This is a genomic window from Streptomyces lusitanus, assembly GCF_042647945.1.
In the GTDB taxonomy this organism is placed as follows: Bacteria; Actinomycetota; Actinomycetes; order Streptomycetales; family Streptomycetaceae; genus Streptomyces; species Streptomyces pseudogriseolus.
This window is the reverse complement of the sequence record NZ_JBHRWL010000002.1, coordinates 228,041-428,119: the sequence shown is the minus strand read 5'-3', so window position 1 is coordinate 428,119 and position 200,079 is coordinate 228,041. Positions and strand designations below refer to the sequence as shown.

The 200,079-nt window shown below is 72.0% G+C and carries 183 protein-coding genes and 5 pseudogenes (1 of these 188 running past the window's edge); 88 read left to right on the top strand and 100 right to left on the bottom strand.

The genetic code is table 11. The features are described 5' to 3' along the window. Window positions 1-17 precede the first annotated feature (17 nt). From ACFOSY_RS03375 to ACFOSY_RS34160, 5 genes and pseudogenes are all read right to left on the bottom strand, one after another. Window positions 18-2,279 (bottom strand): hypothetical protein, encoded by a 2,262-nt coding sequence (locus ACFOSY_RS03375; RefSeq protein ID WP_394305199.1) that lies wholly within the window; start codon window positions 2,277-2,279, stop codon window positions 18-20. Window positions 2,280-2,473: 194 nt separating this feature from the next. Then, window positions 2,474-2,887 (bottom strand): DUF6113 family protein, encoded by a 414-nt coding sequence (locus tag ACFOSY_RS03370; protein ID WP_394305198.1) that lies wholly within the window; start codon window positions 2,885-2,887, stop codon window positions 2,474-2,476. Next, window positions 2,884-3,759 (bottom strand): N-acetyl-1-D-myo-inositol-2-amino-2-deoxy-alpha-D-glucopyranoside deacetylase, encoded by an 876-nt coding sequence (gene mshB, locus ACFOSY_RS03365; protein WP_394305197.1) that lies wholly within the window; start codon window positions 3,757-3,759, stop codon window positions 2,884-2,886. Before mshB ends, ACFOSY_RS03370 begins: the two co-directional genes overlap by 4 nt. Before the next feature lie 10 nt (window positions 3,760-3,769). After that, on the bottom strand, window positions 3,770-4,387 hold the full coding sequence (locus ACFOSY_RS03360; protein WP_394305196.1) for a Uma2 family endonuclease: 618 nt from the start codon (window positions 4,385-4,387) through the stop codon (window positions 3,770-3,772). 52 nt (window positions 4,388-4,439) lie between these two features. Beyond that, window positions 4,440-4,748, bottom strand: a pseudogene (locus ACFOSY_RS34160) (helix-turn-helix domain-containing protein); the annotation flags it as partial. Window positions 4,749-4,882: 134 nt separating this feature from the next. Between ACFOSY_RS34160 and ACFOSY_RS03355 the strand changes: the two are divergent. The 3 genes and pseudogenes from ACFOSY_RS03355 to ACFOSY_RS03345 all read left to right on the top strand — a co-directional run bounded on the left by ACFOSY_RS03355 (window position 4,883) and on the right by ACFOSY_RS03345 (window position 6,191). Beyond that, window positions 4,883-5,767 (top strand): annotated as a pseudogene (locus ACFOSY_RS03355) (helix-turn-helix domain-containing protein). Beyond that, window positions 5,764-5,949 carry a DUF397 domain-containing protein gene (locus tag ACFOSY_RS03350; RefSeq protein ID WP_394305195.1) on the top strand — a complete coding sequence of 62 codons (186 nt, stop codon included), beginning with the start codon at window positions 5,764-5,766 and terminating at the stop codon, window positions 5,947-5,949. The pseudogene ACFOSY_RS03355 and the gene ACFOSY_RS03350 overlap by 4 nt, the downstream one beginning before the upstream one ends. 35 nt (window positions 5,950-5,984) lie before the next feature. Further along, window positions 5,985-6,191 (top strand): DUF397 domain-containing protein, encoded by a 207-nt coding sequence (locus ACFOSY_RS03345; protein ID WP_394305194.1) that lies wholly within the window; start codon window positions 5,985-5,987, stop codon window positions 6,189-6,191. On the opposite strand, the gene ACFOSY_RS03340 is transcribed toward ACFOSY_RS03345, so the two are convergent. Beyond that, entirely contained in the window at window positions 6,175-7,617 is a 1,443-nt protein-coding gene (locus tag ACFOSY_RS03340; protein ID WP_394305193.1) for an amidase, read from the bottom strand. The two genes, ACFOSY_RS03345 and ACFOSY_RS03340, sit on opposite strands and share 17 nt — an antisense overlap. An 88-nt stretch (window positions 7,618-7,705) precedes the next feature. Further along, window positions 7,706-7,900 (bottom strand): hypothetical protein, encoded by a 195-nt coding sequence (locus ACFOSY_RS03335; RefSeq protein WP_006132006.1) that lies wholly within the window; start codon window positions 7,898-7,900, stop codon window positions 7,706-7,708. A gap of 176 nt (window positions 7,901-8,076) precedes the next feature. On the opposite strand from ACFOSY_RS03335, the gene ACFOSY_RS03330 reads away from it, so the two are divergent. Beyond that, window positions 8,077-10,215, top strand: coding sequence for a S9 family peptidase (locus ACFOSY_RS03330; RefSeq protein ID WP_394305192.1), 2,139 nt, complete (start codon window positions 8,077-8,079; stop codon window positions 10,213-10,215). Window positions 10,216-10,391: 176 nt separating this feature from the next. Here the strand turns inward: ACFOSY_RS03330 and ACFOSY_RS03325 are convergent, their stop codons facing one another. The 10 genes from ACFOSY_RS03325 to ACFOSY_RS03280 all read right to left on the bottom strand — a co-directional run bounded on the left by ACFOSY_RS03325 (window position 10,392) and on the right by ACFOSY_RS03280 (window position 22,377). Further along, window positions 10,392-11,432, bottom strand: a complete 1,041-nt coding sequence (locus ACFOSY_RS03325; protein ID WP_394305191.1) for an ABC transporter ATP-binding protein — start codon at window positions 11,430-11,432, stop codon at window positions 10,392-10,394. Then, window positions 11,425-12,399, bottom strand: coding sequence for an ABC transporter ATP-binding protein (locus ACFOSY_RS03320; protein ID WP_394305190.1), 975 nt, complete (start codon window positions 12,397-12,399; stop codon window positions 11,425-11,427). Before ACFOSY_RS03320 ends, ACFOSY_RS03325 begins: the two co-directional genes overlap by 8 nt. 6 nt (window positions 12,400-12,405) lie before the next feature. Then, the gene (locus tag ACFOSY_RS03315; RefSeq protein WP_394305189.1) at window positions 12,406-13,383 is read right to left on the bottom strand and encodes an ABC transporter permease; all 978 of its coding nucleotides are present in this window, start codon (window positions 13,381-13,383) and stop codon (window positions 12,406-12,408) included. Then, the gene (locus ACFOSY_RS03310; protein WP_369158198.1) at window positions 13,376-14,299 is read right to left on the bottom strand and encodes an ABC transporter permease; all 924 of its coding nucleotides are present in this window, start codon (window positions 14,297-14,299) and stop codon (window positions 13,376-13,378) included. The genes ACFOSY_RS03315 and ACFOSY_RS03310 overlap by 8 nt, the downstream gene beginning before the upstream one ends. A gap of 6 nt (window positions 14,300-14,305) precedes the next feature. Beyond that, the gene (locus ACFOSY_RS03305) at window positions 14,306-15,931 is read right to left on the bottom strand and encodes a peptide ABC transporter substrate-binding protein (RefSeq protein ID WP_394305188.1); all 1,626 of its coding nucleotides are present in this window, start codon (window positions 15,929-15,931) and stop codon (window positions 14,306-14,308) included. Window positions 15,932-16,143: 212 nt separating this feature from the next. Next, window positions 16,144-17,268, bottom strand: a complete 1,125-nt coding sequence (locus ACFOSY_RS03300) for an ABC transporter ATP-binding protein (protein WP_394305187.1) — start codon at window positions 17,266-17,268, stop codon at window positions 16,144-16,146. 13 nt (window positions 17,269-17,281) lie between these two features. Beyond that, the gene (locus ACFOSY_RS03295; RefSeq protein WP_394305186.1) at window positions 17,282-18,343 is read right to left on the bottom strand and encodes an ABC transporter ATP-binding protein; all 1,062 of its coding nucleotides are present in this window, start codon (window positions 18,341-18,343) and stop codon (window positions 17,282-17,284) included. A gap of 10 nt (window positions 18,344-18,353) precedes the next feature. Next, window positions 18,354-19,331, bottom strand: a complete 978-nt coding sequence (locus tag ACFOSY_RS03290) for an ABC transporter permease (protein WP_394305185.1) — start codon at window positions 19,329-19,331, stop codon at window positions 18,354-18,356. Between the two features lie 104 nt (window positions 19,332-19,435). Next, on the bottom strand, window positions 19,436-21,235 hold the full coding sequence (locus ACFOSY_RS03285) for an ABC transporter substrate-binding protein (protein WP_394305184.1): 1,800 nt from the start codon (window positions 21,233-21,235) through the stop codon (window positions 19,436-19,438). Window positions 21,236-21,336: 101 nt separating this feature from the next. Next, complete coding sequence (locus ACFOSY_RS03280) at window positions 21,337-22,377, bottom strand: ABC transporter permease (RefSeq protein ID WP_394305183.1); 1,041 nt, start codon at window positions 22,375-22,377, stop codon at window positions 21,337-21,339. 491 nt (window positions 22,378-22,868) lie between these two features. Here ACFOSY_RS03280 and typA point away from each other — a divergent pair, with 491 nt between their 5' ends. Continuing rightward, entirely contained in the window at window positions 22,869-24,785 is a 1,917-nt protein-coding gene (typA, locus tag ACFOSY_RS03275) for a translational GTPase TypA (RefSeq protein ID WP_394305182.1), read from the top strand. Window positions 24,786-24,863: 78 nt separating this feature from the next. On the opposite strand, the gene ACFOSY_RS03270 is transcribed toward typA, so the two are convergent. After that, a complete protein-coding gene (locus ACFOSY_RS03270; RefSeq protein WP_394305181.1) occupies window positions 24,864-27,101 on the bottom strand; it encodes an ABC transporter family substrate-binding protein in 2,238 nt (745 codons plus the stop codon). Between the two features lie 309 nt (window positions 27,102-27,410). Between ACFOSY_RS03270 and ACFOSY_RS03265 the strand changes: the two genes are divergently transcribed. The 4 genes from ACFOSY_RS03265 to ACFOSY_RS03250 are packed head-to-tail and all read left to right on the top strand — an operon-like array spanning window position 27,411 to window position 31,311. Further along, the gene (locus ACFOSY_RS03265; RefSeq protein WP_394305180.1) at window positions 27,411-27,704 is read left to right on the top strand and encodes a hypothetical protein; all 294 of its coding nucleotides are present in this window, start codon (window positions 27,411-27,413) and stop codon (window positions 27,702-27,704) included. 59 nt (window positions 27,705-27,763) lie between these two features. Next, window positions 27,764-28,597 (top strand): hypothetical protein, encoded by an 834-nt coding sequence (locus ACFOSY_RS03260; RefSeq protein ID WP_394305179.1) that lies wholly within the window; start codon window positions 27,764-27,766, stop codon window positions 28,595-28,597. A gap of 15 nt (window positions 28,598-28,612) precedes the next feature. Beyond that, window positions 28,613-30,547 carry a fumarate reductase/succinate dehydrogenase flavoprotein subunit gene (locus tag ACFOSY_RS03255; protein ID WP_394305178.1) on the top strand — a complete coding sequence of 645 codons (1,935 nt, stop codon included), beginning with the start codon at window positions 28,613-28,615 and terminating at the stop codon, window positions 30,545-30,547. Continuing rightward, window positions 30,544-31,311 carry a succinate dehydrogenase/fumarate reductase iron-sulfur subunit gene (locus tag ACFOSY_RS03250; RefSeq protein WP_394305177.1) on the top strand — a complete coding sequence of 256 codons (768 nt, stop codon included), beginning with the start codon at window positions 30,544-30,546 and terminating at the stop codon, window positions 31,309-31,311. Before ACFOSY_RS03255 ends, ACFOSY_RS03250 begins: the two co-directional genes overlap by 4 nt. 9 nt (window positions 31,312-31,320) lie before the next feature. On the opposite strand, the gene ACFOSY_RS03245 is transcribed toward ACFOSY_RS03250, so the two are convergent. The 5 genes from ACFOSY_RS03245 to ACFOSY_RS03225 all read right to left on the bottom strand — a co-directional run bounded on the left by ACFOSY_RS03245 (window position 31,321) and on the right by ACFOSY_RS03225 (window position 37,145). Continuing rightward, on the bottom strand, window positions 31,321-32,523 hold the full coding sequence (locus ACFOSY_RS03245; protein WP_394305176.1) for a hypothetical protein: 1,203 nt from the start codon (window positions 32,521-32,523) through the stop codon (window positions 31,321-31,323). A gap of 112 nt (window positions 32,524-32,635) precedes the next feature. Beyond that, window positions 32,636-35,275 (bottom strand): SpoIIE family protein phosphatase, encoded by a 2,640-nt coding sequence (locus ACFOSY_RS03240; protein ID WP_394305175.1) that lies wholly within the window; start codon window positions 35,273-35,275, stop codon window positions 32,636-32,638. 267 nt (window positions 35,276-35,542) lie between these two features. Beyond that, a complete protein-coding gene (locus ACFOSY_RS03235) occupies window positions 35,543-35,995 on the bottom strand; it encodes an ATP-binding protein (protein ID WP_394305174.1) in 453 nt (150 codons plus the stop codon). 138 nt (window positions 35,996-36,133) lie between these two features. Next, window positions 36,134-36,538, bottom strand: a complete 405-nt coding sequence (locus tag ACFOSY_RS03230; protein ID WP_394305173.1) for an NUDIX hydrolase — start codon at window positions 36,536-36,538, stop codon at window positions 36,134-36,136. Window positions 36,539-36,614: 76 nt separating this feature from the next. Next, on the bottom strand, window positions 36,615-37,145 hold the full coding sequence (locus ACFOSY_RS03225) for a PadR family transcriptional regulator (protein ID WP_394305172.1): 531 nt from the start codon (window positions 37,143-37,145) through the stop codon (window positions 36,615-36,617). A gap of 130 nt (window positions 37,146-37,275) precedes the next feature. Here ACFOSY_RS03225 and ACFOSY_RS03220 point away from each other — a divergent pair, with 130 nt between their 5' ends. Then, window positions 37,276-38,625, top strand: coding sequence for an MATE family efflux transporter (locus ACFOSY_RS03220; RefSeq protein WP_394305171.1), 1,350 nt, complete (start codon window positions 37,276-37,278; stop codon window positions 38,623-38,625). Here the strand turns inward: ACFOSY_RS03220 and ACFOSY_RS03215 are convergent. The 3 genes from ACFOSY_RS03215 to ACFOSY_RS03205 form a co-directional block, all read right to left on the bottom strand. Then, the gene (locus ACFOSY_RS03215) at window positions 38,618-38,809 is read right to left on the bottom strand and encodes an SPOR domain-containing protein (protein WP_394305170.1); all 192 of its coding nucleotides are present in this window, start codon (window positions 38,807-38,809) and stop codon (window positions 38,618-38,620) included. The genes ACFOSY_RS03220 and ACFOSY_RS03215 overlap by 8 nt on opposite strands. Window positions 38,810-39,301: 492 nt before the next feature. Next, entirely contained in the window at window positions 39,302-40,054 is a 753-nt protein-coding gene (locus ACFOSY_RS03210) for a GntR family transcriptional regulator (protein WP_394305169.1), read from the bottom strand. Window positions 40,055-40,201: 147 nt separating this feature from the next. Beyond that, window positions 40,202-41,368: a DUF4190 domain-containing protein gene (locus ACFOSY_RS03205; RefSeq protein WP_394305168.1), complete on the bottom strand. Its 1,167-nt coding sequence runs from the start codon at window positions 41,366-41,368 to the stop codon at window positions 40,202-40,204. A gap of 345 nt (window positions 41,369-41,713) precedes the next feature. Between ACFOSY_RS03205 and ACFOSY_RS03200 the strand changes: the two genes are divergently transcribed. The 6 genes from ACFOSY_RS03200 (at window position 41,714) to ACFOSY_RS03175 (ending at window position 47,616) form a co-directional block, all read left to right on the top strand. Next, the gene (locus ACFOSY_RS03200) at window positions 41,714-43,072 is read left to right on the top strand and encodes a phosphatase PAP2 family protein (protein ID WP_394305167.1); all 1,359 of its coding nucleotides are present in this window, start codon (window positions 41,714-41,716) and stop codon (window positions 43,070-43,072) included. A gap of 86 nt (window positions 43,073-43,158) precedes the next feature. Beyond that, the gene (locus ACFOSY_RS03195) at window positions 43,159-44,454 is read left to right on the top strand and encodes a M14 family zinc carboxypeptidase (protein ID WP_394305437.1); all 1,296 of its coding nucleotides are present in this window, start codon (window positions 43,159-43,161) and stop codon (window positions 44,452-44,454) included. Between the two features lie 120 nt (window positions 44,455-44,574). Further along, on the top strand, window positions 44,575-45,306 hold the full coding sequence (locus ACFOSY_RS03190; RefSeq protein WP_394305166.1) for a HEAT repeat domain-containing protein: 732 nt from the start codon (window positions 44,575-44,577) through the stop codon (window positions 45,304-45,306). Between the two features lie 3 nt (window positions 45,307-45,309). Further along, on the top strand, window positions 45,310-45,942 hold the full coding sequence (locus ACFOSY_RS03185; RefSeq protein ID WP_394305165.1) for a DUF6000 family protein: 633 nt from the start codon (window positions 45,310-45,312) through the stop codon (window positions 45,940-45,942). A gap of 139 nt (window positions 45,943-46,081) precedes the next feature. Further along, a complete protein-coding gene (locus ACFOSY_RS03180; protein WP_394305164.1) occupies window positions 46,082-46,441 on the top strand; it encodes an effector-associated constant component EACC1 in 360 nt (119 codons plus the stop codon). Further along, window positions 46,438-47,616, top strand: a complete 1,179-nt coding sequence (locus ACFOSY_RS03175) for a caspase, EACC1-associated type (RefSeq protein WP_394305163.1) — start codon at window positions 46,438-46,440, stop codon at window positions 47,614-47,616. The genes ACFOSY_RS03180 and ACFOSY_RS03175 overlap by 4 nt, the downstream gene beginning before the upstream one ends. Before the next feature lie 315 nt (window positions 47,617-47,931). Here the strand turns inward: ACFOSY_RS03175 and ACFOSY_RS03170 are convergent. Beyond that, window positions 47,932-48,438 (bottom strand): annotated as a pseudogene (locus tag ACFOSY_RS03170) (relaxase/mobilization nuclease domain-containing protein); the annotation flags it as partial. Between ACFOSY_RS03170 and ACFOSY_RS03165 the strand changes: the two are divergent. After that, a complete protein-coding gene (locus ACFOSY_RS03165) occupies window positions 48,437-48,592 on the top strand; it encodes a hypothetical protein (RefSeq protein WP_394305162.1) in 156 nt (51 codons plus the stop codon). The pseudogene ACFOSY_RS03170 and the gene ACFOSY_RS03165 overlap by 2 nt on opposite strands. Window positions 48,593-48,701: 109 nt before the next feature. Here the strand turns inward: ACFOSY_RS03165 and ychF are convergent, their stop codons facing one another. Continuing rightward, window positions 48,702-49,790, bottom strand: coding sequence for a redox-regulated ATPase YchF (ychF, locus tag ACFOSY_RS03160; RefSeq protein ID WP_394305161.1), 1,089 nt, complete (start codon window positions 49,788-49,790; stop codon window positions 48,702-48,704). Between the two features lie 181 nt (window positions 49,791-49,971). On the opposite strand from ychF, the gene ACFOSY_RS03155 reads away from it, so the two are divergent. Next, entirely contained in the window at window positions 49,972-50,661 is a 690-nt protein-coding gene (locus ACFOSY_RS03155; protein WP_394305160.1) for a DUF6542 domain-containing protein, read from the top strand. Window positions 50,662-50,719: 58 nt separating this feature from the next. Here ACFOSY_RS03155 and ppgK read toward each other — a convergent pair whose 3' ends face one another. Continuing rightward, window positions 50,720-51,466 carry a polyphosphate--glucose phosphotransferase gene (gene ppgK / locus ACFOSY_RS03150; protein ID WP_225653650.1) on the bottom strand — a complete coding sequence of 249 codons (747 nt, stop codon included), beginning with the start codon at window positions 51,464-51,466 and terminating at the stop codon, window positions 50,720-50,722. A gap of 75 nt (window positions 51,467-51,541) precedes the next feature. Further along, window positions 51,542-52,555, bottom strand: a complete 1,014-nt coding sequence (locus ACFOSY_RS03145; protein WP_394305159.1) for a 4-hydroxy-3-methylbut-2-enyl diphosphate reductase — start codon at window positions 52,553-52,555, stop codon at window positions 51,542-51,544. A gap of 87 nt (window positions 52,556-52,642) precedes the next feature. Between ACFOSY_RS03145 and xseA the strand changes: the two genes are divergently transcribed. From xseA to ACFOSY_RS03130, 3 genes are all read left to right on the top strand, one after another. Then, on the top strand, window positions 52,643-53,860 hold the full coding sequence (gene xseA / locus ACFOSY_RS03140) for an exodeoxyribonuclease VII large subunit (protein WP_394305158.1): 1,218 nt from the start codon (window positions 52,643-52,645) through the stop codon (window positions 53,858-53,860). A gap of 9 nt (window positions 53,861-53,869) precedes the next feature. Then, entirely contained in the window at window positions 53,870-54,118 is a 249-nt protein-coding gene (locus ACFOSY_RS03135; protein WP_394305157.1) for an exodeoxyribonuclease VII small subunit, read from the top strand. Between the two features lie 125 nt (window positions 54,119-54,243). Then, entirely contained in the window at window positions 54,244-54,834 is a 591-nt protein-coding gene (locus ACFOSY_RS03130) for a malonic semialdehyde reductase (protein WP_394305156.1), read from the top strand. A gap of 76 nt (window positions 54,835-54,910) precedes the next feature. Here ACFOSY_RS03130 and ACFOSY_RS03125 read toward each other — a convergent pair whose 3' ends face one another. Next, on the bottom strand, window positions 54,911-55,417 hold the full coding sequence (locus tag ACFOSY_RS03125) for a DUF4245 domain-containing protein (protein ID WP_394305436.1): 507 nt from the start codon (window positions 55,415-55,417) through the stop codon (window positions 54,911-54,913). 143 nt (window positions 55,418-55,560) lie between these two features. Here ACFOSY_RS03125 and glpX point away from each other — a divergent pair, with 143 nt between their 5' ends. Continuing rightward, complete coding sequence (gene glpX / locus ACFOSY_RS03120; protein ID WP_391790015.1) at window positions 55,561-56,595, top strand: class II fructose-bisphosphatase; 1,035 nt, start codon at window positions 55,561-55,563, stop codon at window positions 56,593-56,595. Window positions 56,596-56,724: 129 nt separating this feature from the next. On the opposite strand, the gene ACFOSY_RS03115 is transcribed toward glpX, so the two are convergent. Both ACFOSY_RS03115 and ACFOSY_RS03110 read right to left on the bottom strand, forming a co-directional pair. Beyond that, window positions 56,725-57,096 carry a WhiB family transcriptional regulator gene (locus ACFOSY_RS03115; protein ID WP_031016944.1) on the bottom strand — a complete coding sequence of 124 codons (372 nt, stop codon included), beginning with the start codon at window positions 57,094-57,096 and terminating at the stop codon, window positions 56,725-56,727. 184 nt (window positions 57,097-57,280) lie between these two features. After that, window positions 57,281-58,390, bottom strand: coding sequence for an endonuclease/exonuclease/phosphatase family protein (locus ACFOSY_RS03110; protein ID WP_394305155.1), 1,110 nt, complete (start codon window positions 58,388-58,390; stop codon window positions 57,281-57,283). A 120-nt stretch (window positions 58,391-58,510) separates the two neighbouring features. Between ACFOSY_RS03110 and ACFOSY_RS03105 the strand changes: the two genes are divergently transcribed. Together ACFOSY_RS03105 and ACFOSY_RS03100 are read left to right on the top strand one after the other, a co-directional pair. Then, window positions 58,511-59,215 carry a response regulator transcription factor gene (locus ACFOSY_RS03105; RefSeq protein WP_394305154.1) on the top strand — a complete coding sequence of 235 codons (705 nt, stop codon included), beginning with the start codon at window positions 58,511-58,513 and terminating at the stop codon, window positions 59,213-59,215. After that, window positions 59,208-60,305, top strand: coding sequence for a sensor histidine kinase (locus ACFOSY_RS03100; RefSeq protein WP_394305153.1), 1,098 nt, complete (start codon window positions 59,208-59,210; stop codon window positions 60,303-60,305). Before ACFOSY_RS03105 ends, ACFOSY_RS03100 begins: the two co-directional genes overlap by 8 nt. A gap of 35 nt (window positions 60,306-60,340) precedes the next feature. Here the strand turns inward: ACFOSY_RS03100 and ACFOSY_RS03095 are convergent, their stop codons facing one another. After that, entirely contained in the window at window positions 60,341-61,036 is a 696-nt protein-coding gene (locus ACFOSY_RS03095) for a DUF1707 SHOCT-like domain-containing protein (protein ID WP_394305152.1), read from the bottom strand. 193 nt (window positions 61,037-61,229) lie between these two features. Here ACFOSY_RS03095 and ACFOSY_RS03090 point away from each other — a divergent pair, with 193 nt between their 5' ends. The 5 genes from ACFOSY_RS03090 (at window position 61,230) to ACFOSY_RS03070 (ending at window position 69,279) form a co-directional block, all read left to right on the top strand. After that, on the top strand, window positions 61,230-62,906 hold the full coding sequence (locus ACFOSY_RS03090; RefSeq protein WP_031016953.1) for a fumarate hydratase: 1,677 nt from the start codon (window positions 61,230-61,232) through the stop codon (window positions 62,904-62,906). Between the two features lie 296 nt (window positions 62,907-63,202). Next, window positions 63,203-64,624: a M20/M25/M40 family metallo-hydrolase gene (locus ACFOSY_RS03085; protein WP_394305435.1), complete on the top strand. Its 1,422-nt coding sequence runs from the start codon at window positions 63,203-63,205 to the stop codon at window positions 64,622-64,624. Between the two features lie 106 nt (window positions 64,625-64,730). Continuing rightward, window positions 64,731-66,134: a class II fumarate hydratase gene (locus ACFOSY_RS03080; protein WP_394305151.1), complete on the top strand. Its 1,404-nt coding sequence runs from the start codon at window positions 64,731-64,733 to the stop codon at window positions 66,132-66,134. 72 nt (window positions 66,135-66,206) lie between these two features. Then, entirely contained in the window at window positions 66,207-66,899 is a 693-nt protein-coding gene (gene fomD / locus ACFOSY_RS03075) for a cytidylyl-2-hydroxypropylphosphonate hydrolase (RefSeq protein ID WP_394305150.1), read from the top strand. 274 nt (window positions 66,900-67,173) lie between these two features. After that, window positions 67,174-69,279, top strand: coding sequence for a SpoIIE family protein phosphatase (locus tag ACFOSY_RS03070; protein ID WP_394305149.1), 2,106 nt, complete (start codon window positions 67,174-67,176; stop codon window positions 69,277-69,279). A gap of 394 nt (window positions 69,280-69,673) precedes the next feature. On the opposite strand, the gene ACFOSY_RS03065 is transcribed toward ACFOSY_RS03070, so the two are convergent. Next, window positions 69,674-71,959, bottom strand: a complete 2,286-nt coding sequence (locus ACFOSY_RS03065) for a transglycosylase domain-containing protein (protein WP_394305148.1) — start codon at window positions 71,957-71,959, stop codon at window positions 69,674-69,676. A 282-nt stretch (window positions 71,960-72,241) separates the two neighbouring features. Here ACFOSY_RS03065 and ACFOSY_RS03060 point away from each other — a divergent pair, with 282 nt between their 5' ends. From ACFOSY_RS03060 to ACFOSY_RS03040, 5 genes are all read left to right on the top strand, one after another. After that, a complete protein-coding gene (locus ACFOSY_RS03060; protein WP_394305147.1) occupies window positions 72,242-73,177 on the top strand; it encodes an SPFH domain-containing protein in 936 nt (311 codons plus the stop codon). Further along, window positions 73,174-73,467, top strand: a complete 294-nt coding sequence (locus ACFOSY_RS03055) for a hypothetical protein (RefSeq protein WP_006132065.1) — start codon at window positions 73,174-73,176, stop codon at window positions 73,465-73,467. The genes ACFOSY_RS03060 and ACFOSY_RS03055 overlap by 4 nt, the downstream gene beginning before the upstream one ends. A 158-nt stretch (window positions 73,468-73,625) precedes the next feature. Continuing rightward, window positions 73,626-74,150: a PadR family transcriptional regulator gene (locus ACFOSY_RS03050; protein ID WP_394305146.1), complete on the top strand. Its 525-nt coding sequence runs from the start codon at window positions 73,626-73,628 to the stop codon at window positions 74,148-74,150. After that, window positions 74,147-74,842: an ABC transporter ATP-binding protein gene (locus ACFOSY_RS03045; protein ID WP_394305145.1), complete on the top strand. Its 696-nt coding sequence runs from the start codon at window positions 74,147-74,149 to the stop codon at window positions 74,840-74,842. Before ACFOSY_RS03050 ends, ACFOSY_RS03045 begins: the two co-directional genes overlap by 4 nt. Next, window positions 74,839-77,220 (top strand): ABC transporter permease, encoded by a 2,382-nt coding sequence (locus ACFOSY_RS03040; protein WP_394305144.1) that lies wholly within the window; start codon window positions 74,839-74,841, stop codon window positions 77,218-77,220. Before ACFOSY_RS03045 ends, ACFOSY_RS03040 begins: the two co-directional genes overlap by 4 nt. A 14-nt stretch (window positions 77,221-77,234) precedes the next feature. Here the strand turns inward: ACFOSY_RS03040 and ACFOSY_RS03035 are convergent, their stop codons facing one another. After that, on the bottom strand, window positions 77,235-78,197 hold the full coding sequence (locus ACFOSY_RS03035) for a LysR substrate-binding domain-containing protein (RefSeq protein WP_394305143.1): 963 nt from the start codon (window positions 78,195-78,197) through the stop codon (window positions 77,235-77,237). Between the two features lie 133 nt (window positions 78,198-78,330). Here ACFOSY_RS03035 and ACFOSY_RS03030 point away from each other — a divergent pair, with 133 nt between their 5' ends. After that, the gene (locus ACFOSY_RS03030) at window positions 78,331-78,885 is read left to right on the top strand and encodes a peroxiredoxin (RefSeq protein ID WP_006132071.1); all 555 of its coding nucleotides are present in this window, start codon (window positions 78,331-78,333) and stop codon (window positions 78,883-78,885) included. A gap of 6 nt (window positions 78,886-78,891) precedes the next feature. After that, on the top strand, window positions 78,892-79,425 hold the full coding sequence (locus tag ACFOSY_RS03025) for an alkyl hydroperoxide reductase (protein WP_394305142.1): 534 nt from the start codon (window positions 78,892-78,894) through the stop codon (window positions 79,423-79,425). A gap of 91 nt (window positions 79,426-79,516) precedes the next feature. Here the strand turns inward: ACFOSY_RS03025 and ACFOSY_RS03020 are convergent, their stop codons facing one another. The 10 genes from ACFOSY_RS03020 to ACFOSY_RS02975 form a co-directional block, all read right to left on the bottom strand. Further along, the gene (locus ACFOSY_RS03020) at window positions 79,517-80,878 is read right to left on the bottom strand and encodes an AI-2E family transporter (protein ID WP_394305141.1); all 1,362 of its coding nucleotides are present in this window, start codon (window positions 80,876-80,878) and stop codon (window positions 79,517-79,519) included. A 158-nt stretch (window positions 80,879-81,036) separates the two neighbouring features. Then, window positions 81,037-81,735 carry an aggregation-promoting factor C-terminal-like domain-containing protein gene (locus ACFOSY_RS03015; protein ID WP_394305140.1) on the bottom strand — a complete coding sequence of 233 codons (699 nt, stop codon included), beginning with the start codon at window positions 81,733-81,735 and terminating at the stop codon, window positions 81,037-81,039. 416 nt (window positions 81,736-82,151) lie between these two features. After that, window positions 82,152-83,477 carry a PhoH family protein gene (locus tag ACFOSY_RS03010; protein ID WP_394305139.1) on the bottom strand — a complete coding sequence of 442 codons (1,326 nt, stop codon included), beginning with the start codon at window positions 83,475-83,477 and terminating at the stop codon, window positions 82,152-82,154. Between the two features lie 411 nt (window positions 83,478-83,888). After that, on the bottom strand, window positions 83,889-84,662 hold the full coding sequence (locus ACFOSY_RS03005) for an isoprenyl transferase (RefSeq protein ID WP_394305138.1): 774 nt from the start codon (window positions 84,660-84,662) through the stop codon (window positions 83,889-83,891). Between the two features lie 171 nt (window positions 84,663-84,833). Then, window positions 84,834-85,490 (bottom strand): hypothetical protein, encoded by a 657-nt coding sequence (locus tag ACFOSY_RS03000; protein WP_394305137.1) that lies wholly within the window; start codon window positions 85,488-85,490, stop codon window positions 84,834-84,836. 570 nt (window positions 85,491-86,060) lie between these two features. Beyond that, window positions 86,061-86,867: a class I SAM-dependent methyltransferase gene (locus ACFOSY_RS02995; protein WP_394305136.1), complete on the bottom strand. Its 807-nt coding sequence runs from the start codon at window positions 86,865-86,867 to the stop codon at window positions 86,061-86,063. Between the two features lie 71 nt (window positions 86,868-86,938). After that, entirely contained in the window at window positions 86,939-87,817 is an 879-nt protein-coding gene (locus tag ACFOSY_RS02990) for an LLM class flavin-dependent oxidoreductase (protein ID WP_394305135.1), read from the bottom strand. A gap of 72 nt (window positions 87,818-87,889) precedes the next feature. After that, on the bottom strand, window positions 87,890-88,924 hold the full coding sequence (locus tag ACFOSY_RS02985) for a hypothetical protein (RefSeq protein WP_394305134.1): 1,035 nt from the start codon (window positions 88,922-88,924) through the stop codon (window positions 87,890-87,892). Continuing rightward, window positions 88,912-89,577, bottom strand: a complete 666-nt coding sequence (locus ACFOSY_RS02980; protein WP_394305133.1) for a hypothetical protein — start codon at window positions 89,575-89,577, stop codon at window positions 88,912-88,914. The genes ACFOSY_RS02985 and ACFOSY_RS02980 overlap by 13 nt, the downstream gene beginning before the upstream one ends. A 123-nt stretch (window positions 89,578-89,700) precedes the next feature. After that, window positions 89,701-90,342 carry a hypothetical protein gene (locus tag ACFOSY_RS02975; RefSeq protein ID WP_394305132.1) on the bottom strand — a complete coding sequence of 214 codons (642 nt, stop codon included), beginning with the start codon at window positions 90,340-90,342 and terminating at the stop codon, window positions 89,701-89,703. A gap of 74 nt (window positions 90,343-90,416) precedes the next feature. Between ACFOSY_RS02975 and ACFOSY_RS02970 the strand changes: the two genes are divergently transcribed. Beyond that, window positions 90,417-90,803, top strand: a complete 387-nt coding sequence (locus tag ACFOSY_RS02970; protein WP_394305131.1) for a DUF192 domain-containing protein — start codon at window positions 90,417-90,419, stop codon at window positions 90,801-90,803. Window positions 90,804-90,809: 6 nt separating this feature from the next. On the opposite strand, the gene ACFOSY_RS02965 is transcribed toward ACFOSY_RS02970, so the two are convergent. The 14 genes from ACFOSY_RS02965 to ACFOSY_RS02900 all read right to left on the bottom strand — a co-directional run bounded on the left by ACFOSY_RS02965 (window position 90,810) and on the right by ACFOSY_RS02900 (window position 102,350). After that, a complete protein-coding gene (locus ACFOSY_RS02965; protein WP_394305130.1) occupies window positions 90,810-91,424 on the bottom strand; it encodes an OmpA family protein in 615 nt (204 codons plus the stop codon). A 7-nt stretch (window positions 91,425-91,431) separates the two neighbouring features. Then, window positions 91,432-92,013 (bottom strand): hypothetical protein, encoded by a 582-nt coding sequence (locus ACFOSY_RS02960; protein WP_394305129.1) that lies wholly within the window; start codon window positions 92,011-92,013, stop codon window positions 91,432-91,434. 33 nt (window positions 92,014-92,046) lie between these two features. Continuing rightward, window positions 92,047-92,676, bottom strand: a complete 630-nt coding sequence (locus tag ACFOSY_RS02955) for a pilus assembly protein TadG-related protein (RefSeq protein WP_394305434.1) — start codon at window positions 92,674-92,676, stop codon at window positions 92,047-92,049. Then, window positions 92,673-92,870 carry a Flp family type IVb pilin gene (locus ACFOSY_RS02950; protein ID WP_189479843.1) on the bottom strand — a complete coding sequence of 66 codons (198 nt, stop codon included), beginning with the start codon at window positions 92,868-92,870 and terminating at the stop codon, window positions 92,673-92,675. Before ACFOSY_RS02950 ends, ACFOSY_RS02955 begins: the two co-directional genes overlap by 4 nt. A 150-nt stretch (window positions 92,871-93,020) precedes the next feature. Next, complete coding sequence (locus ACFOSY_RS02945) at window positions 93,021-93,833, bottom strand: response regulator (protein WP_394305128.1); 813 nt, start codon at window positions 93,831-93,833, stop codon at window positions 93,021-93,023. Then, window positions 93,823-95,022 (bottom strand): sensor histidine kinase, encoded by a 1,200-nt coding sequence (locus tag ACFOSY_RS02940; RefSeq protein WP_394305433.1) that lies wholly within the window; start codon window positions 95,020-95,022, stop codon window positions 93,823-93,825. Before ACFOSY_RS02940 ends, ACFOSY_RS02945 begins: the two co-directional genes overlap by 11 nt. A gap of 345 nt (window positions 95,023-95,367) precedes the next feature. Continuing rightward, window positions 95,368-96,255, bottom strand: a complete 888-nt coding sequence (locus ACFOSY_RS02935; protein ID WP_394305127.1) for a DUF5936 domain-containing protein — start codon at window positions 96,253-96,255, stop codon at window positions 95,368-95,370. 21 nt (window positions 96,256-96,276) lie between these two features. Beyond that, window positions 96,277-97,221, bottom strand: coding sequence for a type II secretion system F family protein (locus tag ACFOSY_RS02930; protein ID WP_394305126.1), 945 nt, complete (start codon window positions 97,219-97,221; stop codon window positions 96,277-96,279). 11 nt (window positions 97,222-97,232) lie between these two features. Continuing rightward, on the bottom strand, window positions 97,233-98,570 hold the full coding sequence (locus ACFOSY_RS02925; protein ID WP_394305125.1) for a CpaF family protein: 1,338 nt from the start codon (window positions 98,568-98,570) through the stop codon (window positions 97,233-97,235). A 98-nt stretch (window positions 98,571-98,668) separates the two neighbouring features. After that, a complete protein-coding gene (locus tag ACFOSY_RS02920) occupies window positions 98,669-99,034 on the bottom strand; it encodes a TadE/TadG family type IV pilus assembly protein (protein WP_394305124.1) in 366 nt (121 codons plus the stop codon). A gap of 1 nt (window position 99,035) precedes the next feature. Next, a complete protein-coding gene (locus ACFOSY_RS02915) occupies window positions 99,036-99,365 on the bottom strand; it encodes a pilus assembly protein (RefSeq protein ID WP_394305432.1) in 330 nt (109 codons plus the stop codon). Window positions 99,366-99,478: 113 nt separating this feature from the next. After that, complete coding sequence (locus tag ACFOSY_RS02910) at window positions 99,479-100,732, bottom strand: AAA family ATPase (protein WP_394305123.1); 1,254 nt, start codon at window positions 100,730-100,732, stop codon at window positions 99,479-99,481. Between the two features lie 9 nt (window positions 100,733-100,741). After that, entirely contained in the window at window positions 100,742-101,446 is a 705-nt protein-coding gene (gene cpaB / locus ACFOSY_RS02905) for a Flp pilus assembly protein CpaB (RefSeq protein WP_225653611.1), read from the bottom strand. Window positions 101,447-101,516: 70 nt separating this feature from the next. After that, window positions 101,517-102,350, bottom strand: a complete 834-nt coding sequence (locus ACFOSY_RS02900; RefSeq protein WP_394305431.1) for a hypothetical protein — start codon at window positions 102,348-102,350, stop codon at window positions 101,517-101,519. A gap of 438 nt (window positions 102,351-102,788) precedes the next feature. Between ACFOSY_RS02900 and ACFOSY_RS02895 the strand changes: the two genes are divergently transcribed. Further along, on the top strand, window positions 102,789-104,498 hold the full coding sequence (locus ACFOSY_RS02895) for a chitinase (RefSeq protein ID WP_394305122.1): 1,710 nt from the start codon (window positions 102,789-102,791) through the stop codon (window positions 104,496-104,498). Between the two features lie 68 nt (window positions 104,499-104,566). On the opposite strand, the gene ACFOSY_RS02890 is transcribed toward ACFOSY_RS02895, so the two are convergent. Then, window positions 104,567-105,070 (bottom strand): YfbM family protein, encoded by a 504-nt coding sequence (locus ACFOSY_RS02890; protein ID WP_394305121.1) that lies wholly within the window; start codon window positions 105,068-105,070, stop codon window positions 104,567-104,569. Between the two features lie 183 nt (window positions 105,071-105,253). On the opposite strand from ACFOSY_RS02890, the gene ACFOSY_RS02885 reads away from it, so the two are divergent. Next, entirely contained in the window at window positions 105,254-105,763 is a 510-nt protein-coding gene (locus tag ACFOSY_RS02885; protein ID WP_394305120.1) for a SigE family RNA polymerase sigma factor, read from the top strand. Between the two features lie 63 nt (window positions 105,764-105,826). After that, window positions 105,827-107,059, top strand: a complete 1,233-nt coding sequence (locus ACFOSY_RS02880) for a hypothetical protein (RefSeq protein ID WP_394305119.1) — start codon at window positions 105,827-105,829, stop codon at window positions 107,057-107,059. Between the two features lie 25 nt (window positions 107,060-107,084). On the opposite strand, the gene ACFOSY_RS02875 is transcribed toward ACFOSY_RS02880, so the two are convergent. The 6 genes from ACFOSY_RS02875 to ACFOSY_RS02850 form a co-directional block, all read right to left on the bottom strand. Beyond that, window positions 107,085-108,407: an Nramp family divalent metal transporter gene (locus tag ACFOSY_RS02875; RefSeq protein WP_394305118.1), complete on the bottom strand. Its 1,323-nt coding sequence runs from the start codon at window positions 108,405-108,407 to the stop codon at window positions 107,085-107,087. Between the two features lie 87 nt (window positions 108,408-108,494). Next, on the bottom strand, window positions 108,495-109,109 hold the full coding sequence (locus tag ACFOSY_RS02870; RefSeq protein ID WP_394305117.1) for a hypothetical protein: 615 nt from the start codon (window positions 109,107-109,109) through the stop codon (window positions 108,495-108,497). Between the two features lie 100 nt (window positions 109,110-109,209). Then, window positions 109,210-110,697 carry a GntP family permease gene (locus ACFOSY_RS02865; RefSeq protein ID WP_394305116.1) on the bottom strand — a complete coding sequence of 496 codons (1,488 nt, stop codon included), beginning with the start codon at window positions 110,695-110,697 and terminating at the stop codon, window positions 109,210-109,212. A gap of 124 nt (window positions 110,698-110,821) precedes the next feature. After that, complete coding sequence (locus ACFOSY_RS02860; protein ID WP_019522386.1) at window positions 110,822-111,232, bottom strand: RidA family protein; 411 nt, start codon at window positions 111,230-111,232, stop codon at window positions 110,822-110,824. A 12-nt stretch (window positions 111,233-111,244) separates the two neighbouring features. Next, window positions 111,245-112,003: an IclR family transcriptional regulator gene (locus ACFOSY_RS02855; protein WP_189404277.1), complete on the bottom strand. Its 759-nt coding sequence runs from the start codon at window positions 112,001-112,003 to the stop codon at window positions 111,245-111,247. Further along, complete coding sequence (locus tag ACFOSY_RS02850; protein WP_394305115.1) at window positions 112,000-113,094, bottom strand: sugar kinase; 1,095 nt, start codon at window positions 113,092-113,094, stop codon at window positions 112,000-112,002. The genes ACFOSY_RS02855 and ACFOSY_RS02850 overlap by 4 nt, the downstream gene beginning before the upstream one ends. A gap of 132 nt (window positions 113,095-113,226) precedes the next feature. Between ACFOSY_RS02850 and ACFOSY_RS02845 the strand changes: the two genes are divergently transcribed. Both ACFOSY_RS02845 and ACFOSY_RS02840 read left to right on the top strand, forming a co-directional pair. Further along, a complete protein-coding gene (locus tag ACFOSY_RS02845; RefSeq protein WP_394305114.1) occupies window positions 113,227-114,498 on the top strand; it encodes an amino acid deaminase in 1,272 nt (423 codons plus the stop codon). A gap of 12 nt (window positions 114,499-114,510) precedes the next feature. Beyond that, entirely contained in the window at window positions 114,511-116,121 is a 1,611-nt protein-coding gene (locus ACFOSY_RS02840) for an N-acyl-D-amino-acid deacylase family protein (RefSeq protein WP_394305113.1), read from the top strand. Between the two features lie 48 nt (window positions 116,122-116,169). On the opposite strand, the gene ACFOSY_RS02835 is transcribed toward ACFOSY_RS02840, so the two are convergent. Next, a complete protein-coding gene (locus tag ACFOSY_RS02835; protein WP_394305112.1) occupies window positions 116,170-117,108 on the bottom strand; it encodes a S1 family peptidase in 939 nt (312 codons plus the stop codon). A gap of 344 nt (window positions 117,109-117,452) precedes the next feature. On the opposite strand from ACFOSY_RS02835, the gene ACFOSY_RS02830 reads away from it, so the two are divergent. The 3 genes from ACFOSY_RS02830 to ACFOSY_RS02820 all read left to right on the top strand — a co-directional run bounded on the left by ACFOSY_RS02830 (window position 117,453) and on the right by ACFOSY_RS02820 (window position 120,008). Then, on the top strand, window positions 117,453-118,664 hold the full coding sequence (locus tag ACFOSY_RS02830; RefSeq protein ID WP_394305111.1) for a pyridoxal phosphate-dependent aminotransferase: 1,212 nt from the start codon (window positions 117,453-117,455) through the stop codon (window positions 118,662-118,664). Window positions 118,665-118,782: 118 nt separating this feature from the next. Further along, window positions 118,783-119,208: an SCO4983 family protein gene (locus tag ACFOSY_RS02825; RefSeq protein ID WP_394305110.1), complete on the top strand. Its 426-nt coding sequence runs from the start codon at window positions 118,783-118,785 to the stop codon at window positions 119,206-119,208. A 248-nt stretch (window positions 119,209-119,456) separates the two neighbouring features. Next, window positions 119,457-120,008, top strand: a complete 552-nt coding sequence (locus tag ACFOSY_RS02820) for a GNAT family N-acetyltransferase (protein WP_394305109.1) — start codon at window positions 119,457-119,459, stop codon at window positions 120,006-120,008. 21 nt (window positions 120,009-120,029) lie between these two features. On the opposite strand, the gene ACFOSY_RS02815 is transcribed toward ACFOSY_RS02820, so the two are convergent. Then, the gene (locus ACFOSY_RS02815; RefSeq protein ID WP_394305108.1) at window positions 120,030-120,926 is read right to left on the bottom strand and encodes an alpha/beta fold hydrolase; all 897 of its coding nucleotides are present in this window, start codon (window positions 120,924-120,926) and stop codon (window positions 120,030-120,032) included. A 140-nt stretch (window positions 120,927-121,066) separates the two neighbouring features. Here ACFOSY_RS02815 and ACFOSY_RS02810 point away from each other — a divergent pair, with 140 nt between their 5' ends. Together ACFOSY_RS02810 and ACFOSY_RS02805 are read left to right on the top strand one after the other, a co-directional pair. Continuing rightward, complete coding sequence (locus tag ACFOSY_RS02810) at window positions 121,067-121,549, top strand: hypothetical protein (protein ID WP_394305107.1); 483 nt, start codon at window positions 121,067-121,069, stop codon at window positions 121,547-121,549. 63 nt (window positions 121,550-121,612) lie between these two features. Further along, a pseudogene (locus ACFOSY_RS02805) lies at window positions 121,613-122,975 on the top strand (SMI1/KNR4 family protein). A gap of 349 nt (window positions 122,976-123,324) precedes the next feature. Here ACFOSY_RS02805 and ACFOSY_RS02800 read toward each other — a convergent pair. Next, complete coding sequence (locus ACFOSY_RS02800; protein WP_394305106.1) at window positions 123,325-124,290, bottom strand: zinc-binding dehydrogenase; 966 nt, start codon at window positions 124,288-124,290, stop codon at window positions 123,325-123,327. Window positions 124,291-124,370: 80 nt separating this feature from the next. Here ACFOSY_RS02800 and ACFOSY_RS02795 point away from each other — a divergent pair, with 80 nt between their 5' ends. Beyond that, entirely contained in the window at window positions 124,371-125,030 is a 660-nt protein-coding gene (locus ACFOSY_RS02795; RefSeq protein ID WP_394305105.1) for a TetR/AcrR family transcriptional regulator, read from the top strand. An 80-nt stretch (window positions 125,031-125,110) separates the two neighbouring features. Then, window positions 125,111-125,710, top strand: coding sequence for a DUF6058 family natural product biosynthesis protein (locus ACFOSY_RS02790; RefSeq protein WP_394305104.1), 600 nt, complete (start codon window positions 125,111-125,113; stop codon window positions 125,708-125,710). Window positions 125,711-125,713: 3 nt separating this feature from the next. Here ACFOSY_RS02790 and ACFOSY_RS02785 read toward each other — a convergent pair whose 3' ends face one another. The 3 genes and pseudogenes from ACFOSY_RS02785 to ACFOSY_RS02775 form a co-directional block, all read right to left on the bottom strand. Next, window positions 125,714-126,490 (bottom strand): hypothetical protein, encoded by a 777-nt coding sequence (locus ACFOSY_RS02785; RefSeq protein WP_394305103.1) that lies wholly within the window; start codon window positions 126,488-126,490, stop codon window positions 125,714-125,716. After that, a complete protein-coding gene (locus tag ACFOSY_RS02780) occupies window positions 126,487-126,684 on the bottom strand; it encodes a DUF397 domain-containing protein (RefSeq protein WP_394305102.1) in 198 nt (65 codons plus the stop codon). The genes ACFOSY_RS02785 and ACFOSY_RS02780 overlap by 4 nt, the downstream gene beginning before the upstream one ends. Then, window positions 126,665-127,160: pseudogene (locus tag ACFOSY_RS02775) on the bottom strand (Scr1 family TA system antitoxin-like transcriptional regulator). The gene ACFOSY_RS02780 and the pseudogene ACFOSY_RS02775 overlap by 20 nt, the downstream one beginning before the upstream one ends. 158 nt (window positions 127,161-127,318) lie before the next feature. Between ACFOSY_RS02775 and ACFOSY_RS02770 the strand changes: the two are divergent. Beyond that, entirely contained in the window at window positions 127,319-127,744 is a 426-nt protein-coding gene (locus ACFOSY_RS02770) for an ATP-binding protein (RefSeq protein WP_394305101.1), read from the top strand. Between the two features lie 10 nt (window positions 127,745-127,754). Here the strand turns inward: ACFOSY_RS02770 and ACFOSY_RS02765 are convergent, their stop codons facing one another. Beyond that, the gene (locus ACFOSY_RS02765; RefSeq protein WP_394305100.1) at window positions 127,755-128,735 is read right to left on the bottom strand and encodes an MBL fold metallo-hydrolase; all 981 of its coding nucleotides are present in this window, start codon (window positions 128,733-128,735) and stop codon (window positions 127,755-127,757) included. A 170-nt stretch (window positions 128,736-128,905) separates the two neighbouring features. Between ACFOSY_RS02765 and ACFOSY_RS02760 the strand changes: the two genes are divergently transcribed. The 3 genes from ACFOSY_RS02760 to ACFOSY_RS02750 all read left to right on the top strand — a co-directional run bounded on the left by ACFOSY_RS02760 (window position 128,906) and on the right by ACFOSY_RS02750 (window position 132,645). Then, window positions 128,906-129,712, top strand: a complete 807-nt coding sequence (locus tag ACFOSY_RS02760) for a helix-turn-helix domain-containing protein (protein ID WP_394305099.1) — start codon at window positions 128,906-128,908, stop codon at window positions 129,710-129,712. A 61-nt stretch (window positions 129,713-129,773) separates the two neighbouring features. Then, on the top strand, window positions 129,774-131,015 hold the full coding sequence (locus ACFOSY_RS02755) for an AAA family ATPase (protein WP_394305098.1): 1,242 nt from the start codon (window positions 129,774-129,776) through the stop codon (window positions 131,013-131,015). A gap of 7 nt (window positions 131,016-131,022) precedes the next feature. Beyond that, complete coding sequence (locus ACFOSY_RS02750) at window positions 131,023-132,645, top strand: VWA domain-containing protein (protein ID WP_394305097.1); 1,623 nt, start codon at window positions 131,023-131,025, stop codon at window positions 132,643-132,645. Between the two features lie 299 nt (window positions 132,646-132,944). On the opposite strand, the gene ACFOSY_RS02745 is transcribed toward ACFOSY_RS02750, so the two are convergent. Then, window positions 132,945-134,765 carry a phosphoenolpyruvate carboxykinase (GTP) gene (locus ACFOSY_RS02745; RefSeq protein ID WP_394305096.1) on the bottom strand — a complete coding sequence of 607 codons (1,821 nt, stop codon included), beginning with the start codon at window positions 134,763-134,765 and terminating at the stop codon, window positions 132,945-132,947. Between the two features lie 328 nt (window positions 134,766-135,093). On the opposite strand from ACFOSY_RS02745, the gene trhA reads away from it, so the two are divergent. From trhA to ACFOSY_RS02730, 3 genes are all read left to right on the top strand, one after another. Beyond that, window positions 135,094-135,807, top strand: coding sequence for a PAQR family membrane homeostasis protein TrhA (gene trhA / locus ACFOSY_RS02740; protein ID WP_394305095.1), 714 nt, complete (start codon window positions 135,094-135,096; stop codon window positions 135,805-135,807). A 107-nt stretch (window positions 135,808-135,914) separates the two neighbouring features. After that, entirely contained in the window at window positions 135,915-136,550 is a 636-nt protein-coding gene (locus ACFOSY_RS02735) for a TetR/AcrR family transcriptional regulator (protein WP_394305094.1), read from the top strand. Between the two features lie 33 nt (window positions 136,551-136,583). Beyond that, complete coding sequence (locus ACFOSY_RS02730) at window positions 136,584-137,318, top strand: Mut7-C RNAse domain-containing protein (RefSeq protein WP_394305093.1); 735 nt, start codon at window positions 136,584-136,586, stop codon at window positions 137,316-137,318. 732 nt (window positions 137,319-138,050) lie between these two features. Here ACFOSY_RS02730 and ACFOSY_RS02725 read toward each other — a convergent pair. Continuing rightward, complete coding sequence (locus ACFOSY_RS02725) at window positions 138,051-140,090, bottom strand: thioredoxin domain-containing protein (RefSeq protein ID WP_394305092.1); 2,040 nt, start codon at window positions 140,088-140,090, stop codon at window positions 138,051-138,053. A 120-nt stretch (window positions 140,091-140,210) separates the two neighbouring features. Between ACFOSY_RS02725 and ACFOSY_RS02720 the strand changes: the two genes are divergently transcribed. From ACFOSY_RS02720 to ACFOSY_RS02710, 3 genes are all read left to right on the top strand, one after another. Beyond that, a complete protein-coding gene (locus ACFOSY_RS02720) occupies window positions 140,211-140,483 on the top strand; it encodes a hypothetical protein (RefSeq protein WP_394305091.1) in 273 nt (90 codons plus the stop codon). Further along, a complete protein-coding gene (locus ACFOSY_RS02715; protein ID WP_394305090.1) occupies window positions 140,480-140,887 on the top strand; it encodes a PIN domain-containing protein in 408 nt (135 codons plus the stop codon). Before ACFOSY_RS02720 ends, ACFOSY_RS02715 begins: the two co-directional genes overlap by 4 nt. Before the next feature lie 147 nt (window positions 140,888-141,034). Then, a complete protein-coding gene (locus ACFOSY_RS02710; protein ID WP_394305089.1) occupies window positions 141,035-144,235 on the top strand; it encodes a tetratricopeptide repeat protein in 3,201 nt (1,066 codons plus the stop codon). A 445-nt stretch (window positions 144,236-144,680) separates the two neighbouring features. Here the strand turns inward: ACFOSY_RS02710 and ACFOSY_RS02705 are convergent, their stop codons facing one another. Beyond that, window positions 144,681-144,923, bottom strand: a complete 243-nt coding sequence (locus tag ACFOSY_RS02705; protein WP_394305088.1) for a hypothetical protein — start codon at window positions 144,921-144,923, stop codon at window positions 144,681-144,683. Beyond that, window positions 144,916-145,797 (bottom strand): mycothiol conjugate amidase Mca, encoded by an 882-nt coding sequence (gene mca / locus ACFOSY_RS02700; protein WP_225653583.1) that lies wholly within the window; start codon window positions 145,795-145,797, stop codon window positions 144,916-144,918. The genes ACFOSY_RS02705 and mca overlap by 8 nt, the downstream gene beginning before the upstream one ends. Before the next feature lie 158 nt (window positions 145,798-145,955). Between mca and ACFOSY_RS02695 the strand changes: the two genes are divergently transcribed. Both ACFOSY_RS02695 and greA read left to right on the top strand, forming a co-directional pair. Next, the gene (locus ACFOSY_RS02695; RefSeq protein WP_394305087.1) at window positions 145,956-146,354 is read left to right on the top strand and encodes a DUF4307 domain-containing protein; all 399 of its coding nucleotides are present in this window, start codon (window positions 145,956-145,958) and stop codon (window positions 146,352-146,354) included. Between the two features lie 168 nt (window positions 146,355-146,522). Next, complete coding sequence (gene greA, locus ACFOSY_RS02690) at window positions 146,523-147,020, top strand: transcription elongation factor GreA (RefSeq protein ID WP_394305086.1); 498 nt, start codon at window positions 146,523-146,525, stop codon at window positions 147,018-147,020. A gap of 58 nt (window positions 147,021-147,078) precedes the next feature. On the opposite strand, the gene ACFOSY_RS02685 is transcribed toward greA, so the two are convergent. The 3 genes from ACFOSY_RS02685 to ilvA all read right to left on the bottom strand — a co-directional run bounded on the left by ACFOSY_RS02685 (window position 147,079) and on the right by ilvA (window position 150,325). Then, window positions 147,079-147,924 carry an ABC transporter permease gene (locus ACFOSY_RS02685; protein WP_394305085.1) on the bottom strand — a complete coding sequence of 282 codons (846 nt, stop codon included), beginning with the start codon at window positions 147,922-147,924 and terminating at the stop codon, window positions 147,079-147,081. Further along, window positions 147,921-148,910, bottom strand: coding sequence for an ATP-binding cassette domain-containing protein (locus ACFOSY_RS02680; RefSeq protein WP_394305084.1), 990 nt, complete (start codon window positions 148,908-148,910; stop codon window positions 147,921-147,923). Before ACFOSY_RS02680 ends, ACFOSY_RS02685 begins: the two co-directional genes overlap by 4 nt. A 185-nt stretch (window positions 148,911-149,095) precedes the next feature. Beyond that, window positions 149,096-150,325 carry a threonine ammonia-lyase gene (gene ilvA / locus ACFOSY_RS02675; protein WP_394305083.1) on the bottom strand — a complete coding sequence of 410 codons (1,230 nt, stop codon included), beginning with the start codon at window positions 150,323-150,325 and terminating at the stop codon, window positions 149,096-149,098. 175 nt (window positions 150,326-150,500) lie between these two features. Between ilvA and ACFOSY_RS02670 the strand changes: the two genes are divergently transcribed. From ACFOSY_RS02670 to ACFOSY_RS02660, 3 genes are all read left to right on the top strand, one after another. Then, window positions 150,501-150,986: a MarR family winged helix-turn-helix transcriptional regulator gene (locus ACFOSY_RS02670; RefSeq protein ID WP_394305082.1), complete on the top strand. Its 486-nt coding sequence runs from the start codon at window positions 150,501-150,503 to the stop codon at window positions 150,984-150,986. A gap of 128 nt (window positions 150,987-151,114) precedes the next feature. Then, entirely contained in the window at window positions 151,115-151,615 is a 501-nt protein-coding gene (locus ACFOSY_RS02665) for a sigma factor-like helix-turn-helix DNA-binding protein (RefSeq protein WP_394305081.1), read from the top strand. Window positions 151,616-151,628: 13 nt separating this feature from the next. Further along, window positions 151,629-151,877: a hypothetical protein gene (locus ACFOSY_RS02660; RefSeq protein ID WP_394305080.1), complete on the top strand. Its 249-nt coding sequence runs from the start codon at window positions 151,629-151,631 to the stop codon at window positions 151,875-151,877. Between the two features lie 19 nt (window positions 151,878-151,896). Here the strand turns inward: ACFOSY_RS02660 and ACFOSY_RS02655 are convergent, their stop codons facing one another. After that, window positions 151,897-153,054, bottom strand: coding sequence for a cystathionine gamma-synthase (locus tag ACFOSY_RS02655; protein ID WP_394305079.1), 1,158 nt, complete (start codon window positions 153,052-153,054; stop codon window positions 151,897-151,899). Between the two features lie 152 nt (window positions 153,055-153,206). Between ACFOSY_RS02655 and ACFOSY_RS02650 the strand changes: the two genes are divergently transcribed. The 3 genes from ACFOSY_RS02650 to ACFOSY_RS02640 all read left to right on the top strand — a co-directional run bounded on the left by ACFOSY_RS02650 (window position 153,207) and on the right by ACFOSY_RS02640 (window position 156,339). Then, window positions 153,207-154,325, top strand: coding sequence for a hypothetical protein (locus ACFOSY_RS02650; RefSeq protein ID WP_394305078.1), 1,119 nt, complete (start codon window positions 153,207-153,209; stop codon window positions 154,323-154,325). A gap of 107 nt (window positions 154,326-154,432) precedes the next feature. After that, window positions 154,433-155,587 (top strand): translation initiation factor IF-2 N-terminal domain-containing protein, encoded by a 1,155-nt coding sequence (locus ACFOSY_RS02645; RefSeq protein ID WP_394305077.1) that lies wholly within the window; start codon window positions 154,433-154,435, stop codon window positions 155,585-155,587. Between the two features lie 14 nt (window positions 155,588-155,601). After that, window positions 155,602-156,339 (top strand): SAVMC3_10250 family protein, encoded by a 738-nt coding sequence (locus ACFOSY_RS02640; protein ID WP_394305076.1) that lies wholly within the window; start codon window positions 155,602-155,604, stop codon window positions 156,337-156,339. Window positions 156,340-156,395: 56 nt separating this feature from the next. Here ACFOSY_RS02640 and ACFOSY_RS02635 read toward each other — a convergent pair whose 3' ends face one another. Then, window positions 156,396-157,436 carry an NAD(P)-dependent alcohol dehydrogenase gene (locus tag ACFOSY_RS02635; RefSeq protein ID WP_394305075.1) on the bottom strand — a complete coding sequence of 347 codons (1,041 nt, stop codon included), beginning with the start codon at window positions 157,434-157,436 and terminating at the stop codon, window positions 156,396-156,398. A gap of 177 nt (window positions 157,437-157,613) precedes the next feature. Here ACFOSY_RS02635 and ACFOSY_RS02630 point away from each other — a divergent pair, with 177 nt between their 5' ends. Beyond that, window positions 157,614-158,537 (top strand): helix-turn-helix domain-containing protein, encoded by a 924-nt coding sequence (locus ACFOSY_RS02630; protein WP_394305074.1) that lies wholly within the window; start codon window positions 157,614-157,616, stop codon window positions 158,535-158,537. Between the two features lie 49 nt (window positions 158,538-158,586). On the opposite strand, the gene ACFOSY_RS02625 is transcribed toward ACFOSY_RS02630, so the two are convergent. Continuing rightward, complete coding sequence (locus ACFOSY_RS02625; protein WP_394305073.1) at window positions 158,587-161,919, bottom strand: S8 family peptidase; 3,333 nt, start codon at window positions 161,917-161,919, stop codon at window positions 158,587-158,589. 300 nt (window positions 161,920-162,219) lie between these two features. Beyond that, window positions 162,220-163,488: a L,D-transpeptidase gene (locus ACFOSY_RS02620; RefSeq protein ID WP_394305072.1), complete on the bottom strand. Its 1,269-nt coding sequence runs from the start codon at window positions 163,486-163,488 to the stop codon at window positions 162,220-162,222. A 673-nt stretch (window positions 163,489-164,161) separates the two neighbouring features. On the opposite strand from ACFOSY_RS02620, the gene ACFOSY_RS02615 reads away from it, so the two are divergent. Continuing rightward, window positions 164,162-164,488, top strand: a complete 327-nt coding sequence (locus ACFOSY_RS02615) for a hypothetical protein (RefSeq protein ID WP_394305071.1) — start codon at window positions 164,162-164,164, stop codon at window positions 164,486-164,488. Between the two features lie 49 nt (window positions 164,489-164,537). Here the strand turns inward: ACFOSY_RS02615 and hutH are convergent, their stop codons facing one another. From hutH to ACFOSY_RS02585, 6 genes are all read right to left on the bottom strand, one after another. Next, window positions 164,538-166,076, bottom strand: a complete 1,539-nt coding sequence (gene hutH / locus ACFOSY_RS02610; RefSeq protein ID WP_394305430.1) for a histidine ammonia-lyase — start codon at window positions 166,074-166,076, stop codon at window positions 164,538-164,540. A gap of 64 nt (window positions 166,077-166,140) precedes the next feature. Then, on the bottom strand, window positions 166,141-167,292 hold the full coding sequence (locus ACFOSY_RS02605; RefSeq protein WP_394305070.1) for a GGDEF domain-containing protein: 1,152 nt from the start codon (window positions 167,290-167,292) through the stop codon (window positions 166,141-166,143). Window positions 167,293-167,334: 42 nt separating this feature from the next. Beyond that, window positions 167,335-168,135, bottom strand: coding sequence for an enoyl-CoA hydratase/isomerase family protein (locus tag ACFOSY_RS02600; RefSeq protein WP_394305069.1), 801 nt, complete (start codon window positions 168,133-168,135; stop codon window positions 167,335-167,337). Window positions 168,136-168,863: 728 nt separating this feature from the next. After that, window positions 168,864-169,952: an adenylate/guanylate cyclase domain-containing protein gene (locus ACFOSY_RS02595; RefSeq protein ID WP_394305068.1), complete on the bottom strand. Its 1,089-nt coding sequence runs from the start codon at window positions 169,950-169,952 to the stop codon at window positions 168,864-168,866. A gap of 327 nt (window positions 169,953-170,279) precedes the next feature. Then, entirely contained in the window at window positions 170,280-171,263 is a 984-nt protein-coding gene (locus ACFOSY_RS02590) for a hypothetical protein (RefSeq protein ID WP_394305067.1), read from the bottom strand. A 610-nt stretch (window positions 171,264-171,873) separates the two neighbouring features. Continuing rightward, entirely contained in the window at window positions 171,874-172,740 is an 867-nt protein-coding gene (locus ACFOSY_RS02585) for a biotin--[acetyl-CoA-carboxylase] ligase (protein WP_394305066.1), read from the bottom strand. A gap of 111 nt (window positions 172,741-172,851) precedes the next feature. On the opposite strand from ACFOSY_RS02585, the gene ACFOSY_RS02580 reads away from it, so the two are divergent. From ACFOSY_RS02580 to ACFOSY_RS02565, 4 genes are all read left to right on the top strand, one after another. Next, window positions 172,852-174,453 (top strand): acyl-CoA carboxylase subunit beta, encoded by a 1,602-nt coding sequence (locus tag ACFOSY_RS02580; RefSeq protein ID WP_394305065.1) that lies wholly within the window; start codon window positions 172,852-172,854, stop codon window positions 174,451-174,453. Window positions 174,454-174,462: 9 nt separating this feature from the next. Continuing rightward, window positions 174,463-174,675, top strand: a complete 213-nt coding sequence (locus ACFOSY_RS02575; RefSeq protein WP_394305064.1) for an acyl-CoA carboxylase epsilon subunit — start codon at window positions 174,463-174,465, stop codon at window positions 174,673-174,675. 146 nt (window positions 174,676-174,821) lie between these two features. Continuing rightward, entirely contained in the window at window positions 174,822-174,950 is a 129-nt protein-coding gene (gene mmpB, locus ACFOSY_RS02570; RefSeq protein WP_394305063.1) for a morphogenic membrane protein MmpB, read from the top strand. 60 nt (window positions 174,951-175,010) lie between these two features. Then, window positions 175,011-175,631, top strand: coding sequence for a Maf family protein (locus tag ACFOSY_RS02565; protein WP_394305062.1), 621 nt, complete (start codon window positions 175,011-175,013; stop codon window positions 175,629-175,631). Here ACFOSY_RS02565 and ACFOSY_RS02560 read toward each other — a convergent pair. Then, window positions 175,600-176,091 carry a hypothetical protein gene (locus ACFOSY_RS02560; RefSeq protein WP_394305061.1) on the bottom strand — a complete coding sequence of 164 codons (492 nt, stop codon included), beginning with the start codon at window positions 176,089-176,091 and terminating at the stop codon, window positions 175,600-175,602. The two genes, ACFOSY_RS02565 and ACFOSY_RS02560, sit on opposite strands and share 32 nt — an antisense overlap. Before the next feature lie 364 nt (window positions 176,092-176,455). Here ACFOSY_RS02560 and ACFOSY_RS02555 point away from each other — a divergent pair, with 364 nt between their 5' ends. Beyond that, window positions 176,456-178,228: an acetyl/propionyl/methylcrotonyl-CoA carboxylase subunit alpha gene (locus tag ACFOSY_RS02555; protein ID WP_394305060.1), complete on the top strand. Its 1,773-nt coding sequence runs from the start codon at window positions 176,456-176,458 to the stop codon at window positions 178,226-178,228. Window positions 178,229-178,294: 66 nt separating this feature from the next. Here the strand turns inward: ACFOSY_RS02555 and ACFOSY_RS02550 are convergent, their stop codons facing one another. Both ACFOSY_RS02550 and ACFOSY_RS02545 read right to left on the bottom strand, forming a co-directional pair. Continuing rightward, a complete protein-coding gene (locus ACFOSY_RS02550; protein WP_006132173.1) occupies window positions 178,295-179,227 on the bottom strand; it encodes a DeoR/GlpR family DNA-binding transcription regulator in 933 nt (310 codons plus the stop codon). Window positions 179,228-179,362: 135 nt separating this feature from the next. Beyond that, on the bottom strand, window positions 179,363-180,811 hold the full coding sequence (locus ACFOSY_RS02545) for an NAD(P)H-quinone dehydrogenase (protein WP_394305059.1): 1,449 nt from the start codon (window positions 180,809-180,811) through the stop codon (window positions 179,363-179,365). 87 nt (window positions 180,812-180,898) lie between these two features. Between ACFOSY_RS02545 and ACFOSY_RS02540 the strand changes: the two genes are divergently transcribed. The 3 genes from ACFOSY_RS02540 to ACFOSY_RS02530 all read left to right on the top strand — a co-directional run bounded on the left by ACFOSY_RS02540 (window position 180,899) and on the right by ACFOSY_RS02530 (window position 184,513). Further along, window positions 180,899-181,336, top strand: coding sequence for a gamma-glutamylcyclotransferase (locus ACFOSY_RS02540; RefSeq protein WP_394305058.1), 438 nt, complete (start codon window positions 180,899-180,901; stop codon window positions 181,334-181,336). Between the two features lie 81 nt (window positions 181,337-181,417). Further along, window positions 181,418-182,242 carry a purine-nucleoside phosphorylase gene (locus ACFOSY_RS02535; protein ID WP_394305057.1) on the top strand — a complete coding sequence of 275 codons (825 nt, stop codon included), beginning with the start codon at window positions 181,418-181,420 and terminating at the stop codon, window positions 182,240-182,242. A gap of 600 nt (window positions 182,243-182,842) precedes the next feature. Then, window positions 182,843-184,513, top strand: a complete 1,671-nt coding sequence (locus ACFOSY_RS02530) for a phospho-sugar mutase (protein WP_394305056.1) — start codon at window positions 182,843-182,845, stop codon at window positions 184,511-184,513. A gap of 84 nt (window positions 184,514-184,597) precedes the next feature. On the opposite strand, the gene ACFOSY_RS02525 is transcribed toward ACFOSY_RS02530, so the two are convergent. Beyond that, entirely contained in the window at window positions 184,598-185,359 is a 762-nt protein-coding gene (locus ACFOSY_RS02525; RefSeq protein WP_394305055.1) for a PH domain-containing protein, read from the bottom strand. A 102-nt stretch (window positions 185,360-185,461) separates the two neighbouring features. On the opposite strand from ACFOSY_RS02525, the gene deoC reads away from it, so the two are divergent. Genes deoC through ACFOSY_RS02510 form a run of 3 tightly spaced genes read left to right on the top strand, consistent with a single transcriptional unit; the run spans window position 185,462 to window position 188,758 of the window. Beyond that, window positions 185,462-186,415 carry a deoxyribose-phosphate aldolase gene (gene deoC / locus ACFOSY_RS02520; protein WP_031017109.1) on the top strand — a complete coding sequence of 318 codons (954 nt, stop codon included), beginning with the start codon at window positions 185,462-185,464 and terminating at the stop codon, window positions 186,413-186,415. A gap of 11 nt (window positions 186,416-186,426) precedes the next feature. After that, window positions 186,427-187,872 carry an aldehyde dehydrogenase family protein gene (locus tag ACFOSY_RS02515; protein ID WP_394305054.1) on the top strand — a complete coding sequence of 482 codons (1,446 nt, stop codon included), beginning with the start codon at window positions 186,427-186,429 and terminating at the stop codon, window positions 187,870-187,872. After that, window positions 187,865-188,758: an aldehyde dehydrogenase family protein gene (locus ACFOSY_RS02510; protein ID WP_394305053.1), complete on the top strand. Its 894-nt coding sequence runs from the start codon at window positions 187,865-187,867 to the stop codon at window positions 188,756-188,758. The genes ACFOSY_RS02515 and ACFOSY_RS02510 overlap by 8 nt, the downstream gene beginning before the upstream one ends. Before the next feature lie 93 nt (window positions 188,759-188,851). Here the strand turns inward: ACFOSY_RS02510 and ACFOSY_RS02505 are convergent, their stop codons facing one another. Continuing rightward, the gene (locus ACFOSY_RS02505) at window positions 188,852-189,190 is read right to left on the bottom strand and encodes a hypothetical protein (RefSeq protein WP_394305052.1); all 339 of its coding nucleotides are present in this window, start codon (window positions 189,188-189,190) and stop codon (window positions 188,852-188,854) included. 59 nt (window positions 189,191-189,249) lie between these two features. Here ACFOSY_RS02505 and ACFOSY_RS02500 point away from each other — a divergent pair, with 59 nt between their 5' ends. After that, window positions 189,250-189,954 (top strand): uridine kinase family protein, encoded by a 705-nt coding sequence (locus tag ACFOSY_RS02500; RefSeq protein ID WP_394305051.1) that lies wholly within the window; start codon window positions 189,250-189,252, stop codon window positions 189,952-189,954. Between the two features lie 297 nt (window positions 189,955-190,251). Here ACFOSY_RS02500 and ACFOSY_RS02495 read toward each other — a convergent pair whose 3' ends face one another. Further along, window positions 190,252-190,989, bottom strand: coding sequence for a SigE family RNA polymerase sigma factor (locus ACFOSY_RS02495; protein ID WP_394305050.1), 738 nt, complete (start codon window positions 190,987-190,989; stop codon window positions 190,252-190,254). Between the two features lie 243 nt (window positions 190,990-191,232). Here ACFOSY_RS02495 and afsQ1 point away from each other — a divergent pair, with 243 nt between their 5' ends. The 5 genes from afsQ1 (at window position 191,233) to ACFOSY_RS02470 (ending at window position 195,167) form a co-directional block, all read left to right on the top strand. Further along, a complete protein-coding gene (gene afsQ1, locus ACFOSY_RS02490; RefSeq protein WP_004984110.1) occupies window positions 191,233-191,910 on the top strand; it encodes a two-component system response regulator AfsQ1 in 678 nt (225 codons plus the stop codon). Further along, window positions 191,907-193,547 carry an ATP-binding protein gene (locus ACFOSY_RS02485; RefSeq protein ID WP_394305049.1) on the top strand — a complete coding sequence of 547 codons (1,641 nt, stop codon included), beginning with the start codon at window positions 191,907-191,909 and terminating at the stop codon, window positions 193,545-193,547. The genes afsQ1 and ACFOSY_RS02485 overlap by 4 nt, the downstream gene beginning before the upstream one ends. Then, entirely contained in the window at window positions 193,547-194,218 is a 672-nt protein-coding gene (locus ACFOSY_RS02480) for a hypothetical protein (RefSeq protein WP_394305048.1), read from the top strand. Before ACFOSY_RS02485 ends, ACFOSY_RS02480 begins: the two co-directional genes overlap by 1 nt. Window positions 194,219-194,324: 106 nt before the next feature. After that, window positions 194,325-194,909, top strand: a complete 585-nt coding sequence (locus ACFOSY_RS02475; RefSeq protein ID WP_394305047.1) for a VanZ family protein — start codon at window positions 194,325-194,327, stop codon at window positions 194,907-194,909. A gap of 57 nt (window positions 194,910-194,966) precedes the next feature. Continuing rightward, complete coding sequence (locus ACFOSY_RS02470; RefSeq protein WP_093769409.1) at window positions 194,967-195,167, top strand: PspC domain-containing protein; 201 nt, start codon at window positions 194,967-194,969, stop codon at window positions 195,165-195,167. Between the two features lie 170 nt (window positions 195,168-195,337). On the opposite strand, the gene ACFOSY_RS02465 is transcribed toward ACFOSY_RS02470, so the two are convergent. Both ACFOSY_RS02465 and ACFOSY_RS02460 read right to left on the bottom strand, forming a co-directional pair. Further along, entirely contained in the window at window positions 195,338-195,685 is a 348-nt protein-coding gene (locus ACFOSY_RS02465) for an ATP-binding protein (protein ID WP_394305046.1), read from the bottom strand. Between the two features lie 138 nt (window positions 195,686-195,823). Beyond that, window positions 195,824-196,981: an adenosine deaminase gene (locus ACFOSY_RS02460; protein WP_394305045.1), complete on the bottom strand. Its 1,158-nt coding sequence runs from the start codon at window positions 196,979-196,981 to the stop codon at window positions 195,824-195,826. A gap of 113 nt (window positions 196,982-197,094) precedes the next feature. On the opposite strand from ACFOSY_RS02460, the gene ACFOSY_RS02455 reads away from it, so the two are divergent. Next, the gene (locus ACFOSY_RS02455; RefSeq protein WP_394305044.1) at window positions 197,095-197,853 is read left to right on the top strand and encodes a prolyl oligopeptidase family serine peptidase; all 759 of its coding nucleotides are present in this window, start codon (window positions 197,095-197,097) and stop codon (window positions 197,851-197,853) included. A 34-nt stretch (window positions 197,854-197,887) separates the two neighbouring features. Here the strand turns inward: ACFOSY_RS02455 and ACFOSY_RS02450 are convergent, their stop codons facing one another. After that, complete coding sequence (locus ACFOSY_RS02450) at window positions 197,888-198,850, bottom strand: LysR family transcriptional regulator (protein ID WP_394305043.1); 963 nt, start codon at window positions 198,848-198,850, stop codon at window positions 197,888-197,890. Between the two features lie 63 nt (window positions 198,851-198,913). Here ACFOSY_RS02450 and ACFOSY_RS02445 point away from each other — a divergent pair, with 63 nt between their 5' ends. Next, window positions 198,914-200,079: the 5' portion of an MFS transporter gene (locus tag ACFOSY_RS02445; RefSeq protein WP_394305042.1), read on the top strand. It continues 103 nt past the right edge of the window; 1,166 of the gene's 1,269 nt are visible here — the first part of the coding sequence; the start codon lies at window positions 198,914-198,916; its stop codon lies beyond the right edge, outside the window.

Below are 200,079 nucleotides of genomic sequence, written 5' to 3'. Positions count from 1 at the left end.
GGCCTGGCCGGCCCGCGTCAGCTCGCGTTCGTCTCGATGACGGCCGCGCGGTCGCCCTTGCTGACCAGTGCCTGGCGCAGGGCGCCGTAGACGTCCTGCGGGGTGACGGGGGTCTTTTCGCCGTTGCCGCGGGTGATGAGGACCCCTTCGAAGGCCTGGCCGTACAGGTTCTCCAGGGCCTTCAGGTCGGGCTTCTCGACGAGCTTGCCGTTGACCGCCTCGACGCGCAGGAACTTCCACAGCGACTTCTCGGGGCTCATGAGCACCGAGTGCGCCGGGTCGGTCTGCACGGTGACCGGGTCCGACATCGCGGGCTCGGCGAACTCCTTCATCATCCGGTCGACCTCGGCCTTGGTGACCTTCGGCTGCTGGGTCGTCGTCGGGACGTTCACCGCGGCGGCGTTGCCGGTCTCCACCTGCGTGCGATACGCGGCGGCGACCACGTCGGCCGCCTTGGCGACGTCGACGCCCTTGCCCGCCTGCGGGTACACCGGGACGGCCTTGCCGGACTTGAAGGTGATCGAGCCCTCCTTGACCGTGCCGGCGCCTCCGGCGGCGTCCTCCAGGGCGGCCTGGAGCTTCTCCTGGTCGACCGGGATCTCCGGCTCGACGACCCGCGACTGGCCGAACAGCGAGCCGATCACGTTGACCGGGTTGTAGTCGCTGGTGGCGGCCTTGCCGACGGTGGCGTCGATGTCGACCTGGAGACCGGCGTTGTCCGGCTGGAGTTCGACGGTCTTGCCGTCGACGGACAGCTTCAGCGGCTTGTCGAGCCGGCCGTCGAGCGCGCCGTCCAGCTTCTTCACGGCCTCGTCGCGGGTGCCGCCGCCGATCTCGACGCCGAGCACCGTGGTGCCCTTGGGCACGTCGGAACGGTTCATCAGCAGCCCCGCGCCGTAGGCGACGCCGGCGACGAGGACGACGCCGGTGGCGAGCAGGACCAGCTTGCTGCGGCCCTTCTTCTTCGGCGCCTTGGCGGAGCCCGCCGGGGGCGGGCTGACCGGCTCGGGCAGCTTGGGCGGGGTGTGCGGGCCGGGGGCGTTCGGGCCCATGCCGGGCGCGTCGAAGGAGGCGCTCGGCGGGATCACGGGGATGCCGCTGGTGACGGTGTGTCCGGAGACGTTGTCGTGGCGCGGGTAGCCGGGGTCGCCGGGCACGGCGGGCTTCTGCGGGGTGAGGATCGCGGTGTCGTCGCTCAGTCCGCCGCCGGGGACCGCGTGCGAGCCGGTGCGCTCCTCCGTGAACGACGTGCCGCCGGGGGGCGGGGCCATCGGGCCGTCGCCGGTGACCGGGCCGCCGGTGGGTCCCGAGGGGGCCGTGGGGACCGGGGGGACCGTGGGTCCGCCGGGGCGCCCGGGTCCGGGCACGCCGGCTCCGGGGCGGGTGCCAGGACCGCCGGGGCCGCCGGGGCCGCGCTGGGGGCCGCCCTTGGCGTCGTCGGTGAAGTACGGCAGGTCGTCGCGGCGCGGTTCGCCGCCGCGGTCGGCGCGGTTGCCGCCGGGAGCGCCGGCCAGCGCCTCGGTCACGTCGAAGGAGCCGGTGCCGCCGCCGTGTCCGGGAGCCACGGGTCCGCCGGTCGCACCGGTCGCGCCGGTGGGTCCTGGAGCCTTGGGCCCGCCGGGGCGAGGTCCACCGGGCGCGCCCATGGAGCCGACCACGCCGCCGGGACGTCCGGCGCCGGGACGGGCGCCGTTCGGGGCGGACGGGCCACCCTGCCCCTTGGTCGCACCCGGCGCGGCGCCCGACGGGCCGCCGGCGGGCGCACCGGGTGCGGCGCCGGAGGACGGGCCGCCGGGCGCGCCGGAAGTGCCGGGCGCGGCCGTGCCGTTGGCGGCGCCGCCGGCCTGACCGGGCTTGCCGGCCCCGGACTTGCGGGGCGCGAACCAGTCGCTGGCCGGGGGCTTCTCCTCGGCGGCGGAGCGGTCGGCCGTCTCGGGCCGGGCGGGCCGCGCGGGCGGCTCGGCCGGGGCGGCGGCAGGGGCGGCGGGAGCGGACGGGGCGGCTGCCTCGGCGTCGCCGGCGGCCTTCTTGCCCTCCGCGTCCGTGACGGGCTTGCGCACGACGACCGGCGGAATCGGCCGCGACCCGGGGATGTTGATCCGGATCCGGGTCGTCAGCGTGGTCTCGGTCTTGCGTTCCTCCGGCCGCGCGGCCGGACGGCCCGCGTCCGTGCCCGCGTCCGGAATCGCCGGGATCCCGTAGGGCGGCGTGCCCGACGGGTAGGCGGCTCCGCCGCGCCCGTCGGGCCCGGAGGACGGAGTGTCAGTTTCACGACTCAAGGCAGGTTCTCCCGGTTGGCTCCGCCGCCCGTCACGACCTCACGGTGGGGGTCCTCCCAGCTCGGGCGAGGCCGAGGGTTCGCGGGAGGCTCGGCGGCGCGCACCACCTTACTGGCCCGGTCCGGCCCGTATCCCAGTACCGCCGGGGAAACCCACACCGGACCATCACGCCCCTGGCACGGCGAAGTGGTACGTCACTTGCGAAGTCGGGCGGCGGCCCCGTCCGGTTGCCGCCCCGAGCCGAAGGTGGCGCAGATCACAGCCACGGCGATGCCGCCGAGCAGGAAGAGGTAGGAGCCGCTGCCCGCGGCGAACAGGAAGTCGCCCTCCGGACGGCTGACCGTGAGCAGCACGACGGTGATCGTCCACCCGGCGGCGACGGCGATGCCGCCGGACCGGCCGCGGGTCAGCCGGGCCGCCCCGAGCACCGTGCCGGCCTCGCCGGCCAGGGCGAGCAGCAGCCCGCCGGGGAACCACGCGGGCTGGACCAGCGCCCCGGCGACGCCCACCAGGGCGCCGAGCACCAGCAGGCCGAGCAGGGCGGCGGCGCGCCCCGGGGACGGCGGACGCAGCGGCTGCGCGATGGCGGGCACGCGGTCGCCGCTCACGACGCCTCCCCCGCGCCGGGGCCGCCGAGGCCGGCGAACAGGTCGTCCTCCCGGCCGGCGGGCCGCTCGCCGCGCACCAGCTCGTAGTACTCGGTGGTGAACAGCGGCTGCGCCAGCTCGTTGGACAGGACGAAGTACGGCTGGTCGGCGACGGTGATCTGGGTGGCGTGGGCGCGCATCGCGGCGGCCTTCGCGCCGGCGTACGCGGTGCCGTCGACGGCGGTGGTGACCCGCTCGTCGCCGACCACGCCGGGGACGTCCTGCACCGAGGCGGACTTGTCGAAGGGCAGGTCGGGCAGGTCGCGCTCCAGCCGGGCGAACGCCTCCTCGGCCACGGAGCGCGGGACGCGGTTCCAGTAGACCTTGGGCACGTCCCATCCGCCCTCGGCGGCCAGTTCCACGGCGCGCATGGCGACGCGGTGGGCCTGGATGTGGTCGGGGTGCCCGTAGCCGCCGTCGTCGTCGTACGTGACCAGCACCTGGGGGCGCACCTCGAGGACGACCTCGGCGAGCAGTCCGGCGGCCTGGTCGACGTCGGCCTGCCAGAAGCAGCCGGGGTCGTCGTTGTCGGGCAGGCCCATCATCCCGGAGTCGCAGTACCGCCCAACCCCGCCGAGCAGCCGGACGTCGCTGACGCCGAGCGCCGTCATGGCCTCCCGCAGCTCCCCCAGCCGGTGGCCGCCGAGGGCGGCGCCGCTCAGGTGCCGCAGCTCGGGCGGGATGACCTCGCCGCGCTCACCGAGGGTGCAGGTGACCAGCGTCACGTGGGCGCCCTCGGCCGCGTAGCGCGCCATGGTCGCGCCGTTGTTGATCGACTCGTCGTCCGGGTGCGCGTGCACCAGCATCAGACGCCGCTCGGGCAGTTCCGTCATGGGCTCCAGCCTATGTGGCTTCCCCTGGGGCTTCCTCGTCGCGGTAGCGCGGCAGACCGTCCGTGGGGATGGTCCACTCGCCGATGGTGACGTCCTCGCCGTAGACGAAGTCCTTGCGGGTGGCGTAGCGGGGGCCGTCGGGCGTGGAGTGGATGTCCGTGAAGACGGCGCCGGTGCCGGTGCGGGGGTCGAAGATGACGTAGACCGGGATGCCGAGCAACGCGTAATCGCGCATCTTGCCCACCCAGTCGTTCTCCGGATTGGACCGGGAGACGACCTCGATGGCGGCGCGGACCGTACGAGGATCGATGGATCCTTCGACGTCGAGATCCTCCCAGGCGATCACCATCACGTCCGGGTGCCGCATGATGCCCTCGGGCTCGCCCTCCACGTCGGGAGTGCCGTTGTGAGCCAGCAACTCGTCCGGCATGATCCTTTCCAGACGGCGGCTGACGTGCGCGGCCGTGACCTCGTGCGGGCCCCCCGGCGACATCATGTCGTGCACAATCCCTTCCTTGGTGACTTCGAATTTCCCGGGGAGGGTGTCGTCGAGCGATTGCACGACGTCCCTCATGGCCCGGTAGTGGGGCGAACTGTCGCGCCGAGCGTCGTCGGGTGCGATGGTCATGGCGCTCGCTCCTCGTGGTCTGTGCCCAGGGGCAAGGATCGTCACGTTCATGCTAGGCGGCGTCCTGGTCGTCGGTTCGGCAGTCGCGGCAGCGGCCGGGGGCGGGCGCGCGGAAGGCGCGTTCGCAGCCGTCGCACGTCTGCAGCGGGTCCCGGGCGGGCGGTGGGGCGTCCGGGCGCGGGCGTGCCGGGGGTACGGGCGGGAGCCGGTCGGCGAGGCGGTGCGCCAGGAGGGCGGCCGGGCGGCGCAGCCCTTCGGGTGGCAGGTCGGCGGTCAGGGCATGCCGTACGGCGGCCGGGGTGGCCTCCCGCTCCAGCCAGGCGGCGACACCGGGCGCCAGGTGGGCCGTGTCGGACGCCGACCATCGTCACCGCAGCGCGAAGAGTCGCGCTGCGGTGGGCATTTCCCCGAATTTCGTGACTCCGCGTGGCCGAACCGCCGTACCGTGATGTGTGATCACAGCACTGCGGAGAGTGACCACGGAGGGGTGTGCGCATGTCGGTGAACGGTGAGGCGGTTCGGGTCGGTCCTCGGACGGACCAGGCGGACGAGCCGGGCTGGGAGGTGGACCCGGACGACGACTGGGCGCTGGCCGTGGTGGCCACCGTGGGACGGCAGTTGAAGCTGCGGCGCGAGGCCGCGGGCATGCGGGCGGCCGAGTTCGGGGTCGCCGTCGGGTACGGGGAGGACCTCGTCTACAAGATCGAGGGCGGCAGGCGGATCCCCCGCCCCGAGTACCTGGACCGCGCGGACGAGGTTCTGGGCGCGGGCGGTCTCGTCTCCGCGATGAAGGAGGACGTGAGGAAGGTCCGGTACCCGAAGAAGGTGCGGGATCTCGCGCAGATGGAGGCGCGGGCGGTCGAGCTTCAGCTCTACGATCCCGTCAACATCCACGGCCTGTTGCAGACGCCCGCATAAGCCCGTGCGCTGTTCCGCATGCGGCGGCCCCGGTACACGGAGGACGAGATCGAGCGCGGTGTGGCCGCCCGTACCGCCCGTAAGGCCGTCTTCGACCGCGACTCGGCGCCCGAGCTCAGCTTCGTGCAGGACGAGTGGACGCTCCGACGACGCCTCGGCGGCGGCGGCATCATCCGCGAGCAGCTCGAACACCTGCTGGCATTGGCGCACTTGCCCAACGTCGAGATCCAGGTGATGCCGATGGACCGCGAGGAGCACGCCGGGGTGGACGGCGGGATCGAGGTGTTGAAGTTCGAGGACGGGTCAGCGGTCGGCCGCTCACCGGCAGTCGAAGGCGGCCGTCCGGTCACCCATCCTCGACAACTTCGTATCCTGGAACTGCGCTACGGCATCATCCGGGCGCAGGCGCTCACGCCATGTGAGTCGATCGCCTTCGTCAAGCGGCTGTTGGGGGAGACATGACCCGCGACCTGGAATGGTATAAGAGCAGCTACAGCAGCGGAGCTGAGACCGACTCCTGCGTCGAGATCGCCGCCACCCCCGCCACCATTCACGTCCGCGACTCCAAGGACACCGACGGCCCCCGTCTCGCCTTCGCCCCGACCGCATGGGCCGGCTTCCTTCCGTTCGCGGCCGGAGACTGACCCGGCGGCGGAGGCCGGCCACCAAGGGAGACGTGATGAGCGAAGTGGTGTGGCGCAAGAGCAGCTACAGCAGCGGCAGTGAGGGCGACTCCTGCGTCGAGATCGCCGCCACCCCCGCCACCATTCACGTCCGCGACTCCAAGGACACCGACGGCCCCCGTCTCGCCTTCGCCCCGGCCGCGTGGGCCGGGTTCCTTCCCTACGTCGCCGGCGCCACCGCGCCCTTCACGCCGCGTCCCTGATGCTCGGGAACGGCTGATCCGCCTCCAGTTCGAAGGCCAGCTCCAGCAGCGTGCGCTCCGCGCCCGGGCGGCCGGAGAACATCACGCCGATCGGGAGGCCGTCCGGGGTCGTCGTCGGGGCCGGGAGGGAGAGGGACGGGGTGCCGACGACGTTGTTGACCGGGGTGAACGCCACGTAGGCGAGGATGCGTTCGATCAGCGTCGCGTACGGGACGGACGGGGCGAGGTGGCCCAGCGGCGGGGTGGTGTGGGCCAGGACCGGGGACAGGATGAGGTCCAGGCCCCGGAACGCCGCCGCGTAGGCCTCCCGCGTGCGCTTCAGACGCCGCAACACCCCCGGCGTGCGGCGCCAGTTGGCCGCGTACGTGGCGCGCAGGCCGCGGCTCAGGCCGTCCATGCGGTGGCGGTCGAACTCCGCGCCCATGGTGCGGCCCGTCGCGCCGATGAGGAACGACAGCAGGCCCCAGTAGTTCAGGAAGTCCTCGGTGAAGCGCGGGTCGACGTTCAGCTCCACCGGGGTCACCGTGTGGCCCAGCCGCTCCAGCCGCCGGGCCGTGTCCGTGACGGCCGTGCGGGTGGCCTCGTCGGTGCGGACGCCGTTCGGGGAGTCCACGAGCAGCCCGATCCGCAGCCGGCGCTCGCCGGGGCGTTCGACCAGGCCGAGGGCGGGCAGCTTCGGGTTGCGGTGGTGCAGTTCCGCCGCGGCGAGGAACGCCGCGCTGTCCCGCACCGTACGGCTCACGATGCCGTCGACCACGACGTCGATGGGCAGTTGGCGGCCCTGCGCGTTGGGCACCACGCGGCCGCGGGTCGGCTTGAGGCCGACGAGGCCGCACGCGGCGGCCGGGATACGGATGGAGCCGCCGCCGTCGTTGGCGTGCGCGACCGGCACGGCGCCGGCGGCGACCAGGGCCGCGCTGCCGCCGGAGGAACCGCCCGCGGAATGGGCCGTGTTCCATGGGTTGCGGACCGGCGGGCCCTCCTCGAACTCCGTGCTGGGGCTGAAGCCGAACTCGGGCAGCCGCGTCTTGCCGAGCACGGTCACGCCGGTGCTCAGCAGCTGGCGGGTGAACGGGGCGTGCCGCCGGGCCGGGCGCGGCACGAACGCGGCGCTGCCGTGGCCCGTGGGCAGGCCCGCGTAGTCGGTGTTGTCCTTCACGAAGGTCGGCACCCCGGCGAACGCGCCGCCGCCGCCACCGTGGTGGGCCGGTTCGTCCAGGCGCACCTGGACGGCGTCCAGCAGGGCGTCGGCGTCCCGGACGCGGGCCGCCGCGTCCCGGGCGGCCTCGGCGGCGCTGACCTCGCCCCGCCGTATCGCCGCGGCGAGACCGACCGCGTCCAGGTCACCCAGGGCGTCGTCACGGAAGACGTGCACCCTGGTCCGCACCTGGTCGCGTCCCTGGCTCTGTTCCTCGGAAGTCGTCACCGTCGGCTCCGCCCTGCGCGCGTGAATGCTGGCCCGCACATCATGGCTTACCGACGGGTAACACGCGAGAGGCCGGCGCCGGCCGCGCTCAGAAGTTGAGGCTGCCGATCATCCCCGCGATGTTGGAGGTGACTTCGTTGATCGTGGGCGCGATCGTCGACGAGGCCAGGTAGAAGCCGAGCAGCATGCACACGATCGCGTGTCCTGCCTTCAGACCCGACTTCTTGATCAGCAGGAAGACGATGATCGCCAGCAGCACCACCGCCGAAATCGAGAGTGCCACGGCGGCTCACCTCCAAGGATCCCAGGGGCGCGGGGGTCAGGAATATGGGGGCAGTACGTCCACACAGCGGGTAGCAGGTTCATACCCACTATGCGCTAACGATCATAACTATCCGTACGTGCGCATCGATCGGCGCACGGCCGCACAAGGGGGCGCATGGCCAATATGGTCAGGGCATGACGACCGAGACGGACTCCTTCCCCCGGCGGCACGCCCGCACCCTCCGCTTCACCCTCGGCGCGCCGCGTTCGTTCAGCGTGGCGCCCGACGGCTCACGTGTCGCGTTCCTCCGCTCAGGCTCCGGTACGGACCGGGCCAACGCCCTCTGGGTGCTGGACACGGACGGGGGCGGGGAGCGCGTGGCAGCCGACCCGCGCGCCCTCCTGGGCGGTGCGTCCGAGCAGCTCTCCGCCGAGGAGCGGGCGCGGCGCGAACGCAGCCGTGAGGGGGGCGCCGGCATCGTCGGCTACGCCACCGACGCGGCGGTCGAGCTGGCGGCTTTCGCCTTGTCAGGGCGGCTTTTCACGGCCGAGCTGAGGGCCGGCACGGCGCGCGAACTCCGCACACCGGGACCGGTGATCGACCCCCGCCCGTCGCCCGACGGACGGCATGTCGCGTACGTCGCCCAGGGCGCCCTGCGGGTGGTCTCGGCGGAGGGGGCGGACGACCGCGCGCTCACCACCCCCGAGGGGGAGGACGTCGCCTACGGTCTGGCCGAGTTCGTCGCGGCCGAGGAGATGAGCCGTTCGCGCGGCTTCTGGTGGTCCCCGGAGTCGGACCGGCTGCTGGTGGCGCGGGTGGACGACACGCCGGTGCGGCGGTGGTGGATCTCCGACCCGGCCCACCCGGAACGTGAGCCGCACCACGTCCGCTACCCGGCGGCCGGCACCCCGAACGCGGACGTACGGCTGTTCGTCGTGGACCTCGCCGGGGCGCGCACGGAGGTCTCCTGGGACCGGGCGCGGTACCCGTATCTGGCGCGAGTGCACTGGTCAGCGGCGGGTGCCCCGCTGCTGCTCGTACAGGCGCGCGACCAGCGGGCGCAGCTGATCCTGGCCGTCGACCCGGACACCGGGGCGACCCGGATGGTGCACGCCGACGAAGATCCGGATTGGCTGGAACTTTTCCCCGGTGTGCCCTGCTGGAGCCCCTCGGGACAGCTGGTCCGGATCGCCGACGAGGGGGGCGCCCGGCGCCTCGCCGTGGGTGAACGACCGCTCACCGGGCCGCAGTTGCACATCCGTGCGGTGCTCGACGTCTCGGACGACGACGTGCTGGTCTCGGCGTCGGCAGGCGCGGAGGCGGCCGCTCCGGAAATCGGCGAGGTGCACGTCTACCGGGTGAACGAACTGGGCGTGGAGCGCGTCTCGGAGGAGCCCGGCGTGCACACCGCGGTGCGCTCCGGAGGGGTCACGGTGCTGGTCTCGGCGACCCTGGACCGGCCAGGTTCGCGGGTGCGGGTGCTCCGTGACGGGAAACAGACGGCGACTGTCCCCTCGTACGCCGAAGACCCCGGTTTGTCCCCCCGCGTGACGCTGACACAGGGGGGCGCACGCCGCATCCCGTGCGCCGTGCTTATGCCTCGGGACTACGCCGGTGACATCCCTCTGCCGGTGCTCATGGACCCCTACGGCGGTCCGCACGGCCAGCGGGTCGTGGCCGCCCGTAACCCGTACCTGACCTCGCAATGGTTCGCCGACCAGGGCTTCGCGGTGGTCGTCGCCGACGGGCGCGGCACCCCCGGACACTCCCCCGCCTGGGAGAAGTCCGTCAAGGACGACATCGCGGCCGTCGTCCTCCAGGACCAGGTCGACGCCCTCCACGCGCTGGCCGGCGACTTCCCGCTCGACCTGGACCGGGTGGCGATCCGCGGCTGGTCCTTCGGCGGCTATCTGGCGGCCCTCGCGGCGCTGCGCCGCCCCGACGTGTTCCACGCGGCCGTGGTCGGCGCCCCGGTCACCGACCTGCGCCTGTACGACACCCACTACCAGGAGCGCTACCTCGGGCACCCCGACGAGCAGCCGGAGGTCTACCGCCGCAACTCGCTGATCGACGACGCCGGCCTGGTCGACGCGGCCGGACCGCACCGGCCGATGATGGTCATCCACGGCCTCGCGGACGACAACGTGGTGGTCGCCCACTCCCTCCGGCTGTCCTCCGCCCTGCTGGCGGCCGGCCGCCCACACGAGGTGCTGCCGCTCTCCGGCGTCACGCACATGACGCCCCAGGAGGAGGTCGCCGAGAACCTGCTCCGCCTCCAGCTCGGCTTCCTGCGGCGCGCCCTGTCCCTCCCGGACGCCCCCGCCACGCGTTAACAGCGGGGCAACTCCCCGGAAGCGGTACCGATATACGGACAGGGCACGCTGGTCAGCGTACGGCCGTGCGGGTGCCGTGAGCGGGCCGGGGTGCGTCATGGCATCCCGGCCCGTGCCCCGTTCAGGGCCGACGTGCCCTCACCCCGGCCCGCGCCCCGTTCCACACCGAGGCGCCCTCACCCGCGCCCCTCCTCCGCCGGCACCACCTGCTTCTCCTCCGCGAAGTGGCACGCCGAGTCGTGCGCGGCCGGCCCCCCGGCCTCCGCGAACCACGGCGGCACCGCCAGCGCCGGCACCTCCACCGCGCACTTCTCCCGCGCCTTCCAGCAGCGGGTGCGGAAGCGGCAGCCGGAGGGGACGTTCGTCGGCGACGGCACGTCCCCGGTCAGCACGATCCGCTCCCGGTGCTCCCGCGCCCGGGGGTCCGGGACGGGCACCGCGGAGAGCAGCGCCTGCGTGTAGGGATGGGTGGGGTGGTCGTAGATCTCGGTGTCCGTGCCGGTCTCCACGATCCGGCCGAGGTACATCACCCCGATCCGGTCGGAGATGTGCCGGACGATCGACAGGTCGTGCGCGATGAAGACGTAGGACAGGTCGAACTCGCTCTGGAGCCGGTCCATCAGGTTGATCACCTGTGCCTGCACCGACACGTCCAGCGCGGACACCGGCTCGTCGGCGACGATCACCTCGGGGCGCAGCGCCAGCCCGCGCGCGATGCCGATGCGCTGCCGCTGGCCGCCGGAGAACTGGTGCGGATAGCGGTTGATGTACTCCGGGTTGAGGCCCACGACGTCCAGCAGCTCCTGCACCCGGCGCCGCCGGTCCCCCTTCGGCGCCACCTCGGGGTGGATGTCGTACGGCTCCCCGATGATGTCGCCCACCGTCATCCGGGGGTTGAGGGAGGTGTACGGGTCCTGGAAGACCATCTGGATGTTGCGGCGCACCGCCTTGAGCGCCCTGCCGGACAGCCGCGTGATGTCCTCGCCCTTCCAGCGGATCGAACCGGCCGTCGGCCGCTCCAGGTTGACCAGCATCTTCGCGACCGTCGACTTGCCGCAGCCGGACTCCCCCACGATGCCCAGCGTCTCGCCCCGGTCCAGGCGGAAGTCCACGCCGTCGACCGCCTTCACGGCCCCGACGTGCTTGCGGAAGACGATGCCCCGGGTCAGCGGATAGTGCTTGACCAGGCCGCTGACCTCCAGGATCGGCTCAGCCATCCAGGCACTCCCTCCAGAAGTGGCAGGCGCTCCCGCGCGTGCCGGAGACCTCGTACAGCGGCGGGTCGTCGGTCGTGCACACGTCCCGCGCCAGCGGGCAGCGCGGGTGGAAGGGGCAGCCCGGCGGGATGCGGGTGAGGTTGGGCGGCAGCCCCTTGATGGCGTACAGCTCCCGGCCCTTGTGGTCCAGGCGCGGGATGGAGTCCAGCAGGCCCCGGGTGTACGGGTGCGCCGGGGCCTTGTAGATGTCGTGCACCGGCGCCGACTCCACGATCCGGCCCGCGTACATCACCGCGATGCGGTCGGCGACGTCGGCGACCACGCCCAGGTCGTGGGTGATGAGGATGAGCCCCATCCGGTACTCCCGCTGGAGCTCCGCGAGCAGCTCCATCACCTGGGCCTGGACGGTGACGTCGAGGGCGGTGGTCGGCTCGTCGGCGATGATCAGCGCCGGCTCCAGGGCGATCGCCATCGCGATCATGATGCGCTGGCGCATGCCGCCGGAGAACTGGTGCGGATACTGCCTGACCCGCTCCCGCGCGGCCGGGATGCGCACCCGGTCCATCAGCTCGACCGCCTTGGCCCGCGCGTCCTTGCGGGACATGCCCCGGTGCACGGTGAACATCTCGGCGAGCTGGTCGCCGACGGTGAGCACCGGGTTGAGGGAGGACAGCGCGTCCTGGAAGACCATCGCCATCTCCGCGCCCCGGATCCGCCGGCGCTCGTCCTCCTTGAGCTTCAGCAGGTCCCGGCCCTGGAAGACCACCTCGCCGCCGGTGATCCGGCCGGGCGGGGTGTCGAGGATGCCCATGACGGCCTGCGCGGTCACCGACTTGCCGGAGCCCGACTCGCCCAGCACCGCCAGCGTCTCCCCCTCGTCCACGCCGTAGGTGACCCCGTTGACGGCCTTGGCCACACCGTCCCGGGTACGGAACTCCACGTGCAGGTCGCGCACTTCGAGCAGCACCGTGGCTCACCTCAGCTTCGGGTCGAGGGCGTCGCGCACCGCGTCGCCGAGCATGATGAACGCCAGGACGGTGATCGCCAGCGCCCCGGAGGGCCACAGCAGCGCGTGCGGGGCGTTGCGGATGTAGGGCGAGGCGGAGGAGATGTCGATGCCCCAGGAGACGCTGGGCGGCTTCAGCCCGACACCGAGGTACGACAGGGTCGCCTCCAGCGCGATGTACGTGCCCAGCGCGATGGTCGCGACGACGATGACCGGGGCGACGGCGTTGGGCGCGATGTGCCGCAGCAGCAGCCGGGAGTTGGAGGCGCCGAGCGCCCGCGCGGCCTGCACGTAGTCGTTCTGTTTGGCGGTGATGACGGCGCCGCGGGCGATGCGGGAGATCTGCGGCCAGCCGAGCAGCACGATGAAGCCGATGACCGGCCAGACGGTGTTGCTGGTGATGACGGAGAGCAGCACCAGCCCGCCGAGGACGACCGGGATGGCGAAGAAGACGTCGGTGATCCGGGACAGGACGGCGTCCCAGGCGCCGCCGAAGAACCCGGCGAGCGCCCCCAGCACGCTGCCGAGGACGGCGACCCCGAGGGTGGCGAGCACCCCGACCGCGACGGATGTGCGGGCCCCGTACACGGTCCGGGTGTAGACGTCGCAGCCCTGCCCGTCGAAGCCGAAGGGGTGACCGGGCTGCGAGCCCTCCTGCGCCTTGGACAGGTCGCACTTCAGGGGGGAGCCGGAGGTGATCGCCGACGGCCACAGGGAGATGAAGACCAGGAACAGGATGACCAGCGCGGAGACGAGGAACACCGGGTTGCGGCGCAGGTCCCGCCAGGCGTCCGACCACAGCGACCGCGGCCGCTCCTCCGGTCCCGCGCCGTCCGGCCCTGGCCTCTTCTCCAGGGACTCGGCCTCGTCGACGCCCAGGTCCATGGCGCCGCCCATGCTGGTGCCCGCGATGGCGGCCTGGGGTTCGTGGTGACGGTCAGACATAGCGGATCCTCGGGTCGAGTACGGCGTAGAGGAGGTCGACGACGAGGTTGGCGACGAGGAAGACCAGCACCAGCACGGTGACGAAGCCGACCACCGTCTGCGTGTTCTGCCGCAGGATGCCCTGGTAGAGCTGGTAGCCGACGCCGTGGATGTTGAAGATCCGCTCGGTGACGATCGCCCCGCCCATCAGGAAGCCGATGTCGGCGCCGATGAACGTCACCACGGGGATCAGGGAGTTGCGCAGCAGGTGCCGGACGACGACCCGGCGCCGGGGCAGGCCCTTGGCGACGGCGGTGCGGACGTAGTCGGAGCGGCGGTTCTCCGCGATGGAGGTGCGGGTCAGCCGGGTGACGTAGGCGAGGGAGACCGACGCGAGCACCAGCCCGGGCAGGATCAGCTCGTCGAAGGGCGCCTCGGAGGACACCGAGGGCCGGATCCAGCCCCACTTCACCCCGAGCAGCAGCTGGAGCAGCAGACCGGTGACGAAGGTGGGCACGGAGATCACGACCAGGGTCAGCAGCAGCACCCCGGTGTCCACCGGCCGGCCCCGGCGCAGTCCGGTGACCACGCCGAGGGTGACGCCGATGACGATCTCGAAGAGGATCGCGATCAGCGTGAGCCGAATCGTGACGGGGAACGCCGTCCCCATCAGCTCGGTGACCTCCTGGCCGTTGAAGGCCGTGCCGAAGTCGCCGGTGAAGACGTTCCCCATGTACGTCACGTATTGCTGCCAGACCGGCTTGTCGAGGCCGAACTCCTGCTCCAGGCGGGCGGCCGTCGCCGGGTCGCACTGCCGCTCACCGCACAGGCCCGCGATGGGGTCGCCCATCACGTTGACCATGAGGAAGATCAGCAGCGTGGCCCCGATGAAGACGGGGATCATCTGGAGCAGCCGCCGGACGACGTAGCGCCCCATGACGGATCAGCTGACCTTGATCTCGTTGTAGACGGGGACGCTGAAGGGGTTGAGCTTGACGTTGGAGAGCCGCTCGGACCAGCCGGCGCTGCCGTTCTGGTACCAGAGCGGGATCGCGGCCATGTTGTCCCGGACCACCTCCTCGGCCTGCTGGAACAGGTCGACGGCCTTGGCGGTGTCGGTCTCCTGGTTGGCCCGGTTCACCAGGTCGTCGAACTGCTTGTTCGACCACTTGCCGTCGTTGGACGAGGCGTTGGTGTAGTACAGCGGCTGCAGGAAGTTCTGGATGAGCGGGTAGTCCATCTGCCAGCCGGCCCGGAACGGTCCGGTCATCTTCCGGTCGGTGATCTCGTTGCGGAAGTCCGCGAAGGTGCCGACCGGGTTGGCGGTGCAGGCGCGCTCGTTGTCGAGGGCGTTGTTGATGGAGTTGCAGACGGCGTTGACCCACTCGCGGTGGGAGCCGGTGTCGGCGTTGAAGGTGATGGTCACCTTGCCGCCGGGCAGTCCGCCGCCCTCCTCGATCAGCTTCTTCGCCTCGTCGGGCCTGAACTCGCAGAACTCGCCGCACAGTCCGTCCTGGAAGCCGCCGTCCTCGCCGAGCACCGGGGAGGTCCAGTCGGTGGCGGGCGTGCGGGTCTTCTGGAAGATCGTGTCGGTGATCTGGGCACGGTCGATCGCCATGGACAGGCCCTGGCGCACCTTCTTCGCGTCCTCGGTGTTCCAGGCGTCGTCGTAGAACGGGAAGGCGAGGGTCTGGATGATGCCGGCGGGCGTGTTGAGGTAGCGGTCGCCCAGGTCGTTCTTCACGTTCTTCAGCTGCGCGGCGGGCACGTCGTCGACCAGGTCGAGGTTGCCGGCCAGCAGATCGGTGTAGGCGGTGTTGTTGTCGGTGTAGACCTTCAGGTCGACGCCGCCGTTCTGCGCCTTGTCGTCGCCGGGGTACTCCTCCCACTTGCGCAGCGCCATCTGCGAGCCGCGGGTGTAGGACTCGACCAGGTAGGGCCCGTTGCCGACCGGCTTCCTCACCCAGGCGTCGTGGTCGTCGAAGAACGCCCGGGGCAGCGGAGCGAAGGCCGCGTAGCCGAGGGTGTCGGGGAAGGTGGAGAACTTCTGGGTCAGCTTCACGGTGAAGGTGCGCTCGCCGGTGACCTTCAGCCCGGACAGGGTGTCCGCGGTCTGCTCCCCCTCCTCCGGGTGCACCTGGTCGTAGCCCTCGATGTAGCCGAAGAAGTACGCGTTGCGCTGGTTGTTGCGCAGGCTCGCGCCGTAGTTCCAGGCGTCCACGAAGGACTGGGCGGTGACCTTCTCGCCGTTGCTGAAGGTCCAGCCGTCCTTGACGGTGACGGTGAAGTTCTGCGAGTCCGAGGTCTCGATCTTCTCGGCGAGCATGTCCTCGGCCTCACCGGTCTCCGGGTCGTACCGCTTCAGACCCCGGAAGATCATGTCGAGGACCTTGCCGCCCTGCACCTCGTTGGTGTTCGACGGCTCCAGCGGGTTCTGCGGGTCGCCCCAGGAGGCGCTCAGCACGGCCTCGGAGTCTCCGCTGCCTCCCCCGCCCCCGCCGCACCCCGCCGTGGCGAGGGCGAGCGCCATCGCGCAGACGGCCCAGCTGGCGTGCGTGGTGATGCGCATGGGTGCCTCCTCGTGCCCGGGTCCCTTACCGGGCCAGCCTGGGAGGGGGCGCCACCGCGCGCACGCCCGCCGGGGCCGTACGGGTCGCACGATCCACCGGACGGGCGGACGGGCACGCTCCGGGACCGGAACGCGCGAGGACCCGGGGGCGGGAGGTGCGATGTCCTCCCGCCCCCGGGTCCTCGGGGCGCCGCGTCCTGAAGGTGAGGGGGTCAGTCCTTGGCGACGTCCCCGTCGCTCTCCAGCGTCTTCAGGGCCGGGTCCAGCACGACGTCCTCGGAGCGCGCCGCGACGGTGGGCTCCTCCGGGAAGTGGCACGCCGTCAGGTGACCCGCGGTGTTGCCGGAGAGCTGCACCAGCGGCGGCTCCTCCGTGGCGCACTTGTCCTGCGCCTTCCAGCACCGCGTGCGGAACCGGCAGCCGGACGGCGGGGAGATCGGCGAGGGGACGTCACCGGCGAGGCGGATGCGCTCGCGGTTCTCCGACTCGTCGTCCATGGCCACCTCGGGCACGGCCGACAGCAGGGCGTGGGTGTAGGGGTGCCGCGGGCGGTTGTAGATGGAGTCGCGGTCGCCGACCTCGACCACCTTGCCCAGGTACATCACGGCCACGCGCTGCGAGAAGTGCCGCACGACGGCCAGGTCGTGCGCGATGAAGAGAAAGGCGATGCCCATCTCTTCCTGGACCTTCTGGAGCAGGTTGACGACCTGCGCCTGGATGGACACGTCGAGCGCGGAGACCGGCTCGTCCGCCACGATCAGCTTCGGGTTGAGCGCGAGCGCCCGGGCGACGCCGATGCGCTGGCGCTGGCCGCCGGAGAACTCGTGCGGGAAGCGGTTGTAGTGCTCGGGGTTCAGGCCGACGAGCTCGAGCAGCTCGCGCACCTTCTTCTCCCGGCCGCCCGCGGGATTGATCCCGTTGACCTCCATCGGCGACTTGATGATCGTGCCGACGGTCTGGCGCGGGTTCAGCGAGGAGTACGGGTCCTGGAAGATCATCTGGATCTCGGACCGGACCGGCGCCAGCTGCCTGCGCTTGGCGTGCGTGATGTCCTGGCCCGCGTACTCGATCGTCCCGCCGGTGGGCTCCAGGAGCCGGGTGATGAGCCGGCCCGTGGTCGACTTGCCGCAGCCCGACTCACCCACCAGGCCGACGCTCTCGCCGACGCCGACGGTCAGGTCGACGTTGTCGACGGCCTGCACGGCACCGACCTTCCGCTTGATCGGGAAGCCGCCGTAGATCGGGAAGTGCTTGGTCAGGCCCTCCACCTTCAGCAGCGCCTCGGTCGAAGCGCCGGTGGAGCCCTGCTGTGCGGGGAGGGTGAGGTTGTCGCTCATGTCTCGGATCTCCCTAGCGCAGCCGGGGCTGGATCTTGTCGATGAAGATGGTCTGCTTCTGCTCTGCCGTCAGGTGGCAGGCAGCGGCCCGGCCTTCGCCGAGCGGGGGCCGCTCGGTGCTGCACCGGTCGCCGGACACCTTGTCCGTGAACGTGCAGCGCGGGTGGAACGGGCAGCCGGACGGCGGGTTGAGCAGGCTGGGCGGCGTGCCGGGGATCGGCGTCAGCGGCACCGAGGTGCTGCCGCCGAGGCGCGGCATCGAGCTGAGCAGGCCCCAGGTGTAGGGGTGCCGCGGCTCGCGCAGGACCTCGCGGACGCTGCCGCGCTCCACGGCCCGGCCCGAGTACATCACCAGCAGGTCGTCGGCCATGTCGGAGATGACGCCGAGGTCGTGGGTGATGAAGATGATCGCCGACCCGAACTCCTGCTGGAGGTCCTTGAGCAGGTCGAGGATCTGCGCCTGGACGGTCACGTCGAGGGCGGTGGTCGGCTCGTCCGCGATCAGCAGGTCGGGGTCGCACACCAGGGCCATGGCGATCATGGCGCGCTGGCGCATACCGCCGGAGAACTGGTGCGGGTAGTCGTCCACGCGCGTCTTGGGCTGCGGGATGCCGACCTTGGTCAGCATCTCGATCGCCCGCTCCCGCGCCTCCTTCTTGGAGGCGCCGGTGTGCTTGATGAACGGCTCGGCGATCTGCCGGCCCACCGTGTAGTACGGCGAGAGCGCCGTCAGCGGGTCCTGGAAGATCATCGCGACCTTGTTGCCGCGGAGCTTCTCCAGCTCCTTCTCGGGCGTGGTCACCAGGTCCTGGCCCTCGAGGAGGATCTCGCCCTCGACGGTGGTGCTCTTGCGGTTGTGCAGCCCGAGCACGGTCAGGTTGGTCACGGACTTGCCGGAACCCGACTCGCCCACGATGCCCAGGGTCTTGCCGCGCTCGACGTCGAAGGACAGCCCGTCGACCGCCTTGACGATGCCGTCCTCGGTGGAGAACCGCACCCGCAGGTCGCGGACCGAGAGGAAGGAGTCGGGCCCGGTGGGGGCCTTCTCGCCTTCGGTCTTGGTCAGTGTGGTCACGGTGTTTCTCCTAGCTGAGCCGTACGCGCGGGTCGATGTACGCGTAGGCGAGGTCGACGAGGATGTTCAGGAGCAGGATGAAGAAGGCTCCGAACAGCATGACACCCATGGTCACCGGCAGGTCCTTCGTCAGCGACGAATCGACCGCGAGACGGCCGATGCCGGCCAGGTCGAAGGTGAACTCGGTGACCACCGCGCCGGACAGCAGGGCGCTGAGGTCCATGCCGAGGATGGTGACGATGGGGATCAGGGAGCCGCGCCAGGCGTAGCGGAAGAAGACGTAGCTCTGGCGCATGCCCTTGGCGCGCGCCGTGCGGACGTGCTCCTCCTGGAGCTGCTCGATCATCGTCGAGCGCGACATACGGGTGTACTGCGCGGTGAAGATGGTGGCCATGACCACCCAGGGGATGAGCATCCCCAGGAACCAGGCCCCGGGCTCCTCGGTGAAGTTGTGGTACTTCGGGAACTCCATGATGCCCGTGCTGTAGACGAGCAGGCCGAGGACGATCGGGCCGAGCAGGTAGATCTGGAAGGAGCTGAGCACGATCGAGGCGCCGCTGACGATCTTGTCGACGACGGTGCCGCGCTTCCAGGCGGCCAGCAGACCCGAGCCGAGGCCCAGGATCAGGAAGATCACGAGACCGCCGACGGTCAGCGACAGCGTCAGCGGGAAACGGTCGAGGACGGAGTCCCAGACGAACTCGCCGCTTTGGAAGGAGACACCCAGGCACGGCGCGGAGCAGTGGCCCTGCGGGAAGTCGCGGCCTGCCACGATCCCCGACATGAACTCCCAGAACTGGGTGGAGATGGGCTTGTCCAGGCCGAGGTTCTCACGGATCACCGCGAGGTTCTCGGGTGAGCAGTTCTTGCCGCAGGACAGTGCAGCGAAGTCCTGAGGAACTGTGTAGAACAGGAAGAACGTGAAGGCGCCGATCAGGAACATGATGACGACGGCGCCGGTCAGCCTGCGGATGAGGAACTGAAGCATGGCGGGTGGATGCTCTCTTCGAAACGCGGCGGCAGTCAGGGGGTACCGTCCGCGGGGGTGTGCTCCGCCTGGCGCACACCCCCGCGGTCAGCCGATCTGGCGGGTTACGGCTGCTTCAGGTACAGGTCGTTGATGTCGATGTAGCTCGACTCGGTGCTGTACTTGGCGCCACCCACGTTCGATCCGAAGAGCTGGATCTGCTTGGAGTAGTAGACCGGGGCAGCCGGGTTGATCTCCTCCACGATGCGGTGGTGAGCCTGCTCCCAGGTCTTGGCGGCCTCCTCGGGCTCCTGCTTGAGGGCCTTCTGGATCAGCTCGTTGACCTGCTTGTCGTTGATGTGCGAGTAGTTCGACGCACCGTCGGCGACCAGTTCACCGTCGTAGACCGGGGTGACGACCGTGGACGGGGACGGCCAGTCCTGGCCCCAGCCGGTCATGTAGAGGTCGTACGGGTTGTTCAGCTTGCCGACCTGCTCGTAGAAGCTGGCGCGGTCGATCTCCTTCGACTGGACGTCGAAGCCGATCTTCTCCAGGGCGTCCTTCAGGATGACCTGCTGGGCCTGGCCGCGCGGCGTGTTGGAGTAGGCGTAGGTGAGCTTCGTGCCCTCCTTGACACCCGCCTCCTTCAGCAGCTCCTTGGCCTTCTCGATGTCGCCGTTGGGCTTCTTCAGCTTGCCGAACGGGTCGTACGTCGGGTCGAAGCCCGGCAGGGTCGGGGCGAGCAGACCGCCGGCGATCTCACCGCCGTAGCGGCCGCCGTCCGCCTGGACCATGGACTGGCTCGGGATGGCGTAGGTGATCGCGTCGCGGACCTTCTTGTCCTTCACCCGGTCCAGGTTGAAGGTGAGCTGCCACACGTAGGGCTGGTAGCCCTGGATGGTGCGCTTCTTGGTCTGCGGGTCGGTGACCACGTCGGCCATCTGCGCCGGGTCCACCGGGTCGGTGAACTGGATGGCGTTCTTGGCCTCGCCCTGGTCGGAGATCAGACGCTTGGTCTGGCTCGCCTGGGAGACCGTGTTGGTGAAGTTGTAGCCGTCGACGTACTGGTGGCGCACCGAGTCGGTCTTCGGGTCCCACTGGTCGTTCTTGACCAGCTTCATGGACTTGCCCGGCTTGTACTCGGCGAGCTTGTACGGGCCGAGGGCGGCGGGCGCCTTGTCGTACTTCTCCTTCGTGTCCTGCTTGGCGGGCACGATGGCGTAGCCGGCCATGGCCAGGGCCTGCGGCAGGTCCGGACGCGGCTGGCTGAACTTGAAGACGACCGTCTTGTCGTCCGGCGTCTCGAGGACGGTGTCCGGCAGGTGCTTGCCCTTGTACGGGCCGTCCGGCAGCGCCTTGCGGTAGTCGTTGCCCGAGAGCCAGCTCTGGATGTAGGTCGGACCGTCGAAGATCACCTTCGAGTACAGGCGCTCGATGGTGTGGCGGACGTCGGCCGAGGTGATCGGGTTCCCGTCCTCGTCCTTGATGCCGTCCTTGAGCTTGTACGTCCAGGTCTTGCCGCCGTCGGTGGTCTGACCCGAGTCCGTGGCGACGTCGCCGACGACGGTCAGGTTGCCCTGCTCGTCCTCCTGGAAGTTCGTCAGACCGCGGTGGATCAGGTTGGCGAACTGGCCGGCGTCGCTGACGTAGATCTGACCCGGGTCCATGTGGGTCAGGTCCGACTGCATGTAGACGTTGATGAAGCCACCGGGCTTGGCCCCCGGGACCTCCTCAGCCGGGCCGGTCGAGGCGGCGGCGTCACCGTAGGCGACAGGGTCCTGCTGCTCGGCGGCGTCCTTCTGGGACTTCGCGTCGCTCTTGCCCTTGCCGCCGCCGTCGTTGCTGGAGCAGCCGGTCAGGGCCAGGGACCCTGCCACGATGGCCACGGCGATGGCGCGCGCGGTACGCGTTCTGATGGGCTTCATGATGCCGATGCACCTACCTGTCGATAGTTGTCCACGAGTTGCTGCCTGGCAGTCCGGTAGACCGGCCGGGGGCGGCAGCTCCCCCACCCACCAATGGACGTTCAGCGTCCGGTCTTGGGGTCGAATGCGTCCCGGACGGAGTCTCCGAGAAGGTTGAAGGCGAGTACGAAGATCACCAGTGCCGCTCCCGGGAAGAACAGGAACATCGGATCCTGTTCGTACACCTCGGTGCCGACCTGGAACATGCGGCCCCAGTCCGGTGTCGGCTCGACGAAGCCCACACCGATGAACGAGAGGAAGGCGATGGTGAGGATCGTGCTCGGCAGGATGTAGGTGGCCTGCACCAGGATCGGGGTGACGATGTTCGGGAGGATCTCCTTGCGCACGATGCGACCGGGAGAGGCGCCCGAGACCTTCGCCGCCTCGACGAACTCACGGTCCCTCAGAGACAGCACGGAGCTGCGCACCAGACGGGACAGGCCCATCCAGCCGAGGAACCACATCACCAGGATGATCGCTACCGCCCGCAGGTAGGTGGGGGTCTCGTCCTGCGGGTCCACGAACATCGCGGTGACGACGGGCATGAAGGCGATGAAGAACAGCTGCTGGGGGAAGCCCAGGAAGAAGTCCGTCACCCGGCCGAGCCAGTAGTCGACACGGCCCCCGAAGTATCCGCCGATCATGCCGAGGATCACGCCCGTGACCACACTGAGCAGCGTGACGAGCACGGCCATGTAGAGCGACGTGCGCATGCCGTACAGCAGCATGGTGAACACGTCGCGGCCCAGCTTGGGCTCGACGCCGAACCAGAAGTCGCCCGACATGCCGCCGAACGAACCGTTCGGCATGGCGAAGTCGTCGAGCAGGAACGGGTAGTCGGGCTCCTGGGCGTACAGCGTGTACGGGTCCTTGCCGTACAGCTTGGCGATCACCGGTGCGAGTGCGGACACCACGAAGAAGAAAATGACCACACACGCGGAGACGACTCCGGTACGGTCGCGCTTGAAGCGCTGCCACATCAACTGGCCGGGGGAACGGCCCTCGGGCTGCTTCTCGCCCTTGACGACATCGGTGGTCGCCGTGAGCTCAGGGTCCAAGACAGCCGCGGACCCGGAGTCCTCAGCCTTGATTGGACTGGTCATCGTGTTCGTCCCCCGGGGGGTTGGGAAGTTGAGCGCAGCGCAGATACCGGCAGGTACTGCGGTTTGGGGGAACTTTCGCCAAGAGAGTCAACGCGCGTCAAGGGCGTACGACATAGGGATCTCCCTACCGTCGTTTTTTTGAGGAAATATTGCAGAGATCGACACCTACGCGCGCTTGACACCTCTGAATTGAATTCGGCAATTCGGACATTAAGGGCGCGTTTTCGGTTTACATGTCCGAAACCGGAGGGCGCGATCACCGATATGCGAACGAGATGTTGCGTTTGCCGGAAGCACGTGCGACCGCCCGGAGACGTCCCCCGCCCCCGGACGCCGGCCACCCGGGACCCCGGCCCTCCGGCAGGCGCGGGCGTACGCGGTGACGGCCCCGTACCATGGAGGCAGGCCGAGGCGTGTCCAGCCCGGCAGGGCCCTCGCACCACAGACGTCTGCGGCGGGCAACCTTCACCACCTCCGGGAGTACGCCTTTCATGGCACCGTCTGTAACGCGTCACGACATCCGCAACGTCGCCATCGTCGCCCACGTCGACCACGGCAAGACCACCATCGTCGACGGCATGCTCAAGCAGGCCGGCGCCTTCGCCGCCCACCAGCTCGACCAGGTCGACGACCGCATGATGGACTCGAACGACCTGGAGCGTGAGAAGGGCATCACGATCCTCGCCAAGAACACGGCGGTGAAGTACCACCCCAAGGACGGCGGGGAGCCCATCACGATCAACATCATCGACACCCCCGGCCACGCCGACTTCGGCGGCGAGGTCGAGCGCGGTCTGTCGATGGTCGACGGCGTCGTGCTGCTGGTGGACGCCTCCGAGGGCCCGCTGCCGCAGACCCGCTTCGTGCTGCGCAAGGCGCTCCAGCAGCGTCTGCCGATCATCCTCTGCATCAACAAGACGGACCGCCCCGACGCCCGGATCGACGAGGTCGTCAACGAGACCTACGACCTCTTCCTCGACCTGGACGCCGACGAGGAGCAGATCGAGTTCCCGATCGTCTACGCCTGCGGCCGCGACGGCATCGCCTCGCTGACCAAGCCCGACGACGGCACGGTCCCCGGCGACTCCGACTCCCTCGAGCCGTTCTTCTCGACGATCCTCGAGCACATCCCCGCCCCCTCCTACGAGGAGGGCGCCCCGCTCCAGGCCCACGTCACCAACCTGGACGCCGACAACTTCCTCGGCCGTATCGCGCTGCTGCGCGTCCACCAGGGCGAGCTGAAGAAGGGGCAGACGGTCGCGTGGATGAAGCGCGACGGCTCCGTGCAGAACGTCCGCATCTCCGAGCTGATGATGACCGAGGCGCTCACCCGCAAGCCCGCCGAGAAGGCCGGCCCCGGTGACATCTGCGCGGTCGCGGGCATCCCCGACATCATGATCGGCGAGACCCTGGCCGACCCGGAGAACCCGCTCGCCCTGCCGCTGATCACGGTCGACGAGCCGGCGATCTCCATGACCATCGGCACCAACACCTCCCCGCTGGTCGGCCGCGGCGGCACCGGCAAGGGCGCCGACAACAAGGCGGCCGTCAAGGACCGCAAGGTCACCGCCCGCCAGGTCAAGGACCGCCTGGACCGCGAGCTGATCGGCAACGTCTCGCTCCGCGTCCTGGAGACCGACCGCCCCGACGCCTGGGAGGTGCAGGGCCGCGGCGAGCTGGCGCTGGCCATCCTGGTGGAGACCATGCGCCGCGAGGGCTACGAGCTCACCGTCGGCAAGCCCCAGGTGGTCACCAAGGACGTCGACGGCAAGGTCTACGAGCCGGTCGAGCGCATGACCATCGACGTGCCCGAGGAGCACATGGGCGCGGTCACGCAGCTCATGGGCATCCGCAAGGGCCGCATGGACAACATGTCGAACCACGGCTCCGGCTGGGTGCGCATGGAGTTCGTGGTGCCCTCGCGCGGTCTGATCGGCTTCCGCACCGAGTTCCTGACCCAGACCCGCGGCACCGGCATCGCGCACTCCATCCACGAGGGCCACGAGCCCTGGTTCGGCACGCTGACCACCCGCAACAACGGCTCCCTGGTCGCCGACCGCGCCGGCGCGGTCACCGCCTTCGCGATGACCAACCTCCAGGAGCGCGGCGTGCTCTTCGTGGAGCCCGGCACCGAGGTGTACGAGGGCATGATCGTCGGTGAGAACTCCCGCTCCGACGACATGGACGTCAACATCACCAAGGAGAAGAAGCTCACCAACATGCGGTCGTCCACGGCCGACGTGACCGAGTCGATCGTCCCGCCGCGCAAGCTGTCGCTGGAGCAGTCCCTGGAGTTCTGCCGCGACGACGAGTGCGTGGAGGTCACCCCGGAGGCCATCCGCATCCGCAAGGTGAACCTGGACGCCCGCGAGCGCGCCCGCGCCGCGAGCCGCGCCAAGCACGGCTGATCAGACCGCACCACCGCGCACGCGACGCGGCCCGGCACCCCTGGTGGGGCGCCGGGCCGCGTCGCGTTTCCGGTCCGGTCAGTCCTCGGCGGCGGACGCGTCGTCCTTCGCCCCCGGCGACCCCTGCGGCCCCTGCGCCGACTTCTTCAGGAAGCCCATGTCCTCGTAGACCGGGGTGGCGAAGCCGAAGGCGCCGGCGTTGGCGAGGTCCTCGCGGGCCGCGACGAGCTGCGGGCGCTGGTAGAGGGGGATGGAGCCGGCCGCCGCCCAGATCCGGGAGTCGGCCTTGCGGATCAGGTCGCGGCGCTCGGAGTCGTCGAGGGTGGCGATCGCCTGGTCGAAGAGCTGGTCGACCTGGTCGGTGCCGACCCGCGTCCAGTTCTGCTCCACGTTCAGCGAGCCGTCGGCGGCCGGTACCGGCTTGGAGTAGACCGGGCGGGCGTCGGTGGCGGGAAAGGCGGTCGCGGGCCAGGAGTAGAGGGCCAGGTCGAAGTCGCCGGAGGCGATGTGGTCCTTGAAGTAGCTGTCGTTGTCGACCTTGGAGATGTCGGTGCGGATACCGATTCTCTCCAGCATCGTCGCGATCCGGCCTGCCACGGTCTCCAGCGTTTTCGAACCGGGCCCGGACGGCAGCACGAACCGCAGCACCAGCGCCTTGCCGTCCTTGGCGACCGGGGCGGTGTCCGCGCGGGCCGGGGCGGCGGTGCCCCGCGGGGCGTAGGCGCCGGCGGGGGCTCCGCCCTTCTTCAGCCGCCCGGTGCCGGTGCCGGAGTCCTGCGGGGCCTTGCCGTCGTCCTCGCCGACGATGTAGGTGCCGTCGTCGCCGCCTTCGCCTTCCCCTTCGCCGCCGCCCTCGCCGGAGCCCTCGGAGCCGCCCGAGGCGTCCTCGTCCTCCGTGTCCGCCTCGGAGCCGGCCGCCTCCTCGCCCTCGTCCTTCTTCGCGTCCTTCTTCTCCTCCTTCACCGGGCCGCCCGGCACCCAGCCGGCGTCCGAGAGCAGGGCGCGGGCCTCCTTGGCGTCCGGCGTGCCGAGGGCGCCGCTGCTGTCGGCGTAGGCGGCCTGGCCGGACAGCGCGAGGTGGCTGCCGACCGGCTCGGCGGGCAGGCCGAGCGGCTTCAGCACGGCACCGGCGATCTCCTCGCGGTCCAGGGCGCGGGCCACGGCGCGGCGGACCCGCTCGTCGGACAGGGGACCCTCGGCGCCGTTCAGGGCGAGCTGGGTGTAGGCGGGCTCCAGTGACCTGCGCACCTCGAAGCCGCCGAGCGCCTTCTGCTGCCGGGCGTACTTCTCGGCCTTCTTGCGCAGCTTCTTGCGGGCGGAGATCTCCTCGTCGGCGGCGTCCTCGTCGGAGCCGTTGGCGACCGCCCAGGAGCGCAGCGCGTCCGCGGCGGAGCGGTCCGCCTCGGGGCCCATCAGGGGCGTGTTCCCGTCCTGCGGCAGGGCGGCGGCCGTGATGCGCCGGGCGGCCTCGGGGTCGATCTCGGCCAGGTCGAGGGTGCCGTCGCTGAGCGCGGAGACGCGCTTGTCGTGCGGCACGGCGCGCAGCACGATCTTCTGAAGCTTGGCCGGGCTGCCCCACCAGCGCGGATTGCGGGCGAGGACGACCTCGTCCTCCTCGGTGTCCACCGTGTCCACCGTGAACGGCCCGGCGGTGACCTTGAGCTTCTTGCGCGCCCCGTCGTTGAAGGAGTCCGGGCTGCCCATGACCTCCTTGGGGTAGAGGGGGCTGAACAGCGACTTCCAGTCGGCGTAGGGGCGGTCGAAGGTGACCTTGACCTCGAGGTCGTTCTTGCCCCGCTCGACCTTCTCGATGCGGTCGTAGCCGGCGTTGCGGGCGGTCCAGTAGGCGGTGTCCTTGCCGGACAGGGCGCGCCACTGGGCGGCGAAGTCGGCGGCGCCGATCTCCCGGCCGTCGCTCCAGACGGCCTGCTGGGCGAGCCGGTAGACGACCACCTGCTTGGGTTCGGTGTCGACGACCTCGGCGGAGGCCAGGTAGTCCGGGTTGCGCACGGCCCGGCCCCGGCCGTCCGTGCGGTACATCGACGGCAGGACGGCCTCGGCGATCCGGGCGGTGGTGGTGTCGGCGTCGGCCTGGAAGGTGTTCAGGGTGTCCGGGACGGTGTCCACGGCCCAGCGCAGGGTGCCGCCGTCGGCGATGTCGGACCGGTCGGCGTCCGCGACGTCCGCGCCCGCGAGGGGCTTGCCCGCGGGGTCCTCGGAACCGCATCCGGCCAGGGCGGGCACCGTGAGCACGCCGGCGGTGAGGAGGGCGACCGAGCGCAGGACGGCGCGCGGGCCGATGCCGTCGTGGGACATCTCTGGATACCTCCGGAAAGCCGCGGGCATGGTGATCACACTTGGTATTGGGCGTTCATCCGATGTATGCGGCCCACTGAAGAGGAACGGGTTCCGCGTTCCCCGGCGACACGGCGGCGGGGACGGCAAGCCCACCCGTGCGGCGCAACGCACCCGGCGCGGCACGGCTTCGCACCGGACGATGCACCCATGCGCCTCGGCCAATCGATGCACATCCCTTCACAGCGCGAGGTGTGACGCGCAACACTCGCAGGCGCATGACCGTCGCCCGCCTTGGGCCTGAAGGACCCGTGGAAGTGAGGTCACGTCATGTCCGTGCACGACGAACTGACAACCGTCCAGCGCTGCCTCGACGACCTGGTCAGGTCGGTGGGGCGGCTGGAGAAGCAGCTGGGCAGCGGGGGCCTGGAGGTCCGCCGCGTCCGCTCCGACGCCAACCACCTGCGCGAGAGCCTCGCGCTGCTCCGGGAGACCGCCGTCGCCACGGCGGGCCCGGCCAAGCGGCCCGACCTCGTGACCATCTCCGACACCCCCTACGACCCGTCGCTGTGGGTGGACACCGACGACGAGGGTCTCGGCGCCCGCGACCGCCGCGCCCCCTGACCCCGCCCGACCGCCGCCCGCCGACCTGACGCCCCCCGACCCCTACCGGAGTGGACGACGTGGCCACTGGTACGGAACCTCCCGCGACCGAACCCGATCACCGCGGCGGCGTGAGATCCGGCACGCGCGCCGCGATCTCCGCCCCCCATCTGCGGACCGACCGCTGGTGGCTGGCCCCGGCCGCCACCGCGGCCGGGCTGCTCGCCTTCATCGTCTACTCGACGTGGCGGGCGTTCGCGAACACGGACTACTACGCGGCGCCGTACGTGTCGCCGTTCTACTCGCCGTGCCTCGCGGAGAACTGCGAGCCGATGCGCGGCGGCCCGAACTGGGAGCTGTTCGGCGGCTGGTGGGGCATCTCGCCGGCGATCATCATCCTGATCTTCCCGCTCGGCTTCCGGCTGACCTGCTACTACTACCGCAAAGCGTACTACCGGGGCTTCTGGGCCTCCCCGCCGGCCTGCGCGGTCGCCGAACCGCACACGAAGTACACCGGCGAGACCCGCTTCCCCCTGATCCTCCAGAACGTCCACCGGTACTTCTTCTACGCGGCGATCCTGGTCGCCGGCATCCTGACCTACGACACCGTGCTCGCCTTCCGCGACGAGAACTACGCGTGGGGCCACATGGGGCTCGGCACCCTGGTGTTCCTGGCCAACATCGCCTTGATCTGGGCGTACACCCTGTCCTGCCACTCCTGCCGGCACATCGTCGGCGGGAAGCTCAAGCACTTCTCCAGGCATCCCGTGCGCTACCGGATGTGGCAGTGGGTGAGCCGGCTCAACGCCCGGCACATGCAGCTCGCCTGGGCCTCGCTGCTGAGCGTGGCGCTCGCCGACTTCTACGTCTATCTCGTCGCGTCCGGTGTCTTCGACGATCCGCGCTTCTTCTAGCTGGGGGCCTTACCTATGTCCGTGGTCGACCGACAGGAGTGGGACGTCGTCGTGGTCGGGGCCGGCGGCGCGGGCCTGCGCGCCGCGATCGAGGCGCGCGAGCGGGGCGCCCGTACGGCCGTGATCTGCAAGTCGCTGTTCGGCAAGGCGCACACCGTGATGGCCGAGGGCGGCATCGCGGCGGCGATGGGCAACGTCAACTCGGGCGACAACTGGCAGGTGCACTTCCGCGACACCATGCGCGGCGGCAAGTTCCTCAACCAGTGGCGGATGGCCGAGCTGCACGCCCGGGAGGCGCCGCAGCGGGTGTGGGAGCTGGAGACCTGGGGCGCGCTGTTCGACCGGACCAAGGACGGCCGGATCTCCCAGCGCAACTTCGGCGGCCACGAGTACCCGCGCCTCGCGCACGTCGGCGACCGCACCGGCCTGGAGCTGATCCGCACCCTCCAGCAGAAGATCGTCGCCCTCCAGCAGGAGGACTTCCGCGAGACCGGCGACTACGAGTCCCGGCTGAAGGTCTTCCAGGAGTGCACGGTCACCCGGGTGCTGAAGGACGGCGACCAGGTGAGCGGCGTCTTCGGCTACGAGCGCGAATCGGGCCGCTTCTTCGTCCTGGAGGCGCCGGCGGTGGTGATCGCGACCGGCGGCATCGGCAAGTCGTTCAAGGTCACGTCGAACTCGTGGGAGTACACCGGCGACGGCCACGCGCTGGCGCTGCTGGCCGGGGCCCCGCTGCTGAACATGGAGTTCGTGCAGTTCCACCCGACCGGGATGGTCTGGCCGCCGTCGGTGAAGGGCATCCTGGTCACCGAGTCGGTGCGCGGCGACGGCGGGGTGCTGCGCAACTCCGAGGGCAAGCGGTTCATGTTCGACTACATCCCGGACGTCTTCAAGGAGAAGTACGCGCAGTCCGAGGACGAGGCCGACCGCTGGTACGACGACCCGGACCACAACCGGCGCCCGCCCGAGCTGCTCCCCCGCGACGAGGTCGCCCGCGCCATCAACGCCGAGGTCAAGGCGGGGCGCGGCTCGCCGCACGGCGGGGTGTTCCTGGACGTGTCCAGCCGGATGCCGGCGGAGGTCGTCAAGCGCCGGCTGCCGTCGATGTACCACCAGTTCAAGGAGCTGGCGGACGTCGACATCACCGCCGAGCCGATGGAGGTCGGCCCGACCTGTCACTACGTGATGGGCGGCATCGCCGTCGACTCCGACTCGGCGGCGGCGCGCGGGGTGCCGGGGCTGTTCGCGGCCGGTGAGGTCGCGGGCGGCATGCACGGCTCCAACCGGCTCGGCGGCAACTCGCTGTCCGACCTGCTGGTGTTCGGCCGCCGGGCGGGCTGGCACGCGGCCGAGTACGCGAGCGGGGCGGGGGCCGGGCGGCCCCGCGTGGACGACGCCCAGGTCGACACGGCCGCCGCGGAGGCCCTGCGCCCGTTCTCCGCCGAGGGCGGGGAGCCGGCCGACGGCCCGCCGGAGAACCCGTACACGCTGCACCAGGAGCTCCAGCAGACGATGAACGACCTGGTCGGCATCATCCGCCGGGAGCACGAGATGGAGCAGGCCTTGCAGAAGCTCGCCGAGCTGCGGGCGCGGGCCCGGCGCGCGGGCGTGGAGGGCCACCGGCAGTTCAACCCCGGCTGGCACCTCGCGCTGGACCTGCGGAACATGCTGCTGGTCAGCGAGTGCGTGGCCCGCGCGGCGCTGGAGCGCACCGAGTCGCGCGGCGGCCACACCCGCGAGGACCACGCCGCCATGGACCGCGCCTGGCGCAACGTCAACCTGCTGTGCACGCTCACCGACCCCACGGGCGGGCTCGCCGCCACGGACGCGGTGCGCGGCCAGATCACCCTGACCCGTGAGACCACCGAACCCATCCGCCCCGACCTGCTCGCCCTCTTCGAGAAGGACGAGCTGGTCAAGTACCTGGCCGAAGAGGAGCTCTACGAGTGAGCAGCTACGAGGCCCGCTTCAAGGTGTGGCGGGGGGACGTCGACGGAGGCGGCCTGGAGGACTTCCGCGTCGAGGTGAACGACGGCGAGGTGGTCCTCGACATCATCCACCGCCTCCAGGCCACCCAGGCCCCCGACCTCGCCGTGCGCTGGAACTGCAAGGCCGGCAAGTGCGGTTCGTGCTCGGCGGAGATCAACGGGCGCCCCCGGCTGCTGTGCATGACCCGCATGTCGGTGTTCGACCGCGAGGAGACCATCACCGTGACCCCGCTGCGGGCGTTCCCGGTGATCCGGGACCTGGTGACGGACGTCGGCTTCAACTACACCAAGGCCCGGCAGGTCCCGGCGTTCGTGCCGCCGGCCGGGGTGGGTCCGGGCGAGTACCGGATGACGCAGGAGGACGTGGACCGCTCGCAGGAGTTCCGCAAGTGCATCGAGTGCTTCCTGTGCCAGGACACCTGCCATGTGGTCCGCGACCACGAGGAGAACAAGCCGGCGTTCGCCGGTCCCCGGTTCCTGATGCGGGTCGCGGAGCTGGACATGCACCCGCTGGACGCGGCGGACGAGTCCGGCCTGGACCGCAAGCGCACGGCCCAGGACGAACACGGCCTCGGCTACTGCAACATCACCAAGTGCTGCACCGAGGTCTGCCCCGAGGGCATCAAGATCACGGACAACGCGCTGATCCCGCTGAAGGAACGGGCGGCGGACCGCAAGTACGACCCGCTGGTCTGGCTGGGCGACAAGATCCGCCGCCGGTCGTAGAGGCCGGGGTCAGCGCGCCCAGCCGTCCTTGAACTCCTTCCAGTTGGTCTCGGTCGCCGCGAAGTCGATGTACGGGGCGAGACCGAAGAGTTCACGGTCGGGGTCCGTGCGGGACAGACCGAGGCGGGCACCACGGACGGCGGCGGCGACGGTCTCGGCGTGACCCCAGTGACTCGGGTTGCTCTCGTAGTAGAAGGGCAGGCCCATCAGCAGGTGCGTGGTGGGCGGGGTGACCTCCAGGGCGAGCGAGGTCTGCTGGGCCACGTACCCGCCGTAGGTGCTCTCGAAGAGGCGCGCGGTGTCGTACGACATCACGGCGATCTGGTCGACGCGCCGCGCCACCTGCCCGAAGAACTTCTGCGACCACCACTTGGGGTGGTCGGCGACGAAGCCCGCGACGGAGTGGAGGTGCGGGAGCGGGTCGATCTGGTGGGCGGCCACGGACAGCTGCGCGTCCCGCTGCCGGGTGACGCCCCGCAGGTCGTCCAGCAGGTCGAGGTAGTCCGCGTCGTCGGAGTGCAGCGGCTCCAGGTCGAGGTGGACGCCCTCGTAGCCGGCGTCGATAACCTGTTCTGCGCTGCGCACCACCTCGGTACGGGTGGCGTCGTCGCTCAGCTCCAGGCCCTCGGGCCCGCCGTTGGCGAGGACGTCTCCCAGGAACGCCTGCACGCGCACCCCGGGCATCTCCCGGTGCACCGCGTCGATGAACCACCGGGCGCGCGGGTAGGCCGACGTGGGCAGGGTGCCGTCGTGCTCCAGCGGGCCGGAGTGTACGTAGAGGTCCCGGACGCCGGTGTCCTTCAGGCGCCGGGCGAGGGCGGTGACGTCGGCGTCCTTCTTGCGTCCGTCGACCCAGGCGTGGCCGAGCCACATGGCGTCCCGGCCGCGGGTGTACGTGCCGTCCGCCGGGTCGCCCATGTAGTTGACCCGCAGCGCGGTCTCGACGGCGAGCAGCGGCACGATCAGCACCAGGGCGAGCACGAGGGCGGTGCGTCCGACGCGACGCACCCAGGGTCTGCGGCGCTTCTTCTCCGGCGAGGGCTCGGGTGCGGACGCGGGCGCAGCCTCGGAGGTGGGCGCAGCCTCGGAGGTGGGCGCGGGCTCGGAGGTGGGCGCGGGCTCGGAGGTGGGCGCGGGCTCCGGTGACGGCTCGGGCGTGGGCTGCGTGTCGTCCCTACCGGCCGCCTTGTCCCGCGGCTCCGTGTGTTCCATGCCACCGTTCCCCTCGCCGTCGGATGTTGGGGGTGAGGACGAGGGGAACAGGTGGTCCGGTTGCGTTCACGGCGCCATGATCACGAAGGGTCACGGCCGGTGCGACGGGGCGTCAGAACAGGCTGAGCAGCGCCTCCGCCGGGTCGGTGAGGCCGGTGTCGGCCCCGGGCAGCGGCAGTTCGAACCACACCGTCTTGCCCCGGGGCGTACGGCGTGAGCCCCAGGCGGCGCTCAGCAGACCGACGAGCTGGAGGCCGCGGCCGCCCTCGTCGGTGTCGCGGGCGCGCCGCCTGCGGGGCTGGACCAGGCCGGAGTCCCAGACCTCGCAGACCAGGGTGCGGTCGAGCAGCAGCCGGAGTCTGATCTCCCCCTCGCCGTACCGCAGGGCGTTGGTGACGAGCTCGCTGACCAGCAGCTCCGTGGTGTCGACCAGCGGCTCCATGTCCCAGGCGAGGAGCTGGGCGCGGGCGTACTCGCGGGCCCGGCCCACGCTGCGCGGCTCGCGCGGCAGCGTCCAGTCGCCCACGGAGTCGGCGGGCAGGCCCTGGACACGTGCCATCAGCAGCGCGATGTCGTCCTCGCCGTGATGGGTGTCGAGCGTGTTGAGGACGTGGTCGCAGACGTCCTCCAGGGGGGCGGAGGGGTCGGTGAGCGCGCCCACGAACGCCTGGAGGCCCTCGTCGAGGGGGTGGTCGCGGCTTTCGACCAGTCCGTCCGTGTAGAGCGCGAGCAGGGCGCCCTCGGGCAGTTCGACCTCCACCTCCTCGAACGGCTCTCCGCCGACGCCGAGCGGCATGCCGGGCGGCACGTCGAGCATCAGCGCGTTCTCGCCGGGCTCGACCAGGACGGGCGGCAGATGGCCCGCGTTGGCGAACGTGCAGCGGCGGGTGACGGAGTCGTAGACGGCGTACACGCAGGTGGCCAGGTACACCTCGGAGAGGTCCGCCTCGCGCGGGCGGCGGGCGGCCCGGGTGGCCTGCTGGACGCCTCCCGCGAACGCCTGGGAGGGACCGCCGGGCGCGCCGAGGCCCCGGGCGATCTCGTCCAGCTGGGAGAGCACCTCGGCCGGTTCGAGGTCGAGCTGCGCCAGCGTCCGTACGGCGGTGCGCAGTTCGCCCATGGCGACGGCGGCGCGCAGACCGCGGCCCATCACGTCGCCGACCACCAACGCCGTCCGGTGGCCGGGCAGTTCGATGACGTCGAACCAGTCGCCGCCGACCTCGCCGGTGCGGCCGCTCGCCGCGTTGCCGGGCAGGTAGCGGCAGGCGATGTCCAGGCCGGACGCCTCCGGGTCGCCGGGCGGGAGCAGGGACCGCTGCAGTATCAGCGCGCGTTCGTGCTCGCGGCGGTAGAGGCGGGCGTTGTCGATGCAGACGGCGGCGCGCGCGGCCAGTTCGACCGCGAGGTCGCGGTCGCGGTCGCCGAACGGCTCGCTGCCCTTGGTGCGGGCGAACTGGGCGAGGCCCACCACGGTGTCGTGGGCGACCATCGGCACCGCGAGCGTGGACTGCACCAGGCCGCCGTCCTCGCCGGGCACGGTCTGCGGGCGGGCGGTGCGCAGGGCGTCCGCGCAGGGCGAGTTGAACGGGAAGTGGTGGACGGCGCCCAGCTTCACCGGGTCCCCGGTGCCGCTGATGGGCCCGTCGGACACGGCGCTGGCGAAGGCGACCCGGCGCACCTCGGCGCTGCCGTCGGCGAGGCCGGGCGGGGTCTCGTCGCCGGCCAGCAGCCCCTGGTAGAGGTCGACGGTGGCCAGGTCGCAGAAGCCGGGCACGACCACGTCGAGCAGTTCGCGCGCGGTGGTCTCCAGGTCGAGGGAGTTGCCGATGCGCGCGCCGGCCTCGTTCAGCAGGGCGAGATTGCGCCGCGCGGCGGCTGCCTCGCGGGCGGCGGCGCGGCGGGCGGTGATGTCGATGCCCAGCCAGGCGATGCCGATCGGGCGGCCGCTGCCGCTGTGCACCCGGTAGAGGTTGACCGACCAGTGGCGGCGCTCGTCGGAGCCGGGGAGGAACCCGGTGACGTGCATGTCCGTGATCGACTCGCCGGTCTCCAGCACCCGGCGCAGGGTCGCCGCGACCCGCTCGGCCTCGCCGCGCGGCAGGTAGTCGTGGACGCCCTTGCCGCGGTGGTCGTCGGGCGTGCCGCCGAACAGGGACGCGAACCGCTCGTTGGCGCGGCGGACCCGCAGGTCACGGTCGATCAGCACGAAGCCGAAGGGAGATTGGCCGAATATGGCCTGCGAGGCGGCCAGGTCCGTCTCGATACGGCGCAGGGTGCGGACGTCGACGACGATGCAGACGGCGGCCTTCTCGCCCGCCTCGGTCCGCGTCGGCATGACGTAGACCTCGGCGACGCCCTCCCGGTCGCGCTCGTCGCCGGCCAGGTGGGCGGGGAGCCGGAACGGCACCACACCGGTCCATTCGCGGCCGTCGAGGATCTCGGCCATCTTGCGCTGGCCGCGCTCCCTGCGGACGGGCTCGAGGAACGCCTCGATGGGGTCCGCGCCGACGGCGCGCTCCGCGGGGATGCCGAAGATCTGCTCGGCGCGCAGGCTCCACTGGTCGACCAGCCCGTCGGGGCCGATCGAGAAGGACGCGACCTTGATGTAGTCGTACATGGAGCCGGGCGGGGCGGTCTGCCACATCGCGTCCCCGGACGGAGCATCGCCGGATACGAGGCCGTCGGCGGCCTCGTCCCTCGGGCCGCCCGACGAGTCCTCGGACTCCGTGGCCTTCGCTGGTATCTCGCTCACGCGAACCGTCCCCTCCAGCTCACCGCGTCCGGCACCGGTCACCGGGGGCGGCTGCCCGCAGTATCCAGCACTACGGCGCCGCACAACACGGTGTTCACGATCACAGCACGGTCCCGATGCTTTTCGGTCCGCGCCGTGAGAACACTTCCAGTCTTCTAACCAGCGGACACGCCGTCGAATCCCCCCGTTGGGCAACCGTCATGGACGGGAACCGGTCACGGGGTGCGACGAGGGTCCGCACACCCCCGCGAACGGCCGTGCGAGCCCTCACCGGGGGACCACGAGTTCGCACCACACCGTCTTCCCGTGCGGCCCCGACCGGTGCCCCCAGCGACGGCAGGAGCGGGCGAGCAGCTGGAGTCCGCGCCCGCCCTCGTCGTCGGGCCGGGCGACGCGTTCGTGCGGCGGTTCGGGGACCGGGTCGGACACCTCGACGAGCAGCACCCCGGAACGGCCGGCGGGCCGGGTCAGGCACACGCCGACGGGTCCGGTGGCATGCCGCAGGGCGTTGGTGACCAGCTCGCTGACCAGCAGCGCCGCGAGATCGGCGACGCCGTCGAGCTCCCACCGGGTGAGCTGTGCGCGCACGGCGCGACGGGCGGCCCGCACCGCGTCCGGGTCCGCGGGGAAGCTCCACGTGGCCCGGTCGCCGTCGGTGTCGGTCACGCGGATCACCTCCCCGCCGAGCGAGTCAGGCAGTCCGACCGTGTCCGGTTTCATGTGGTCAATAGCCACATACCCGATATCCCGGACGGAGTACCGCGCACAACGGCGCGAGCCGCGGACCGCCCGCGCGGCCCGGTGCCCACGGGGCGCTCACACGTCGTCATCCTCACGCCGGTGCGCCGCAGTCACGCGTCACCCGTCCAGGGTGCCCGCGGCCCGCAGGTCGTCGAAGAGCAGCTGGTCGACCGGGGGCACGTGGGGCCGGTCCGCGTACGAGAACCACGCGATCTCGTCGATCTCGCTGCTCGCGGAGAGGGTCCCGGCGAAGTCGGCGGTCCAGCAGCTCATACGCACCACGGTGCCGTCCGGGGCGCCGGGCACCTCGGCCTCGTACGTGCCGACGTGCGTGGCCGTGGCGGGGTCGAGGAGCACGGTCAGCTCCTCCTTGATCTCGCGCAGCAGCGTCTCGACGTCGCTCTCCGCGCCCTCACGCTTGCCGCCGGGGATGTAGAAGACGTCCTTGCCGCGCGGCCGGGCGCACAGGATCCTGCCGTCCTCGACGTACACCCACGCCACCGTGTCGATCAGGGCCGGCATCACTCCGCCTTCGTCGTCCGTCGTCCGTCGTCCGCCACCTCGCCACAGGACCCTAGCGGCCGGGCGGGGGTGCCGTTCACGCCCGGCCCTCGAGGGCGGCGATCGTCTCGTCCAGCCACGCACGCTCCTCGGCGGTCGTCGCGCGGGCGATGCGCAGCATCCCCTGCCGGAACGGGTCCGGGGCTTCCTCGGCCCGCATCGGCTCGCCGTCGCGGTGGAAGAAGCTCGACGGGGCGTCGAGGAACGCCTTGCGGCGGCGCAGGACGGCGGCCTGCGCGGCGGGATCGGGGAGGAAGCGCAGGAACGCCAGCAGGGTGAAGAAGCGCTGCCCGTCGGTGATCTCCACGTCCTTCGGCTCCCTGAGCCGGTCCGTCAGGGCGGTGCGGCCCGCGTCGGTGAGGGACAGCACCCGACGGGCGGCGGCGCCACTGCCGGGCTCGGTGCGCTGCTCGACCGAGCCGGCCTTCACCAGGCGCGTGATGGCCGGGTACAGGGCGCCGTCGCTGACCGGGCGGATGTGGCCGTGGAGCGCCTGGATGCGCGCCTTCAGCTCGTAGCCGTGCAGGGGTTCCTCGTGAAGGAACCCCAGGATCGACAGCTCCAGCATGCCGTGCCCCCTGCCCGCGTCGTGCCCGCATTGTGCCCGCATCCGTCCGTGCGCTTGTCCGCACGGACGGGTCGATGCTATCTCTTTTCGCGGTACCTCGAATCGAGGTACCGCGTCGAGGGGGGGCGTCTTGGAAGCCGTACGGCATCGGCGCACGCTGGTCCATCTGGCGTGCCCCGTCTACGTCGAGCTGCTCGCCGGGGTGACGGCCGGGATCGTCAACATGGTCTGGGTGGCCCGGCTGGGCGGGGACGCGGTCGCCGCGGTGGCGGTCGCGACGAACGTGGAGAACCTGCTGCTCGGGGTGATCCTCGTGGCGGGTTCCGGCACGACCGTCCGGGTCGCGCGGGCGAGGGGCGCGCGGGACGCGGCGGCGCTGCGGTCCGCCGTGCGCGGCGGCTGGGCGCTGTGGGCGCTCGTCACACCGGTGGTCGCGGTGGGCGGGTTCCTGGCGCGCGAGCCGCTGGCCCGGCTGGTGCTCGGCGGCGACGACGGCCACGCGTCGGCGCTCGCGAGCGGCTACTTCGCGATCGCGCTGCCGGGCATCGCGGTGTTCTACGCGACCAACGTGGTCGACGGCATCCTGAAGGGCGCGGGCGACACCCGCACCCCGATGCGGCTGTCCCTGCTGGCGAACGGCCTGATCCTCGTGCTGGACCCGCTGCTCGTCTTCGGACTGGACCTCGGGGTGCGCGGGGCGGCCGTCTCGACGGTGCTGGGCCGGACGGTGGCGCTGACCTGCGGACTCGCCGCCCTGCACCGCGGGTCCCTTCTGCTCCGGCGGGGCTCCGGGTTCACCGGCCTGGTCTCCGACCTGCGCGGGACGGCGGCGACCGGCCTGCCCATGTCGGCCGACTTCCTCGTCCGGATGACCGGGGCGCTCGCGCTCGTCGCGGTCGTCGCCCGGATCGGCGTGAGCGAGGTGGCGGCGTACGGGATCGCGACCAAGGCGACGTACGTGGCGACCATGGCCTTCTACGCGGTGCGCCAGGCCGCCTCCATCCACACCGCGCACCTGCTGGGCGCGGGGCGGGACGAGCGGCCGGAGGTGGGCCGGCAGGCGCTGCTGCTCGCGGGATGCCTGGGGCTGACGGCGGCGGTGGTGCTGCTCGGGACCGCGCAGTGGATCATGCGGGGCTTCGGCGCCGAGGGCGAGGTCGCCGACGCCGGGACGCTCTTCCTGCGCTGTGTGGGGCCGTACTTGATGCTGCTCGCCTGCTTCATCGCGCTGGGCGGCGTCTTCGAGGGCAGCGGGCGGGCCCGGTCCCTGGCCCGTGTCACCTTCTGCGGGACGGTCCTCCAACTGGCCTTCGCCACGGGCCTGTCGGGGTGGGGCCTGCCGGGGGTGTGCCTGGCCATGGCGCTGTCCATGGCGGTGCAGTGCGCGGCGGTGTCCCGGATGCACCGGCGCACGGCACGGCCCGCCCCTCACGGGGACCGTCGAAGGTCCGGTCGGGTCTCGTCCCGTCGGGTCAGCTGACCGTCGTGGAGCCGTTCTGGCCGATGCGTTCGACCCAGTAGAGCTGTTTGTGGCCGCGGCCGTCGAGGCTGTCCGCGATCTTCTCCGCCTCGGCGCGTGTCGCGTAACGGCCCACCCGGTAGCGGTTGCCGTTGTCGTCCTGACGCACGACGAGCCAGGGAAGAGTCACCGTGCCGTCGCTCATCGCTCCCCTCCACTTGCCTTCCGCGACCTGTGCCGCGCCTCGCCCGGTAAGGAAACCGCAGTCCGCATATGCCCGAGCCTACGCCTTACCTTCACTGTGCGAATACGCCTTTTCACAAACAGGCACGCAACCGGCCAGTACGGAGGGGGCGCACGGTGGCGGATGCGCCGTGCGACAGGGGCGACATGTCCGGTCAGCGCGATGTGGCCGTGCTCGTCCGGTCCGTGGGGCGACCTGCGAGAACGGCCAAATCCCTTCGCCTCTGGGGCCGGCGCGGGATCGGGGCGCGCCGGAGCGGACGTGCGGGGCGGGGCGCGGAGGGGAGCGCGAGGGGGCGATGGGGCGGCTGGGGAGGCGCGGGTGACGTCGGCTGGGCGGCGGAGGGGGCGGGGTGTGGGCGCGGGTGGGTGAGCGAGGGGCGGGTGACCAGCGCCCTGTGCCGGTCACCCGCCCCTGACTGGCGCCCCGCGCGAGGTGCGCCCCGAAGTCCCGCTACTTCACCGGCAGGTGATACGCCGCCCGGTACCGGTCCGCCGGAATCACCACGTCCGCCGTCTCCACCGGCCGGCCCGACGCGAAGTACGTGCGCTGGATGACCAGGACCACATGCCCGGGGACGCCGCCCAGCAGCATCAGTTCCTCCGCGAGGCCGGGGCGCGCGCCGACCTCCTCCGTCACGTTGTCCACGATGACGTCGATCGCGCGCATGCGCTCGACCACGCCCATGCCGCCCAGCGGGCCCTCCTCGGGCAGCATCACCGGGGTGCGCCCGGTGAGGGCGAGCGGCTCCCACGACGTGGAGAGCATCATCGGCTCGCCGGCCTCCCGGAAGAGGTACTTCGTGCGCATCACGCGGTCCCCCGCGTCGATGCCCAGCCGCTGGGCGATCGACGCGCCCGCGTCGGCCTGTTCGCTGCTGGACTCCCAGGTGCCGCGCACGCCGATGTCGGCCTGCTCCTGACGGAACGGCGTCGCCCCCCGCTCCGGGCGGAACCCGGAGCGGGCGACCCGCCGCGGCACCGGCCGCTCCCGCACGTACGTCCCCGAACCCGAGCGGCCCTCGACGAGCCCCTCGGCCATCAGCACCTTGCGCGCCTCCAGCGCGACCGTGTCCGAGACGCCGTACTCCTCGCGGATGCGGGCCTGGGAGGGGAGCCGGGTGTGGGGCGGCAGCTGACCGTCGACGATCTTCTTGCGGAGATCACCCGCGACGCGCAGGTACGCCGGCTGCTCACCGAATGTCACTGGCCGCTCCCATCAGGTTGTACAGACAGCAACAGGGTGGCAACCCTGGGTTGTCCGAGGCAAGCAAAGGCCAAAGAATCACTCGATGTGATGAGTTCTGCCGCGGGAGGGCTTTACGCAGGCAGTTTCTCCCCGCTATGGCGGCCCTCACACCTCCATCTCACCGGCTCCCGGTTCCTGCTCCACCTCCTCGTCGTAAGCGGGCGGTGAAGTGGCCAGCCCCAAAGCTTCGCGCACGGTGATGGAAAGGGAGGGGTCGGTCGCGTCCCAGGCCTCCTCCTCACGGATCCAGTAGGAGTCGGGGTCGGTGGTGCCCGCCGCCCGCCCCCACGCGACCCGCGCCCTGCCCAGGTCCGCGATCAGCTCGTCCACCGGCTCCCGCGCCCCCTCCGGCCAGCTGTGCGCGCGCAGCAGCCGTACCTGCTCGGTGACGGCCTCCTCGACCTGCCCGGCCCACTCCCGGTCGTCGCTCACGTCGTCGTCGGGGTAGTCCGTGGCGGGCACCTCGTCCAGCGCCGCGTTGAGCACCTCGGCCGCCTCCAGGTACGCGAGTTGGTGCACGTCGAGGGTGGTCGCGTCGCTGCGCAGCGACCCGGTGGAGCGGGTCCCGTCCTCACGCCCGAACACGCAGACGACGGAGCGGTCGCCGAAGCTCCAGCTCTGCTCGGACGGGGCGAAGTAGTAGACGCCGATCTCCTCCGACAGGGCCCAGCCGTCCATGACGTAGGCGCCGCGCCGCTCGTAGCAGCGGTCCTCGCTCAGCTCGACGAGACCGTCGTCGCCGGGGAAGTCGCTCCCGGGGACGGCGACGAGGGCGAAGACCTCGCCGTCGTGCTCGTCCGCGCAGGGCACCGTGCGGGCCTCGGCGGTCCAGCCCTCCAGCCCGTCGGGCGTGGTGAAGCAGTCGCCCGTGCGCAGGGACAGGACGCTGTCGGAGCGGGCCCCGTCCTTGACGCCCTGCCAGACGTCCGCCGCGAACCCGGTCGCGAGCGACACCGTCCACAGCGCCAGCCCGAGCGACGACAGCGTGACCCCGGCGATCGCCATCCCCTTCCCGCTCTCGCCCCGCCGCGCGATCTGCCGCAGCGCGATCAGCCCCAGCACCAGCCCCAGGGCGGGCAGGAAGCACAGCACGCCGAAGACCAGGGCGGCGATGGCGACGCCGTTGACGGCGGCGGGCGGCCGGGGCCCGTACGGGCCGTAGGGAAAGTACGGCGCGGGACCGGGCGCGCCCTGCGGAGGAGGGGCGTACGGCGGCCGGCCGCCGCCTTCGTACGGCGGCCCGGCGGGCGGAGGTATCGACACGAGGCGCATCGTAAGCGGACGGTGACGGGGGCCGCGCCCGGGGAGGCGCCGGAGGCGGGGAGCACCCTCACGCGTCCTCCGCGCGTCCTCCCGCACAGACAAGGCACAGCCGACCCATGGACTCCCCGACCACCCCCGTTAACATGTTCGAACTCACCACGCATGTCCTCATTCACCGGCTGTCCACCGGAAGACCCCGCCCTCCCGCGCGATGCGCCACTTGCCCGCAAAGCCACGCGCTCGCAAGCCACCTGCCCGTAAGCCACCTGCCCGCAACCGAATCACCAGGCGAACCAGTTGATAACCGAACCCACTCGAATACCGCCGCGGGACGACCGCGGGACGCAGCCCGCCATGTGGCGCCGGCCCCGCGTGGTCCTGTGGACCGCGGCGGGCGTGGCGACCCTGGGCTTCCTCGTCGCGCTGGAGATCGTGGCCCGCGGCTACGGCTTCTCGGGACCGATCACCGAACAGTCGCGGGAGGTGATCCTCACCCCCGAGTCGGGTCCGCTGCTCTACGGCGGCCTGGCGCTGACGATGGTGGTGCTCACCTGGCGGCAGCGGCTGATCGCGCTCGGGATCGCCGCGGGCGTGGACGTCGTCTTCGTCCTGGTGCGGTGGGCGCTCGACGCCGACATGAACTTCGGCAACGGCGCGCTGTGGGTGGTGCTGGGCTGCGCGGTCCTCGGCCTGACGCGCCGCACCGGCCAGGAACGGCTGCTGCTGCTCAAGGGCACGGGCCTGGGCCTGCTGCTGGTGGCCGGCCACAAGACCGGCGACACCTGGCTGCTCATCACCTCCAAGACCCGCGCGACCGTCCTCGACCCGTACGTGGCGGCCGCGGACCACGCCCTGGCCGACCCGTCATGGCTGGCCGGCCGCTTCCTGGACGCGACCGCGCCGGTCAGCACGGGCATCCTGCACGTGGTCTACGGCCAACTCCCGCTCGCCGCCGCCCTCGTCGGCCTCTACCAGCTGCGCCGGGTGGCGGTGGAGCGCCGCTTCCCCGCCCATCACCTGGTGCGCACGTTCCTGGTGATCGGCCTGTTCGGCCCCGCGATCTACATGATCTTCCCGGTGGTCGGCCCGGTCTTCGCGTACGGCGCGGACGGCGGCGCCTGGGCGACGGCGAACATCTGGCCGGACACCCTGCCGCCGGTCACCGACCCTCAGCCGATCCCGTTCGACGGCATCACCCCGCGCAACTGCATGCCCAGCCTGCACACCGCGTGGGCGGTCACGCTGTTCATCCACTCCCGTGACGGCTCCCGGGCGATGCGCTGGGCGGGCACCTTCTGGCTCATCGGCACCCTCACGGCGACCCTGGGCTTCGGCTACCACTACGGCGCCGACCTGCTCGCCGGCGTGGTCTTCGCCCTGACCATCGAGACGGCGATGCGCTGCTCCGCGTACGGCTGGGACCGGATGGGCGTCCGCGTGGTGGCTCTGGGCGCGACGGTGTTCGGCGCCCTCCTGGCCTCGTACCGCTGGCTCCCCACGGAGATGGCCGCCCGGCCATGGCTCTTCGGCCCGCTGCTGTTGCTGGTGACGGGCACGGTGATCTACGCCTACGTGCGGGCGGCGCGCGACGGGAAGCCGGCTCCGGAGGTGCCGGGGCAGCGACCGGCTCCGGAGACGGAGGGGTCGGTGATCGAGGCAACCGAGGAGACCCGGAAGCCCGGGGCGACGGACGTGAAGCCGGAGCTGGTCTGAGCGGCGGACCACCGACGACAGCGTGGGCAACGACGGCAGCTGACGGACAACCAGGCCGGGCAGGACGGACGGGACGGACCGCCATGATGGACCGCTACCTCACGGACGCCGAAGTCTCGGCGGCGGCGCGGCGGCTGGTCTCCCGGTACCCGGGGGCCGGCCGTCTGCGCCGTGTCGGCACCTCGCGCGCGGGGCGCCCGCTGGAGATGCTGACCGTCGGTCACGGTCCGGCGCACGTCCTGGTGATCGCCCGGCCGCACCCCGACGAGCCGGTCGGCGCCGTCACCGCGCTCGCGCTGGCCGAGCGGGTGGCGCGCGGCGACGGGCGCACCCCGGCGACCGATCCGGCGCGCGTCACCTGGGACGTCGTGCTGTGCCTGGACCCGGACGGGGCGGCGCTGAGCGAGGGCGTCGAGGAGGCGACGGCCGGTCCCGCGCCCGCCCTGGAGCGCTACTTCCGTACCGCGTTCCGTCCGGTCGCGGCGGAGCAGCCCGAGTGGGCGCCGATCGAGTCGTCGCAGCTCCCGGAGAGCCAGGCCCTGTTCGACCTGATCGACGAGCGCCGCCCGGTCCTCCAGTGCTCCCTGCACGGCATCGAGGCGGGCGGCACGTTCGCCCAGCTGACGGACGACCTGCCGGGTTTCGCGGCCCCCTTCCACACGGCGGCCGCCGACCTCTCCGTCCCGGTCCAGCACGGCACCTTCGACGCCCTGTACTGGGAGAACCCCGCCCCCGGCGTCCATGTCCTGCCCCCGCCGGAGAGCACGGGCCGGCTGGCCGCCGGTTCCGAGCACATCGGCCGGTCCACGTGGTGCGCGCCCCAGCGGTACGGGGGTGTCACGGCGATCGTCGAGGTGCCCATGTGGGCGAGCGCCCTGGCCGACGACCCGTCCCCGCACCCCGACGCCGTACGGACCCTGCGCGGGCTGTCCCGGCTGGTGCGGGACGGGGGCGAGCAGGTGACCGCGGTCCTCGACAAGGCGCGCGGCTTCCTGCCACCGCCGGAGGAGAGCGCGCCGCGGCGCGTGCTGGAGTGGATGGCGGGGGGCCTGTACGACCTGGTCGCCGACTCCTGGCAGCCGCTGGCCCGGCAGGCCGCCGAGGGCGGCGAGCGCCTCACCACGGCCCAGGTCTGCGCCCTGGACGTGGTGGCCCGCCGCCAGCCACTCCGCGCGGCGGGCCTGCTGCTGCGCCTGCTGTCGCAGTCCCCCGCCCCGGCCGCCTCCGCCCTCCACGACGAACTGCGCGCCCTGTTCAGCGGCTGGTGCGAGGACTTCACGCGCGCTTCGGCCCTGCGCTGGGTCCCGGTACACACCCAGGCGGAGCTCCAGACGCGCGCGGTGCTGGCGGCGGCGGGGTGCGCGGTGCGGGAAGGGGTTTGAGCGGTCGGCGGCCGTCAGGCTACTAACACGTACGTCACTAACATGCGTGTTAGTAACGTCGATGTCAGTAAGCGGGGCCGTGTCCGCCGTTGAGGTGATCAAGGTTTGACTCGCCGCCCCATGACCACCCACACCGAAAGACTGATCCGACAACTGGACGACTCGTCCGGCCCGTCGTACGACGCCCGTGCCGAACTGATCGGCATCGGCTCCGACGCCGTCCCCGCCCTCATCGACGGACTGCCCTCCCTCGGCCCCTTCGGTCAGTTGACCGCCATCGAGGTCTTCGAAGAGGTGGCGGACCCACGCTGCGGCCCCGCCCTGATCGCCCTCCTGGACAGCGACAACCCGACCGTCCGCGAATGGGCGGCGATGGCCCTGGCGAGCCTGCAGATCGACGGCGCGGTCGAGCCCGTGCGCCGCGCCTATCGCGCCTGCCTGGAACGGGCGACGCCACCGGACTGGACCGAGCCGGAAGGTATCCGCTGGGCTCTGACCGCACTCGGCGCACGCACGCCCGTCGTCCCGCCGCTCACCGCGCGCCTACGAACCACGGCCACGGACAACACCACGGGCTGGCCCTCGACCCGCTACGCCGACATCACCAACGACCTGGCCGACCACGCCCAGGTGATCCTCCACTCCCAGTTCTGGCAGGTGGACGCCGGCGGCATGTACGGCGTCGCCGGCCCAGGCCTGCACTGGGACCTCGACTGGACCGCGCCCTGGGAGCGCCTGGTCGAAGAGTCCCGCGCCTGGTCCCTGCTGGGAGCCTCCGAAGCCCCCGCCGACGACAACATCCTCGTCGTCCCCACCTGGATCGACCGTGCCGACCTGCACCCGGAGAGGTGACCGATGCCGTTCCAGCACCCCGAGGAGGTCGGCCTTGGCTACGTGATCGAGCGCTACGCGGCAAGGAAGGACTCGGGCCACGCGCGCTACCTCGTCCTGAAAAGCGGTCGATTCCTGCGGCCCGAGTGGCCTCACGGCGAACGTTTCGCCCATCACCTCATCGACGACGCGGCCACGATCACCGATGCTGAGTTGGAAGCCCTCTTCGGCTACGAGTGGCGCTCGCGCCTCACCGCCGCATGGCTGATCGGCGTCGATCGCCGCGATCGGTTCCGCGAACGCATCGGCGACCTGCTTCTGGCCAGCGAGGTCTGCTTCTCCGGTAGCGCCTACTGCTTCGCCCTGGCCCGCTTCGGCACCCACGCGGACGCCGAGATCCTCACCGCCTACCTCGACCATTACCTCCCTCGCACCGACCTCCGCTACGACCAGCCCGCAGCCCTCGGCGCCCTCCTCCGTCTCGACGCCCACCTCGGCACCCACCATGCCGACCGCTTCACACAGCCCGACGGTCTTTGGGACCAGTGGGTCAATGCCCTGGCCCACCTCCGCGGCCACCCCGCATACACCCCCGTCGAGCGGCGCCGCTCGACAGACCTCCAGTGCGAGTTCGCCAACAGCTGGCGACGCCTGTAGGTCGCGGCGCAATCACCGGTTCCGGGCCCCTAGTTCCCACCAGGTGGGGGCGTGAACAAGCCAAACGCACACCAGAAAGCCGGTTCTGCCCGACGATGGAAATGCGGAAGACCGCCGACACGCGGAGACAGGGGGAACCATGCGCATCGACGTACGGGTAGGGGCCGAGGCGGACGAGCTGCGTTCACTGCACCAGTGGCTGGGGGCAGACAGAGAGATCCGCAGGTCGTCCTCCTTGACACTTCAGGAGCAGCCTCCCAAGCCAGGGCACATGGGCGGTTTGCTGGACGTCATCCAATTGGTGACTGAAAACGGATGGAGCGCTGCCTCCTTCGTGATGGCACTGGCCGCCTGGAAGCGAACCAGGCCCCAGGACCCGCGGATCGAGATCAGGCGGGGTGACACCGTGATCGTTCTTACCCAGGGCAGCGATGCCGAGTTCGAACGTGTCATTCGTGCCCTTGAGACCTCGACCGAGGATGAGGCACCTGGGACATGAGCGTGTTACCCGACCCCGGCGCGACCCGAGCCGTGCTGATCGGCACCAGCCACTACGACCACCTGGAGTCACTGCCGGCTGTGTCCAACAATCTGACCGCTCTGGCCGAGGCACTGACCGGACCCACCTCTTGGACCCTGCCGCAGGAGCATTGCACGATCCTCTCCAACCCCCCGACCGCAGAGATGACCATGGCTGCAGTGCGAGCCGCAGCCGAGCAAGCGCGCGACACCGTGCTGATCTACTTCGCCGGTCATGGGCTGGTCGACCCCGAAGGGGACCTCTATCTGGCCATGCCGCAGTCCAAGCAGCAACGCGTGGAGACCGGACTGCCCTATCGGTGGATACGGCAGGCTCTCCTGAACGGCCGGGCCGATCGATGTGTTGTTGTCCTTGACTGCTGCTACAGCGGTCTGGCCCTCGGGACGATGGGCGGCCCGTCAGATCTGGCCGATCAGGCGGCCGTGGAGGGAACATTCCTGCTGGCCGCTGCTGCAGAAACACGTCAAGCACTCGCCCCGCCGGACGAGACCTTCACCGCGTTCACCGGCGAGCTCCTCGACACGCTTCAGACGGGCATCCCCAATGGGCCTGAGCTGATCGACTTTGGAGCGCTGTACCGGCACTTGCGCATCAGGCTGGCAGCTAAGGGGCGCCCCGCCCCACAGGCGAGAGACAGGAACACCGGGGCCCGACTCGCTCTCGGCCGCAACCTGGCCTGCCTGCCGACAACTGCGATCACCCCGTCTGCTGACGGGAAGCCAGCCACAGGGCGCTCTTGGCCGAGTCCCTCGGGAATCCGCACTGTCAGGGGCTTCTTCAAGTTGTTGGCCGATGTTCGTGTGACGAGCGGTCTCACCCATCAGATGGTTAGCCAACGTTCCGGTGGACGCATCTCACCCGGTACCGTCAGCCGTCTTTTGAACCGCGAGAGTCTTCCCAAGACCTGGCACACCACAGCGGCGTATCTGTCCGCCTGTGGCGTGCCGGATCAGCAGGTCGCTGAGTGGAATGCCGTCTGGACGCGGTTGCTAACGGTTACGACGACCGACGCCGCGCCGCACACCGTCCCGCAACCGCGCCAGAACCAGAAGCCCACCACGTTGCAGAGGTTGACCGGAAGAGTGTCTCGGCGAAACGGTCGAAGTCGAGATCGCCGTTCAGGGAGTAGCTGACGCAGTCGGAGACGCCTGCTGCGGAGCCGGAACAGGTGCCTCGCTGTCATCACCGAAGACCGTGTTCCAGGCAGCAATAGCCAACAACACCGCCGCAATCACAAGGCCAGTCGCAGGCTTCTTCACCTGCTTGGCGGCCGGCGGCCGCACCCAGTGTCCTGCCCGGTAGTAGGGCTTGTCGCTCTTCTGCGCCACTGCGCTCTCCCCCAACGACACTGTCACCTGATCCCTAGCCACAGTTTGACAGCGGCCCGTCCGCCCCGAGGAGGAATCAGCACGCACGGCTGATTCCGCACCATGGAGCCGTGATGGGCTGCGTGCTCCGAACTCGGCTTCGATCTTGCGGCACTCGGATTGGGCCCGCTGTCCGTCGCGGTTGGTGCGCGGGCGGCGCCCGTCGGCGCGGACGGTGGTGGCCATGATGTGGATGTGGTCGTCGGCGTGGCGCACGGCGATCCATCGGCATGCCTTGTCGTCGCCTTCGGGGGCGATGCCGGTGGCGTGGACGATGCGGCGGGCGACCTCGGCCCACTCGGTGTCGGTGAGGTAGCGGTCGCCGGGCGCGGTGCGGACGGGGCAGTGCCAGACGTGCTGGGTTGGTTTCCTGCCGCCGAGCTCGCGGGTGCGCAGGTCGACGTGGGTGTCGAGGCGCTTGGCGAGCTGGGTGTAGGTGGCTGCTGGGTCGCGGCCGGGGTCGGGGGCGCCGGCCATGTCCCAGGCGGCGACGATGTGAGGGTCGGTGTGTTCGTCGCGGCGGCCGGGGCCGAAGAGGTAGACGATCAGTCCGCGCGTGTCGGAGCCGGTGGAGACGTCAGGAACCATGGGCGCGCGCCTCGGCCACACCAACGCGGCCATGACGCTGAACATCTACACCCACCTGTGGCCCGACTCCGAGGAGCGGACCCGTGCCGCCGTCGACAAGGCGTACGCGGACCAGTCCGTCGACGCTCGGCCACAGGTCGACGAAGCGGCGTAGCCGCTACCCCCGCGCGCTGACCGAAGTCAGCACGCTGCGGACTCTGCGCGGACCGCAAAGGCCGCCCAACCCGCTCCGCCGCAGGTCAGACGGCCTTTCGCCGAACGTATTAGACGTTGAACCGGAACTCCACCACATCCCCGTCCTGCATCACGTACTCCTTGCCCTCCATCCGCGCCTTGCCCTTCGCGCGGGCCTCCGCGACCGAGCCGGTTTCGACCAGGTCGGCGAAGGAGATGACCTCCGCCTTGATGAAGCCCTTCTGGAAGTCGGTGTGGATGACACCGGCGGCCTCGGGGGCGGTGGCGCCCTTCTTGATGGTCCAGGCGCGGGACTCCTTGGGGCCGGCCGTCAGGTAGGTCTGGAGACCCAGGGTGCGGAAGCCGACGTGGGCGAGGGTGGCGAGGCCGGGCTCCTCCTGGCCGACGGACTGAAGGAGTTCGAGGGCCTCGTCCTCGTCCAGCTCGGCGAGGTCCGCCTCCAGCTTGGCGTTGAGGAAGATCGCCTCGGCGGGGGCGACCAGCTCGCGCTGCTCGTTCTTGAAGTCCTCGTCGGTCAGCTCGTCCTCGTCGACGTTGAAGACGTAGAGGAAGGGCTTGGTGGTGAGCAGGTGCAGGTCGTGGAGCAGCTCCGCGCGCTCCGTGCCCTGGACGACGCCCTGCGAGAAGAGCGTGTCGCCCTTCTCCAGGATCTCCTTGGCCTCCTCGACCGCCTTGACCTTGGGCGCGACGTCCTTCTTGATCCGCGACTCCTTCTGCAGGCGCGGGAGGACCTTCTCGATGGTCTGGAGGTCGGCGAGGATCAGCTCGGTGTTGATCGTCTCGATGTCGTCCTTGGGCGAGACCTTGCCGTCGACGTGCACGACGTTCTCGTCCTTGAAGGCGCGGATGACCTGGCAGATCGCATCGGACTCGCGGATGTTCGCGAGGAACTTGTTGCCCAGGCCCTCGCCCTCGGACGCGCCGCGCACGATGCCGGCGATGTCGACGAAGTCGACCGTGGCCGGGAGGATGCGCTGCGAGCCGAAGATCTCCGCCAGCTTGGTCAGCCGGGGGTCCGGGACGCCGACGACGCCCACGTTCGGCTCGATCGTGGCGAACGGGTAGTTGGCCGCCAGCACGTCGTTCTTGGTCAGGGCGTTGAACAGGGTCGACTTGCCGACATTCGGCAGACCGACGATTCCGATCGTGAGCGACACGTTGCGACTTCCCGTACGTGAGGAGGGGGGCGAGGGCCGGCCGAGCGGCCGGCGTGGACCGATCCACCAGTCTACGGCGTGCCCGCGCCCGCCCGGCCGCTGTGTCGAACGCCCGGCCGACGTCCGGATCCCGGCGTGTCTGACGGGAGGCCGGACACATTAAACGACCTAAGTTGGTCCAGTGGAGCAACACAGGACGCGACCCGCCCAGCACGGACCGCGACGCGAGCCGGCGCCTGGCCCGTCGGCGGCCCCCCGTACGGCACGGCCGCCCGGGCCGCCGCTGCCCCCGCAGGCGGGGAGGGCGGCCGGCGGCGGGGTCGCCCGGTCCCCGCGCGCCCAGCGATCGCAGCAGCCCCAGCGGCCGCAGCAGCCGCAGCGCAGCCCTCGGCCGGCCGGACGCCGGCCCGGCCCCTCGCCCGCCGCGCGCCGCGTGCCCGGGCCCCGGCTCACCGGTCTGGGCGGCGGACTGTTCTGCGGGGCCGTGATGCTGGTGCTCGGGCTGCTCACGGAGGCGCTGTTCGGCGCCTCGCTCACCGTCTACGGGGTGCTGTTCCTGCCGGTGTGCATGCTGACCGCGCTGTGGGTGCGCGAGGGGGACCTGCTCATCGCGCCCGTGGTGGTGCCGATCGCCTTCGCGGTGGGGCTGGTGCCGGTCGCCGACGAGGGCGGCGGAAGCACGCCGGACCGGCTGATGGGCCTGGTGACCGGCCTCGCCACCCAGGCGGGCTGGCTGTACGGCGGGACCCTGCTGGCGGGTGTGCTGGTGCTCGTCCGCCGGGTGCGGCGGGTGCGGCGGGTCCGGACCGCCAACAGGCGGCCCGCCCGGGACCCGGTTGGCCGGAACCGGGCCGGACGGGCCGTCGTCTGAAGACATCCCCCGGGCTACGAGCCCTGCGGAAACCAGCCGCCCGCGCCAACAGGACGCCTTACACCCCCGTCGCCGCCCGCATCGCCGCCCCCACGATGCCCGCGTCGTTCTGGAGGTGCGCCGGGACGATCTCCGCCTTGATGCCCTCGATCTTCGGCAGGAACTTGTGCGCCTTGCGGCTGACGCCGCCGCCGATCACGAACAGCTCGGGCGAGAACAGCATCTCGACGTGGGCGAGGTACTTCTTCACCCGCCGCGCCCACTCGTCCCACGACAGGTCGTGGTCCTCCTTGGCCTTGCTGGACGCCCGCTTCTCCGCGTCGTGGCCCCGCAGTTCCAGGTGGCCCAGCTCGGTGTTGGGGACGAGGACGCCGTCCACGAACAGCGCGCTGCCGATGCCGGTGCCGAAGGTCAGCACGATCACCGTGCCCTTGCGGTGCCGTCCGGCGCCGAAGTGCATCTCGGCGACGCCGGCCGCGTCCGCGTCGTTGACCACCGTCACCGGCAGGCCGCCCAGGCGGTCGCCGAGCAGGACGCGCGCGTCGGTGTCGATCCAGCCCTTGTCGACGTTGGCCGCCGTGCGGATCGTGGCGCCGTCGGTGACCACGCCGGGGAAGGTGACGCCGACCGGGCCGGTCCAGCCGAAGTGGTCGACGACCTGCTTCACCCCGTCGGCCACCGCGTCAGGGGTGGCCGGGTGCGGGGTGAGGACCTTGCAGCGCTCCTGCGCCAGCTCCCCCTTGTCGAGGTCGACCGGGGCGCCCTTGATCCCGGATCCGCCGATGTCCACGCCGAAGATCTCCATGGCACCACGTTACGACGACCGGGGGAATGCCACCGGTCGTCGTACGGTCAACCACCCCCGGGGGCGGCCGGAGTTCTACGCCTCGGTGCCGGCGCCGCCGCGCTCGGCCGCCAGCGCGGCGGCCTCCTCACGCAGGTCGCGGCGCAGCTCCTTGGGCAGGGAGAAGGTGATGGACTCCTCGGCCGCCTTGACGATCTCCACGTCCTCGAAGCCGCGCTGCGACAGCCACTCCAGGACCTGCTCGACCAGCACCTCCGGCACCGAGGCGCCCGAGGTGACGCCGACCGTGGTGACGCCCTCCAGCCAGGCCTCGTCGATCTCGTCGGCGAAGTCCACGAGGTAGGCGTCGCGGGCGCCGGCCAGCTTGGCGACCTCGACGAGCCGCTTGGAGTTGGAGGAGTTGCGGGAGCCGACGACGATCACCAGGTCGGCCTCGGCGCCCATCTGCTTCACCGCGAGCTGGCGGTTCTGCGTGGCGTAGCAGATGTCGTCGCTGGGCGGGGAGATCAGCTGGGGGAACTTCTCCTTGAGGGCGTCGACGGTCTCCATGGTCTCGTCGACGCTGAGCGTGGTCTGGGAGAGCCAGACGACCTTCGACGGGTCGCGGACCTCGACCTTCGCGACGTCGCCGGGGCCGTCGACCAGCTGGATGTGGTCGGGGGCCTCGCCGGAGGTGCCGATGACCTCCTCGTGGCCCTCGTGGCCGATCAGGAGGATGTCGTAGTCGTCGCTGGCGAAGCGGACGGCTTCCTTGTGGACCTTGGTGACCAGCGGGCAGGTGGCGTCGATGGTGGCGAGCCGGCCGCGCTGGGCCTCCTCGTGGACGACGGGGGCGACGCCGTGCGCGGAGAACATCACGATGTTGCCCGGGGGCACCTCCTCCGTCCGCTCGACGAAGATCGCGCCCTTCTTCTCCAGGGTCTGCACCACGTACTTGTTGTGCACGATCTCGTGGCGCACGTAGACGGGAGCCCCGTACTGCTCCAGGGCCTTCTCGACGGCGATCACGGCGCGGTCCACCCCCGCGCAGTAGCCCCGGGGGGCGGCGAGCAGGACACGGCGGCCAGGCGAAGCGGTCATGCGTCCCATCGTACGGGCCATGGGTGCGGGTGCCGGGCACGGTGCGCGGCCGGCGGCGGCGCACCGGTGTCGGCGGGGCGCACTACGCTCGCGGGCATGGCTGTGAACACGTCCGCGGACACCCCCCTGCCGGTGGGAGAGGTGTCGCGGCTCATCGGCGGGTGGATCGACCGGCTGGGCGCGGTGTGGGTGGAGGGTCAGATCACCCAGCTGTCGCGGCGGCCGGGCGCGGGCGTGGTGTTCCTGACGCTGCGCGACCCGTCGTACGACATCTCGGTGGGGGTGACCTGTTACCGGCAGGTGTTCGACGCGGTCGCGGACGTCGTGAGCGAGGGCGCGCGGGTGGTCGTCCACTGCAAGCCGGAGTGGTACGCGCCGCGCGGGCAGCTGTCGCTGCGGGCCGCCGAAATCCGCCCGGTGGGGGTCGGGGAGCTGCTGGCGCGGCTGGAGCAGCTGAAGAAGTCGCTGGCGCGGGAGGGGCTGTTCGCGCCGGAGCGCAAGAAGCCGCTGCCGTTCCTGCCGCAGTTGATCGGGCTGGTGTGCGGGCGCGCGTCGGCGGCCGAGCGGGACGTGCTGGAGAACGCGCGGCACCGCTGGCCCGCGGTCCGCTTCGAGGTGCGGAACGTGGCGGTGCAGGGGGTGCACGCGGTGCCGCAGGTGGTGCAGGCCGTGAAGGAGCTGGACGCGCTGGACGACGTGGACGTGATCGTCGTCGCGCGGGGCGGGGGCAGCGTGGAGGACCTGCTGCCGTTCTCCGACGAGCAGCTGGTGCGGGCGGTGGCCGCGTGCCGGACGCCGGTCGTCTCGGCGATCGGGCACGAGCCGGACAGCCCGCTGCTCGACCTGGTCGCCGACCTGCGCGCCTCCACGCCGACCGACGCCGCCAAGAAGGTGGTGCCGGACGTGGGCGAGGAGTACGAGCGGGTGCGGATGCTGCGGGACCGGGCGCGGCGGTGTGTGGGCGCCCTGCTGGAGCGGGAGGAGCGGGGGCTGGCGCAGGCGCTGGCGCGGCCGTCGATACAGGACCCGCACCGGATGATCGACGCGCGCGCGGAGGAGGTCACGATGCTGCTGGACCGGGGGCGGCGGGCGCTGCGCCACCAGCTGGACCGGGCCGACTCCGAGCTGACGCACACACACGCGCGGGTGGTGGCGCTCTCCCCCGCCGCCACGCTGAAGCGCGGGTACGCGGTGCTCCAGCGGGAGGACGGGCACGCGGTACGCGCGCCCGGTGAGGTGGAGGCGGGCGAGACGCTGCGGGCGCGGGTGTCCGCGGGCGAGTTCACGGTTCGGGTCGGGACGGTCGAGGCATAGGTGGGCGGAATGAGCGGCAGGACGGAGCAGGCGGCGGTGGCCGAGGCGCTCGGTTACGAGCAGGCGCGGGACGAGCTGATCGAGGTCGTGCGCCGCCTGGAGGCGGGCGGTACGACGCTGGAGGAGTCGCTCGCGCTGTGGGAGCGGGGCGAGGAGCTGGCCAAGGTGTGCCGGCGCTGGCTCGACGGGGCGCGGGCCCGGCTGGACGCGGCGCTCGCGGAGGAGGAGCGGGGCGAGGGGGCCGGCGACGACGAGTAGGAAGCCGGTTGGCGGCGGGAGCCGGTTGAAAGTTGAAACTTCATAGAGGTACGCTCGGTCCGGCAAACCGGACCGCGGTCCGTTAATCCCCGACGGGCCGCCGCGACCCCCCATGAGGTTCACGCATGTCTCTCGTTCTCGACTCCGCCGCGCAGGACCTGCTGTTCCGCGAGGCGCGCACCGCCAACACGTTCACCGACGAGCCGGTGACCGACGAGCAGGTGCGGGCGATATACGACCTGATCAAGTACGGCCCTACGTCCATGAACCAGTCGCCGCTGCGCATCACGCTGGTCCGCTCCCCCGAGGCGCGTGAGCGCCTGGTGCGGCACATGGCCGAGGGCAACCAGCCCAAGACGGCCGCCGCGCCGCTCGTGGCGATCCTGTCCGCGGACAACGAGTTCCACGAGGAGCTGCCGCAGCTCTTCCCGCACTTCCCGCAGGCCAAGGACGCGTTCTTCGGCGAGCGCCCGGTCCGTGAGTCCGCCGCCGCGCTGAACGCCGCCCTCCAGGCCGCGTACTTCATCATCGGCGTGCGCGCCGCCGGTCTGGCCGCCGGCCCGATGACCGGCTACGACGTGGAGGGCGTGCGCAAGGAGTTCCTCGACGACGACCACACCCCGCTGATGGTCGTGAACATCGGCCGTCCCGGCCCCGACGCCTGGTTCCCGCGCAACCCGCGCCTGGAGTACGACCAGGTCGTCACCACCGTCTGAGCCCGAGCGCGACAACAGGGGCGGGGCCCCGGATCACCGATCCGGGGCCCCGCCCCTTGTTGCGTGTGTGCGCAGGTCACTCCGTGCGGAGCGCCTCCGCCAGCTTCGTCATCTCCGCGAAGGACGCCGTGCCGGTCACCACGGTCGTCGAGCCCGGGGTGTTCTCCAGCACCAGGGCGTCGTAGCGGTCGCCCTCGTAGCGCGTCCAGGTCCCGCCGTCGATCCGCTGCGTGGCCCCGGTCTCCTCGGCGCTCTGCGTCGTGGTCTCGATGAACGTCGAGCGCTTGCCGGCGGACTGCTCGACCGCCGCGTACTCGCCCTCGGGAGTGCGGAAGCCGAGGTGCCAGGCCTCGCCCTCGGCGCCGCGGTAGCGCACGGAGGTGGGCTTCCACGTCTTCGGCAGCCCCTCGGGCGCGGCCACGGGGTAGGAGGCGGCACGGCGGGCGGTGAGCAGGTCGACGCGGTAGTCGACGCGCTTGATCTCGGGCTCACCGTCCGTGTGCGGGATGAACAGCCACACCACTCCCGCCGCGAGCACGATGAGGGCCAGGGAGAGAACCATGTCCCTGGCGGTCTTCTGCATGCTGTTCGTTCCTGCCACGCCCCCTATCGTCGCAGGTGCCCGGGGCGCTCATCCGTGGGGTCCCCTGCTCATTCTGTCCGCCTGGCGCTAGAGTCATGGCCACACCCTCATCCGGCCGTCGTCGTACAGAAAGGTGCGCTCCGATGACCGAACACCACCATTTGCCGTCCGAGCTCGATGTCCCCTCCGAGGCCCCCGACCGCAACCTCGCCCTGGAGCTGGTGCGGGTCACCGAGGCGGCCGCGATGGCCGCCGGCCGCTGGGTGGGGCGCGGCGACAAGAACGGCGCCGACGGTGCCGCTGTGCGCGCCATGCGCACCCTGGTCTCCACCGTCTCGATGAACGGCGTCGTCGTCATCGGCGAGGGCGAGAAGGACGAGGCGCCGATGCTCTTCAACGGGGAGCGCGTCGGCGACGGCACCGGCCCCGAGTGCGACATCGCGGTCGACCCGATCGACGGCACCACGCTCACCGCCAAGGGCATGACCAACGCGATCGCGGTGCTGGCGGCGGCCGAGCGCGGCTCGATGTTCGACCCGTCGGCCGTGTTCTACATGGACAAGCTGGTCACGGGCCCGGAGGCGGCCGACTTCGTCGACATCAACGCCCCGGTGAGCGTGAACATCCGCCGGGTCGCCAAGGCGAAGCGGGTCACCCCCGAGGACGTCACCGTGGTGATCCTGGACCGGCCCCGGCACGAGGGCATCATCAAGGAGATCCGGGAGACCGGGGCGCGCATCAAGCTGATCTCCGACGGCGACGTGGCCGGCTCGATCCTGGCGCTGCGCGAGGGCACCGGCATCGACCTGCTGCTGGGCATCGGCGGCACCCCCGAGGGCATCATCTCGGCCTGCGCGGTGAAGTGCCTGGGCGGCACCATCCAGGGCAAGCTGTGGCCGAAGGACGACGAGGAGCGGCAGCGGGCCGTGGACGCCGGGCACGACCTGGACCGCGTGCTGACCACGGAGGACCTGGTCACCGGGGACAACGTGTTCTTCGTGGCGACCGGCATCACCGACGGCGAGCTGCTGCGGGGTGTGCGCTACCGCTCGGAGACGGCGACGACCGACTCGATCGTGATGCGGTCCAAGTCGGGGACGGTGCGCCGGATCGACTCCGAGCACCGGCTCAGCAAGCTGCGGGCCTACAGCGCGATCGACTTCGACCGGGCCAAGTAGCCCGCGAGGCCGCCCGGGTAACCCCGAGAGCCACCCGGAGACCCCGAGAACCACCCGGCGAACCCGTGAGCCACCGGAAGAAGAGGCGTCCTCTGTGCGGAGAGGGCGCCTCCTTCCGTCGGTGCGGGGTCAGCCCGCGGCGGCTATGCGGTTCTGCCGGGCCTTCTTCAGCTCCATCTCGCGCCGCCTGCGGCGGGCCAGGACGACACGGCGCTCCGCCGCGGTCAGGCCGCCCCAGACGCCGTAGGGCTCGGGCTGGAGCAAAGCGTGCTCGCGGCACTCGACCATGACCGGGCAGCGGGCGCAGACCCGCTTGGCCGCCTCCTCGCGGGACAGCCGCGCGGCGGTCGGTTCCTTCGACGGCGCGAAGAACAGGCCCGCCTCGTCACGCCGGCACACCGCCTCGGTGTGCCAGGGGGCGTCCTGGTCCCTGTCCCGCGCTGCCACTCGCTGGGCCGGAACGGCGGCTACCTGCAGGGACGAATGCGGCGGTTGCAGCACGGTCTACTCCTGACGACGGCTTCGCGAGCTGGCGAGTGCCGTGGATGCACACGGGTCGGCCCGGCGTGAATCCCTGGCGCCCTCCAAGGAGACGATGCGTCAAGGCTTACCCGATGTGCGCGCGCCTATGCACAGAGTCCCCGACGGGCTCCGCTTACGGGCGGCCGCGCGGCCCCGCGCGCCCTCACCACCTCAGACCGGCCGCGACCGGCAGGTGGTCGCTGCCGGTGGCCGGCAGCACCCAGGAGCTCTCCGTCCGCACACCTCGGACCAGGATGTGGTCGATCCGCGCCACCGGGAAAGCCGCCGGCCAGGTGAAGCCGAAGCCGTCCCCGGCCTCGGTCCAGCTGGAGCTCAGCCGTGAGGTGATGCCGTCGAGCGCGCGGTCGTCCGTGGTGCCGTTCAGGTCCCCGAGCAGCACCACCCGCTCGTTCCGCTCGGCGGCGAGGACCTCGGCGAGCGCCCGCGCGTCGCGGTCCCGGCTGTCCGTCCAGAAGCCGCCTCGGGGCATGAGCCGTACGGAGCCCAGATGGGCCACGTACACGGCCAGCGGGCCCTGGTCGGTGGCCACCGTGGTGCGCAGCGCCCGCATGGAGGACCACGTCTCGCCGGCCGGCCGGGTGGCCGCGAGCGGCCCGTGGTTCGTGATGTCGAGCGGCCGGGTCCCCGACAGCGGCAGCCTGCTCCAGAGCCCGACCGTGCCGAGCACCGTGTGGTACGGGTACGCCGCCGCCAGGCCCTTCTCGTACGTGCCGAGGTCCTCCTCGGTGAGCTCCACCAGGGCCAGCACGTCCGCCCCGGAGCCGGCCAGCGACCGGGCGGTGCCCGCCGGGTCGGAGTTGCCGGCGGCGACGTTGTGCTCCGCCACGGTGAGATCCGCGTGGCCCGCCGGGCCGGACCGGTCGCCGAGCAGCCCGCCGAAGAGGTTCAGCCACACCACGACGGGCAGCAGCAGCGCGACCACGGCGGAGGCGGAACGACGCCACAGCGCGCCGATCAGCAGCACGGGCACGAACAGGCCGGACCACGGCAGGAAGGACTCCACCAGGCTGCCGAGCCCTCCGCGGTCCGTGATCCGCGCGTGCAGCAGCAGGGTCAGGCCCAGCAGCACCGCGAGCGCCGCGAGCACCGTGCCGCGCCTCCAGGGGCCGGGCCGGGAGGCGGCGCGCAGCACCCCGCGCCACCCCTCCCGCCCGGCGCGGCCGTCGTCGCTGTCGTGGCTGTCGTGGCTGTCGTGGCTGTCGTGGCGGCCGGTGTCCTCCGGCCCGGTCCTCACCGTGTCGGCCTGCGTCATGGTTCCCCGTCCTCGCTCACTGCCGGTCATGTCCCGGCCAGTCAAGGGCGGGCCGTGTTGCGGGCACGTATGCGATTCCGGATACGCCGGCGATATGCGCGGGCTCCTAGCATCGACGGCATGCGTGTGCTGATCGTCGAGGACGAACCCTTCATGGCCGAGGCCATCCGCGACGGCCTGCGCCTGGAGGCGATCGCGGCCGACATCGCGGGGGACGGCGACACCGCGCTGGAGCTGCTGGACGTCAACTCCTACGACATCGCCGTCCTCGACCGCGACATCCCCGGACCCTCCGGTGACGAGATCGCCCGGAGCATCGTCGCCTCCGGCAGCGGGATGCCGATCCTGATGCTCACCGCGGCCGACCGGCTCGACGACAAGGCGTCCGGCTTCGGACTCGGCGCCGACGACTACCTCACGAAACCCTTCGACCTGCGGGAGCTGGTGCTGCGGCTGAGGGCACTCGACCGCAGGCGGGCGCACGCCAGGCCTCCGGTGCGTGAGGTCGCGGGCCTGCGCGTGGACCCGTTCCGCCGCGAGGTCCACCGCGACGGCCGCTACGTGGCGCTCACCCGCAAGCAGTTCGCGGTGCTCGAGGTCCTCGTCGCCGCCGAGGGCGGTGTGGTCAGCGCCGAGGAACTCCTTGAGCGGGCGTGGGACGAGAACGCCGACCCCTTCACCAACGCCGTGCGCATCACCGTCTCGGCGCTGCGCAAGCGCCTCGGCGAACCGTGGATCATCGCGACCGTGCCGGGCGTCGGCTACCGCATCGACACCGCGCCCGGCTCCGCCGGTTCCGCGCGTGACGGACGGGGCCGTGGATAGGCCGCCCGGGCTGAGCGTCCGCCTCAAGCTCACCCTCAGCTACGCCGGTTTCCTTCTGCTCGCCGGTTCCCTGGTGCTCGCCGCCGTCGGCGTGTTCCTCCTGCGGGAGGGATGGTTCCAGACCAACGAACAGGGGGCGTGGCGGGTGACCCCCGGCACCAGCTTCGTGCGCGGTTTCGCGCCCTTGGCGGCCGTGGTGATGGCGTGCCTCCTGGTGTTCGGCCTCCTGGGCGGGTGGGTCCTCGCCGGCCGCATGCTCGCCCCCCTGGCGCGCATCACGCACGCCACCCGCACGGCGGCCACGGGATCGCTCTCGCACCGCGTCCGGCTGCCGGGCCGCCAGGACGAGTTCCGCGAACTCGCCGACGCCTTCGACGCGATGCTCGCCCGGCTGGAGGCGCACGTGGCCGAGCAGCGGCGGTTCGCGGCCAACGCGTCGCACGAACTGCGCACCCCGCTGGCGATCTCGAAGTCGCTGCTCGACGTGGCCCGCACCGACCCCTCGCACGACACCGGTGAGGTCCTCGACCGCCTCCAGGCCGTCAACGCCCGCGCGATCGACCTCACCGAGGCGCTGCTCCTGCTCAGCCGGGCCGACCGGCAGTCCTTCGCCCGCGAACCCGTCGACCTGTCCCTCGTGGCGGAGGAGGCCGCCGAGACGCTCCTGCCCCTCGCGGAGAAGCACGGCGTCGCCCTGGTGACCGACGGCGAGATCACCCCCACCGTCGGATCGCCGGCGCTCCTGCTCCAGCTGACCACGAACCTCGTGCACAACGCGATCGTCCACAACCTGCCGGAGCGGGGCAGCGTGTGGGTGACCACCGCGCTGCGCCCCGCGACCGTGCTGCTCACCGTCGAGAACACCGGCGAGCCGGTCCCGCCGGAGCTGGTCCCGACGCTCACCGAGCCGTTCCGGCGCGGCACCGAGCGCGTGCACACCGACCACGCGGGCGTCGGCCTCGGCCTGGCGATCGTCCGGTCCATCACCCGCGCACACGGCGGCACGCTCACCCTCACGCCCCGCACCGCCGGCGGGCTCCGCATCACGGTGGAGCTACCCACGGCGGGCGCGCCCCCGTCGGCCGCCTGACGCGAGGGACGCCGCCGGGGGACGCCCTCGGACGGTCAGTGGCCGAGATGCCTGCGCATGCTGCGGTCCACCGTGCGCTGCACGCGGTCGAGGATGTCCTTCACGAGCTTGCCGCGCTTCGGCCGCGCCTCGACGCTGCCCAGGATCGCCCAGCCGTCGACGTAGATCACCGGGGCGTTGTCGTCGGGCGAGTCCTGCGGGTCCACCTCGAAGGCGCCGAGCACGCCGCCGCCGGTGCCGCGCAGCGACGCGTTCTCCGGGACGTATATCTCGACGCTGCCGAAGACGGAGAACGCCTTGATCATGACCTGCTGGTGGTCGAACAGCGCCTCGCTGAGGTCGATCTCCACGCTGCCGAACACGGCGTACGCGTGGATGCGGCGGCCGGTGCGCCAGCGGCCCTTGCGGGCGGCGGCGCTGAACACCGCGACCACGTTGTCGTCGGGGTCGACCGGGAAGACGCCCGCGGCGGGGCGGCCCGGCGCGGAGTAAGGGGCCGCGCGCCGCTGGTGGGCGGCGGGCAGGTCCTGGACGAACCCCTCCAGCTCGCCCAGCGTCTTGGCGGTCAGCACGCCCTCGACACGCTCGGCGTGCTCGTCGGCGGTCAGCCGGCCCTCGGCGTGCGCGTCGTGCAGGAGGTCGACGATACGGTCCCGGTCGGCGTCGGAGGCGCGCAGCTCGGTGTCGCGCGGGGCCGTGTCCGGCTGCTGGGCGTGCTTCTGAAGGTCCACGGCAGCAGCGTACCCAAACGCGATAGATCGCGACTACCCCGCGACGCGGACAACTCGCGGACAAACCTCGCGGGCACCTTCGCGGACGACCTCGCGGACAACTGAGGACAACCTCACAGGAGCGGCGTTCACGGCAGGTCCTAGGCTGGGAAGGCCCGCCGACGGAGGCGGGCGGTCTTCCGTCGAGTGAGGAATGGGCGAGATGCCTGAGTTCGAGTACGCCGATCTGCTCCCCATGGGAGAGGACACCACCCCCTACCGGCTGGTGACCTCCGAAGGTGTGTCCACCTTCGAGGCCGACGGCCGGACGTTCCTCAAGGTGGAGCCGGAGGCGCTGCGCAAGCTCGCCGAGGAGGCCATCCGCGACATCCAGCACTACCTGCGCCCCGCGCACCTCGCCCAGCTGCGCCGCATCATCGACGACCCCGAGGCGTCGGGCAACGACAAGTTCGTCGCGCTGGACCTGCTGAAGAACGCGAACATCGCGGCGGCGGGCGTGCTGCCCATGTGCCAGGACACCGGCACGGCGATCGTCATGGGCAAGCGCGGGCAGAACGTGCTGACGTCGGGACGTGACGAGGAGGCCCTGAGCAAGGGCATCTACGACGCGTACCAGAAGCTCAACCTGCGCTACTCGCAGATGGCTCCGCTCACCATGTGGGAGGAGAAGAACACCGGCTCCAACCTCCCCGCGCAGATCGAGCTGTACGCGACGGACGGCGGCGCCTACAAGTTCCTGTTCATGGCCAAGGGCGGCGGCTCCGCCAACAAGAGCTTCCTCTACCAGGAGACGAAGGCCGTCCTGAACGAGGCCTCCATGATGAAGTTCCTGGAGGAGAAGATCCGCTCGCTGGGCACGGCCGCCTGCCCGCCGTACCACCTGGCGATCGTCGTCGGCGGTACGTCCGCCGAGTACGCGCTGAAGACCGCGAAGTACGCCTCCGCGCACTACCTGGACGAGATCCCCGCCGAGGGCTCCCCGCTCGGGCACGGCTTCCGGGACAAGGAGCTCGAGGAGAAGGTCTTCGAGCTGACCCAGAAGATCGGCATCGGCGCCCAGTTCGGCGGCAAGTACTTCTGCCACGACGTGCGCGTGGTGCGGCTCCCGCGGCACGGCGCGTCCTGCCCCGTCGCCATCGCGGTCTCCTGCTCCGCCGACCGCCAGGCCGTCGCGAAGATCACCGCCGAGGGCGTCTTCCTGGAGCAGCTGGAGACGGACCCGGCGCGCTTCCTGCCGGAGACCACGGACGAGCAGCTCGACGAGTCCGGCGACGTCGTGAAGATCGACCTCAACCAGCCGATGAAGGCGATCCTCGCCGAGCTGACCAAGTACCCGGTGAAGACCCGGCTGTCGCTGTCCGGCCCGCTGGTCGTGGCGCGCGACATCGCGCACGCCAAGATCAAGGAGCGGCTGGACGCGGGCCAGGAGATGCCGCAGTACCTCAAGGACCACCCGGTGTACTACGCCGGCCCCGCGAAGACCCCCGAGGGCTACGCGTCCGGCTCCTTCGGGCCCACCACGGCCGGGCGGATGGACTCCTACGTGGAGCAGTTCCAGGCGGCCGGCGGGTCGCTGGTGATGCTCGCGAAGGGCAACCGCAGCAAGCAGGTCACCGACGCGTGCGCCGCGCACGGCGGCTTCTACCTGGGCTCCATCGGCGGTCCGGCGGCGCGGCTCGCGCAGGACTGCATCAAGAAGGTGGAGGTCGTCGAGTACGAGGAGCTGGGGATGGAGGCGGTCTGGAAGATCGAGGTCGAGGACTTCCCCGCGTTCGTCGTCGTCGACGACAAGGGCAACGACTTCTTCCAGGACCCGGCGCCCCAGCCGACGTTCACGTCGATTCCGGTGCGGGGGCCCGGACTCGCCTGACCCGACGAAGCCCCTCCGGCGTTTGAGGAGCGGGGTCCGGGGCGGAGCCCTGGGATGGGAACGGGAAGGGGCGGAGGGGGCGAACTCCCTCCGCCCCGGACCACCCACGTCCGCATAGCGAAATTCCTGTACTGCTTTCGGACTTTCTCCCCCCACCCCACCCCACGCCGTTGACGCCCTCAACAACCTGCTGTGACCCTTCCTGACAGCCCGGCATGCACATGCCATGCCCGGGCCACCGCGTGGCAACCCCACAGCCACCGTCCGGAGGAGTCCAGGTGAAACGAAGATTCGCCATGGCGGGCACCCTGCTCGCCCTCGTCCTCGGCTTCGGCACACTCCCCGCCGCGGCCACCCCGTCCGGCACGTCCCCCGCCTCCACCCCGACCGCCCTCGCCGCCCTCGCCGCCCCCGACATCAGCATCACCGCGGTACGGGCCCACCTCGACGAGCTCAGCGCCGCCGCCGCCCGCAACGGCGGCAACCGCCGTTCCACCGGCCAGGGTTACCGCGACTCCGTCGCCTACGTGAAGGGAAGGCTCCAGGCCGCCGGCTACACCGTCACCGAGCAGCCCTGCACCTCCGGCTGCACCAGCGGCGCCGGGCCCAACCTGATCGCCGAGTGGCCCCAGGGCGACGCGAGCGGCGTCTACATGTTCGGCGCCCACCTCGACGGCGTCTCCGCCGGACCCGGCATGAACGACAACGCCTCCGGCTCCGCCGCCCTGCTCGAGAACGCCCTGACGCTCGCCCGGGAGAACCCCGAGCTGCGCAGCCGCGTCCGCTTCGCCTGGTGGACCGACGAGGAGCAGGGCCTCAACGGCAGCGACTTCTACGTCCGTACGCTCTCCTCGACGGAACGCTCCAGGATCAAGGCGTACTACAACTTCGACATGGTCGCCTCGCTCAACGGCGGCTACTTCATCAACCACATCACCTCCGCCGCCGCCGCGCCGATGAAGGCGTACTGGGACTCGCTCGGCCTCCGGCCCGAGGAGAACACCGAGGGCGCCGGGCGCAGCGACGACTACTCCTTCGAGCGGTACGGCATCCCCACCTCCGGCTACGCGATGGGCGCGAGCGCCCGCAAGACCTCCGCGCAGGCCGCCAAGTGGGGCGGCACGTCCGGTGCGGCGTACGACCCCTGCTACCACCGGTCGTGCGACACGCTGTCCAACATCAACACCACCGGGCTCGACCGCGCGGCCGACGGCATCGCGTACACCGTGTGGCAGCAGGCCGTCGGCACGGGCGGCGGGGGCGCCTGCGACCCGGCCGGGGTCGTCGGCAACGGCGGGTTCGAGAGCGGGACCGCGCCGTGGACCGGGACCACCGCGGTCATCGCCGCCCACACCGGCCGGACCGCGCACGGCGGCACCCGCTTCGCCTGGCTCGGCGGCAACGGCTCCACCAGCACCGAGTCGGTCGGCCAGACGGTGACCGTGCCGGCCGGCTGCACGCGCGCGTCGCTGGACTTCTGGCTGTGGATCGAGACCGCCGAGTCCGGCAGCCGGGCGTACGACACGTTCTCCGTCCGGGTGAACGGGTCCACGCTCGCCTCCTGGTCCAACGTGCACGCGGGCGGCGGCTGGACACAGCGGTCGGCCGACCTGTCCGCGTACGCCGGACAGACGGTCACCGTGACCTTCACCGCCACCGAGGACTACAGCCTCCAGACCGGCTTCCTGCTGGACGACGTGAGCCTGAGCGGCGCCTGAGGAACCCCCACGGTCGTCCGCCCCGCCGCGTCGTCGCGGCGGGGCGGACGGCCTTGCGGGGAATACGCTCGGACGACACCGCTGCTGTGCTCCACGGAGGTACACGATGACGACCACGGACGACGACCGGACCTACCGCATCGAGCACGACTCCATGGGAGAGGTGAGAGTCCCCGCCGACGCCAAGTGGCGGGCGCAGACCCAGCGGGCGGTGGAGAACTTCCCGGTCTCCGGGCAGCGCCTGGAGCGCGCCCACATCGAGGCGCTGGCCCGGATCAAGGGCGCCGCGGCGAAGGTGAACGCACGGCTCGGCGTGCTGGACAAGGACGTCGCCGAGGCGATCCAGGAGGCGGCGGCGGAGGTCGCCGAGGGCCGGTGGGACGACCACTTCCCGGTGGACGTGTTCCAGACCGGGTCGGGCACCTCGTCCAACATGAACACCAACGAGGTCATCGCCACCCTCGCCACCGAGCGGCTGGGCCGGGACGTGCACCCCAACGACCACGTCAACGCCTCCCAGTCGTCCAACGACGTCTTCCCCTCGTCGCTGCACATCGCCGCCACCGCCGCGGTCACCCGGGACCTGATCCCGGCCCTGGAGCACCTCGCCGCCGCCCTGGAGCGCAAGGCGGAGGAGTTCGCGGACGTGGTGAAGTCCGGGCGCACCCATCTGATGGACGCCACGCCCGTCACCCTGGGCCAGGAGTTCGGCGGATACGCGGCCCAGGTGCGGTACGGCGTGGAGCGGCTGCGCGCCTCGCTGCCCCGGCTGGCCGAGCTGCCGCTGGGCGGCACCGCCGTCGGCACCGGCATCAACACCCCGCCCGGGTTCTCCGCGGCCGTCATCGAGGAGGTGGCGCGGGCGACCGGGCTGCCGCTGACCGAGGCGCGCAACCACTTCGAGGCGCAGGGCGCCCGGGACGGCGTGGTGGAGACCAGCGGGCAGCTGCGCACCGTCGCCGTCGGCCTCACCAAGATCGCGAACGATCTGCGGTGGATGGCGTCCGGCCCGCGCACCGGCCTCGCCGAGATCGCCCTGCCCGACCTCCAGCCCGGCTCCTCGATCATGCCCGGCAAGGTCAACCCGGTGATCCCGGAGGCCGTGCTGATGGTCTGCGCCCAGGTCACGGGCAACGACGCGACGGTCGCCGCGGCCGGCGCGTCCGGCAACTTCGAGCTGAACGTGATGCTGCCGGTGATCGCGAAGAACGTGCTGGAGTCGGTGCGGCTGCTCGCCAACGTCTCCCGGCTGCTCGCCGACCGCACGGTCGACGGGATCGTCGCCGACCGGGAGCGGGCCCGCGAGTACGCCGAGTCCTCGCCGTCCGTGGTCACCCCGCTGAACAAGTACATCGGCTACGAGGAGGCCGCCAAGGTCGCCAAGAAGTCGCTCGCGGAGCGCAGGACCATCCGGCAGGTGGTGCTGGAGGGCGGCTACGTGGAGCGCGGCGACCTGACCGTGGAACAGCTGGACGAGGCCCTGGATGTCCTGCGTATGACCCGCCCGTGAAACCTGGCGTCCCCGGGGTGAACCGTGACGGGGGCCGCAGCGTCGTGTGGCCACACCACCTAATATCTGCGCATGACAGAGGGTGGAACGACGATGCGCGGCCACGCGGGCGGGGCGGCCCGCCACTGGGAGCCCGGGACGCAGATCCTGTGGCGGTACCGGGAGAACGGCGGCGCGCGCATCCACATCGCGCGCCCCGTCACGGTCGTGCGCGACGACTCGGAGCTGCTGGCGGTCTGGATGGCGCCCGGCACCGAGTGCGTGAAGCCCGTCCTCGCCGACGGCACCCCGGTCCACCGCGAACCCCTCGCCACCCGCTACACCAAGCCGCGCACGGTGCAGAAGGACCGCTGGTTCGGCACCGGCGTGCTGAAGCTGGCCCGGCCCGGCGAGCCGTGGTCGGTGTGGCTGTTCTGGGAGCCGGGCTGGCGGTTCAAGAACTGGTACGTGAACCTGGAGGAGCCGCTCGCCCGCTGGGCGGGCGGGGTGGACTCCGAGGACCACTTCCTGGACATCTCCGTGCAGCCGGACGGCGGCTGGCACTGGCGGGACGAGGACGAGTTCGCGCAGGCCCAGCGGGACGGCCTGATGGACGTGGCGCTCGCCCGGAAGGTGCGCGCGGCGGGGCGCGCGGCGGTCGCGGTGATCGACGCCTGGGGGCCGCCGTTCTCGGACGGATGGGAGAAGTGGCGTCCGGATCCGTCCTGGGCTGTACCGTCACTTCCACAGGACTGGGACCGCACACCGGCGCACGCATCCCCGTGAGACCCTTGCTGCGCCCCCGGGCAGGAAACGTAGGATCGTCGTCCGCAAGGGCGCGGAGCAGCAACCACCGGAGCGCGCGCGAGGTTTGACCGGACGTCACCGAGGGGCGGCAGGACGTGAGCGAGGGGCACGGAAACACCGGCACGGGCCGAGGACGGCCGGCCGGCGTCGCAGGAACAACCTCTGACCACACGCGAAATCCGTTCCGGGGGCACGTGTTCCGGGTATCGGAGTTTCGGCGGAGCGAACCGCGCGCACGGCGTGCGCCGGACGGATGGACTCGACACGCGTGACGGAGCAGCCGACCTCCTACGAGCGCCCCCAGCCGGGCGTGGACCCCGCGGATCCCCGCGGGGCGTTCCTGCGTTCCCCGGCGCCGCCGGCCGGCACGGGCGCCGCCTTACCGGCACAGGGCCGCTCCGGCGGTGAGCCGCCCGCGCCCGGCGCGGTCGCCCCCGCCGGTTCGGCGCCCGCCGCGGCGGACGGTCCCGGGTCCGAGCACTCCCAGCCGGGCGCCGGCCCGGACGCGGAGCCGGACGCCCACCGTCCGCGGCCCGCGCCGGACGGCATCCCGGTGCAGCCGGCGGACGGGCAGGGCCGGGTGGACCGGGGTCCGGGCGGCAAGGACCGCCGTACGGGCCAGGTGGCGCGGCCGGGCCGGCCCACGCCGATGCGGCGGGACGGGGACCGGCTGCGCTTCGTCGGCGCGGCCACCCGGCGGATCGCCCGCGGCATCGACCTGGACGAGATCGTGATGGGGCTGTGCCGGGCGACCGTGCCCACCTTCTCCGACGCGATCCTGGTGTATCTGCGCGATCCGCTGCCGGTCGGCGACGAGCGGCCGACGGGCCCGCTGGTGCTGCGGCTGCGCCGCACCGACCGGATCCCGCCCGAGCGGGACACCGAGGGCGGCGGGTTCCTGCCGGCCGCGCCGCCGGAGCCGTCCGAGCTGGACTCGGTCGGCGAGGAGCTGTGCACGGTACGGCCGGGCAGCGCGCTCGCCGAGGTGCTGCGCGGGGTGCGTCCGGTGTTCACGGACGCGCCCGCCGCGCGGGCCGCGCTGCCGGAACTCCTCGGCGAGGAGGGCGCGGCGGCGGTCCCCGACGGCCAGCGGGCGGTCCTCGCGCCGCTGCGCGGCCGCCGCCGGGTGATCGGCGCGGCGCTGTTCCTGCGGCGCCCCGAGCGCATCCCGTTCGAGGCCGACGACCTGCTGGTCGCGGCGCAGCTCGCCACGCACAGCGCCCTCGGCATCGACAAGGCCGTGCTGTACGGGCGCGAGGCGTACATCGCGGACGAACTCCAGCGCACGATGCTGCCGGAGACCCTGCCGCGCTGCACCGGCGTACGGCTGGCGTCGCGGTACCTGCCGGCCGCGGAGACCGCGCGGGTGGGCGGCGACTGGTACGACGCGATCCCGCTGCCCGGCAGCCGGGTGGCGCTGGTCGTCGGCGACGTGATGGGCCACTCCATGACGTCGGCGGCGATCATGGGCCAGCTGCGTACGACCGCGCAGACGCTCGCCGGGCTCGACCTGCCGCCGCAGGAGGTGCTGCACCACCTCGACGAGCAGGCCCAGCGGCTCGGCGTGGACCGCATGGCGACCTGCCTGTACGCGGTGTACGACCCGGTCGCGCACCGCATCACCGTCGCCAACGCCGGCCATCCGCCGCCCGTGCTGCTGCACCTGGGCGGGCGCGCGGAGGTGCTGCGGGTGCCCGCGGGCGCCCCGATCGGCGTCGGCGGGGTGGACTTCGAGGCCGTGGAACTGGAGGCGCCCGCCGGGGCGACCCTGCTGCTCTACACCGACGGCCTGGTGGAGTCCCGGCTGCGCGACGTGTGGACCGGCATCGAGCAGCTGCGGGAGAAGCTCGCCGCGACCGCGCAGCTGACCGGGCCGGACCATCCGCCGCCCCTCGAGGCGCTGTGCGACGAGGTGCTCGACATGCTCGGCCCGGGCGACCGGGACGACGACATCGCGCTGCTCGCCGCCCGCTTCGACGGGATCGCGCCGAGCGACGTGGCGTACTGGTTCCTGGAGCCGGAGGACGCGGCGCCCGGGCGGGCGCGGCGGCTGGCCCGGCGGCAGCTGTCCCGGTGGGGCCTGGACGAGCTGAGCGACTCGGTGGAGCTGCTGGTCAGCGAGGTCGTCACCAACGCCGTGCGGTATGCCTCCCGGCCGGTGACGCTGCGGCTGCTGCGGACGGATGTGCTGCGGTGCGAGGTCGGGGACGACGTGCCGCAGTTGCCGCGGCTGCGGCAGGCGCGGGCTACGGATGAGGGTGGGCGGGGGTTGTATCTCGTCAACCGCCTTGCCCGGCGGTGGGGGGCTACTCGGCTGAGCACCGGGAAGGTGGTGTGGTTCGAGCTGAACCACGGCTGAGGTTTCACCCACGTGTGTGAGGGGCGCCCGGTGAGTTGTCACCGGGCGCCCTTCTGTGTGCGGGGCCGCCGTGGAGGGCGGGGTGTTTGCCGGGTGCGGCTTGTTCCGGGCTGTTCGCGCAGTTCCTCGCGCCCCTATGGGGCGCCCCCCGCCGTGCAGGTTCGGCCTGACGGCGAGTGCGGGCCGCTCTGGGCTGCTCGCGCCGTTCCCCGCGCCCCTATGGGGCGCCCCCCGCCGTGCAGATTCGGCCCGACGGCGAGTGCGGGCCGCTCTGGGCTGCTCGCGCCGTTCCCCGCGCCCCTATGGGGCGCCCCCCGCCGTGCAGATTCGGCCCGACGGCGAGTGCGGGCCGCTCTGGGCTGCTCGCGCAGGTCCCCGCGCCCCTTTGGGGCGCTTATTCGCGGTCGTCGTTCAAGGGGTCGTCCGGGTCGCCTGGGATGTCGAAGGTGGGGGGTGGGGAGGTGGGGGGGTCGGTTGTCGGCGGGGATGTCGACGGGTCCGTCGGGGGTTCTGTCGTCTCCGGCGGGGACGTGGTTGTCGGCGGGGTCGACGTGGGGGGTTCCTCCGTCGTCGGCTCCTGGCTCGGGGTCTGGGACGGTGTCTCGGACGGGGACGGGCTCCGGGTGGGGGCCACGCCCGCGCCCTGCTCGGTCTCCAGGTCGAACTCGGCGACCTCGTCCATCACCCCGAAGGTGTACGCCGCCCAGATCTCGGCGGGGAAGCCGCCGCCGTTGACGCGGTGGTCGACGCCGCCGGCCTCGTACATCGGGACCTGCTTGCCGGTCTTGGCGTCCTCGCCGAACAGGCCGACGGAGGTGACCAGGCCGGGCGTGTAGCCGGTGAACCAGGCCGACCTGTTGTAGTCGGAGGTGCCGGTCTTGCCGGCGACCTGCTGGCCGTCGCGCAGCGGGTTGTCCCGCACGGACGCCCGGGCCGTGCCGTCGTCGACCACTCCGGTGAGGACCGAGGTGACCGTGTCGGCGGCGCGCCGGCTGATGACCGACTGGCCGATCGGGTCGGGCATCTCCAGGGTGCGGTCCTTGTGCTCGACCGACTTCACGATCGACGGCGTGACCTGCTTGCCGTGGTTGGCGAGGGTGGCGTAGACGCCGGCCATCTGCATCGGGCTGGCGCCCATGGTGCCCAGGGTCTGCGCCGGGAACGGGTCCAGGTTCTCGCTCATGCCGAGCGCGCCCGCGGTCTTCATCACTTCCGTCATGCCGACGTCGACGCCCATCTGCGCGAAGACGGAGTTGACGGACTTGTTCATCGCCTCCTGGACGGTGATGTCGCCGTAGTCCTGGTCGTCCTCGTTGGGCGGGGCGAAGCCGACCTTCTTGCCGTCCTCGACCACGGGGCGCTTGCTGTCGCCGTCGTAGATCGTGTCGGCCGTGATGGGCACGCCGTCCTGGGTCTCGGCGCCCCGGTCGACGGCCGCCGCGAGGATCACCGGCTTGAAGGTGGAGGCGGGCTGGTAGTCGGCGCGGGTGGCGTTGTTGGTGTAGTGCTTCACGTAGTCCACGCCGCCGTACATCGCCACGACCTTGCCGGTCTTGGGGTCGACGGAGACGGCGCCGGCCTGGACGTCGGCGTCGACGTCCCGCTTCTTCGGGTCGAGCTTGCTGGTGAGCCGGTCCTTGACCGCCTGCTCCAGCGCCTTCTGCTTCTTCTTGTCGATGTTCAGCGTGATGGTGTAGCCGCCGCGGTCCAGCAGCGCCTTGGCCTGTTCCATGTTCTCGGCGACGCCCTGCTCGACCATCTGCTGCTTGACCGCCGTGTTGGCCGCCTCGACCAGATAGCCGGTCTGGCCCTCCATGCCGGGGGCCGCCTTGGGCGCCTTGGGCACGGGGAACTTCATGGCGGCCCGCTCGCCGGCGTCCAGCCACTTCTGCTCGACCATGTTGTCCAGGACATAGTCCCAGCGTTCCTGGACGAGCTTCTTGCCCTTGTCGCTGGCGATCGCCCAGTCGTACTGGTTGGGCGCCTGGAGCAGCGCGGCGAGGTAGGCGCCCTGCTCGACGGTGAGGTCCTCGGCGTCGACGCGGTAGTAGGCCTGGGCGGCGGCCTGGATGCCGTAGGCGCCGCGGCCGTAGTAGCTGGTGTTGATGTACCCGGCGAGGATGTAGTCCTTCGACTTCTCCCGGTCCAGCTTCAGGGAGATGACCAGCTCCTTCAGCTTGCGGGAGACGGTCTGTTCCTGCGTCAGGTAGTAGTTCTTGACGTACTGCTGGGTGATCGTCGAGCCGCCCTGCGCGCCCTTGCCGGACAGGGTGTTGAGTACGCCGCGGGCGGTGCCCTTCAGGTCGACGCCGGAGTCCTTGTAGAACGTCTTGTTCTCGGCGGCGACGAACGTGCGCTGCACGGGCTTGGGGACCCGGGCCAGGTCGACGATCTCGCGGTTGCGGTCGCCGTCGCGGGCCATGAGCGTGCCGTCGCTGTACTCGTAGACGTTGCTCTGGAGCTCGGCGTCGGCGTTGCCCTCCGGGATGTCGATCATCATGTACAGCACGATGAAGGCGCCCATGCCCAGCAGGCAGAGGGTGAAGAAGGTGCCGAGGATCTTCTTCCAGGTGAACAGGCGGCGTATGCCGGTGCGGCCGCCCGCGGCGGCAGCGCGGCCCTTGGGTGCCGCACGGCGCCCGCCGCGCTGTCGTGCGCGTCTTTCATCCGCTCGTCCCATACGCCTGTTCCGCTCCGCTTCGTATCCGCTTCGTCTCTGTGTGCTCACGCGGCACACACGTTCGCCACTCAGGCCGGCTTGGCAAGCTAGCACCGGGAGCTATGACAAAGGGCTGCCGATCCGGCCTTTACGGACGTGACAATCAGCACCCACCCCAACGGAACCGACGTTCGAGAGGCGTACGAGGTTGCCATGGAGGGGTAATGTGATATCACTTAGCTAGAAGGTCGATAGACAGTGAACGCCGTGCGGGAACGCACGCGGAGAGACGGGGGCATCTTCATGACCACACACGACCCGCAGATCACGGCCGACGTGCCCGAGATGCCGGCGCCGCGCGTCCGGGAGATCCCGGCGCACAGCATCGGCGGCGGCCTCGCCCTGCTCCTCGGACTGCTCGGCCTGCTGGGCGGCGTGGCGATGTCGATCTCGGCCACGGCGGTGGAGGGCACGGGCGCGAAGGCCGGTCTGATCGTCGGCGGCATCGTCGTCGCGATCGCCGCGTTCCTGGCGATGTGCGGGCTGAACATGGTGGCGCCCGGCGAGGCGCGGGTGGTGCAGCTGTTCGGCCGCTACCGGGGCACCATCCGCAAGGACGGCCTGCGCTGGGTGAACCCGCTCACCTCCCGCACCAAGATCTCCACCCGGGTGCGCAACCACGAGACCGCGGTGCTGAAGGTGAACGACGCCTACGGCAACCCGATCGAGCTGGCCGCGGTCGTGGTGTGGCGGGTCGAGGACACCGCGCAGGCCACCTTCGAGGTGGACGACTACGTCGAGTTCGTCTCCACCCAGACCGAGGCGGCCGTGCGGCACATCGCCATCGAGTACCCCTACGACGCGCACGACGAGGACGACCTGTCGCTGCGCGGCAACGCCGAGGAGATCACCGAGAAGCTGGCGGTCGAACTGCACGCGCGCGTCGAGGCGGCCGGCGTGCAGATCATCGAGTCCCGCTTCACGCACCTCGCCTACGCCCCCGAGATCGCCTCGGCGATGCTCCAGCGGCAGCAGGCGGGCGCGGTCGTCGCGGCGCGGCAGCAGATCGTGGAGGGCGCCGTGGGTATGGTCGAGACCGCCCTGGCCCGCCTCCAGGAGCAGGACATCGTGGACCTCGACCCGGAACGGAAGGCGGCGATGGTGTCCAACCTGATGGTCGTGCTGTGCGGTGACCGCTCGGCGCAGCCGGTCCTCAACACCGGGACGCTCTACCAGTGACCGCGCCGTCCGAGGGCCCGTCCCCGCAGCGCCGGCCGCAGCGCAAGCAGGTGCTGCTGCGGCTGGACCCGGCGGTGTACGAGGCGCTGGCCCGCTGGGCGGGCGACGAGCTGCGGTCGGCGAACGCGCAGATCGAGTTCCTGCTGCGGCGCGCCCTCGCGGAGGCGGGCCGCCTCCCCGGCGGAGCGGGTCCGATCCCCCGCCGGGGCCGCCCGCCGGGCTCCGGGCCGCCACCGGGCGGCCGCCCGCCGTCCGGCCCCTCCCAGGGCGGGGCCCCGCCCGCCGACTGAACCGGCCCCCGTCGCCCGCGACGGGGGCCGGACGCGTGTCCGGACCTCGGTGACAGAACCGTGACAACGCCGCCTCACCTGGGGCGTCACAGCCGCACGCGGGATCTGCACACTCCGCGTATACATCCCGCGTATACACGGTGTGTAGAGTGCTCCGCATGTCCATCGGTCACACCCTCCTGGGACTCCTGGAGTCCGGCCCGCGCCACGGTTACGACCTCAAGCGGGCCTTCGACGAGAAGTTCGGTCACGACCGGCCGCTGCACTACGGCCAGGTCTACTCGACGATGTCCCGGCTGCTGAAGAACGGCCTCGTGGAGGTCGACGGCATCGAGGCCGGCGGCGGCCCCGAGCGCAAGCGCTACGCCATCACCGAGGCCGGCATCACCGATGTCGCCCGCTGGCTCGCCACGCCGGAGAAGCCCGAGCCGTACCTCCAGTCGACGCTCTACACCAAGGTCGTCCTCGCGCTCCTCACCCGGCGCGACGCCGCCGACATCCTCGACACCCAGCGCTCGGAGCACCTGCGCAGCATGCGCGTCCTCACCGACCGCAAGCGCAAGGGCGATCTCGCCGACCAGCTGATCTGCGACCACGCACTCTTCCACCTCGAGGCCGACCTGCGCTGGCTGGAACTGACCGCCGCGCGCCTCGACAAACTCCGTGAGGCGGTGGCCCGATGACCACGTCCGCACCTGCCGGTTCCCTGCTCGCCGCACGGGACCTGCACAAGACCTACGGCCCGACCAAGGCGCTCGACGGGGCCGCGTTCTCCATCCACCCGGGTGAGGTCGTCGCCGTGATGGGCCCCTCCGGCTCCGGCAAGTCCACCCTGCTGCACTGCCTCGCCGGGATCGTCACGCCCGACGCCGGCTCCATCACGTACAACGGCCGCGAGCTGACCGCGATGAACGACTCCGAGCGCAGCGCCCTGCGCCGCTCCGAGTTCGGCTTCGTGTTCCAGTTCGGCCAGCTGGTGCCGGAGCTGACCTGCGTGGAGAACGTCGCGCTGCCGCTGCGGCTGAACGGCACCCCGCGCAAGGAGGCCGAGCGCACCGCCCTGTCCTGGATGGAGCGCCTGGAGGTCGACGACGTGCGCGGGAAGCGGCCCGGCGAGGTGTCCGGCGGTCAGGGCCAGCGGGTCGCGGTGGCCCGCGCGCTGGTCACCGGACCGCGCGTGGTGTTCGCCGACGAGCCGACGGGCGCGCTGGACTCGCTGAACGGCGAGCGCGTGATGGAGCTGCTCACCGAGGCCGCCCGCTCCGCCAACGCGGCGGTCGTCCTCGTCACGCACGAGGCGCGGGTCGCCGCGTACTCCGACCGCGAGATCGTCGTCCGGGACGGCAAGGCGCGCGACATGGAGCGCGTCGTATGAGCGCCCGATGGGGGCACCGCCCTGCTCGAGCGGAGTCGAGAGCTTGGGGGAGGGCGCGCGACCTGACCCTGGGCGCCCGGTTCGCCGTCACCGGCGGCCGGGAGGGCTGGACGCGGGCGCTGCTCACCGCCGTCGGCGTGGGGCTGGGGGTGGCGCTGCTGCTGCTCACCACGGCCGTGCCGAACCTGCTCGACGGACGCGACCGGCGGGAGGCCGCACGCCAGGACAGCCCGTACGCCGAGGACACGCTGCGTCCCTCGGACGACACGCTGCTCATCGCGCACGCCAACAGCGACTTCAGGGACCGCGACCTGCGCGGCCGCCTGGTGGAGCCGGAGGGTCCGAAGGCCCCGGTGCCGCCGGGGGTGAGCGCACTGCCGAAGCCGGGCACGATGGTGGTCTCCCCCGCCCTGAAGGAGCTCCTCGCCTCCGACGAGGGCGCGCTGCTGCGGGAGCGGCTGCCGTACGACATCGTGGGCACCATCGGCGAGACGGGACTGATCGGCTCCCAGGAACTCGCCTGGTACGCGGGCGGCACCGGGCTCGCCGAGCGGCTGGACAGTCCGACGGTCATGCGGATCGAGGCCTTCGGCGAGACCCAGCAGAACCCCACCGAGCCGCTGGACCCGGTGCTCATGATGCTGACGCTGGTCATCTTCGTGGTGCTGCTGGTGCCGGTCGGCGTGTTCATCGCCACCGCCGTGCGGTTCGGCGGCGAGCGGCGCGACCGCCGGCTCGCCGCGCTGCGGCTGGTCGGCTCCGACAGCCGGATGACCCGCAGGATCGCCGCGGGCGAGGCGCTCGCCGGCGCGGTGCTCGGGCTGGGGTTCGGCACCCTGTTCTTCCTGGCCGGGCGTGAGTTCGCGGGGTCCGTCGACGTGTTCCGCGTCAGCGTCTTCCCCAGCGACCTCGACCCGTCGCCGCTGCTGGCGCTGCTGGTCGCGGTCGCGGTCCCGGCGGCCGCGGTGCTGGTCACCCTGATCGCGCTGCGCGGCGTGGTCATCGAGCCGCTGGGCGTGGTCCGCACGGCGCGGCCGGCCCGCCGCCGGCTGTGGTGGCGGCTGCTGCTGCCGCTCGCCGGTGTCGCCATGCTCGTGCCGATGACCGGCCAGGGCCGTGACAACGGCGACTTCAACCAGTACCTGGTCGTCGGCGGTGTGATGTGCCTCCTCGTCGGGGTCACCGCGCTGCTGCCGTGGATCGTGGAGACGGTCGTCGCCCGGCTCGGCGCGGGCGGCCTGTCCTGGCAGCTCGCCGTGCGCCGGCTCCAGCTGAGCAGCGGCACGGCGGCCCGCATGGTGAACGGCATCGCCGTGGCCGTGGCCGGCGCGATCGCCCTCCAGATGCTGTTCGCCGGCGTGGACGGCCAGTACACCCGCGACACGGGACAGGACACATCCCGCGCGCAGATGCAGGTCGACCTGCCCGACGGCGTCCCGGCGGCGCGGGCCGCGGCGAAGTTCGAGCAGACCGACGGCGTGCGCGGCGTCAACGCGCTCTCCTCCGTCTACGCGTACGAGAGGCCCGCCGACTCGGAGGACACGGGCCGCGGGGCGGAGCTGACCGTCGGCGACTGCGACGCCCTGCGCCTGCTGGCGAGGCTGACCGGCTGCGCGGACGGTGACGTCTTCATGCTGACCGGCGCCGACTACGACACGGACACACCGGTCCTGAACAAGCCGGGCCGCGCCCTGCACCTGGAGCAGGGCCAGGCGGCCGGCAGGCAGGAGGACGCCGTCTGGACCGTCCCGCCCGTCGTGAAGCGCGCCGCCGCCGTGAAGGACCCCACCGGGATGCTGAACAGCGGGTTCCTGCTGACGCCGGGCGCCGTCACCCCCGAGGTGTCGGAGCGGCTGTCCGGGAGGCTGTGGCTCGCCGTCGACGAGTCGGTGCCCGACGTGCAGGAGCGTGTGCGCAACACGGCCGCCGCCGTCGACCCGCTGGCCCACGCGTCCACCTGGGCCGCCACCGAGCGCACCACCCGGTTCGACTCCATCCGCACCGGCCTGTTCGTCGGGGCCACCGCCGTGCTGGCGCTCATCGGGGTGAGCCTGCTGGTCTCGCAGCTCGAACAGCTGCGGGAGCGCCGCAAGCTGCTGTCGGCGCTGGTCGCCTTCGGCACCCGGCGCCGCACGCTGAGCCTGTCGGTGCTGTGGCAGACGGCGATCCCGATCGGCCTGGGCCTCGCGCTCTCCACCCTGGTGGGCACGGTCCTCGGGGTGGTGCTGCTGCGGATGACCGCGACACCGGTCCAGGTGGACTGGGGCAGCGTGCTCGGGATGGCGGGCGTCGGCGCGGGCGTGGTCGCCCTGGTCACGCTGCTCAGCCTGCCGCCGCTGCTGCGGATGATGCGCCCGGACGGCCTCCGCACGGAGTGACGCCGCGGGGGCGTTCAGCCCCCGGAGGGCGTCCCGTCCTCCACCGTGCGGACCGGCAGGGCGCGCATCGCCTCGCGCAGCGCCGCCGCCAGCTGTCCGTACTCCGTCGCCCTCGCCGCGCCCGTGCGCATGGCGAGGGCGATGCGGCGTTTCGGGGCGGGGTCGGCGAAGCGCGCGGTGAGGAGGCGGTCGGCGCGGCTGGTCTCCACCTCGACGGCGGTGCGCGGCAGCAGCGTGACGCCGAGTCCGCCCGCCACGAGCTGCACCAGCGTGGACAGTCCGGCCGCCGTGGTGGTGGCCGCCACCCCCGCGCTGCCGGCCTCCCGGCAGATGTCGAGGGCCTGGTCGCGCAGGCAGTGGCCCTCGTCGAGCAGCAGCAGGTTCAGCTCGCGCAGCACCGTGCGGGGTATGCCGTCGCGCCCGCCGAGCCGGTGGCCCGGCGGGGTGACCAGCACGAAGTCCTCGTCGAACAGCGGCAGTTCGGTGACGCCGGCGACCCCCAGCGGCACCGCGAGCAGCAGCAGGTCGAGCCGGCCCGCGGCCAGCCCGTCGAGCAGGCTCGCGGTGTGCTCCTCGTGCACCTGGAGGTCGAGGCGCGGATAGCGGTCGTGGACCAGCCGCAGCACCGTCGGCAGCAGGTACGGTGCGACGGTCGGGATGACGCCGAGCCGCAGCACCCCGGTGAACGGCGCCCGCAGCGCGTCCGCCTCCTCCATGAGCGCGCCGACCTCCGTGAGCACGGACTTGGCGCGGGCGGCGAGCTGTTCCCCGGCCGGGGTGAGCAGCACCCTGCGCGTCGTACGCTCCACGAGCGTCACGCCGAGTGTCTCCTCCAGCGCGGACAGCGCCCCGGACAGCGCCGGCTGGCTCATGCCCAGGGCCGCGGCGGCGTCGCGGAAGTGCAGGTGCTCGGCCACCGCCGCGAACGCCCGCAGCTGGGCCAGGCTCGGCTGCCTGCGCCGGTCACCGACAGTCACTGATAGGTCCCTCCGATCAACCCGACCGAGTGTAGCTATTTCACTGATCAATGCACTCTGTGCCAACATCAACCAGGTCCAACCCATGGGAAACACCCGCAATCGGGGTGTTTCTTCGCTGCAAGGAGAGCGTGTGCTCACTGTCGGTGACAAGTTCCCCGAGTTCGAACTGACCGCCTGCGTCTCGCTGGAGAAGGGCAAGGAGTTCGAGACGATCGACCACAAGACCTACGAAGGCAAGTGGAAGGTCGTGTTCGCGTGGCCCAAGGACTTCACCTTCGTGTGCCCGACCGAGATCGCCGCCTTCGGCAAGCTGAACGACGAGTTCGCCGACCGCGACGCCCAGGTCCTCGGCTTCTCCGGTGACTCGGAGTTCGTCCACCACGCCTGGCGCAAGGACCACGAGGACCTGCGCGACCTGCCGTTCCCGATGATGGCGGACCCGAAGCACGAGCTGATGCGCGACCTCGGCATCGAGGGCGAGGACGGCTACGCCAAGCGCGCCGTGTTCATCGTGGACCAGAACAACGAGATCCAGTTCTCCATGGTGACCGCCGGCTCCGTCGGCCGTAACCCGAAGGAGGTCCTGCGGGTCCTGGACGCCCTCCAGACCGACGAGCTCTGCCCGTGCAACTGGTCCAAGGGCGACGAGACCCTGGACCCGGTCGCGCTGCTGGCCGGGGAGTGAGCTGACATGTCGCTCGACTCCCTGAAGTCCCGCATACCGGACTACGCCAAGGACCTGAAGCTCAACCTGGGTTCGGTCATCGGCAACTCCGACCTGCCCGCCCAGCAGCTCTGGGGCACGGTGCTGGCGACCGCGATCGCCTCGCGCTCGTCCATCGTGCTGCGCGAGCTGGAGCCGGAGGCTAAGGCGAACCTGTCGCCCGAGGCGTACACGGCCGCCAAGGCCGCCGCCGCGGTGATGGCGATGAACAACGTCTTCTACCGCACCCGCCACCTGCTGTCGGACCACGAGTACGGCAACCTGCGGGCCGGTCTGCGGATGAACGTCATCGGCAACCCGGGCGTCGACAAGGTCGACTTCGAGTACTGGTCCTTCGCGGTGTCCGCGGTCAACGGCTGCGGCATGTGCCTCGACTCGCACGAGCAGGTGCTGCGCAAGGCCGGCCTGGACCGTGACGTCATCCAGGAGGCGTTCAAGATCGCCGCGGTGGTGCAGGCCGTCGCCGCTACCCTCGACGCCGAGGCGGCGCTCGCGGAGTGACTCCGCGCCCGTGCCGTCACTGTACGGGCCCGTCCACCCCCGGGGTGGACGGGCCCGTCACCGTTTCCACGCGCCGCGCGACGCCCTTCGCCTACTCCTCGCCGGTGTCCCCCGGCCGCTTCTCCGTCTCCGGTGCCGGTGACGCCGGAGGCGGGGCGTCCGGGGCCGACATGGCCGTGGCGCCCCGGGGGCGCGGGGACTGGGCGAGGGCCGCCTCGTGGGAGTACGACCGCAGGTAGCCGACGACGGTGTTGGAGACCGCGACCAGCGGCACCGCGACCACCGCGCCCCCGATGCCCGCCACGAGTCCGCCGGAGGCCACGGCCAGCACCACCGCGAGCGGATGCACCCGCACCGCACGCCCGAGGATGAACGGCTGGAGGATGTGGCCCTCGATCTGCTGGACCGCCAGCACCACCACGAGCACCATCACACCGGTGAACACGCCCTGGGTGACCAGCCCGACGACCACGGCCAGCGCGCCGGACACCACCGCGCCGACGAGCGGGATGAACGAGAACAGGAAGATGAAGACGGCGAGCGGCACCGCCAGCGGCACGTCGAGGAAGTAGATGCCGAGGCCGATGAAGATGGCGTCGATCAGCGCCACCACCACCGTGCCCCGCACGTACGCGGTGAGCGTGCGCCACGCGACCGGGCCGGCGCCGGCGACGCCCGGACGGGCCGCGGCCGGGACCAGCTTGAGCGACCACTGCCAGATCCGCTTGCCGTCGTAGAGCAGGAACAGCGTCGAGAAGACCGCCAGCAGGATGCCGGTGAGCGCCTCGACCACGACGGTCACGCCCTCCAGGCCCGCCGAGGTGATCTGCTCGGTGTTGGCGCCGACCGCCTCGCGCAGGTTCTTGGCGATCTCGTTGATCTGCTTGTCGGTGACGTGGAACGGGCTGTTGAGCAGCCAGTTGCGCAGTTCGTCGATGCCGTCCTGGATCTGGTCGGCGAGGGTGTCGACGTTCTCCATGACCTGCCAGGTCACGAACCAGCCGATGAGCCCCATCACGACGAAGCCGAACAGCGCGGTCAGCACGGTGGCCGGTCCGCGCGGCACGCCGATCCGCCGCAGCCGGGCGACGGTGGGCTGGAGCAGCGCGGTGATGAGCAGCGAGGCGACGAACGCCAGCACCACCAGCTGGACGGCGCTGATGATGCGCATCAGCACCCAGACGGTGCCCGCGAGCACCAGCAGCCGCCAGCCGGCCTCGGCGGCGACCCTGACGCCCCAGGGCACGGCCTGCGCCGGGTCGGGGCGCGCCGGGAGGACGACCTGGGTGTACTCGGGCGGGGGGTGCGGCCGGTCGGGGTCGGCGGTGCGGCGTGACGGGTCGTCGTCCGGCCCCTCGTCACGCGTGACTTCGGCGCGGCGCTCCTCCAGCCGTTTGCCGACCTTCGTCAGTCCGGCTCCGACCCGGTCGAGCCACCCTGGCAGTCGCGACATGATCCGTCCTCTTCCCCCGATTCTCCCCACCAGTCCCCCTGGAGCCGTCGGTCAGACGGTACATGGCGAAAGCCCCGCACCGTAGGACGGTGCGGGGCTGCGCCGGAGTCGAGCGCGCCGCGGAGGCGGCGAGGCGGTCCGAAGACCTGGGCCCGGCCCTAGTACCAGTTGTTGGCCTGCCAGAACTCCCAGGCGCCGCACGGGCTGCCGTAGCGGCTGTCCATGTAGTTGAGGCCCCACTTGATCTGGGTGGCCGGGTTGGTCTGCCAGTCGGCGCCGGCGGAGGCCATCTTGGAGCCCGGCAGGGCCTGCACGAGGCCGTAGGCGCCGGAGGAGGGGTTGGAGGCCTGGTAGTTCCAGCTGGACTCGTGGTCCACGATGTTGCTGAAGCACTGGAACTGGTCGGCGGGCACCATCTGGCGCGCGATGGCCTGGACGTCGGCGACCGAGTAGGAGGCCTGGACCGTGAAGGAGGACGCGTCACGCGCGGCGGAGCGGCTGGCGGCCTCCTCGGCCTCCTCGCGCTCCTTGGCCTCCTGCTCGGCCTTCTCGGCTTCCTTCTTCTTCGCGATCGCGGTCTCGGCGGCGGCCTTGCGGGCTGCCTCCTCCGCGTCCTTCTTGGCGGTCGCGTCCGCGGCGATGGCCATCGTCTGGGCCTGCTGCGTCAACGACGCGGTCTGCACCTGCGCCTGCTGCCCCGCGGGGATGTCCGCGAGCAGTGTGGTGCCGGCTGCCGTCGCTTCGGCGTCGTTGTTCTGCGCTGCGGTGCTGCCCGAGGCAACGCCGACGACGCTTCCGACAGCGGTGACCGCCGTGGCCGAGGCCACTGCGAATCCCCGGACCGAGATCCGGCTCACACGGTTTCCTTCCAGCATCGCCCGCTTCGGTGACCCTCGCGGACGCAATCGTGCCCCTGACACTGGCCTCCCCAACTACGGGTCACGGGAGGCTCGGGCCCGGTGGGCAACTCCTTCGGCAGGAGCGCCGCGTGGTGCTCGGGCGGCATACGACGGCGGTATGGAATTGGGAGGTCCTGCTGGGGCGCCGCACCGCTGGGGGTGCAGCTGTGTCGTATGCGGGGCCTGACAGGAGTGAGACTCTGCCGTAACCAAGCGGCGCAAGGCAATTCTCTGTTGCGTGTGAAAGCTCACATGTCGTTTGGCCCCAGCGTTCACCGGAAAGCCGCACACGCGCCGACGCCGCCCGGCTAGGCTCTACGCCTTTCCGGACGGCGCCAACTCCTGCGTAACCGACCCCTGTTGGGACGCGAGGGTCAGATGTGACCGTCTTCGAGCATTTCGGTCACAAGGGCCGCGATCTGGGACCTCTCGGACCGGTTCAGGGTCACGTGGGCGAACAGGGGATGCCCTTTCAGCTTCTCGACGACGGCGACCACACCGTCGTACCGGCCGACCCTCAGATTGTCCCGCTGCGCCACGTCGTGCGTCAGGACGACCCGGGAATTGGCCCCGATCCGGGACAGAACGGTCAGCAGGACGTTCCGCTCGAGGGACTGGGCCTCGTCCACGATGACGAACGCGTCGTGCAGCGAGCGGCCCCGGATGTGGGTGAGCGGCAGGACCTCCAGCATGCCGCGCGCGGTGACCTCCTCGATGACCTCCCGGCTGGTGACCGCCGACAGCGTGTCGAACACGGCCTGCGCCCAGGGGCTCATCTTCTCGGCCTCGGTGCCGGGCAGATAGCCCAGCTCCTGCCCGCCCACCGCGTACAGCGGGCGGAAGACCATCACCTTCTGGTGCTGCCGCCGCTCCAGCACGGCCTCCAGACCCGCGCACAGCGCGAGCGCGGACTTGCCGGTGCCGGCCCGGCCGCCCATGGACACGATCCCGACGTCCGGGTCGAGCAGCAGGTCGAGCGCGATCCGCTGCTCGGCGCTGCGGCCCTTGATGCCGAACGCCTCCCGGTCGCCGCGCACCAGGCGGACGCCGCCCTCCGGGGTGACCCGGCCGAGCGCCTTGCCGCGCTCGGACTGGATGGTCAGCCCGGTGTGCACGGGCAGGCCGGCCGCCTCGGGCACATATACGTGGCCTTCCTCGAAGAGGATGTCCACCTGCTCGCCGGGCAGGGTCAGTTCGGACATGCCGGTCCAGCCGGAGGAGTCCGTGATGGCGAGCTCCGCGCGGTACTCCTCGGCGAGGAGACCGACCGAGGACGCCTTGATCCTGAGCGGGAGGTCCTTCGAGACGACGGTGACGTCGAACCCCTCCGCCTGGAGATTCCGGGCGACCGCGAGGATGCGCGAGTCGTTGTCCCCCAGGCGGTAGCCGCTGGGCAGCACGCTGGGGTCCGAGTGGTTGAGCTCGACCCGCAGGGTCCCGCCGAGCTCCCCGGTCGGGATGGGGGCGTCGAGACGGCCGTACCGCACCCGGTAGTCGTCCAGCAGGCGCAGGGCCTGGCGGGCGAAGTAGCCGAGCTCGGGATGGTTCCGCTTGGCCTCCAGCTCGGTCACCACGACGACGGGGAGCACGACCTCGTGCTCGTCGAAGCGGCTCGGGGCATGGGGGTCGGCCAGCAGGACGCTGGTGTCGAGAACGTAGGTGCGCCGGTCTGGCTTGTGGCGCTTTGCGCTGGTCACCACGGAAGGACGAACCCCCTCGGATGAGGTCGGGGAGCGACGAGGCGGAGCTGGACCGGTCGACGGCCGCGATGCACAGCGGGCCGAGAACCGGCCCTCCGCCGCTGCTTCCGTGCCGTGACCGCACGGTCGGGCTGGTGCAAAGGGCCTCCCGGGCGGACGGCTCCCGTGCCGTCCGCTGAGATCCGACACCCGTGGTTCGGGCGTCGACCTGACTCAGTTATGCCCTCGAACAAGCGGTGCCATGCCACGGCGCGTGACGGCGCGCCGGTGAACGGCGGGTGACGCACGGTGACCCAAGGGGGGTGCGGGAGGGGTGTGGAGGTGCGGCGGGGGCGAATCGCGCGCGTTTGTGGGGATGCGCGGGCATGCGCGGGGAGGGAGCCCGTGTCGTGCGGGGAGGAGGCTCGGCGGTCAGCCGCCGAAGCGACGGTGGCGGGCCGCGTAGTCGCGCAGCGCGCGCAGGAAGTCCACCTTGCGGAAGGCCGGCCAGAAGACCTCGCAGAAGTAGTACTCCGAGTGGGCCGTCTGCCACAGCATGAATCCGGACAGCCGCTGCTCGCCGCTGGTGCGGATGACGAGGTCCGGGTCGGGCTGCGCCTTGGTGTAGAGGTGACGTCCGATCATGTCGACGTCCACCGACTCGGCGAGCTCCTCCATCGCGACGCCCCTGTCGTGGGCCTCCAGCAGCATGGAGCGCACGGCGTCGGCGATCTCCTGGCGCCCGCCGTACCCGATGGCCACGTTGACGACTATTCCGTCGACGTGCGCGGTGGCCTCCTCGGCCTCCTTGAGGACGGTCTGCATCCCGGAGGGCAGAAGGTCGAGGGTGCCCACGTGGTGGACGCGCCAGCGGCCGTCGGCGGCGAGGGTACGCACGGTGTCCTCGATGATGCCGAGGAGCGGGACGAGTTCCTCCTTGGGCCGGTCGAAGTTGTCCGTCGACAGCAGCCACAGGGTGACCACCTCGACGTCCGTCTCGGCGCACCAGCCGAGGAACTCCTCGATCTTCTCGGCGCCGGCCCGGTGACCGTGCACCGTGGTGGAGCCCGCGGCCTTCGCCCAGCGGCGGTTGCCGTCCATGATGACGCCGATGTGCTTCGGCACCTGAGCGGTGTCCAGGTGGCCTTCCACCCGGCGCGCGTACAGCCTGACCAACAGGCTCCGCAGCTTGTCGCGCAGGTTCACGTGATCGTCAGCCCCTCCGTACGGATCGGACAGGCGCGGCACCCCGCCGCGTCACGCGGCAAGCGGCCCGGTCTCGGCCGCGGGCGGTCCCTGCCCGTATGGCGGTCCCCAGAGGCGAAGCGTACCCCCGCCGGGGCGGGGGTCCCCAACGTCCGGTCTGGCGCGCTTTTGTCAGCTGTACTGCGGTGGCACGCCGTTTGCGCGCTGCCGCCGGAACCACTGCTTCGCGGGTTCGCGGCAGAGCAGCACCAGGACGGCGATCCCGGTACCGAGCGGAACGATGCCGAGCGGGACGCCCCGGGCGGTACCGCTGAGCGCGAAGAGAATCTGCAGGGAGGCCAGCACGATCGAGGCCACGCGCACACCGTTCCCCGCCTTCGGGAAGCGGAACGCCAGCACGAACAGCACGGCGGGCATGAGGTAGCCGCTGAAGAAGCGCCCCGCCGCCTCGGCGCCCTCGCCTGCGGCGACCAGGACGGTCAGCAGGACGCCGATCCCGAACGTCGCGAACATCACGATCTGCGCGGCACGGACGGGTCCGGGCATGCCGACGGGCACGGCGGGCGGGGGGTAGGGCGCGGCGCCGGGCCATCCGTGGGGCTGGCCGTAGGGGGGCTGCCCGTAGGGGGACTGGCCGTACGGGGGCTGCCCGTAGGGGGCCTGGCCGTACGGGGGCTGCCCATAAGGGGCCTGCCCGTACGGGGGCTGGGCGCCGGGCTGCCCGTAGGGGGACTGCTGCCCGTACGGCGGCTGGGCGGGCGGCGGGCCGTACGGACCCGGGCCGCCGGGAGGCTGCTGAGGGAACGGTGTCGGATGGTCGTTCGACATGCCGCGACTCTAGCCAGCGGGCCGCGCGTGACGGCGGGCGCGTGGCGCGGAGTCGAGTGGCGAGTGGCGGGCGGCGCGGAGTCGAGTGGCGAGTGGCGCAGACTGGCGGGCACAAAAAACGGGCCGGTCCGTGGGGGGGGAGACGGACCGGCCCGAGGGGGGGTTTCCACCATAACCCTTCGTAAGTGATGCTGCGTGCATCGACGCGACACAACTACTCTCCGGAATCGTCCGGCGACGCCCGGATGTCCTCGGAGGGGCCGATTCAGGGGGTCTTCCTGGCCGGAACCCGGCGAAATCGTGCGAGAGAAGAGCGGTGAGGGGACTCTGTGCACGGTGTGACACCAACCCTGCACCATTCCGGCCACTCTTCCGGCCGTCCCCCCGACGGGTGACCCCGCCCAAGGCTCCGCCTTGACCGTACGGCGGGCTCGAAGTCCGAGGCACCGCGCAGCCCCCTCCACTGCGCGGTGACCCTTCCGCGCAGCTTTGCTCGCGCGAATCAACTTGGTCCGAACCTAAGTGATGCATCGCCGCCGAAACCAGCCCTCACCCATAACGATGCGGACACTACGCGCGTTGCGCGTGGGGCCTACGGGCCTCGACGAGGTGACGTGAGCTGTGGGCCACGAACGGCCCTTCCGCCTCGATCCGCTCGTGCAGCTCCCGCAGCCGCGGCCGGTACGCCTCGACGGTGAAGCCGGGAACCATCCAGATCACCTTCCGCAGGAAGTGCACTACCGCGGCGATGTCGAAGAACTCCATGCGCAGCCGCTCGGCCCGCAGCTCCACGATCTCCAGCCCGGCCGCCTCGGCGTCCCGCCGCTCACGGTCGGGATGGCGGGCCTGCCGCCGCTGCGCCGGCTGCGGGCCGAGGAAGTACTCGACGACCTCGTAGGCGCTGGCGGGTCCGACATGCTGGGCTAGGTACGTGCCCCCGGGCCTGAGGACGCGTGCGATCTCACGCCAGTGCGGCCGGACGGGGTGCCGGCTGGTGACGAGGGCGAAGGAGCCGTCCGCGAAGGGCAGCGGGGCGTCCTCGGCGGACGCGACGACGGTGACGCCGCGGGGCCGCAGCAGTTCCCCGGCCTTGCGGACGTTGGGCGGCCAGCCCTCGGTGGCGACGACGAGCGGGGGCCGCCGGGACGCGCGGGACAGGGCGAAGTCCAGGACCTCCCCTCCCCCGCTCTGGACGTCGAGCACGGGCCCGTCGACCGCGCCCAGCCGGCCGGCGACGGTGGTGGCGTACCCCCAGGAGGGCCGGGCCTCGGTGGCGCGTCCTTCGAACCAGGAGAAGTCCCACCCCTCGGTGGGCACGGAGGCGCCTTCGGTGAGGAGTTCGTCGAACGCGCGGGGCCGGGGTTGCCGCTGGGTCATGCGGCGAGGATGCCGGAGGGCGGGGCGAGTCGTCGCGTGCTTTTCTCCCGCCCCGCACAGGGTGGCGGGGTTCAGGGGAGGAGCGGCCGTACCTCCTCGGCGGCGAAGCGTACGAAGCCCTCGGGGTCGGGTTCGTCGGCGGTCGGCTGGAGGACGACCGTGTCGGCGCCGGCCTCGGCCAGCCGCCGCACGGCGTCGGCGACGGCGTGGGCGTCCCCGGCGACCCCGAGGTCGGCGTCGGCGTCGTGCCCCTCGGCGGTCAGCTCGGCCCGCAGCCGCTCGCGCGCCCCGTCGCCGGTCGCGGTCAGCAGGTAGACGACGACCCGGTGGCCGTCGGGGTCACGCCCCGCCGCGACGCGGCCCTCCCGGATGAGCCCGCACCACTGCCGGACGCCGTCGGCGGAGGTGTCGGCGGTGAGGATGGTGCCGTCGGCGGCCTCCCCGGTCAGCCGCACGGTGCGGGGGCCCATGCCGCCGGCCAGGACCTCGACGGGGCCGGACGGGGGCCAGTCGAGCGCGACGCCGTCGAGGCTCACGTAGCGGCCCTTGGTCGTGACCGTCTCACCGGCCAGCAGGGCACGCAGGGCGAGGAGATGCTCCCGCAGCAGGGTGAGGGGCGACCCGACGCGCGCGCCGACCTGCCCCATCCAGTCCTGCACGCCGTGCCCGACGCCGAGGATCGGACGGCCGGGGAACATCCGGTGCAGGGAGGCGGCCTCCATGGCGGTGACGGCGACGTTCCGCAGGGGGACGGGCAGCAGCCCGATGCCGACGCGCATGCGCTCGCTCCAGGCGAGGGCGGCGGCGCCGGTGGAGATGCCGCCCTCCCGGAAACAGTCCTCCCACAGCCAGAGCTCCTCGAGCCCGGCCGCGTCGGCCGCCCGCACGACGGAGCGCAGCCGCTCGGGGGCGAGCTGGGGGCGGAACACAGCACCGAGTGTCGTCGTCATGCGGGTGTACCTACCCACGTCCGCCCGCCCCGGCAAACCCGTGCCGGGGCGGGCGGAGCCGTGTGCGGACGGCTAGCGGTTGACGGCCTGGATCTCCTGGACGACGACGTCCTGCGTCGCTCCGAACTCACCGTCCGGCAGGTCGCCGCCCGTGCCGTCGGAGCCGGTCCAGTGGACCTCCCACGTGACGGTCGCCTGGAGCGGGAAGGTGCCGTCGCCCGAGGAGCGCAAATACTGCACCCCGCACGGCGGCGTCCGGTTCGCCTTGCCCTTGGCGTAGGGCTCGCCGATACGGCCGTTGTTGATCTCGCAGACTCCGGAGGCGGGGTAGGTCTCCGCGTCCGGGGTGCCGGGCTGGATCTTCAGCGAGACCGGCTCCGCCGTGGCCGTCGCGGAGATACCGATCTCCGGCACGGAGGCGGTCACCGAGACCGGCCGGAACTGCGCGCCGTCCAGCCACGCCCAGGTCGGCAGGTTCACCTTGGTCGCCTGGGCGGGCGCGAGGGTGACCTCCGTGCCGGGGACGCGGATCTCGGAGTAGGCGAGTTCGGCGAGGATCTCGGGCGTGACGGCGTTCTCGACGTCCGCGGGCGGCGGGTCGCCCTGGTCCACCCAGAAGTAGTCCTTCGTGCAGGAGTCCCATCCCGGCGGGAAGCTCTTGTTCACGTACGAGCCCCACCAGTAGCCCTTGCCGGACTTGTGCTTGTTGAAGTCCTTCTCGGGGTCGTCGGGGTTCGTGTACTTCTCCCGCTGCTCGTTGTCCCACTCGTGCCCCGTCGACCCGGCCTCCCAGATGGGCTCCAGGTACGCCTGCAACTCCTCCGGGGAGTACTTGGGCGCGTACCAGCAGGGCGGAGGCGACCACGAGGTGCTCGACGTGAGCCCGCCGACCTTCCCGCCCTTGCCGTTCTTGGAGTGGTCGAAGCGGACGCCTCCGGCGGAGACGGAGAGGGTGCCGTCGTCGTTGAGGTTGGCGCTGTTGTCGGTGCTGTCCCGAGTACCGTCGCCGCCCCGGCCGCCGGCGAACGCAGGCGGGGCGGCCAGCAGGGCCACGCTGGCGAGAGCGACGAATGTCGCGACCCGTACATACCTTCCTATGGCTGGCACGTCTTGCTCCCCCGGTCCGACGCGATGTCTGTGGTCTGCCAAACGCCATCGGCGTTCTTGACGAGCTTGGTGTGATAGAGCACGTAACTGTCCGCCGTGGTCGGCGTGTTCTCGACCTTGCCGGTCTTCTTGTCCTTGAGGAACGACTTGCTTTCGTCCGAGCAATAGGTGACGTAGGCCCCGTCGGAGCCGGACAGCTTCACCTCGTAGTCGTGGTACCGGGTCTCCCCGACCCACGTGTGATTCTTCTTGAGGTACCCGTTCACGAAGGTGATGGAGGCGCTCAACGCACGGTCGGTGTTGTAGAAGCCGAGGGCCTCGGTGTCCGTGCTGCCCTTGAAAATCGACTCATCCACGGAGTTGACGCCCAGAGTGCTGTCGAGAAGCACGGCGTCCTTGACCGCGTCCCCGGTCTTCTCGTACTCGAAGACGTTCTTGGCGTCGGCCGGGAAAGTGATCTTCGGGCGTCCGTCCGATGCGGGAGCGGACTCGCTCGGGGCCGGCGAGGCCGACTTCTTGCCGCCCGTGTCGGCCCCCGCGATCGTGTCCTTGTCCTTCGCAGGAGTGTCGTCGTCGCTTCCGCACGCGGACAGCGTCAACGCCGCGGCGGCGGTCAGCGCAAGCGCTGCGAGCAGGGTGGGACGGCGGTTCACAGTCGGCTCCCGGTGGGGCGAGGCGTCACATCAGCGCGCCAACGCTACCCAGCGCGCACAGTGCGACACCAGAGCGAATGGACCAACTGCAACAGAGCTAATACCGAATTGGGACGCGGCAGCCTACGTCAGGGGGTGGCACCTGGCGCTTCCCCGCTGCGACGACAGACGCTCGGTCACCCACACACCGTTCTCGTTCTTGCGCAGTGTGGCCGCGTAGACGACGTAGGCGTCCTTGGACACCGGTGTCACGTCGACCTTGCCGGTCTCGAGGAACTTGTTGTACGCCTTGCCCTGGTCCTCGCAGTACACCAGGGCGGCCGTTCCGTCCTTGTTGACCGTCACGTCCGCGTCGTAGAAGCGCGTGACGCCTGTCGTTCGGGCCTTGTGGTCGACGAACGACTGAATCCACTCCTCGGTGCCGGCGGCAGCCGTACCTTCGGTGTAGAAGCGGTAGGCCTCGTGGAGCGGGTCCTGTTCCGCGATGGCCATGTCGACGGCCTTGATCCGCTGCTCCGAGTCGCTGAGGACGGCGTCCTTGTCCTCGTTTCCCGTCCTCGGCCACTCGAACGTGTAGGTCACGTCCGCAGGCAGCTGAATTTCCGGGCGTTCAGCCGACGCCGGGGCGGACGACGTCGGCGTCTCGAATCCCGTCGCCTTGTCGCTGCCCTGGGCCGGGGCGTCGGTGTCCTCGCTGCCGCACGCGGTCAGGGCCAGGGCCGTGGTCACGGCGAGCGTCGTGAGGAAGGCTGTACGGCGGTTCAAGGATGCTCCCGGTGGGGCGAGGCGTCGTTTCGACGGGATCACGGTATCCAGTGACGGAGGGTACGTTCGCCGGGGTGAGGGGAGGCGCGGTCGTGCGGTGGCGGGACGGGCGGGGGGAGTTGGTCGTGCGGCGGCCGGGCGGGGACGTCAGCGCGTGTGTGCCGCTCGAGGTCGCGGCTTCCTATCGGGCGCGGACACGCGGTCTGCTCGGGCGGGAGAGCCTCGACGGCGCGCTGTTGCTCTCGCCCGCCAACAGCATCCACACCTTCCGTATGCGCATGTCCATCGACGTCGCCTACCTGGACCGCCGGCTCCGCGTCCTCGCCGTGCGCACCATGCCGCCCGGACGGCTGGGGCGGCCACGCGTCCGGGCACGGCATGTCATCGAGGCCGAGGCGGGAGCCATGGAGGGGTGGGGGCTCGGCGTCGGAGCGATGGTGGAGGTGCGTGCGCTCCCCTGAGCCCGCTCAGTTCGCCCCTCGCGGGAACGAGATCTCCACCCGCCGGTTCTTCTTCCGGCCCTCCTCCGTCGAGTTGTCGGCGATCGGGTAGTCCTCCCCATAACCGCGCACCTCGTACGTGATGTTCGCGTCGCTCAGCTCCTCTTCGAGGATGCCGTGCACCGCGTTGGCCCGCTTGCGGGACAGCACATCGCCGTGCGCGGACGAGCCCAGGTTGTCCGTGAAGCCGAAGACGCGGATGCGGGTCGCGTTCTGCGTCTTGATCTCGTTCGCGATCACGCTGATGCGGGACCTCGCCTGGGCGGAGATCTTGGCGCTGTCCTTGCCGAAGAGGACCTCCGCCTGGAGGGCGAACGTCACGTTCGTGTTCGTGTCCTCGCGGCGCTCGTCCCCGCTCTGGTCCTCGACGACGGACTTGATGTCCAGCACCTTCGGCTCCGCGAGGGTGGCCCCGTCCGGGAGCTTCAGGTCGGGATCGTTGGGGTCCAGTTCCACGGGCGCGGAGGCGCTGGCTTCCGTGCCCGGCGGGACGCTCGGTCCGTCGTCGGCGTGCGCCACGGCCGGACCGGCGGCCAGCAGGGTGGCGAGCGTACCGATGAGAAGGAGGCGCGTGTGTGTCATCCCCGCCTCACCCAGAGATCTGGATGGTGCCGCTGGCGAACGTCGGCAACTGGAACGTAACTTCCGACGAATCGGTCGGCGGGGCCGGGAACTGCATGAACACTGGAATCGACTCACCGGCCTTCAGACGCGGCATGTTCGTCGTGGTGAGCGGACGCCCCTCGGTGTCTCGCAAAACGTAATAGCGCTTCTTGCTCGCGCTGTCGACGAGCGTGGCACCGCCCAGAGACCGCCCATGCGCGATGATCTCGGTCTCGTTCCCCGAAGCTTGAACCGGGATGCGCGCCGGCTCGGAGCTGTCGTTCTTGATCTCACCGTTCACCGTGACGAAGCCGCCTGCGTCCCTCGTCGCCGAGGTGATCTTGAGAGTCAGGCCTCCTTCACCGCGCAGTTCCGCCAGAGTCTCGTCGTCCCCCTCCTGAGTACTCGGATTGGAGTCGGTCCCATTCGAAGCCGAGGCTGAGTCTTTCGGCTTTCCGTCCTCGCCGTCGTCACTTCCGCCGCACCCGGCGACACCGAAGGCCAGTCCGGCCGCAACAACCAGCGCGACGAGCCCCGTGCGAGCCCTCGTTGTGAACCGAACAGTCATACCCTGCATCCTCAGTCACTCGTCGTTTGCTTGTCAGTCGGCCAAGTGCACGTCGAAGAGATCCTCGGGCTTCGGCAACAGATCCTTAGGTGTTTCCGGGTCCAGGTCCCAGTCGACTCCGCCCTTGCAGTTGAGCGTGGGGAGCTCTTCCGGCTCGTCCTTCTCCCCCCCGTCCGCATCCTTTTCCCCGGCGGGAAGATCGAAGCCGCAACGGGACTCGATCACGGCAGTGGCAGTCGACCGCGACTTCTTCGTCTCGGTGCCGGGCACGATGGAGTCTCCGACCGTCTTGTTCGTCTGCACCTCGACCGTGTAGCTGAGGAGGCCGTCCGCCTTGCAGCTCAGGACCGTGGCGTCGTTGCTTGCCGCCAACTGCTCGGCCCGCCAGCAGGACGGCGTGAGCCCATCCGCCGTGCCGTCGAAGATGTCCTGCCACTTCTTGGGGTCGAGCAGGTTCTCCAGCCACGCCCCGGCCAGCTGGTCACGCCGCTCCTGAGCTGCCGCGAGCGCCGCCGCGTCGGCGGCGGTCTGGGCGCCGTTCCTGTTCGCTGCGGCTTGGCCGACTGCCAGGTAGGCGAACGCCAGGAAGAGCAGGCCCCCCACCACAGTGATGTAGATGGGGAATGCCTGACCTGCGTCAGCGCGAAGACGTGGACGGTTCAGCCGACGAGCTCGTCGACCTTGTCCACGATGGCCTGGTAAATCGTCTGCCCGATGTCCGTCCCCGTGATCGCCAACACGATCGCCACCACCACCGCGATGATCCCCAGGTACTCCACCGCCGTCTGGCCACGGTCGTCGCGACGGGCTGCGCGGGACTGGAGGTACGTGACCGTCGTGTTGATCCAGTTGCCCATGGTGTTCCCCTCCGGCGGACGCGGTGGCGGCCTGGGTCCCGGGGCCGCTGTCGACCTCGGCACCGTACGAGGGGCGGGTGAGGCCCCTCAAGGGTCCCGGGGCCCATTTCCGGACCCAAAGGCGGGCCCAGCGCGTCGTCGGTGTGCGCCTCACCACCGGCCACCCCCGTACCGGGTCGAACTCCCGCGCGTCCCCTGCCACTTCGCCGTGGCCTCGGCGCGGCTCGTGCTGTGCAGCTTCGCGAAGATGCGGTTGATGTGGTTCTTGACCGTCTTCTCGCTGATGAAGCACGTGGCGGCGATCTGCTGGTTGCTCATGCCGGACGCGATGAGCTCCATGATCTCCGCCTCCCTCGCACTCAGCCCGTACGTCGACCTGTCAGACACCGACTGTGCCATACGCGGTTGCACTTGCGAAAGGTTTTTTGTCGAAGTGGGGCCAGTGGGTTGCCAACTCCCGTCCGCCGTGCCGGAGAAAGCGGAATCTCCCTCACCTCGCACCCGCAATTGCGCAAGCAATCTCCCCGCAGCCGTCGGCGTCAAGTGCGGCCTCCCCCGCCTCGCGTCCCGTACCGCCGTCACCAGTTCGTCCGGCGTGAACTCACCGTGGACCAGATACCCGTTCGCGCCCCGGCGCAGTGCCTCGTGGACGATGTCCGACTCCCCGCTGTACGTCAGCATCAGCACCGCCGTCAGCGGCACCAGGTGCGGGAGCGCCGAGAGGCCGTCCACCCCCGGCATGCGGACGTCGAGCAGCACCACGTCCGGACCGTGCGCGAGCGTCGCCTCGTACGCCTCCCTGCCGTCCGCCGCCTCCGCCACCACCTCCAGGTTGTCCCGGCCGGTGAGGAGGGCGGTCAGGCCCGCGCGGACCACGGGGTTGTCGTCGGCCACGACCACGCGCAGGGGCTCCGGAGGCGGGGCCTCGCCGAAGGGGTCCGGCGTGTTCGGTTCACCGGTCATGGTGGACCTCCGTCACACGTGTCGTCGTCACCATCGCCCCGAGCGGCAGCTCCAGGCGGACCTCCGTGCCGCGTCCCCGCTCGCCCCGCCCGAAGTCGATGCTCGCCCCGACCGAGGCCGCCCGTTCCACCATGCCCACCAGGCCGAAGTGGCCGGCGCGGCGCAGACGGTCGAGGTCGGGAGCGGCGGGATGGCCGGGGAGGCCCGTACCGTCGTCACGGACGCTGACCGTCAGCACGTCGGCCCGCACGCCCGCCCGCACGTCCACCCTCGTCGCCCGTGCGTGGCGGTGGGCGTTCTCCATCGCCTCCGCCGTGATGGAGAGGAGCTGGCGGGCCACCGTCCGGGGGACCGGCGGGGCGGGCGCCTCCCCCGTCCTCGCGTACGTCACCGGCGCCCCGGTGCGTGTCCGGAAGGCCCGTACCGCACACGCCAGTTCCGCCATCACATCGACCGAAAACGAACCCCCCGGCGCCCCCTCCCGCCTCAGGTCCGTCAGCAGTTCCCGTGACTCGGCGGCCGCCCGCCGCGCGGACCGCGCCACCAGTTCCGCCTGGCGTTTGACCAGGGCCGGGTCCATGCGGGCGGCCCCCGCCGAGCAGGCCAGGCCGTCCGCCGCCAGGGCGACCCCGTGCAGCGTCTTGGCGACCGAGTCGTGCATCTCCCGGGCCAGTCGCGCCCGTTCGGCGTCCACCGCCTCCGTGACCGCGAGGCGGGCCCGGACGGCGGCCAGGGCCCGGGTCGCCTCGCCGAGGTGGAGCATCAGCTTGCGCAGGCTGGAGCCGACCGCCCCCGCGATCACGCACAGGCCGGGCAGGATCAGCGTCTCGGCGGGTTCGGTGTGCGGGTTGTCCAGCGTGGCGTGGACCAGCAGCAGGATCACGCCCTGGAGCGACGCGAAGACGGCCGCGCCCCGCCAGCCGTAGATGAGGCCCGCGAGCAGCGGCGTGCAGACGCTGACGTAGGCGAGGGTCGTGTCGGGGCCGGCGGAGACCAGCAGCAGGGCGCCGAAGAGGGTGTCCGCCGCGAGGAGGGTGGGGTGGCGCAGGAGGAGGGGGCCGAAGCGCTCCCAGTCGCGGAAGAGGGCGTACGACACCATGAAGGTGACGACGACCGCGATGCCGACCAGGCGTACGCCCCAGCCCGCGCCCGCGTTCAGCAGCGCGGACGGCGCGGCCACGGCGATCATCGCCAGCCGGAAGCCGAAGGCCTGACGGCAGAGCGCCTGGAGGGCGTTCACCTGGAGCTGGGTGTCCGTGACCGGCCCACTCGGCCGCTCCTCGGGTTCCGGCGCCTGTGCCACTTCGGGCTGAAGAGGCTCCTCAGCCGCGTGAGGCGGGACGGCCGCTCCTGGCGCCGCGCACGCCCCACCCGCCGCGACCGCCGCGACCGGCACAACCGCAACCGCCCCCGCCCGCCGCCGGAACCCCGGGCCGCCGCGCCGCCGCCAGCCGCGCCCCCTCCGCGTCCTCGACGCCCTCGCCGTCCTCTCCGCCCTCATCCTCGTCATCGTCCTCATCGCACTCCCCTCCCCTCACTCCCCCGTGAGCGACCCGAAGTCCGTCCCCGAGCCGAGGATCAGGCCGGCGCCGAGAAGGATCATCGTGGCCGGAACCATGAAGGTGGTGATCATCAGCGTGGCCTTGGGGACCGCGCGGGCCGCCTTGCGGCGGGCGTTCTGCGCGTCGGTGCGGCGCATGTCCTTGGCGAGCGCCACCAGCGTGTCGACGATCGGCGCGCCCAGCTCCTCGCCCTGCTGGAGGGCGGTGACGAACATGGCGACCTGCTCGGAGTCGTTGCGGCGGCGCAGCTCGGCGAAGGCCTGCCGGCGGCTCATGCCCAGGTCCATCTGGCGCAGGGTGATGCGCAGTTCGTCGGCCCAGGGGCCCTCGTACTGGGAGGAGACGCGTTCCAGGGCCTGGCGGAAGCCGAGGCCCGCGCTGACCACGACGGCGAGGACGTCCAGGAAGTCGGGCAGGGTGCGCTCGATGACGTCCTTGCGGACGCGGATCGCCGACCAGATGCCGACCTCCGTCCAGAACGCGCCGAAGGCGAGCAGCAGCAGCGCCACGAACAGCTGGCCGCGCATCAGGAACACCAGGAAGCCGACGCCGCCGAGGGCGCCGTAGACGGCGCGGCGGGCGGCGTAGCGGTGGATGGTGAGGCCGCCGGGGTTGCCCGCGAGGTCGATCTTGCGGCGGTACCTGGCGACCTGCTTGGGGCCCATGAGGCGCAGCACGGCGGGGGCGTAGCGCATGCCCATGCGGTCGATGAGGGAGTCGACCGCGCCGGTGCGGGTGGAGCCGACCTCGAGGGCGAGCATCAGGTCGCCGGGGAGTTTGGCCTCCGCGCGGTACATGCGGATGCCGGCGAAGATGCCGCACACGGCGAGGGCCATGAGCGCGGCGAGCAGGAGTGCCATGTCGTCGTCCCCTTTCCCGGCTCAGACGTCGATGCGCGACAGGCGGCGGATGAGCAGGAAGCCGACGGCGTACAGGCCGAAGGCGACGAGGACCGCGATCTGGCCGGCCGGCGATCCGGTCATGCGCTCCAGGGCGCCGTCCTTGACCCCGTCCATCAGGAACAGCGAGCCGACGCCGAGCACGGGCACCGCGTACGAGGTCATGCTGACCTGGGAGAGCTGGGTGCGGACCTCGCGCCGGGTCTCCTTGCGTTCCTCCAGCGTCTCGGTGAGGTTGCGCAGCGCGCTCACCACCTGGCCGCCCGCCCGGTTGGAGAGCACGAGCGTGGTGACCAGGACGACCAGTTCGCGGGAGGGGAGCCGGTCGGACAGTTCGCCGAGGGCGTCCTCCATGGAGGCGCCCATCGCCAGCTGGTTGGCCACCTTGCCCAGTTCCTCGCCGGCCGGGGCCTCCAGCTCCTCCGCGGCGATGCCGATGGCGGTGCGCAGGGCGAGGCCCGCCTGGGTGGCGTTGGCGAGGATGCGGGCCAGTTCGGGAAGCTGGTTGATGAACCGCTCGATCCGCTTCTGCCGCTGCCAGTTGAGGAACTGCACGGCCGCCCAGACGCCGAGCAGTCCCGCGATCGGGCCGAAGAAGGGCGCGAGGGCGGCCTGTCCCGCCAGCCACAGTCCGGCGACGACGGCGAGCATCGCCACGAAGAACTCGCCGGGTGTGACGTCAAGGCCGGTGGCGAGCAGGCGCAGCTCCAGCGTGCGGCCGAGGCGGGTGCGGCGCAGCCGGCGGTCGAGTTGGGGGAAGCGGCGCCGGCGGCCGGCGGAGGGGAGCTCCCCGGTGGCCGACAGCCGGTCCACCAGCGCCTGCCGCTGCGCCCGGCCGGCCGCGTGGACGTGCACGCCGGCGACAGCGAGGACGCAGGTCAGCAGGGTGACGCCGGTGGTCAGCGTGATCAGGTTTTGGAGCTCCATGGGGGCGGTACCTACCTGGCTTCTCGGGTGGCGAGCTGGTCGGCGGAGTGGGCGATGCCGAACGCCTGCGGGACGGGCTGGCCCGCCATGTAGAGGCGGTCGGCGGTCCGCCGGGGCAGGGGGTGGTGGACGTAGGAGCCGTGGACGCGGCCGTCGGGCGTCATCGGCAGCGCGTCGAAGCGGGCGGCCGTGGCCAGCCGGTACGGCTCCCCGCCGTGGCTCTCCAGCAGGGCGATCTCGGTGATGCGGCGGGCGCCGTCGGCGAACCGGGTGAGCTGGACGATCACGTCGACGGCGCTGTTGATCTGGTCGTGCAGGGCGACGAAGGGGATCTCCACGTCAGACATGGAGGCGAGGGTCTGGAGCCGGGTGAGGGCGTCCTCGGCGCTGTTGGCGTGGACGGTGGCGAGGGAGCCGTCGTGGCCGGTGGACATGGCCTGGAGCATGTCGAGGGACTCGCCGCCGCGGACCTCGCCGACGACGATGCGGTCGGGCCGCATCCGCAGGGAGTTGCGCACCAGGTCGCGGATGGTGACGCGGCCCTTGCCCTCGACGTTGGGCGGGCGGGACTCCAGGCGGATGACGTGCGGCTGCTGGAGCTGGAGTTCGGCGGAGTCCTCGATGGTGATGATGCGCTCGCCCGCGGGGATCAGCCCGGACAGGGCGTTGAGGAGGGTCGTCTTGCCGGTGCCGGTGGCGCCGGAGACGATGATGTTGAAGCGGGCCTGCACCAGCCCGGCCAGCAGGTACAGCATGGGCTCGTCGAGCGAGCCGAGGCCGATCAGCTCCTGGAGGGTGAACGAGCGCGGGAAGCGGCGGATGGTGAGGACCGCGCCGGTCAGGGACAGCGGCGGGATGATGACGTTGACGCGCTCCCCGGAGGGCAGCCGGGCGTCGACCATGGGGGTGGACTCGTCGACGCGGCGGTTCACGGTGGAGACGATGCGTTCGATGGTCTGCATCAGCTGGTCGTTGGAGGCGAAGCGCAGCGGCAGTTGCTCCACCCGGCCGCCGCGCTCGACGAAGATGGCGTCGGGGCCGTTCACCATGATCTCGGTGACGGAGGCGTCCTCGAGGAGCGGTTCCAGGATGCCGAGGCCGAGGGCCTCGTCGACGACGCGGCGGATCAGCTGGGCGCGTTCGACCGTCGACAGGACGGGGCCCTCACGGCTGATGATGTGGCCGAGGACGCGTTCCAGCCGGGCCCGGCGCTCGGCCGGGGACAGCGCGCTCATCTCCGCGAGGTCGATCTCCTCCAGGAGTTTGGCGCGGTAGGACGCGACGAGGTGGCCGTCCTCGCCCCGCCCGGCCTTCTCCTCGGGGGAGTTGATGCGTGCCCGCAGGCTCATGAGTCGCTCGCTCCTCGCTCGTGTCCCGGTCCTCGCTCGTGTCCCGGTTCTTGTCCCTGTCCCGGCCCTTGTCGTCCGGCGCTCCGGTGGTGACGGTGTCAGTGGTCGACGGGCATCGTGGCGCTCCTCCCGGCCGTTCCGAAGTCCCAGCCGGGCACGATCGACGGGATGTCGACCCGGGCGGTGACGGTGACCTCGTCGCCGCCCTCCGCCGTGCCGCAGGAGGTGCCGCCGGCCAGCCAGGAGCTGACGGCGGCCGTGCAGGCGGCCTGGGCGCCCTGGTCCAGGGAGGCGCTGCGCGCGCCCGCGCGGGCGGCGGTTCCGGCCTGCTGTGCGGTGTAGGCGATCAGGCCGAGCTGTACGGCGGCCATCGCCACGATCAGCAGGACCGGCAGGAACCCCAGGTACTCGATCGCCACCTGCCCACGGTCGCGGCGGCGTCCTTCGCTGCGTCGGTACGGCATGTCAGTCCGTCTCCTCCTCGACCGCCCCCGCGTGGCCGGTCACGTCGAAGGGGAACGACAGGGTGCCGGGGAAGAGGATCGGCACCCTGATCGTCACGTCGGCGGTGACCATGCCGCCGCCCGTCGCGCAGGTCACCGTCGCGCCGCTGCTCCAGGCGCCCGACAGGGTGGCCGTGCCGGCCTCCTGGCAGGCGCCCTGGCGTGCGCCGGGGGACGCGGCGGTCCCGGCGCGGGCCGCCTCGTCGGCGGCGTTCCCGGCGAGGGTGAAGGTGTAGCCGACCAGCACGAGCTGCCACAGCACGACCAGCGTGACGAGGATCGCCGGGGTCATGCCGAGGAACTCGACGGTCACCTGCCCCCGGTCGCGTAACGGCCCCGTGACGGCGGCCCGCCGCCCCGTGACGGCCCACCGCCGCCCCGTCGCCCACGGCCTCCGGTCGGGCCTCATCCCGTGCCGTCCCTGCGCCGCCGGAAACTCACCGCGCCCCGGTCGCCGCGCAGCCGTCCGCCCTTGTGGCCGGTCTCCGGGGCCCGTACGAGCCCGAGTTCGCCGGCCAGCGCCCACATCGCCTGCTTCACGGTGCTCTTCGCCTCCAGTTCGTGCACGCGCCCGGCGTCCACCACACCCTGGAGCTCCTTGAAGTGGGCCGGGACCGTGGTGGCGGCGACGGCGGTGCCGGTGATGCGCGCGATGAGCGGCGGCTGGATCTCCGTGGACCGGGTGTGCCGGTTGACGACCACCGTGGTCTCCTCAGCCTTGCGGATCTGGAGCCGGTCCCACATCCGCACCGCCCGTTTGGCGCCCCGTACGGCGATGACGTCGGGGGTGGTGACCAGCAGGGCCCGGTCGGCCATCTCCACGGCCGCCGCGCCCGCGCCGCCGAGCTGGGCGCCGCAGTCGATGACGACGACCTCGTAGCGGGAGCGCAGGGCGCTGACGATGTGGCGGGCGGCCCGGTCGGTGACCTCCTCGCCGCGTTCGCCCTCGGCGGGGGCGAGCAGCAGGGCGAGTCCGCTGTCGTGGCGGAAGACGGCGTCGGCGAGGACGCGCGGGGAGATGTCGTGGATCGCGGCGAGGTCGACGACGGACCGGCGGAACTGGACGTCCAGGTAGGAGGCGACGTCGCCGGTCTGGAGGTCCATGTCGACCAGGGCGGTGGCGCGTCCGGAGGTCTGGGCGGCGAGCGCGAGCTGGACGGCGGTGAGGGTGGCGCCGACCCCGCCCTTGGCGCCGCTGACGGTGACGACGGTGCCGCCCGCCCCGCCGACCGGGTCGCTGCCGGCGCCCAGATGGCGCCGTACGCCGGCCGACCACTGGGCGACGGCCTGGACGCGGCTGGCGAGTTCCTCGTAGCCCAGCGGGAGGGCGACCAGACCGCGGGCGCCGTAGTCCATGGCGGCCTGGAAGAGGCCGGGGCTCGCGTCGGAGGTGACGAGGATGACGCCGGCGGCGGGGAAGCGCAGGGCGACCTCGCGGATCAGTTCCAGCGCGGGGACGGGGCCGATCCGCTCGTGGACGACGACCACCTCGGGCAGTTCGTCGAGGGACTCGGCGGCCAGCCGGGAGAGGGTGTCGACGAGCTGCGTGGAGTCGGTCACCGGGGCGAGCGGCTCCACGTCGGGGAGCTGGCCGATCAGGGTGGTGAGGGACCGGACGGCGTCCGCGTCACCGACGGCCGGGAGGATCCTGGTGGACATGCGGGCCTCTCACTTGTCCTGCGCGAGTTCGTACGTCCGGTCCTTCTCGGGGACGCCGGTGTCGCCCCCGGGGCCGACCAGCGCGAGCCGCACCCGCTGGGCGAACGACTCGGCGTAGGTAATGCGCTGGGCGTCGAGGGTGGACAGCGCGAAGGTGATGGGGACGGCGTCGGCGGGCCCGCGGCGGTCGTCCTCGTCGGGCTGGAGGGCGGTGAGCCGGCCGACGTCGAGGACCTTGGCGTTGGTGACGATGATCTTCGACTGGTCGGGGTCGCCCTCGCGCTGCCCCTCGAAGGTGGCGTACACGTTGACCGTGGAGCCCGGGGTGATCTTGCCGGCCACGCCGGTGGCCGCGTCGATCATGATGGCGACCTCCTGCTGCCCCGGCTGGAGTTCCGGCCGGTCGACGATCATGTCTGTCTGCAGCAGCGACCCCTTGCGCAGGGTGGTGACGGCGATCTTGCCGCGGATGTCGTCGAGGTCGGTGACGGCGTTGTCCGACAGCCACCGCTCGGGCATCTCGATCCGCTCGAACTGGTCGGCGCCGAGGGTGGTGTAGGGCGCGATGTCGGTCTTCAGCCGGTACGCGGCGACCTCGGGGCCGACCTTGGAGCGCACGTCGTTGATGACGGAGAGCACGCCGGCGAACGCGCCGAGGGCGCACAGGACCGACAGGAGGATAAGTATCACGCCGCGGCGCTGACGGGAGTTCATGAACCGTGCAACCTCGTTGGGGGGTGGCGGTCGAGCGGGACGGTGCGGGCTCGTGCGGTGGACGGACGGGTCACGTGCGTCGGGTGAGGGCCGGTCTGCCCTCGGGGGCGGGCGGGGTGGCCGAGCAGAACACGCAGCGGTCGCCGATGACGTCGATGCCGCACCAGTGGCAGGCGCCGCGCCGTACGGACGTGACCAGTTGGTAGAGCACGGACAGGTCGGGCAGGTAGGTGCAGAACTCGACGAGCTTGCCGGTGCCCCACCAGCGTCCGGACTCCGCGGGCAGCGGGGCCTCGCGCAGCCCCTGCACCCGCCAGGCGGGGGCCAGGGTGCTGGTGACCCAGTCGGACGGGAGCTGGCCGCGGGCGACGAGCATCCAGGTGCCGAACTCGGGTCCGGCCAGCATGGCGTCGGGGCCGAGGCGGACGAGCTGCGGCTGGGGGTGGGCGAGGACGGCGAACTGGCTGCCGGGCAGCCAGGACTTGGCGTGCTGCTTGAGGTCGACGGGGATCCGGTCGAGGCGGGCAACGGAGCCGAGCAGCGCCCCGGCGTGCAGGTAGTGGGTGAGCAGGCGGCCGGCCGAGGCCAGCACGCCGGGTCCGATGTCGCAGGAGGCGAGCTGGCGCAGCTGGCGGGCCAGCACGGCGACGGCGAGCGGCGGCAGGTCGGGGCGGAACAGGGCTATCCGGTCGCTCTCCAGGAGGGAGCGCAGGGTGTGCAGCCGCCGCAGGACGGACTCCGGGGTGGCCGGGGAGCACACGACGACGACATGGCCGTGCGCCTCGACGACCGCCTGGAGTTCGGTCAGCACCTGGTCGAGCGGGCGGGTGTCGACGTCGCGCAGCACGACGGCGGGCAGGGTCCGTTCGTCGTGCGCCGGCAGCGCCATGTCGGCGCCGGTCACGGCAATGGCAGTTGGCACGCGCGGCTCCCCGTTCTCCCCATGCCCGTCGGCCCACCGGGTGTTACTCCGGTGCACCCTCGTGACTTCACTGCGTGACTACCTCAGCACTGTATCCGCGGGTCTGTGACCGGAGAACAGCCTTTGAGCAGCCGGAGCGCAACTTCCGGCACACACTTCGCGCCAAACCGGGGCAGGCCGATCATCTCGCCGGTCTCGATACGGCACCGACCGTGTGGGTTTGGTGCACCCGGCTTGACGCCGGACCCGCTCCGCCTCCTCCGGACCACGCTTCCCACCCGTCCGCCGCCCTACTCCAGCTCGGGCGCCGCCGTTTCCGGTCTGGACCTATTGACAACGCGATTGGTCTGGACCACGGTGTGGACATCAACGGTGGCCACCGTCGCTTCCCCTCCCCAACTCCCCCACCGGAGGCCCCAAGTGGACCGCGTACCACGCATGCCCGGACGCGGCGGACGCCCCTGGGCGGCCGCCCTCGTCTCCGCCCTGGCCCTCGCCCTTCCCCTCGCCGGCGCGGGCCAGGCGACCGCGGCCGACGTCAACAACGCGAAGAACGCCGGATTCGAGTCGGGCCTGAGCGGCTGGACCTGCTCCGCGAACAACGGCAGCGTCGTCTCCTCCCCCGTGCACGCCGGTTCGGCCGCGCTGAAGGCCACGCCCGCCGGGCAGGACAACGCCCGCTGTTCCCAGACGGTCGCGGTACGCCCCAACTCCACGTACCGGCTGACCGGCTGGGTGCAGGGCGGGTACGCCTACCTGGGCGTGACCGGCACCGGCACCACGGACGTGTCCACCTGGACCCCGGACTCCTCCTCCTGGAAGCAGCTGTCGACCAGCTTCTCCACGGGTGCGAACACCACGTCGGTGACGGTCTACACCCACGGCTGGTACGGCCAGCAGCCCTACTACGTGGACGACCTGTCCGTCCTCGGCCCCGACGGGGGCGGCGGGGGCGACCCGGAGCCGACGGTCCCGGCCACCCCGGCCGGCCTGACCGTCTCCGGCACGACCGCCACCTCGGCGACGCTGACGTGGAACGCGGTGTCCGGCGCGACCGGTTACACCGTCTACCGCGACGGCACCCGGGCGACCGCCGTGACCGGCACCTCGGCGACCGTGACCGGGCTCGCGGCCGACACGTCGTACTCCTTCCAGGTCGCGGCGACCAACGCGGCCGGCGAGTCGGCCAAGTCGGCCGCGGTGTCCGTGCGCACCCGCGAGGACGGCGGCAACGGGGGCGGTGACCTGCCCCGGCACGCGGTGACCGGCTACTGGCAGAACTTCAACAACGGCGCGGCCGTGCAGAAGATCTCCGACGTCCCGAACCAGTACGACATCATCGCGGTCGCCTTCGCCGACGCCACGGGCACCCCGGGCGCCGTCACCTTCAACCTGGACTCGGCGGGCCTGGGCGGCTACACCGTCGACCAGTTCAAGGCGGACGTCCGCGCCAAGCAGGCGGCCGGCAAGAAGGTCATCATCTCGGTGGGCGGCGAGCGGGGCACCGTCTCGGTGAACGACTCCACCTCGGCCGCCAACTTCGCGAACTCGGTGTACGCCGTGATGCAGGAGTACGGCTTCGACGGCGTCGACATCGACCTGGAGAACGGCCTCAACGCGACCTACATGACGCAGGCGCTGCGGTCGCTGTCCGCGAAGGCGGGCCCGTCGATGATCCTGACGATGGCGCCGCAGACCATCGACATGCAGTCGGCGTCCAACTCCTACTTCCGGACCGCGCTGAACGTGAAGGACATCCTCACGGTCGTCAACATGCAGTACTACAACAGCGGTTCCATGCTGGGCTGCGACGGCAAGGTCTACAGCCAGGGCTCGGTGGACTTCCTCACCGCGCTGGCCTGCATCCAGCTGGAGAACGGCCTCGACCCCTCCCAGGTGGGCATCGGCGTGCCGGCCTCGACGCGGGGCGCGGGCAGCGGCTATGTCGCGCCGTCCGTGGTGAACGCCGCCCTGGACTGCCTGACCCGCGGCACCAACTGCGGCTCCTTCAAGCCGTCGAAGACCTACCCGGGTCTGCGCGGCGCGATGACCTGGTCCACCAACTGGGACGCGACGGCGGGCAACGCCTGGTCCAACGCGGTGGGCCCGCACGTCCACGCACTGCCGTAACCGGCGCGTCTCCCTTCACGACCGCCCCTGCCCGGCTCACCGGGCAGGGGCGGTCGGCGTCCGCGCGCTCAGCTGATCCAGACCAGGACGCCGTCCCCGTCACGGGCCGCCGCCCGCAGGAACACCGCCAGGGCCTCGTAGTGGGCGGTCACCTCGTCCACCGGCTCGCCGCGCTCCCAGACGACCGTGGGGTAGATGTCGGCCTCGGCCAGCTCGGCCGGGGTGACGCCCTCGGTCAGCCGGGCGGAAGGCGTGGCGTCGACGGCGTCGGCGGCGGCGCGGACCTGGGCGGGGGTGAGGCAGCGGGGCGGCCCGTAGCTCCACTCCTCCGCCCCGGGTATCTCCTCCTCGCCGAAGACGATGTCGACGGGGAAGCCGATACGCCGGAGCAGGAAGTCGAGGGCGTGCCACATCTTGTCGGTGTCGAAGCGGCGCGCCCGGTCCCACGGCAGCTTCTCGTCCCACTCCTGCTCGGTCAGCTCCTGGACGCGCCGGTACGCCCAGTCCGGGTCGCCGACCGCGCGCTCGAACTCGGCGGGCGTCAGGCGCGCGTACTCTCCGATCATGCCCACGGCGGCTCCAGGGAAGGTCGACGGGCGGCGCTCGTGTGCGCCGGTGAATGACGCGGTCATCCTGACAGCGGCCACTGACAACGGGCGGCGCGCGCTGTGTCCGGCACTCCATGAAACATTTCCCCGCCCCCACCGCATCAAAGAGGTGAGAGCGGTTCGGTGGGCGTGACGGGGGGACGGCGGATGAGGCAGCGGCGCACGGAGGACTATGCGGAGTTCGCCTCCGCGCGGGCGGGTCACCTGTACCGGTCCGCGTGCCTGCTCACCGCCGGGGACACGCACCTCGCCGAGGACCTCGTGCAGGAGACGTTAGGCCGGCTGTACGTCCGCTGGGGTCGCGTCTCCCGGGCGGAGAACCCGGCCGCGTACGCGCAGACCGTGCTCACCCGCACCTTCCTCGCCCACCGGCGGCTGCGCAGCAGCCGGGAGCGGGCGACCGACACCTTCCCCGACCTGCCGGGCACCGGCGACGGCGACGCGCCGCTGCGGCTGACGCTGATGGCCGCGCTCGCCCGGCTGCCCGCCAAGGACCGTGCCGTCGTCGTCCTGCGCTACTGGGAGGACCTCTCGGTGGAGCAGACCGCCGACGTGCTGAACGTCAGCTCGGCGGCCGTGCGCACCCGGTGCGTCCGCGCGCTCGGCCGGCTGCGGCAGCTGCTGGGCGAGGACGTCCACGAGTACTCCCGCCCCTGACAGCCGCCTCAGCATCACCTCTTCGTCCGACATACCTCACCCCCGTGGAAAGGGTGGTTCGTCATGCCCGAGAACCAGCACACCGACCTCTTCGAGGACCGGTTCGCCACAGCGCTGCGCGACACCGGCCACAGCTTCCGTACCGACGACCCGGCCGCCCTGGTCACCGGGGGCCGGGTGCGCGGACGCCGGACCCAGCTGCTGCGGCGCTCCGCCGTGCTGGGCGGGGCGGCCGCTGTCGCCCTGGTGGGGGTGGGCGGGGCGCTGCTCGTGCCGGGCAACGCCGCCGACGCCACCGACCCCCTCCGCACCTCGGCGGCCACCGGGCCGGCCACCACCGGGAGCCCGGCGTCGAGCACCTCGCCCGGGGCCGCCTCCTACACGGGCGACGACCTCCTGCGGTCGCTCAAGAAGCTGCTGCCGCGCGGCACGTTCAGCGAGGAGGCGGCCGAGGGCACGGAGTCGTCGACGCCTCCGTACGCGCACGTGGTGTTCGACGACGGCAAGGGCGCGGCGGCGATCGACCTGACCCTCAACCGTGTGGAGCCGGACAGCGACCAGGCCCGTGAGGTGACGACCTGCCCGGACAAGGAGTTCGTCGACTACGACAGCTGCACCTCCACCCGGCTGCCGGACGGCTCCCGGCTGATGCTGTTCCGCGGCTACGAGTATCCCGACCGGCGCGTGGACACCAAGTGGTGGAACGCCGAACTGGTCACGCGCAAGGGCCAGCACGTCTCGCTGAGCGAGTGGAACGCCCCGGCGCAGAAGGACGCCCCGGTGTCCCGTCCGCGGCCTCCGCTGTCCGAGGCGCAGATGAAGAAGGTCGTCACCGCCGACGTGTGGCGGCGGGTCGTGGACGCCATTCCGGAGGGCCTGCCCACCGGTTCGATCGGCGACACGCTGGCCGGTCTGCTGCCTGACGGGCTCACCGTGACCGGGAAGGGCGGCAAGGACGACTACGCCTTCCTCGTCGTCGACGACGGCAAGGGCGGCAGCCTCGTCCAGGTCAACGTGCAGCCCGGCATGTCGGACATGGCCGACGAGCTGTTCGGGGACGCCGAGAAGCTGCCCGACGGCAGGCTGGTCACCACCCGGACGTCGGGCGGGGAGAAGGAAGGCCAGGGCGTCGTCATGTGGACCGCCGACACCCTGCGCCCCGACGGGCTGCGCGTCGTCGTCAGCGCCTTCAACACGCCCGCCCAGGACCAGGACGCCACGCGCGACACCCCCGCGCTCACCCTGACGCAGCTGCGGGAGATCGCGCTGAGCACGGAGTGGGACGCGGGGGCGTGAGACGAGGGGCGGGACGGCGGGCCGGTCAGAAGAACTCCGACCAGGGCTGGTCCCAGATCTGCTTGACCGCGAGCACCAGGAACAGCAGGCCCGCGACCGTCAGCATGCCGTTGCTCAGCGGACCGTTGCGCCACTCGCGCGGGGTGCGGGAGGAGTTGAGCAGCCACACCAGGGTGAGGGCCAGGAACGGCATGAAGGCCGCGCCGAGCACGCCGTAGATGATGATCAGCCGGAACGGCTCGTCCTGGAACAGCAGGATCATCGGCGGGAAGGTCAGCCACAGCAGGTACGCGCGGAAGGCCCAGGAGCGCTCCCGGCGCCCGGAGGCCAGCTCGTCGGCGCGTGCCTGCCGCTCGCCGCGCTGCCGGGCGAGGAAGTCGGCGAACATCAGGCTCACGCCGTGCCAGACGCCGATCAGGGAGGTGAAGGAGGTGGCGAAGAAGCCGATCAGGAACAGCGTGCCGGTGGTCGAACCGTACCGGTCCTCCAGGATGTCGCCGAGCTGGATCAGCCCCTGGTCGCCGCTGGAGATGGCGATGTTCGCCGAGTGCAGCAGCTCCGCGCCGACGAACAGCATCGCGACGACGAAGACGCCGGTGGTGAGGTAGGCGACGCGGTTGTCCAGCCGCATCACCTTCATCCAGCCGGTGTTGGTCCAGCCCTTGGCGTTGACCCAGTAGCCGTAGGCGGCCAGCGTGATGGTGCCGCCGACGCCGCCGATCAGGCCGAGGGTGTTGAGGACGGAGTCCTTCTCGTCGGGCAGCACGGGGAGGAGGCCGGCGAAGGCGTCGCCCAGGTTGGGCGTGACGCGGACGGCCAGGTAGACGGTCACCACGAACATGACGCCCACCAGGACGGTCATGACCTTCTCGAACACCGCGTACTTGTTGAACCAGACGAAGACCAGGCCCACCAGGCCGCAGGCGATGCCCCAGTACTCCAGGTCCATCACGTCCGGGAACAGCGCCTGGAGCGGCAGCGCGCTGGACGACATGGCGGCGGCGCCGTAGACGAAGCCCCAGATGACGGCGTAGACGGCGAAGAACCAGGTGGTCCAGCGTCCGAGGCCGGCCCAGCCGTCGAACAGCGTGCGCCCGGTGGCCAGATGCCACCGGCCGCACGCCTCGGCGAGGGAGATCTTCACCAGGCAGCCGACGACCGCGGCCCACAGCAGGGTGTAGCCGAAGTTGCTGCCGGCGATGAGGGTGGCCACGAGGTCCCCGGCGCCGACGCCGGTCGCGGCGACGACGATGCCGGGGCCGATGTAGCGCCAACTGGACTTGCGCGGCTGAGGGCCGGGCCCGTCCTGCGCACCGATGTCCTGGGTGTTTCCCGTGGTGTCCGCCATGAGGTCAAGAAAGCGGACGGGTGCCGGTCCCACAAGAGGGCGTGCCGGGATCTTCACCGGTTCCCCCTGGCGGGACCGACGGCGGGATCAGGCGCGGTCGGCGGCCTTGTCCTTGTCCTTGTCCTTGGCCTTGGCCGACGTCTCGGATGGTTCGTCGGCCGGCTTGTCGGCCGGCTCCTCGGCGCCGTCGTCGAAGTACTCGTCGAGGACCTTGTCCAGGGCGTCGTCCCACTCGGCGAACCGGCGGCGCGAGTCGGCCTCGATCTCGATGGGGTACCAACGCCGTTCGGGCGTATGGACGGTGACGGTGTACCGCTTGCCGAAGCGGGCCGTCTCCGTCTCCACCGCGCCGATCTCGTCCCAGCGGAACTCGCACTCCTGGTCGTCCAGCTTCAGCCGCACGCCGCGGTGGTCGGCGACGATGGCGGCACGGCGGTCGGACGCCTCGAAGACGGGCCCGTCGGGGACGGGTTCGGGCTCGGGCTCGTCGTCCCCGGCCTCCCCGGCCTCCTCGGAGACCTCGGCGGCCTTCACGCCTTCGGCTTCACCTTCCGCTTCGGCTTCGGAGGCCGGGGAGTCGGCGGACTCCCCGGCCTCCGTGGCCTCGTCCGTGCCGGGCGCGGTGAGCCCGGGGATGAAGGCCGGGTCGAACCCGGCGCCCTCCAGAGGCTTGCTGCTGCTCGAACCTATGCGCTGCTCCACACCGCAGGAGTATGGTCGACGAACCTGTGCGCGTCACAGCCAGCCCCGACTTCGTTATCAGACGCCTACACGGGCACCACGCCTCGCGCGCCCGCCGGGCTCACACCACCAGGCTCAGCGCCGCCGCGACGACGAAGCCGGCGACGGACAGCACGCTCTCCAGTACCGTCCACGTCTTCAGCGTGTCCCGCTCGGTGATGCCGAAGTACTTGGCGACCATCCAGAAGCCGCCGTCGTTGACGTGCGAGGCGAAGATGGAGCCCGCCGAGATGGCCATGATGACGAGCGCCACGAACGCCTGCGAGTGGTCGCCCTCGGACAGCAGCGGCGCCACGATGCCGGCCGTCGTCACGATCGCCACCGTCGCCGAGCCCTGCGCGACCCGCAGCACCACGGAGATCAGGTAGGAGAGGACGATCACCGGGAGGCCGACGTCGTTGAAGGTGTCGGACAGCGCCTGGGCGACCCCGCTGCCCTTGAGGACGGCGCCGAAGACGCCGCCCGCGCCGACCACCAGCAGGATGTTGCCGACCGGCTTGAGCGAGGAAGTGGACACCGTCTCCAGGGACTTGCGGGACCAGCCGCGCCGGATGCCGAGCAGGTAGTACGCGAGGAACAGGGCGAGGGTGAGGGCCACGAAGGGGTGGCCGAAGAACTCGATGACCGAGCGGAGCGTGGACTCGTCCAGCGCGATGGAGGAGAAGGTCGCCGCGAGGATCAGGATCAGCGGCGTGCCGATGATGCCGAGGACCGTGGCGAGCGGCACCGGCGTCTCACGCGGCTGCACGCCCGACGCGCGCTGTTCGGCGGCGACGGCGTCCTTGGCCTCCTGGGCGGCCTCGACCATGTCCTGCGGGACGGCGACGAAGATGCGCTTGCCGATCCAGGCGGAGTAGACCCACGCGGCGGCGACGGCCGGCAGACCGCAGACGACGCCCATGAGGATGACCCAGCCGAGGTCGACGTGGAGCAGTCCGGCGGCGGCCACCGGGCCCGGGTGCGGGGGCAGGAAGGCGTGGGTGACGGAGAGACCGGCGAGGAGGGGGAGGCAGTAGAGGAGGATCGACTTGCCGGAGCGCTTGGCGGCGGCGTAGACGATCGGGGCGAGGACGAAGATGCCGACGTCGAAGAAGACCGGGATGCCGAAGATCAGGCCGGTCAGGCCCATCGCGAGGGGCGCCCGCTTCTCGCCGAACAGTCCGAGCAGCCGGCCCGCCAGCACCTCGGCGCCGCCGCTGACTTCGAGGATCGCGCCGAGCATGGTGCCCAGGCCGATGATGATCGCGACATGGCCGAGGATGCCGCCCATCCCCGACTCGATGGTGGACACCGCGTCCGACCGCTGGACCGTGCCGAAGAGTTCGGTGACCGACAGGCCGGCGAGCAGGCCGACGGCTATGGAGACGCCGAGCAGCGCGACGAACGGCTGGAGGCGGACCTTGATGATCAGGAAGAGCAGCAGCGCGATGCCGATGGCGGCCACGGTGAGCAGGCCCGCGGTGCCGTCGACGAGGAGGAGCAGTCCTCCGGTGTGCGGTGGTGTCTCGGCGGGCGCGGATGCGGCGAGCGGAAGGAACGGAAGGGACATCGGGGGTCCTCTGGGTAAGGGCATGAGGCTTTCGGGCAGGGGGGATCGCGGCACGGCGTCCCAGGGGTGCGGGACACCGTGCCGTGATGTCGTACGGCGGTGCGGTGGGGGGGTCCGGCGCGGGTCAGCCGAGGACGGCGAGCGCGTCGATCTCGATGAGGAGGCCGGCGGGCAGACCGACGTAGACGGTCGTGCGGGCGGCGGGCGGCTGGGTGAGGCCCTGCTCCTCGAAGTAGGTGTTGTAGATCTCGTTCATCTCGGCGAAGTGGTCCACGTCGGTGAGGTAGACGCGGATCATCATCACGTCGTCCCAGCTCGCGCCGCCCTCTTCGAGGATCGCCTTGACGTTGGCGAGGGTCTGGAGGGTCTGCTCGCGCAGGGTGGGACCGGCGGGCGTGGGCGGCTTGCCCTCCTCGGCGGGCAGGAAGCCGACCTGGCCGGCCACCTGGAGGATGTTGCCCTTGCGGACGCCGTGCGAGAACTTCGCGGGCGGGGTGGTGTGGGTCTTCGGGGTCAGCGCGACTTTCTCGGTCATGCGGGGGTGTCCTTACTTCGGTTCTGCCGGGGTACGGCCGGAGTACTCGCCGCTGATGGCGTCCGCGGTACGGCGCACCAGCGGGAGCAGGGTGAGGAGTTCGTCGGCGGTGACGACGACGTTCGGCGCGGAGACCGACATCGCGGCGACCACCCGGCCGTCGGCGCCGCGGATCGGCGCGGCGACGCAGTTGATGGACTCCTCGTGGCCGCCGAGGTCGGTGGCCCAGCCCTGTTCGCGCACCTTGGCCAGCTCCTGGAGGAACGCGGCCGCGTGGGGCGTCGAACGGGGCGTGTACATGGGGTAGTCGAGCTTCTCCGCGAGGGCGCGGCGCTCGTGCTCGGGCAGGTCGGCGAGAAGCAGCTTGGCCACGGCGGCGACGGTGATGGCGACCGGTTTGCCGATACGGGAGTACATGCGGACCGGGTAGCGGCTCTCCACCTTGTCGATGTAGAGGACCTCGTTCTCCTCGTACACGGCGAGGTGCACGGTGTGCCCGCAGGTCTCGTTGAGGCGTACGAGGTGGGCGTGCGCGATCTCGCGCACGTCGAGGTTCTCCATCGCCTCCTGCGCGAGGGCGAACAGGCGGGCGCCGAGGCGGTAGCGCTGGTCGGACTGGCGGTAGACCAGGCCGTGCTCGTGGAGGGTGCGCAGGAGGCGGAGGGCGGTGGACTTGTGCACGCCGAGGCGGTCGGCGACCTGGCCCAGGTCGGCGGGGCCCTCCGCGAGCAGCGGAAGGATGCTCAGGGCGCGGTCTACGGTCTGGCTCATGGGGTGCGTGCCTCCTCTACGGCCTCTGCGTCGGCGTCTGTCCAGCCGGGGCCGAGTCGCAGTCTCCCCCACGCGGGGTCGTCCAGGGCGGCGAGGCGGTCGGCGAGGGGGCGGGCGGGGGGTTCCGTCACGTCGCCGGGGGTGGTGAGGGTGGCGGCGGCGGTGAGGTGGCCTTGGCGGAGGCGGGTCTTGAGCGGCAGGCCGCGCAAGGTTGCTGAGAGGAATCCTGCTGCGAAGGCGTCGCCTGCGCCGGTTGTTGCGACCACGTCGACGTTCAAGGCCGGGGCCGTTGCGGCTGGGCGGGGGGTGTTGTCGCAGCCCGGCGACTGCGGGGTGCCGTCCGCGCCCGCCCGTGCCGCCCCAGCGGCACGATCGCCCGCGGGCGGGCGGCAGAACGCCACCGCCCCCACCGCGCCCTGCTTCACCACCAGCACATCCGGTTCGGGGAGTGCCTCTCTGATGGCCGTCGGGCCGCCCGTGAGGCCCCAGGCCTCCTCCGCCTCGTCCTCGCCCACGAAGACGATGTCCGCCCCGCGGGCCAGATCCAGCAGCACCTCCGCATCCTGGCCCTCGCCCCACAGGCCCGGGCGGTGGTTCACGTCGAAGGAGATCAGAGGGCGCCCCGCGTGCGGGGCGGTCAGCTCGCGCATCAGGGTCAGGCAGTCCTCGGACAGGGCCGCCGTGATGCCCGACAGGTGCAGCACGCGTCCCGCCCGTACCGCGTCCAGGTCCACGCTCGTCGGTGACATCGCCGACGCGGCCGAGCCCGCCCGGTAGTACGCGACCTCGTGGGCGTCGTCCGCGCGGTCGCCGGCCGTGCGGAAGTAGACGCCGGTGGGGCGGTCCGGGTCACGGCGGACGTGGGACACGTCGACGCCGTAGCCGCCGATCGCCTCGACGAGGTGGTCGCCGAACCCGTCGGCGCCGACCCGGCTGACCCACCGGGTGGTGTGGCCGGCCGCCGCGAGCGCGCACGCCACGTTGGACTCCGCGCCCCCGATCGACCGGTGGAACGCGGGGACGTCGGCGAGGCGGCCGGGTTGGGAGGGCAGGAACGTCACCATGGACTCGCCGAGCGCGACAACGTCCACGGCGTGACTCCTTCTCTTCTGCGGGTGGGGCGGTCGCCGTTGACCGCACGTGGCCGAGATGTTAGACAGCGTTAAGCGATATACGCAATGGATGTTGCAAGCAATGCAACACGCCTGATCAGGGAGGTTCCGATGGTCCTCGACGCTCTGGCCCGCCTCACCGAGGAACGGGTCGACCACCGTTTCAAGGGCCTCCCGCCGGACGCCGCCGGCCTCACGGTCGGCGAGCTGGCCGCGCAGCGCCGGAACCTCTTCACGGACGGCTTCACCACGCCCGTGCTCGCGCTGTCCGCCGAGCGTCTGGAGCACAACCTGGCGGCGCTGGAGACGTACGCCGAGCGGCACGGACTGGCCTTCGCGCCGCACGGCAAGACCTCCATGGCGCCGCAGCTCTTCCAGCGGCAGATCGAGCGGGGCGCGTGGGGCATCACGCTCGCCGTTCCGCACCAGGTGCGGGTGGCGCGGGCGTACGGCATCCGGCGCGTCTTCCTCGCCAACGAACTCGTCGACGCGGCGGCGCTGCGCTGGGTCGCCGCCGAGCAGGACGCCGACCCGGCGTTCCGGTTCGTCTGTTACGTCGACTCCGTGCGCGGGGTGGAGCTGATGGACGCGGCGCTCACCGCGGGCGGCGCCTCCCGCCCCGTGGACGTCGTCGTCGAGCTGGGCGCCGGTGAGGGCGCGCGCACCGGGGTGCGGACGGAGGCCGAGTGCGCGGCCGTCGCCGACGCGGTGGCGGGCACGCGGACCCTACGGCTGGTCGGGGTCGCCGGGTACGAGGGCGAGGTGCCGGGGGCCGATCCGGAGCGGGTGCGGGCATGGCTGCGGCGGCTGGTGGCGCTGGCCGTGGACTTCGACAAGGCGGGGCGGTTCGCGGGGCTGGACGAGATCGTGGTGAGCGCGGGCGGCAGCGCCTGGTTCGACGCGGTGGCGGACGTCTTCGCGGAGGTCCCGGAGCTGTCGGCGCCGGTGCTGAAGCTGCTGCGGTCGGGCGCGTACGTGTCGCACGACGAGGGGCACTACGAGCGGCTGACGCCGTTCAACCGGGTGCCGCGGGAGGGCGGTCTGGAGCCGGCGTTCCGGCTGTGGACGCAGGTGGTGTCGCGGCCGTCGGCACAGCAGGCGTTCACCAACGCGGGCAAGCGGGACGCGGCGTACGACCTGGATCTGCCGGTGGCCCGGGTGGTGCGCAGGGACGGGGCGGAGCGGCCGGCCACGGGGATCGAGGTGACGGGTCTGTCCGACCAGCACGCGTGGCTGCGCACCTCCGAGGAGGCGGACCTGGAGGTGGGAGACTGGGTGGGCCTCGGCCTGTCCCACCCCTGCACGTCCTTCGACAAGTGGGTGCTGATTCCCGTGGCGGAGGCGGACGGCACGGTGGTCGACTACATCCGTACGTTCTTCTAGGAGGGCCGGCGCATGGAAGAGCTCGTCATCCGGGACGCGGACGTCGTCGACGGCTCCGGCGACCACTCGTACCGCGCGGACGTGGTGGTGGACGGCGGTCGCATCGTCTCCATCGTGAAGGAGGCGGCGGACGCCGGCTGCCAGCGTCCGAAGGCGCGGCGCGAACTGGACGCGGAGGGGCTGGTGCTGGCCCCCGGCTTCATCGACATGCACGCGCACAGCGACCTCGCGCTGCTGCGCGACCCCGACCACAGCGCCAAGGCGGCGCAGGGCGTCACGCTCGAAGTCCTGGGCCAGGACGGGCTGTCGTACGCGCCGGTGGACGACCGGACGCTGGGCGAGGTGCGGCGGGCGATCGCCGGGTGGAACGGCCCCGGTGACGACGTGGACGTCGACTGGCGGTCCGTGGGCGAGTACCTGGACCGGCTGGACCGGGGCATCGCGGTGAACGCGGCGTACCTGATCCCGCAGGGCACCGTGCGCGCGCTCGCCGTCGGCTGGGAGGACCGCGAGGCCACGCCCGAAGAGCTGGACCGGATGCGGCAGTTGGTCGCGGAGGGCATGGAGCAGGGCGCGGTCGGCATGTCGTCGGGGCTGACGTACACGCCCGGCATGTACGCCCCGGACGCCGAACTGACCGAGCTGTGCCGGGTGGTGGCGTCGTACGGCGGCTACTACTGCCCGCACCACCGCTCCTACGGCGCCGGCGCGCTGGAGGCGTACGCGGAGATGGTGGCCCTGACCCGGGAGGCGGGCTGCCCGCTGCATCTCGCGCACGCCACCATGAACTTCGGCGTGAACAAGGGCCGGGCGCCCGAGCTGCTGGCGCTCCTCGACGACGCGCTGGACGCGGGCGCCGACATCACCCTGGACACCTACCCGTACACCCCGGGCTGCACGACCCTGGTGGCGCTGCTGCCGAGCTGGGCGAGCGAGGGCGGCCCGGAGGAGATCCTGCGGCGGCTCGCGGACGACGGCACGGCCGAGCGGATCAGGCACCACCTGGAGGTCACCGGCTCGGACGGCTGCCACGGCGTCCCGGTGGAGTGGGAGACCATCGAGATCTCGGGCGTCGGCGACCCGGCGCTGGGTGAGTACGTGGGCCGTACGGTGCTTCAGGCGGCGCGGGCGCGCGGGGAGGAGCCCTGGGCGGTGGCGCGGGAGCTGCTGCTGAAGGACCGGCTCGCCCCGACGATCCTCCAGCACGTGGGCCACGAGGAGAACGTGCGGGAGATCATGCGCCACCGGGTGCACACGGGCGGCTCGGACGGAATCCTCCAGGGCGCCAAGCCGCACCCGCGGGCGTACGGGACGTTCCCCCGCTATCTGGGTCACTACGTGCGGGAGCTGGGGGTGCTGTCGCTGGAGGAGTGCGTGGCGCATCTGACCTCGCGTCCGGCGGCGCGGCTGCGGCTGCCGGACCGGGGTCTGGTCCGCGAGGGCTACAAGGCGGACCTGGTGCTGTTCGACCCGCGGACGGTGGACGCCGGGTCGACGTTCGCGGAGCCCAGGACACTGCCCACGGGCATCCCGTACGTGCTGGCCGACGGGCGGTTCGTGATCGAGGACGGGCGGCGCACGGACGTGCTGGCGGGGCGGGCGGTGCGCAGAAGTCCGCGCTGACCGCCCGCCCCGCCCGCCCCGTCGGGCCCGTCGAGGCGGGCGGGCCCGTCAGGGCTTGGGCACGGTGCAGCCGCTCGCGCTCAGGTCGAGGCGGTTGCCGGTGGTGAAGCAGGCGGTGAAGGGGTAGGTCTGCTGGGCGTAGTTGATGCCCTGGCGGACCGTGACGCCGCCGTTCTCGTCGACCTCGCACGGGTTGTTGACCGTACAGCGGCCGCCGTCCTCGTTGCCGGTGTTGTTGACGGCGACCACCTGGCCGGTGGCGTCGTCGACGACCGGGGAGCCGGAGGTGCCGCCGATGGTGTCGCAGGCGGAGGTGTAGCGGACCGAGTCCTTCCAGGTCCAGTCGCCCTCCTTCAGCCGGTACGCGAAGCCGTCGACGGAGCAGTTGTAGATCCGCTTCCAGTAGCCGGAGACCACGCTGATGGCGGTGCCGGCGGCGGGGCGGCTGCCGCTGAGGGTGAGCGGGTCGATCCCGTAGGCGCTCTTGATCTGCGCGTACGTGGTGTTCAGGCGGTAGATCGCCGCGTCGGTGTCGGTCATGGTCGCGTAGACCAGCCGGTCGGCGCGCAGGGTGGCGACCTTGGCGCCGGAGGCGTTCAGCAGGCCGAAGGTGCGGCTGGACGCCCGGTCGGTGAGGACCTGGCCGGGCGCGGGGAAGCCGCTCTCCAGGCAGTGGCCGTTGGTGAGGACCAGCGCCGGGTCGGAGGCGGCCGAGTCCGGCATGCGGACGACGGAGCCGGAGCAGTTGCTCAGCGAGACGGTGCCCGCGAAGTTCACCGCGCCGGCCTTCGGCGCGGTGAGCCCCGACAGGGTGTCCGCGACGGCCCCGACCGTGTCGTTGACGACGTCCGTCAGTGACGACGTGGCCGGGGCCGTGCCCGTGGTCGTGTCCGCGCCCGTGGGGGATGGCGCGGCGGCGACCGCGGGGGTCGCGCCCGCCCCGGCGAGTGCCAGGGCGCAGAGCGCGACGACGAGAGGTTTTCTCATGGGGGTCCCCTCATTGCGGCGTCGGGCGGCCGGAAATCCTCCGGCCGCCCACAAGGTTGTCATGCGCATTGTCAGTGCGCGGACGCCTGAGGGGCAAGGCTTTGTTTCCCGCCGGTAACCGAACGCGGCAAGGCCCTCAGCCTGACCTGATCGCACGGAGAAAGGGGAGCCCGAGGCGGGGAGGCTCGGTGTGGAGGTCATGGAGGCGCACACCCGGCCCGCACCCGGGAGGCACCCGGTCCGCACACCCCGGCCCACCCCGAGGACAAAACCACCCGAACCGACGCGTCTCACGTGGCGGAAAACACGGCCCGAAGGGCCATACCGGGCCGTAAGCTCCCAGCATGCAGGTGATCCAGTCGACCAAGCTCGCCAACGTCTGTTACGAGATCCGGGGCCCGGTGCTCGAGGAGGCGACGCGGCTGGAAGCCGCCGGTCACCGCATCCTCAAGCTGAACACGGGCAACCCGGCGGCGTTCGGCTTCGAATGCCCGCCCGAGATCCTCGAGGACATCCTCCGCAACGTGTCCTCGGCGCACGGCTACGGCGACGCGAAGGGCCTGCTGGCCGCGCGCCGGGCCGTCGTCATGCACAACCAGACGCTCGGCATCGAGACCGACGTCGAGCACGTCTTCATCGGCAACGGCGTGTCCGAGCTGATCGTGATGGCGATGCAGGGCCTGCTGGACGACGGCGACGAGGTGCTCGTCCCCGCGCCGGACTACCCGCTGTGGACGGCGGCCGTCTCCCTCTCCGGCGGCACGGCGGTGCACTACCGCTGCGACGAGCAGTCCGACTGGATGCCGGACCTCGCCGACATCGAGCGCAAGGTCACCGACCGCACCAAGGCGATCGTCATCATCAACCCGAACAACCCGACCGGCGCGGTCTACGACGAGGCGGTCATCAAGGGTCTGACGGACATCGCCCGCCGCCACAACCTGCTGGTCTGCTCGGACGAGATCTACGACAAGATCCTCTACGACGACGCCCGGCACATCCCGACCGCCTCGGTCGCCCCCGACCTGCTCACCCTCACCTTCAACGGCATGTCGAAGGCGTACCGGGTGGCCGGCTACCGGGTGGGCTGGATGTCGATCTCCGGCCCGCGCGCCCACGCCGACTCCTACATCGAGGGCCTGACGATCCTGGCGAACATGCGCCTGTGCGCGAACATGCCGGGGCAGCACGGGGTGGTCGCGGCGCTCAGCGGACGCCAGACGATCAACGACCTGGTGCTGCCAGGCGGACGGCTGCGCGAACAGCGGGACACGGCGTACGAGCTGCTGACGCAAATCCCGGGCGTGAGCTGCGTCAAGCCCAAGGGCGCGCTGTACCTCTTCCCGCGGCTCGACCCCGACGTCTTCAAGATCAAGGACGACCGGCGGATGGTGCTGGACCTGCTGCGCCGCGAGAAGATCATGGTCGTGCAGGGCACGGGCTTCAACTGGCCCGAGCCGGACCACTTCCGGGTCGTCACCCTTCCCTCGGTCACGGACCTGCGGGACGCGGTCGGCCGCATCGCCCGCTTCCTGGACGGCTACGGCCAGCACTGACCGCTCCCCGCGCCGAGGGCCGGCCACTGCCCTGAGGGCTGATCACTCTCGAGTACGACTCAACTTTAGACAGAATCTAAGCTAGGATGGCTTCCTGTCAGCACCCAGGAGGCCATCCATGTACGAGCCGATCCGCTCCAAGTCGGTCCACAGCACGATGGCCGGCCCTGACGACTTCCCCCACCGGTCCCGTGAGGAGGAGCTGGACATCCAGCTCGCGGGCCATCTCGCTGCGCTGCTCGCCGTCACCGACGAGCTGCGGGTGGCAGCGCCCTCGGCCGATCTGGACACGGCGGCCGAGCGGCTCGCCCAGGAGATCACCCGCCTGCGGGGAGGACATACGCCGGCCCGTGCGACGACGTCCACGCGCGGCCGCGAGGCGGACGCGTCGGCCCTGCACCGCAGGGCGCACGCGCTCGCCGGACGCGCCCTGGTCGTCGCCGCGTCCCGCGCGGACACGGCGGCGGCGATCCTGGCCGCCGAGCGGATGGACGCGCACACCGCGGCCCTGAAGCCGCGCCCGCTCGCGTCGTCCGCACACTGAGCCCCCCTCCGGGGCTCTCCCCCTGTACGGCCCCGGTCCGCGCGCACCCGCAGCGACGCGCGGACCGGGTGCCCTCTCACTTCGCCGGCCGGCCCGCGTACACCGACGCGCCCGCCGCGCCGCGGATCTCCGGGAGCGCCGAGTACGCGTCACCCTCGCCTCCGGGCCGACGCCGTGCAGGCCGGGGCTGTGCGCCGCCGGCAGAAACCCAGGTGGCCACGGCGGGCAACCTGGGTAAGGTCGGGCGAATGTCCGAGCTGAAACGGCTGCACGCCGGTCACGCCCCGGCGGTCCTGGCCTTCGAGCGGGCGAACCGCGCCTACTTCGCCGCCTCCGTCCCCGACCGAGGCGACGAGTTCTTCGACCGGTTCACGGCCCGGTTCAACGCCTTGCTGGCCGAGCAGGAAGCGGGTGTCTGCGCCTTCCACGTGCTCGTCGCCGAGGACGGCTCGGTTCTCGGCCGGTTCAACCTGATGGACATCGAGGACCGCACCGCTGAACTCGGCTACCGGGTCGCCCAGCGTGTCGCCGGTCGTGGCGTGGCGACCGCGACCGTCCGGGAGCTGTGCAGGCTGGCGGCGGCCCAGTACGGGCTGCGCACCCTGCGGGCGGCCACCACCCTCCGGAATGCCGCCTCGCAGAAGGTACTGGCCAAGGCCGGGTTCGTCCCCGTCGGTCCGGCCGACCCGGCCCACCTCAGTGGTGAGCCGGGCACCTGGTACCAGTGCGACCTGGTGCTCCAGCCGGACCGTGCGAACGTGCCGGGAGAGCGGCTGAGGGAAGAGGACGGCCACCGCTGACCATCGGTGTGCAACGGCCTCTCACCGACGTGGGGGCCGGGCCCGCCTGTCACCCGCCGTCACCTGTCCGAGCGTGAGCATCGCCTCGGCGACCGCGCCGGCCGCCGTATCCGGGATCGCCGTGGCGGCCTCCTCCAGGACGAGCAGCCGTGCCCCGGGGATCTCGCGTGCGATCGCCTCGGCGTTGCCGACAGGGAAGAACCGGTCGCGGCGGCCGTGGACCACGAGCGTGGGCACTTCGATCTCCGGCAGGCGCTCGCGCCAGCGGGGTGCGCAGTCCAGCCGGGAGAAGACCATGCCCAGCTGGTTGGCCATCTGGACCGCCGGTGCGGTGCCGGGCGTGCGGTCCCAGACGCGCGCGGCGACCGCACGTGCGGCGACGGGGTCGTCGCCGAGGATCTCCGCTCCCGCCGCGGCGAAGTCCGCGACCGCCTCCCTGTCGCTCCAGTCGGGCATGGCGTGCGCGAACAGCCGGCTCATCGTCGCCCGGTCGTGGTCGGGGAGGTCGTCGTCGGGCGGGCCGGGCGCGACCGCGCGGGTGCCGACCAGCGTGAGCGCCGAGAACGCGGCCGGGTGGTCGAGCGCGGCCACCTGGGCGACCATCCCGCCGACGCCGATCCCCGCGAGGTGCGCGGGCCGGCCGCCGAGCGCGTCGGCGAGGGCCGCCGCGTCGGCGGCGAGGTCGCGCAGGGTGTAGGCGGGAGCCTCCGGGTCGAGCGTCGTCGACGCGCCGCTGTCCCGCAGGTCGTAGCGCACGACGCGGCGCCCGCCGGCGGCGAGGCGCCGGCACAGCGCGTCGGGCCAGGAGAGCATCGTCGTCCCGCCCGCGAGCAGGACGAGCGGCGCGTCGTCGTCACCGAACGACTCGACGCCCAAGGTGACCTCGTTGGCGTTGACGGTGGTGGTGTGACGAGTCATGAAGAGCAGACCCCGTCCGCCGCCTGAAATCATCGCTCCCGCGCCGAGCGACCGAAGCGTCCTCCTGCGACTGCCCCGCTCGGTGTCAGTGGGCGGACCTAGGATCACGCCGGATCCATGCGAGGCAGAGGGGGACGACCGTGGGCGCCAGTGGGTGGGAGTACGTCACCGCGTACGAAGGCAGCGTCGAGACATCGCTGGCGGCGTTGCACCGGCGGGTTTTCGACGAGTACTACGGCCACGACGACATGTACGGCTGTCCGGACGACCTCTGGGCCGACGAAGAGTTCATGGATGAGGAGGGAACGCACTCCATCCTCGACATCCAGCGTGTCGTCCATTCGACGGCGGCGCCCGATCCCCGCAACGTCGAGGATTACGGGACACTGCGTCCCCTGGCGCCGGAACGCGTCCTCCACCACTTCGGCACCGTCCGGCCGACGCCGGTTCGCTTCGAGGAACTCCTCGACCACGCCCGCACGGCCGACCGGCTCCCGCCCGATCCCGAGGAGACGCTGCTGGACGAGTGCCGTATGCGGTGGACCGGTGTGTACGTCCTCCTCCATGCCGACGACCAGCCCGAACCGACGCACCTGGGCATCTTCGGATACTCGGGCGACTGAGCCACGTCCTCCCGCGCCTCATCGCCTTCCCGTCCTCGACAACCGACCGTCCGGAGAACACCGTTGTCCTCGATACATGACCTCGCGGCCTGGGAGCCCCTGCTGCGGCTGGTGCGGAATGCCCACGCGGAACAGCTCGCCGCGCCGGGAGGGTGGTTCACGGGCCAGATCGGTCTCGGCAGTTGGACCCCACCCGCTCCGCAGCCGTTCCCGATGCCGGGGCAGTCCCTTCAGGTGGCCATGCAGGACCAGTTCACCGCCGTGGAACGGGTGCAGGACGCCCTCCGAGCCGACGGGGCGAGCAGCGTTTCGTACATGGTCGAGACGGCGCCGGACGGAAGGTCGCTGCTTCACGTCATCGACGTGGGCCCTGCCGTGGAGCACGGCGTCGTCAGCCCCTTCGTGGGTGCCCTGCTCCTGGTCGAGGGCGCCGTTCCGGAGCCCTGGCGACGCCTGCCCGAGGCGGTGCCGGGAGCCACACCTGCGCCGTCCGCGGATCCGGCGCTGCTGGAGCGGATCCTCCGTGAGCGGCTTCCCGACGCCATCGGGGCCACCGAGGAGGAGATGGCGGAAGCGGAAGCGCGTCTCGGTGTCGTACTGCCCGACGAGCTCAAGGCGCTGTACCGGGTGACCCGGGCGCGGCGGGAGGACTGGGGTGGCGACCACGCGGCACGGGGACGCGTCAGCGACGCGGTCGGCTGTGAGCTCTTCTCCCTGGACAAGCTCTACATCGCGGACGCGGCCTCACGTCCCTGCCCGTGGCAGTTCGCTGCCGACGATGCCGTCGTCACCGGCTCGGAGGCCGCCGTGCAGGGCCTCGTCGGCTCGCCCGGCTGGATCGTCTTCGGCGACAACGGGGGCGGCGACCGGCTGGCCGTCGACCTGACGCCCGGCCCGGGCGGACACACCGGGCAGGTCATCGTGATCGACCACGAGCGGACCACCGGTGCCGGACTGCGCGCCGGCTCCCTCACCGACATGGTGATCAGCCGACCCGGCGGCCGGCACCAGGACCGTGGCACGGACAGCCCGCCGGTGGTGGCCCGGGTGAACGTCAGCGCCCTGCGGAGTGTGGAGGCTGCCGCCCGTCCCGAGCTGGAGGTGCTCGGCATCGGCGTGTGGGACGGCGAGCCGATCAGCCTCGCCCCGGTCGCCGGACTTCCCCGTCTGCGAACCCTCACCGTCCACCCGGGTACGCTCGCCGATCCCCTGGAGATCGCCGGGCTGACCGGTCTGGAGTATCTGAGCCTCGGTCCCGAGGACTGGCGGGTCCTGCTCGACGCCGGCGCCGTCCCCCGGAGCCTGTCGGCGGCCGGCATCGAGGTGCAGGGCGAACCGTACCCGCTGCCGGTCCTCGACATCGCCGACGAACTCCTCGTGGGACCGGCCCCTCATCCGCCGGACCGTGCTGGACGCCGGCCGGTGAGCCGGGCCGGACTGGAGGAGGAGCGGGCGGCGCTCCCCGAGTACAGGATCGAGATCGGTACGGAGCCCCTGGACCGGCCGGCCCGGAACTCGGTCGGCGGGTGGCCCTGTTTCGACGACGGCCAGGAGTGGCCGCGCTGCTTCCGCGGCGAGCGGCCGGCGCAGTTCTTCCAACTGGATCTGCCTGAGGACATCGAGTTCTTCGGCGGACAACACCTGTCGGTCCTCCACTGCGCGCACCACCATGACGCGTCCGGCCCGGTCGTGGCCGACGGCCGCCTCGTGCCCCGGTTCTGGGAGGCTCCGCAGCCGCCCTTCCCGGGCGTGACCGTCACGGTCGACGCCCCGGCTCACGGTGTGAGTACCACCCGGCCGAACACCTCCCCCGCGTCCATCGCCCGGTGGGCGTCCGCCGCGCGGCCGAGCGGCAGCACCGCGTGCACGACGGTGCGCAGGTCCCCGCGCGCGGCCTCGGCGAACTGTTCCGCGCGGACGGTCTGGCGGTCGGGGCCGGGCACGGTGTCGGTGCTGAAGGCGGCGAACGTCAGCGACTTGCGGAAGTCCCGCAGCAGCCGCGCGCCGAAGTCCTCCGGCGGCTGACCTCCGACGACGCCGACCAGCACGTACCGGCCGCCCGCGTGCAGCGTGTCCAGGACGTCCGGCAGTCCGGGCCCGCCGACCACGTCGACGACGACGTCGAAGCCGGTCGGTACGTCCGGGCCGGCGCCCCGTCCTGACCGGTCCAGGACATGGGTCGCGCCCAGTTCCCGCAGCCGCGCGCCCCGCTCCTCGGACGACGTGGTGACCGCGACCGCGCCCGCGCCGCCCCGGGCCGCGAGCTGGACCGCCGTGATCCCGATGCTGCCCGCCGCACCGCGCACCAGCACGGTCTCACCGGCCGCGAAGTGGGCCTTCCGCAGGGCGAAGTGGGCCACGAGCCCGGAGCCGCCCAGCGTCACCGCGTCCTCGCCGGTCAGGCCGTCGGGCAGCGCGAGGACGTCCTCGACGCGGGCGACGGCCTGCTCGGCGTACCCGCCGGACAGCCCGGTGAACGCCCACACCCGCCGCCCGGCCCACGCCGCGTCGACGCCCTCCCCCACGGCGGTGACGGTGCCCGCGACCTCGCTGCCCAGCAGATGCCCCGCCCGGAACCCGTAGGCGGCGAGGGCGCCCCGGCGGATCACGGCGTCCACCCCGCCCACCCCGATCGCCTCGACGCCGATCAGCACCTGCCCCGGCCCCGGTTCCGGCGCGGGGAGGTCGACGACCTCCAGTCCCTCCGGGTCCCCGAACGTCCTGATCACCACGGCTTTCATCTCTGCTCCTTAAGGTCGGTGGCAGCACCGCCGTCGGACCGTAACGGACGCCCGCGTCCATTTGAGCGAAGTGAGAGACGATGACCACCGAAGTGACTCACCCCCTGCGCTCCGACGCCCGCGACAACCGGGCCCGCATCCTGGACGCCGCGCGCACGGTGTTCGGGGAGGAGGGGCTGGGCGCGCCGATGCGTGAGGTCGCACGGCGCGCGGGGGTCGGCCCGGCGACGTTGTACCGGCACTTCCCGGCGAAGCGGGACCTGCTCACGGAGACGTTCGCCGAGCAGCGGCGGGTCTGTCGTACGGCCGTCCGGGACGCCCTCGCGGACCCGGACCCGTGGCACGGCTTCCGGACCGTGATCGAGCAGATCTGCGAACTGCACGCGCGCAGCCGGGGGTTCGCGGACGCCTTCATGGCGGCGTTCCCCGAGGTGATGGACTTCGCGGCCGACCGGGAACAGTCCCTGCGCGCGGTGGCCGAACTGGCCCGGCGGGCCCGGGAGGCCGGCCGGCTGCGACCGGACTTCGTCGTCGACGACCTGGTGCTGGTCCTGATGGCCCACCGGGGCCTTCAGGACACGCCGGCCTCGGCCCGCGCGGCGGCCTCCCGCCGCTACGCCGCCTACGTGATCGAGGCCTTCCGCGCGGCACCGCAGCCGGAAGCGGCCACGCCCCTCCCCCCGGCGGCACGCCTCGCGGACTTCCCCGCCCGTACGGTCCCCTCGTCGACGGTTCGGTGAGCGCCGAACGGTCCGGGCCGTAGCGTGCGGAGTCCGCGCGGGAGACGCCCGTGCCGTGCCGACGACGCCGGAGGGTCCCTGTGCCGGAGACGGATGTGAAGCAGCAGCTCGTGGAGCGGTTCCGGGAGGTCAACGGGGACCATCCGATGACCGCGGCGGACGACGCCTACGTCAGCGCGCAGTTCGTCACGCTGGAGGACCTGTGCACGGTCCGGGGCCGCGACGCCGACGAGGTCCGCCGGCTCATGCTGGAGGGGCGACTGCCGCTGCCGGGATATCTGCGGTCCGACGGCGCCGAGATGGTGCCGGCCGACCTGTTCGCCCTCGCCGACGAGGCCGGCGGCGTCGACCGCCTCGAAGCGTGGTTCACCGCGCACTGGGCCGACCCGGTGACCGGGAAGGCGGAGTGGAGCGCATACCTCAGCGGCCAGTACGTGTGCCTGCACTCGGTGACCCCGGCGACCATCCGGCGCAAGGACCACCTGACGACCGCGATCGACGCCGCGCCGAGCGGTCCGGACGCCGGTTCGGCGCGGTGGACGGAGCGGCTGCACGCCCTGGTCGACGAACTCGACGCCCTGGAACCGGCGTTCACGGCCTACGACCGCCTCCGCTTCGGCGGACCCACCTCCCGGGACACCTGCATCGACGCGGTACGGGCCCGCTTTCCTCGCGCGTGACGCTCACACCTGGTCGACGTTCCACTCCGGGAAGACCGCGACGAGCCGGTCGCTGAAGGAGGCGGCGGTGTCGCCGTCCGCCGTCCCGGCGCGGTACGCGCGGATCGCCGGGTCGCTGAGGGTGAGGGTCAGCGTCGGGCAGTCCAGGGCGTCGTTGCTGTGCTCGTCGGAGCACTTGCCGATGTCACTCAGGTCGTGACCAGGACATACGGCTCCGGCGGGCAACTCGACCTCGAGGAGCAACTGCTCGCCGGGGTCCACACGGAAACGCCCGGACGCCGGGACGTCCACCGGCTTGCCCGTGGGACCGCTGTCCACGACGGTCGCGGTCAGACCACGGGCGGATGCGCGGACGCCCTCACCGTGGGGACCGTAGAAGTCGAGCGTGACCCGCCCTTCGGCCACCGGGGCGTCGAGCACCAGGGGGCGGTTGTCCGTCCGGACGGCGGCGCGAACGGTGTAGCGGAGTTCACCCGGCATCTTCGGCCCCGGGTCGTAATAACCCCAGCTGGTGATCACCAGTTGAGGATCCTCGCTCCCCTCGCCTTTCCCTCGTGGTTCCGGGCGCTGCCATTCGTTCACCCCGCACTTCGCGAGCTGGGCCGTGCCGCCGGAGGCCAGCGGACTGTCCCGCAACGGCTCGGCAGCGGCCTGCCAAGCCACGGCCGCGCCCGGCTCGGGCGCGGTCGCGGAGTACGTCAGGACCAACAGGCCCACGACAGGCACGGCGAGGATCAGCCAGGAACGCAGGGAAACGCGCGTGCGGCTATCAGTTCTCACTTGAGGGACGCGACGAACGACGTCCAGGCCGCCGCCGTGACGGTGAGGACCGGGCCGTCGGGGACCTTGGAGTCACGGACGGGGACCACGGAGGTGTGTGCGTCGCAGACTTCGAGGCAGTTACCGCCATCGCCGTTGCTGTAGCTGCTCTTGCGCCAGACGGCCGTGCTCAGATCATGTGCGTTGCTCGCCATTTCGGTCATCCTCAGCCGCTTGCTCGATAAGGGCGAGGGGCGCCTCTGGAGGCAGTGCGGCGGCCCTGAGCCGGTCGTATGCCTTGCGGTACTGCTTCACGAGGCCCGGATCGTCGATGGTGTCACCGCTGTACTGCGCCTCCGTGTAGATCAGAGGTGGCGCATCGGCGACGGTCATAACCATGGCGCTGCCCAGCGAAGTAGCTGGCGTGTCCCCTCCGTTCGGCCCTCCGCACGTCCTCGCACCGCCGGCGGAAGAAGGCGTCCGTGCCGAGCACCTTGTCCACGTGTTCCGCCAGCTCCGCCGGCATCCTCCGCGTCCCCCGCTCGATCTCGCTGAGGTGGTTCGGGCCGTAGAAGCTGCCCTCGACCAACTGCTGGAGCGTCAGGCCCGCCTCCTCCAGTTTCCAGCGCAGTTCACTGCCGTAGAAGGTCGGGACGCCCGTCGAACCGTCGATGTCCTTGCGCTGCCCCATCGTTCACCGTCCTCGCTGTGCCGGTCCCGGCCGCTACCAACCCCCGCACCGCATAGGTGCAGTTCAGGGCCGGGATGCCGAAGGGCTGTCACGCTACGCCGAGCGGCGGCACAGTGTGACCGGTTCGTCACACAGAGCACCGGAAGGCGTGAACCCCCATGCACAGCCCCACCGAGACCGAGGACCGGCATCTGCGCCCGCGGACGCGACCGGCGTTGACGCTCGACCTGCTCGCGACACCGGCCGAGGTGTCCCGCGTACGCCGCGCCCTGCGCGACCACGGCCCCGACGTCCAGCTCTGCGCGAGCGAACTCGTCACGAACGTGGTCCGGCACCTCGGCGAGGGCGTTCCCGTCACCGTCCGGGTGTCGTACGACGACGGCGGACGCACCCGCCTGGAGGTCACCGACCCCGACCCCCGCGTGCTGCCCGTCCTGCGGGCGTCGGCGGACGCCGGGGAGGAGTCGGGACGCGGGCTCGCGCTGCTGGCGGCGCTGACGGAGAGATGGGGCGTGACGCAGGGGCCCGGCCACAAGACGGTGTGGTGGGAGCTGGCGGCGGACGGGCCGCCGGATGCGGCCTAGGGCGTGCCGGTCAGCTCCGCCCGACGTCGAGGAACGTCCGGTTCACGTGGGCCGTCGCCAGCAGGTGGCCCTGTTCGCGGGCCTCGGCGAGGAGGGCGTGGCGGGTGCGGCGGGCCGTGGCCTGGTCGTCCTCCAGGCCGTAGGCGACGTCCGGCGCGGCCAGTTGGACGGCGTGGACCAGGACGTCACCGGTGATCATGATGCTGCCGCCCCGGCCGCCGCCGTCGACGAGCACGGACTGGTGGCCCGGGGTGTGGCCGGGCGTCGGTACGGCGGTCAGCGCCGCGCAGCCCGCGTCGCCCCGCACCCTCACCCGGCCGTCGGTCGGGTGCAGCAGTCCGGCCCGGCGCAGGGGCTCGACCACGTACGACAGGGCGCTGTCGCCGGCGTCCAGCGCCTCGATCTCCGCGCGCTGCACCACGTGGCGGGCGTCGGGGAACATCGGGGTGCCCGTCGGGTCGACCGTCCAGCCGTAGTGGTCCTCGTGGAGGTGGGTCAGGACGACCGTGTCCACGTCGTCGCGTTCGATGCCCGCGTGCCGGAGGACCGACGGCAGGCGGCCCGGCACCGGGGCCCAGTCCGACGCGGGGCTGCCGGCGGGGCCGACGCCGGTGTCGACGAGGGTGACGCGTCCGCCGGGCCCGCGGACGGCGTAGCAGCGGAAGTCGAGTTCCCAGGTGTCGTCCGGGCCGAAGGCCGCCGGGTCGAGCCGCCGCGCGCGGGCCCAGTCGGCGTCGGTCGCGTCGGGGAACACGGCCTGCCGCGTGGCGGGGAAGGTGCCGTGGGCGTCGAGGAGGGCCATCACCTCGTAGGGGCCCGTGTGCCGGGTGACAACACGCGCGGTGTCCCTCGTGGGGCGGTGGGGCGCGGCGGTCGCCCGGGAGCCGGCGGCCGCCCATGCGGCGAGCGTGCCGGCGCCCGCGGCGGCAGCGGCGCCGCGCAGGACTCCACGGCGGGTGAGGGCGGGGGACGGGGCGGGACGCTCGGTCATGGGCTCTCCTGCGAGGGTGTCGCGTACGTACGGGTCGTGGTGCGCGACAGCCATCGTGCGAGGGGGTCGCATGCCGGCGCTTGTACGTTCGTGTCCGGTTCGCGGGTGGCCGGGCAAGGGGTCCGGTCAAGCGGTCCCGCGCCGGAGGGTGCGGCTCCTACGATGGCCGTATGGCCGGGGAGCGACGGGTGCACCTGTGCGAGGACGACGTCCTGCTCGCCGACGTGCGCTGCGGCAGCACCGCGCCCGGCTGGTCGCCGCTCCGGCCCGCTCCCGTGTTCGGGCTGGTGCTGCTCCGGGACGGGGTGCTGCGGGCCCGGGTCGACGGGGTGGAGCATGTGCTGGACGCGGGCGCCGTGTACGTCGAACGGCTCGGCGGCGAGCAGCAGTTCGCGCATCCGCTGGGGCCGGACGCGTACACCGAGATCGTGCTGTCCGAGCCCCGGGTCGCCGATCTCCTCGGCGGTGATCCCACGGTCCCGGAAGGGATGGTGATGGTGACACCGGAGCTGGCGCTCGCACACCGCGTGCTGCTCTCCCTCGCCCGCAGGGGCGGTGACTCCTTCGAGCTGGGTGAGCACACGGTCCGCCTGGCGGCCGGGATCCTCGCACGGCTCGCGCCCGCCCGTGTCGCCTCCGGACGACCCGCCTCCGCCGCCGCCCGCCGGCGTCTGGTGGACGACGCGCGTGCGGCGCTCGCGGCCGAACCGACGCTGGGTCTCGCGGCGTTGAGCCGGGCCGTGGGCGCGTCGCCGCACCATCTGAGCAGGGTCTTCACCGCCGTCACCGGGAGCACGGTGTCCGCGCACCGCGAGCGGCTGCGCCTGGCCCGCGTGCTGGACCGCCTCGCCGAGGGCGAGCGGGACCTGGCGGGTCTGGCGACGGAGCTCGGTTACACCGACCAGTCCCACATGACCCGCGCCGTCCGCCGTGCGGCGGGGCTCCCTCCTGGGCGGCTGCGCGCCCTGCTGACGTAGTTTCGGGGGGAACGGCCGTCACAGCGGGCCCGGCAGGGGCGTCACAGGCGAGGAGCGGTACATGGACGACGGGCGGGACGCGGGGGACACGGGGGCCGCGGAGGACACGGGGGCCCCGGGGGACACGGCCCGGCGGCTGCGCGCGATCTGCGGCGAGCTGTCGACGCGCTTCTTCGAGCGGGACGACGTCGTACGCACGCTGGTCGTGACGCTGCTCGCCGGGCAGCACTCGCTGGTGCTCGGGCCGCCCGGGACCGCGAAGTCGGAGCTGGCGCGGGAGCTGACGGGCCGGATCGACGGAGCCGCCTACTGGGAGATCCTGCTGTCGAAGTTCACCGCCCCGACGCGGATGTTCGGGCCGATCGACGTGGCCGCGCTGGCGCGGGGCGAGTACCGGCAGGTGTACGACGGACGGGCGACCACCGCGCACGTGGCGTTCATCGACGAGATCTTCAAGTGCTCGACGGCCGCGTTGAACGAGACCCTCGGCTATCTCAACGAGCGGATCTACCACCCCGAGAACGGCGGCGCCCCGATCCGCTGCCCGCTGATCGGCGCGATCACCGCGAGCAACGAACTGCCCGACGGGGAGGACTCGGCCGCGATCTACGACCGGCTGCTGGTGCGGATCGAGGTCGGTTATCTGGAGGACCCGTCGAACTTCGCCGCGCTGGTGCGGTCCGCCGTCGGCCGCCCGGCCGGTCCGGCGCCGCGCACCACCCTCGAACTGGCGGCGCTCCAGCGGGCGGTGGGCGAGGGCGTGCCTTCCGTGGGCGTGCCCGACGCGATCGTGGACGCCGTGGTGACGCTGCGGGCCGCCCTGCGCCGCAAGGAGCTCGTCGCCTCCGACCGGCGGTGGCGGCAGGCGGTCGCGCTGCTCCAGGCCTCCGCGTACCTGGACGGGCGGACGGAGGTCGCCGAGACCGACCTGTCCGTGCTGACGCATGTGCTGTGGGACTCCCCCGCCCAGCGTCCGGTCGTGGAGCGGGAGGTGCTGAACCTGGTGAACCCGGACGCCCGGGAGGCGCTCGACCTGGCCGACGTGATCGAGGAACTGGAGGCGCAGCTCGACGCGATGGCCGGGCAGTCGCGGGAGGCGCTGAGCGAGTGGGTCATCAAGAACGCCCACCACAAGCTCGCCATGGCGGGCAAGCGGCTGGAGCGGCTGCGCGAGGAGGCGGCCGGCGCGGGCCGGTCCACGGCGACCATCGACCGGGTCACCGGCCGCCAGCGCGCGGTCCGCGCCCGCGTCCTCACCGAGGCGCTGGGCGTGGACGCGTCCATGGTGCCGACCCAGCTCTGAGGCGCGCATGGATGAACGGACGGAGCCGCTCGACGCGCTCACACGGCAGGCCGGCCGGTGGCTGGCCCGGTCCGCCGCCCCCGCCGAACGGCACACCACGGCCGTGGTCGCCGGCCCGTACGACCGGGTCGCGTGGCGCGACGTGTACGCGCGGTCGGCGGCGCTCCGCGAGCTGGCGGCGCAGCTGCTCACCCGGCACGCGTACGCGCCCGACCTGCTGGCGGACGTGTTCCTGTGCGCGTACCAGGCCGCCCCACGCCTGCGGGACCGCGCCGTCATGGCCCCGTCCCACCTGGTCCACCACCAGGTCGTGACCGCGCTGACGCAGTCCCCCGACTTCGCCGCGCTGCACCGGCAGACGGCGGGCGACGCGTACGCCGCCGCCCTGGCCGTACTCGCCCAGTCGTCCGCGCTGCGCGGGCTGCTGGAGCGGTCGCGGGAGGCGAGGGAGCGGACCGGGCGGGCGGACCGGGCCCGGCAGCGGGCCGAGGCCGCGGCGGCCGACGTGGGTGAGGCGCTGCGGCAGGCCGCCGAGGAGGCCGGCGGGCAGGGGGAGGTGCCGGCCCCGGCCGTCGCGGCCGTGCGCCGGGCGGTGGAGGCGGCCGAGGCCGCCGAGGACGAGGCCCGGCGGGAGGACGGCGCCGCCGCGCAGGCGATGGCGGCGGCGGTTCCCGGCATCCGGTCGGCCGCCCGTACCGCCGCGTCGGCGGCCGCGGAGGCCGTCCGGCAGGAGGCCGCGCTGATGCGGGCGTGGGGCGTGGAGGCGGGCGAGACGGAGCGGATGCCGTTCGACGAACGCGCCCGCCTCGCCGAACGGCTGCGCTCCGGGCGGCTCGCCCGGTGGGCCGAGCTGATCGGCCGCTTCCGGCAGATGGCCGCGGGCGAGCGCGCCCGCAGGGTGGAGAACGCCACCGGCGAGCTGGTCGGCGTCACCCTGGGCGACGACCTCTCCCGCGTCCTCCCCTCCGAACTGGCGGTCCTCGGCGTGCCGGAACTGCGCGCGGTGTTCGCCGCCCGCTACGCCGCCGGGGAGCTGATGCTGTACGACAGCCGGGGCGAGCAGAGCACCGGCAAGGGCGCGATCGTCGCGTGCGTGGACACGTCGCACTCCATGTACGCGGAGGGGCCCGGCGGGATCACCCGGGAGGCGTGGTCGAAGGCGTGCGCGCTGGCGCTCCTGGACCAGGCGCGCCACGCCGGACGGGACTTCGTCGGCATCCTGTTCTCCGCCGCCGACAAGCTCCAGGTCTTCCGCTTCCCGGCCGGCCGGCCCGCCCCGGTCACCGAGGTCCTGGACTTCGCGGAGACGTTCCTCGGCGGCGGCACCGACTTCCAGCGCCCGCTGGGCACGGCCGCGAAGATCCTGGAGGAGGAGTTCGACGACGCGTCCCGGGCGCGCGGCGACATCGTCCTGATCACCGACGACGCTTGCGAGGTCTCGGAGAACTGGACCCGCCTGTGGAACGCCGTCAAACGCCGTCTGGACTTCCGACTCTTCGGCATCGCCATCGCCACCCCCGACACCGCCACCGCCTCCGGCTCGGTCCTGGAGTCCCTGTGCGACAACCTCCGCACGGTCGACGACCTGACGGACGTCCACACGACGGCGGACCTGTTCCGCGTGATCTGACCCGGTCCGACCGCGCGTCGGGGCGGGACGGCCGGACGCCCCGGTCCGAGTGGAACCGGGGCGTCCGTCGGTCTCGGCACGTTCGTGAGCCCCTGGGCGGGCCGTGCCGAAGGGGGCGGGGCGGGACCGGTGCCGCGGGTTCCCGTCGGGGCGGACGGGAGGGGCGGCGCCGGGACCGGTACCCCGCACTCCGTTGTGCGGGGCCCCGCCGGTGTGTTCCGCGGCCGGCCGTGGCGTGACGATCGCTGGTCAGGGCATCCTCGTACCGGCCGGCCGCGGGGTCTGTGCGGGCGTGGTGGTCAGCGCAGGCGCTCCACCAGCGCCCGGTGCTGGTCCCACAGCTCCTTCGGGGTGTGGTCGCCGAAGGTGTTGAGGTGCTCGGGGACCAGGGCGGCCTCCTCGCGCCACACCTCCTTGTCCACGGTGAGCAGGAAGTCCAGGTCGCCGTCGGAGAGGCCGAGTCCTTCCGTGTCGAGGGCGTCCTTCGTCGGCAGGACGCCGATCGGGGTCTCGACGCCCGCCGCCTTGCCCTCCAGGCGCTCCACGATCCACTTCAGGACCCGGGAGTTCTCGCCGAAGCCGGGCCAGACGAACTTGCCGTCGTCGTTCTTGCGGAACCAGTTGACGTAGTAGATCTTCGGGAGCTTGGCCTGGTCCTTGTCCTTGGCGACGTCGATCCAGTGGGCCATGTAGTCGCCCATGTTGTAGCCGCAGAACGGCAGCATGGCGAACGGGTCGCGGCGCAGCTCACCGACCTTGCCCTCGGCGGCGGCGGTCTTCTCGGAGGCCACGTTGGCGCCGAGGAAGACGCCGTGGTTCCAGTCGAAGGACTCCGTCACCAGCGGTACGGCGCTGGCGCGGCGCCCGCCGAAGAGGATCGCGGAGATCGGCACGCCCTTGGGGTCCTCCCACTCCGGCGCGATGATCGGGCACTGCGCGGCGGGCACCGTGAAGCGGGCGTTGGGGTGGGCGGCCGGGGTCCCCGACTCCGGGGTCCAGTCGTTGCCCTTCCAGTCGGTGAGGTGGGCCGGGGTCTCCTCCGTCATGCCCTCCCACCACACGTCGCCGTCGTCGGTGAGGGCGACGTTGGTGAAGACCGCGTTGCCCCACAGGGTCTTCATGGCGTTGGCGTTGGTGTGCTCGCCGGTGCCGGGCGCGACGCCGAAGAAGCCGGCCTCGGGGTTGATCGCGTAGAGGCGGCCGTCCTCGCCGAAGCGCATCCAGGCGATGTCGTCGCCGATCGTCTCGACCGTCCAGCCGGAGACCGTCGGCTCCAGCATGGCGAGGTTGGTCTTGCCGCAGGCGGACGGGAAGGCCGCCGCGACGTACTTGGACTCACCGGTGGGCGGGGTGAGCTTGAGGATGAGCATGTGCTCGGCGAGCCAGCCCTCGTCGCGGGCCATGACGGACGCGATGCGCAGGGCGTAGCACTTCTTGCCGAGCAGGGCGTTGCCGCCGTAGCCGGAGCCGTAGGACCAGATCTCGCGGTCCTCGGGGAAGTGCGAGATGTACTTGGTCCGGTTGCAGGGCCAGGGGACGTCCTCCTGGCCGGGCTCCAGCGGGGCGCCGACGGAGTGCACGGCCTTGACGAAGAAGCCGTCGTCGCCGAGCTCGTCGAGGACGGGCCGGCCCATGCGGGTCATGGTGCGCATGGAAACGGCGACGTACGCGGAGTCGGTGATCTCCACGCCGAGCGCGGACAGCGGCGAGCCGAGCGGGCCCATGCAGAAGGGGACGACGTACATCGTGCGGCCGCGCATGGAGCCGCGGAACACGCCCTTCTCGCCCTGGAAGATATCCCGCATCTCGGCGGGGGCCTTCCAGTGGTTGGTCGGGCCGGCGTCCTCCTCCTTCTCGGAGCAGATGAACGTCCGGTCCTCGACGCGGGCGACGTCGGTGGGGTCGGAGGCGGCGTAGTAGGAGTTGGGGCGCTTGACCGGGTCGAGCTTGGTGAAGGTGCCCTTGGCGACGAGCTCCCCGCACAGGCGCTCGTACTCGGCTTCCGAGCCGTCGCACCAGACCACCCGGTCCGGCTGCGTCAGCTCTGCGATCTCGTCGACCCAGGAGATCAGTCCCTGGTGGGTGGTGGGGACGCCGGGTTCCGCGATGTCGCGCGCCACGTTTGCTCCTAAGTGAGGGTTTTTGTGGTTGTGGAGGCCCCGTGGGGGCTGCGACCCGGATGCTGAAAGGGGTGACTTCGGCGCTCATCCGGTGTCGACCGCACTCATTTGATCATCCGATGCGTGCGCCCATCTGTCCAGAGGGCCGCACAGGTGAGCAACGTGACGCTGACCACGGCTGTCGTGCGGCTTTACACGCACATGGAGTGAACGAAACCGACTCTTTGCGTGACGGCGTGCGCGGGCCGGCGTGAGAGGATGGCCACTTCGCGCGGCCCAACAGGCCGCCCGGAGGTGTAACTTACGGTCGCGTAGGTACCATGCGAACATGACTGCGTTCGCCCCCGACACGCCCAAGGACCCGCAGGCCGAAGGCCCGGGCCCGGTGGCGACCTCTCTGCCTCACCCCGTCAAACCGAAGCTGCGCGGCTGGCTCCACCTGGGCATGTTCCCGGCCGCACTGGTCGCCGGGCTGGCCCTCACCGCGTTCGCCGACTCCCCCCGGGGCCGCGTCGCCTGCGGTGTGTACGCCCTGACCGCCTGCCTGCTCTTCGGCGTGAGCGCGCTGTACCACCGGGGCAACTGGAGCCCCCGCATGGACGGCGTCCTGCGCCGCCTCGATCACGCCAACATCTTCCTGATCATCGCGGGCACCTACACCCCGCTGACGATCCTGCTACTGCCCGACTCCAAGGGCCGCTGGCTGCTGTGGGGCATCTGGGCCGCCGCGGCCGCCGGGATCGTCTTCCGCGTGTTCTGGGTCGGCGCCCCGCGCTGGCTCTACACGCCGTGCTACATCGCGATGGGCTGGGCCGCGGTGTTCTACCTGCCGGACTTCCTGCACACCGGCGGCATCGCCGTCCTCGTCCTGGTCGTGGTCGGCGGCCTGCTCTACAGCGCCGGCGGCGTCGTCTACGGCATCAAGAAGCCCAACCCCTCCCCCCGCTGGTTCGGCTTCCACGAGGTGTTCCACTCCTTCACCCTGGCCGCCTTCATCGCCCACTACGTGGGGATCTCCCTGGTGGCCTACCAGCACGCGTAGGGGACACCGGGGGCCGTCCCGCCCCCCGTACGCAAGGCCGCGGCATCCACGCCGCGGCCTTTCCGTCCCCTCTCATGAGAGTTACTTATGAGAGTTACTCTCATTTCATGGCAGCTGTCACCGGCGCATCACCCGCCCCCGACGCCCCGCCGCGCCCCGGACTGCGGGAGCGCAAGAGGATCCGGACACGGGAGGCCATCCGCTCCGCCGCCTACGCGCTGATCGAGCAGCAGGGGTACCACCCCACGACGATCGAGCAGATCGCCGAGCGCGCCGAGGTGTCCCCGTCGACCGTCTTCCGCTACTTCCCCACCAAGGAGGACATCGTCGTCCCCGACGAGTACGACGAGCCGCTGCTCGCCGAACTCGCCGCACGGCCCGCCGGCGAACCCTGGACCGACTCCGTCCGGTACGTGATCCGCAAGGCCGTCCGCCTCGCCATGACCGAGCAGCCGGAGACGACCGAGCTGCGCGCGCGGCTGATGCTGGAGATCCCCGCGGTCCGCGCGCGGATGCGGGAGACCCTGACGGGCACCGGGCGGCTGCTCGCCGAGGCCGTCGCCGGCCGCACCGGGCTCGACCCGGAGGGACTGGAGGTGCGGGTGCACGTGATGTCCCTGATCGGCGGCCTCCTCGAGGCCACGGCGTACTGGGCGGAGCACGGCCACCGCGAGGACTGGGCCGACCTCGCCGACCGGGCGGTCGACGTGATCGAGCACGGCCTGCCCGCCGGAAAAAGCTGAGGCACCGCGCCGCCGCCGTGCCATCCTGACCGGGTGAACGGTCCCGAGATCCACGTCGAGTTCGCCCCCGAGCTGCGCGTCTTCGTCCCCCAGGCCCGCGCCACGGGCAGCCTCCGGACGGCCACCGACGGCATCGCCGGCCTCGGCCACGTCGTCGAGTCCCTGGGTGTCCCCCTGACCGAGGTCGGCGCCCTGCTGGTGGACGGCCGCGAGGTGCCCGTCGGACACGTCCCGGCCGCCGGCGAGTCGGTGACCGTGCGCCCGCACACCTACCCGCAGCGGGTGCCCGGCGCTCCCCTGCGCTTCCTGCTCGACGTCCACCTCGGCACCCTGGCCCGCCGGCTGCGACTGCTGGGCGTGGACACGGCGTACGAGTCGACCGACATCGGCGACCCTGCGCTGGCCGCCCGCTCCGCCGCCGAGAAGCGGGTCATGCTGAGCCGCGACCGGGGGCTGCTGCGCCGCCGCGAGCTGTGGGCGGGCGCCTTCGTCTACAGCACCCGCCCCGAGGAGCAACTGGCGGACGTCCTCGACCGGTTCGCCCCCGATCTGCGGCCCTGGACCCGCTGCACCGCCTGCAACGGGCTGCTGCGCGCGGCCGGCAAGGAGGACGTCGCCGACCAGCTCAAGGAGGGCACCCACCGCACGTACGACGTGTTCGCCCAGTGCGCCGACTGCGGCCGCGCCTACTGGAAGGGCGCGCACCACGAGCAGCTGGAGGCGATCGTGGAGCGCGCGGTGGCGTCACGGGCGGACCGGGGCGCCTGAGACGTGCGCCTGCCGGCGGGGGGACAGGGTCGGCACCCTGCGACCCGGGGGGGGGTTTGGGGCGTCCGGCCCCGAGTCGAAGACACACCCGTCAGGGCGCCGCGCCCCGGCGGTCCTCCGCACAGACCGAGGCGCCCGGGCCCTGCGCCAGCCGGTCGTGAGCAGGGACGGCACCCTGCGCCCCGGGCGAGCGGGGTCCGGTGCGTCCGGCCGCGAGGCGAAAACACGCCCGTCAGGGCCCCGCGCCGCCCCCCACGTCCGCCCAGCGCCGTGCGTACGCGATCGGACCAAGGCGCCTGAGCCCAACACCTGCCGGCCGGAAGCAGGGGCGACACCCTGCGCCCCAGGCGGGCGGGACCCGGCGCGTCCGGCCGCGAGGCGACGACACGCCCGTCAGGGCCCCGCGCCGCCCCCACGTCCGCCCAGCGCCGTGCGTACGCGATCGGACCAGGGCGCCTGAGCCCAACACCTGCCGGCCGGAAGCAGGGGCGACACCCTGCGCCCCAGGCGGGCGGGACCCGGCGCGTCCGGCCCCGAGGCGAAGACACACCCGTCAGGGCCCCGCGCCGCCCCCACGTCCGCCCAGCGCCGTGCGTACGCGATCGGACCAAGGCGCCTGAGCCCAACACCTGCCGGCCGGAAGCAGGGGCGACACCCTGCGCCCCAGGCGGGCGGGACCCGGCGCGTCCGGCCGCGAGGCGACGACACGCCCGTCAGGGCGCCGTGCCCCCGCTACGCCCGTCCGCCGAGCGCTGTGCGCAGGCGGGCGGGGTCGGTCGTCGGGGCGTCGCAGGTGAAGTTGCGGCAGACGTAGGCGGCCGGGGCTCCGTCGACGAGGGGCCGGTCGGCGAGGAGCGGGAACTCGTCGCTGCCCTCCGTGCCCACGGCGACCACCGCGCCCGGCGCCGTGCCCAGCAGGGCGGTGCGGTGCAACTCTGCGGTCGCCGGGTCGTCCGCGCCCCGCCCGACCACCGCGACCTCGCGCGGGCCGTCCAGCACGGCCTCGGCGACCGCCAGACCCCAGCCGATGAACCGCGGCACGCGCGGGCCGAGCGCCTTCACCGCGCCCAGGGCCCGCTCGGCGGCCGTGCGGTGCGGTTCGGAGCCGGTGTGCGCCGCGTAGCCCAGCAGCGCGCCCGCCGCGGCGGTCCAGCCGGACGGAACGGCGTTGTCCGTGGGGTCCTGCGGGCGCCGGATCAGCCGCTCCGCGTCCGACGCCGTGTCGTACAGCGCCCCCGACTCCGCGTCCAGGAAGCGGGCCAGGACGTGGTCCACGAGCAGGCCCGCGAAGTCCAGCCACACGCCCTCGCCGGTCACCGACGCCAGCGCCAGGAAGCCCTCGGCGACGTCGGCGTAGTCCTCCAGCACGCCCGCGTTGGCGCCCACCTGCCCGTCCTTGCTGGTCCGGGCGATACGGGCCTGCTCGTCCAGGTGCACCCGCACCAGCAGGTCGCCGGCGGCCACCGCGGCCTCCACCAGGTCCGGCCGGCCGAAGCAGGCGCCCGTCTCGGCGAGCGCGGCGATCGCCAGGCCGTTCCAGGCGGCGACCACCTTGTCGTCCCGGCCGGGCGCGGGCCGCCGGCCGCGGGCCGCGAGCAGCCGCTCCCGGATGCCGTCGATCCGGGCCGCGTCGGCCACCTCGTCACGCTGCGGCAGCTGAAGCACCGAGGCGCCCTCCTCGAAGGTGCCCTCCTCGGTCACCCCGAAGTAGCGGGCGGCCAGCTCCGCGTCCGCGTCGCCGAGCACCTCGCGCAGCTGCGCCGGCGTCCAGACGTAGTACGCGCCCTCGACGTGCTTGCCCGTGCCGTCGTCGCTGTCGGCGTCCAGCGCGGACGCGAAACCGCCTTCCGGCGTGCGCAGTTCGCGGACCATGAAGTCGGCGGTCTCCAGCGCCACGCGCCGCGCCGGCTCCGAGCCGGTGGTCCGCCACACGTGGGTGTAGACCCGGCACAGCAGGGCGTTGTCGTAGAGCATCTTCTCGAAGTGCGGGACGACCCAGTCGCGGTCCACGGAGTAGCGGGCGAAGCCGCCGCCGAGCTGGTCGTAGATGCCGCCGCGCGCCATCCGCTCGCAGGTGTCCGCGGCCATCTGGAGGGCGCCCTCCGCGCCGGTGCGGGCGTGGTGCCGCAGCAGGAACTCGAGCACCATGGACGGCGGGAACTTCGGCGCCCCGCCGAACCCGCCGCGCTGCGCGTCGTACTCCCGGGTCAGCCCGAGCAGCGCCTGCGCCAGCTCCTGCTCGCCGGGCACCTCGTCGCCGCCCACGGACAGCTCCCGGCCCGCCAGGTCCCGCGTGATCTTCCCGGCGACCTCGCCGACCTCGTCCCGCCGCTCCGCCCAGGCCTGCCTCACGCCCTCCAGCACCTGCCGGAACGACGGCATGCCGTGACGCGGGGCGGGCGGGAAATAGGTGCCGAAGTAGAACGGCTCGGCGTCCGGGGTGAGGAACACCGTCATCGGCCAGCCGCCCTGCCCGGTCGCCGCCTGCACGGCCTCCATGTAGACGGCGTCGACGTCGGGGCGCTCCTCGCGGTCGACCTTGATGCTGACGAAGTGCGCGTTCATCTCGTCGGCCGTGGCCTGGTCCTCGAAGGACTCGTGGGCCATGACGTGGCACCAGTGGCAGCTGGAGTAGCCGACGCTCAGCAGCACCGGCACGTCACGCCGCCGCGCCTCCGCGAAGGCCTCCTCGGACCAGGTCCACCAGTCGACGGGGTTGTCGGCGTGCTGGAGGAGGTAGGGGGACGTGGCCTGCGCAAGTCGGTTCGCCATGCCTCCATCCTCGCGCACTCCACCCGCCCGGCGGGGGACGGCTGAGCGGGGCGCCGCCTCACATCCGTGCCGCCACCCGAAACCTTCTCGTTGTAATAGAAGTCGTCTTACACTTCAGGCATGAAGCAGACCCGAGCCGGGACCACCGAGAACATCTCCGTGTCCATGCCCGCCGAGCTTGTCAGCGAGCTCCGCTCCCGGACCGGTCGCCGCGGCCTGTCCAGCTACATCACCGAGGCTGTCCGGCACCAGCTCGCCATGGACGGACTCGCGGAGATCGTCGCGTCCCACGAGGAGGAGCACGGAACGCTCACGGAACGGGAGATCGAAGCCGCTCGTGGCGAGCTGTTCGGAGAGGTGAACGCCGAGGACGGCGAGCGGGGAGCCGCGTGAAGGAACAGCCGGCCCGCTCACTGCTGCTCGACTCCGAAGCGCTGTCCCTTCTCCTGTGCAACGACCGCAGGATGGCAGCTCGCATCGAGGCATCCCGGCAGGCCGGGGTGCCTGTTCTCGTGTCCGTGCTGACCATCGTCGAAGCCGTGCACGGCAAGACCGATCATGCGCGGCTGAAATGGCTGCTCTCCCGGCTGCGCGTGGAGCCGGTCAGCCAGGAGGATTCCCTGACAGCGGTGACGCTGCTCCGGGACGCCGGCGGGCTGCACGGGCACAAGTACGCGGTCGACGCCCTCGTCGCCGCGCTCGCGCTCCGCGTCCCGGCCCCCGTGATCGTTCTGACGTCCGACCGTGACGACTGGTCGAAGCTCTGCGGGAAACGCGTGATCATCAAAGAGGTGTGAGTGCGCCCCGGCCCTGTGAAGAGTTGAATGCCCCCCGCCCTGTGAAGAGTTGGTGTCGGGGCGGTCGTTGATCGCCGCACCCTCGCGCGGCGGGCGCGTCCGCAGGACACTCGTAGGGACGCGATCGCCGCCGGAGGGGGACGGGACATGAGGGACGGTCAGCGAGCCGACGCCGAACGGCTGTTGGCGCGGGCCGTGGAGGAGGAGGTGCGCCGGTCGGGCGGGCGCACCGACGGCAAGGTGCTGCTGTCACGGGCGCGCGGGGCGCTGGAGACGATGGCGCGGACGGCGGCCGAGGAGTACGAGGCGTACACCCGCGCGCTGGACGAGGCGGAGGCCGGCCGGCTCACCTTCCGGCAGCGCTACGCGCGCGAGGGCGGCGCGACGCCGCTGCTGGTGGCCGGGGTGGCGGGCGTGGCGGCGGTGGTCGCCGACCTGGCGTTCGGCACGGACACCGGGACCGCGCTGGGCGCGGGGGTGGCCGTCGGCGTGGTCGGGGCGGCGGCGACCGTGGTGAAGGTCGCCGGGTCGCACCTCCCCGCCGCCCACCATCACGCCGGCGCGGCGGGCCAGCCGGGCGGGGTGGAGCAGCTGCGGCTTCAGTGGCTGACCGCGCTGGAGGTGCGCGGCATCCGGCCGTTCCTCGACCAGCAGCGGGTCCTCGCCGCGTCCACGGCGCCGAAGCGTAACGGGCCGCGGCTGCGCGGCGCCGACAAGGCCGCGGCGGCCCGCGGCAGAAGCGTGCTCGAGCAGTCGTTCGGGCAGCTCCCCGAGCCGCACGGCCCGTTCGCGGGACGGCGGCAGGAGATGGCGCGGATCCGGCAGTGGGTGCAGTCGGCCCGCGCCGAGACGGAGACCCGGCCCACGGTGGTGGTGCTGCACGGGGAGCCCGGCAGCGGCCGTACGACGCTGGCGGTGCGGGCCGCGCACGAACTGCGGGACTACTTCCGCGGGGCCTGCGTGGTCGACCTGCGCGGCGACGGCTCCGGCGAGCCGCCGCTGTCCACACGCGACGCGCTGCTGCACCTGCTGAACCGGCTCGGCGCGCCCCGCGAGCAGCTGCTGTTCCGCGAGCGGACCTCCCCGGACCAGCAGGTCAAGCGGCTGAGCGAGCTGTACCACCAGCATCTGACCGGCACGCCGGTCACCATCGTCCTCGACGACGCCTCCGACCCGCAGCAGGTCCGCACGCTGCTCCCGGAGCGCTCCGACAGCCTGGTCCTCGTCACCACCCGCTCCCCGCTCGGACTGCCCGAGGACCTGCCCGCGCGGGTGCACCGGCTGCCGGTGGAACCGCTGGACGCGGCCGGCGCGGAGGAGCTGCTGACCGCCGCCGCGCAGGACGACTCCGGGCCCTACGACGCGGAGTCCGCGGAGCGGGTGCGGGAGCTGTGCGGGGGCCTGCCGCTGGCGCTGCGGCTGGCCGGCGCCGCCCTCGGGCCGCGCTCCACCCTCGCCCTCGCCACCGACCTCGGCGCCTACGGGCCCGTCGAGCCGGTCGAGCGTGCCCTGTGGCTGCGCTACACCGACCAGCCGGACACCGTACGGCGGCTGCTGCGGCGGCTGGCGCTGGCCGGGCGCGCCTCGCTCGGCGCGGCCGCCGCGGCGGCGCTGCTGGCCACCGACGAGGCGGAGGCCACCCGGCACCTGGAAGCACTGCACCGGGCCGGGCTGATCGACCGAGTCCGGCACAGCCGGTACCGGCTGCACGCCCTGGTGCGGGCGTTCGCGCACGCCCGGCTCCTCGACGAGGAGGACCCGGACGAGCGCGCCGCCGCGCAGGAGCGGCTGATCGTCAACTACGCGGAGCTCGCCGACTCGGTGCTGCGGCTGGTCGACGGCAACATGTCGACCCGCTCCGACCGCTTCAGCCCGTACGGCTTCACCTCGCTGGACGAGGCGCTGCGCTGGCTGGACGACGAGTCCAGCTTCATCACGGCCGCGCTGCGGCACGCCGAGGGCGTGGACCGGGCGGCGGTGCTGAACCTGCTGGGCGCGCTGTGCGACTACTGCCTGCTGCGCGGCGACCTCTACCGGCTGGGCGAGATCAACGAGCTGGCGCAGGCCGTCGACGAGGGGCTGCTGGTCCGCTCGGTGCAGTGGCGCACCGGCATCGCGGCACGTCAGCTCGGCGAGCTGGACACGGCTCGGACCACGCTGACGTCGGTCGTGGACCTGTACCGGGAGGCGCAGCACGGGGCGGGCGAGGCGCGGGCGCTGACCTCGCTCGGCATCACGCTGCACCACCAGGGCAATCTGACGGAGGCGTCGGCGCGGCTGCGGGAGGCACTCGACCTCCAGGCGTCCGACGCGCTGGCCGCCGACCGCGCCTGGACGATGCACGCGCTGGCCGCGGTGGAGCGGGACCGTGCCCGGCTGGCCGAGGCGCTGGAGCTGCTCACCGAGTCGCTGGTGCTGCACCGGGCGGGCGAGTCCCTGCACGGGCAGGCGTGGGCGCACTTCCAGCTCGGGCAGCTGCATCTGCGGCGCGGGGACGTGCCGCGCGCGGAGGGCGAGCTGCGCACCGCCCTCGACCTGTACGGCCGCACGCGCGACGCGCGCGGGGAGGCGTGGGCGCTGACCGAGCTGGCGCGGGCCCGGCTGGTGGACGGGGACGCGGGACCCGCGGTGGAGGAGCTGCGGTCGGCCGCCGCCCGGCACCGGGACAACGAGGACGCGCGCGGCGAGGCGTGGACGCTGTACTACCTCGGGCAGGCGCTGGAGGAGAGCGGCGACCTGGACCGCGCGGTGCGGGAGCTGGAACGCGCCCGCACGATGTTCTCCCGCATGCGGGACGTCTACGGGCTGGCCTGCGCCCGGCACCACTCGGCGCGGGTCACCCGCGACCAGCGGGCGGCCCAGACGGGCTCACTGCGCAACTCCGGGTTCGCCCGGCAGCTGCTGGTGGACGCGCGCGCCGACTTCCAGCGGATCGGGGTGGCGCACGGCGAGGCGTGGACGTGCCTGGAGCTGGCGGTCGTCGACGCGGGCAACGCGCGCACCCAGCAGGCGCTGGCGCTGTGCGACGAGGCGGTCGCGCTGTTCGCCTCCTACGGCGACCGGCGCGGCGAGGACTGGGCGCGCTTCCTGCGCTGCACGCTCCTGCCGTACGCGGCGCCGGGCGGCACGGAGGTCGGCTCGGCGGTGGCCCAGCAGGAACTCACCGACCTGGCCGCCGCACCCCACCCGGCCCGCGACCCCAAACTCACCGACTGCGTCGACGCCTGCCGGCTCCTCCTGGAACGGGGCGTCACCCTGGAAGCCGGCTGGCAGGCATGGAACCTGGGCCTGGTCCCCAGCCGCCACGCCCGGGAGGTGATGGGGGTGACGGTCCCCCTGGACGCGTAGCCCGCGCCTCGGCCGTCGCTCCTCGGCACACGGCTGCGGCACACGCGCCGCGCCCGGCGCCGGACCCGCCTGCGGGCACCCTGCCGTCGGCGCGGCGCCCGCTGGGCCCGCGCCGTCCGCGTCCGGCGCGTCCTGGCTCCGCGCGGGCCCGGCGCCCCGGAGGCGCTCCGCGTGCCGAGCGCGATGGGACCGGCTGCGGAGAGCGGGGGCAGCAACGGCGCGTGCGGAGTCCGAAGGGACTGCGCGCCCATCGCCGGGCCGCGAGATTGCCGGGCGCCCGCGTGTGCCGGCGGGCCGGGCTCGAGGACCGGGGGCCGCTCGGCGCCGCTGTCGGCGTGGCGCGTCCCGCCGGGGCGTGTGATGCGGCGCTCCGGGCGCGGCCGGGCACACGGCTGCGGCACCCGGCGCATGATGCCGGGTGCCGTGGGCCAGAGGGCCGCCGGGGTCAGGCCGTGGACTTGCCCGTGTCCGGGGTGACGGCGTCCGGCTGCTGGTCGTCCGCCTCCGCGAAGTTCACGCGGCCCATGTGCCGGTTCATCGACTTCATCAGCCCCCAGACCGCCAGGGCCAGCGCCGCGAAGACGATGAAGCCGAGGACACCGGGGGTGACCTTGTCCTCGTCGAATTCCTTGGCGAGGGGGACCAGGTGGGTCAATGCCAGGCTTGCGCTTGCGCTCATGTCAGCCATTGTCCCGGATGCCCGCGAAGAGGTCGTCCTCGGGGAGGGAGGTGTCCACGAGCGACTTCGCGAGCTCGTACTCCTCCGTCGGCCAGACCTCCCGCTGGAGGTCCAGCGGCACCCGGAACCAGCCCCCGTCGGGGTCGATCTGCGTGGCGTGCGCGATCAGCGCCTTGTCGCGGATCTCGAAGAAGTCGGCGCACGGCACGTGCGTGGTGAGCGTGCGCTCCTTGCGCTCGAACTCGTCCCACCGCTTCAGCCAGTCCGCGTACGGCGACTCCAGGCCCCGCTCCAGCATCGCGTTGTGCAGCGCCTCGGTGCGGGGCCGGTTGAAGCCCTGGTTGTAGTACACCTTCAGCGGCTGGTACGCCGGGCCGAACTCGTCCTCCGGGTACTTCTCGGTGTCCGCCGCGCCCTCGAACGCCACCATCGTGATCTTGTGGGTCATGATGTGGTCGGGGTGCGGGTAGCCGCCGTTCTCGTCGTAGGTGGTGATCACCTGCGGCCGGAAGGAGCGGATCTTGCGCACCAGCTCCCCCGCCGCCTTGTCGACGTCCTCCAGGGCGAAGCAGCCCTCCGGCAGCGGCGGCAGCGGGTCGCCCTCGGGCAGCCCGGAGTCGACGAAGCCCAGCCACTCCTGCTTGACCCCGAGGATCTCGCGGGCCTCGTCCATCTCCTTCTTGCGCACCTCGTGGATGTGCTCCTCGATGTACGGGTCCCCCTGGAGCTTCGGGTTGAGGATGGAGCCGCGCTCCCCGCCCGTGCAGGTCACGACCAGCACGTCCACCCCCTCGGACACGTACTTCGCCATGGTGGCCGCGCCCTTGCTCGACTCGTCGTCGGGGTGGGCGTGCACGGCCATCAGTCGCAGCTGGTCAGTCAAGACTCAATCCTCAAGTCGTGGGCCGCCCTGTGTACGGCGGCGCAGTCGCAGGCTTCTATAGTGACGGAACCGGGGGGCGAAAAATTCCGGAGACCGCTCCCGGGGACGATCCGGGGACGCCGGTCCCTTCCTTCCGAGGTCCTTCCGAGGAGACGATCATGAGTACGTCGAGCACGCGGCTGCCCGAGGGCCGCTACGGCCGATCCTCGGACCAGCGTGCCGACCGCACCCTCAAGGTCGTCGGCGGTGTGCTCGCCGTCCTGTTCACCGCCCTGATCGGCTGGTTCGGCTACCACTACGTCGCGCAGAACGAGATCAGCGCCGAGCTGATCCGCTTCGAGGCCGGCGAGGACGCGGTGACGGTGCATCTGGAGGTGCACAAGGACGCCAGCGTCGTCGGCTGGTGCACCGTGCGCTCCCAGGCCGCGGACGGCGGCGAGGTCGGCCGGGCCGACTTCCGCTTCGACGGGGACGACACCCGCGTCGACCAGGTGGTCACGCTGCGCACCACCTCCCCCGGCAGCAGTGCGGAGCTCATCGGCTGTCACGCCGAATGAGCGGACGGGGAATACCCGGCCACTGACCTGCACTGTTGTGAAAACAGCGGCTTATGTCCTCCCCCTGCGGGCACTGAATTGTTAGGCTCGTGGTTTCGCCCGTCCCTGGGGGACCATCCTTCTGGGTAGGGCGATGCTTTGTATTCCCAGTACCTACGAGGAGCACCTGTGACCCAGACCAGCGAGAACGTCACCTGGCTGACCCAGGAGGCGTACAACAAGCTCAAGGACGAGCTTGAGTACCTTACTGGTCCCGCGCGCACGGAGATCGCCGCCAAGATCGCCGCCGCGCGCGAGGAGGGCGACCTGCGTGAGAACGGCGGGTACCACGCGGCCAAGGAGGAGCAGGGCAAGCAGGAGCTCCGTGTGCGCCAGCTCACCCAGCTCCTCGAGAACGCCAAGGTGGGCACTCCCCCGGCGTCCGACGGGGCGGTGGCGCCGGGCATGGTCGTCACGATCGCCTTCGACGGCGACGAGGACGACACGCTGACCTTCCTGCTCGCCTCCCGTGAGTACGCGAGCTCCGACATCGAGACCTACTCGCCGCAGTCCCCGCTGGGGTCCGGCGTGATGGGCCACAAGGTCGGCGACGACGCCGAGTACGAGCTGCCCAACGGCAAGAAGGCATCGGTGAAGATCCTCAAGGCCGAGCCGTACAACGGCTGACCCGCCGCACGCGAGTCCCCGCGAGGCCCCCGGCGCCCGAGCGGCGCCGGGGGCTTCGTCATGCCGCCGCCGAGCGGTACTTGCGCACGGCCAGGGTCCGGAAGACCGCGATGATCAGTACCGAGTAGATGACCGACGCCCACACCGGGTGCTGCATCGGCCAGGCGTCGGAGGTGGAGACACCCGGGTTGCCGAACAGCTCGCGGCAGGCCTGCACGGTGGCACTGAACGGGTTCCAGTCGGCGATGTGCCGCAGCCAGGGCGTCATGTTGCTGGAGTCCACGAACGCGTTCGACACGAACGTGACCGGGAAGAGCCAGACCAGTCCGCCGGAGGTGGCCGCCTCGGGCGTGCGCACCGACAGGCCGATGACCGCGCCGATCCAGGTGAAGGCGTATCCGGTGAGCAGCAGCAGGCCGAACGCGCCGAGCACCTCGCCGAAGCTGGTGTGCGTGCGCCAGCCCACCAGCAGGGCGACGACGGCGAGCACGAGCAGGGTGAGCGCCGTCTGCACCATGTCGGCGAGGGTGCGGCCGGTGAGGACCGCGCCGCGCGCCATGGGCAGGGAGCGGAAGCGGTCGATGAGCCCCTTGTGCATGTCCTCGGCGATGCCCGCGCCTGCCCCCGCCGTGGCGAAGGTGACGGTCTGGGCGAAGATGCCGGCCATCAGGAACTCGCGGTAGACCTGCGGGCTGGTGGAGCCGCCGACGTCCAGCGAGCCGCCGAACACGTACGAGAACAGCACCACGAACATGATCGGCTGGATCAGCCCGAAGATGACCACTTCGGGGATGCGGACCATGCGGATCAGGTTGCGCTTGGCGACGACCAGCGAGTCGCGGACGGAGCGGCTGAACGCGTTCCCGGGGGACGCGACCCGCAGGGATTCGGTGACGGCGCTCATTTCGCGGCCTCCTCGTCGGCAAGCTGTGCGGACTCGGCGGCGTGGCCGGTGAGGGAGAGGAACACGTCGTCGAGGGTGGGGCGGCGCAGCCCGATGTCGTCGATCTCGATGCCGTCGGTGTCGAGCTCGCGGATGATCTCGGCGAGCAGCTTGGCCCCGCCGGAGACCGGCGTGGTGATCTTGCGCATGTGCTCCTCGACCGTGGTGTCGCCCTGGCCGGGGCCGCGCAGGCTGTACTTGTCGAGGAGGGCGGCCGCGGTGCGGATGCGCTCGCGCTCGTGCACCACGACCTCGACGCGCTCGCCGCCGGTGCGGGCCTTGAGCTGGTCGGAGGTGCCCCGGGCGATGACCCGGCCCTGGTCGACGACCGCGATGTCGTGCGCCAGGTGGTCGGCCTCCTCCAGGTACTGCGTGGTGAGCAGCAGGGTCGTGCCGACGGAGACGAGGTCCTTGATCACGTCCCAGAGCTGCTGGCGGTTGCGCGGGTCGAGACCGGTCGTCGGCTCGTCCATGAACATCACGGGCGGGGAGACGACCAGGGCGGCGGCCAGGTCGAGCCGGCGGCGCATGCCGCCGGAGTAGGTCTTCGCCGTGCGGTCGGCCGCGTCCGTGAGGTGGAACTGCTCCAGCAGCTCGTCCGCGCGGGCCCGGGCGGCCTTGGCCTTCATCTGGTAGAGCTGGCCGACCATCTGGAGGTTCTCCCGGCCGGTGAGGTATTCGTCGACGGCGGCGAACTGGCCGGACAGGCCGATCGAGCGGCGCACCGCGTCGGGGTGCTTCAGCACGTCGATCCCGGCGACGACGGCCCGGCCGCTGTCGGGACGCAGCAGCGTGGTGAGGCAGCGGACGGTGGTGGTCTTGCCCGCGCCGTTCGGCCCGAGCAGACCCAGGACGGTCCCCTCCGGGACATCGAGGTCGACGCCGTCCAGTGCCTTGACGTCTCCGAAGGTCTTCACCAGACCTTCGGCATGGATGGCACCTGGCATATGAATCTCCACGTCATCGTGATTCTTCGGAAAAGCCTAGGTTCGTGTGCCGATGTGCGCCCGGTGCCGCCGCGCAGGAACGCCCGGAGGTCACCACGGCCGCACCGTGACAGGACACACACCGTAACGCGATGTATCGCGTCTCTCAATGGAGTTACCCGAAGGAGTGAAACCCGCGTCCGGCTTCAGCCCATGACCGTGTAACCCGCGTCGCGCAGGGCCTGCTGGACCTCGGCGCAGTGCGCCGGTCCCTTGGTCTCCAGGTGCAGCTCGACCTCCGCCTCCGTGAGTCCCAGCCGCGGGTCCGTCCGCACGTGGCTCACGTCCAGCACGTTGGCGTCGGCCACTGACAACGCCCCGAGGAGCGAGGCCAGGGCGCCCGGCCGGTCGGTCAGCCGCAGCCGCACGGCCAGGTAGCGGCCCTGCGCCGCCATGCCGTGCCGCAGCACCCGCTCCATCAGCACCGGGTCGACGTTGCCGCCGGACAGCACCGCGACCACCGGGCCCTCGAAGGCCTCCGGCCGGCTCAGCAGCGCCGCCACCGGGCTCGCCCCGGCCGGCTCCACGACCAGCTTGGCCCGCTCCAGGCACAGCAGCAGCGCGGCCGACAGCTCGTCCTCGGTGACCGTGCACACCTCGTCCACCAGCTCGCCGACCAGCCCGAACGGCACGTCGCCTGGCCGCCCCACCTTGATCCCGTCGGCCATCGTCACCGGGTGGCTCAGCGACACCGGGCGCCCGGCGGCCAGCGACGGCGGATAGGCCGCCGCGCCCTCCGCCTGCACGCCGACGATCCGCACGTCCGGCCGCAGCGCCTTCACCGCGACCGCGATCCCGGCCGCCAGCCCGCCCCCGCCGACCCCGACCACGATCGTGCGCACCTCGGGGCACTGCTCCAGGATCTCCAGGCCCACCGTGCCCTGCCCGGCGATGACGTCCGGGTGGTCGAAGGGGTGGATGAACACCGCGCCCGTCTCGCGCGCGTACTCCTGCGCCGCGGCCAGCGACTCGTCCACCACCTGGCCGTGCAGCCGCACCTCGGCGCCGTACTCCCGGGTCGCGCTGATCTTCGGCAGCGGGGCGCCCTTCGGCATGAACACCGTGGACCGCACACCGAGCAGCGACGACGCCAGCGCCACGCCCTGCGCGTGGTTGCCGGCGCTCGCCGCGACGACCCCCGCGGCCCGCTCCTCCGGCAGCAGCCCGGCGATCCGCACGTACGCGCCGCGCAGCTTGAAGGAGCCGGTCCGCTGGAGGTTCTCGCACTTCAGCAGCACCGGCGCGCCCACCAGCGCGGACAGGTGCCGGCTGCCCTCCAGGGCGGTCGTGCGGGCCACGCCGGAGAGCATCTTGTGAGCGCCGCGCACGTCGTCGAGGGTGACGGTCCGCAGCCGGTCGGCCGTGCTGTAGCTCATGCCTCCAGCATCGCAGTTTCCACAGGCACGACGGCGGTGTGACCAACCCGCGGACGGCCGCTTTCCACAGCCCCGGTACGGTCCGCGCCCCGGCCGCGTACCCTGTCGTCCCATCAGCAGCCCATCACGAAGTGAGCCCCCCGCCATGCCCACTACACCTGAAATGTCGATGGACATGACGACCGATCTGACCGCGGTCGGCGACACCGGTCTTCTCGACACTCTGCAGCACGAGGTGGCGCTCTTCGCCCGGCGCGCCGAACAGACCCGGCTCGGCGGGGTCGGCCAGGTGCGCAACTCCATGGACCGCGCCGCCTACCTGCTGCTCAACCGGCTGGACAAGGAAGGCCCGATGGGCGTCAAGGCCCTGGCCGCGAGCATGGGGATCGACTCCTCGACCGTCACCCGGCAGGTGGCGCCGCTCGTGGACACGGGCCTGGTCAAGCGGACCTCCCACCCCGAGGACGGCCGCGCGGTCGTGCTCCAGCTCTCCCCGCGCGGCCAGGCCCGCCTGGAGGAAGTACGCGCCTCCCGGAGGCAGTTGATGGCCGAGCTGACCCGCGACTGGGCGCCGGAGGAGCGTGAGGCGTTCTGCGGGCTCCTCGCCCGGTTCAACGGCGCGCTGTCCGCCCGGATGGCCGGGCCCGAGCGCGGCGACTGAGGACCCCGCGCTCCCGCACCGTGCGCGCCTCTTGACCCGGGGGCGCGCCCTGGCCTGATATGTGGAGGGGTCCCCGTCCGCCGCACGACACGGGGGGCGGCCCTTCGCGGGGGCCACGGGAGGTGCGCGTGCGACCACGGCATGCGTTCGACGACGTCCGTCGCGCCCAGGAGTTCCGGGCGTACGTCGCGGGCGCGGGCGGACGACTGCTGCACACCGCGACCCTGCTGACCGCCGAGCCGCGCGACGCCAACCCGCGCGCCCAGCGCCTGCTCACCGTCGCCCTGGCCCGTACGTACGCCTGCTGGGACCGGTTGCACGGCGAGGACCCGTACGACCACACCCGGCGCTATCTGATGATCAGGTTCGCGCTCAACACCCTGCGGTACGGCGGCCGGCTGCCCTTCCGGCCCCCGCCGGGCGGCCCGCTGGCCGGATTGAGCCCGCAGGAGCGCCTGATCCTGGTGATGCGGCTGCACGAGGGCATCGGCGAGGACCAGACGGCCGCCCTGCTGGGCCTGCCGGCGGAGCGCGTACGGGCCGTGCAGAACCGCGCGATGGCCGTCATGCTGCGCCCCGCGCCCAGGTCCGCCCCCGCGCTGGGGCGCGTCGACACGGTGCCGTCATGACCGGGGAGGCGCGGTGAACCGGTCGAACCGCGAGGAGCGGGTACGGCGGCTGATGGTGGCGGGCCCGCCGGTGCTGCCGCCGGACCTCGCCGCGGAGGCGATGCGGCGCGGCGCCCGCATGCTCCGGCGCCGCACCTACGTCCGGCGCGTGATGTGGCTGCTGCTGTGCGCGGCGGCGGTGGCGTTCACGGTGTGGGCGCTGACCGCCCGGCCCTGGGCGGAGCCGCCGTCCGAGACGACCCCACCCCTCACCGGATGGTGACCGGGCCTTCCGGCGTGCCCTAGCTACCGAGTGCCTGCTTCAGGTCCTCGAGCAGGTCGTCGACGTTCTCGATGCCGACGGACAGGCGCACCAGGTCGGCGGGGACCTCCAGCTGCGAGCCGGCGACCGACGCGTGCGTCATCCGGCCCGGGTGCTCGATCAGCGACTCGACGCCGCCCAGGGACTCGCCGAGGGTGAACACCTGCGCGCGGTCGCACACCTCGACGGCCGCCTGCTCGCCGCCCTCGACGCGGAAGGAGATCATGCCGCCGAAGGAGCGCATCTGCTTGGCGGCGACCTCGTGCCCGGGGTGGTCGGGCAGGCCCGGGTAGAGCACGCTCGTCACGCGCGGGTGGCGGGTGAGCATGTCGGCGACGCGGGCCGCGTTCTCGCTGTGGCGGTCCATGCGCACCGACAGCGTCTTGGTGCCGCGCAGCACCAGCCACGAGTCGAAGGGACCCGCGACCGCGCCCATCGCGTTCTGGTGGAACGCCAGCTCCTCGCCCAGCTCCGCGTCACCGGTGACCAGGGCGCCGCCGACGACGTCCGAGTGGCCGCCCATGTACTTGGTCAGGGAGTGCACGACGACGTCCGCGCCGAGCGCCAGCGGCTGCTGGAGGTACGGCGTGGCGAAGGTGTTGTCGACGACCAGCCGGACGCCGGCGTCCCGCGCCACCTGGGCGACGGCGGCGACGTCGGTGATGCCGAGCAGCGGGTTGGAGGGGGTCTCCACCCAGATGACCTTGGTCTTCTCGGTGAGCGCGGCCCGCACCGCCGCCGGGTCGGAGGTGTCGGCCACCGACCACTCCACGCCCCAGCGCGCCACGACCTTGGCGAACAGGCGGAACGTGCCGCCGTACGCGTCGTTCGGGATGACCACGTGGTCGCCGGGCGCGAGCAGCGTGCGCAACAGGCAGTCCTCGGCCGCCAGTCCGGACGCGAACGCGAGGCCGCGGCGGCCGCCCTCGAGGGCGGCCAGGTTCTCCTCCAGCGCGGTCCTGGTCGGGTTGGCGCTGCGGCTGTACTCGTAACCGCCGCGCAGGCCGCCGACGCCGTCCTGCTTGTAGGTGGAGACCTGGTAGATCGGCGGGACGACCGCGCCCGTCAGGGGGTCGGCGGTGTTGCCCGCGTGGATCGCGAGCGTCTCGAAGTGCTGACTGATGTGCCTGTCGCTCATGCGCCCGAGGGTAGTGCGCGGAAGGGTGTGATGACGGCCGCGGCCCGTCCGGGCGGGGCGGCGGGCCTCCGCGGGTGCTCGCCGGCGGAAGTTTTCCACAGGGACGGGCACCGGGTTGGCCATTCGGGCGGGCGGTCTGGTTCGCTGGGGACATGGAGATTCTGTGGGTGCTGATCGCCCTCGTCATGCTCGGCTTCGTGGTGCTGCCCGTCCTGCGGCGCCGGCGCAGCGCCGTGGGCCTGGTCCCGCCCGGCCACCCGGACGCGGCGGACCCGGCGAACTACGGCTTCGCGCTCCAGGAGGAGCTGGACATCCGCATGCCCGGCCCCGACCAGGACCTGCTGGACGTCCTCGACGTGGTGCAGCGCACCCAGGACCACCGCGCGGCGCAGCAGCTCCTCGTGGGCACGCCCGCGGAGGGCGAGCAGCGCTGGCAGCGCGTGCAGGCGTTCGCGGGCGCCGCGTCCCTGGAGCTGGCGCAGCGGCCCGGCGGGGTCTCCGAGACGCCGGGCGGCCAGTGGCTGCGGGTGTGGCGCTCCGAGGCGCCGAAGGACGCGGGCGGCGCCGCGGTGCACGCCGAGTTCCTGGTGCAGCAGGCGTGGCGCACGGCCGCGCCCGGCTCGGACGAGTTCCGGATCATCATGGAGGAGGCGAAGGCGGCGTGCGGCGAGGCGGCGCTGCTGGCCCCCGGCGACCCGGTGCCGTACATCGTGGAGCTGTCCGTGGCGCGCGGACTCGGCTATCCGCAGCCTGAGTTCGAGCAGGTCTGGCTGAAGATCCTGGACCGCGCCCCGGCGCACATGGGCGCGCATCTGGCCGCGCTGCACTACTGGTGCGAGAAGTGGCACGGCTCGCGGCAGCAGGCGTACGACTTCGCGGAGGCCGCGGCGGCGCGGGCGCCCCAGGGGTCCCTGCTGGCCGCGATGCCGCTGTTCGCGGTGTTCGAGCACCTCCCGGAGGTGAACCTGGTCAGCGGGTTCTACCAGAGCGAGGTCGTCTCCAAGGCGATCCACGGCGCGCTGCACGCGGTCCACTCGGCCCGCCCGGACGACCCGATGCTCGCGCACGTGCGGCACATGCTGATCTTCTTCCTGGTGCGCGCCGAGCGCTGGGCGGAGGCCATGAACCAGCTCATACACGTCGACGGGCACGTCGGCGCCCTGCCGTGGACGCTCTCCCCGGACCCGGCCGCCGAGTTCGCGGTGTACCGCGCCCTGGCGGTCGCCGGCTACGAGGCGAACGGCGGCAGCCCGGCCACGCTGCCGCACTGACGTCAACACCCGCGCGTCGCCCGGCGTTTGTCCGTATTTTGACCCGTCCGCACCCATATTCTTGACCCCTGCGAGGCCCGGACGGGCCTCCGGTGGAGGAGTCGGGTGTGGCGAACGTACGGGTCTACGAGCTGGCCAGGAAGGTCGGGGTCGACAGCAAGGTCGTCCTGGACAAGATGACCGAGCTGGGACACTTCGTACGGTCGGCGTCGGCCACGGTCGAGGCGCCGGTGGTGCGGGAGCTGATCGACGCCCTGGGCGTCGTGCAGGAGACGGCCGCGTCCCTGCCCCGGGTGCCGGCGCCCGCGGCGCCGCCCGCCGGTTCGGTGCTGCGGCCGCAGCACCACGAGTGGGACCCCACGTCCCGCTGGAAGCCGCTTCAGCCCTTCGACCCGCGCCGGGTCGGGCCGTACACGGTGCTGCGGCGGATCGGCTGCGGGTCGATGGGCCGGGTGTTCCTCGGGCGGACCCCGGCCGGGCGGCTGCTCGCGGTGAAGGTCGTCAAGGAGGAGCTGGCCGACGACCTGGAGTTCCGCAGGCGCTTCCAGCGTGAGGTGGCCGCGGCGCGGGGCGTGAACGGCTTCTACGCACCACCCGTCGTGGACGCGGACACCACCGGCGTCATCCCCTGGCTGGCCACCGCGTACGTGTCGGCGCCGTCCCTGAAGGATCTGGTCGACGCGTGCGGGCCGCTGCCGCTGAGGGCGCTGCGCTGGGTGGCCGCGCAGCTGGTGGAGGCGCTGCGCTCGGTGCACGCGGCGGACATCGTCCACCGCGACCTCAAGCCGTCCAACGTGCTGGTCGGCGTGGACGGACTGCGCGTGATCGACTTCGGGCTGGCCCTCGCGGCGGCCGCCGCGGCCAGCAAGCTGACCGTCGCGCACACCACGCTGGGCACACCCGCCTACATGTCGCCCGAGCAGGCGCTGGACGCCCGGAAGGTGACGTCCGCGAGCGACGTGTACGCGCTGGGCGCGGTGCTGGTGTTCGCCGCGACCGGGCACAGCCCGTACCCGGGCAGCGACCCCGTGCGCACCATGCTCCGCATGCAGACCGAGGCGCCCGACCTCGGCGGGGTGCCGGACGCCTTCGTGGACGTCGTCGCGCCCTGTCTGCGGCCGGACCCGGAGGAGCGCCCCGGCCTCGACGAGCTGCTGGACCTGATCGTGCGGGACATGGAGCCGGGCCCGGACGGTCTGTACCGGCCCTCGGAGCTGCTGCCGCCGGCGGCCTTCGAGTTCCTCGGTCTCCAGGACGTGTGAAGAACGGAGCAGGAGTGCAGGAAGTCATCTATCTGTCCGACCGGAAACTCTCGCAGTTCCTGCCCGGACTGCGCTCGGCGTGGCCCCGGCAGCGGGTCAGCGTCTCCACGCCGTTCGGCGGGGTGGAGGTGGACCCGCCGCCCGGGCCCGCGTCCGACCTGTGGGGCAGGCATCTGCTGCGGGTGGTGCGCCGGGTCGAGGAGTCGGCGCGCTGGTACACGGAGGCGGGGGTGCGGCCGGGGCAGTGGATCGCCTTCGAGGCGCCGCTCAACTACTTCGTCCTGGACGGCGCCGACCCGACGATGGTGTTCTTCGCCGACACCCCGGCCGAGGACCGCACGGTCCGGCTGCTGCTGCACGGCTCCGTCGACCATCTGATCGCCGGTCCGCCGGCCCGCGTCACCGACGAGACCCGCCAGTCCGGCACCCTGGTGCGCAACCTGCTCGGCTCCGACGCCAGCGCGCCCGGCGCGCTGCTCGCCGCCCTCTCCGACGACCTCGGCACCGGCCCGGACGGCCGCCGCCCCTCCCTGGTCACCGCCCTGCACGCGCTGCTGGCCCGCATCGACGCCCAGACGCACCCGGAGACCGCGGCGACGATGCGCGGCTACGCCCGCGTCACCACGGGCTTCCCCGCGACGAAGCCCCCCGGCTCCCCCGGCTCCACCGGCCTCCCGGGCCTACCGGGCCTGCTGGTCGCGAGCCCGCTGTACGTCGAGTACGCGATGTACGCCGAGTACGCGAACACGTGAGAAGAGGCGGGGCGGGCGAGGCCCCGAGGGTGCCCCGCCCGCCCCGCCCGAACCGGTCAGATCGTCGCCGTGTCGATCACGAAGCGGTAGCGCACGTCGCTGTTCTCGACGCGCTCGTAGGCCTCGTTGATCTCGGACGCGGCGATCAGCTCGATCTCCGCGCCGATGCCGTGCTCGGCGCAGAAGTCCAGCATCTCCTGGGTCTCCGCGATGCCGCCGATCATCGAGCCGGCCAGGCTCCGGCCGCCGCCGATCAGCGAGAAGAGGTTGAGGGAGACCGGCTCCTCCGGCGCGCCCACGTTCGCCAGCGTGCCCTCCGTCTTCAGCAGGGACAGGTAGGCGCCGAAGTCCAGGGGCGCCGACACCGTCGACACGATCAGGTCGAAGGAGCCCCGCAGCTCCTCGAAGGTCTTCGGGTCGCCGGTGGCGTGGTAGTGGTCGGCGCCCAGCCGCAGCCCGTCGTCCTTCTTGCGCAGGGACTGCGACAGCACCGTCACCTCGGCTCCCATCGCGTGGGCGATCTTCACGCCCATGTGGCCGAGGCCGCCCATGCCGACGACCGCGACCTTGCGGCCCGGTCCGGCGCCGAAGCGCTTCAGCGGGGAGTACAGGGTGATGCCGGCGCACAGCAGCGGCGCGGCGACGTCGAGGGCGAGGCCGTCCGGGATGCGCACGACGAAGTTCTCGTCGACGACGACCTTCTCGGAGTAGCCGCCGTAGGTGGGCTCGCCGTCCCGGCCGATGCCGTTGTACGTCGGCGTCTGGCCCTGGAGGCAGTACTGCTCCTTGCCCGCCAGGCAGTTCTCGCACGCGCGGCAGGAGTCGACCATGCAGCCGACGCCCACCCGGTCGCCGACCTTGAACCGGGTCACGCCGGGGCCGACCTCGGACACGACGCCCGCGATCTCATGGCCGGGGACCATCGGGAAGATCGCCTCGCCCCAGCCCTCCCGGACCTGGTGGATGTCCGAGTGGCAGATCCCGGCGAACTTGATGTCGATCAGCACGTCGTGCTCGCGGACGGCGCGCCGCTCGATCGTGGTGCGCTCCAGCGGTGCCTTGGCGGCGGGCGCGGCGTAAGCGGCGACAGTGGTCATACGAAGTTTCTCCTCCACAAGGGGTCGTGCGCCCGGGATCCGAACCGCCCGGGCCGCACGCTGTCCAGCCTGGGACAACGGGCGGCGCGTACCCAGACTTCCGTCGTGCCTACGCACGCTGTGCCTACCACTGGCGGGGACAGGCACGACGGGCGTACGAACGGGCACCATGGACGTATGAACGAGCGGATGGGCGACCCGGCCGGCGCCCGGGACGGCGGCCTGGACCCGCGTGCCGAGCTGAGCGAGTTCCTGCGCACGCGACGGGCCCGGCTGAAGCCGCAGGACGTGGGGCTGCCGGACCTCGGACGGCACCGCAGGGTGCCCGGTCTGCGCCGGGAGGAGCTGGCGCAGCTCGCCGGGGTGTCCGTGGCGTACTACACGCGCCTGGAGCAGGGCAACGGACGCAACGTGTCGGCGGAGGTGCTCGACGCGATCGCCCGCGCGCTGCGGCTGAGCGACGCCGAGCACGCGCATCTGACGCATCTCGCGCGGCCGGGCCGGCGCCGAAAGCGCCCGGAGCCCCGCAGCCGCCAGGCCCGTCCCGCGCTGCGGCAGCTGCTGGACGCCATGGAGACGGTCCCGGCGTACGTGGTGGGCCGGCGTTCGGAGATCCTCGCCTGGAACCGGATGGCGACGGCCCTGTTCGGCGACTGGGGCGCGCTGCCGGCGCAGGAGCGCAACTGGGCCCGGCTGGTCTTCCTCGACCCCACGCACCGCGAGCTGTTCGTGGAGTGGGACCAGAAGGCCTACGACATGGTCGCCTATCTGCGCATGGACGCGGGCCGGCACCCGGACGACCCCGCGCTGTCCGCGCTGGTCGGCGAGCTGTCCGTGAAGAGCGAGGAGTTCCGCACGCTGTGGGCGCGGCACGACGTCAAGGAGAAGAGCCACGGCGTCAAGCGGGTGCGGCACCCGCTGGTCGGTGAGCTGACGCTGCTGTGGGAGTCGTTCCGCCCGGCCGGGGAGGCCGAGCAGTCGCTGGTGACGTACTTCGCTGAGGCCGGGTCGCCGTCGGCCGAGGGGCTGCGCCTGCTGGGCAGCTGGAGCGCGGACGCGCCAGCGCCCGGGACGCAGGCGCCGGCCGCCCGGGACGCGTGACGCGGCCCGCCGGAGGCGGGTGCCTCCGGCGGGCCGTCACCGGTGGGGACTACTTGCCGTAGTAGGCGTTGTGGACGGTGATCAGGGACGCGTTGCCCTTCTTGTCGGTGATCTTGGCGCGGAGGGAGACCGCCTTGCCCTTCGCGGGGTTCTTGACGGTGACCTTGCCCTTCGTGACCTTGGTGGCCTTCCAGGTCTTGCCGCCGTCGTAGGAGACGTACACCGCCAGGGACTTGAGGTTCTTGCCCCTGGCCGCGCCCTCCACGACGACCGGGAAGGTGGCCTTCTTGCCGGCCGCGACCTTGCTGTCCAGCCCCGTCACCGCGGCGAACCGGGCGGAGGAGACGGGCAGCTGCTGCTCGCCCGTCGTCTTCTTGGAGCGGAAGATCCAGCTCGCGTCGACGCGGGTGGTCGCGGCGGCGACCTTGGCGCTGCGCCTGACCGAGGTGGTCATCCGGTAGGAGGCGTCACCGGACGGGACGGTGTAGGTCTCGTCCCCGAACAGCGGGTCGTTGCGGGAGCCGACCTTCTTGCCGTTGCGGTAGAGGGTCGTGACCGCGGAGGAGACGGCCGAGGAGCCCTCGTGGCCCTTGCCGTCGGCGAACAGCGGGAGCATGCCGTAGATGCTGTTGCCGTCGCGGAAGACGCCGTAGTACGAGGTGAGACGCGGCCCGAAGACGGCCGTGTTCACGGTCTCCTTGTAGGTCTTGCCGCCCTTGAAGGCCTTGCCGGAGCCGATCGAGTAGCCGGCCTCGTAGACGGGGAAGCCGTCCTCGTCGACCCCGCCCTGCTGCTCGAAGTCCATGTCCCAGGTCACGCCGTTCACCGTGGACAGGTACAGCGTGCGGGTGCCGGGCAGCTTCTGCGCCTGGGAGAAGCCGGACGCGCCCGAGCCGCCGGGCAGCCAGCCGTACGCGGTGACGGCGCCCTTCTTGCCGGCGGCCGAGGCGCCCATGCCGACCTTGACGGTGGCGAACTCCTTGGCCTTGAAGGCGCGGGTGTAGCCGGTGGCGACCCGCTTCACCGGGCCGCCGCTGACGGCGCTGTACTGCGCCGTGGCGCCCTTGGTGAAGTAGGCGTTCCACTGCTGGCTCAGCGAGCCGTCGGTGATCTGCGGGCCGAGGTGCGCGGTGCGGAAGCCGGTGAAGTCGTCCAGCCACCAGCCGTAGGACACCGAGCTGTCGTCGGTCTCGATCGTGTAGTCGGAGAGGGCGAACGCCGCCTTGGCGCCCTTGTCCGCGACGGTGACCTTGACCGGCTTGGCCTTGCGGGCGTCCAGCGTCACGGTCGTGCTCCGGGTGACGTCCAGCTTGGGCTGGGCGAGCCAGTCGGCGCCCTGCCACTTCTCCGGGTCGTCGCCCACCAGCACGCTGGTGTCCAGGACGTAGCCGCCCTTGGGCACGCGCACGGTGACGGTGCCGTCGGCCTCGTACGGGGCGTACGAGCGGTTCTTGCCCAGGCCGGTGAGGCCGGACAGGGACGTCGAGTAGTTCGCGGTGGCTTTGCCGGCGCGGTCGAGGACCTTCAGCGTGAGGTCGTACGACTCGACCTCGCGCTCCACCGCGGCGGCGGTGCGCACGGTCTGCCCGGCGCCGGCGGCGACCACGTACGCCGAGTACGCGCCGTCGACGGTGCCGCCGAGGCGGGTGTCGGCGGTGACGTCCACGGAGGCCGTGCCGCCCGCGGGGACGGTCAGGGTGGAGGCGCCGAGGGTGAAGAAGCCGGCCGGGGCGGCCTTGCCCTTCGGGTCGGTCGCGGTCGACGTCAGCTTCAGCGTGACGTCCTCGGTGCCGAGGTTGCGGTAGGTGAGCTTCCTGGTGACCGGCTTGTCGTCGGCGTGCGGCCACTGCTGCACGCCGAAGCTCAGCGACACCGGCTCCGCGACGACGGTCTGGGCGATCGCCTTGTCCACCTGGACGCGGCCCGAGCCCTGCTCGAACGGGGTGTACTTCCCGCCCTTGGTGGAGGCGGTCAGCGCGGCCTTGAGTTCCGCGTACTTCCAGTCCGGGTGCTGCTGCTTGAGCAGCGCGGCGGCGCCCGCGACGTGCGGGGTGGCCATGGAGGTGCCGGAGATGGTCATGTAGCCGGCCGGCTTCTCGCCGACCTCCTTGGCGATGTCGTTGCCCTTCGCCGAGGCGGCCGTGATGTCCACGCCGGGGGCGGTGAGATCCGGCTTGACGGCGCCGTCGCCGAGGCGCGGGCCGGTGGAGGAGAACTCGGCGAGCTTGTCGTTGTCGTCGACGGCGCCGACGGTGAGCGCGGAGTCCGCGCTGCCCGGCGAACCGATCGACTGCGGGCCCTCGTTGCCCGCCGCGATGGCGAACAGGATGCCCTTCTCGGCGGACAGCTTGTCGACCGCCGCCTCCAGCGGGTCGGTCTCCGGGGTGTCCATGCCGCCGAGGCTCATGTTGACGATGTCGGCGCCCTGCGCGGCCGCCCACTCCATGCCGGCGAGGATGCCGGAGTCGTCGCCGAAGCCGGCGTCGTCGAGGACCTTGCCGTTGAGGATCTTCGCGCCGGGCGCGACGCCCTTGTACGTGCCCTTCGACTGGGCGCCCGTGCCGGCCGCGATGGACGCGACATGGGTGCCGTGGCCGACCACGTCGCCGGTGGTGGGCGCGGAGGTGAAGTTCTTGGCCGCGGTCACCTGGCCCTTGAGGTCCGGGTGGGTGGCGTCCACACCGGTGTCCAGGACGGCGATCTTGACGCCCTTGCCGTCGTAGCCGGCCTGCCACGCCTTGGGGGCGCCGATCTGGCCGACCGAGGTGTCCAGGGACGCCTTGCGGACGCCGTCCAGCCAGACGCGGGCGACACCGGAGGCGGTGCGGTCGCCGTCGGTGACGGCGTCCCACAGCTCGGCGGTGGCGTCCTGCGGGGTCTGCACCGCGTCCGCGTTCAGGGATGTCAGCGCCCGGCGGACGGTGCCCGCGTCGCGGACGTCGGCCTTGGCGGTCTTCGCGGCGCCCCGGTAGCCGACGATGACCTTCAGGCCGGCGCGGTGCGCGGTGCGGGTCGCCGACTTGTTCAACTCGGTGACATCGAACAGCCGTTGGTCCAGCGTGCCGGACGCGACCAGCCGGGCGGCGTCGGCGGGGACGACCAGCGTGTGGCCGTCGGCGCGGCGGATCTGGACGGGTATGTGCGCGCGGCCCTCGGCCGGCTCCAGGCCCAGGACGCGGCCCTTGGCGTCCAGCGTGACCCGGTCACCGGTGATGAGGGTGATCCGGTGCTTGCCCTTGAGGGCCGTCGCGCTCGTGGACGAGCCGGCGGCCGTGCCGTTCTCCCCGTTCGCCGACGCGGGGCCGGCCATGCCCGCCGCGAGCGCCACGGCGGTCGCCGTGGCGATCGTGGCCGCGCATGCTTGTGAGACGTGTCTGCGCAAGGTTCCCCCTAGCGAAGTCGCCGGGCGGCGGAAGCATCGCCCGGCCGGGGGTGGTCTCGTACGCGTGCGCGCACCCCCCGGTGCTCGGAGTATGCCGACCGGTGATCAAGCGGCTCAAGGGGGTTCGGGAGTGGTCGGGAAGTCGCCGGGTGACTGTGATGTACCCGCAGGAACTCCGTTACGAAATCGCGCGGTTGGGGCGGGAGGGACAGCAACGGCCGATGCCCCCGTCACCGCTCCCGAGGGAGGGGACGAGGGCATCGGCCGTGTGGTGTGGGTTTCCGTCGCGGCGGAGGGGCGTCAGACGGCGGAGCCGGCCTTCCACTGCTCCCAGCTCATGTTCCAGCCGTTGAGGCCGTTGTCCGGGGCGATGGTCTTGTCGCCGGTGTTCTGCACGACGACCACGTCGCCGACGATGGAGTTGTTGTAGAACCAGGCGCCCGGCGTGCTCGGGTCGTTGGCGCCCTTGGCGTCGGCGAGGCCCACGCAGCCGTGGCTGGTGTTGACGCTGCCGAAGATGGACTTCGCGCCCCAGTAGTTGCCGTGGATGAAGGTGCCGGAGGTGCTCAGACGCATGGCGTGGGGCACGTCCTTGATGTCGTACTCGCCCTTGCCGTCGTCGTCGGTGAAGCCGACGGTGGCGCCGTTCATCCGGGTCTCCTTGAACTTCTCGGAGATCACCATCTGGCCCTCGTACGTCGTGTTCTCGGGCGCGCCGGCGGAGATCGGGATGGTCTTGACGGTCTTGCCGTTCTGCGTGACCTTCATCTGCTTGGTCTCGGCGTCGACGTAGGAGACCTGGTTGCGCCCGATCTTGAAGGTGACCGTCTTCTGCTGGACGCCGTAGACGCCCTCGGCGCCCTCGACCCCGTCGAGCGCGAGCTTCAGGGTGACGGTGGAGCCCTCCTGCCAGTACTGCTCGGGGCGGCAGTCCATGCGGTTGGCGTTGAACCAGTGGCAGGCCACCTCCTGACCGCTGGTGGAGGACACCTCGATGCCCTTCTGCACGGCGGACTTGTTGGTGATGGCCTTGTCGAAGTTGATCGACACGGGCATGCCCACGCCGACCGTGGTGCCGTCGTCCGGCGTGAAGTTGCCGATGAAGCTGTTGGACGGGGAGACCGTCGTGAAGGACGCGTTCTCGTGGGCGACGAGGCCCTCGGAGTCCTTCGCGGAGGCCGACAGCTTGTAGGTGGTGGCGCGCTCGAGCTGGCCGCTGGGCTTCCAGCTCTTCTTGTCGGCCGATATCTGGCCCTCGACGGCGGTGCCGTCGGCGGTGGTCATGGTGACCTCGGTGAGCTCGCCCTTGGCGACGGTCACGGTGGCCGAGTTGTTGATGGAGGCGTTGGTCGAGCCGTCCTTGGGCGTGATCTTGATCTGCGCCTCGGAGGACTTCTTGGCCGCCGCCTCGTCGACCTGAGCCTGCGAGGTGTCCTTGCCGTCGGATGCCGCGGCGTCGTCGTCCCCGCCGGAACACGCCGAGAGCACCAGCACTCCGCCGAGCAGAGCGGACGCGGCCGCCAAGCCCCTGCGCCGCCGCTTACCGTCCGTCATCACACGCTTCTCCATCGTCACCAGAATCCCAACCCCACGAGGCCCCAGGCGGAAGCCGAGGCACCTCGTCCACAACCTTCAACGCTACGACCGGGTTGTCCGGTTCCCTGAGTCCCATACGTGTGGGACTCACCACGTCCGCCGGTGCGGAGCGCGGGAACGCCGGTCAGTGCGCCGATTGAGACGTGCCGCCCCGGGGCGTCGGTTGCCTCCCGGGGTCAACATTTCCTCAAGTCGTCTCAGCCTGCGCGCGAACCGCCGTGGGGGACGCGTCGCGGTGGGGGGACTCTTCGTCGTCGGACTCGTCGTCGCAGTCCTCGTCGAACACGCGGCCATCCTCGCCGCCGGTTCCCCCATCAGGCGAGTACCGGTCGTGATCCAACCTCCCGGCACCGCACGACATCCACCGCACCCGACGCTCCACCACCCCCGCCGACCAGTACGAACAGGCACGTAAGAAAGTCCGCCGTTTCTTACTGTGTCCTCGGTCACAACCCTTTGCCCACAAGCCCGTTCAACGCGCACGACCCTCCCGTCCGAGCGAAACCGTACATATCAGTACGTCTTGGAAGTGCTCACGCCCGGACCGCACAGGCGGGGGCGCCCGTGACTTTCCTGTGACCCGCGCGGTTCACTACCATCAGCCCACACGGCCAATTCGCCAGCGCCACAAGGGGATCGATATTCCGTGTCATCCGCGCTCCGTCCGTTGCTGACCGCCACCGCCGCGGGCACCCTGCTGTGCGCCCTGTGGTTCGTCCCGTCCGCGAACGCGACCTCGGACGCCCCGGCCACGACCGCGCCGTCCGCGAGCCCGTCCCCGCAGGTCACCGAGCAGGCGAGAGGCGTGTCGAGCGCGACGACGGCCCAGCTGGAGAGCACCGGCCAGGAGGTCCGCCTCGCGGACACCGGCAGCTTCGACAGCACCCCGTACATCGTCGGCGGGACCGCCTCGCTGGCCCTCGGCGCCGGCTTCGTCGTCTATTCGGTGCGCCGGGAGCGCCTGGAGTTCTGAGCGACGCCCACCGGGGCCCCGCGGACGACTCCGCGGGGCCCCGTCCGTCTCACCTCAGCGGCCCGGTGACCCGCTCCACGGCCTCGACCAGCCGCCCGTCCCGTACGAAGGTCTCCGCGGCGGCGAGGTCGGGCGCCAGGAACCGGTCGGGGCCGGGGCCGCCCACGCCGGCCTCCCGCAGCGCCTTCAGCACCGCGCGCGTCGCCGGGGCGGGGGTGAGCCCCTCGCGCAGTTCCACGGCCCGCGTGGCGGCGTACAGCTCCACGGCGACGACCCGGGTCAGGCCGTCGACAGCGGTGCGCAGCTTGCGCGCCGCCGACCAGCCCATGGACACGTGGTCCTCCTGCATCGCGGACGACGGGATGGAGTCCGCCGACGCCGGTACGGCGAGCCGCTTCAGCTCGCTGACCAGGGCGGCCTGCGTGTACTGGGCGATCATCAGCCCGGAGTCGACGCCGGGGTCGTCGGCGAGGAACGGCGGCAGTCCGTGGCTGCGGTTCTTGTCCAGCAGCCGGTCGGTGCGGCGCTCGGCGATGGAGGCGAGGTCGGCGACGGCGATGGCGAGGAAGTCCAGTACATAGGCGACCGGCGCCCCGTGGAAGTTGCCGTTGGACTCCACGCGTCCGTCAGGCAGGACGACCGGATTGTCCACGGCCGCCGCGAGTTCGCGCTCGGCGACCAGCCGGGCGTGCGCCAGGGTGTCGCGTCCGGCGCCGGCGACCTGCGGGGCGCAGCGCACCGAGTAGGCGTCCTGGACCCGGGGCGCGTCGTCCTGGTGATGTCCCGTCAGGCCCGAACCCTCCAGCACGGCGAGCATGTTGGCGGCGCTGGCGGCCTGACCGGGGTGCGGGCGGACGGCGTGCAGCTCGGGGGCGAGCACCTTGTCGGTGCCGAGCAGCGCCTCCAGGCTGAGGGCGGCCGTGACGTCGGCGGACCGGTACAGCAGATCCAGGTCGGCGAGGGCCATGACCAGCATGCCGAGCATGCCGTCGGTGCCGTTGAGGAGGGCGAGCCCCTCCTTCTCGCGCAGTTCGACGGCCCGGATGCCGTGGGCGGCGAGCAGTTCGCCCGCCGGCCGGACGCTGCCGTCGGGGCCCTCCGCCTCCCCCTCGCCCATCAGCGCGAGCGCGCAGTGCGAGAGCGGGGCCAGGTCGCCGGAGCAGCCCAAGGAGCCGTACTCGTGCACCACCGGGGTGATCCCGGCGTTCAGCACGTCGGCCATGGTCCGCGCGACCTCGGGCCGGACGCCGGTGCGGCCGGAGCAGAGGGTCTTGAGCCGCAGGAACATCAGGGCGCGCACGACCTCCCGCTCCACCCGCGGGCCCATGCCGGCGGCGTGCGAGCGGACGATGTTGCGCTGGAGCTGTGCGCGCAGGTCCGGGCTGATGTGCCGGGTCGCCAGGGCGCCGAAGCCGGTGCTCACCCCGTAGACCGGGTCCGGCTTGGCGGCCAGGGCGTCCACGATCTCGCGGGACGCGGCGAGGGCGGCGACCGCCTCCTCGGACAGTTCGACGCGGGCGCCGTCGCGCGCCACGGCCAGCACGTCGGACGCGGTCACGCCCGACGTCCCCACCACCACTGTGTGCATATCCATATTCAGGAGCCTACGCAGTGAATGCCTCACTGTCACCACCGGACCCGGCCCGCGCCCCTTACCCGGGGGCATGCCGCCCGCGGAACCGGCGCCGCTCCCCGTCGGCCTCCCGCGAGGGTTCGTCCGCGAGCCGCACCACGGGGTCGTCCGGCCCCTCCCGCCCGGCCACCACGGGGTGCGCGGCCCGCTCGGCCTTGGCCCGGTACTGCGCCGCGTCGGCCAGCCGGAACAGCCGCCGCGCCGAGCGCACCGGCCCGATCGGGTCCTCCGTGGACGCCACCCCGCAGGCGACACCGTCCCCGATGTCCAGCTCCACGGCCCGCCGGCACACCTCGTCGGCCGCCTTGACCACCTCGTCGGCGGACGGCCCCACCGCCAGCAGACAGAACTCGTCCCCGCCGAGCCGCGCCGCCAGAGCGCCCGGCAGCATCGCCCCGCACAGCGACAGCACGGTGCCGAACCGCTCGAGCAGCCGGTCGCCCACGGAGTGCCCGAGCGTGTCGTTGACCCGCTTCAGCCCGTTGACGTCGCACACCACCAGGCTGACGACGGCCCCGTCCCGCCGGTGCAGCTCGACCGCCTCGTCCAGCCGGGCGTCCACCGCCCGCCGGTTGGCGAGACCCGTCAGCGAGTCCGTGAAGGCCAGCCGCCGCGCCTCCTCCAGCCGCTCGGTCTGCGCGATCCCCGCGGCCACCACGGCGGCCAGCACGGTCGCGAAGTCGGCGTCGGCCCGCCCGAACACCGGCTCCCCGGCCGGCCGCGCCACGTACAGCTCACCCCAGGCCCGCCCGTGCAGCACGATCGGCGCGACCACGCAGCAGCCGCGCCCGCGCCGCCGCAGCGCCGCGACCCGCTGGTGGCAGTACCCGGCGCGCCCCTCCTCGGGGCCCTGCGCGGTCTCCACCCAGGCGTCGGGCTCACCCCCGCCGGCCCACCGCTCGTGCAGGAACTCGGTGATCTCGGCGAACTGGTGCACCGGGTACGACTCGTCCTCGGGGAACTCCTCCTCCCCCTCGGCGAGCTCCCCGACGTTCACGAGCACCCGCAGCCGTCCGAGCTCCCGCTCCCACACCGACAGCGCGGCGAAACTCCCGCCGAGGGCCCGGCGGGCCCCGCCGGCGGCGGCCCGCCACGCCTCCCGCGAACTGCGCGCGGCGGCCATGCCCTGAGCCAGCGCCACCACGGCCGCCAGCCGGCTCTCCTCACCCATTCCCCCAGATTAGGGAGATTTTCCGCTTATCGAGACATCGAGTCACTCCCCGGGCCATTCCGGCCGCCGCTTCTCGTTGAAGGCGGCGACCCCCTCCGCCCGGTCCCCGGAGAACGCCACCGACCGCCAGGCCGCGTCCTCGACCTCCAGCCCGGCCGGCAGATCGAGCCCGTGCCCCAGCCGCAGCGCCCGCTTGGCGGCCCGCAGTCCCACGGGCGAGTTCCCGGCGATCCGCGCGGCCAGGGCAAGCGCCTCCTCGCGGTCCCGCCCCTCGTCCACCAGCACGTCCACGAGCCCGATCTCCCGCGCCTCCCCGGCCTCCACCCGCCGCGCGGTGAAAATCAACTCGGCCGCCCGCGCCGACCCCACCCGCCGGGGCAGCAACTGCGTACCGCCCCCGCCGGGAATCACCCCGACGGACACCTCGGGCAGCCCCATGACGGCCGTACGGTCGGCCACGACCACGTCGCACGACAACGCCAGCTCGCACCCGCCCCCCAGCGCGAACCCGTGGACAGCCGCGACAGCGGGCACCGGCAGCTCCAGCACCCCGGTGTAGGCGGCCCGCGCCACGGGCCGCTGCCGCACCAGATCGGCGTCCGTGAAGGAATTCCGCTCCTTCAGGTCGGCCCCCACGCAGAACGCCCGCTCGTGCGACGAGGTCAGCACCACCGCCCGTACGTCACGGTCCTCGCCCAGCGCCGCACAGGCGCCGGCGATCGAGCGGGCCATCTCCGTCGACACCGCGTTCATGGCCTTCGGCCGGTCGAGGACGAGCTCCGCGACATGCCCCCGCTCGTGCCGCCGCACCAGCACGAACTCCCCGAACCGTTCCTCACTCATGACACCCTCCGGTTAACGCGGGTTAACTTGGCTCGCCCCGATCATGGCAGCCGGGAGCCGCCGAGGAAAAGGGTCCACCCGTTCGAGTGACAAACGACCGACTCGCCTGAGCCGCACCCCGCCCGGCGCATACGGTGCGCACACCGCGCGCGCCGGGGGCGCACGCAGGGGGGAGACAGACGATGACACCGGACGACACGCGCACCGTCCCCCGAGGACGCCACCGAAAACCCCGCCACCGCCGCGCCCTCCTGGCCGCGGGCGCCCTGACCCTGACGGCAGGAGCGGCCACCCTGATCCACGTGGCGACCCCGGACGCCCCGCCGAGGGACACGAGGGCGGCCCCGCTGCCGGACACCAGCACCCCCGCCCCGAGCGCGAGCGCCACGCCCACCACGGGGGACACGACACCCCCGCCGACCCCTCACCCGAGCCCGACGTCACCGAGGGCGCAGGGGGGCAAGGCGCGGGCGCCGCTCATATCGTCCGAGGAGGAGACGGCACCCCGGAGCACGTCACCGAACGCCCCCACCCAGCCGCGGACGACGGCACCGCAGCCGTCCCAGAGCCCGGCACAGCCACCACCACCGGAACCGCAGCAACCGACGACACCGCCCCCGTCCACAACCGCACCCGCGCCACCGGACGACGAGGACGATGCCCGGGACCGGGGCCTCTGCCTCCCCCTGCTGAACATCTGCCTGGGCGGCTGAGAGCGACGGCGTTGCTCAGTCGGAGGCCGGCGCGGGTGTCCGTCGGTTGAGCAGCCAGGGCTCGACCACGCCGAGGCCACGGACGGGCCGCTGCCACATCGGCTGGAGGGCGAACCGGTACGAGGGCGGCTCCTCGCCCTCCTTCTCCTCGGCGGCGGCGGCCTCACTGGCCGGCGCGTCACCGGTGCGGATCAGTTCCTGGGCGAAGTCGGCGTCGACGAGCACGGCGTCGCGGGGAGCTATGGAGGTGAGCCGGGAGGCCAGATTGACGGTGGTGCCGAAGACATCGCCCATCCGGGTGGTGACGGTGCCGAAGGCCATGCCGACGCGCAGTTCCGGCATGGTCTCGTCGTTCGCCATGGTCTCTATCAATCGCAGGGCGATCTCCGCGGCGGTCCCCGCGTCGTCGGCGGCGTACAGCACCTCGTCACCGAGGGTCTTGATGAGCCGCCCGCCGCGCGCCGCGACCAGGTCGGCAGCGGTGGTCTCGAAGGCCTCGACCAGCTCGCCGAGCTCCTCCTCCTCCATCCGCCGGGTCAGACGGGTGAAGCCCACGAGGTCGGCGAAGGCGACGGCGAGCCGCCGGTCCACCATCTCCTCGTCGTCGGCCTCCTGCACCACGCGCCCGGCCGACGCGGCGAGCTGCCGCCGCCAGACGTAGACGAGGAACTCCTCCAGCTCGGGCAGAAGCAGCTCGACGATCGGATACGTGACCTCGGTACGGGTCATGCCGGGCTCGGGCGGCTCCGTGAGCCCTTCCAGGAAGGAGTCGATCTGCCATTCGGCCAGCCGGGCGGTGGTCTGACCGGTGGACCGGGCGACCTGCACGGCCATGGCCTCGCTCAGCAGGCCGGCCTCCACCAGACCGGCGAGGCGGCGCAGGGCGAGGACGTCCGCCTCCGTCAGGGCCTTCGCCTGCCCCACGTCGGCGAAGCCCATGGCACGCCAGAAGCGGGTGGCGAGCTCCATCGTGACGCCTGCGCTGCGGGCCGCCTGGAACGGCGTGTAGCGGCGCTCGGCGCCCAGGATGAGCTGCTCGAGGCGCAGAGCAAGCGGATCCTCGCCGTCGCCCTGCGCGTCCGCACCCGAGTCGTCGACGCTCACGCGTTGCTGCCCTTTCCGATCTGTCACGGCCATGTCTCGACCGGGCTCAACTCTACGGCAGGTGTGCGGTAGCTCACTCCGTCAGGTTGGGCCGTGGGGGAGGTGCGGGGGCGCGTGCCTTCACTTACGCGCCTGGGGCGCGGCGCCGGTGCCCTTTTCAACCTCCGGTTGCGCGGACGGGGCGGGGTGTTGCACACCCCGGTGCGAGCGCGCACCCGCGCGGGGTTTGCACACCTATCGCATCAACTCCGCGGTGAAGCGGCTCGATGATTGCCACTCTCGAGCGATTGGGTCGCGACAGGCGCTACATGAGATGCGCAGTCGCTGCTACGAAAGTTCCTTCTCGATGAGTCGGAGATAGCTGAATGGATGCTCTTGCATCCTTTGGACCACAGGACGAACCTCACGCGTGGCGATATTGAACCCGATACTTCCGGCGATTCCGGCTACCCAGCCGAGGTCTGGGACCACTAGGGCTCCAACTGCTGCGGTGCTCACAGCCACCGTGACGGAGACAGACCTGGTGATCCACGCCATGCGACTGCTCTTCACAGCTTCTTGATAGTCGGCTCGCGCCCGGGTCAGCTCCTTGCGCATGCGTTGAAGAACGTCGGCTGGGTGTTCCCAGTGCCGATTGAGCTCACTGAGCATGACTTGGGTTGCGTCGACCAAACGCTCTCGCTCGGAGGCGTACTTCTCTCGAAATGCCAACACTTCGGATGTGGGGGTCCCGGGAGCTGGTATGGGCAGCATGCGCCCCAGTTCCACGCGCCAAGCCGCTACCTTGCGGTAATCCGGCCTCAGTGATATCTCGTCAGCCGTGGGTTGATCGGTGTAGGGCGTGTAGGAGAGGTTCGCTGTCGAGCGTGCAACCTCGTGCGCCATGGTGCCAGCCAAGACGAGCAGCACCTGCTCAGGAACGACGAGATATCCGAGGTCTGGCCACTCGTCAGGGCGACTACGCCGGGCTACGCCGAGTGCTAGGAGCCCCTCTTCGAGCTTGAAGCCAATCTTCCCACCCGAGTCAAGGTAGACAGGGCGGCCTCTATGCGGGCCTATCGCTTGCAGCTGATCTACCATTCCGGGAAAATCCTCGATTTCCCTGTTGGCCAGCAAACGATAATGACGCTTGAGGGTGATGGGTTTATAGAATCCTCGGTCCTTGAGATCCTGCAGCGGGCCTGAAAGCGTACGTTCGTAGGCTTCTTGTCTCTCCGACACGATCGAAGCGAGCCCGTCCCAGTACAGCAAAGCTTCGTGGACCACTTTCAGCGGAGGCTTGGACAGCGGATAGTAGAGAAGCGTGGTCATTGGTTCCCCCTGATGCGGAGTTCCACGTCTGTAGAAGAAGACACGGAACTCGACCCGTAGCGACTTGGACCTCCCCGACCGCTGATCCCTCATGCCAGGGACACAGCCTGATGTCCGACCGGATAGCGAGCCCATTGCCGCTGTGCCTGCTGACGCTGGTGATCACATCGGCTCGGACGATCTCCTGGGTCAGGTTATCGCCAGTAGGCTGTGTGCGAACCCAAGATGTCGCAATAACGCCCCTCCTACTTGGCCCATTAAGATCATTACGGGTCATCTAGGCGGCGCGAATGCCCGCGGTGGGTGAATCTTTCGGCGGCCGCCCCGCACCGGTGTCGGTGTTGCCGCCGACGGCGGGGAGGGGTCGGGGTGGGGGTGGGCGCCCGCAGCGGCTGGCGCGTCCGCGCCCGTCACATACAAGTACGCACTCTCGCGCCAGACCGAGGACGTCCACCCCCGCCGCGGCCCCGCACCACCACCCCACCCTGGGCGCTACGCCCGCCCCCACCGCACCGCAACCCTGCGCCGCAGGCACTCAACCGCAACCCCCACCGGACCGCCGCAGGCACACGACCGCACCCCCACCGGGCAGAACCCCCCGCCGCAGGCGCTACCTCAGGTGCACGATGTCGCCCGCCCCCACCAGCTCCTGCACCCCCGCCTCCGTCGCCAGTACCAACCGCCCGTCGCCGTCCACCGCCACCGCCTCCCCCACCAGCGCCCGATCCCCCGGCAGCTCCGCCCGCACCACGCGCCCCAGCGTCGCGCACCCCGCCGCGTACGCCTCCTGCAACCCGCACGCCCCCGCGTCCCCACCCGCGGCGCACCACCGCCCGTACCAGTCGTCCAGCCCCCGCAACACCGCCCGCAGCAACGGATCCCGGTCCGTGCTCACGGCCCCCGCCAACGCCAGCGACCCCGCCGTAGGCACCGGCAGCTCGTCCGCCCGCAGGCTGACATTCACACCGACCCCGACGACCACACCCCCGTCCCCCGCGGCCTCCGCCAGAATCCCCCCGGCCTTCCGCTCCTCTCCCCCCACCGTCACCAGCACGTCATTGGGCCACTTCAACGCCGTATCCACACCCCCGGCCCGCGCCAGCCCCGTCGCCACGGCAACCCCCGTCAACAACGGCAGCCACCCCCACCGCTCCATCGGCACCCCAGCGTCCCCGGGCCGAAGCGACACGGAGAAGAACAACCCGGACCGAGCCGGAGCAACCCACTTCCGGTCCAGCCGCCCCCGCGCATCGGTCTGCTCCTCGGCAACGAGAACAACCCCCTCCCCCAACCCGGCCCCCGCCCGCGCAGCCCCCGCCCGCGCCACAAGATCGGAGTTCGTGGACCCGGTCCGCTGCACCACATCCACCTCCCGCCACAAACTCCCCTCCCGCACGAGCGCCCGCCGCAGCGCCCCCGCGTTCAACGGAGGCCGTTCCAGATCCGACCACCGGCCGAAGTCATCTCGAGGTGTCATGCAACCCACACTAGGTGTGGGAAACACCGCACTGCCGAACACACAGCCCCCCACTACGCTACGGATGAGTAACCGTCCCCCCTTTTGAGCAGGCAGGGAGCCGCGATCCCGATGTCCGAGCCGGAAGCGCAGCCGGAAGTGCAGCAGCCTGACATCCACACCACCGCGGGCAAGCTCGCGGACCTCACGCGTCGGATCGAAGAGGCGACGCACGCCGGCTCCGCACGCGCCGTCGAGAAGCAGCACGCCAAGGGCAAGCTGACGGCCCGTGAGCGAATCGACCTCCTGCTCGACGAGGGCTCCTTCGTCGAACTGGACGAGTTCGCCCGGCACCGCTCCACCAACTTCGGCCTCGACGCCAACCGTCCCTACGGCGACGGCGTCGTCACCGGCTACGGCACGGTCGACGGCCGCCCGGTCGCCGTCTTCTCCCAGGATTTCACCGTCTTCGGCGGCGCCCTCGGCGAGGTCTACGGCCAGAAGATCGTGAAGGTCATGGACTTCGCGCTCAAGACCGGCTGCCCGGTCATCGGCATCAACGACTCCGGCGGCGCCCGCATCCAGGAGGGCGTGGCCTCCCTCGGCGCGTACGGGGAGATCTTCCGCCGCAACACCCACGCCTCCGGCGTGATCCCGCAGATCAGCCTGGTGGTCGGCCCCTGCGCGGGCGGCGCGGTCTACTCCCCCGCGATCACCGACTTCACGATCATGGTCGACCAGACGTCCCACATGTTCATCACGGGACCGGACGTCATCAAGACGGTCACCGGCGAGGACGTCGGCTTCGAGGAGCTGGGCGGCGCCCGCACGCACAACTCCACCTCGGGCGTGGCCCACCACATGGCCGGCGACGAGAAGGACGCGATCGAGTACGTCAAGCAGCTGCTCTCCTACCTGCCGTCCAACAACCTCTCGGAGCCCCCGGCCTTCCCCGAGGAGGCCGACCTCACCGTCACCGACGAGGACCGCGAACTCGACACGATCGTCCCGGACTCGGCGAACCAGCCGTACGACATGCACACGGTCATCGAGCACGTCCTCGACGACGCGGAGTTCTTCGAGACGCAGCCGATGTTCGCGCCGAACATCCTCACCGGGTACGGCCGGGTCGAGGGCCGCCCCGTCGGCATCGTCGCCAACCAGCCGATGCAGTTCGCCGGCTGCCTGGACATCACCGCGTCCGAGAAGGCGGCCCGCTTCGTGCGGACCTGCGACGCCTTCAACATCCCTGTGCTGACCTTCGTCGACGTCCCCGGCTTCCTGCCCGGCGTGGACCAGGAGCACGACGGCATCATCCGGCGCGGCGCCAAGCTGATCTACGCCTACGCGGAGGCCACCGTCCCGCTCATCACGGTGATCACCCGCAAGGCGTTCGGCGGCGCGTACGACGTCATGGGCTCCAAGCACCTGGGCGCCGACCTCAACCTCGCCTGGCCCACCGCCCAGATCGCGGTGATGGGCGCGCAGGGCGCCGTCAACATCCTGCACCGCCGCACCATCGCCGAGTCGGACGACCCGGAGGCGGCGCGCGCCCGGCTGATGCGGGAGTACGAGGACGCGCTCCTCAACCCGTACGTCGCCGCGGAGCGGGGCTACGTCGACGCGGTGATCATGCCGTCCGACACCCGCCGCCACATCGTGCGCGGTCTGCGCCAGCTGCGGACCAAGCGCGAGAGCCTGCCCCCGAAGAAGCACGGCAACATCCCCCTGTAAGGAGCCGCTGTGACGATCAAGGTGGTACGGGGCAACCCGACCCCGGAGGAGCTGGCCGCCGCACTGGCGGTGGTCAGGGCGCGCGCCGTGGCGGCGGCCGCCCTGCCGTCCGGCGCGCCCACGGTCCGCGACGCCTGGTCCGACCCGTCCCGCATCGCCGCCCGCCGGGTGCCCCAGCCGGGCCCGGCGTCGTGGTCGCGGACGTACTGGCCGGGCGGCTGACCTCTGCGATCCCCGACGGGCCGTACGCCTCCGCGTACGGCCCGTCCCGCATGTCCCCCGCCGACCTCGGCCAACCGGAGGGTCCCCCACCAAGTTGAGTACGCGTACTCAGGCGCCCTCCGCCGACTCCACCGCACGCTGGAGGAATGCTGTGGTCCGACCCCGAGAACGAGCCGCCGAAGGAACTGCGTGACACGCAGGACATGCTGCGGCGGCTGGGCGTTTTCGTGGCCCTGGCCATGATCCTGACGATGCTGGTGATCGGCGTGAGGTGAAACCCCGCCGCGCCTCCACCGCAAGATGAGCCGTCCGAAGGACGCCGATACGCTGACCGCATGACAGATCACCCGCGTCGCCGCCTTGTGCTCGCCTCCCAGTCCCCCGCCCGGCTCGGGCTGCTCCGCCAGGCCGGGCTGGCGCCCGAGGTGATCGTCAGCGGGGTCGACGAGGACGCCGTCACCGCCCCCACCCCCGCCGAACTGGCGCTGGCCCTGGCCGAGGCCAAGGCGTCCGTGGTGGCCGCGAAGCCCGAGGTGAAGGGCGCGCTGGTGATCGGCTGCGACTCGGTGCTGGAGCTGGACGGCGAGCCCCTCGGCAAGCCGGAGGACGCCGAGGAGGCCACCGCGCGCTGGAAGGCGATGCGCGGCCGCGCGGGGACGCTGCAGACCGGCCACTGCGTCTACGACACCCTCAGCGGGCGCTACGCCTCCGCCACCGCCTCCACGGTGGTCCGTTTCGGCGAACCCTCGGACGAGGAGATCGCGGCCTACGTGGCCTCCGGCGAACCGCTGCACGTGGCGGGGGCGTTCACCCTGGACGGCCGTTCGGCGCCGTTCATCGACGGCATCGACGGCGACCACGGCAACGTGATCGGCATCAGCCTGCCGCTCGTACGGCGCCTGCTGGCCGAGCTGGGCGTCGGCATCACGGAGCTGTGGGCGCCGCGGGAGGACTGAGGGGCGGCGGCGTCCCGGAGTCGGCGGGCCCGGGATCGACGGGCCCGGCGGGCTCGTCGGGCTTCTCCGGCCGCCCGTCGTACGTCATCAGCAGCAGCACGATGAGCGCGAGGACGACGACCATGAAGAGGAACGCCGTCCAGCCGATCAGGCCCCAGGCGAAGGCGCCGAGCAGCGCGTGCACCACGGCGGCGCTGATCAGCAGCACCCGGCCGAGCCCGGCCGGGGCCCGGTCGCGCAGGGCGACCAGCAGGGACACCAGGCCGCACAGGGCGAAGTAGAGCCCGAAGACGACGCCGCCGATCTTCGAGGACACCGACATCACGTCCGGGTCGAGACCGGCGAGGGACATGTCCTGGCGGTCGACGACGACCCCCAGGAACCAGTTCACCGCCAGCACGCCCAGCGCCTCGGCGAACAGCACGAGCGCGACGATCCACGCCACCGGTCTGCGGACCACCGGCCCCCACCCACTTTCGAGCACGATTGTGGTTACCCCGAGTATGTTCGGGACGACGCGAAGGCTACTAACGGGTAAACCTCGGTACAAGGGGCGTGCGACGGGCAAAGAATCATTGGGCCATTCGTAGGGACTCCACAAAGAATCGAAGTGGGCCGCAGCACGCTCTCACAGAGACCTTGACCACATGACGAGGCTAGGGTTTCCGGGAGGAGTCCTGCGTACCGAGGTGCGACAAGGGATTTCGCGGGTCGAGCGAGCCTCGCATCACGCTCCGTGTGGGCAAGCTCACCACTGGGGACGGGTCGAAGTGCCGTGTCGGCAGTCCCTAAACTCGGCTTGTTTCAAGGAGGGAGCCTCAATCGTGCGCAAGGTGCTCATCGCCAACCGTGGCGAAATCGCTGTCCGCGTTGCCCGGGCCTGCCGGGATGCCGGAATCGCGAGCGTTGCCGTCTACGCCGACCCGGACCGGGACGCTCTGCATGTCCGCGCCGCGGATGAGGCGTTCGCCCTGGGCGGTGACACTCCGGCCACCAGCTACCTGGACATGGACAAGGTACTGAAGGCCGCGCGGGAGTCGGGGGCCGACGCGATCCACCCCGGCTACGGCTTCCTCTCGGAGAACGCCGAGTTCGCCCAGGCGGTGCTGGACGCGGGCCTGATCTGGATCGGCCCGCCCCCGCAGGCCATCCGCGACCTCGGTGACAAGGTCGCCGCCCGGCACATCGCGCAGCGCGCGGGCGCCCCGCTGGTGGCGGGCACGCCCGACCCGGTGTCCGGCGCGGACGAGGTCGTCGCGTTCGCCGAGGAGCACGGCCTGCCGATCGCCATCAAGGCCGCGTTCGGCGGCGGCGGGCGCGGCCTGAAGGTCGCCCGCACGCTGGAGGAGGTCCCCGAGCTGTACGACTCGGCGGTGCGCGAGGCGGTGGCCGCGTTCGGCCGCGGCGAGTGCTTCGTCGAGCGCTACCTGGACAAGCCGCGGCACGTGGAGACGCAGTGCCTGGCCGACAGCCACGGCAACGTGGTCGTGGTCTCCACGCGTGACTGCTCGCTCCAGCGCCGTCACCAGAAGCTGGTCGAGGAGGCCCCGGCGCCGTTCCTCTCCGACGCCCAGGTGGAGGAGCTGTACAGCGCGTCGAAGGCCATCCTCAAGGAGGCCGGCTACGTCGGCGCGGGCACCGTGGAGTTCCTCGTCGGCGCCGACGGCACGATCTCCTTCCTCGAGGTCAACACCCGCCTCCAGGTGGAGCACCCGGTGACCGAGGAGGTCGCCGGCATCGACCTGGTGCGCGAGATGTTCCGCATCGCCGACGGCGAGGAGCTCGGCTACGGCGACCCGGAGCTGCGCGGTCACTCGTTCGAGTTCCGGATCAACGGCGAGGACCCGGGCCGCAACTTCCTGCCCGCCCCCGGCACCGTCACCACCTTCGCCCCGCCGTCCGGCCCCGGTGTCCGCCTGGACGCGGGCGTGGAGTCGGGCAGCGTGATCGGCCCGGCGTGGGATTCCCTGCTGGCCAAGCTGATCGTCACCGGCGCCACCCGTGAGCAGGCCCTCCAGCGCGCCGCCCGCGCCCTGGAGGAGTTCAAGGTCGAGGGCATGGCCACCGCCATCCCGTTCCACCGCGCCGTGGTGAAGGACCCTGCCTTCGCCCCCGAACTCACCGGCTCCGCCGACCCGTTCACGGTCCACACCCGCTGGATCGAGACCGAGTTCGTCAACGACATCAAGCCCTTCGCCTCGGCCGTGGACGCGGACGCCGAGGAGGAGGCGGGCCGTGAGACGGTCGTCGTCGAGGTCGGCGGCAAGCGCCTGGAGGTGTCCCTGCCCGCCTCCCTCGGCATGAGCCTGGCCCGCACGGGTCTGGCCGCCGGCGCCAAGCCGAAGCGCCGCGCCGCCCGCAAGTCGGGCCCGGTCGCCTCCGGCGACACCCTGGCGTCCCCGATGCAGGGCACGATCGTCAAGGTCGCGGTCGAGGAGGGCCAGGAGGTCAAGGAGGGCGACCTGGTCGTCGTCCTGGAGGCGATGAAGATGGAGCAGCCCATCAACGCCCACCGCTCCGGCACCGTCAAGGGCCTGAGCGCGGAGGTCGGCGCCTCGGTCACGTCCGGCGCGGCGATCTGCGAGATCAAGGACTGACACCCGCTCGACGACACAGCGCCCGGCGCCCTCCACAGGAGGACGCCGGGCGCTGTCGTACGACCGTCAGCGCCGCCGCAGGTCGGCCACCCGGGCGGCCCGCTCGGCGCCGCCCTGCCCCTGGTCGGACGCGGCGCCCAGCGCCACGGCCGTACGCAGTCCGGGCGCCTGCCGCCGGGGGCCGGGCAGCGGGACGTCACGGCGCCGGCGCCCGGACGGGGGGCCGTCACCTCCCGCGCCGGCGTTTCCCCCCGGCGCTCCCGCGACGGCGATCTGCACGCCCTGGTCGGCCAGCGCCTGGAGCTCGGTCGCCGCGCGGTCGTCGTGGGCGGGCGGCTCGTCGGTCACCAGCCGGGTGATCAGGTCCGTGGGCACCGTCTGGAACATGGTGTCCGTGCCGAGTTTGGTGTGGTCGGCGAGAACCACCACCTCCGCGGCGGCCTGCACCAGCGCCCGGTCGACGGACGCCGACAGCATGTTGGACGTGGACAGCCCGCGCTCGGCGGTCAGGCCGCTGCCCGAGAGGAAGGCCCGGGACACCCGCAGCCCCTGGAGGGACTGCTCGGCGCCGCTGCCGACGAGGGCGTAGTTGGAGCCGCGCAGCGTGCCGCCGGTCATCACGACCTCGACCCGGTTGGCGTGGGCGAGCGCCTGGGCGACCAGCAGGGAGTTGGTGACGACCGTCAGCCCGGGCACCCGGGCCAGCCGGCGGGCCAGCTCCTGCGTGGTGGTGCCCGCGCCGACCACGATGGCCTCACCCTCCTCCACGAAGTTCGCGGCGAGGTCGGCGATGGCGGTCTTCTCGGCGGTGGCGAGGTGCGACTTCTGCGGGAAGCCGGACTCGCGGGTGAAACCGCCCGGCAGCACCGCACCACCGTGCCGGCGGTCGAGGAGTCCTTCTGCCTCCAGCGCGCGCACGTCCCGCCGTACGGTCACTTCGGAGGTCTGGACGACGCGGGCGAGCTCACGGAGCGACACGGCCCCGTTCGCTCGCACCATTTCGAGGATCAATTGGCGACGTTCTGCAGCGAACACGAAACTGACAGTAACGCCGACGACCGTCTGCTTTCAGCAGTTTGCGCTGAATAGCAGAAGTTGTTCGCACCGCCCCACGGCAAGTGGTATAGGGCCGGGTCAGGCCTCGCCGCTCGTCTTCCGCGTGTGCAGCTGCCGCGCCACCTCGGCGATCGAGCCCGACAGCGACGGGTACACGGTGAAGGCGTTCGCGATCTGTTCGACGGTCAGGTTGTTGTCGACCGCGATCGAGATGGGGTGGATGAGTTCCGAGGCGCGCGGCGCGACGACGACGCCGCCGACCACGATGCCGGTACCCGGGCGGCAGAAGATCTTGACGAAGCCGTCGCGGATGCCCTGCATCTTGGCGCGCGGGTTGCGCAGCAGCGGCAGCTTCACCACGCGCGCGTCGATCTTCCCGCCGTCCACGTCGGCCTGCGAGTACCCGACGGTGGCGATCTCGGGGTCGGTGAAGACGTTGGACGAGACGGTCTTCAAGTTCAGCGGGGCGACCGCGTCCCCGAGGAAGTGGTACATGGCGATCCGCCCCTGCATGGCGGCCACCGAAGCCAGCGCGAACACACCCGTGACGTCACCGGCCGCGTACACACCCGGAGCGGTGGTCCGCGACACCTTGTCGGTCCAGATGTGCCCGGACTCCCGCAGCCGCACCCCGGCCTCCTCCAGGCCCATGCCCTCGGAGTTCGGGATGGCGCCGACGGCCATCAGACAGTGCGTGCCGGTGATGACCCGCCCGTCGGCGAGCGTGACTTCGACCCGGTCCCCGACCCGCTTGGCGGACTGGGCGCGCGAGCGGGCCATGACGTTCATGCCGCGCCGCCGGAAGACGTCCTCGAGGACGGCCGCCGCGTCGGGGTCCTCGCCCGGCAGCACGCGGTCCCGGGAGGACACGAGGGTGACCCGCGACCCGAGCGCCTGGTAGGCGCCGGCGAACTCGGCGCCGGTGACACCGGAACCGACCACGATGAGCTCCTCGGGGAGCTCGTCCAGGTCGTACACCTGGGTCCAGTTCAGGATCCGCTCCCCGTCGGGCTGCGCGTCCGGCAGCTCACGGGGATGCCCGCCGGTCGCGATCAGCACCGCGTCCGCCGTGAGCGTCTCCTCACTCCCGTCCGCGGCGGTCACCACGACCTTGCGCGACCCGTCGAGCGCCTGCATCCCCTCGAGCCGCCCGCGCCCGCGCATGACCCGCGCGCCGGCGCGCGTCACGGAGGCGGTGATGTCGTGCGACTGCGCCAGCGCGAGCCGCTTCACACGGCGGTTGACCTTGCCGAGGTCGACGCCGACCACCCGTGCGGCCTGCTCCATCGGCGGGGTGTCGTCGGCGACGATGATCCCCAGCTCCTCGTAGGAGGAGTCGAAGGTGGTCATCACCTCGGCCGTGGCGATCAGGGTCTTGGACGGCACGCAGTCGGTCAGCACCGACGCACCGCCCAGGCCGTCGCAGTCGACGACGGTCACCTCCGCGCCGAGCTGCGCGGCGACCAGCGCCGCTTCGTATCCGCCGGGTCCGCCACCGATGATCACGATCCGAGTCACGTACTCCATTGTCCCGCACACTTCACCGTGCGACCGCCCGGGGGTGCTCCCCCTCGCTCACATCGCCCCCACCACCCCCTGCCGTACCCTTCCCCCATGTCGCTCTACGCCGCTTATGCCGGCAACCTCGACGCCCGGCTGATGTCCCGCCGCGCCCCGCACTCCCCGCTGCGGGCCACCGGCTGGCTGAGCGGCTGGCGGCTGACGTTCGGGGGCGAGCACATGGGCTGGGAGGGCGCACTCGCCACCCTCGTCGAGGACCCGCTCTCCCAGGTCTTCGTCACCCTCTACGACATCGCGCCCATGGACGAGGACTCCATGGACCGCTGGGAGGGCACCGGCCTGGACATCTACCGCCGCACCCGGATCCGCGTGCACACCCTGGACGGCGAGGAACAGGCCTGGACGTACGTCCTGAACTCCTACGAGGGCGGGCTGCCCTCGGCGCGCTACCTGGGCGAGATCGCCGACGCGGCGGAGTCGGCGGGGGCGCCCCACGACTACGTGATGGAACTCCGTAAGCGACCCTGCTGACGGAAACGACAAGACAACGATCGCCATCCCGCGACCTCCCACATCTACGCGCGTAGGCGAATTGCGGCTACCCTCGTCGACGTGAACGCTTCTCTTCTTCCGGACGACATCCAGGGCGACCCGTACGCCGCAGCCGACGCCGCCGCGGCCCGCCTGCGCGAACTCACAGGCGCCGAGACCCACGACGTCGCCCTCGTGATGGGCTCCGGCTGGGCCCCGGCCGTGGACGCGCTGGGCGAGCCCGAGGCCGAGCACCCGGTCACCGAGCTGCCCGGCTTCCCGCCCCCGGCGGTCGAGGGCCACGGAGGCAAGATCCGCTCCTACCGCGTGGGCGCGAAGCGGGCGCTGGTCTTCCTGGGCCGCACCCACTACTACGAGGGCCGCGGCGTCGCCGCCGTCGCCCACGGCGTCCGCACGGCGGTCGCGGCGGGCGCGAAGACGATCGTGCTGACCAACGGCTGCGGCGGCCTGCGCGAGGGCATGCGCCCCGGCCAGCCGGTCCTGATCAGCGACCACATCAACCTGACGGCGACCTCGCCGATCGTCGGCGCGAACTTCGTCGACCTCACCGACCTGTACTCGCCGCGTCTGCGCACGCTGTGCAAGGAGATCGACCCCTCCCTCGAGGAGGGCGTCTACGCCCAGTTCCCCGGCCCGCACTACGAGACGCCCGCGGAGATCCGCATGGCGCGGGTGATCGGGGCGGACCTGGTGGGGATGTCCACCGTCCTGGAGGCCATCGCCGCGCGGGAGGCGGGGGCGGAGGTGCTGGGGATCTCCCTGGTGACGAATCTCGCCGCCGGTATGACCGGTGAGCCGCTGAACCATGAAGAAGTCCTTCAGGCGGGGCGCGACTCCGCCACGCGGATGGGGGCGTTGCTCACCCAGGTCCTGGGGCGTTTGTAACCGACCTGCTTGCAGCGCGCCTGCTTCAGTGGCCGGCGTGGGGGCGGGCGCCTTCGGCGAGGTGGGTCGCAACACGCCCGGCGTTGGTGCGGGCCGGGGGGTGTTCACGCACCTCGGCGCCAACGAGGTGCCGCCGCGCCCACCCTCCCCCACTCTCGGCTTCGCTCGAGCGGGAGGTACCCCCATCGCCCCAGCGGCACGAATGCCCGCGGATTGCGGCAGCCTGCCGCCGCCAGCCGGCCGCGCGCCCGCGGCTAGCGGATGTCGCCCGCGGCGGGGAGGGGTCGGGGTGGGGGTGGGCGCCCGCAGCGGCTGGCGCGTCCGCGCCCTTCCCGTACGAACAAGGTCAATCGCGCCAGACCGAGGACGTCCACCCCCGCCGCGGCCCCGCACCACCCACCCCCCGTAGGCGCTACGCCCGCCCCCACCGCACCGCAACCCTGCGCCGCAGGCACCCGCACCTCAGCCCCGCACCACGCGCCGCAGGCACCCGACCGCAACCCCCACCACACAGAACGTTGCGCCGCAGGCGCCCCACCCGCAGGCGCCCCACCCGCATGCGAACCTGACAGCAACCCGACCGAGAGAGGCCGACCGACCGTGGAACACGACGCCCTCACCGCACAGGCCCAGGCATGGCTCGCCGAGGACCCCGACCCGGACACCCGCGACGAACTCGCCCGCCTCATCGCCTCCGGCGACCACGCCGAACTGACCGCCCGCTTCTCCGGCACCCTCCAGTTCGGCACCGCCGGCCTCCGCGGCGAACTCGGCGCCGGCCCCCTCCGCATGAACCGCTCCGTGGTCATCCGCGCCGCCGCCGGCCTCGCCGCGTACCTCGTCAAGCAGGGCCACACCGACGGCCTCGTCGTCATCGGCTACGACGCCCGCCACAAGTCACAGATCTTCGCCGAGGACACCGCCGCCGTCATGACCGGCGCCGGCCTCCGCGCCGCCGTCCTCCCCCGCCCCCTCCCCACCCCCGTCCTCGCCTTCGCCATACGGCACCTCGGCGCGGTCGCCGGCGTGGAGGTCACCGCCAGCCACAACCCGCCCCGCGACAACGGCTACAAGGTGTACCTGGGCGACGGCTCCCAGATCGTCCCCCCGGCGGACGCGGAGATCGCCGCCGAGATCGAGGCGATCACCTCCCTCACCACCGTCCCCCGCCCCACCACCGGCTGGGAGACCCTCGACGACTCCGTCCTGGACGCCTACCTCGCCCGCACGGACGCCGTCCTCTCCCCGGACTCCCCCCGCACCGCCCGCACCGTGTACACGGCCATGCACGGCGTCGGCAAGGACGTCCTCCTCGCCGCTTTCGCCCGCGCCGGCTTCCCCGCCCCCGACCTCGTCACCGAGCAGGCCGACCCCGACCCGGACTTCCCGACCGTCGCGTTCCCCAACCCGGAGGAGCCCGGCGCGATGGACCTCGCCTTCGCGAAGGCCCGCGAGACGCACCCCGACCTGGTCATCGCCAACGACCCGGACGCCGACCGCTGCGCCGCGGCCGTCAAGGACGGCGCGAACGGCGCGGACGGCGCGGACGGCGCGGACGGCGCGGACTGGCGCATGCTCCGCGGCGACGAGGTCGGCGCCCTCCTCGCCGCCCACCTGGTCCGCCGCGGCGCGACCGGCACGTTCGCGGAGTCGATCGTCTCGTCGTCCCTCCTCGGCCGTATCGCCGAGAAGGCGGGCCTCCCCTACGAGGAGACCCTGACCGGCTTCAAGTGGATCGCCCGCGTCGACGGCCTGCGCTACGGCTACGAGGAGGCCCTCGGCTACTGCGTGGACCCGGACGGCGTCCGCGACAAGGACGGCATCACCGCCGCCCTCCTTCTCACGGAACTGGCGTCCGAGCTCAAGGCGGAGAACCGCACGCTCCTCGACCTCCTCGACGACCTCGCCGTGGAGCACGGCCTGCACGCCACGGACCAGCTCAGCGTCCGCGTGAAGGACCTCGGCCTGATCGCCGCCGCGATGCGCCGCCTGCGCGAGCAGCCCCCGACGGAGCTGGCGGGCCTGCGCATCACGAAGGCGGAGGACCTGACCGAGGGCACGGACAAGCTCCCGCCCACCGACGGCCTGCGCTACACGCTGGACGGCGCCCGGGTCGTGGTCCGCCCCAGCGGCACGGAACCGAAGCTGAAGTGCTACCTGGAGGTGGTCATCCCGGTCGCCGCCAGGGCGGACCTCCCCGAGGCCCGCACCAGGGCGACGGCCCTCCTCACCACCATCAAGCAGGACCTGTCCAAGGCAGCAGGCATCTAGAACGACAACAGCGGGGGCCGCCTCAAGGCAGCCCCCGCTGTTGTCACACCGCCACGGCACCACGGCACCACGACAGCACCCGCCTCAGCCCAGCCCCCACAACACACCCAACAGCACAGCCCCCGCCACCGCCGGCGCGATGACCTCGTACGCCCACCGCACGGTGACCTCCCCCTGCGCCTCGGCAGCCTCCTGCCTCCGCTCGTGCAGCTCACGCAGCTCGTCCATGGCCCGGTCGGTCTCGGCCCGCCGGGGCCCGCCCGCGGCCAGGGCGGCGCCCGCCCCCAGATCGGCGGCGCCCACCGCACCCCCGGGCACCCCTGCACCCCCACGACCGTCCCCACGCCCGCCGCTTGCCCGGCCGCCGCCCGCCCCGCCCTGCCCGGCGCGGGCAGCCGCACGGGCGGCCCGCGCCTCCTGCCGCGCGGCCTTGCTGCGCGCCCGTACGGAGACGGGCAGCGCCCACAGCTGGTAGGTGGTGCCGGAGTCGTCGACGACCTCGTTGGAGAACCCGGACCGCAGCGAGGCGACCTGCCCCCACGGCAGCACGATCATCCGCAGCGGGTTGCGGATGCGCAGCCGCTCGTCGTTGACGAAGACGGCGGGCCGCAGGGTGTAGGCGAACACCAGCGGGACGAGGAAGAGCATGGTGGCGAGGGCGAGCCACGGGGCGCGGCCCTCGCCGACCACGACCGCGTCGATGCCGAGCCAGGCGATGATGCCGAGCACCAGCACACCGCCGGCGATGCCCGCGGGCGAGCGGTAGATGCGGTCCTTGTACTGGGGTGTCGCGGTGCCGGCGGGCTTCGTGGGCTCCGGATCGCGCGACGGGTCGGGGGAGGTCATGCCCCCGATTCTGCACGACCCCCGCCCTGTCCCCGCCGCAGCCCCGGATCCGATCCGGGGCTGTACAGCCGCTACGCGCGTAGATATGCTCGTCTGGTGACCATGCCCACCACTGCACCCCACGCTCTGAGCGACGTCACCGCGTCCGACAGCACGCTGCGCCGTTTCCTCCACGGGCTGCCCGGCGTCGACGCGGTCGGCCTGGAGGCGCGCGCCGCCTCCCTCGGCACCCGCTCGATCAAGACGACCGCGAAGGCGTACGCCATCGACCTCGCCATCTCGATGGTCGACCTGACGACGCTGGAAGGCGCGGACACCCCGGGCAAGGTCCGGGCGCTCGGCGCGAAGGCGGTCCGCCCCGACCCGACCGACCGCTCGGCGCCCCCCACGGCCGCGGTCTGCGTCTACCCCGACATGGTGGCCACGGCGAAGGAGGCCGTCGCCGGTTCGACCGTCAAGGTCGCCTCTGTCGCCACCGCCTTCCCGGCGGGCCGCGCCCCGATCGCCGTGAAGCTGGCGGACGTCCGCGAGGCCGTCGCCGCCGGCGCGGACGAGATCGACATGGTCATCGACCGCGGCGCGTTCCTCGCGGGGAACTACCTGAAGGTGTACGACGAGATCACCGCCGTGAAGGAGGCCTGCGGCACGGACGCCCGCCTGAAGGTCATCTTCGAGACGGGCGAGCTGTCGACGTACGACAACATCCGCCGCGCCAGCTGGCTCGGCATGCTCGCCGGGGCGGACTTCATCAAGACGTCGACCGGCAAGGTCGCCGTCAACGCGACCCCCGCGAACACCCTCCTGATGCTGGAGGCGGTCCGCGACTTCCGCGCCCAGACGGGCGTCCAGGTCGGCGTGAAGCCGGCCGGCGGCATCCGCACGTCCAAGGACGCCATCAAGTTCCTGGTCCTGGTCAACGAGACCGCGGGCGAGGACTGGCTGGACAACCACTGGTTCCGCTTCGGCGCCTCCTCGCTGCTGAACGACCTGCTGCTGCAGCGCCAGAAGCTGGCCACCGGCCGCTACTCCGGCCCCGACTACGTGACGGTGGACTGATCACCATGACCATGGAAAAGCGGTCATCCGCATTCGAGTACGCGCCGGCGCCCGAGTCCCGCTCGGTCGTCGACATCGCCCCGTCCTACGGCCTCTTCATCGACGGTGAGTTCACCGACGCGGCCGGCGGCAAGGTCTTCAAGACCGTCTCCCCCGCCACCGAGGAGGTGCTCTCCGAGGTCGCCGAGGCGTCCGAGGAGGACGTCGACCGTGCGGTGCGGGCGGCCCGCAAGGCCTTCGAGAAGTGGTCCGCGCTGCCCGGCTCGGAGCGCGCGAAGTACCTCTTCCGCATCGCCCGCATCATCCAGGAGCGCAGCCGCGAGCTGGCCGTCCTCGAGACCCTGGACAACGGCAAGCCGATCCGGGAGACCCGCGACGCGGACCTCCCGCTGGTCGCCGCGCACTTCTTCTACTACGCGGGCTGGGCCGACAAGCTGGAGCACGCCGGTTACGGCGCGGACCCGAAGCCGCTGGGCGTCGCGGGCCAGGTCATCCCCTGGAACTTCCCGCTCCTGATGCTGGCCTGGAAGATCGCCCCGGCCCTCGCGACCGGCAACACGGTCGTCCTGAAGCCCGCCGAGACCACCCCGCTCTCCGCGCTCTTCTTCGCGGACATCTGCCGCCAGGCCGGTCTCCCGAAGGGCGTCGTCAACATCGTCACCGGCGACGGCCGCGCCGGGGCCGCGCTGGTCGCCCACCCGGACGTGAACAAGGTCGCCTTCACCGGTTCGACCGCCGTCGGCAAGGAGATCGCGCGCACGGTCGCGGGCACCCGCAAGAAGCTCACGCTCGAACTGGGTGGCAAGGGCGCGAACATCGTCTTCGACGACGCGCCGATCGACCAGGCCGTCGAGGGCATCGTCAACGGCATCTTCTTCAACCAGGGCCAGGTCTGCTGCGCGGGCTCGCGCCTGCTGGTCCAGGAGTCGATCCACGACGAGCTGCTGGACTCCCTCAAGCGCCGCCTGTCCACGCTCCGCCTCGGCGACCCGCTGGACAAGAACACCGACATCGGCGCGATCAACTCCGCCGAGCAGCTGGCCCGTATCTCCGCGCTCGCGGAACAGGGCGAGGCGGAGGGCGCCGAGCGCTGGTCCCCCGCCTGCGAACTCCCGGAGAACGGCTTCTGGTTCGCCCCGACGCTGTTCACCAACGTCACCCAGGCGCACACGATCGCCCGCGACGAGATCTTCGGCCCGGTCCTGTCCGTCCTGACGTTCCGCACGCCGGACGAGGCGGTCGCCAAGGCCAACAACACCCCGTACGGCCTGTCGGCGGGCATCTGGACGGAGAAGGGCTCGCGCATCCTCGCGGTCGCGAACAAGCTCCGCGCGGGCGTGATCTGGTCCAACACGTTCAACAAGTTCGACCCGACGTCGCCGTTCGGCGGTTACAAGGAGTCGGGCTTCGGCCGCGAGGGCGGTCGCCACGGCCTGGAGGCGTACCTCGATGTCTGACCGCCTGTCTGTTTTCAAGACCTACAAGCTGTACGTCGGCGGGAAGTTCCCGCGTTCCGAGAGCGGCCGGGTGTACGAGGTGACTGACGCCAAGGGCAAGTGGCTGGCCAACGCGCCGCAGTCGTCCCGCAAGGACGCCCGTGACGCGGTGGTCGCGGCGCGCAAGGCGTTCGGAGCCTGGTCCGGCGCGACGGCGTACAACCGCGGCCAGATCCTGTACCGGATCGCGGAGATGCTGGAGGGCCGCCGGGAGCAGTACGTCCGGGAGGTCGCCGAGGCCGAGGGCCTGTCGAGGTCCAAGGCGGCGGCGCAGGTGGACGCGGCGATCGACCGCTGGGTCTGGTACGCCGGCTGGACCGACAAGATCGCCCAGGTGGCCGGCGGCGGCAACCCGGTCGCGGGCCCGTACTTCAACCTGTCCTCGCCCGAACCGACGGGCGTGGTCGTCGTCCTGGCCCCGCAGGAGTCGTCGTTCCTGGGCCTGGTGTCCGTCCTCGCCCCGGTGATCGCGACGGGCAACACGGCGGTCGTGATCGCCTCGGAGAAGTCGCCCCTGCCCGCCCTCTCCCTCGGCGAGGTGCTGGCCACGTCCGACCTGCCCGGCGGTGTGGTCAACATCCTCTCCGGCCGTACGGCGGAGATCGCCGCGCCGCTCGCCTCGCACCAGGACGTCAACGCGATCGACCTCGCGGGCGCCGACGAGACGCTGGCGAAGGAGCTGGAGATCGCGGCGGCGGACAACCTGAAGCGCGTTCTTCGTCCACAGCCTGTGGACAACGCCGACTGGTCGGCGGCGCCGGGCACGGACCGGATGACGGCCTTCCTGGAGACCAAGACGGTCTGGCACCCGACGGGCTCGCTGGGCGCGTCCGGCTCGTCCTACTGAGCCGCGCCTCCGGCCCACGCAGCAGGAGCGCCGTGCCCTTCCTCCGTCCGGGAGGGGCACGGCGCTCCGCCGTGTCGTCACCGCCTCAGCGCGTCAGCGCGTCAGCGCGTCCGTGGCCAGGCCCACCCCTGGGATGTCGCCCACCGAGTCCGCCTGGGCGACCGGCCCGGTCACCTCGCGCGAGTCCACCCCGCGGAAGTCGGCGACCCGCGTGGCGACGCCGTTGTCGAGCGGGTCCACGCCCGTGCCCGCGAGCGGGTTGGGCTTGAGGTCCGCGACCGTTCCGACGACCTGGCCGGCGTCCTCGGGCAGCACCTGCGCCTGAGCGGCGGACGCGGCCGCCGCCCCGACGCCGAGCGCCGCTCCCGCCGTCGCGAGTACCGCCAGGGAGCGCCGGACGGCGGGCGTCCTGGGTGCCTTGTGTCGGGCCATCGCTGTGCCACCTCTTGACTTCGCAGGGTCAACGGTCAGACGCGCAGCGTAGTTGAGATGTGACGCGCGCTTCAAAGTCGGTCCGCCGGGTCGTACGCCACCCGCGCGATGCCTCACACTGGTGTCCCGTGAGTTCCCAGTCGCCCATATCCGCGCGAGTCGTGCTGCTCTGCGGCCCCTCCGGCTCCGGCAAGTCCCTCGTCTCGGCCCGCTCCGGCCTTCCGGTGCTGCGCCTGGACGACTTCTACAAGGAGGGCGACGACCCGACGCTGCCGCTGGTGGCGGGCACCTCCGACATCGACTGGGACGACCCCGCCTCGTGGGACGCGGACACCGCGGTCGACGTGATCGAGCGGCTGTGCCGGACGCGAACGGCGCAGATCCCGGTGTACGACATCTCGCTGAGCGCCCGTACCGGTGAGACGACCGTGGACATCGGCGGGACGCCGCTGTTCATCGCGGAGGGCATCTTCGCCGCGGAGATCGTGGACCGCTGCCGCGAACGGGGGCTGCTGGCCGACGCGCTGTGCCTGAGCCGCGGTCCCGTGCGCACGTTCCGGCGGCGGTTCCTGCGGGATCTCAAAGAGGGCCGCAAGTCGGTGCCGTTCCTGCTGCGGCGCGGCTGGCGGCTGATGCGTCTGGAGCGGTCCATCATCGCCCGTCAGACGGCGCTGGGCGCGTACGCCTGCGACCGCGAGGAGGCGCTGAGCCGCCTGGCCGCGGCGGCGGTCGCCGGACGCCCCGCGCCGACGCGCACGCCGTGACGGCAGGCGCCGGCCGGCGCCGACGAGCACCGACCGGCACCCGTACGCGCGAAAAAGCGGGACCGCGTGACGGGCCCCCCGGCCCCGCGCAGTCCCGCTGTTTCCGCACCCCCGTGGTGCTCCCCCTCCTTGTTCCCCCGTGCTCCCCCTGTTTTCCCCCGTGTCCCCCGGATCCCCCGATCCCCGTTCACCGCGCCGACGTCCCCCGACGTCCTGGCGGTCCCCCCGCTCTCGCCCCGGGCCTCCGGCCCGGGACCCCCCGATTTCCCCCGTGTTTCCCCGTGTTCCCCCGTACCCTCAGGCGACGAGCTCCCCGAAGGCGTTCTCCTCGTCACGGCCGAAGCTGAGGACCTCGTCCTCGCGCAGCCGGCGGAGCGACCGCCAGATGCTGGACTTCACCGTGCCGACACTGATGTTGAGGATGTCCGCGATCTCCGGGTCCGTGCGGCCCTCGTAGTAGCGCAGGACCAGCATGGTGCGCTGGAGTTCGGGCAGCCGGGCCAGCGCCTGCCACAGAACCGCGCGCAGCTCGGTGCCACGCATCGCGTCCGTGTCGCCGGCCGTCTCCGGCAGCTCCTCGGTCGGGTACTCGTTCAGCTTGCGGCGGCGCCACGCGCTGATGTGCAGGTTGGTCATGGTGCGGCGGAGGTATCCGCCGACCGCCGCCTTGTCGCTGATCCGGTCCCACGCCCGGTAGGTCGAGAACAGCGCGCTCTGGAGCAGGTCCTCGGCCTCGAAGCGGTCGCCGGTCAGGTGGTAGGCGGTGGCGTACAGGGAGGCGCGGCGCTCCTGGACGTAGGCGGTGAACTCCGCCTCGCTCAGCGAGCGGCGCTCCCCCGTTTCCTCCCCGTACGCGGTTCCCCCGTCGGTGTCCCCCGTGGACGCGTCAACCACCGTCATGATCGCGGTGTGCTGACGCCCGGCGCCGCGAGCGCACCCCCGCATGCCCGCGGCGCCGGACTTCTCGGAACCCCGGTGCACGTCGTGCAGACGCGTGATCACTGCGCTGGTGCTGGTGCCGTGCAGCGTGTTCATCTCGCGCCCCCCGTCGTGGACTTCCGGTGTTCTCGCCTGCGGTTGTGCTGTGCCGAAAAGCTTGCCGCGCCACCTTCATGGCCGTGTCCGCCGACTGTCACAGACGTGTCACAGGGGTCGGCCACCGTGACGGCACACTTCCTTCACAGCTCGGCGGGGTGCGAAGCGGCACGTAACAGGGCCCAAGGGGCACCCGCCGCGCACGGGTCGAACAGGGAGCCCTCCATGGGCCAGAATGAGCGCGTGCCTTCCCTGTTGCTGATCGAGGACGACGACGCCATCCGGACGGCCCTGGAGCTCTCACTGACGCGCCAGGGTCACCGCGTGGCGACCGCTGCCAGTGGTGAGGACGGTCTGAAGCTGCTGCGCGAGCAGCGGCCGGATCTGATCGTGCTGGACGTGATGCTGCCCGGCATCGACGGCTTCGAGGTGTGCCGTCGCATCCGGCGCACGGACCAGCTGCCGATCATCCTGCTCACCGCGCGCAGCGACGACATCGACGTCGTGGTCGGCCTGGAGTCCGGCGCCGACGACTACGTGGTCAAGCCCGTGCAGGGCCGGGTGCTGGACGCCCGGATCCGTGCGGTGCTGCGGCGCGGGGAACGCGAGTCCAGCGACTCGGCGTCCTTCGGCAGCCTGGTCATCGACCGTGCGGCGATGACCGTGACGAAGAACGGCGAGGACCTCCAGCTGACGCCGACGGAGCTGCGGCTGCTGCTGGAGCTGAGCCGGCGGCCCGGGCAGGCGCTGTCCCGCCAGCAGTTGCTGCGGCTGGTGTGGGAGCACGACTACCTGGGCGACTCGCGGCTGGTGGACGCGTGCGTCCAGCGGCTGCGCGCCAAGGTCGAGGACGTGCCGTCGTCCCCGACGCTGATCCGTACCGTCCGCGGTGTCGGCTACCGGCTGGATCCGCCTCAGTGACACAGGAGCACCAAGGGGGGAGCCGCGGCTGGTTCGCGGCACGCAAGGGAATCTGGTCGCGGCTGCGCCTCACGAGCCTGCGCCTGCGGCTGGTCGTCGTGTTCGGCCTGGTCGCGCTGACCACCGCCGTGTCCGCGTCCGGGATCGCGTACTGGCTGAACCGCGAGTCGGTGCTGACGCGTACGCAGGACGCGGTGCTGCGCGACTTCGAGAAGGAGATGCAGAACCGCGCGGGCGCGCTGCCCGAGCACCCCACGCAGGACGAACTCCAGCGCACGGCGGGCCAGATGGCCAACAGCAGCCAGCGCTTCACCGTGCTGCTCGTCGCCGAGAACCCCGAGGGCCAGACGGTGTACGGCAGTTCGGGCGGGCTGAGCGGCTTCTCACTGGGGGACGTGCCGGAGTCGCTGCGCGAGACGGTGACCGAGCGGCAGAAGATCACGTCGGGCAACGCGTACCCGCACCACCTGTACTGGCAGCGGATCGTCGAGGACGACACGCCGTACCTGGTGGCCGGGACCAAGCTGATCGGCGGGGGGACCACCGGCTACATGCTGAAGTCGCTGGAGCCGGAGGCCAAGGACCTCAACTCGCTGGCCTGGTCGCTGGGGATCGCCACCGGTCTGGCGCTGATAGGTTCCGCCCTCCTCGCGCACGCCGCCGCGACGACCGTGCTGAAGCCGGTGCAGCGGCTGGGCGCCGCCGCGCGACGGCTCGGGGAGGGAAAGCTGGACACCCGGCTGAGGGTGTCGGGCACCGACGAACTGGCCGACCTGTCCCGGACGTTCAACAAGGCCGCCGAGGCGCTGGAGAAGCGGGTGGCGGACATGGCGGCGCGGGACGAGGCGTCCCGCAGGTTCGTCGCGGACATGAGCCACGAGCTGCGCACCCCGCTGACCGCGATCACCGCCGTGACCGAGGTCCTCGAGGAGGAGCTGGAGTTCGAGGGCGGCGGCATCGACCCGATGATCCAGCCCGCGGTGCGGCTGGTGGTGAGCGAGACGCGGCGGCTGAACGACCTGGTGGAGAACCTGATGGAGGTCACCCGCTTCGACGCGGGCACCGCCCGGCTGGTCCTCGACGACGTCGACGTCGCCGACCAGATCACCGCCTGCATCGACGCGCGCGCCTGGCTGGACGCGGTGGAACTGGACGCCGCGCGCGGCATCCACGCCCGGATCGACCCGCGGCGCCTGGACGTCATCCTGGCCAACCTCATCGGCAACGCCCTCAAGCACGGCGGCTCGCCGGTGCGGGTGTCGGTGCGGGAGGAGCCCGGGGGCGTCACGGAGGGCGCGGAGGCGGCCGGCGAGGACGCCGAGGCGGCGGACGCGTCGGGCGGCACGGTCGTCATCCAGGTGCGGGACCACGGTCCGGGCATCCCGGAGGACGTCCTGCCGCACGTCTTCGACCGCTTCTACAAGGCCAGCGCCTCCCGTCCGCGCTCCGAGGGCAGCGGCCTGGGCCTGTCCATCGCGCTGGAGAACGCGCACATCCACGGCGGCGAGATCACCGCGGCCAACTCGCCCGAGGGAGGCGCGGTGTTCACCCTGCGGCTGCCGCGGGACGTGTCCGCCGCGGAGCCAGGGGAGAAGCCCGGCGACGCCGGGAACGAGGGCGCCGAGGGGGACGCCTGATGAACGCACGGGACGCACGGGGCGCACAGGACGCACGGGACGGGCGACACGGACGCGACGGACGGCTCAGGGCGGTCCTGCCGGCCGTCGTGGGGTTCGCGGCGCTGGGCGCGCTGCTGTCCGGGTGCGGTATCCGCGCCACCGAGGTGCCGACCGACTTCGGTCCGGCGCCCTCCCGGGTGCGCTGCTCGCTGGGCGAGCCGCAGGGCGCGGGGCAGGGGGAACGCGGGCTGCCGGTGCAGGTGTTCCTGGTGTGCGGTCCGTCGCTGGTGGCCGTGGACCGGGCGGTGCGGGTGGCGGACGGGCCCACGGACGCGCGCCGGGTGCTGGTCGCGCAGGGCCTGGTGAACGAGCTGACGCGGGAGCCGACGACGTCCGAGCGGGAGGCCGGCTACACCACGCGGGTGGGGCCCGGGACGACCGTGACCGGGCCGCGGGCCGGGGACCCGGAGGACACGCTGCGGCTGAGCACGCCGCCCGCCGAGCTGTCGGCCACGGCGCTCGCGCAGATCGTGTGCACCTTCTCCGACTCGGCGGCGGCCGAGGGCGACGGCTCGGTGATCCTGGGCGGCCCCGACGACGCGACGCCGCGCCGCTACCGCTGCACGGACGACGTACGGGCCCGTCCGGCGGCCGGGAAGCCGCCCTCCACCGAGGCCACCGGAAGCTGACCCGGCGGGCGCCCGGAGCGGCGGCGCCGCAGTGTGGTGCACGCCTCAGAGGTTGAACGGGTGACATCCCGGAACCGGCCGAGGCGCACGCGGCGTCTTGGGGAGCGTGCAGCGTCCAGGCTTCATCGGCGGCACCGCCGCGTCCCGTATCCGTGTGACCGGAGGTCTCCTCCTGGCCGCGCATCTGGCGTTCGTCGCCTGGTTCACGCTGCGCCCCCTGGACGTCCCGTGGGTGATGCCGGCCAATCTGCGGCCGCTGGACGGGATCCGCGCCGACTTCGCGCTGGGCTGGGCGACGGGACTGCTTCGGACCGGGGAGTCGATGGCGCTGCTCGCGCCGCTGGGCGTGCTGCTGCCGATGGCCGGAGGCCGGCTGGCCGTGTCCCGGCTGGGCTCGCTGATCCGCACGACGGCCGCGACCGCCCTGGTGTCGCTGGCGGTGGAGCTGTTCCAGACGGCGGTGCCGGGCCAGGTGGTGGACGTCGACTCGCTGCTGCTGAACACGGCGGGCGCCGCGCTCGCGCATGCCGCCGTGGTGCCCGCGGGACGCGCCTGGCTGCGCCGCCGTGCGCTCCTCCCGGCGGCGGACGGGGCCGTCCTGGCGGAGGAGGCCCCCCAGGGGAGGACCCCGACGATTGCCAGGGTCGGGATCGCCCCGTGGAGTGACGCTTTGCCCCCTTCGTCTCCGTAACGTGGAGGTACGGAGGCAGCCGGACGGGATGCCTCGCACCGTTACGAAGGAGTCGCGATGAGCAGCCTCGTCCGCCCCACCGACGACCGCATGATCGGCGGTGTCTGCGCCGGGCTGGCCCGGCGGTTCGGCACCTCCGCGAAGACGATGCGTGTCGTGTTCCTGGTCTCGTGCCTGCTGCCGGGCCCGCAGTTCCTGCTCTACCTGGCGCTGTGGATCCTGCTGCCCTCGGAGGACAAGGCCCGCGCGGCCTGGTAGGACGGCCCGCGCGGCGCCCTCACCCCCGAGGCGCCGCGCGACGCCGCCTCCCGGTCCCCCGCGGCACCATCTCCCTGAGGGCCCGCGCGGGGCCGTGGACCTCCGAGCACGCCGATGGGGCGCGACCCGTTTCCGGGTGCGCCCCATCGGCCCGTCTCCGGCCGGGAGGGTCAGCGGCCGCCCAGCGGGATGCCGTTGACGTTGACGCCCTGGCCCGGCACCGCGTTCAGCGGCAGGCCGCCGAGGAGGCCGGCGCCCGGCACCTGGGAGCCCAGCTCGCCGGCGACCGGCGCGGCGGTCCCGAGGCCCTTGCCGGCCACGTCCTGGCCCGTCGACAGCGCCTCGGCCGGGCCGGGCAGCGCGCTGGACACCTGGTCCGCCGGCACGGCCTGGGTGACGGTGTCCAGCCCCGGGGCGTCCGGCAGGGACGGGGCCGCCTGGGCGGCGCCCGCACCGGCGGCGGCGAAGGCGGCACCGAGAGCGGCGACACCGAGGGTCTTGACAGCAGACTGCTTCATGAAAGGCGTCCTCGAAATGGGATACGGGGATGTGAGCGGTGCTGCGACCGTAATCAGGGGCCCCCGTCCGCCGCAAACATCGAAATGCGGACGGATGGTGAACGCGGTGCGCGTTCACCTTTCCCGGTGACGCCCCCTTCAGCCTTCCGTGAGGGAGGAACCGCTGGTGGAGGCGGTCTGACGGAACAGCCATTCGGATTTCAGTTCCGCATATCCGGGCTTGATCACGTCATTGATCATCGCCAGCCGTTCATCGAAAGGAATGAATGCGGACTTCATCGCATTGACGGTGAACCACTGCATGTCGTCGAGCGTGTATCCGAAAGCCTCGACCAGGTGCTCGAACTCGCGGCTCATGCTGGTGTGGGACATCAGCCGGTTGTCGGTGTTCACCGTGGCGCGGAAGTGCAGCCGGCGCAGCAGCCCGATCGGGTGCTCGGCGTAGGAGGCGGCGGCGCCGGTCTGGAGGTTGGAGCTGGGGCACAGCTCCAGCGGGATCCGCTTGTCGCGGACGTAGGCGGCGAGCCGGCCGAGCTCGACCGTGCCGTCGTCGCGGACCTGGATGTCGTCGATGATCCGCACGCCGTGCCCGAGCCGGTCCGCGCCGCACCACTGGAGCGCCTGCCAGATCGACGGCACCCCGAACGCCTCGCCGGCGTGGATGGTGAAGTGGTTGTTCTCCCGCTTCAGGTACTCGAAGGCGTCGAGGTGCCGGGTGGGCGGGTGGCCCGCCTCGGCGCCCGCGATGTCGAAGCCGACGACGCCCAGGTCGCGGTAGCCGTTGGCGAGTTCGGCGATCTCCAGGGCGCGGGCGGCGTGCCGCATCGCGGTGAGCAGGGCGCCGACGCGGATGCGGTGGCCGTTCTCCCTGGCCCGCCGCTCGCCCTCGCGGAACCCTTCGTTCACGGCCTCGACGACCTCTTCGAGCGTCAGCCCGCCTTCGAGGTGCTGTTCGGGCGCGTAGCGCACCTCGGCGTAGACGACGCCGTCCTCGGCGAGGTCCTCGGCGCACTCGGCGGCGACCCGGACGAGCGCGTCACGGGTCTGCATGACGCCGACGGTGTGCGAGAAGGTCTCCAGATAGCGTTCCAGGGACCCGGAGTCGGCGGCCTGGTGGAACCAGAGGGCGAGCTTGTCGGGGTCGGTGTGGGGCAGGTCGGCGTAGCCCGTTTCGCGGGCCAGGTCGACGACGGTGCCGGGGCGCAGTCCGCCGTCGAGGTGGTCGTGCAGCAGAACCTTGGGCGCCCGGCGGATCTGGTCCGAGGTCGGGGCGTTCGCGATGGTCTGGCTCGTCATTTCCGCACTCTAACTCCTACGCGCGTAGATCACCTGGCGCGCGCCGGTGCCGATACGGAAAGGTGACCGCACGGACGGGTCGCGTACACCGTGACTTCTGAGAATGTTCTGTCATGGCACAGCAAGCGACGCCGGTACGCACGGCTCGGCTGGGGAGGGCGCTCGGCGCGGAGCCGGCCACGGTGAACGGGGTGGCGCTGCTGCTCCCGAACGGCGAGGAGTCCTCCGCCCGCAGACCGTCGCCGCTGGCGGCGGCCTCCGTACGCGGCCCGGGCCGCCGGCTGGCCCGCGCGGGAGCGGACCAGCAACTCGCCGTGCACGCCGTCCACTACCGCTACCGCGGCTGGAACGGCGACGAGGCGCACCTCGCGCAGGACGCCGCCTGGGCCGCCGACGAGGCGGTACGGCGCTACGGGGACGTGCCGGTCTGCCTGGTGGGCCTCGGCATGGGCGGCAGGGCGGCGCTGCGCGCGGCGGGCCACGAGGCGGTCAACTCCGTCGTGGCGCTGGCCCCGTGGCTGCCGGAGGAGGACGGGACGGCCCCGGCGGAACCGGTGAAGCAGCTCGCCGGCCGCCATGTGCTGATCGTGCACGGCACGAACGACGCGCGCACCGACCCGGAGCTGTCCTTCCGCCTGGCGGCCCGGGCGAAGAAGGCCAACCGCGAGGTGTGCCGCTTCGAAGTGCACGCGGACGGCCACGGGTTGAGCCAGTACCGGGAGGAAGTGCTGGCCCTTGCCGAGGACTTCGTGCTGGGCGTGCTGTTCGGCCGGGCGTTCTCCCGCCCGGTGCAGGACGCCCTGGCCGCTCCACCGCCCCTGGGGCTGCGGATGCCGCTGGCGGCGGGGTTCGGGAAGTCGTTACGGCACTGAGGCGGCCCTCTGCCCCGGCAGCAGGCTCCTCCGCTCACCCCGGCAGCAGACTCCCCCGCTTCGACAGCAGGAACTTCTTGAACGCCGCCACCGGGGGTGTGTCCGGGCGGCCTGCCAGCCAGGCCACGCCGATCTCGCGGGCCGCCCTGGGGGCGGTCACCGTCAGTTCGGCCACGCCGGGGCGCGGGAAGGCCGGCGGGGGCAGCAGGGCCACGCCCAGGCCCGCCGCGACCAGGCCGCGCAGGGTCTCGGCCTCCTCGCCCTCGAAGGCGATGCGCGGCGCGAAGCCGGCCTGCGCGCACAGGTCGTCGGTGATGCGGCGCAGGCCGTAACCCGGTTCCAGGGTCACGAAGGTCTCGTCGGCGGCCTCGGCCAGGCGGACCCGGCGGCGGCCGGCGAGGCGGTGGTCGGCGGGGACGACCAGGCGCAGCTTCTGCTCGTCGAGGCGGCGGGCCACCAGGTCCGGCGCGGACGGCACCGGCGAGGTCAGGCACAGGTCGAGCTCGCCGCCGCGCAGGCCCTCCAGCATGGCCTCGCCGTGGTTCTGGACCAGGCTGAAGCGGATGCCGGGATGGTCGGCGCGGAAGGCGTGCAGCAGGCCGGGCACGGTCTCGGCGCCCATGGTGTGCAGGAACCCGAAGGCGACCTTGCCGGTGGCGGGGTCGGCGTCGGCGCGGACCTCCTCGGCCGCGCGTCCGATCTCGTCCAGGGCACGGGCGACGGAGGCGTGGAAGGTGCGGCCGGCCGGGGTGAGGGAGACGGTGCGGCCGTGCCGGGCGAACAGCTCGACGCCGAGGTCCTCCTCGAGACGCACCAGGGCGCGGGAGAGGGTGGACTGCGGCACCTGCATCTCCTGGGCGGCCCGGGTGACGTGCTCGGTGCGGGCCACCCCTGCGAAGTGGGCGAGGCGGGGCGCGAGCAGCCGCGCCGTCTCCTCCCTGTCTCGTGTGTCACCGGTTCGTGACAGGCGACCGGCTGACCTCTGCTGATGCTCCATGGGAACGATTATGACGATTCCATGCATTGGACGGATGAGCGGAGACCTCCGTACGTTCGAGGCATGACTCCCGCCAGTACCGGGGCGTCCACCCGCGTGGGCGCCGTCGCATCCGTCCCCTCCACCCCGCCGCCCGCCACCGAGACCCGGATGTCCCCGGGCGGTCCCGGTTACCGCCGGATGAGTCTCGCCCTGTTCCTCGCGGGCATCGCCACCTTCGCGCTGCTGTACTCCACGCAGGCTCTGCTGCCGCTGGTCTCCGGCGAGTTCGCGGCCGGCGCGAGCGACGCGAGCTGGACGGTGTCGGCGGCGACGGGCGGCCTGGCGCTGTTCGTGCTGCCGATGAGCGCCCTGTCCGAGCGGTTCGGGCGGCGTACGGTCATGACGGCCTCGCTGGCCGTCGCGGTGACCCTCGGCCTGCTGGTGCCGTTCGCCCCGTCGCTCGGGGCGCTGGTCGCCCTGCGGGCGCTCCAGGGCGCGGCGCTGGCCGGACTGCCCGCCTCGGCGACGGCGTACCTCGCGGAGGAGGTCACGCCGAAGGCGCTGGTGACCGCGATCGGGCTCTTCGTGGCGGGCAACAGCGTCGGCGGGATGAGCGGCCGGGTGATCACCGGCTGGGTGGCGCAGGAGTGGGGCTGGCGGGTCGCCGTCGGGGTGATCGGCGCGGTCGCGGTGGCGTGCGCGGTGGCGTTCCGGCTGCTGCTGCCGGTGCCGCGGCACTTCCGGCCGGGCTCGCTCGCGCCGCGCGTGCTGGCCGGCACGGTCCGCCGTCACCTCGGCAACCCGCTGCTGCGGCGGCTGTTCGCGATCGGCGCGCTGTTCATGACGGTGTTCGGCGGCGTGTACACGGTCGTCGGGTACCGGCTGACCGAGGCGCCGTTCTCGCTGCCGCAGGGCGTCGCCGGGTCGGTGTTCCTGGTGTACCTGGTGGGCACGGTGTCGGCGTCCGCGGCCGGACGGCTGGTGGGCCGGCTGGGCCGCCGGGGCGCCCTGTACGCGGGCGGCGCGACCACCGCGGCGGGGCTGCTGCTGTCGCTGGCGGACGCGCTGCCGCTGGTGCTGCTGGGGCTGGTGCTGATCACGGCCGGGTTCTTCGCGGGGCACGCGGTGGCGTCCTCGGCGGTGGGCAGGACCGCGACTCAGGGCCGGGCTCAGGCGGCCGCGCTGTACCAGTCCGCGTACTACGTCGGGTCGAGCGCGGGCAGTGCGGTCGGCGCGGTGGCGTTCCA

Coding starts and splice junctions, on each gene's coding strand:
- ACFOSY_RS02510 (WP_394305053.1), top strand. CDS start 187,865: ATGTCTGACCGCCTGTCTGTTTTCAAGACCTACAAGCTGTACGTCGGC.
- deoC (WP_031017109.1), top strand. CDS start 185,462: ATGCCCACCACTGCACCCCACGCTCTGAGCGACGTCACCGCGTCCGAC.
- ACFOSY_RS03000 (WP_394305137.1), bottom strand. CDS start 85,490: ATGTCGAACGACCATCCGACACCGTTCCCTCAGCAGCCTCCCGGCGGC.
- ACFOSY_RS03255 (WP_394305178.1), top strand. CDS start 28,613: ATGTCCGTGGTCGACCGACAGGAGTGGGACGTCGTCGTGGTCGGGGCC.
- ACFOSY_RS02795 (WP_394305105.1), top strand. CDS start 124,371: ATGACCACCGAAGTGACTCACCCCCTGCGCTCCGACGCCCGCGACAAC.
- ACFOSY_RS03285 (WP_394305184.1), bottom strand. CDS start 21,235: ATGAAGCCCATCAGAACGCGTACCGCGCGCGCCATCGCCGTGGCCATC.
- ACFOSY_RS03130 (WP_394305156.1), top strand. CDS start 54,244: ATGTCTCTCGTTCTCGACTCCGCCGCGCAGGACCTGCTGTTCCGCGAG.
- ACFOSY_RS02760 (WP_394305099.1), top strand. CDS start 128,906: ATGGCCGGGGAGCGACGGGTGCACCTGTGCGAGGACGACGTCCTGCTC.
- ACFOSY_RS02910 (WP_394305123.1), bottom strand. CDS start 100,732: ATGTCCACCAGGATCCTCCCGGCCGTCGGTGACGCGGACGCCGTCCGG.
- ACFOSY_RS03305 (WP_394305188.1), bottom strand. CDS start 15,931: ATGCGCATCACCACGCACGCCAGCTGGGCCGTCTGCGCGATGGCGCTC.
- ACFOSY_RS02695 (WP_394305087.1), top strand. CDS start 145,956: ATGAGTACGTCGAGCACGCGGCTGCCCGAGGGCCGCTACGGCCGATCC.
- ppgK (WP_225653650.1), bottom strand. CDS start 51,466: ATGGAGATCTTCGGCGTGGACATCGGCGGATCCGGGATCAAGGGCGCC.
- ACFOSY_RS02725 (WP_394305092.1), bottom strand. CDS start 140,090: ATGGCGAACCGACTTGCGCAGGCCACGTCCCCCTACCTCCTCCAGCAC.
- ACFOSY_RS02705 (WP_394305088.1), bottom strand. CDS start 144,923: ATGGCTGACATGAGCGCAAGCGCAAGCCTGGCATTGACCCACCTGGTC.
- ACFOSY_RS03090 (WP_031016953.1), top strand. CDS start 61,230: ATGGGCGAGATGCCTGAGTTCGAGTACGCCGATCTGCTCCCCATGGGA.
- ACFOSY_RS03065 (WP_394305148.1), bottom strand. CDS start 71,959: ATGGGACGAGCGGATGAAAGACGCGCACGACAGCGCGGCGGGCGCCGT.
- ACFOSY_RS03325 (WP_394305191.1), bottom strand. CDS start 11,432: ATGGCTGAGCCGATCCTGGAGGTCAGCGGCCTGGTCAAGCACTATCCG.
- ACFOSY_RS03190 (WP_394305166.1), top strand. CDS start 44,575: ATGACCACCCACACCGAAAGACTGATCCGACAACTGGACGACTCGTCC.
- ACFOSY_RS02605 (WP_394305070.1), bottom strand. CDS start 167,292: ATGGGTGAGGAGAGCCGGCTGGCGGCCGTGGTGGCGCTGGCTCAGGGC.
- ACFOSY_RS02735 (WP_394305094.1), top strand. CDS start 135,915: ATGGCAGCTGTCACCGGCGCATCACCCGCCCCCGACGCCCCGCCGCGC.
- ACFOSY_RS02620 (WP_394305072.1), bottom strand. CDS start 163,488: ATGGAGAAGCGTGTGATGACGGACGGTAAGCGGCGGCGCAGGGGCTTG.
- ACFOSY_RS03070 (WP_394305149.1), top strand. CDS start 67,174: ATGGACTCGACACGCGTGACGGAGCAGCCGACCTCCTACGAGCGCCCC.
- mmpB (WP_394305063.1), top strand. CDS start 174,822: ATGCTGTGGTCCGACCCCGAGAACGAGCCGCCGAAGGAACTGCGTGAC.
- ACFOSY_RS02940 (WP_394305433.1), bottom strand. CDS start 95,022: ATGATCGCCGTGGCCGCGCCGTCCGCGCTGCTGAACGCGGGCGCGGGC.
- ACFOSY_RS03045 (WP_394305145.1), top strand. CDS start 74,147: ATGACCACGTCCGCACCTGCCGGTTCCCTGCTCGCCGCACGGGACCTG.
- ACFOSY_RS02780 (WP_394305102.1), bottom strand. CDS start 126,684: ATGGCGAGCAACGCACATGATCTGAGCACGGCCGTCTGGCGCAAGAGC.
- hutH (WP_394305430.1), bottom strand. CDS start 166,076: ATGCACACAGTGGTGGTGGGGACGTCGGGCGTGACCGCGTCCGACGTG.
- ACFOSY_RS02925 (WP_394305125.1), bottom strand. CDS start 98,570: ATGAGCCTGCGGGCACGCATCAACTCCCCCGAGGAGAAGGCCGGGCGG.
- ACFOSY_RS02835 (WP_394305112.1), bottom strand. CDS start 117,108: ATGAGAAAACCTCTCGTCGTCGCGCTCTGCGCCCTGGCACTCGCCGGG.
- ACFOSY_RS02840 (WP_394305113.1), top strand. CDS start 114,511: ATGGAAGAGCTCGTCATCCGGGACGCGGACGTCGTCGACGGCTCCGGC.
- ACFOSY_RS03050 (WP_394305146.1), top strand. CDS start 73,626: ATGTCCATCGGTCACACCCTCCTGGGACTCCTGGAGTCCGGCCCGCGC.
- ACFOSY_RS02930 (WP_394305126.1), bottom strand. CDS start 97,221: ATGGAGCTCCAAAACCTGATCACGCTGACCACCGGCGTCACCCTGCTG.
- ACFOSY_RS03185 (WP_394305165.1), top strand. CDS start 45,310: ATGCCGTTCCAGCACCCCGAGGAGGTCGGCCTTGGCTACGTGATCGAG.
- ACFOSY_RS03350 (WP_394305195.1), top strand. CDS start 5,764: ATGACCCGCGACCTGGAATGGTATAAGAGCAGCTACAGCAGCGGAGCT.
- ACFOSY_RS02680 (WP_394305084.1), bottom strand. CDS start 148,910: ATGCCAGGTGCCATCCATGCCGAAGGTCTGGTGAAGACCTTCGGAGAC.
- ACFOSY_RS02525 (WP_394305055.1), bottom strand. CDS start 185,359: ATGACCTCCCCCGACCCGTCGCGCGATCCGGAGCCCACGAAGCCCGCC.
- ACFOSY_RS02960 (WP_394305129.1), bottom strand. CDS start 92,013: ATGACTGTTCGGTTCACAACGAGGGCTCGCACGGGGCTCGTCGCGCTG.
- ACFOSY_RS03180 (WP_394305164.1), top strand. CDS start 46,082: ATGCGCATCGACGTACGGGTAGGGGCCGAGGCGGACGAGCTGCGTTCA.
- ACFOSY_RS03310 (WP_369158198.1), bottom strand. CDS start 14,299: ATGGGGCGCTACGTCGTCCGGCGGCTGCTCCAGATGATCCCCGTCTTC.
- cpaB (WP_225653611.1), bottom strand. CDS start 101,446: ATGAACTCCCGTCAGCGCCGCGGCGTGATACTTATCCTCCTGTCGGTC.
- ACFOSY_RS02470 (WP_093769409.1), top strand. CDS start 194,967: ATGAGCAGCCTCGTCCGCCCCACCGACGACCGCATGATCGGCGGTGTC.
- ACFOSY_RS03085 (WP_394305435.1), top strand. CDS start 63,203: ATGGCGGGCACCCTGCTCGCCCTCGTCCTCGGCTTCGGCACACTCCCC.
- ACFOSY_RS03280 (WP_394305183.1), bottom strand. CDS start 22,377: ATGACCAGTCCAATCAAGGCTGAGGACTCCGGGTCCGCGGCTGTCTTG.
- ACFOSY_RS03125 (WP_394305436.1), bottom strand. CDS start 55,417: ATGCAGAAGACCGCCAGGGACATGGTTCTCTCCCTGGCCCTCATCGTG.
- ACFOSY_RS02825 (WP_394305110.1), top strand. CDS start 118,783: ATGTACGAGCCGATCCGCTCCAAGTCGGTCCACAGCACGATGGCCGGC.
- ACFOSY_RS02505 (WP_394305052.1), bottom strand. CDS start 189,190: ATGGCCCGACACAAGGCACCCAGGACGCCCGCCGTCCGGCGCTCCCTG.
- ACFOSY_RS02455 (WP_394305044.1), top strand. CDS start 197,095: ATGGCACAGCAAGCGACGCCGGTACGCACGGCTCGGCTGGGGAGGGCG.
- ACFOSY_RS03080 (WP_394305151.1), top strand. CDS start 64,731: ATGACGACCACGGACGACGACCGGACCTACCGCATCGAGCACGACTCC.
- glpX (WP_391790015.1), top strand. CDS start 55,561: ATGACCGAACACCACCATTTGCCGTCCGAGCTCGATGTCCCCTCCGAG.
- ACFOSY_RS02865 (WP_394305116.1), bottom strand. CDS start 110,697: ATGTCCCTTCCGTTCCTTCCGCTCGCCGCATCCGCGCCCGCCGAGACA.
- ACFOSY_RS02765 (WP_394305100.1), bottom strand. CDS start 128,735: ATGACCGAGCGTCCCGCCCCGTCCCCCGCCCTCACCCGCCGTGGAGTC.
- ACFOSY_RS02750 (WP_394305097.1), top strand. CDS start 131,023: ATGGATGAACGGACGGAGCCGCTCGACGCGCTCACACGGCAGGCCGGC.
- ilvA (WP_394305083.1), bottom strand. CDS start 150,325: ATGAGCTACAGCACGGCCGACCGGCTGCGGACCGTCACCCTCGACGAC.
- ACFOSY_RS03145 (WP_394305159.1), bottom strand. CDS start 52,555: ATGGGACGCATGACCGCTTCGCCTGGCCGCCGTGTCCTGCTCGCCGCC.
- ACFOSY_RS02710 (WP_394305089.1), top strand. CDS start 141,035: ATGAGGGACGGTCAGCGAGCCGACGCCGAACGGCTGTTGGCGCGGGCC.
- ACFOSY_RS02465 (WP_394305046.1), bottom strand. CDS start 195,685: ATGAAGCAGTCTGCTGTCAAGACCCTCGGTGTCGCCGCTCTCGGTGCC.
- ACFOSY_RS02650 (WP_394305078.1), top strand. CDS start 153,207: ATGGAGATTCTGTGGGTGCTGATCGCCCTCGTCATGCTCGGCTTCGTG.
- ACFOSY_RS03105 (WP_394305154.1), top strand. CDS start 58,511: ATGCGTGTGCTGATCGTCGAGGACGAACCCTTCATGGCCGAGGCCATC.
- ACFOSY_RS03205 (WP_394305168.1), bottom strand. CDS start 41,368: ATGCGCCTCGTGTCGATACCTCCGCCCGCCGGGCCGCCGTACGAAGGC.
- ACFOSY_RS02920 (WP_394305124.1), bottom strand. CDS start 99,034: ATGCCGTACCGACGCAGCGAAGGACGCCGCCGCGACCGTGGGCAGGTG.
- ACFOSY_RS03330 (WP_394305192.1), top strand. CDS start 8,077: ATGACGACCGAGACGGACTCCTTCCCCCGGCGGCACGCCCGCACCCTC.
- ACFOSY_RS02915 (WP_394305432.1), bottom strand. CDS start 99,365: ATGACCCCGGCGATCCTCGTCACGCTGGTCGTGCTGTGGCAGCTCGTG.
- ACFOSY_RS03345 (WP_394305194.1), top strand. CDS start 5,985: ATGAGCGAAGTGGTGTGGCGCAAGAGCAGCTACAGCAGCGGCAGTGAG.
- ACFOSY_RS02885 (WP_394305120.1), top strand. CDS start 105,254: ATGAGGCAGCGGCGCACGGAGGACTATGCGGAGTTCGCCTCCGCGCGG.
- ACFOSY_RS03235 (WP_394305174.1), bottom strand. CDS start 35,995: ATGAAACCGGACACGGTCGGACTGCCTGACTCGCTCGGCGGGGAGGTG.
- ACFOSY_RS03060 (WP_394305147.1), top strand. CDS start 72,242: ATGACCACACACGACCCGCAGATCACGGCCGACGTGCCCGAGATGCCG.
- ACFOSY_RS02950 (WP_189479843.1), bottom strand. CDS start 92,870: ATGGGCAACTGGATCAACACGACGGTCACGTACCTCCAGTCCCGCGCA.
- ACFOSY_RS03230 (WP_394305173.1), bottom strand. CDS start 36,538: ATGCCGGCCCTGATCGACACGGTGGCGTGGGTGTACGTCGAGGACGGC.
- ACFOSY_RS02635 (WP_394305075.1), bottom strand. CDS start 157,436: ATGACCACTGTCGCCGCTTACGCCGCGCCCGCCGCCAAGGCACCGCTG.
- ACFOSY_RS03245 (WP_394305176.1), bottom strand. CDS start 32,523: ATGGAACACACGGAGCCGCGGGACAAGGCGGCCGGTAGGGACGACACG.
- ACFOSY_RS02755 (WP_394305098.1), top strand. CDS start 129,774: ATGGACGACGGGCGGGACGCGGGGGACACGGGGGCCGCGGAGGACACG.
- ACFOSY_RS03225 (WP_394305172.1), bottom strand. CDS start 37,145: ATGCTGGAGCTGTCGATCCTGGGGTTCCTTCACGAGGAACCCCTGCAC.
- ACFOSY_RS03020 (WP_394305141.1), bottom strand. CDS start 80,878: ATGTCGCGACTGCCAGGGTGGCTCGACCGGGTCGGAGCCGGACTGACG.
- ACFOSY_RS02540 (WP_394305058.1), top strand. CDS start 180,899: ATGTCGCTCTACGCCGCTTATGCCGGCAACCTCGACGCCCGGCTGATG.
- ACFOSY_RS03360 (WP_394305196.1), bottom strand. CDS start 4,387: ATGACCATCGCACCCGACGACGCTCGGCGCGACAGTTCGCCCCACTAC.
- ACFOSY_RS02860 (WP_019522386.1), bottom strand. CDS start 111,232: ATGACCGAGAAAGTCGCGCTGACCCCGAAGACCCACACCACCCCGCCC.
- xseA (WP_394305158.1), top strand. CDS start 52,643: ATGGCTGTGAACACGTCCGCGGACACCCCCCTGCCGGTGGGAGAGGTG.
- ACFOSY_RS03215 (WP_394305170.1), bottom strand. CDS start 38,809: ATGAGCGACGGCACGGTGACTCTTCCCTGGCTCGTCGTGCGTCAGGAC.
- ACFOSY_RS02495 (WP_394305050.1), bottom strand. CDS start 190,989: ATGAACACGCTGCACGGCACCAGCACCAGCGCAGTGATCACGCGTCTG.
- ACFOSY_RS03165 (WP_394305162.1), top strand. CDS start 48,437: ATGGGCGCGCGCCTCGGCCACACCAACGCGGCCATGACGCTGAACATC.
- ACFOSY_RS03270 (WP_394305181.1), bottom strand. CDS start 27,101: ATGTCCCACGACGGCATCGGCCCGCGCGCCGTCCTGCGCTCGGTCGCC.
- ACFOSY_RS02460 (WP_394305045.1), bottom strand. CDS start 196,981: ATGACGAGCCAGACCATCGCGAACGCCCCGACCTCGGACCAGATCCGC.
- mshB (WP_394305197.1), bottom strand. CDS start 3,759: ATGACGGAACTGCCCGAGCGGCGTCTGATGCTGGTGCACGCGCACCCG.
- ACFOSY_RS02590 (WP_394305067.1), bottom strand. CDS start 171,263: ATGACCACGCTTCTCTACTATCCGCTGTCCAAGCCTCCGCTGAAAGTG.
- ACFOSY_RS02480 (WP_394305048.1), top strand. CDS start 193,547: ATGAACGCACGGGACGCACGGGGCGCACAGGACGCACGGGACGGGCGA.
- ACFOSY_RS02545 (WP_394305059.1), bottom strand. CDS start 180,811: ATGGAGTACGTGACTCGGATCGTGATCATCGGTGGCGGACCCGGCGGA.
- ACFOSY_RS03290 (WP_394305185.1), bottom strand. CDS start 19,331: ATGCTTCAGTTCCTCATCCGCAGGCTGACCGGCGCCGTCGTCATCATG.
- ACFOSY_RS02815 (WP_394305108.1), bottom strand. CDS start 120,926: ATGACTCGTCACACCACCACCGTCAACGCCAACGAGGTCACCTTGGGC.
- ACFOSY_RS02855 (WP_189404277.1), bottom strand. CDS start 112,003: ATGAGCCAGACCGTAGACCGCGCCCTGAGCATCCTTCCGCTGCTCGCG.
- ACFOSY_RS02770 (WP_394305101.1), top strand. CDS start 127,319: ATGCACAGCCCCACCGAGACCGAGGACCGGCATCTGCGCCCGCGGACG.
- ACFOSY_RS02550 (WP_006132173.1), bottom strand. CDS start 179,227: ATGGTGCGAGCGAACGGGGCCGTGTCGCTCCGTGAGCTCGCCCGCGTC.
- ACFOSY_RS02565 (WP_394305062.1), top strand. CDS start 175,011: ATGACAGATCACCCGCGTCGCCGCCTTGTGCTCGCCTCCCAGTCCCCC.
- ACFOSY_RS02585 (WP_394305066.1), bottom strand. CDS start 172,740: ATGACACCTCGAGATGACTTCGGCCGGTGGTCGGATCTGGAACGGCCT.
- ACFOSY_RS02720 (WP_394305091.1), top strand. CDS start 140,211: ATGAAGCAGACCCGAGCCGGGACCACCGAGAACATCTCCGTGTCCATG.
- ACFOSY_RS02450 (WP_394305043.1), bottom strand. CDS start 198,850: ATGGAGCATCAGCAGAGGTCAGCCGGTCGCCTGTCACGAACCGGTGAC.
- ACFOSY_RS02935 (WP_394305127.1), bottom strand. CDS start 96,255: ATGGCACTCCTGCTCGCCGCGCTCATGGCCCTCGCCGTGTGCGGCATC.
- ACFOSY_RS03195 (WP_394305437.1), top strand. CDS start 43,159: ATGGACCGCTACCTCACGGACGCCGAAGTCTCGGCGGCGGCGCGGCGG.
- ACFOSY_RS03265 (WP_394305180.1), top strand. CDS start 27,411: ATGTCCGTGCACGACGAACTGACAACCGTCCAGCGCTGCCTCGACGAC.
- ACFOSY_RS03175 (WP_394305163.1), top strand. CDS start 46,438: ATGAGCGTGTTACCCGACCCCGGCGCGACCCGAGCCGTGCTGATCGGC.
- ACFOSY_RS02515 (WP_394305054.1), top strand. CDS start 186,427: ATGGAAAAGCGGTCATCCGCATTCGAGTACGCGCCGGCGCCCGAGTCC.
- ACFOSY_RS03315 (WP_394305189.1), bottom strand. CDS start 13,383: ATGTCTGACCGTCACCACGAACCCCAGGCCGCCATCGCGGGCACCAGC.
- typA (WP_394305182.1), top strand. CDS start 22,869: ATGGCACCGTCTGTAACGCGTCACGACATCCGCAACGTCGCCATCGTC.
- ACFOSY_RS02965 (WP_394305130.1), bottom strand. CDS start 91,424: ATGACACACACGCGCCTCCTTCTCATCGGTACGCTCGCCACCCTGCTG.
- ACFOSY_RS02875 (WP_394305118.1), bottom strand. CDS start 108,407: ATGGCGGACACCACGGGAAACACCCAGGACATCGGTGCGCAGGACGGG.
- ACFOSY_RS02945 (WP_394305128.1), bottom strand. CDS start 93,833: ATGACCGGTGAACCGAACACGCCGGACCCCTTCGGCGAGGCCCCGCCT.
- ACFOSY_RS03135 (WP_394305157.1), top strand. CDS start 53,870: ATGAGCGGCAGGACGGAGCAGGCGGCGGTGGCCGAGGCGCTCGGTTAC.
- ACFOSY_RS02800 (WP_394305106.1), bottom strand. CDS start 124,290: ATGAAAGCCGTGGTGATCAGGACGTTCGGGGACCCGGAGGGACTGGAG.
- ACFOSY_RS02685 (WP_394305085.1), bottom strand. CDS start 147,924: ATGAGCGCCGTCACCGAATCCCTGCGGGTCGCGTCCCCCGGGAACGCG.
- ACFOSY_RS03025 (WP_394305142.1), top strand. CDS start 78,892: ATGTCGCTCGACTCCCTGAAGTCCCGCATACCGGACTACGCCAAGGAC.
- ACFOSY_RS02830 (WP_394305111.1), top strand. CDS start 117,453: ATGCAGGTGATCCAGTCGACCAAGCTCGCCAACGTCTGTTACGAGATC.
- ACFOSY_RS03110 (WP_394305155.1), bottom strand. CDS start 58,390: ATGACGCAGGCCGACACGGTGAGGACCGGGCCGGAGGACACCGGCCGC.
- ACFOSY_RS02845 (WP_394305114.1), top strand. CDS start 113,227: ATGGTCCTCGACGCTCTGGCCCGCCTCACCGAGGAACGGGTCGACCAC.
- ACFOSY_RS02995 (WP_394305136.1), bottom strand. CDS start 86,867: ATGACCCAGCGGCAACCCCGGCCCCGCGCGTTCGACGAACTCCTCACC.
- ACFOSY_RS02670 (WP_394305082.1), top strand. CDS start 150,501: ATGACGACCGATCTGACCGCGGTCGGCGACACCGGTCTTCTCGACACT.
- ACFOSY_RS02880 (WP_394305119.1), top strand. CDS start 105,827: ATGCCCGAGAACCAGCACACCGACCTCTTCGAGGACCGGTTCGCCACA.
- ACFOSY_RS03040 (WP_394305144.1), top strand. CDS start 74,839: ATGAGCGCCCGATGGGGGCACCGCCCTGCTCGAGCGGAGTCGAGAGCT.
- ACFOSY_RS02990 (WP_394305135.1), bottom strand. CDS start 87,817: ATGACGACGACACTCGGTGCTGTGTTCCGCCCCCAGCTCGCCCCCGAG.
- ACFOSY_RS02655 (WP_394305079.1), bottom strand. CDS start 153,054: ATGAGCGACAGGCACATCAGTCAGCACTTCGAGACGCTCGCGATCCAC.
- ACFOSY_RS02820 (WP_394305109.1), top strand. CDS start 119,457: ATGTCCGAGCTGAAACGGCTGCACGCCGGTCACGCCCCGGCGGTCCTG.
- ACFOSY_RS02630 (WP_394305074.1), top strand. CDS start 157,614: ATGAACGAGCGGATGGGCGACCCGGCCGGCGCCCGGGACGGCGGCCTG.
- ACFOSY_RS03200 (WP_394305167.1), top strand. CDS start 41,714: ATGTGGCGCCGGCCCCGCGTGGTCCTGTGGACCGCGGCGGGCGTGGCG.
- ACFOSY_RS03300 (WP_394305187.1), bottom strand. CDS start 17,268: ATGAGCGACAACCTCACCCTCCCCGCACAGCAGGGCTCCACCGGCGCT.
- ACFOSY_RS02580 (WP_394305065.1), top strand. CDS start 172,852: ATGTCCGAGCCGGAAGCGCAGCCGGAAGTGCAGCAGCCTGACATCCAC.
- fomD (WP_394305150.1), top strand. CDS start 66,207: ATGACAGAGGGTGGAACGACGATGCGCGGCCACGCGGGCGGGGCGGCC.
- ACFOSY_RS02600 (WP_394305069.1), bottom strand. CDS start 168,135: ATGAGTGAGGAACGGTTCGGGGAGTTCGTGCTGGTGCGGCGGCACGAG.
- trhA (WP_394305095.1), top strand. CDS start 135,094: ATGACTGCGTTCGCCCCCGACACGCCCAAGGACCCGCAGGCCGAAGGC.